The 173,148-nt window shown below is 64.0% G+C and carries 131 protein-coding genes, 1 tRNA gene and 2 pseudogenes; 68 read left to right on the top strand and 66 right to left on the bottom strand.

All coding sequences use genetic code 11. The features are described 5' to 3' along the window. Positions 1-269 precede the first annotated feature (269 nt). Both QMK33_RS12190 and QMK33_RS23485 read left to right on the top strand, forming a co-directional pair. On the top strand, positions 270-1,508 hold the full coding sequence (locus QMK33_RS12190) for an aminotransferase class I/II-fold pyridoxal phosphate-dependent enzyme (protein ID WP_283564865.1): 1,239 nt from the start codon (positions 270-272) through the stop codon (positions 1,506-1,508). Positions 1,509-1,767: 259 nt separating this feature from the next. Further along, a pseudogene (locus QMK33_RS23485) lies at positions 1,768-1,944 on the top strand (BF3379 family histone-like protein); the annotation flags it as partial. Positions 1,945-2,317: 373 nt separating this feature from the next. Here the strand turns inward: QMK33_RS23485 and tyrS are convergent. Further along, positions 2,318-3,628, bottom strand: coding sequence for a tyrosine--tRNA ligase (gene tyrS / locus QMK33_RS12180; RefSeq protein ID WP_283564863.1), 1,311 nt, complete (start codon positions 3,626-3,628; stop codon positions 2,318-2,320). A 149-nt stretch (positions 3,629-3,777) separates the two neighbouring features. Here tyrS and holA point away from each other — a divergent pair, with 149 nt between their 5' ends. Then, complete coding sequence (gene holA / locus QMK33_RS12175; RefSeq protein WP_283564862.1) at positions 3,778-4,836, top strand: DNA polymerase III subunit delta; 1,059 nt, start codon at positions 3,778-3,780, stop codon at positions 4,834-4,836. Between the two features lie 405 nt (positions 4,837-5,241). Here the strand turns inward: holA and QMK33_RS12170 are convergent, their stop codons facing one another. Further along, entirely contained in the window at positions 5,242-5,817 is a 576-nt protein-coding gene (locus QMK33_RS12170) for a hypothetical protein (RefSeq protein ID WP_283564861.1), read from the bottom strand. 147 nt (positions 5,818-5,964) lie between these two features. Between QMK33_RS12170 and QMK33_RS12165 the strand changes: the two genes are divergently transcribed. Together QMK33_RS12165 and QMK33_RS12160 are read left to right on the top strand one after the other, a co-directional pair. Continuing rightward, a complete protein-coding gene (locus tag QMK33_RS12165; protein ID WP_283564860.1) occupies positions 5,965-6,702 on the top strand; it encodes an ATP-grasp domain-containing protein in 738 nt (245 codons plus the stop codon). Positions 6,703-6,824: 122 nt separating this feature from the next. Further along, positions 6,825-7,595, top strand: a complete 771-nt coding sequence (locus QMK33_RS12160) for a PA2169 family four-helix-bundle protein (protein WP_283564859.1) — start codon at positions 6,825-6,827, stop codon at positions 7,593-7,595. A gap of 139 nt (positions 7,596-7,734) precedes the next feature. On the opposite strand, the gene QMK33_RS12155 is transcribed toward QMK33_RS12160, so the two are convergent. Then, on the bottom strand, positions 7,735-9,456 hold the full coding sequence (locus QMK33_RS12155) for a M28 family metallopeptidase (RefSeq protein WP_283564858.1): 1,722 nt from the start codon (positions 9,454-9,456) through the stop codon (positions 7,735-7,737). Positions 9,457-9,640: 184 nt separating this feature from the next. Here QMK33_RS12155 and QMK33_RS12150 point away from each other — a divergent pair, with 184 nt between their 5' ends. After that, positions 9,641-9,835, top strand: coding sequence for a hypothetical protein (locus QMK33_RS12150; RefSeq protein ID WP_283564857.1), 195 nt, complete (start codon positions 9,641-9,643; stop codon positions 9,833-9,835). Positions 9,836-10,081: 246 nt separating this feature from the next. Here the strand turns inward: QMK33_RS12150 and QMK33_RS12145 are convergent, their stop codons facing one another. The 6 genes from QMK33_RS12145 to QMK33_RS12120 all read right to left on the bottom strand — a co-directional run bounded on the left by QMK33_RS12145 (position 10,082) and on the right by QMK33_RS12120 (position 15,210). Continuing rightward, entirely contained in the window at positions 10,082-11,488 is a 1,407-nt protein-coding gene (locus QMK33_RS12145; RefSeq protein WP_283564856.1) for a phospholipase D-like domain-containing protein, read from the bottom strand. A gap of 8 nt (positions 11,489-11,496) precedes the next feature. Then, positions 11,497-12,645, bottom strand: coding sequence for a tetratricopeptide repeat protein (locus QMK33_RS12140; RefSeq protein WP_283564855.1), 1,149 nt, complete (start codon positions 12,643-12,645; stop codon positions 11,497-11,499). A gap of 117 nt (positions 12,646-12,762) precedes the next feature. Next, positions 12,763-13,740, bottom strand: a complete 978-nt coding sequence (locus QMK33_RS12135; RefSeq protein ID WP_283564854.1) for an IS4 family transposase — start codon at positions 13,738-13,740, stop codon at positions 12,763-12,765. Between the two features lie 228 nt (positions 13,741-13,968). Continuing rightward, positions 13,969-14,379: a hypothetical protein gene (locus tag QMK33_RS12130; RefSeq protein ID WP_283564853.1), complete on the bottom strand. Its 411-nt coding sequence runs from the start codon at positions 14,377-14,379 to the stop codon at positions 13,969-13,971. A 168-nt stretch (positions 14,380-14,547) separates the two neighbouring features. Beyond that, complete coding sequence (locus tag QMK33_RS12125) at positions 14,548-14,943, bottom strand: hypothetical protein (protein WP_283564852.1); 396 nt, start codon at positions 14,941-14,943, stop codon at positions 14,548-14,550. Positions 14,944-15,069: 126 nt separating this feature from the next. Further along, complete coding sequence (locus QMK33_RS12120; protein WP_283564851.1) at positions 15,070-15,210, bottom strand: hypothetical protein; 141 nt, start codon at positions 15,208-15,210, stop codon at positions 15,070-15,072. A 144-nt stretch (positions 15,211-15,354) separates the two neighbouring features. Between QMK33_RS12120 and QMK33_RS12115 the strand changes: the two genes are divergently transcribed. Both QMK33_RS12115 and QMK33_RS12110 read left to right on the top strand, forming a co-directional pair. Next, positions 15,355-15,810: a hypothetical protein gene (locus tag QMK33_RS12115; protein WP_283564850.1), complete on the top strand. Its 456-nt coding sequence runs from the start codon at positions 15,355-15,357 to the stop codon at positions 15,808-15,810. Positions 15,811-15,821: 11 nt separating this feature from the next. Next, positions 15,822-16,433 (top strand): hypothetical protein, encoded by a 612-nt coding sequence (locus tag QMK33_RS12110; RefSeq protein ID WP_283564849.1) that lies wholly within the window; start codon positions 15,822-15,824, stop codon positions 16,431-16,433. Positions 16,434-16,459: 26 nt separating this feature from the next. Here the strand turns inward: QMK33_RS12110 and QMK33_RS12105 are convergent, their stop codons facing one another. The 5 genes from QMK33_RS12105 to QMK33_RS12085 form a co-directional block, all read right to left on the bottom strand. Then, complete coding sequence (locus tag QMK33_RS12105) at positions 16,460-18,760, bottom strand: GH92 family glycosyl hydrolase (RefSeq protein WP_283564848.1); 2,301 nt, start codon at positions 18,758-18,760, stop codon at positions 16,460-16,462. A gap of 40 nt (positions 18,761-18,800) precedes the next feature. Continuing rightward, entirely contained in the window at positions 18,801-19,430 is a 630-nt protein-coding gene (locus QMK33_RS12100; RefSeq protein ID WP_283564847.1) for a hypothetical protein, read from the bottom strand. Between the two features lie 57 nt (positions 19,431-19,487). Continuing rightward, positions 19,488-20,846 (bottom strand): MFS transporter, encoded by a 1,359-nt coding sequence (locus QMK33_RS12095; RefSeq protein WP_283564846.1) that lies wholly within the window; start codon positions 20,844-20,846, stop codon positions 19,488-19,490. Positions 20,847-21,114: 268 nt separating this feature from the next. After that, entirely contained in the window at positions 21,115-22,686 is a 1,572-nt protein-coding gene (locus QMK33_RS12090) for an ABC transporter permease/substrate-binding protein (RefSeq protein WP_283564845.1), read from the bottom strand. A 193-nt stretch (positions 22,687-22,879) separates the two neighbouring features. Beyond that, positions 22,880-23,524: a chloramphenicol acetyltransferase gene (locus QMK33_RS12085; RefSeq protein WP_283564844.1), complete on the bottom strand. Its 645-nt coding sequence runs from the start codon at positions 23,522-23,524 to the stop codon at positions 22,880-22,882. 57 nt (positions 23,525-23,581) lie between these two features. Between QMK33_RS12085 and QMK33_RS12080 the strand changes: the two genes are divergently transcribed. Continuing rightward, entirely contained in the window at positions 23,582-24,292 is a 711-nt protein-coding gene (locus tag QMK33_RS12080) for an HAD family hydrolase (protein WP_283564843.1), read from the top strand. A gap of 97 nt (positions 24,293-24,389) precedes the next feature. Here the strand turns inward: QMK33_RS12080 and QMK33_RS12075 are convergent, their stop codons facing one another. The 3 genes from QMK33_RS12075 to QMK33_RS12065 form a co-directional block, all read right to left on the bottom strand. Then, positions 24,390-25,748, bottom strand: coding sequence for a Gfo/Idh/MocA family protein (locus QMK33_RS12075; protein ID WP_283564842.1), 1,359 nt, complete (start codon positions 25,746-25,748; stop codon positions 24,390-24,392). A gap of 75 nt (positions 25,749-25,823) precedes the next feature. Next, positions 25,824-27,233, bottom strand: a complete 1,410-nt coding sequence (locus tag QMK33_RS12070) for a 3-keto-disaccharide hydrolase (RefSeq protein ID WP_283564841.1) — start codon at positions 27,231-27,233, stop codon at positions 25,824-25,826. 159 nt (positions 27,234-27,392) lie between these two features. Beyond that, a complete protein-coding gene (locus QMK33_RS12065; RefSeq protein ID WP_349361736.1) occupies positions 27,393-28,358 on the bottom strand; it encodes an ATP-binding cassette domain-containing protein in 966 nt (321 codons plus the stop codon). Between the two features lie 107 nt (positions 28,359-28,465). On the opposite strand from QMK33_RS12065, the gene QMK33_RS12060 reads away from it, so the two are divergent. Next, the gene (locus tag QMK33_RS12060; protein ID WP_283564840.1) at positions 28,466-29,011 is read left to right on the top strand and encodes an SMI1/KNR4 family protein; all 546 of its coding nucleotides are present in this window, start codon (positions 28,466-28,468) and stop codon (positions 29,009-29,011) included. 138 nt (positions 29,012-29,149) lie between these two features. Here QMK33_RS12060 and QMK33_RS12055 read toward each other — a convergent pair whose 3' ends face one another. The 3 genes and pseudogenes from QMK33_RS12055 to QMK33_RS12045 all read right to left on the bottom strand — a co-directional run. After that, positions 29,150-31,552 carry an RCC1 domain-containing protein gene (locus QMK33_RS12055; RefSeq protein WP_283564839.1) on the bottom strand — a complete coding sequence of 801 codons (2,403 nt, stop codon included), beginning with the start codon at positions 31,550-31,552 and terminating at the stop codon, positions 29,150-29,152. An 80-nt stretch (positions 31,553-31,632) separates the two neighbouring features. Further along, on the bottom strand, positions 31,633-32,136 hold the full coding sequence (locus QMK33_RS23605) for a T9SS type A sorting domain-containing protein (protein WP_502867062.1): 504 nt from the start codon (positions 32,134-32,136) through the stop codon (positions 31,633-31,635). After that, positions 32,106-32,744: pseudogene (locus QMK33_RS12045) on the bottom strand (RCC1 domain-containing protein); the annotation flags it as partial. The gene QMK33_RS23605 and the pseudogene QMK33_RS12045, both read right to left, overlap by 31 nt. A 299-nt stretch (positions 32,745-33,043) precedes the next feature. On the opposite strand from QMK33_RS12045, the gene QMK33_RS12040 reads away from it, so the two are divergent. The 9 genes from QMK33_RS12040 (at position 33,044) to trmB (ending at position 45,018) form a co-directional block, all read left to right on the top strand. Continuing rightward, positions 33,044-36,304: a tetratricopeptide repeat protein gene (locus QMK33_RS12040; protein ID WP_283564837.1), complete on the top strand. Its 3,261-nt coding sequence runs from the start codon at positions 33,044-33,046 to the stop codon at positions 36,302-36,304. A 35-nt stretch (positions 36,305-36,339) separates the two neighbouring features. Then, on the top strand, positions 36,340-38,103 hold the full coding sequence (locus QMK33_RS12035; protein ID WP_283564836.1) for a TonB-dependent receptor: 1,764 nt from the start codon (positions 36,340-36,342) through the stop codon (positions 38,101-38,103). Between the two features lie 133 nt (positions 38,104-38,236). Next, positions 38,237-39,772 (top strand): HU domain-containing protein, encoded by a 1,536-nt coding sequence (locus QMK33_RS12030; RefSeq protein ID WP_283564835.1) that lies wholly within the window; start codon positions 38,237-38,239, stop codon positions 39,770-39,772. Positions 39,773-39,892: 120 nt separating this feature from the next. Then, on the top strand, positions 39,893-40,600 hold the full coding sequence (locus QMK33_RS12025) for a MotA/TolQ/ExbB proton channel family protein (protein ID WP_283564834.1): 708 nt from the start codon (positions 39,893-39,895) through the stop codon (positions 40,598-40,600). A gap of 116 nt (positions 40,601-40,716) precedes the next feature. Further along, positions 40,717-41,127 (top strand): ExbD/TolR family protein, encoded by a 411-nt coding sequence (locus QMK33_RS12020; protein ID WP_283564833.1) that lies wholly within the window; start codon positions 40,717-40,719, stop codon positions 41,125-41,127. A gap of 100 nt (positions 41,128-41,227) precedes the next feature. Continuing rightward, entirely contained in the window at positions 41,228-42,157 is a 930-nt protein-coding gene (locus tag QMK33_RS12015) for a hypothetical protein (RefSeq protein ID WP_283564832.1), read from the top strand. A gap of 81 nt (positions 42,158-42,238) precedes the next feature. Continuing rightward, a complete protein-coding gene (locus tag QMK33_RS12010; protein ID WP_283564831.1) occupies positions 42,239-43,552 on the top strand; it encodes a bifunctional folylpolyglutamate synthase/dihydrofolate synthase in 1,314 nt (437 codons plus the stop codon). A gap of 42 nt (positions 43,553-43,594) precedes the next feature. Beyond that, the gene (locus tag QMK33_RS12005; protein ID WP_283564830.1) at positions 43,595-44,272 is read left to right on the top strand and encodes a potassium channel family protein; all 678 of its coding nucleotides are present in this window, start codon (positions 43,595-43,597) and stop codon (positions 44,270-44,272) included. A gap of 68 nt (positions 44,273-44,340) precedes the next feature. After that, a complete protein-coding gene (gene trmB, locus QMK33_RS12000; RefSeq protein WP_283564829.1) occupies positions 44,341-45,018 on the top strand; it encodes a tRNA (guanosine(46)-N7)-methyltransferase TrmB in 678 nt (225 codons plus the stop codon). Between the two features lie 28 nt (positions 45,019-45,046). Here trmB and QMK33_RS11995 read toward each other — a convergent pair whose 3' ends face one another. Beyond that, positions 45,047-45,916: a redoxin domain-containing protein gene (locus QMK33_RS11995; RefSeq protein WP_283564828.1), complete on the bottom strand. Its 870-nt coding sequence runs from the start codon at positions 45,914-45,916 to the stop codon at positions 45,047-45,049. Between the two features lie 258 nt (positions 45,917-46,174). After that, positions 46,175-46,798 (bottom strand): beta/alpha barrel domain-containing protein, encoded by a 624-nt coding sequence (locus QMK33_RS11990; protein ID WP_283564827.1) that lies wholly within the window; start codon positions 46,796-46,798, stop codon positions 46,175-46,177. 196 nt (positions 46,799-46,994) lie between these two features. Between QMK33_RS11990 and mnmA the strand changes: the two genes are divergently transcribed. From mnmA to QMK33_RS11960, 6 genes are all read left to right on the top strand, one after another. After that, on the top strand, positions 46,995-48,155 hold the full coding sequence (gene mnmA / locus QMK33_RS11985; protein WP_283564826.1) for a tRNA 2-thiouridine(34) synthase MnmA: 1,161 nt from the start codon (positions 46,995-46,997) through the stop codon (positions 48,153-48,155). Between the two features lie 165 nt (positions 48,156-48,320). Continuing rightward, positions 48,321-49,094 (top strand): hypothetical protein, encoded by a 774-nt coding sequence (locus QMK33_RS11980; protein ID WP_283564825.1) that lies wholly within the window; start codon positions 48,321-48,323, stop codon positions 49,092-49,094. 346 nt (positions 49,095-49,440) lie between these two features. Then, positions 49,441-51,138: a S8 family serine peptidase gene (locus tag QMK33_RS11975; protein ID WP_283564824.1), complete on the top strand. Its 1,698-nt coding sequence runs from the start codon at positions 49,441-49,443 to the stop codon at positions 51,136-51,138. Positions 51,139-51,241: 103 nt separating this feature from the next. After that, entirely contained in the window at positions 51,242-51,565 is a 324-nt protein-coding gene (locus tag QMK33_RS11970) for a hypothetical protein (protein WP_283564823.1), read from the top strand. A gap of 146 nt (positions 51,566-51,711) precedes the next feature. Beyond that, complete coding sequence (locus QMK33_RS11965; protein ID WP_283564822.1) at positions 51,712-52,461, top strand: phosphatase PAP2 family protein; 750 nt, start codon at positions 51,712-51,714, stop codon at positions 52,459-52,461. Between the two features lie 231 nt (positions 52,462-52,692). Further along, on the top strand, positions 52,693-53,487 hold the full coding sequence (locus tag QMK33_RS11960; protein WP_283564821.1) for a DUF3223 domain-containing protein: 795 nt from the start codon (positions 52,693-52,695) through the stop codon (positions 53,485-53,487). Positions 53,488-53,525: 38 nt separating this feature from the next. On the opposite strand, the gene QMK33_RS11955 is transcribed toward QMK33_RS11960, so the two are convergent. The 6 genes from QMK33_RS11955 to QMK33_RS11930 form a co-directional block, all read right to left on the bottom strand. Further along, positions 53,526-56,738, bottom strand: a complete 3,213-nt coding sequence (locus QMK33_RS11955; protein ID WP_283564820.1) for an efflux RND transporter permease subunit — start codon at positions 56,736-56,738, stop codon at positions 53,526-53,528. Beyond that, on the bottom strand, positions 56,735-57,643 hold the full coding sequence (locus tag QMK33_RS11950; protein ID WP_283564819.1) for an efflux RND transporter periplasmic adaptor subunit: 909 nt from the start codon (positions 57,641-57,643) through the stop codon (positions 56,735-56,737). Before QMK33_RS11950 ends, QMK33_RS11955 begins: the two co-directional genes overlap by 4 nt. 9 nt (positions 57,644-57,652) lie before the next feature. Further along, positions 57,653-59,026: a TolC family protein gene (locus QMK33_RS11945; protein WP_283564818.1), complete on the bottom strand. Its 1,374-nt coding sequence runs from the start codon at positions 59,024-59,026 to the stop codon at positions 57,653-57,655. An 18-nt stretch (positions 59,027-59,044) separates the two neighbouring features. Further along, complete coding sequence (locus tag QMK33_RS11940; protein WP_283564817.1) at positions 59,045-59,251, bottom strand: hypothetical protein; 207 nt, start codon at positions 59,249-59,251, stop codon at positions 59,045-59,047. 81 nt (positions 59,252-59,332) lie between these two features. Beyond that, a complete protein-coding gene (locus QMK33_RS11935; RefSeq protein ID WP_283564816.1) occupies positions 59,333-60,451 on the bottom strand; it encodes a sulfite exporter TauE/SafE family protein in 1,119 nt (372 codons plus the stop codon). Positions 60,452-60,480: 29 nt separating this feature from the next. Continuing rightward, entirely contained in the window at positions 60,481-60,915 is a 435-nt protein-coding gene (locus tag QMK33_RS11930) for a PepSY-like domain-containing protein (protein ID WP_283564815.1), read from the bottom strand. Positions 60,916-61,233: 318 nt separating this feature from the next. Between QMK33_RS11930 and QMK33_RS11925 the strand changes: the two genes are divergently transcribed. From QMK33_RS11925 to QMK33_RS11900, 6 genes are all read left to right on the top strand, one after another. Then, positions 61,234-61,989, top strand: coding sequence for a COG4705 family protein (locus QMK33_RS11925; protein WP_283564814.1), 756 nt, complete (start codon positions 61,234-61,236; stop codon positions 61,987-61,989). Between the two features lie 28 nt (positions 61,990-62,017). After that, positions 62,018-63,055 carry a YncE family protein gene (locus QMK33_RS11920; protein ID WP_283564813.1) on the top strand — a complete coding sequence of 346 codons (1,038 nt, stop codon included), beginning with the start codon at positions 62,018-62,020 and terminating at the stop codon, positions 63,053-63,055. 355 nt (positions 63,056-63,410) lie between these two features. Continuing rightward, on the top strand, positions 63,411-64,514 hold the full coding sequence (locus QMK33_RS11915; protein ID WP_283564812.1) for a tetratricopeptide repeat protein: 1,104 nt from the start codon (positions 63,411-63,413) through the stop codon (positions 64,512-64,514). A gap of 31 nt (positions 64,515-64,545) precedes the next feature. Continuing rightward, positions 64,546-66,615 (top strand): OmpA family protein, encoded by a 2,070-nt coding sequence (locus tag QMK33_RS11910; RefSeq protein WP_283564811.1) that lies wholly within the window; start codon positions 64,546-64,548, stop codon positions 66,613-66,615. A 204-nt stretch (positions 66,616-66,819) separates the two neighbouring features. Then, the gene (rpe, locus tag QMK33_RS11905; protein ID WP_283564810.1) at positions 66,820-67,557 is read left to right on the top strand and encodes a ribulose-phosphate 3-epimerase; all 738 of its coding nucleotides are present in this window, start codon (positions 66,820-66,822) and stop codon (positions 67,555-67,557) included. Positions 67,558-67,686: 129 nt separating this feature from the next. Continuing rightward, positions 67,687-70,167, top strand: coding sequence for a TonB-dependent receptor (locus tag QMK33_RS11900; protein WP_283564809.1), 2,481 nt, complete (start codon positions 67,687-67,689; stop codon positions 70,165-70,167). 415 nt (positions 70,168-70,582) lie between these two features. On the opposite strand, the gene QMK33_RS11895 is transcribed toward QMK33_RS11900, so the two are convergent. The 7 genes from QMK33_RS11895 to QMK33_RS11865 all read right to left on the bottom strand — a co-directional run bounded on the left by QMK33_RS11895 (position 70,583) and on the right by QMK33_RS11865 (position 84,694). Next, on the bottom strand, positions 70,583-72,661 hold the full coding sequence (locus tag QMK33_RS11895; protein ID WP_283564808.1) for a kojibiose hydrolase: 2,079 nt from the start codon (positions 72,659-72,661) through the stop codon (positions 70,583-70,585). 252 nt (positions 72,662-72,913) lie between these two features. Further along, entirely contained in the window at positions 72,914-74,479 is a 1,566-nt protein-coding gene (locus tag QMK33_RS11890; RefSeq protein ID WP_283564807.1) for a RagB/SusD family nutrient uptake outer membrane protein, read from the bottom strand. A gap of 20 nt (positions 74,480-74,499) precedes the next feature. After that, on the bottom strand, positions 74,500-77,544 hold the full coding sequence (locus QMK33_RS11885) for a SusC/RagA family TonB-linked outer membrane protein (protein ID WP_283564806.1): 3,045 nt from the start codon (positions 77,542-77,544) through the stop codon (positions 74,500-74,502). A 213-nt stretch (positions 77,545-77,757) separates the two neighbouring features. After that, a complete protein-coding gene (locus QMK33_RS11880) occupies positions 77,758-79,317 on the bottom strand; it encodes a glycoside hydrolase family 32 protein (RefSeq protein WP_283564805.1) in 1,560 nt (519 codons plus the stop codon). A 27-nt stretch (positions 79,318-79,344) separates the two neighbouring features. Continuing rightward, positions 79,345-80,235 carry a carbohydrate kinase family protein gene (locus QMK33_RS11875; RefSeq protein WP_283564804.1) on the bottom strand — a complete coding sequence of 297 codons (891 nt, stop codon included), beginning with the start codon at positions 80,233-80,235 and terminating at the stop codon, positions 79,345-79,347. Between the two features lie 165 nt (positions 80,236-80,400). After that, entirely contained in the window at positions 80,401-81,723 is a 1,323-nt protein-coding gene (locus QMK33_RS11870; protein ID WP_283564803.1) for a sugar porter family MFS transporter, read from the bottom strand. A gap of 199 nt (positions 81,724-81,922) precedes the next feature. Continuing rightward, positions 81,923-84,694: a substrate-binding domain-containing protein gene (locus QMK33_RS11865; protein ID WP_283564802.1), complete on the bottom strand. Its 2,772-nt coding sequence runs from the start codon at positions 84,692-84,694 to the stop codon at positions 81,923-81,925. A 343-nt stretch (positions 84,695-85,037) separates the two neighbouring features. On the opposite strand from QMK33_RS11865, the gene QMK33_RS11860 reads away from it, so the two are divergent. Next, on the top strand, positions 85,038-85,700 hold the full coding sequence (locus tag QMK33_RS11860) for an alpha/beta fold hydrolase (RefSeq protein WP_283564801.1): 663 nt from the start codon (positions 85,038-85,040) through the stop codon (positions 85,698-85,700). A gap of 20 nt (positions 85,701-85,720) precedes the next feature. On the opposite strand, the gene QMK33_RS11855 is transcribed toward QMK33_RS11860, so the two are convergent. Continuing rightward, positions 85,721-86,368, bottom strand: coding sequence for a cyclic nucleotide-binding domain-containing protein (locus QMK33_RS11855; RefSeq protein ID WP_283564800.1), 648 nt, complete (start codon positions 86,366-86,368; stop codon positions 85,721-85,723). A gap of 408 nt (positions 86,369-86,776) precedes the next feature. Here QMK33_RS11855 and hisG point away from each other — a divergent pair, with 408 nt between their 5' ends. The 10 genes from hisG to hisIE all read left to right on the top strand — a co-directional run bounded on the left by hisG (position 86,777) and on the right by hisIE (position 95,665). Next, positions 86,777-87,628: an ATP phosphoribosyltransferase gene (gene hisG, locus QMK33_RS11850; protein WP_283564799.1), complete on the top strand. Its 852-nt coding sequence runs from the start codon at positions 86,777-86,779 to the stop codon at positions 87,626-87,628. Between the two features lie 132 nt (positions 87,629-87,760). After that, positions 87,761-89,065, top strand: coding sequence for a histidinol dehydrogenase (hisD, locus tag QMK33_RS11845; RefSeq protein WP_283564798.1), 1,305 nt, complete (start codon positions 87,761-87,763; stop codon positions 89,063-89,065). 81 nt (positions 89,066-89,146) lie between these two features. Continuing rightward, positions 89,147-90,226 carry a histidinol-phosphate transaminase gene (gene hisC, locus QMK33_RS11840; RefSeq protein ID WP_283564797.1) on the top strand — a complete coding sequence of 360 codons (1,080 nt, stop codon included), beginning with the start codon at positions 89,147-89,149 and terminating at the stop codon, positions 90,224-90,226. Next, on the top strand, positions 90,223-90,639 hold the full coding sequence (locus tag QMK33_RS11835) for a hypothetical protein (RefSeq protein WP_283564796.1): 417 nt from the start codon (positions 90,223-90,225) through the stop codon (positions 90,637-90,639). The genes hisC and QMK33_RS11835 overlap by 4 nt, the downstream gene beginning before the upstream one ends. Next, positions 90,636-91,739, top strand: coding sequence for a bifunctional histidinol-phosphatase/imidazoleglycerol-phosphate dehydratase HisB (hisB, locus tag QMK33_RS11830; protein WP_283564795.1), 1,104 nt, complete (start codon positions 90,636-90,638; stop codon positions 91,737-91,739). The genes QMK33_RS11835 and hisB overlap by 4 nt, the downstream gene beginning before the upstream one ends. Positions 91,740-91,798: 59 nt before the next feature. Beyond that, on the top strand, positions 91,799-92,479 hold the full coding sequence (hisH, locus tag QMK33_RS11825; RefSeq protein WP_283564794.1) for an imidazole glycerol phosphate synthase subunit HisH: 681 nt from the start codon (positions 91,799-91,801) through the stop codon (positions 92,477-92,479). Between the two features lie 59 nt (positions 92,480-92,538). After that, positions 92,539-93,261 (top strand): 1-(5-phosphoribosyl)-5-[(5-phosphoribosylamino)methylideneamino]imidazole-4-carboxamide isomerase, encoded by a 723-nt coding sequence (gene hisA, locus QMK33_RS11820; RefSeq protein ID WP_283564793.1) that lies wholly within the window; start codon positions 92,539-92,541, stop codon positions 93,259-93,261. A gap of 459 nt (positions 93,262-93,720) precedes the next feature. Continuing rightward, on the top strand, positions 93,721-94,506 hold the full coding sequence (hisF, locus tag QMK33_RS11815) for an imidazole glycerol phosphate synthase subunit HisF (RefSeq protein WP_283564792.1): 786 nt from the start codon (positions 93,721-93,723) through the stop codon (positions 94,504-94,506). A 38-nt stretch (positions 94,507-94,544) separates the two neighbouring features. Continuing rightward, positions 94,545-94,946 (top strand): VOC family protein, encoded by a 402-nt coding sequence (locus tag QMK33_RS11810; protein WP_283564791.1) that lies wholly within the window; start codon positions 94,545-94,547, stop codon positions 94,944-94,946. Positions 94,947-94,990: 44 nt separating this feature from the next. Then, the gene (gene hisIE, locus QMK33_RS11805; protein WP_349361734.1) at positions 94,991-95,665 is read left to right on the top strand and encodes a bifunctional phosphoribosyl-AMP cyclohydrolase/phosphoribosyl-ATP diphosphatase HisIE; all 675 of its coding nucleotides are present in this window, start codon (positions 94,991-94,993) and stop codon (positions 95,663-95,665) included. 145 nt (positions 95,666-95,810) lie between these two features. On the opposite strand, the gene QMK33_RS11800 is transcribed toward hisIE, so the two are convergent. The 5 genes from QMK33_RS11800 to QMK33_RS11780 all read right to left on the bottom strand — a co-directional run bounded on the left by QMK33_RS11800 (position 95,811) and on the right by QMK33_RS11780 (position 103,268). Continuing rightward, positions 95,811-96,884, bottom strand: a complete 1,074-nt coding sequence (locus QMK33_RS11800; RefSeq protein WP_283564790.1) for a hypothetical protein — start codon at positions 96,882-96,884, stop codon at positions 95,811-95,813. Between the two features lie 755 nt (positions 96,885-97,639). Continuing rightward, entirely contained in the window at positions 97,640-98,827 is a 1,188-nt protein-coding gene (locus QMK33_RS11795) for a tetratricopeptide repeat protein (RefSeq protein WP_283564789.1), read from the bottom strand. A 220-nt stretch (positions 98,828-99,047) separates the two neighbouring features. Next, positions 99,048-101,678 (bottom strand): DNA gyrase subunit A, encoded by a 2,631-nt coding sequence (gyrA, locus tag QMK33_RS11790; RefSeq protein ID WP_283564788.1) that lies wholly within the window; start codon positions 101,676-101,678, stop codon positions 99,048-99,050. Between the two features lie 258 nt (positions 101,679-101,936). Then, complete coding sequence (locus tag QMK33_RS11785; protein ID WP_283564787.1) at positions 101,937-102,206, bottom strand: hypothetical protein; 270 nt, start codon at positions 102,204-102,206, stop codon at positions 101,937-101,939. A gap of 375 nt (positions 102,207-102,581) precedes the next feature. Next, positions 102,582-103,268 (bottom strand): HD domain-containing protein, encoded by a 687-nt coding sequence (locus tag QMK33_RS11780; RefSeq protein ID WP_283564786.1) that lies wholly within the window; start codon positions 103,266-103,268, stop codon positions 102,582-102,584. A 102-nt stretch (positions 103,269-103,370) separates the two neighbouring features. Here QMK33_RS11780 and QMK33_RS11775 point away from each other — a divergent pair, with 102 nt between their 5' ends. Then, positions 103,371-104,366, top strand: coding sequence for an NAD(P)H-dependent glycerol-3-phosphate dehydrogenase (locus QMK33_RS11775; RefSeq protein WP_283564785.1), 996 nt, complete (start codon positions 103,371-103,373; stop codon positions 104,364-104,366). 7 nt (positions 104,367-104,373) lie between these two features. On the opposite strand, the gene QMK33_RS23600 is transcribed toward QMK33_RS11775, so the two are convergent. Further along, the gene (locus QMK33_RS23600; RefSeq protein ID WP_502867061.1) at positions 104,374-104,595 is read right to left on the bottom strand and encodes a hypothetical protein; all 222 of its coding nucleotides are present in this window, start codon (positions 104,593-104,595) and stop codon (positions 104,374-104,376) included. A 541-nt stretch (positions 104,596-105,136) separates the two neighbouring features. Here QMK33_RS23600 and QMK33_RS11765 point away from each other — a divergent pair. Together QMK33_RS11765 and QMK33_RS11760 are read left to right on the top strand one after the other, a co-directional pair. Continuing rightward, positions 105,137-105,607, top strand: coding sequence for an HAD domain-containing protein (locus QMK33_RS11765; RefSeq protein ID WP_283564783.1), 471 nt, complete (start codon positions 105,137-105,139; stop codon positions 105,605-105,607). A 5-nt stretch (positions 105,608-105,612) separates the two neighbouring features. Further along, positions 105,613-106,041, top strand: coding sequence for an EamA family transporter (locus QMK33_RS11760; RefSeq protein WP_283564782.1), 429 nt, complete (start codon positions 105,613-105,615; stop codon positions 106,039-106,041). Positions 106,042-106,072: 31 nt separating this feature from the next. On the opposite strand, the gene QMK33_RS11755 is transcribed toward QMK33_RS11760, so the two are convergent. The 7 genes from QMK33_RS11755 to QMK33_RS11725 all read right to left on the bottom strand — a co-directional run bounded on the left by QMK33_RS11755 (position 106,073) and on the right by QMK33_RS11725 (position 116,491). Beyond that, positions 106,073-107,587 (bottom strand): glycosyltransferase family protein, encoded by a 1,515-nt coding sequence (locus QMK33_RS11755; protein WP_283564781.1) that lies wholly within the window; start codon positions 107,585-107,587, stop codon positions 106,073-106,075. Between the two features lie 262 nt (positions 107,588-107,849). Then, positions 107,850-109,655 (bottom strand): hypothetical protein, encoded by a 1,806-nt coding sequence (locus QMK33_RS11750; RefSeq protein WP_283564780.1) that lies wholly within the window; start codon positions 109,653-109,655, stop codon positions 107,850-107,852. Positions 109,656-109,695: 40 nt separating this feature from the next. Next, a complete protein-coding gene (locus QMK33_RS11745) occupies positions 109,696-110,268 on the bottom strand; it encodes a Maf family nucleotide pyrophosphatase (RefSeq protein WP_283564779.1) in 573 nt (190 codons plus the stop codon). Positions 110,269-110,398: 130 nt separating this feature from the next. Then, positions 110,399-112,204 (bottom strand): glycosyltransferase family protein, encoded by a 1,806-nt coding sequence (locus tag QMK33_RS11740; protein WP_283564778.1) that lies wholly within the window; start codon positions 112,202-112,204, stop codon positions 110,399-110,401. Positions 112,205-112,238: 34 nt separating this feature from the next. Continuing rightward, positions 112,239-113,564, bottom strand: coding sequence for a DUF1015 domain-containing protein (locus QMK33_RS11735; RefSeq protein ID WP_283564777.1), 1,326 nt, complete (start codon positions 113,562-113,564; stop codon positions 112,239-112,241). Positions 113,565-113,759: 195 nt separating this feature from the next. Further along, on the bottom strand, positions 113,760-114,419 hold the full coding sequence (pdxH, locus tag QMK33_RS11730) for a pyridoxamine 5'-phosphate oxidase (protein ID WP_283564776.1): 660 nt from the start codon (positions 114,417-114,419) through the stop codon (positions 113,760-113,762). A 104-nt stretch (positions 114,420-114,523) separates the two neighbouring features. Further along, a complete protein-coding gene (locus QMK33_RS11725) occupies positions 114,524-116,491 on the bottom strand; it encodes a DUF6311 domain-containing protein (RefSeq protein ID WP_283564775.1) in 1,968 nt (655 codons plus the stop codon). Between the two features lie 103 nt (positions 116,492-116,594). Between QMK33_RS11725 and QMK33_RS11720 the strand changes: the two genes are divergently transcribed. From QMK33_RS11720 to QMK33_RS11710, 3 genes are all read left to right on the top strand, one after another. Further along, positions 116,595-117,143, top strand: a complete 549-nt coding sequence (locus QMK33_RS11720) for a YqgE/AlgH family protein (protein WP_283564774.1) — start codon at positions 116,595-116,597, stop codon at positions 117,141-117,143. 93 nt (positions 117,144-117,236) lie between these two features. Then, a complete protein-coding gene (locus QMK33_RS11715) occupies positions 117,237-119,609 on the top strand; it encodes a DUF349 domain-containing protein (RefSeq protein ID WP_283564773.1) in 2,373 nt (790 codons plus the stop codon). 109 nt (positions 119,610-119,718) lie between these two features. Beyond that, positions 119,719-119,791, top strand: a tRNA-Thr gene (locus tag QMK33_RS11710). A 146-nt stretch (positions 119,792-119,937) separates the two neighbouring features. Here the strand turns inward: QMK33_RS11710 and QMK33_RS11705 are convergent. The 3 genes from QMK33_RS11705 to alaS form a co-directional block, all read right to left on the bottom strand. After that, the gene (locus QMK33_RS11705; RefSeq protein ID WP_283564772.1) at positions 119,938-122,025 is read right to left on the bottom strand and encodes a heavy metal translocating P-type ATPase; all 2,088 of its coding nucleotides are present in this window, start codon (positions 122,023-122,025) and stop codon (positions 119,938-119,940) included. A gap of 179 nt (positions 122,026-122,204) precedes the next feature. Further along, positions 122,205-122,879: an energy transducer TonB gene (locus QMK33_RS11700; protein ID WP_283564771.1), complete on the bottom strand. Its 675-nt coding sequence runs from the start codon at positions 122,877-122,879 to the stop codon at positions 122,205-122,207. A gap of 9 nt (positions 122,880-122,888) precedes the next feature. After that, positions 122,889-125,570: an alanine--tRNA ligase gene (gene alaS, locus QMK33_RS11695; RefSeq protein ID WP_283564770.1), complete on the bottom strand. Its 2,682-nt coding sequence runs from the start codon at positions 125,568-125,570 to the stop codon at positions 122,889-122,891. Between the two features lie 151 nt (positions 125,571-125,721). Between alaS and QMK33_RS11690 the strand changes: the two genes are divergently transcribed. Together QMK33_RS11690 and dprA are read left to right on the top strand one after the other, a co-directional pair. Then, positions 125,722-126,078 (top strand): MerR family transcriptional regulator, encoded by a 357-nt coding sequence (locus QMK33_RS11690; protein WP_283564769.1) that lies wholly within the window; start codon positions 125,722-125,724, stop codon positions 126,076-126,078. Between the two features lie 174 nt (positions 126,079-126,252). Continuing rightward, the gene (gene dprA / locus QMK33_RS11685) at positions 126,253-127,377 is read left to right on the top strand and encodes a DNA-processing protein DprA (RefSeq protein ID WP_283564768.1); all 1,125 of its coding nucleotides are present in this window, start codon (positions 126,253-126,255) and stop codon (positions 127,375-127,377) included. A 149-nt stretch (positions 127,378-127,526) separates the two neighbouring features. Here the strand turns inward: dprA and QMK33_RS11680 are convergent, their stop codons facing one another. From QMK33_RS11680 to QMK33_RS11670, 3 genes are all read right to left on the bottom strand, one after another. Beyond that, positions 127,527-127,739: a PID-CTERM protein-sorting domain-containing protein gene (locus QMK33_RS11680; protein WP_283564767.1), complete on the bottom strand. Its 213-nt coding sequence runs from the start codon at positions 127,737-127,739 to the stop codon at positions 127,527-127,529. Between the two features lie 108 nt (positions 127,740-127,847). Then, positions 127,848-130,565: a DUF8693 domain-containing protein gene (locus QMK33_RS11675; protein ID WP_283564766.1), complete on the bottom strand. Its 2,718-nt coding sequence runs from the start codon at positions 130,563-130,565 to the stop codon at positions 127,848-127,850. A gap of 112 nt (positions 130,566-130,677) precedes the next feature. Then, the gene (locus tag QMK33_RS11670; RefSeq protein ID WP_283564765.1) at positions 130,678-131,235 is read right to left on the bottom strand and encodes a helix-turn-helix domain-containing protein; all 558 of its coding nucleotides are present in this window, start codon (positions 131,233-131,235) and stop codon (positions 130,678-130,680) included. A gap of 347 nt (positions 131,236-131,582) precedes the next feature. Here QMK33_RS11670 and QMK33_RS11665 point away from each other — a divergent pair, with 347 nt between their 5' ends. Continuing rightward, entirely contained in the window at positions 131,583-132,392 is an 810-nt protein-coding gene (locus QMK33_RS11665; protein ID WP_283564764.1) for an aminotransferase class IV, read from the top strand. A gap of 8 nt (positions 132,393-132,400) precedes the next feature. Here the strand turns inward: QMK33_RS11665 and QMK33_RS11660 are convergent, their stop codons facing one another. The 5 genes from QMK33_RS11660 to QMK33_RS11640 form a co-directional block, all read right to left on the bottom strand. Next, complete coding sequence (locus QMK33_RS11660) at positions 132,401-133,798, bottom strand: amidohydrolase family protein (protein WP_283564763.1); 1,398 nt, start codon at positions 133,796-133,798, stop codon at positions 132,401-132,403. Positions 133,799-133,888: 90 nt separating this feature from the next. After that, the gene (locus tag QMK33_RS11655) at positions 133,889-134,401 is read right to left on the bottom strand and encodes a hypothetical protein (RefSeq protein ID WP_283564762.1); all 513 of its coding nucleotides are present in this window, start codon (positions 134,399-134,401) and stop codon (positions 133,889-133,891) included. A gap of 23 nt (positions 134,402-134,424) precedes the next feature. Further along, positions 134,425-135,219: a thymidylate synthase gene (locus QMK33_RS11650; RefSeq protein ID WP_283564761.1), complete on the bottom strand. Its 795-nt coding sequence runs from the start codon at positions 135,217-135,219 to the stop codon at positions 134,425-134,427. Positions 135,220-135,272: 53 nt separating this feature from the next. Further along, the gene (locus tag QMK33_RS11645; RefSeq protein WP_283564760.1) at positions 135,273-135,773 is read right to left on the bottom strand and encodes an SRPBCC family protein; all 501 of its coding nucleotides are present in this window, start codon (positions 135,771-135,773) and stop codon (positions 135,273-135,275) included. 78 nt (positions 135,774-135,851) lie between these two features. Further along, complete coding sequence (locus QMK33_RS11640; protein WP_283564759.1) at positions 135,852-136,106, bottom strand: hypothetical protein; 255 nt, start codon at positions 136,104-136,106, stop codon at positions 135,852-135,854. 141 nt (positions 136,107-136,247) lie between these two features. On the opposite strand from QMK33_RS11640, the gene QMK33_RS11635 reads away from it, so the two are divergent. From QMK33_RS11635 to QMK33_RS11605, 7 genes are all read left to right on the top strand, one after another. Then, positions 136,248-138,560, top strand: coding sequence for an efflux RND transporter permease subunit (locus QMK33_RS11635; RefSeq protein ID WP_283564758.1), 2,313 nt, complete (start codon positions 136,248-136,250; stop codon positions 138,558-138,560). A 511-nt stretch (positions 138,561-139,071) separates the two neighbouring features. Beyond that, the gene (locus tag QMK33_RS11630; protein WP_283564757.1) at positions 139,072-141,474 is read left to right on the top strand and encodes an outer membrane beta-barrel protein; all 2,403 of its coding nucleotides are present in this window, start codon (positions 139,072-139,074) and stop codon (positions 141,472-141,474) included. A 37-nt stretch (positions 141,475-141,511) separates the two neighbouring features. Further along, positions 141,512-142,534, top strand: coding sequence for a sensor histidine kinase (locus QMK33_RS11625; protein ID WP_283564756.1), 1,023 nt, complete (start codon positions 141,512-141,514; stop codon positions 142,532-142,534). Positions 142,535-142,744: 210 nt separating this feature from the next. After that, positions 142,745-143,368, top strand: a complete 624-nt coding sequence (locus QMK33_RS11620; RefSeq protein WP_283564755.1) for a GIN domain-containing protein — start codon at positions 142,745-142,747, stop codon at positions 143,366-143,368. 189 nt (positions 143,369-143,557) lie between these two features. After that, positions 143,558-144,355 (top strand): LytR/AlgR family response regulator transcription factor, encoded by a 798-nt coding sequence (locus QMK33_RS11615; RefSeq protein ID WP_283564754.1) that lies wholly within the window; start codon positions 143,558-143,560, stop codon positions 144,353-144,355. 114 nt (positions 144,356-144,469) lie between these two features. After that, positions 144,470-145,249 carry an oxygenase MpaB family protein gene (locus QMK33_RS11610; RefSeq protein WP_283564753.1) on the top strand — a complete coding sequence of 260 codons (780 nt, stop codon included), beginning with the start codon at positions 144,470-144,472 and terminating at the stop codon, positions 145,247-145,249. 69 nt (positions 145,250-145,318) lie between these two features. Next, positions 145,319-145,711, top strand: coding sequence for a ribosomal maturation YjgA family protein (locus tag QMK33_RS11605; protein WP_283564752.1), 393 nt, complete (start codon positions 145,319-145,321; stop codon positions 145,709-145,711). Positions 145,712-145,804: 93 nt separating this feature from the next. On the opposite strand, the gene QMK33_RS11600 is transcribed toward QMK33_RS11605, so the two are convergent. The 3 genes from QMK33_RS11600 to QMK33_RS11590 form a co-directional block, all read right to left on the bottom strand. Continuing rightward, on the bottom strand, positions 145,805-148,357 hold the full coding sequence (locus QMK33_RS11600; protein WP_283564751.1) for an excinuclease ABC subunit UvrA: 2,553 nt from the start codon (positions 148,355-148,357) through the stop codon (positions 145,805-145,807). 101 nt (positions 148,358-148,458) lie between these two features. After that, positions 148,459-149,979: a VanW family protein gene (locus tag QMK33_RS11595; RefSeq protein ID WP_283564866.1), complete on the bottom strand. Its 1,521-nt coding sequence runs from the start codon at positions 149,977-149,979 to the stop codon at positions 148,459-148,461. A gap of 111 nt (positions 149,980-150,090) precedes the next feature. Next, entirely contained in the window at positions 150,091-150,342 is a 252-nt protein-coding gene (locus tag QMK33_RS11590; protein ID WP_283564750.1) for a hypothetical protein, read from the bottom strand. 192 nt (positions 150,343-150,534) lie between these two features. On the opposite strand from QMK33_RS11590, the gene QMK33_RS11585 reads away from it, so the two are divergent. From QMK33_RS11585 to QMK33_RS11550, 8 genes are all read left to right on the top strand, one after another. Further along, positions 150,535-151,875 carry an SWIM zinc finger family protein gene (locus QMK33_RS11585; protein WP_283564749.1) on the top strand — a complete coding sequence of 447 codons (1,341 nt, stop codon included), beginning with the start codon at positions 150,535-150,537 and terminating at the stop codon, positions 151,873-151,875. A gap of 48 nt (positions 151,876-151,923) precedes the next feature. Further along, the gene (locus tag QMK33_RS11580) at positions 151,924-154,854 is read left to right on the top strand and encodes a DUF6493 family protein (RefSeq protein ID WP_283564748.1); all 2,931 of its coding nucleotides are present in this window, start codon (positions 151,924-151,926) and stop codon (positions 154,852-154,854) included. Between the two features lie 67 nt (positions 154,855-154,921). Continuing rightward, on the top strand, positions 154,922-157,897 hold the full coding sequence (locus QMK33_RS11575; RefSeq protein WP_283564747.1) for a DUF6493 family protein: 2,976 nt from the start codon (positions 154,922-154,924) through the stop codon (positions 157,895-157,897). A 101-nt stretch (positions 157,898-157,998) separates the two neighbouring features. Further along, positions 157,999-161,010: a DUF6493 family protein gene (locus QMK33_RS11570; RefSeq protein WP_283564746.1), complete on the top strand. Its 3,012-nt coding sequence runs from the start codon at positions 157,999-158,001 to the stop codon at positions 161,008-161,010. Between the two features lie 51 nt (positions 161,011-161,061). Next, positions 161,062-164,067 carry a DUF6493 family protein gene (locus QMK33_RS11565; RefSeq protein ID WP_283564745.1) on the top strand — a complete coding sequence of 1,002 codons (3,006 nt, stop codon included), beginning with the start codon at positions 161,062-161,064 and terminating at the stop codon, positions 164,065-164,067. A gap of 37 nt (positions 164,068-164,104) precedes the next feature. Beyond that, positions 164,105-164,503: a hypothetical protein gene (locus QMK33_RS11560; RefSeq protein WP_283564744.1), complete on the top strand. Its 399-nt coding sequence runs from the start codon at positions 164,105-164,107 to the stop codon at positions 164,501-164,503. Between the two features lie 182 nt (positions 164,504-164,685). Beyond that, positions 164,686-167,238: a DUF4132 domain-containing protein gene (locus QMK33_RS11555; RefSeq protein ID WP_283564743.1), complete on the top strand. Its 2,553-nt coding sequence runs from the start codon at positions 164,686-164,688 to the stop codon at positions 167,236-167,238. 2 nt (positions 167,239-167,240) lie between these two features. Beyond that, positions 167,241-168,116, top strand: a complete 876-nt coding sequence (locus tag QMK33_RS11550; protein ID WP_283564742.1) for a YwqG family protein — start codon at positions 167,241-167,243, stop codon at positions 168,114-168,116. A gap of 236 nt (positions 168,117-168,352) precedes the next feature. On the opposite strand, the gene QMK33_RS11545 is transcribed toward QMK33_RS11550, so the two are convergent. The 3 genes from QMK33_RS11545 to QMK33_RS11535 all read right to left on the bottom strand — a co-directional run bounded on the left by QMK33_RS11545 (position 168,353) and on the right by QMK33_RS11535 (position 171,185). Continuing rightward, on the bottom strand, positions 168,353-169,270 hold the full coding sequence (locus QMK33_RS11545; protein WP_283564741.1) for an alpha/beta fold hydrolase: 918 nt from the start codon (positions 169,268-169,270) through the stop codon (positions 168,353-168,355). Positions 169,271-169,283: 13 nt separating this feature from the next. Next, positions 169,284-170,168 (bottom strand): NmrA family NAD(P)-binding protein, encoded by an 885-nt coding sequence (locus tag QMK33_RS11540; RefSeq protein ID WP_283564740.1) that lies wholly within the window; start codon positions 170,166-170,168, stop codon positions 169,284-169,286. A gap of 120 nt (positions 170,169-170,288) precedes the next feature. Next, positions 170,289-171,185, bottom strand: coding sequence for a helix-turn-helix transcriptional regulator (locus QMK33_RS11535; RefSeq protein ID WP_283564739.1), 897 nt, complete (start codon positions 171,183-171,185; stop codon positions 170,289-170,291). Positions 171,186-171,547: 362 nt separating this feature from the next. On the opposite strand from QMK33_RS11535, the gene QMK33_RS11530 reads away from it, so the two are divergent. After that, complete coding sequence (locus tag QMK33_RS11530; protein WP_283564738.1) at positions 171,548-172,690, top strand: FAD-dependent monooxygenase; 1,143 nt, start codon at positions 171,548-171,550, stop codon at positions 172,688-172,690. Between the two features lie 167 nt (positions 172,691-172,857). Then, the gene (locus tag QMK33_RS11525; RefSeq protein WP_283564737.1) at positions 172,858-173,052 is read left to right on the top strand and encodes a hypothetical protein; all 195 of its coding nucleotides are present in this window, start codon (positions 172,858-172,860) and stop codon (positions 173,050-173,052) included. Positions 173,053-173,148 lie beyond the last annotated feature (96 nt).

Here is a 173,148-nt window from a genome sequence, read left to right as displayed (position 1 = left end):
AGTGAGCGCAGCGAGCAGGCGGGGCCGGGCCGTACGCCAGATGCTCGCTGCGCTCACTCGCAAGCTAAAGCTTACGCTACGGTTTTACAGCCACAAAGAAAACCTTAAACCGCTACCTTGGTACTATATGGAGCCAGCGGCCGCCCGCCGCCATGCCCAAATTATGTACAAGGGCCGCACCGGCTTATCTTTGCGGTTTACTTATTTTGCTGCGTGAGCCCTGGCGCTCGCCGTTATTGCTCTCCTACCTTATTCCCCCAAGTTTTTCAGTGGATATTTTCGACCGCGTTACGGCCAATCGAGGCCCGCTGGGTTCGCACTCCCATTACGCCCACGGCTACTTCACGTTTCCCAAGCTCGAAGGCCAGATTCAGCCCCGGATGATGTTTCGCGGCAAAGAGGTATTAACCTGGAGCTTAAATAATTACCTGGGCCTGGCCAACCACCCCGAGGTGCGGCAGGCCGATATCGACGGGGCCAGCGACTACGGCATGGCCTACCCCATGGGCGCTCGTATCATGAGCGGCAACTCCAACCTGCACGAGCAGCTCGAAAACGAGCTGGCCGAGTTCGTGCACAAGCCCAGCGCGCTGCTGCTCAACTTCGGCTACCAGGGCGTGGTGAGCATTATCGATGCGCTGGTGAGCCGCCACGATGCCATTGTGTACGACGCCGAGTCGCACGCCTGCATCATCGATGGTGTGCGCCTGCACCAGGGCAAGCGCTTCGTGTTCAACCACAACGACATGGAGAGCCTCGAAAAGCAGCTGGAGCGCGCCAAGCGCCTCACTGACGAAACCGGCGGCGGCATCCTGGTGATTACCGAAGGCATGTTTGGCATGTCGGGCAACCTGGGCAAGCTGCCCGAAATCGTGAAGCTGAAGGAGAAATTCAACTTCCGCATCTTCGTGGACGACGCCCACGGCTTTGGCACGCTGGGGCCCACGGGCGCGGGTACGGCCGAGCATTTGGACTGCATTGAGGGCGTAGACCTGATTTTTTACACCTTCGCCAAGAGCATGGCCAGCATCGGCGCGTTCGTGGCGGGGCAGGAGGGCGTTATTGAATATTTGCGCTACAACATGCGCAGCCAGATTTTCGCCAAGTCGCTGCCCATGCCCCTCGTGGTGGGCGCGCTCAAGCGCCTGGAGCTGATTCGCAACCACCCCGAGTACCGCGAAAACCTGTGGACCATTGTGCGCGCCCTGCAAAGCGGCCTGCGCGAAAAAGGCTTCAACATTGGCACCACGCAGTCGCCGGTAACGCCGGTGTTCCTGAATGGCCAAATCCCCGATGCTACGGCCCTAACCTTCGATTTACGCGAGAATCACGGTATTTTCTGCTCCATCGTGGTGTACCCGGTGGTGCCCAAGGGCGTAATTATGCTGCGCCTCATTCCCACGGCCGTGCACTCGCTGGCTGATGTAGACGCGACCATTACGGCCTTCGAAATCATTGCCAGCAAGCTCGATAAGGGCCTCTATAGCAAGCAGGCTGCCACGGTGTAACGCCTTGGTAGCTAGTAAGTCAACTGCCACGCGCCAGTTGCCCTTCGGGGCGGCTGGCGCGTTTGTTTTTTTGCACATTTCCGATATAGACGAGCTTGGCAGCTTCACCAAAAACGCATGATGCAAAAAAAAAGGGCCCTGCGAGGCCAGAAATGCGGTTTTGAAAAAAACCTGGAAAACTTGCTTGCGTAGAAAGCGCCTGTATATTAGGGCCGCGTAAGCGCTAGTTCTCCCTCTCACCCATTACCAACCCATTTTCATGGCAAATCCTTTCAACCAAATCAAAGACCTGATTAACTCGCTGGAGGATGACTTCGAAAAGTCGTACGACAAGAACAATGCGGCCGCCGGCACGCGCGTTCGCAAGGGCATGCAGGACTTGAAAAATCATGCGCAGGCCATCCGTTTGGAGGTTCAGAACATGAAGAACTCAACGAAAGATGGCGCGGCCCCAGCCCCGGCTGCTAAAAAAGCCGCTCCGGCTGCTGCCAAGAAAGCGGCTCCGGCCACCGCCAAAAAAGCTGCTCCTGCGGCTAAAAAGAAGTAGTCTGACTGACAGATTAATCCAAGATTTTTGGATTAATCGGATTTCACGGACGGCTGCCAAGCCAAAAAAGCCCGGTCAATCGACCGGGCTTTTTCGTGTTATGGGGGTTTGTTGTCGTTCAGACAGGCGCCTCAGCCCCTGACCCCCTCTCCGAAAAGGAGGGGGGAGAACGGTTTTGCGCGGTCGTCAGGCTCCTCCTCTCTTTTTCGGAGAGGGGGCTGGGGGTTGAGGCGCCCACTCGAACGATTGGTATGCGAAACCGTTAACTCAACTCAATCAAAAAGAAATTACGGCCCTTCTTGATAACCAGGTACTTACCCAGTAGCAGCGGCAGTTCGGCCACCGGTGTGTCGGGCGAGGTGGCCTTTTGGCCATTAATGCTTAAGCCATTGGCTTGCACCAGCTTGCGCACTTCGCCGCGCGAGGGCAGAATCTTTTTGTCGGTGGCTTCGCTGAGCAGCACGGCCAGGGGCATCTCGGTGGTTTCGGCGCGGGGTACGCGCAGGTGGGGCACGCCGGCAAACACGTCGAGCAGGGTGGCTTCGTCGAGCGCGGCCAGGTCGCCCTTGCCAAACAGCACCTCGGAGGCCGCCACGGCCGCCTCGTAGGCCGCCGCGGAGTGCACCCGGATGGTTACGTCCTTGGCGAGCGCCTTTTGCAGCGTTTTGAGGCCGGGGTTTTGGGCGTGTTCGGCTTCGATGGCCTCGATTTCGGGCTGGCTAAGCAGCGTAAACACGCGGATGAGGCGCGGGGCGTCGGCGTCTTCGGCGCGCAGGAAAAACTGGTAGAACTGGTAGGGCGAGGTCAGGGCCGGGTCGAGCCACACGGTGCCGGTTTCGCTCTTGCCGTACTTGGTGCCGTCGGCCTTGGTAATGAGCTGGCCCGTAAGGGCATAGGCTTTATCGTCGGGCCCGCCGAGGCGGCGAATGAGCTCGGTGCCGGTGGTGATGTTGCCCCACTGGTCGCTGGCGCCCATTTGCAGGGTGCAGCCCAGGTTTTTGTAGAGGTGAAAGAAGTCATAGCCTTGCAGCAGCTGGTAGCTGAACTCGGTGTAGCTGATGCCCTCGCTGCCGCCGGTGCCGGCGGCATCCTCGCTGCCGCCGATGCGGCGCTTCACCGAGTCTTTGGCCATCATGTAGTTCACCGTCAGGTGCTTGCCCACATCGCGCAGAAAGCCCAGGAAGCTGAAATCCTTAAACCAGTCGTAGTTGTTGACGAGCACCGCGCCGGTGGGCGAGTCGTTGAATTCCAGGAATTTTTCGAGTTGGGCCCGAATGCCGGCCTGGTTGGCGCGCAGCGTGGTTTCGTCGAGCAGGTTGCGCTCGGCCGATTTGCCGCTGGGGTCGCCAATCATGCCGGTGGCGCCGCCCACCAGGGCCACCGGGCGGTGGCCGGCGCGCTGCAAGTGCACGAGCAGCATAATAGTGGCCAGGTTGCCGATGTGCAGCGAGGCCGCCGTGGGGTCGAAGCCGATGTAGCCCGATACGGGCGCGGCGCTGGCCAGGTGCTCGGCGGTGCCGGGCATGGCATCGTGGTACATGCCGCGCCACTTTAGTTCTTCAAGAAGGTTCAAGGGATGAAGGAGCGAGTGGGTGAATGCGTGAATGCGGGGGTAGCATTCGCCGCAGGAAAGCCCCAAAGGTACTAGGCGGTTTTACCTTTGCCGAAGGCTGAATGGCTAAGTAATTCATTCACCGACTCACTCATTCACCGATTCACCCCTTGACACAGGACGCCGACGCCATTCTGAAACAAGTGCAGCAGCGGCAGTTTCAGCCGGTGTATTTTTTGCAGGGCGATGAGCCCTATTTCATTGATAACGTGGCCGATGCGCTCGAAGGTGCGGTGCTGCCCGAGAGCGAGCGCAGCTTCAACCAAACGGTGCTCTACGGCAAGGATACCGACGTGGCCAGCATTCTGGGCCAGGCCAAGCGCTTTCCGATGATGAGCGCCCACACGGTGGTTATTGTGAAAGAAGCGCAGGCCGTGGCCGACCTGGAAACCGAAAAAGCCTGGCCTTTTCTCGAAGCCTACCTCAAAAACCCGCTCGCCAGCACCGTGCTGGTATTTTGCTACAAGCACAAAACCCTGGACAGCCGCAAGAAGCTGGGCAAGCTGCTGGCCGGCAAAGACGCGCCCGCCGCGGTGCTCATGACCAGCAAAAAGCTCTACGACAGCCAGGTGCCGCAGTGGCTGGGCGGCTACGTGCGCAGCCGCAAGCAGCAGATAACCGGCGGGGCCACCGCGCTGCTGGCCGAGTACATCGGGGCCGACCTGAGCCGCCTGGCCAACGAGGTAAATAAGCTGCTGCTCAACGTGAAAGCCGGCCAGGCCATTGATGAGGACCTGGTGCAGCGCATGGTGGGTATCAGCAAGGAGTACAATATTTTTGAGCTGCAACGGGCACTGGTGCAGCGCGACGTGCTGAAGGCCAACCGCATTCTCACCCACTTTGCCGCAAACCCCAAGGCCAACCCGCTGGTTCCCAACCTCACGCTGCTCTTCAACTTCTTCACCCGGCTACTGATGCTGCACCAGGCCGGCAACAACCCCTCGGACGCCGACATGCAGAAGATGGGCATCAACAAATTTGCCCAGAAGGAATATCAGCTGGCTCAGCGTCAGTTCAGTATCGGGCGCACCATCGACCTCATTCACCTCATTCGGCGGGCCGATGCGCAGAGCAAGGGCATTGAGAGCGGCAGCATGGACGAGGGAGAGATTTTGCGCGAGCTGGTGTGGCTGATACTGCACCCGGTGCCGGTGTCGGCGGTGGGGTAGTGGTTTAGGGCCGCACCTGCCACACCCCCTCCAGGTATATTTTGTAGCGGCCGGGCTGACACTCGCCACTCGCGAAAAGGAAGAGCCAAGAGCCGGTCTGGTGGTAGGTGAGGCCCATGTCACCGGTGCCGGAGTACTAGCACTCGGTAAACAGCGATTTGGTCTTGCAAAAGCTGCCCTCGCTCACCAGCTGGTTGAAAGCTGATGGCGAGAGCACGGCGGCTAGCTTGTTGACGGAATTGCGGTAAAAATCTTCCTACCGGATAACGACCCCAACCGGCTTCTGAAACTGGTGCGAAAAGGCGTAAAAATTATCGTTCAGGCCATCGAATAATTTAGTAGCCGCAATGGGGAAGCGTGCTAAATACATCAGCTGATAATCATGACGTTCTTATTCAGTAGTGCTTACAGCCGGGCCCGGCGCACGCGGCCCCACATTTCGTCCTTCTCCTCGTCGGTGGCTTCTTCAAGGCGGCGCGGAATCTCATCTTTGGGCAAGCCTTCGCGGCGCAGCAGCAGGGCCAGCGACAGCTCGGCGGTGCGCACGAACCTGGCCCCGCAGTTGCGGCAGCGCTTGCCCGGCCCGCTGGCACCGCACCAAAAGCACTGCTCAATGGGCTCGGCCTGCCGGCCGCAGTTCACGCACAGGTCGCCGGGCGTGTAGTCCTTAGGCTGCTTGTGGTTGCAATGGGTGCAGTACACGGCGTCGGAGGCATCGACCGAGATATTGGGTACCAGCACGGCCGCTATCTCGGTGGGGTTGGGCACGGTGGCCGCGGTGGGCAGCGCCCACTCCAGCACGCGGGCGGCCACGGCGGGGTCGAGGTCGGGCAGCAGCTCAAGCAGCGTCATGACGGTGCCGATTTGTTCAAAATCGGTCCGGGCCAGTACACCCATTTCTATGAGGGCAGCTACCTGTTCCTCCGTCAAGCCCTTGGCTTTGAGGATGGTGCGTTCTAAAAGCGAAAATTCTGTAGCCATATGCGAAAAGAGTTGCCCTGGTAGGCACCTGCTAGTTACTATAGCGCGCCCAAATGCAAGCCCTTGGCGCAGCATGCGGCCCCGTTAAATGGCGCTATCTTGCCCGCCAAGACTGCGGCCCCGCAAACCACCGCAACTTCATTTCCTATGCGCGCCCACATTCACTTCGACCGCCACGGCTTGCCCCAGAGCGTGAACAACTACCTGGCCCTCGACGGCTTCCAGCAAATGGGCTGGGAGATAGTGCCTTACACCGATGCCGCGCCGGTGCGCGACCACGCGCCCGACGAAGTAGTGGTGGGCCACATTGCGGCCGTGCGCGCCGGCCTGCGGTCGCTGGGCCTGGCCGTGCCCGAGGAGCTAGGGTATCCGGCAGTGCTACAGCCTTTTATGGGGCGGCAGCTGTGGGCGAGTACCATCAATGAGGTGGCGGCGCAGCCCGAAAGCTGGCCGGTATTTGTGAAGCCCATGCACGACGCCAAGAAGTTTACGGGCGTGCTGGTGCGCCGCACCGGCGACCTCGTAGGCTGCGGCGACCAGCACCAGAACACGCCCGTGTGGTGCGCCGAGCCCGTGCAGTTTATAGCCGAGTGGCGCTGCTTCGTGCGCTACGGCCGCATCCTGGACGCGCGCCCCTATAAGGGCGACTGGCGCGCCCACTTCGACCCCGCCGTGGTGGAGGCCGCCCTGGCCGCCTACCTGCCCGAAGCGCCGGCCGCCTTTTCGCTCGACGTGGGCTGCACCGCCGCCGGGGCCACCGTGGTGGTGGAGGTCAACGACGGCTACTCGCTGGGTGCCTATGGGCTGATGCCGATAGCCTACGCCAAGTTTTTAGCGGCCCGCTGGGCCCAGCTGAGTGGCACCGAGGACTACTGCAATTTTTGAGCGGCCGGGCTACTCAACTGCGAAAGATTGGGCTGATTTACGTTTATCAGTAACATTGGCCTAACACATTGATACGCCTTACCGTAAAACACCCGATTCTCTTTCACTCTGATACTAACGCAATGAATTTGCCCGAACCCACTTCCGACGCGGCCGACAAGGCCAAAGGCCTGCTCGACGGTACGACCGATAAAGCCAAGCACCTCTACGAGGACGCCGCCGACAAGGCCAAGGACCTGTATGGCGACGCCGCCGATAAGGTAAAAGACCTGTACGACGAGGCCGCCGCCAAAAGCAAAGACCTGCTCGACAAAGTGCCCGCCCCCGTGAAGGACGCCGGCGAAAAAACGGCCCAGGCCTTCAATAAGCTCACTACTACCCAGAAAATAGTGGGCGGCGCGCTGCTCGCCGCTGGCCTGAGCTACCTCATCGCCCCCAAGAAAAAAGGCAAAGCCAAGCGCAAAACGGCCGCCCTCGACCAACTCTTGCTATTCGTGAACGACCGCATTGAAGGCTACAAACGTGCCGTGGCTGAAACCAAGGACGGCGACCTGCGCAGCTACTACCAGCAGCTGGTGGGCCAGAGCCAGCATTTTGCCGCTAATCTTAACGGCTACCTCACCGCCAACGGTGCCAAGCCCGAAACCGGTACCACCCTCAAAGGCAAACTCTACCGCAAGCTGATGGACGCCCAGGCCGTGGTAACGAACCGCGACGAAAAGGCCATTCTGGCCGCCAACGTTTATGGCGAGAAATGGGCCATCAAAGCCTATAAGCAAGCCCTGCGCCGCAAAGCCCTCAAAGGCAACGCCCGCGAGGCCGTGAAAAAGCAGTTTGCTACCTCGAAGAAAACTTACAAGAAACTGAAGGAGCTGGTGAAGCAGCAAGCGTAGTTTCGGACAGGATTTTGAGTAAGCAAGAAGCCCGATGTGGGTGGCCAGCGGCCACCCACATCGGGCTTCTTTTGCAGGTATTTGGTAATCAATTAGCACGTCATGCTTCACTGCATTCAGCATGACGTGCTAACCCTACCTACCGCGGCCGGCTTTTCAGGCGCACGGCCTGGAACTCGGAGCCGGCTTTCCACTTGGGGAAAGTGGTTTCGGCGGCGAGGTTCTGGCCGATGCGGAAGAGCAGGCGGGCGTCCTGGGCCGCGCCGCGCAGGTCCCACTTGGGGTTGTACTGGTCGGAGGGCTGGTGGTAGTTATTGGCCTCGAAGTCTTTACGCTCTTTTTCGGCGAACGCCTTGCCGTGCAGGCGGCTCTCGAAGGCCCCGCTGGCATACAGCGCCGGCACGCCCACCTTGGCAAAGCTGAAGTGGTCGGAGCGGTAGAAGCTGCCGGTTTCGGGGTGCTGGTAGGGGATAACGTAGCGGTTTTGCTCCTTGGCGGCGGCGCGGGCGTAGTCGTCCAGTTCCGACTGCCCGTAGCCGGTGATGGTAACGTCGCGCATCGGGCCGAAGGCCAGCAGCTCATCCATGTTGATGTCGGCCACGGTGTTTTTCAGCGGAAACAGCGGGTGCTGGGCATAGTAATCGGAGCCGAGCAGGCCCTGCTCTTCGCCCGTTACGGCCAGGAACACGATGCTGCGCTGGGGCTTTTCCTTGGCTTGCTTGAAAGCTGTGGCAATGGCCAGCAGGCCGGCGCAGCCGCTGGCGTTGTCGAGCGCGCCGTTGTAGATGGAGTCGCCGGCGATGGCCGGGCCAATGCCGAGGTGGTCCCAGTGCGCCGAGTAAATAATGTACTCCTGGGGCCGGGTAGTGCCGGGCAGCACGGCCACCACGTTTTTGGAGGTTTTGTAGGTGATTTTGTTGTGCAGCGTGGTGGTGAGGCTCAGGCCCAAGTCTTTACCCTTGAAGCCCGGCTTGTTGGCGGCGGCGTACATGGCCTCATAATCCTGGCCGGCGGCGGTAAACATCCGTTTGGCCGCGTCGAGGGTCATCCAGCCTTCGAGGGCCACTTTGCTGGCGCCGTGGTCGGGCGTTTGGGGGTGCAGCTTGCTGCCGCCGTTGCTGCTTTGCACCACCGTCCAGGGGTAGGAGGCGGGCTTGGTATCGTGGATGATAACCAGGCCGGTCGCGCCGTGGCGGGCGGCTTCCTCGTACTTGTACATCCAGCGACCGTAGTAGGTCATTTCCCGGCCCTTGAACAGCGTGGTGTCGGTGCCCGCGTTGCCGGGGTCGTTGATGAGCACCACCACCGTTTTGCCCTTCACGTCGAGGCCGGCGTAGTCGTCCCACTTATACTCGGGGGCCGTTACGCCGTAGCCGGCAAATACCAGCGGCGAATTCTTGATTTCGACCGTCGGCTTTTCGCGCTCGGTCAGGAACATGTAGTCGGTGCGGTACTTGAGCGTCAGGCTCTTGCCCGCGCCCGCGATAGTGGCCGTGGAGTCGGGCTTGCCGGTAATCTCCACCAGCGGCACCGGCTGGAAGTAGCTGCCGCCGGGGCCAGGCTGCAAGCCCAGCTTCTTGAACTCGCTGGCCAGGTACGTGGTGGCTTTTTCCTCGCCCGCCGTAAACGGCCGCCGGCCCTCAAACTCATCTGAAGCCAGCACCTTGATGTGCTGGGCCAGCAGCGCAGGCGTGATGCCATCGTTCGGCGTGGGTACGCTGGCTGTGTCGGTAGGCGCGGCCTCTGTGGGCGCGCCGCCGGCGGCGGTTTCGGTGGTAGCCGTAGAGGGGCCCTGGCAGCTGGCCAGAAGCAGGCCGGCCGCCACGGGGGCAAGCCAGGGGCGGAGGGGAGGGAAGTGCATAAGCAGCAGCGAAAAATGAAGCGCAACGAGCGCAAAGGCGAATGTAAGTGGCGCAAGCCGCTAGCACTGCGGCGGGGCACTAATCTGAAAAATAACCGGCCACCAGTTATTTCGAACTGGCCAGATAACGCCACCGGCCTTCCCTGCGTAAAAAGACCATCTTCACCCTAAACCTGCTTTCACCATGAGCGATAACAAACCAAGCGGCACCCTGGGCGGCATGATTGCCAGCCTGTTCCGCGGCAACACCAACGACGACGGCACCACCAGCGGCTTCACCTCCAAGCACAAATTACTGAGCGGCGCGCTGCTGGCGGCCGGCGCGGCTTACCTCTACAAGCGCAATAAGAACAAGCAATCTGTCTTGGGCAGCAACTAAGCGGAGTTTATCTCTTGCAAAAAGCCCGGCAGTATTTGGTTTCGTACCAAGTGCCGCCGGGCTTTTGCGTTGAAGTTGTTCAGTAATAGGGCTTACGCAAACCGTTTGTCCTTGCGAGCGCAACGAAGTGGAGCGCGGCAATCTTTCCTGGTCGTTCGCTTCATCGGGTTAGCGACTCCAACGTGAAGGAAAGATTGCCGCGCTCCACTTCATTGCGCTCGCAAGGATAAACGGCCTGACGAGTTGCTATACAGTTTCTTGCCGCAAAAGCTGCGCTAGCTGTGCTTGTAGGCGGTCGCGGTCGGTTAGCAGCACGGCGCGGTTGGTGGCCAGGTATTCTGCCTGTTCGGTGTCGCTTGCCTGGGCCAGCCCGAATGCTTCGGCGGCGCGCAGTTCTGCCAGTTCCCGTATCAACTCGCTGTGCTTAGCCGCCAGCATATCGCGGCGGGCCTGTAGCGTGGTTACTGAGCTCAGGGCCGGGCTGGCCGCGGTGAAAATGCCGCGCCGCAGGTTGAGCAATTGGGCCTGTAACCCGGCCACGTCCTGGCGCTGGTAGGCACTGAGCACCTGCTGAAACGCCGCGGTGGCGGCATTTTTATGCGCCTCGGCTACGCGGTCGGGGTGGCAAAGCTGGGCGGCTTCGCGGTAGAGCTTTTTGAGGGTGGCGCGGCCGTCGGCGTCGAGGGCGAAGGTGTGGGCGGCCACGGCCTGGGCTTGCTCGCGGTCGTGGGTTTGCTGCTGGTAGCGCTGGTGGGCACGCTGGTACTCGCTTTCGGCGTAGGCCGAGGCGTGGCGCTGGTGGTGGGCCACGTCGCGGCGCAGGGCCAGCACCTCTTGCAGCAGCTCGCCTAGCTCGCGCTGGTGCCACAGCTCGAAGGCCGTGAGCAGGCGGCCGGCTTCGGCGCGCTCGGCTTCGAGGGCCAGCAGCTCGGCTTCGAGGCGGGCGATTTCGAGCTGGAGGGCGGCCAGCAGTGTGTCTTCCCATACGCGCACCTGGGCGTGGGCGGCCACGAAGGCTTGCAGCAACCCGGTGGCTTCGGCGTAGCGGTGGGCGCGCAGGGCGGTGAGCACGGCGGCCAGGCGCGGGTCGGGGAGGGGCTCGGCTTCGAGGCGCTCGATGTGCTTGGGCAGGTCTTCGGTTTCGTGCAGCGTCAGGAGCGACTGAATGACGGCCAGGCGCTTGAGCACCCGCTGCACCGTGGGGCTGGGAGTGGCGGCCTCGGGCTGGCCGGTGAGGCGGGCAAACTCGCGCAGGAAGTGCCGGGCCAGCTCGGCATCGCCGGTGGTGAGCACCAGGTTTTCCTCGTTGTGGTGGGCGGCTTTGTTGGTCCAGTTGTAGGAGCCGGTGAGCACGTCGCGCCCGTCGAGGATGCAGAATTTGTGGTGCATCAGCCGGCCTTCAACCACCGTCACGCGCCCGCCGGCCGCTTCCAGCTCGGCAAAGGGCAGCCCGCCCGGCTGGAAATTGATATTGTGCTCGTCGCGCGTCAGGCACAGGGCCACGGGTACGCCGGCCTGCTGCCGCGCTAACAGCGCCGCGAATAGTTGCCGGTCGGTAAACCACGCCACGGCCACGTAAATGGACTGCTTAGCGAGGCCGATTTCACGCAGGATAACGGCGCGGATGTTAGTGAAAAAGGCTTCGGTTTGCATTGAGCGAATTATTTGTTTTCTGCATCTGCTGTGAGTTGAGCTGACTTTTTTCGGTCTTCTGCTGCCCCGGTTGTGTCGCCTAGTTTCTCCTTAACATCCCCTCGGTAGCGGTAATAATCTTCATCGTTGGGTTTTAACTTAATAACGAGGTCATAGTCTGCGATAGCATCGGCGTAATTTCTCAGATTTTCTTTAGCATCTGCCCGAGAAAAGTAATAGTCCGAATCCTCTGGCTCTAATTCAATAGCCCGGTTGTAGTCGGCAATGGCTCCAATATATTCCTTTAAATCCCCCTTGGCGTTGCCTCGGTTGTAGTAGTAATATGCGTTATCAGGCTCTAATTCAATAGCCTGGTCATAGTCAGTAATGGCCCTGCTGTAAAGTTGCAGATTGCTTTTAGCATTACCTCTTCTGATGTAATCGGGCGCGTTGTCCGGCTTCAATTTAACGGAAAGGTCATAATCGGTGATGGCACCAAAGTAATCAAGTAAACTCGCTTTTGCGGCACCCCGACCACGATAAGGAAAGACCCAATCTGGCTTTAGTTCGATAGCCCGGTCGTAGTCAGCAATAGCCCCAAGGTAGTTCTGCAACCCGCGTCTGGCATCGCCCCGATAGCAATAAGCAAGAATGTAATCTGGCTTTAAATCAATGGCAAAATCCCACTCAGCAATAGCCTGCATTTCAAGGTCAGAATCTGAATATAGATTCCCGGAAATCCTGAACCACTGCGCCGACTCCGCGACCTGCTGCTCGTACATAAATCGCATTACATCTAGCGTTCGGCGGGCCTGCTCCCCTCGTTCCAGAGCCCGGTACACTAATGCCAGCCCCAGCAGCAGCCCGAAGCCGTCCTGCGCCGTGCTTCGCGCCGCTTCCAAGCCCTCGCGTAGCAGTTGCCAAACTGGTTCCGGCAGTTCCGCCACCAACTTCTTCCAGCCCTCATCGGCTACCTCATTAGCCTCAGCCAGTGCCTTGGCGGCGGCTTCCGGTTGGCCCAAGTGTCCCAACGCCCCCGCCAGCCGCACGGTGCCCTGCCATTGGCCGGGGGCACGCTCCACGCACTGCTGGTATGCATAAGCAGCTTCTGCCCATTGTGTGCTGATTTCCGCTGCTTTACCGCGTTTAAACCAATAATCCGCCGAGCTTTCCTGCATTACGTTATGCAGTAGCCCTAATGTCGTCTGCGTCCGTTGTAGTACAAGGGCTGTTTGGGGCAACAGGTCAGGTAGTTGAGCAGCGTTAGGTTCAGGTGGATTAGGGCTGGTTGTACTCTACCCTACTATTTTAGGAAGTTGATAATAAGTAACTTGTCGAATAATCCAGTCTAACAGGGCCGTAATTTTACGGGCCATTGGCTCTTGCAGTCGGGCATTAGGCCGCGTAAGCTGGCGCAGGATATTGAGGCCATGGCGGCTCAGGCTCGTGGCCCGGCAACCGTGGTTTTTGGATGGAATGGCCTTGATTTTTTCGTGCGCTACGGTGCCCACGCTCAGACATAAGGCGTAGGCCAGGCTGACCAGGGCCACGAGCTTACGGAGCTTGTGCGGGCAACGCAAGTGCGTGGCTTCCAGGTTGAAACCGCGGCCTTTCAGGTTCTGAAAGCATTGCTCAATCGTCCAGCGGCTGGCGTAGAGGGCGGCCAGATTACGCAGGCCGGGCGCGGCGAAGAGAAACAAAAACTCGTTGTCGGCCAGCACTTTGACCCAGACCTGTCCCCAGACCCCAGCCACCTGGCAGTGCAGGAAATGCCGTTGCTGCCCCACGGCCAGCCCCAGGGCCGTCACGGCCTGTCGCCGGCCACTGGCGAAGGTGAGCTGATGGTGCTTGGGTAGGCGCATAACAAAAGGCAAGCCGTTATCCCGCAACCAGTTGAGCCAGGTGTGGCCCACAAATTCGCGGTCACCCACGACCAGGCCAATGCGCTGCCGGCCGAGCACCTGTAGGCAGGCTTGCAACAGGGCAATGCGGTCGGCAGCGCTGGAGTTGCCGCTGCGATTGTCGAGCAGTTCCCAGTAGAAGGGCACCTGAAAGTCGCCCCGGCCCACGGTCACGAGCAGAATATTGACTTGGCAGCAGCCAAAATCCCACTCCGTGCGGTCCAGGCACAGGCGTAGTTTGCCCGTGGCCGGCAGCAACGTCAAAAGCAACTGGGCCAGCACGAGGTAATTCAGGTCTGCCTGGCGAAAAAAATCCTGGATGCGCGTCTCATTCGAGGCTATTTTTACGGCATCGTTTAGGTGCTGGGCCACCTCACAAAACTGTACGTTACGGCTTTTAAGCAAGGCGATAACAAATTGACTGACAAACTTTTGCCGGGACAGATGGGGTACTAACTGGACGCGGCGCAAAAGCGTCGTAATTTTGGCGATGAGGCTTAGCTTCACGGGGCAGAACGGGCGATGGTGTGTAGGAACCCCAAAGGTCGGACTGCCCCGTTTTTAGGCCCTAAAATTTAGTAGGGTAGAGTGGGCTGGTTGTCATTTTCCTTGGGCGTTAGCTTTGTAATAATTCCACAGCATATCGTGCATTTCGCTAATTTCCTCTTTGTTAAATGGGACCGTACCTTCGGGAAAATCAAGTTTATTCCCCAAATTGCTCATCGAGCGCCAAACGGAAGTCAACAAGTATAGCACACCCATTTTAACTGATAGTTTAGTTGCGCCTTCATCCATTGCATCTTGTAATGCCCAGCCAAAATTCTGAATATCACCCGAAAAAGACAGAAATTCATCATCGAGTTTTTCAGGGTTGAATTTCTGATTCTCCATCTTTTTTTCAACCAGCCGTTGAGTGGTAAGAAGGTAGCTTAGCTCCACAGGCGTGAAATTAAACTCATGCTCGTGCTGGCGGCGGCTGATAATCATGGTAGTGGTTTTGACGTAGGCCAAATGTAGCCGGAAGATGCCTTTGATAACTTAGCCTTGGCTGAAGCGAAGCCCACGAAAGTGCAGGTAATATTCTAAATTACTGCCTACTTGTCAGAAGTTGGTCAACTAGCAGATAGACATAAAAAAGCCCTAACCGAGTAGGGGCTAGGGTCTTTTTATGTCTATCTGCTACTTAGGTCTTGCCTCAAAAGCCTTTGCAGTGGCTATTTTCACTACTGTTAATTTGTCGCCTGTATCGTTCATAATAGGGCTGCTTCTATCCCAATGGAATTTAGGACTTATTTGCATTATAGACTTGACTTTGATACCTAGTTTTTGTCTCTCTGCAATCCAGAGTTCAACCTCATTCATCTCTTTTACTTCGTAATCTGGAAAGCGATAAACGTGACGACCCTTGTTTGATTCTTTGTTACCGTCTGTGAAGGTAGTATCGTAGAGTAGGTAATCATTTAAGTTTATTCCTGCCTGAGTAGTAAAATAAATCTTCTCTACATGGTCTTTGTTGTCATCTGGTCCTTCAATTCTGGTTATTTCTAGTTCTATCTTACTTCTTGTTCTTATCATAAAATTTTAGTCTATAATTAATTAATAAAAATTCTTGGCTTGCGAAGGGCCTACTCACCTTGTAAGCGATACAAAGATATAACAAGAAGTTTTAAAAATTGCAAAATGAGCTATATAGTTTCTGCCTCACCGGCCGAGGTGTAAGACTGCTGATTTCGGCCGTGCAGGTGCTACCAGCAGCCCAAGCGCCCCCTGCGCCCTAAGTAGCAGGGCGGCGGTGTGGGGCAGCAGGGCGGGCAGGTGCGCGGGCGTTTGGTCGGGGTTCATGGCGGCAAGTATAACGCAAGAAGCCCCGGCAACTTACCGAGGCTGCGGGTTATGGGTGGCTTGTATGGATAAGCGATATCTAGGGCTGTTGCGTATATTTGAAACTAAGGACCGGGCTTGGCACAAACCTGGTCGGCCTGCCCAATGTACCCGACAACCGCCCGCCTGCTAACCGACTTGTTCGTGACCTCGGAAGATGGTACGACGCAACTGGTAATAGAAGTAAAAAGAAGCGCAAGGCCAGAGCTGGCTGAAGCTGCGCAAGCTATGCGCGAGCTTGTGGCGGCGAGTAGCCCGGTTTGCTTTTTTCTGTTCATCTCCACCCAAAAATTCTGGGTATGGAACCCCGCTAGCGCCGTGCCCGCGTATGAAGGCGACACGGAAGCGTTGCTTACACGGTACATCAACCTGAAAAAGGTGCCTTTAGCTACGCTGGGCGGTCGAGAGTTTATACTGCTGGTTTACTCGTGGTTGGGCTCCATCATTTTTAAGCCTGCCGAAACCCTGTTGAAAATGCCGGGTCAGGAGTGGCTGGTAACTACCGGGTTGCAACCGCTAATTCATCGTGGATATATTCACCTAGAAGGCGAGGCAAACTGATGCACGTATTTGTGGAGTCCAATTTTGTGTTGGAGTTAGCGTTTCAACAGGCTGAGTATACCTTTTGCGAGCAAATCCGGCAAGGTGCTGTATCCACTGCCTATGCGTTGCATCTGCCGCACTATGCACTCACAGAAGTATTTGAAAAGCTCCGGCCGTTGCGCAACGAGCGGGAGCGCTACCAGGAGTATTTGCTGAAAGAAATCACGCAGCACCGCCGCGAGGCCGAGAGTGATGCCAGCGCGATGGATGATTTAACGCTGGCGCTCACTACGTTGCTTTCGGAAAGGACCCGTACGCAAACGCAACGGCTTTACGCCATCGCGGGCGAATTATCGCAAGTAGCTACGTTAGTGCCGCTGACCCAAGCGGTTATTGAGGAAGCGTTTGAGAAGGCGCAGCTTTATAACCTAACCCCGCAAGATTCACTAATCTATGCCTCCGTACTGGCGGGTTTGCGGAGTATGCCCATCGCTACGCCAAAGCTCTTTGTCTCGCGCAATGAGAAGGATTTTGGCAAGCTAGGAATAAGAGCTGAGCTATCAGCCTTAGGCTGTGCGTATTTGGTCAGTTTCCAGGCGGCGGCTGGTCGCCTGCAAGCCTATGCAAATAGGGCGAGCTAACAGGACTTACACAATCAGCCCTATTACTATTTCCGCGCCGGCCGGCTGCCCATCACAAACTCCAGCGTGCCGCCCTGGCGCACCTCGCTTACTGGCAAAAACGGCCGCGCCAGCAGCTTGCCATTCAGCCGGGCCGACTGCACGTAGACGTTCTTATCGCTCTGGTTCTTAACGGTAATCACGAATTGTTTGCCCTCGCCGACTTGCAGCGTGGCCCCGTGCACGGCGGGGCTGCCGAGCGCGTACTCGCCCGAGGCGGGGGCGACGGGGTAGAAGCCCAGGGCCGAGAAGATGTACCAGGCCGATAGCTGGCCGCAGTCGTCGTTACCGCCGAGGCCGTCGGGGCCCTGGTGATACATCTTGTTGAGAATCATGCGGATGCGGGGCTGGGTTTTCCAGGGCTGGTTGGTCCAGTTGTATAGGTAGGCGGCGTGGTGGGCGGGCTCGTTGCCGTGCACGTAGTTACCGATGATGCCGTCGCGGGTGATGTCCTCGGTTTCGGCGAAGAACTTGTCGGGCAGGTGAATGGTGAAGAGCGAGTCGAGGTGGGGCACGAAGCGCTTGTTACCGCCCATTTTGGCAATGAGCGCGGCCGGGTCGTGGGGCACGTAGAGGCTGTAGTTCCAGGCGTTGCCCTCGATGTAGGCGGGGTCGCTGGTGGTCAGCACGTCAAACTTGGCCCGGAAGGTGCCGTCGGCCAAGCGCGGGCGCATGAAGCCGATGCGGGCGTCGTACACGTTTTGCCAGTTGGTGGCGCGCTGGCGAAACTCCTTTTCAATATCGGGGCGGCCCAGCTTCTTGGCGGCCTGGGCAATGCAGTAGTCGTCGAAGGCGTATTCCAGGGTTTTCGATACCGAGGCGCCGCTTTTATCCTCGGGCACGTAGCCGCGGGTCATGTACTCGCCCAGGCCGTCGTACCAGCGCTGGCGGGCGGTGGTAACGCAGGCGTCGAGGGCATGGTTTTGGTCGAAGGGGGCGTTGCCGAGCACGATGGCGTCGCAGAGCACGGGCACCGAGTGGTAGCCAATCATGCACCAGTTTTCGTTGGCGTAGTGGCTCCACACGGGCAGCATGTGCTCGGCGCTTTGGTCGAAGTGGGCCAGCATACTTTGGGCCATGTCGGCGTTGCGCTGCGGCTGCACCAGGTTATAAAGGGGGTGCAGCGCCCGGTAGGTATCCCAGAGCGAGAAGCTGGTGTAGTTGGTGAAACCCTTGGCGGTGTGAATGTTCTGGTCGAGGCCGCGGTACTGGCCGTCCACGTCCTGGTAGATGGTGGTGCCGATAAAGGCGTGGTACATAGCCGTGTAGAAGTTTTCCTTATCGACCCGGCGCGGCGAACTGACCGTGATTTTGCTCAGCTCCTGCTGCCACTGCGCCTGGCCTTTTTGTCGGTAATCGGCGAAGTTCCAGCCGGGGGCTTCGGCGCGCAGGTTGGCCAGCGCGCCGGCGGTGCTCACGGGCGAGAGGGCCAGTTTGAGCTTCACCTTATCGCCGGCCTGCATCGCCCCGAAGTCGAAGTGCAGGCGCAGCTGGTGGCCGGCGAGGTCGGGCCAGTTGTGGGCCTGGTCGAAGCGCCCCCAGAAGCCGCGGTAGGCCTCCTTCTTATCGTAGTTGCGGCTGCCGTAGGTTTTGAAGGGGCGCGAAAAGCTGAGCGCGAAGTACACCGTGCGGGTGCGGCCCCAGCCGTTGGTTTGGCGGTAGCCGGTCACGAGCGAGTCGTTTTCGACCCGCACGAACGTCCACACGTTTTTGTCGGGGTAGTTGTAAATCCCAGCCATCAAATCGAGTATGATGTGGCTTTGGTCGGCCTGCGGAAACGTGTACTGGTGCACGCCCACGCGGGTCGTGGCCGTGAGCTCGGCCAGAATATCGTGGTCGGCCAGCCGCACCTTGTAGTAGGCGGGCTCGGCCACCTCCGTGGCGTGCGAGTAGGCCGAGCGGTAGCCGCTACTCGGCTTGTCGGCGGGGCCGGGGTTCAGCTGCAACGGCCCGGTGGTGGGCATCACCAGAAAATCGCCTAAATCGGAGTGGCCCGTGCCGTTGAAGTGCGTGTGGCTGAAGCCCACGATGGTGGGGTCTTTGTACTGGTAGCCAGCGCAGTACGAATACACTTCGGGGTTATACTTGCCATTCAGCTCGTAGCTGATGGTGTCGGTATCGGGCGAGAGCTGCACCGCGCCGAAGGGCACCGTGGCCCCGGGGTAGGTGTGGCCCATGCGGGCGGTGCCCACCAGCGGGTGGGCGTACTGCACGAGGTTTTCGGGGGTGGTTTGGGCCGCAGCGGCGCAGGCCAGGAGCAGGTTGGGAGCCAGCAGGAAGTGCTTCATGCTGCCAATGTAACGCGTCGCTTCTGGCCCTGGCCCGTTTTTAGGGCGCTTCGGGAAGGGCCAGGCCGTGTTGCCGGAGCGTGAGGGCCAGGGTGTAGTGGGCGCGGCCATCGGGCTGCTGGCCCGCGGGGCGCAGGGTAGCCGTGGCCTGCCAGCGCAGCAGCTGCCCGCCGGTGGGGGGCACGGCCTGGTAGGTGGTGGCCGGGCTGCCCTGCTTCACTTCGCGCCGGAGCCGGCCGGCCGCATCCACATCGCCCACCCACTGGTGGCCAAAGTAGTAGTCGTACTCGGTGTTGAAGACCTGGTAGGGCACGGGCCCGGAATCCTTGCGGCCCACCTCGAAGCGGTAGTAGAGGGGCGACACCTCCGGCACGGCCAGCCGCACCAGAAACACGTCGGGCCGCTTGGGCCCGATGAGCACACTGGCGCTGAACGACTCCTGCGCCTGCCAGCGCACCTGGCCCGCCGAGTCGGTGCGCAGCAGCTGGCGCGGGTAGTCGTAGCGCCACACCACTACCGGCTGGTGCGCCAGCGGCTGCCCCGCCGCATCCAGGAGCTGAAGCACGGCCTCGTAGGTGACCGATTTTTGCCCCAGCGAGAAGATGAACACCAGGCTGCTGGTGGCCGCCGCTACCGCCAGGCCACCACCGATGAGTAAAAGCTTGAGCATAAGCAAGGAGAAAGAATAAAGGCTTAGTAATTAGTTAGTTAACTTATTACTAAGCCACTAGTCGCGCTGCACTTTGTAGAACTTAATGCCGTACAAGAACACCATTACGTAGCAAATAATGGGCAGGTAGTAGGCGTGGGCCACGCTCACGTTGGCCACCGGCCCCATCACGAAGCGCGGAAACAGCGCCGCGCCCACCACGCCCATCACGATGAACGACGAGGCCAACTGCTTGTGCCGGCCCAAGTCCTTGAGCCCCAGGCTATAAATAATCGGGAACATGACGCTGAAAAAGAAGTTGAGCGCAATGAGGGCCCCAAACGACACCCAGCCCCAGTGCTGCGCCACAATGACGCACATACCGATGTTGGCCAGGGCCACGAAGGCCAGCAGGCGGTTGGGGGCGATAAACTGCATGAGGTAGGTGCCCAGAAAGCGCCCCAGCATCATGCCGACCAGGCTCAGGGAGAAGAAGTAAGCCGCCACATCGTTGGCCAGGTGGGGCAGGCCGGGCACCAGGCCCACGGTGCGGCTAAAGAGGTCGCCCACCTGCCAGAACCCCTGGATGGCCGGCCCCGGCTTCAGGCCCATATAATCGGTGCCGTAGTTGATAAAATACGCCCAGGTGCCGCCCTGCGCCGCCGTGTTGAAGAGCTGCGCCACGCAGGCCCACACGAAATGCTTGTGCTGAAAGAGGCTTTTGTCGGCCACCAGGTCGGTGGGCGTTTCGTTGGGCGCTCCCAGGCGCGTTTCGGGCGTGTGCTCGGCGTTGAGCTGGGGCACTTTTACGAAGGCAAACGCCAGCCCGATGCCGGCCACCACTACGCCAATAATGGTGTAGAGCACCTTCACCGACGATAAGTCGCCGGCCGCGTGGGTGCCGCGCAGCACGAAGTAGCCCCCAATGAGCGGCCCCGACACCGCCCCAATGCCGTTGATGGCGTGCGAAAACGTGATGCGCCGGTCGGAGCTGCCCGGGTCGCCCAGGCCGTCCAGAAACGGGTGCGCCACGGCTTCGAGCGTGCCCAGGCCGCAGGCCAGCACAAACAGGGCCACCAGCAGAAACGTGAACGAGGCCGCATTGGCGGCCGGCACCATCAGAAAAGCCCCGGCGGCGTACAGGCCCAGGCCCAGGATAACGCCCTTTTGGTAGCCAAAGCGCTTCATGAACCAGCCCGCGGGCAGGCCCATCACGAAGTAGGCCCCGAAGGTGGCGGCCTGCACGTAGGCCGAGTTGGCCTTGCTCACGTGCAGCACCTGCTGAAAGTGCTTGTTGAGCACGTCGGCCATCGTCACGCCCAGGCCCCAGAGCATGAACAGCGACACCACAAAAATGAAGGTGATAATATAGCGCCGCTCGGTGAAGGGCGGCGGGCTGGCGGAGGTAGCAGGCAGTGGGGTAGTGGTGAGCGGCATAGGAGAAATTAGGAATCTGGAATTTAAGAAGGAAGAATCGAAAACTGACGCTACGCAGTGGTCAGTGCTGGCGCGGGCTTAGCGCAGCGTAGCTCGCGCCAGTACCGCTAGTACCGGCGTTAAGAAGTTGGAAGGAAGAATTAAAAACCGGTTGTCTTGGCGAACACCGCGAGGTAGCTGCCCTAGATTGGGCGCCTCACTCTCAAACGCTCAAAAAGTTTCTCCTGCCAACGCCGTAACCGCGCGATATGTTTGCCACTCTATTCCCTCACTGGGCTAAGTAGGTGCCCAGTTCCGAGATGCTGGCAATGCCCAGCTCGCCCGCCTGCTGGCCCCGCATGAGCAGGCAGTAGGTGTTGTTGAAGCCCAGCGGGGCGCGCCACTCCAGGTTGTAGCGCCGCCGAAACTCGGCCCGCACGTAGCCCAGCACCGCCGCGGGCTGGCCGCCCAGCGAGTCGAGCACCGCCGCCGAGGGTTGCAGCAGCACCTGCAAGCCGGTGCCCGTGTACTCGGGGTACAGGTCGATTTCGCCGCCGCGCAGCGCCTCAAAGCAGATGCTGGTGCCGCCAAGGCCGGTTTTGGTGGCCACCGCCAGGTCGGTATTACCCCGGATGAGGGCGGCGTACATTTCCACCAGAATGTACTGCTCGGCAAAAATCTTGGAGCCCAGCCGCACCGTGGGCGCGCCGGCCGGCAGGGGGCGCGGGGTCTTCCAGAGACCCTTGCGGCGCAACCACCTTAGGGCCACTACTTTAGGCTCAAGATGCAGGTAGTCAACCTGGTAGTTGAGCGTGGTCATGGCCGAGTCGGAGAGCTGGCCGCTGAGCTGGTCGAGCACGGGGCCCAGCTCGGGGTGGGCCGCCAGCAGTTGCGGGCGCAGCACGGGCGCGGCGTAGTACGGGGGCAGGGCGTGGCGGTCGTCGCGCAGCACGCGCAGGCCGTAGGCCCGAATGCGCCCGTCGGTGGAGTAGCCGTCGATAACATCGACGTGGGCAGCGCGGGCGGCCTCGTACACCAGGGCCGGGGCCAGCACTACATTGGGCAGGTGGGTGAGGCCGTAGGCCTTGGTGAGGCCCGGCAGGCAGTCGGCCCGGCCCACAAACTCGGGGCTGAAACCCGCCCGCAGCCGGCCGGCGGCCTGCGGCAGCCAGTAGCCGGCCGCCAGCAGGGGCAGGGCCAGCAGCAGCCCGCCGCCCACCGCCCGCAGCCGCCGGGCCGACTGCTTTTCGAGCCAGCCGAGGCCCGCATCAAAAGCCAGCGCCAGCCCCGCCGCCGGAATGGCCCCGGCCAGTATCATCACCGGGTTATTGAGGGCGATGCCGCCGAAGATGAACTCGCCCAGCCCGCCCGCCGCCACGTAGGCCGCCAGCGTGGCCACGCCCACGTTGATGACCGTGGCCGTGCGAATACCCGCCATGAGCACCGGCAGCGCCAGCGGCAGCTCCACGCGCCGCAGTACCTGGCCATCGGTAAAGCCCAGGCCCTTAGCGGCTTCCACCACGGCCGGCGGCACCCCCTGAATGCCCGCCACCGTGTTGCGGATAATGGGCAGCAGCGAATACAGCAGCAGCGCCAGAATGGCCGGCCCGGCCCCAATGCCCATCACCGGAATCAAAAACCCCAGCAGCGCAATGCTGGGCACGGTCTGGAGCACGCCCGCCACGCCCAGCACCGCCGGGGCGTAGCGCGGCCGCCGCGTGAGCCACAGCCCCACGGGCACGCCCACGGCCACGCCCAGCAGCAAGGCGGCCGCCGTAAGGGCCACGTGCTGAAGCGTTTGTTGGCCCAGCTTGCCCGCCTGCGCGTGCCAGAAGGTGAGGAGGTCGGTGAGGGTTTGCATGAGGTCTTTGCAGGATGCGAATCGTCTGTCCTTGCGAGCATGTTGCGCATCAAGCAAGGGCGCAGGGGAGCGCGGCAATCTCTCCTTCCCGGTCGGGTTACTAACTCTGATGCCGAGGACGACCAGGAAAGATTACCGCGCTCCCCTGCGCCCTTGCTTGATGCGCAACATGCTCGCAAGGACAAATTACTGATTATAAACTGGTTGTATTTCCATCCAGCCGCTGCTGGAAGGCCGCCAGAAACTGCCCCACGTGGTAGCCATCGGCCAGGGCGTGGTGCACGTTCACGGACACGGCCATGCGCTGGCCGGGGCCGTGGTCGTAGGCCTGGCCGAAGGAGATTTTGGGGGTGCTGTCGGGGTGGGTGAAGCTGCGGGCGTGGGTGAGGCCCGTGAAGCGCACCCACGGAATGGCCGAGCAGTGCAGCACGTCGGGCCGGCCGGTGCGCTCGCTCAGGCACAGGCCGCCGGCCTGCTGCACGGCCGCAATCTCGGGCTGGGCGGTGGCCAGAAACTCGGGTAGGGTGGGCTGGTATTCCAGAAACGAGAAGCCGAAGGTGTGGTCGGGCCGGCCGATGGTGGCCGAGGCGTGCACCTGGTCGTAGCAATACACCTGCCCCTGCTCGATGCGGTGGCGAAACTCCGGTACCGAGTTGGCCGCCGCCACGGCCTGGTAGAGGTAGTACAGGAAAAACGACACGCCCAGCCGCCGGGCCTCGGCGCGGGCAATGGTCACGTCCACGTCGGCCACGAGGCCAAAAAACGGTTCTTCGAAGGCGGTGAAAAAGGCGAAATGCTCGCGGCGGGGCCAGGTGGCCTGGTCAAGTAGAGTGCGCATGGGCGGCAAGTTCGGTACTTTTGGGCCTTGGCTTCCGCCGGAAGCCGGTTTTTGCCCATGCCTTCGCCTCTTTTGCCGCCGCCCCGGCTCATCGCCTTCGACGCCGACGACACCCTCTGGCCCAACCAGCCGCACTTCGACCACGTCGAAACCCAGCTTGCCGCCATTCTGGCGCGGTGCGGCGACCCGGCCCGCATTGCCAGCCACCTCTACGCGGTGCAGCGCCACAACATGCACCTGTTTGGCTACGGGGCCAAATCATTGATGCTGACCATGATAGAAACGGCCGTTCAGCTCACCGACGGGGCCGTGACGGGCGTGGAGATTCAGCAATTACTCGACCTGGGCAAGCGCCTGCTCGACTTTCCCATCGAGCCGCTGCCCGGCGTGGTAGCGGTGCTCAGCGCGCTCAAGCAGCGCGGCGCGCGCCTGATGGTGCTCACCAAGGGCGACCTGTTCGACCAGGAGAGCAAGCTGGCGCGCTCGGGCCTGGGTGATTTTTTTGACCACGTCGAAATCGTGAGCGAGAAAAACGAGGCCACCTACCGGCGCATCCTGGCCCGCCACGCCGTGGCCCCCGCCGACTTTGTGATGATTGGCAACTCGCTGAAATCGGACATTCTGCCCGTGCTGGCGCTGGGTGCGCCCGCCATCCACGTGCCCTACCACACCACCTGGATTCACGAGGAAGTGCCCGCCGCCCAGCTGGTGGGCCTGGATTTTCACCGCGTCGAATCCTTGGTGGAGGTGCTGGCTTACCTGGAATAGTGGGCTGGTTAGCACAGGGTTAGCGCCGGCCGCGGCTGCACCCAGCGCTTTTATACGAGGTAGGGTAGGGGCCGCCCGTACACACTACTGGTAAGTCCTAGGCTGTGAAGACCTTACCACCAACCATTACCTCCTGGGTTTTTTCATCGAACGTGGCTTTGAGGCCCGTGTGGGAGGCGGCGGTGGTCATGATGTTGGCGATGGAGTGGCTGTAGCCGGCTTCCACGGGGGCGTTGGGCTGCTGGCGGCTGCGCACGCACTCCATCCAGTTGCGGATGTGGTTGGAGGTGAGCTGGTCGCCGCCGGTATTGGCCGAGGTTACCACGGCCTGCGCGTCCGTGAGCTTGGTTTCGGGCAGCAGGTTGGCGGGTAGGTGCATGGCATCGGCAAACTGCTTGGTGAGGCCGCCCCGGGGCGAGATGAGGTTGGTGTTGAGGTTGAGTTCGCCGCCGTTGGAGTAATAGATTTCGGTGGGGTGCTCGTCGCCGTTGTGCATGCGCGAGCCAAACGCCACCTGAAAGCCGGTGGTGGGGTCGTTGGCCGGGCCGTAGTCGAACACCGCCGTGAGGGTGTCCCAGTTGCGGCGGCCGTCCTTCCACATGTAAATGCCGCCGTTGGCCACCACGCTGCGGGGGTGAGGCAGGCCCGTAAACCAGTGCACGGTATCAATCTGGTGGCTCATCCACTGGCCCGGCAGGCCCGATGAGTAGGGCCAGAACAAGCGGTATTCCAGGTACTTGCGCGGATCGAAGGCCTCGAAGGGCCGGTTCATCAGGTAGCGCTTCCAGTCGGTGTCGGCCTCGCGCAGCTGCGTCAGCAGCTCGGGCCGGCGCCAGCGGCCGGGCTGGTTCACGTTCCAGGTCAGCTCCACCATGGTGATGGGCCCAAACTTACCCGATTTGATAAACTGCTCGGCCGCCCGGTAGTTGGCCCCGCTGCGGCGCTGCGAGCCAATCTGCACAATCTGCTTCGAGCCCTTGATGGCCTGGAGGGCGGCCCGGTTGTCGGCCATCGTTTCGGCAAAGGGCTTCTCCACGTAGGCATCGCAGCCCGCCCGCACGGCCTCAATGGCGTGCAGCGCGTGCTGAAAATCGGCGGTGCCGATAAACACGGCATCCACGTTTTTGCTGGCGTAGAGCTCGTCGTTGTTGCGGTAGGCGGCCACGGGGTGCCCCAGTTTTTCCTGCCACAGGGCCGCGCCCTCCTCCCGGCGCTTACTCCAGATATCGGATACGCCCACTATGTCGAAGTTCAGCTCCTTGTAGTGGTTGAGAAAGCACGGCATGTGCGAGCCGCGGTGCCGGTCAGAAAAGCCCACCACGCCCACCCGCACCCGGTCGTTGGCCCCAATAATGCGCTTGTAGCTGCTCGCCGACCACACCACGCGCGGCGCCACAATGGCCGCCGCCCCGGCAAGGGCAGCCTGCTTGATAAAGAAACGACGAGGAGTTGACATAGGGTTGAGGGGTGGGATGATGGAAGGGGGTGTTGGGAGTGGAGTGGGGCGGCGCTAACGTGGGCGCCTCACCCCCTACTTCAGCTCCTTGAGCTTAATGCTGCGAAACGCTACCTCGTTGCCGTGGTCTTGCAGCAGGAGGTGGCCGGCCGGGGCCTCGCCAAAGTTGGGCCACACCTTGTATTTACTCCCGGCCACCAGGGCGCGGAACGCGGGCGAGCCGCGCTCGTATTCCAGCACCTTCACCCCGTTGAGGTAGTGCTCGACGTGGTTGTTGGGGTACACTACCACGCGGCCCGTGTTCCACTCGCCAATGGGGTGGAGGAAGCGCTCGGGTTTGGTAGCCGTTTGCAGGTCGTAGAGCGAGGCCAGCGTACGGTTGCCGTCGCGGCCCAGCTTGGCATCGGGGTGCAGGGCATCGTCGAGCACCTGGTATTCGAGGCCGATGGCCGAGCCCTGGGTTTTCTCGGCCAGCGTCACGAAGTACTTCACCCCGCTGTTGGCCCCCGGCGTCAGCTTAAAATCAAACGAGAGGTCGAAGGCCCGGTACTCGGCATCGGTAATGATGTCGCCCACGTTGGCCGCCTCCTTGCCCTGCGAGGCCTGAATGGTCATGGTGCCGCCGTCGGTTTGCCAGCCGCCGCTCGGAAAAGCGCCGCCCTTCACGCTGCGCCAGCCCTGGCTGGTTTTGCCATCGTAGAGCAGCTTCCAGCCGTGCTGCTGCTCGTAGGGCGTGAGGTAGTTGGGCACGAAGTTGACCACGTAGATATCGGCCGGAAACGGGCTGGGCTTGAGGTCGGCCGTTTGGATAATGATGTTCTTGAAATACACCTTTTTCCCCTCCTGCTCCTTGGTGGTGATGCCGTGCACTTGCAGGCCGATAAAGCCTTTGGGGTCCACGGGGTCCACCACGTAGGCCACCGGCACGTTGTTAATCCAGGTCTTCATCTCGTTGCCGAGGCACTCCACCTTCACGTGGTTGTACTGGCCGAGCTTGAAGGCCGTTTTGGCCTGCGGGTGCAAATCGAGCGGGTAGAGCCACTGGCGGCGGGCCTCGTCGTAGATGCCGCCCGACCAGCTGCGCGCCGAGGGGTCGATTTCCAGCTGCCGGCCGTACACTTTGCCCGGCTGCTCGGCCGCGTCGAAGTGGCTGCGCGTCTGCACGCCTGAGTTGCTTTCCGCGCTCTCTATCTTAATATCCAGCTCCAGGCTGAAGTCGCCGTACTCCTTCTCCGTGACCAGAAAGGTGTTGCCGGAGTTCATGACCGTGGTGCCCACGATGGCCCCGTTCTCGACCTTGTAATCGGCCGTGCCGCCCAGGCGCTTCCAGCCCGCGAGGGTTTTGCCATCGAAAAGGCGTTGCTCGGCCCGCAGGCCGTTGGCGGCGGGCACCGGAGCCGGGTAGGCCGGCCGCAGGGCCAGGGCTGGCAGCAGGGCCAGCGCACCGGCCGCCAGGCGAGCGGCGAGAGTTGCGCGGTTTTTCAAGGGTGGAACTGACTAAAATAGTGAGAATAAGGCAGAAGCGCGGAAGGGGGCCGCGCCGCGCAATATGGCACCAATAGCCCGGATTTTGTAAAAAGAGGCGTGGCCGCCCACCAAGCGGCAGGTAGAAACAGCGGCTGGCGCGGGGCTTTTATACAGCCGCTAAGTCAGAAACTGGCCGAAAGCCGCCAGCACGTTGCCGGGCGTGAGCCGGCCCGGCGTGCCCGCCAGCGCCAGGCCCGCGGGGCCGGCTTCGGCCAGCCGGGCCAGGGCTTCCTGCACGCTGGTAGTGGGGGGCAGGGCCGGGGTGCCCGCCGGCGCGGCCGGGGCGGTGACCGGCAAAAAAGGCTGCACCTCGGCCAGGGTAGTTACGCGCATCTCTAAGCCCAGCCGCTCGGCCTGGAAGAAGCTGCGCACGAAGGCGTTGGCGGGCTGGCGCAGCAGCTCGCGGGGCGGGCCCAACTGCTGAATGCGGCCATTATTGAGCAGCATAATGCGGTCGGCCAGCTCGAAGGCCTCGGCTACGTCGTGGGTCACGAGCACCACCGTTTTGCGGCGCAGCTCGTCGAGCTCCCGAAAGTCGCGGCGCACGGCGGCGCGGGTGAGCGGGTCGAGCGCCCCGAAGGGCTCATCGAGCAGCACCACGGGCGGGTCGGCGGCCAGGGCGCGGGCCAGCCCCACGCGCTGCGCCTGCCCGCCCGAGAGCTGGGCCGGCAGCACGTGGGCAAACTGCGCGGCGGGCAGGTGCAGGCGCTCGAGCAGGGCCGTGGTGCGGGCAGCCGTGGCGGCGGGCGGCTGGCCCAGTAGGCCGGGCACCAGGCCAATATTCTGAGCGACAGTGTAATGCGGCAGCAGCCCCACCTGCTGAATGACGTAGCCGATGCCGCGCCGCAGCGCCTCGGGGCGCTGCTGGCGCACATCGCGGCCGTTGATTTCGATGGTGCCGCCGTCGGGCTCGATGAGGCGGTTGAGAGTTTTGAGCAGCGTGGTTTTGCCGCAGCCGCTGGGCCCGAGCAGCACCAGGGTTTCGCCGGCGGGCACCTCAAAGCTGAGGTCATCGACGACGAGCTGCGCGCCGAAGCGCTTAGTAAGGTGGGCAACGCGAATAACGGGTGGCGGGGTAGGCAAGGGGCAGGGACTAGGTGAACGGAAGGGCGACGGCCCGGCATCAGCCATAATGATAAGCCTTGCCGCGCCATTTTTGTGTTCATTCAATCCCCTCCTGCCTACATCACATGTCGCTTTTTCAACACCTGCCCCGGCCGGCCTCGCCGGTGGCCGCCGACCTAGTGTACCTCACCACGCACCGGCTGCCCGATAACATGGGCTTTCCGCCCTCTTACCAAACGTTCGCCCGGGAGTTTGGGTGGGGCCGCCTGGGGGAGCTGTTCCTCATCTACGTGCCCCTGGGCAACTACCCCGACTCCTGGCAGGTGCGCAGCCCTTGGATTAAGGAGGGAATGGACGAGTTCTACGCAGAAATGGGATACCACCCGCTTTTTTTGGAGCCCGACGGCTATCCGGGCCTGGAGAAGTCGCTGCTGCCCTTCGCCATGAGTGAGAACGGCGAATACTTGGCCTGGGACATGAGCAAGCGCGGACCTGATGAGGAGCTGCCCATCTACGTACTGGCGTCACGCATGGGAGGTATGCGTTACGGCGGGGCCAATCTGAGTGAGTTTGTTGATAATTGCCTGGATGAGCAAAAAGTGAAGCGAGTACTGGGAACAGATTACCTGCCCTTACCACCAACTTTTGAGCCGTTGGCTTTAGTAGTATAAGCCTCAAAATTGCTGGTGCCAGTTGCCAGGCCACACAAGATACGGCGGCTTATAACCCGGTCCCGGCATTTTGAGGAAAATGGAAAAAGCCCTTACCAGAGCTGGTAAGGGCTTTAGAAGCAACGTGTGGAATGCGTCTTATTCCACTACTAAGCGCAGGGTACGCGTAGCCCCGCCCGCCGCGGCGCGCAGCAAGTAGAAGCCCGGGGCCAGCCCCGCCAGCTCGACCTCGGCCGAGGCGGTGGTGCGCACGAGGCGGCCCTGGCTGTCGAAGAGCTGGCCGACCACGGGGCCGGCGGGCAGGCCCAGCAGCTGGGCGCGGCCGTGGGCGGGGTTGGGGGCAAGCTGCCAGGTAGCGGCGGTGTTGGCTGCCTGGGTGGTGGCCAGGGCGGTAGCCGGATAAGGAATATAAATGGGCAATGGGTTGGCATTGGACCGGCCGGTTTGCCCGTTGGTATTATTGCCCCAGGCCCAGATAGCGCCATCGGTGCGGAGGGCCGCCGTATGGTAGGCACCCGCCGCCACGCCTTGCCAAGTAGCGGTGCCTACTGCCACAGGCGTGAGCTGCGGGCTGGTAGTACCCGTGCCGAGCTGGCCGTAGCCATTATTGCCCCAGGCCCAGAGGCTACCATTTTGGCGCAGGGCTACGGTGTGGTAGACCCCGGCGCTCACGCTCGCCCAGGTAGCGGCCGTACCTAGCTGCACGGGGGTCGGGTGCCCGGTCGTAGTGCCGTCGCCGAGTTGGCCAGAGTTATTATCGCCCCAGGCCCAGAGGGTGCCGTCCTGGCGCAGAGCCAAGGAGTGGAAAGTGCCGGCGGTTACGCTCGCCCAAGTGGCGGCCGTGCCTACCTGCATGGGCGTAGGCTGGGTGGTGGTGGCCGTAGCGGTACCTAGCTGGCCGTCGGTATTATCGCCCCAGGCCCAGAGGGTACCATCCTGGCGCACGGCCAGGCAGTGCCACCCACCCGCGCTCACGCTGCGCCAGGTAGTGGCGGTGCCCACTTGCTGCGGCGTGCTGCGGTTGGTAGTAGTGCCGTCGCCCAGTTGGCCGTAGGTATTGTCGCCCCAGGCCCAGAGCGTGCCGTCCTGGCGCACGGCCAGGGTATAAAAATCCCCCGCGCTCACGCTTAGCCAAGTGGTGGCGGTGCCCACTTGCACGGGGGTATTCTGATTGGTAGTAGTGCCCAGGCCCAGCTCCCCAAACTGGTTGCCACCCCAGGTCCAGAGGGTGCCGTTGGTATGGATAGCGGCCATGTGCCAACGGCCGACACTCACGCTGCGCCAGGCAGCGGTACCCACTTGGGTGGGCACTTGTTGGTTGCCGCTGGTGCCAGTGCCCAATTGGCCATTGGGATTATCGCCCCAGGTCCAGAGGGTACCATCGGGCCGCAGGCCGAGCGTACTGTTGGAGCCCGCGCCTACGCTGGCCCAGGTGGTGGCCACGGGCAGGGGTAGAAGCTGCTTGGTAAAGCCCGCGCCCAACTGGCCGTTGTTGTTGAGGCCCCAGGTCCAGAGGGTGCCATCCTGGCGTAGGGCTGCCGAGTGGCTAGCCCCCGAGCTGCTGGCTATGCTTTGCCAGGTAGCTCCGGCCCCGGCCTCCACCGGGCTAAGCTGGCTGGCAGTAGCCCCGTCGCCAAGCTGGCCCGCCCGGTTGGCGCCCCAGGCCCAGAGGGTGCCATCCTGGCGCAGGGCCAGGCCGTGCGTATCGCCGGCGGCCACGCTTTGCCAGGCAGTGGCGGTGCCCACTTGCTGCGGGGTGCTATGGCTGGTGGTAGTGCCATCGCCCAGCTGGCCAAACTGGTTGTTACCCCAGCTCCAGAGCGTGCCGTCCTGGCGCACGGCCAGGGTATACGTCTGGCCCGCGCTGGCCGTGCGCCAGGTGGCGGTGCCTACCTGCTTGGGGCTGAGCTGGTTGGCTGGATCGGGGGTGCCGGTGGCGTAGCCGTTACCCCAGGCCCAGAGGGTGCCATCGGTACGCACGCCCACGGTGTGGCTGAACCCTGCGCTCACGCTGCGCCACGTGGTAGCCACACCAATTTGCACGGGTACGAGCTGGTTGGTGGTACTGCCGTCGCCGAGCTGACCATCGTCATTGCGGCCCCAGGCCCAAAGCGTACCATCGGTACGCACCGCTACCAGGTGGCCGTAGCCAATGCTGACGCTGCGCCAGGTAGTAGCGGTGCCCACCTGCACGGGCGTATTGCGCGGGGTAGTAGTGCCATCACCGAGCTGGCCGTAGCTATTGCTGCCCCAGGCCCAGAGCGTGCCATCGGTGCGGATGGCCGCCGTGTTGAATTGCCCGGCAGCCACGCTGGCCCAGGTGGTGGCGGTGCCCACTTGCGTGGGTAGGGGCTGGTTGACAAAGCTGCCGGTGCCCAATTGCCGGCTGCCGCCGTTGCCCCAGGTCCAGAGGGTGCCGTTTGGGAAAATAGCCGCCGTGTGGTAGGCCCCCACGGCCAGTCGCTGGGCCTGCACCGGCTGGGCCCAGGCTAGTAGCAGCAGGCAGGCCCAAAGCTTAGCCAGTAAGTCAAGGTTTCGCATATGCAAAAGTGAGTTAAGAGTGAATTCAGTGTTGATAAACAATGCGTTGCGTAGTAATAAGCAAGTAGGAAACGGTAGTATTACTCCACTACCAGGCGCAGGGTACGCGTAGCCCCGCCCGCCGCGGCGCGCAGCAGGTAGAGGCCCGGGGCCAGCCCCGCCAGCTCGACCTCGGCCGAGGTGGTGGTGCGCACCAGGCGGCCCTGGCTGTCGAAGAGCTGGCCGGCCACGGGGCCGGCGGCCGGGCCCAGCAGCTGGGCACGGCCGTGGGCGGGGTTGGGGGCCAGGAGCCAGGCGGCCGCGGTAGTAGCTGGGGTGGCGGCTAGTAATGTGCCGTTGGCAATACGTAGGGGAGAGGCATTGGCATTGGAAAGGCCTAGCTGCCCATAGTAATCGTAACCCCACGTCCAGAGTGAGCCATCAGCGCGGAGGGCGGCCGAATAATCACCGCCTGCGGCAGTCGTTTGCCAACTGCTCCCGGGGCTGACCGGGGCAGGCGTAAGCTCGGTGGTGGCTGTGCCCGTGCCGAGTTGGCCGTTGCCATTGTAGCCCCAGGCCCAGAGGGTGCCATTACGGTTCGCCAGGTGGTAGCCGTGCCAATTTTTTGTGGAGCAGGCTGGCTGGTGGTGCTCCCGTCACCAAGCTCCCCATAGGTATTGTTACCCCAAGCCCACAGGGTGCCGTCGGTGCGCAGGGCTACGGTGTGCAGGTAGCCAGCCGCCGCACTTTGCCAGGTGTTAGCCGTCCCAACTTGCACGGGGCTTAGTTGCGGGCTGGTAGTGCCATTGCTGCCCAACTGCCCGTAAGCGTTATTGCCCCAGGCCCAAAGGGTACCGTCGGTGCGCAGGGCCACGGTGTGCACAGAAATACTGCTTACCCGCTGCCACGTGGTGGCAGTGCCAATCTGCACTGGCGCTAGCACGCGGGTGGTAGTACTAGTACCCAGCTGTCCAAACTCATTATTGCCCCAGGCCCAGAGCGTACCGTCGGTATGCAGGGCCATCGAGTGGAATTCCCCCGCAATCACCCGTTGCCAGGTGGTGGCCGTGCCCACTTGCACGGGCGCAAGCTGCATAGTGGTAGTGCCCGCGCCCAACTGCCCAAACCTATTGTCGCCCCAGGCCCAAAGCGTACCATCAGCGTGAATGGTCAGGGTGTGGTAGTTGCCCATCGCTACGCGCTGCGCGCGCACCGAGCCAGCCAGCAGCGTCAGCAGCAGTAAAAATAGCACTCGTAAAGTACTTGTTTGCACAGAAAAAAGAGATTGATAAAAGTAGCGGAAGAAAAAATCTATCAAATATAGTTGCGGGTTAGAGTGCTACCGGCTGCGGGCCTGCCCCCGCCCGGCCCACGTACCAAACCCCGCCTCCTCACGTTGCTTACACCTGCGCCAGGCCGCTCAAAACCCCCGGCCCGCGTTTTTTCGCTACTTTTGACCGAATCCGAACGGGCCAATAGCCGGCCCGCCCGCCCACCGAACCGCTGCCCTACATGAAGCTACCCCCCCGGCTCACGCTGGCCGCCGCCCTGCTGGGGGCCGCCGCCGCCGAGCCCCAGCTTGCCCACGCCCAGCTCACTCAAACCAATACCAGCCCCGAGCGCTACTTTCAGGAAGGCCTCGACCTGTTTGATAAAAAGCAGTACGGCGCGGCCCAGCAGGCCTTTCAGCAGTACCAGCAGGCCGGGGCCACCCGCGCCGGCGAGCAAAGCGGCCCCGCCGCCGCCAGCGGCCGCCAGGAGCGCCTGGCCGACGCCGAGTACTACTACGCCGTGAGCGGCCTCTACCTGCTGCACCCCGATGCCGAGGGCCTCATCCTCAACTTTGCCCGCCTGCACCCGGCCCACCCGCGCGCCGCAGTGGCGTACTTCGAGCTGGCCAAGTTTTACTACGACCAGCAGAACTACGGCCAGGCCAGCGCCTACTTCCAAAAGGTGGCCCCTGCCAACCTCAGCGCCAGCCAGCGCGCCGAGTCCGATTTCAAGCTGGGCTACAGCCACTTTCAGCTAAAGGAATACGACCAGGCCCGCATCCTGTTCGACCGTAATAAGCAGGTGGCCAGCCAGTACCGATACGCCAGCTCGTACTACGCCGGTTACCTGGCCTTCCAGGCCGCCGACTACGCCGCCGCCCGCAAAGACCTGCTGGTGGCCGCCGAAAACGACGCCTACCGCGGCGTGGTGCCGGCCATCATGACCCAGCTCTACTACAAGGAGGGCGACTACGACGGCCTCATCAGCTACGCAGCCAAGGCCTTGCAGCAAACCCCGCCCCCCCAAAGCGCCGACGAGATTCAGCTGCTGGTGGGCGATGCCTATTATCAGAAGCAGGACTACAAGGCCGCCAGCCCGTACTTCGGCCAGTACGCCACCGCTCACAAGGGCAAAATAGAGCCCGGCCTGCAATACAAAATCGGCTACGCCGACTACAAGCAGGGCGACTACAAAAACGCCATCACCAACCTCAAGAACGTGGCCGCCCGCCGTGACTCGCTGGGCCAGAATGCGGCTTATCATCTGGGCCTGAGCTACTTGCAGGATGGCCAGAAAACCGCCGCCCTGGCCGCCTTCGACGCCGCCCGCCAGAGCATCCTCGACAAGCAGCTCTCCGAAAACGCCACGCTTAAGTACGCCCAGGTGCAGTACGAGCTGGGCAATTTGCCCGACGTGATTACGGCCCTGCGCGACTTCCGCCGCAAGTACCCGCGCTCCAAAAACCAGCCCGTGGTCGACCAGCTCCTCAGCGACGGCTTCCTGTCGAGCACCGACTACGCCGGGGCGCTCACCTACCTCGAAGGCCTCGGCGACGACCGCGGCGACAAGCTCAGCGGCACCTACCAGCGCATTGCGTACGCGCAGGCCGCCACCCTCTACAACGATGGCAATTACAGCCAGGCCCTGCCGCTGCTCGATAAAAGCCTGAAGTACCCGCAGGACGATGCCCTGCGCGCCGCCGCCCAGGTGCTGCGCGGCGAAATCTACTCGGTGGGCCAGCAGTACCCCGATGCCATCAATGCCTACGCCGCCGCCGCCCGCACCGCCCGCCAGGGTGGCGTGAGCGCTGAAGAAACCCAGTACGTGCAGCTGGCCCGCTACGGCCTGGGCTACGCCTACTACAATACCAAGCAGTACGCCAAGGCCCAGCCCCAGTTTCAGGCCTACCTGGCCGACCCGGCTGCCCAGCCCACCGACCCTAATTATTACGACACCACGCTGCGCCTCGGCGACACCTACTACATCGCCAAAGACTACAGCGCGGCCCTGGCGCAGTACGATAAAGTCATTCTGGCCAATGCCGCCGACAAGGACTACGCCTACTACCAGAAGGGCGTGACGCTGGGCCTGCTCGGCCGCAAGGACGAGGCCGACCAAACCCTGTCGTCCCTGCTTAAGAGCAACCCCGACTCGCGCTACGCCGAGCAGGCCGTGTTTCAGCAGGCGCAGCTGGCATTTCAGGCCGGCGACTATGGCCCCGCCGCCGAGGGCTTCACCCGCCTCATCACGAACCGGCCCACCTCCAGCCTGTTGCCCGAGGCCTACCAGCGCCGCGGCGTGGCCTACGCCAACCTGGAGCAGCAGGACAAGGCCGTGCTCGATTTTCAGAAGGTACTGACCGATTATCCGCGCAGCAGCGCCGCCCAGCAGGCCCTCTACAGCTTGCAGGAAAGCCTCGCCGCCCTGGGCCGCAACGAGGAGTTTGACCAGGCTTTGGCCGGTTTCAAAGCTCAAAACCCGAATAGCAAAGCCACCGAGAGCGTCGAGTTTGAGGCCGCCAAGTCGCTGTACCTGGCCGAGAAATACACCCAGGCGCTGCCCCGCGTGCAGGCCTACTTGCAGCAGTACCCCAGCAACGCCCTGGCCCCCGACGCCCGCTTTATCCTGGCCGATTCGTACCTGCGCACCGGCGACAAGGCCAAGGCCCTGCCGCTGCTCAAAGCCGTGGTGACCGAGAACAAGAGCGAATTTGTGACCCGCGCCGTGGGCCGCGTGGCCGACCTGGAGCTCGACAACAAGAACTACCCCGAGGCCATCAAATACTACGACCGCCTGCGCACGGCGTCCAGCAACCGCCGCGAGGTGGCCACCGCCACCCTGGGCTTGCTCAAAGCGTACTACGATGGCGGCGACTACGCCAAGGCCCGCAGCACCGCCACCGACCTCAGCACCCTGGCCGGGGCCACCGCCAACGCCACCAATACCGCCCTGCTCTACCAGGGCAAGGCCGATTTTAAGCTCGGCAACCTCGACCAGGCGGCCACCGAGCTGGCCGCCACCGTGGCCGCCGCCCCCAGCGACGTAACCGGGGCCGAAGCCCAGTACACGCTGGCGGAAGTGCTTTTTAAACAGAAGAAATACGACGAAGCCATCGCGGAAGCCTTTAAGGTCAACTCGGGCTATAGCGCCTACGAGCTGTGGCAGGGCCGCGCCTTCTTGCTGCTCGCCGACGTGTACACCGCCCAGCGAGATATCTTCCAGGCCCGCGCCACGCTGAACTCGGTTATCGACAATAAATTCCCGGTGGCCGAGGTCATCGAAGGTGCCCGCCAGCGCCTCAAAGCCCTGCCCGCCAGCGACGATGCCCCGGCCCCGGCCGAAGAGCCCGCACCCACTAAGGCGCCCGCCAAGTCTGCCGCTCCGGCCAAGGCAGCTCCAGCCGCGCCCGTTAAAACGGCCCCGGTGAAGCCGGCTACGCCCGCACCCACCAAGCCGGCTCCGGTCAAAGCGCCGGTGCGCAAGCCGACTGCGAGGCCCTAAGATATTTAGTAGCTCGCTGGTATAATTTAGTATAAATGAAACGTTTAGAGGTGCTAAAATCAAGCTTTACTACCGCTGCCGGCCGGGCCTTCCTGCTGGCCCTGGGCCTGGGCGGAGCCAGCACGTTTGGGGCGCAGGCCCAAAGCCAGCCCGGCAAGGGCAAGCCGCGCGGCACCATCCAGGATGCCGAGATTGAGATTGTGAAAGACCGGGTGAACACCCTGCCCGAGGCCACCCGCAACTTCGAGAAAATCAAGCTGGCCCCGCCGCCCAAGCCCACCCGCCAGGTCACCTACACCTACCCCGATTTCCAGCTGCCGGCCACCCGCCTCACCCCCTCGGTGCAGGTGCTCACCGTGGCCCAGGAAGAATTGGAGCCCCTCACCGGCAATTACGTGAAGCTGGGCGTGGGCAACTACGGCTCGGTGTACGGCCGCGCCCACCTGCACTCGACCCGCAACGACCAGTACAGCTACGGCCTCGACTTGCGTCACAACAGTTCCAGCACCGGCCCCGTCGATGGCAAAAACTCGGGCGTGAGCCGTACCAGCGCCGCCCTCACCGGCGAGTACTACAAAGGGGCCACCACCTTCGGCGCGGCCCTCGACGTGGCCCGCGAGCGCTACAACTTCTATGGCTACGACCGCCGCCGGCTGCTGGCCACCCCCGAAAGCGACGCCCTCAAGCAAACATTCACCCGCTTCGGTGTGCGGGCCTACGCCCGCAACCGCGCCGCCGATGCCCCCCTGCAATACGAGGTCGGCGTGGGCTACCGCTATTTCGGCGACCACTTCAACGTGAGCGAAAACAACCTGCTGGTGGATGGCAAGGCTAGCTACGCGCTCGGCGAAACCAGCCGGATTACCCTCGATGCGCAGGGCTCGTTCATCTCCGATAAGCAGCCCGCCCGGTTTGGAGGCCTGATTAGCGACTTTACCCGCTCGCGCAATTTCTTCCAGGCCACGCCCGCCTACGAGCTGACCGGCAAAACCGGCCTCACCCTCACGCTGGGCGCCACGCTGGGCTATAGCAGCGACGCGCTCAACGGCGTGGGCAAGGGCATGATAAACCCCGCGGTGCGGGTGAGCTACGCCATCGTACCCGAGAAATTTCAGCTCTACGGCGGCCTGGGCGGGGCCATCCAGCGCGTTACGCGCTACGACCTGAGCCAGGCAAACCCCTGGCTGGCCCCCGGCCAAAGCCTGGCCGATACCCACGCCGGCCCCACAGCCTACGCGGGCTTCACGGCCACGCCCATCAGCGGCCTGGAGCTGGCCGCCCGCGCCACCTTCGGCCGCTCGCGCAACCTGTATTTTTACCGCAACTCGGTGGCCGATACCAGCAAGTTTGACCTCGCCTACGATAGCACCACCATCAACGTGGCCAACGTGCACGCCGAGGCGCTCTACAGCGCGTCGGAAAAAGTGCGGGTGGGGGTAAAGGCTGATTATAACTATTACGGCGTCAAGTCGTTGGCGCAGGCCTACGGCCGGCCGGCCTTCATCGGCACCCTCTACGGCACCTACAACGCTACCGACAAGCTGCTGCTCGGGGCCAACTTCTACTATTACTCGGCCAATTATGGGGTAGGGGCTGGCTCCGGCTTCCCGGCCAGCCCGGTTACCGACCGCCAAACCAACGCCGTTGTCGACCTTAACCTGCGTGCCGATTACCGTATTACCCCAAAATTCAGCATCTTTGCAATGGGGAACAACCTCGCCAACCGCAAATACCAGCGCTACCTGAACTACCAAAGCCAGGGTATCAACGTAATCGGCGGCCTCACGTACAGCTTCTAAATGAAATGTGAATCAAAAATTATGAGTTGTAAACTGCTGATTACCAAGTAATTGTATTTATACTATTGGTAAGCGTACCCGTTTCTAACTCATACTTCATAGCTCGTACTTCATAACTTATAATTCAAAAAAGATGAATCTCTCCGACCACCTACGCCCTTTGCTCCGCGACCACGACTGCGTGATAATCCCGGATTTTGGGGGCTTGGTGGCCGAGTCTGTTCCGGCCCAGGTGCATCCTGGCGGCCGGCATCTGCTCAGCCCGCCCACCCGCCAGGTAGCTTTTAATCAGGCCCTCACCCGCAACGACGGCCTGCTCGTCGATGCCCTGCGCGAGCACCTGGGCCTGCCCGCCGCTGAGGCCCGCGAGGCCCTGCGCCAGGCCGTGGCCGCCCTGCACCACGAGCTGCAAAACCAGCAGCGTACCGAGCTGCCCGGCATTGGCGTGTTTCGGCAGCAGCCCGGCCGCGGTTTGCAGTTTGAGTACACCGGCACCGACAACCTGCTGGCCGCCGCCTTTGGCCTGCCCGAGCTCGCGGCCCACCCCGTGGCCGTGCTCGACGCCCGCTTGGCCCGCGAGCAGCAGGCCCAGCTGATGCCGCGCCTGCGCTCGGCTAGTCAGGGCCTGCGGCTGCGGCGTTTAGTGCCCGCCACTCGCATCGGCCTGCTGGCCGGCCTGGCCGTGGCGGGCCTGTATATGCTGAACCTGCACCCCGAAAATGTGCCTGCCGCCTGGCAGGGCTACCTACCCCGCTGGGAAGAAACCGCCCGCCCGGTAGTGTCGCAGCAAGCAGCCCTGGCCCAGCCTAGCTTTGCCAGCGCCCCCGCCGTAGTGGCTGAGGCAGTAGCCGCTCCCGTTGATTCCGAGGCTAATACTTCGGTCGTGGCTGTCGCTGCTAATACGCTGGCCGAGGCTGTCGCTACCAAGGCTCCGGATGTGGCTACCGTGGCCGCGCCCCAGCCCGTAGCCGCTACTCCAACCCCCGGCCAAACGGTTGACCCGGTTGATGCCATGCTGACGCGGAGCCGCGCCAGCCTGCTGCGGCCCCGCGCCAAAGCCGGCAAGGTGCCCGCCGCCGCCGCCATTGCCCTCGCCGACGAGAGCAACGTGGCCAAGCCCGTGCCCATGGCCCTGCGCAAGCCGGGTACGGCGGGCACTCTCACTACTTCCTATGCCGCGGCGGCCACGGCTCCGCGGCCGGCTGCGCCCGCTACGCTTGCGCCACTAGTTGGTGCGCCAGCCCCCGCCGTGCACCCGGTAGTAAGTGTGAAGAGCAGCAAAGCCGTAACCGTGGTGGCGCTCAAGGCAGTGGCTACGCATACGGTAGTGCCCAAGGTAGGGGCGGCGCATGCCGCCGCACCGGCCCCCGTGGCCGCTGTTGCGGTCCTGGCGCCCGCCGGCGCTGCCGTGCCCACTACAATTAAAGTGCGCACTGGCCGTTACTACCTCGTCGTAGCCGCGTACTCGTCGTTTGCCCGGGCTGAGGAAGGCCGCCGCAACCTGGCCCACGCCGGCCGGCCGGCCAAGGTAATTTGCCCGCCCGCTGGCAGCCGCCTGTACCGCCTGTCGGCCGTGGACTTTGCCGACCGCCCCACGGCCACAGTGGCCGCCGCGCATCTGCGCCAGAATCCGCATTTCGACAAAGGCCTGACCGTTTTGCCTTACTAGGTAAGCTGGCGCAACCAGCCTGTGACCTGTTGGCTATTTGTATTATAATACTGATTTATAAGTAGTTGCGAAAGCTATTGAGCATTCGTAAAATTATTCCGTTCTTCCCGTTTTCGCTGAATGTTCGTTTTCCTGCTGCAAGCCGCCCCGGCCCTCACGACCGTTGCCACCGATACGGCCGCCACGGTGGCAACCGCCGCCGCTAACGCCGACCCTGGCCTCTCGCTCATCGACCTGCTGCTGAAGGGAGGCTGGATAATGCTCCCCATCGTGCTGCTGCTCGTGGTGTCAGTCTACATCATTGCCGAGCGCTACCTCACCATCCGCAGTGCCGCCGGCAACCCCGAGTCGTTTATGAGCGGCATCCGGGCGCTCATGGTGAAGGGCGACCTGCAAGGCGCCAAGCTCTACTGCGCCCAAAACCCCTCGCCGTTGGCGCGCATGGTAGAAAAAGGCCTGCGCCGCATTGGCCTGCCCATCACCGAGATTGAGGCCAGCGTCGAAAACGTGGGTAAAATCGAGATTGCCCGCCTCGAAAAGAACATCAGCATCCTGGGCATCATCGCGGGCATTGCGCCCATGCTGGGCTTCGTGGGCACGATTATCGGCGTTATCAAGATTTTCTACGCCATTTCCAGCAGCGGCGAGTTCGGCATCACCCAAATTGCCGGCGGCCTCTACACCAAGATGGTAACCTCCGCGGCCGGCCTCATCGTGGGCATCATCGCCCACATCGGCTACCACTGGCTCAGCATCCTGGTCGAGCGCATGGTGTTCCGCATGGAGAACTCGGCCGTCGAGTTCATGGATATCCTACAAGACAATTAATCAAGGAGCGAAGGAGCGAATGAGTGGATGAGTGAATGAAAGCGGTGTTCTCCGAAGAGGCGCAGTTGGTCATTTACTCCTTCACTCATTCGCTCCTTCACTCCTTCGCTCCGCGAATGAATCTTTCCCGCCGCCGCCGCCTGTCCTCCCACGTCGAGACCAGCTCGATGAACGACATCATGTTCTTTCTGATGCTGTTCTTCCTGATTGTGTCCACCATGGTTAACCCCAACGTTATCAAGCTCTTGCTGCCCAATGCCAAAAGTAGCAAGCAGGTAATGAAGCAACCCATCACGGTGAGCATCAACGCGGCGGGCGAATACTACGTGAACAAGAAGCCCGTCACGGCCGCCACCCTGGAGCCCGAGCTGCGGGCCCTGCTCACCCCCGGCCAGCCCGCCGAGGCCCAGCCCTCCGTAGTGCTGCGCGTCGATGCCGGCCTGAACGTGCAGAAGCTGGTGGACGTGCTCGAAGTAGGCAACCGCCTGAAGCTCAAAATGGTAATGGCCACGCAGTCGCAACGGTAAATTTGCTTAGCGGAGTAAAAGGAGGAACGTCATGCTGAGCTTGTCGAAGCATAACGTTCCTCCTTTTACTTCTGCCTCATAAGTTCTAACTTAAAAAACAATGGCCCTCGACTATCCCGAAGAGCACCGGCGCGAAGCCCTGGGCATCACGGCGGCCGTGGTGTTGCTGCTGGCGCTCATCTGCTTTTTTCTGAAGTTCACGGGCCCCAACCCGCCGCTCGACGCCCTGGGTGGCGATGGCGTGGAGCTGAACTACGGCCTCGACGAAGCCGGCTCGGGCGACATTCAGACCATGGCCACCGCCAACGCCTCGCTCAATAAGGAGGACTCGCGCCCGCCCGCCGCCCAGCCCGACCGTACCCCGCAGCCCGCCCAGCCCCGCGTAGAGCCTACGCCCGCGCCGCAGCCCGCGGTTCAGGAAAAGGTAATCACCAGCGAAGCCGAAGACGCCGGCACCACGGCCCCGCCCGTGACCAAGCCCACCCCCAAAGCCGTGGTGGAGCCCGTGCGCGAAACGCCCACCCCCACGCCGCCCAAGCCCCGCGAGCAGCCCCGCACCCTCTACACGCCCAAGAGCAGCGCCAGCGGCGTGGCCGGCGGCAATGGGGTAAATGGTACCAGCAACGCACCCACCGGCAACAGCAACGGCGACCGCCCCCCCGGCACCGTGGGCGACCAGGGCGACCCCCGCGGCTCGCTCGATGCCAAGGCCCTCTACGGCCAGCCCGGCAGCGGCGGCAGTGGCGCGCGCCCCGGCAGCGGCGGGGGCGGCGGCCTCGAAATGAGCGGCTGGCGCTTCGATAATGCGCCCGTGGTGGAGGCCTTGGACGACAACCCTGGCGTGGTGCGCTTCAAGATAAAAATCAGCGACGATGGCGAGGTGGAGTCCATCTCCAAGGTGTCGGGCAACGTGTCGCCGGCCCAGGAGCGCCTCTGCCGCGACAAGCTTCAGCAGGCCAACTTCGTGAAAACGAACGCCGGGGCGGGCGGGGCCACCGGCTATTACACCTTCCGATTCACGGTTAAATAAGGGAAAACCGGGCCGGCGGGGTGCGTAGTTATCGCTGGCATAATTACGCACCCGCCTGGCCGGTTTTTCATTTCCAGTAAAATGACTTACCCCGAAACCCTGGCCTGGCTTTACGCACAACTACCGATGTATCAGCGGGTAGGGGCGGCCGGCTTCAAGAAAGGCTTGGGCAACACGGAGGCGCTAGCCGCTGCCCTGGGCCACCCCGAAACGCAGTTTAAAAGCGTGCACGTGGCCGGTACCAATGGCAAGGGCTCGTCATCGCACTTGCTGGCGGCGGTGCTGCAAAGCGCCGGTTACCAGGTGGGCCTCTATACCTCGCCGCACCTGCGCGAGTTCACCGAGCGCATTCGGGTAAACGGGCAGGAGCTGGCCCCGGCTTTCCTGGTGAAATGGGTGGAAGCATACCGCCCCCTGTTTGCCAAAATCGAGCCCTCGTTTTTTGAGATGTGCGTGGCACTGGCCTTCAATTACTTTGCCGTCAGGCGGGTCGATATCGCCGTGGTGGAAGTGGGCCTGGGCGGCCGGCTCGACTCGACCAATATCATCACGCCGCTCGTCTCGCTCATCACCAACATCAGCTACGACCACCAGGCCATGCTGGGCAATACGCTGCCCGAGATTGCGGGTGAAAAAGCCGGCATCATCAAGCCTGGCCGGCCGGTGATAATCAGCCAGACGCAGCCCGCAGTGGCCGCCGTTTTTGAAGCTAAAGCCCGGCAGGAGGGGAGCGCCCTGCTCTTTGCCGACACGCGCTACGTGGCGCAGCTGGCCCTCGACCCCGCGCCCGCCGGCGAGGCCGCGGTGCAGCTGCTCGACGTGCGGCGCGACGGCCAGCCGTGGCTGCAAAACGTGGAGCTGGGCCTGCTCGGCGACTACCAGCGCCTGAACCTGCCCGGCGTGCTGGCCACCCTGGATGAGCTGCGCGCCCAGGGCTTCGTCATTCCGGAGAGCGCCCTGCGCCAGGGCCTGCGCGAGGTGACGCGCCTCACCGGCCTGCGCGGGCGCTGGAGCATTATTGGCCGGCAGCCGCTGGTAGTGGCCGACACGGGCCACAACGAGGCCGGGCTGCGGCTCGTGCTGGCCCAGCTGGCGCGGGTGCCGCACGCGCACCTGCACCTGGTAATCGGGGTGGTCAACGACAAGGATATCAGCCAGATACTGGCCCTGCTGCCGCCCGCGGCCACGTATTATTTCTGCCAGGCCGCTATTCCGCGGGCGTTGCCAGCCGATGAGCTGGCGGCCCAGGCGGCGGCGGCCGGCCTTACGGGGCGGGCCTACGGGCCGGTGGCGGCGGCCGTGGCTGCCGCCCGCGCCGCGGCTGGCCCGGCCGACGTGGTATTTATCGGCGGCAGCACCTTCGTGGTAGCTGAGGTGGCCGAGTTGTATGGGTAGCCCCGGCGGGCCAGGCGGCGGGGCGTGCCGTACTTGTGGCCCATGAGCTACCTCCGGCACCCATACGTTACGCAGATGGCCCGCAACCGGTATAAGTTGCTGGTGGGTAGCTTGTTGTTTTTAGTGCTGGGCTCGGGCTTCGTGCCGGCCAGCGCCGACCCGCGGCTGTTTGCGGCGCTGCTGCTGCAAAATATGCTGGTGGGCGTGCTGGTATTCTGGGAGGAGCGGCCCTGGGTGCTGCTGGGCAGCCTGCTGCTGGTGCTGGGCCTGGAAATTGCGGGCCAGGTGTGGGGCTGGTCCACGGTGCGGGCCTACACGGGGGGCGCTTACAGCATATTCTGCTTTTCCATCACGCTGCGGATTTTTCGTAAGGTGCTGGCCCCCAGTCGGGTTACGACGGAGCTGCTGGCGGCTACCATGTGCGGCTTCGTGCTACTGGGCATGGTGGGCACGTTCCTGTTCGTCATCATCGATGTGGTGCAGCCGGGGGCCTTTACCGATGTGGGGCAGGGGCCGGGCAATGTGCAGTCACTCAATTACTTCAGCTTCATCACGCTGCTCACCGTGGGCTACGGCGACATTGTGCCCCTGAGTAACGTGGCCCGCAAAGCCACCATTCTGCTGGGGCTGCTGGGGCATTTCTACGACGTGTTCGTTATCAGCGTCATTGTGGGTAAGTACCTGGGTGGCGTGGGGGCCGACGAAGCCCCGCGCCCGTAGGCCGGCGGCCAAAACCCGGCCAGCGGGCGTAGTTTTGCGGCCCTTTTAGCCCAAAAATTCCAGCCGCCGTGCCCCGCATCAAACTCCAGCGCTTTGCCGATAACGCCACCCGCCCCGACATCGTAGAGCCCGGCAAGGCTAGCTTTGGCCAGCTAAGCGGCCGCTGGGCCGCCGATTTTTTTCAGAATACCCACCCGCTGGTGCTCGAAGTGGGCTGCGGCAAGGGCGAGTACACCGTGGGCCTGGCCCAGCTGCACCCCGAGCGCAACTTCCTGGGCCTCGACATTAAGGGCGAGCGTATTTGGCGGGGCAGCACCCGCGCCGCCGCCCTGGGCCTTACCAACGTGGGCTTTTTGCGCCTCATGGCCCACCAGCTCACCGAGCATTTCGGTCCCGACGAGCTCAGCGAAATCTGGATAACCTTTCCCGACCCGCGCCCCCGCGACCGCGACATCAAGCGCCGGCTCACCTCGCCGCGCTTCCTCAACATGTACCACGCGCTGCTGGCCCCCGGCGGCGTGGCCCAGCTCAAAACCGATAGCGAAGACCTCTACAACTACACCCTGGAGGTGCTGGCGGCCCGGCCCGGGGCGGCGATTGAGGTAGCCACCCGCGACCTCTACGCCGAAACTGACCCGGCCTTTGCGGCGGCCCAGGCCATCCAGACGCACTTTGAGGGCAAGTACCGCGCCGTGGGCGTGCCCATCAAGTACGTGCGGTTTCGGGTGGGCACGGCGCCGGCGTAGGCCAGGCGGCGGGGCCGCCGGCTACTGACTACTGAATGTCGCGCAGGATATCCTTGGCGTTCAGCACGTGGCTGGTGGCTTCGGTGAGCGAGTTGAAGACGTAGCGCACGCGGCCCTCGCCGTCGAGCACGTAGGTGACGCGGCCGGGCAGCAGGCCCAGCACGGCGCGGGGCACGGCGTACTGCTTGCGCAGCTGGCCGCCGGCATCGGTTAGCAGGGGAAAGGGCAGCTGGTACTTCTCGGTGAACTGCTGGTGCGACTGCGCATCGTCGGAGCTGATGCCGATAACCTCCGCGCCGAGGTCGGTAAAGTCCTTGTACTGGTCGCGAAACGAGCAGGCCTCCTTGGTGCAGCCCGATGAGCCATCCTTGGGATAAAAATAGAGTACCACGGGGTGGCCCCGGTGCGCGCTGAGCTTAAACAGGGTGCCCGTGGTGGTGGGCAGCTCAAAATCGGGGGCCAGGTCGCCGGTGCGCAGGGCGCGGGCGGGGCCTTTGACAGAGGCGGTCGTGCTGGGCCGCAGGTTCACGGTGAGGGGCGCGGTGGCGCCGGGGCTTACTTTGAGCGTCTGGTCCTCGTAGCCGGCGTAGCCCGCCACCAGCGTGCTGCCCGCACCGGCGGGCAGCGTGAGGGTAAAGCGGCCGGTGGCATCGGTGCTCACGATGTTGGCCGTGCCCGGCACCGAAAGCGTGGCCCCCGGCAGCGGGCGGCCCAGGGGGCTGAACACGCGGCCCGTGAGGTGGTAAGTGGGGATGCTGGCCGGGGCGGGGGCCGCATCGGTGGTCAGCTGCTGCGCCACCAGCGTGGGGAGCGGCTTGGTATTCTTAACGGTTTGCGCCTGCCCGGCCAGGGTAGCGCCGAGGGTGAGGAATAGCGTGGGGAGGTAGCAGGAAGACATGGGCAACGGCGGATGGCCCATCGGAAAGTAACCCCCAGGCGAAGCAGCGAGGCACCTACGGCGGGTCGCCGCGCCGTGGTTTGCCCGTTGTTCCCAAAAAGAGATTATCGTCGTTCAACGCCCCGCTATCCTGTTTGAAATTGGGAAATTGCTATTCGGCGCGTTTTTGGGTTTTGCTGGAAATGGCCCGGCCGGCGGGCGCAGGCTGGTTACGCTGCGCCCGCCGGCCGGGCGGGTACTCGGGGTTGCGGCAAAGGCTTAGGCTTCTTCCAGGGCTTCAAACACGGCTTCGAGCTCCGTGAAGTCGCGCAGGCCGGGCTTTATTTCGTTGCCGCCGGCCAGGATGAGGCCCGCGGGGTGCACCTGCTGAGCCAGGTCGGCGGCCTCGGTGGGGTCGGGGGGGCTGGCCAGCCACAGGGGAGCCTGCCGGGCCAGCTGATGCCAGTAGGCGTAGTCGGCCGCGTAGGGCAGGGGCGGCGTGGTAAACAGGGTAAAGCCCGCGGGCAGCGCCGCCGTGAGGTCGGCGATGGCCGCCGCGTAGAGGTGCTGCTTGAGGAGTAGGCTGGCCGGCACCTCAATAATGGCGGGCACGGCCAGGCCCTCGGGCCAGGCCTGGCGGTCGCGGTCGAAGCGCAGCAGCACGCCCGTGAGGCCGCATTCCGCCACCAGGCGGTTGATTTCGGGGCCGGCCACGTGGCCAAACTCACCGATGATGTCGACGCCGGCCACCCAGCCAGTCAGCTCGCGGGCGGTGGCTGCATCCACGGCCCCCGGCAGGTTGGCGTCGAGCGTGAAAATGAGGCCCTGGGCCCCCATGCCGGCGCAGTAGCGGGCGTCGGACAGGTTATTGATGCCGCGCACGAGCACGGGAAGAGCTAACATCGGAAATCCAGAATTTAGAGTGAGGAAGGAAGAAGTAGCGCAAAGGTCGCTGCTGTAGGGTAAGCTTTAGCTTGCCGTCGTTCGGCTAGCGGCAAGCTAAAGCTTACCCTACAATTGCTTATTCCAAATTCTTCATTCGTAATTTTGCACTGGCGCCAGTCGGAACGTTCACCTCCCGGAGTGGCTTGCCCTACTAATGAACCCAACCCCAACCAAGGGCCGCGTCCTCGTGGCCATGAGTGGCGGCATCGACTCGTCGGTGGCCGCCGTGCTGCTGCACGAAGCCGGCTACGAAGTCGTCGGCATGACGATGAAAACCTGGGACTACGCCACGGCCGGCGGCTCCAAGAAGGAAACCGGCTGCTGCTCGCTCGACAGCATCAACGATGCCCGCGACATTGCCGTGCGCCTGGGCTTCCCGCACTACATTATTGATATTCGGGAGGAGTTCGGCGATTTCGTTATCGACAACTTCACCAGCGAATACCTGGCCGGCCGCACCCCCAACCCCTGCGTGCTCTGCAACACCCACATCAAGTGGGATGCCCTGTTGCGCCGGGCCGACCAGCTCGGTTGCGAGTTTATCGCCACCGGCCACTACGCCCAAATTCGCCAAGATGCTGATAGTAAGCGTTTTATTGTGAGCAAAGGCCTTGACGAAAACAAGGACCAGAGCTACGCCCTGTGGGGCGTGACGCAGCAAAGCCTAAGCCGCACGCTGTTTCCGCTGGGGGCGATGCGCAAAACCGAGATTTACGATGAGGCCCGCCGCCGCGGCTTCACGGCGCTGGTCAACAAGCCCGAGAGCTACGAAATCTGCTTTATCCCCGACAACGACTACCGTAGCTTCCTGCGCCGCCGCGTGCCGGGCCTGGAGGCCCGCGTGGCCGGCGGCCGCTTCGTGCTGGCCGACGGCACTGAGGTGGGCCGCCACGAGGGCTACCCGTTCTACACGATTGGGCAGCGCAAGGGGCTGGGCATTGCGCTGGGCTTCCCGATTTATGTAACTGATATTCGGCCCGATACCAACGAAGTAGTACTCGGTAATTACGACGAGCTGGCCAGCACTGCCACCACCGTGCACAAGCTCAACATGGGCAAGGTGGGCAACCTCGAAGGCCGCGGCCTGGTGCCGGCCGTGGTGAAAGTGCGCTACCACCACGCCGGCTCCCCGGCGTTTCTGGAGCAGGCGGGCGATAAAATCAACATCTATTTCACTGAGCCGGTGCACGCCATTACGCCGGGCCAGGCGGCCGTGTTCTACGACGGTGACGACGTGCTGGGCGGCGGCTGGATTGAGCGCCACATTATCGGCGAAGTGCCGGAGCCAGCCGCCTTGGCCGAAACCGTGGCCTGATACTTGAGTGAGATTGAATTAAAAATTAAAAACGAAGAATTAAAAATAAGACTATCAGATTTTTAATTCTTCGTTTTCAATTCAATCTCATTCTGGCCTGCCTGAGTACCTCAGAAACCTGAACGGGCGGGGCTGCCGCGAGGCCCCCGCCCATTTTTCTGCTTTATGAATCCAGTTTTTCGTTTGTTTGCTAAGGAGGGTCGGCGCGGGGCGCTGGGGGTGTTGCTGGCCGCGGGCCTGCTGGCCGGCTGCCGCCACGACGTGCTGATAATGCCCGCCTACGACGACTATTTCCCGGTAGTGGTGGGCAGCTACCGCACCTACGCCGTGGCCGACTCGACCTGGGTCAGTGGCCGGGCCACGGTGGCCAACTACCAGTTTCGGGAGCGCGTGAGCGAGCAGTTTACCGATGCGGCGGGCAAAACGGCCTTTCGCCTCGTGCGCTCCAAGCGCGCCAGCGCCGCCGCCGCCTGGGCCGACGACAGTGCCTTTGTGGTGCAGCCGCTGCCCCGGGCCGTGCTACTCACCCGCAACAACGTGCGGACCGTGGAGCTTATTTACCCGGCGCGGGCCAGCAAGGGCTGGAACTACAAGGCCTTTACGGCCTCGCCCGATACTATTACCAGCCTCACCCGCTACTACGGCCCCAGCGTGGCCGTGCCCTACACCACGCCCGCCGTGCCCGGCGCGCCCGCCAAAACCTACGACAACACGGTGAGCACCAAAACCACCCTGGACGGCGGGGCCGAGGAGGTGAACCTAATCTACCAGCGGGGCCTGCGGCAGGTGTATGCCAGCAGCGTGGGCCTGGTGCTGCGCCGCCGCTTCAGCTACAACACCTTCGTTACCAACCAAGATGGCTCGCAAACCCTGACACCAGGCATAGTGCAGAGTGGGCAGGCGCGCCGCGAAACGCTCATCGAATCCGGTACGCTGTAGCGCCCATGGGCGGTAGCTTTGGCGGCGATAAGAGAAGACTACAACCGGCCGGCTTGCTACCCAGCAAGCCGGCCGGTTGTGATTTGGGGCATGGGCGGGCGACGGTCTCCGGGTTGCAGCGCCTATTTTCGTGGCACTTGAGTAGTGAGCTGTTGGTTTTTGGCTGGTAACGAATAGCTTTTGTTCCGCTTACTAGCTTATTGCTGGCAATAGGGTATTAAGTGGTTGTATTTTAGATGATTAATGTTAAATTTCTTGTTCAGGCCCAGCCTGTTGCAGCTGAATTAATGTACGATTGATTCAGGCTAATTTCTTAGTCTGATTTCGCCCGACTACTTACTACCGCATGAAAAACGTTTTTTGGTCAGCGGCGGCGCTGCTGGCCTGCGTGCTGGGCCTGGCCCCGGCTGCCCAGGCCCAAACCGGGGCCGTGCGTCGCTACTTCGTGACGTTCAGGGACAAAGCCGGCACGCCCTACACCGTGGAGCAGCCGCAGGCGTTTTTGTCGGCGCGGGCGGTGGCCCGGCGCACGCGCCAGGGCATTGCTGTGCGCCCGCGCGACCTGCCCGTGAGCCCCGCCTACCTGGCCCAGGTGCGCGCCGTGAGCGGAAGCCCGCAGGTAGTATTTACCTCGCGCTGGCTCAACGGCGCGGTGCTGGCCTGCGACTCGGCCACCCTGGTGCAGGTGCAGCAGCTGCCCGCCGTGGGCAGCGCCCAGCTGCTGAGCCGGGTGCCGCCCCAGGCCCCGCGGCCGGCCCCGGCCGTGCCCGCCACGCCCGCGCCGCCCGCGCCCACCACGCCGCGCGCCACCTACGGCAAGGCGTATGCGCAGAACCAGCTCATCGGGGCCATCGCCATGCACAACGCCGGCTTTCGGGGCGAAAACATGCAGGTGGCCATCTTCGACGCCGGCTTTCCGGGCGTTGACCAAATCACCATGCTGCAAGCGGTGCAGCAGCAGGGCCGGGTAGCCAGCACCCGCAACTTTGTGGACGGCGGCCGGCAGGTATACCTGCGCAACGGCCACGGCACGGCCTGCCTCTCCACCATTGGGGGCGAGCTGCCGGGCTACTACGTAGGCACCGCGCCGCGCGCCACGTTTCACCTCTGCATTACGGAAGATGTTGACAGTGAGTCGCCCATGGAGGAAGCCAACTGGCTGGCCGCCGCCGAGTACGCCGACTCGGTGGGGGTGGACGTCATCAGCTCGTCGCTGGGCTACACCACCTTCGACGATGCCACCCTCTCGCACACCTACGCCGACCTCAACGGCCGCACGGCCCTCAGCAGCCGGGCCGCGCTCGGGGCCGCCCGCGCCGGCATGGTGGTGGTCAACTCGGCTGGCAACGACGGTGGCAACAACTGGCGCTACGTGGGCGTGCCCGCCGACGCCGACAGCATTATTGCGGTGGGGGCCGTCGATTCGCTGCGCAACCACGCCGGCTTCAGCTCCTACGGCCCCACGGCCGACGGGCGCATCAAGCCCACGCTGGCGGCCATGGGCGTGGCCTCGGCGGTACTCACGCCCACGGGGGTGCCCGTGCGCGGCAACGGCACCTCCTACGCCGGCCCCGAGCTGGCGGGCCTGGTGGCGGGCTTCTGGCAGGCCAACCCCACGCTCACGGCCCAGCAGGTGATTGCGGCCCTCAAAAACGGCGCCTCGCAGGCCCAAAGCCCCGATAATACCCTGGGCTGGGGTATTGTTAACTTCGTGACTGCCTACAACTTGCTGCACCCCGGCACGCCGCTGGCCACCACCGAAGCAGTTGTTATCCCCGAAGCCAAGCTGGCTATTTTTCCCAACCCCAGCCACCTGGAAGAGCTGATGCTGGCCCTGCCGCCCAGCCTGCGCGGGCAGGTGCTGCGGGTGCGCCTGCTCACCGTGAAGGGTGCGTTGGTGAGCGAGCAGCTGCTGCCCGCCAGCCCGGCCGCGACCATGGCGCTGCGCCTGCCGGCGCGCCGCCTCGCGCCGGGCGCCTACCTGTGCACGGTGCAGCCCGTGGCCGGCGGCGCGGTGCAAACGGTGCGCTTCGTGCGGGAATAAGCAGGCTAATTATTTTGGGAATAATCAGCTAAGAATTACCAATATTATTGGTAAATCAATGCGACTGGCGTACCTTTAAACCGTCAATCAGACGCCCCTTCTTATGTTACAGATGATGACCAGCAAGCGCATTGGGCGCCGGCAATTTCACTTCACCGTACAAGGCAGCAACCTCCACGAGACCGTGGCCGAGTACGACCGCCTGAGCTTTCCCGACGTGGCGGCCTGCGGCCTCTGTGGCTCCGACAACCTCGACCTCACCAGCCGCGTGGCCCAGGGCAAGTACAAGTACACCTCCGTTAAGTGCCTCTCGTGCCGCGCCGACCTCACCTTCGGCAAAAACAAGGACGACGACCAGAGCTACTTCCTGCGCCGCCGCGATACCGGCGAGCTCGACTGGCGCGCATTTGAGAAGAAAGCCGAGTAAGTAGTTGATTACTAGTAAAACCGCCGCCAAGGCCTCCCGTCAGGGGCTTTGGCGGCGGTTCTGCGTTGTACGGGGGTTGGTTTCGGGTGAACCTTTGCGGGCGGCTGGTTCCAGCTGCTTCCCCGCGTCCTTATTCTTCGCCACTGATGTCCTCCTCACCCCTCACTGCTGCCCTGCACCAGGTGCGCCACCACCGCTTTTTGCTGCTGCTGCTGGCCGTTATCGTGGGGGCGTGGGCCCTGTTTGCCGAGGTGGCCCACGAGCTGCGGGAGGACCACTTGCAGGCCGACCACGGGTTTCCCTTCGACCGGCCCATCCTCAATTTTCTGCACCAGCACCCCACGCCCACGCTTTGTACCCTGGCCGACCAGCTGAGCGCCCTGGGCGGCCCCGTGTGGTGGGCGGTGTACGGGCTGGCGGCGCTGGGGGCGGCCTGGCTGCTGCGCCAGCGGCGCTACCACGCGCTGGCCTTCGCCGCCGGCGCAGTGGGCGGCACCATGGCCCTCAACCTGCTGGCCAAGTACTACTTCGACCGCCTGCGGCCCGATTTTTACCAGCAGATTTGTTTCGAGGCCCCCACGATGCTGCCCGACCCCAGCTTCCCGAGTGGCCACACCATGGCCTCGCTGGCGCTGGCCTGCGCGGTGGGCATTCTTTGCTGGCCCACGCGGGGGCGCTGGGTGGCCTGGGGCGGGGGGCTGGTTTTTGCGCTGGGCGTGGCCTGGTCGCGCCTCTACCTGTCGGCCCATTATCCCTCCGACGTGCTGGCCGGCTGGCTGGCCACCGGGGCCTGGGTGGGTACCCTGTACCTGGCCATGTCGCGCTACCTGGCCGCGCTGCACCGGCTGGGCGCGCGGGTGTGGGACTGGCTGGGCTATGGTGGTCCCAAAGCGTAATTTTATTAATGAAAGCTAAGGCCGGCAGAAGCAGCAAAGCCCCTGGCAGTCAGGCCGAGGGCTTTGTAATAAAGCAAAAAGAGCCCCGTAGATGCGCTTGGGTCAGTGGCGTGCGGGGAATTGTTGATGCAGAGGTATGGCTACTTTGTTCAGTCTGATAAATTTCTGACTGCCTGACGTTGATTCTGATATCCCAGCAGTTAGTAATCGCATCTACCAATCCTCGTCTTTATGAAAAAGCCTATAAAAATCGGAGAGAAAACTTACGCTTCCAAAAAGGAGGCCCTAGCGCACTACAAAAAGATTCTCAATACTTATAATTTCGGGCAGTCACTTCTTGGTGAGGATTACAACGACCTATTGAATCTGCTTGATTTTGACTACTATAACTACTTAGCATCTGCGGTAGAATATGAACAGGAAACTGTTGAAATTGAAAATGATGAGGAGAATTTTCAGCAATCTGAAAATGGCTTTTTTATTAAGGATATAAAAGTATCCAAAGTGCAATTTAGCACGAAATGCTTCGAGGTATTTTCCATCGATGGAAGCCAGTATATTTCGTACTTGATGATTATAAATAATAAAAAATATACTCCCGAACGATTATTTTATACTGCTTGTCGCAATGTAGTTCACGCTGATATTATGGCAGTTAAGCAACAATATTTCAAAAATAATTCTGTAAAGAGCTTAGTTAAATGCCAAGAAACCAGTAAATTATCTACGTGGAATGAATTGGTGGTTGACCATAGGCAGCCTAATACTTTCTCAATTATCGTTGACAGATTCAAGGAGGTTAGCCAGATTGTTATGAGCGAAATTGATTATACCAGTAATGCGCAAAATATGATTATCTTCAAAGACGATACCCTGACGCAAAAGTTTCGGGAGTATCACCGTGGAAAAGCTACTCTGCGCATTGTTCGAAGTGAGTGTAATGCGAGTCGAACTGGTTTAGCCCGCGTGAAGAGCAGCAATAAGGATTTGGCTATTAAGTCTACTGACCAGCTGTCCTTATTCTAATTGAAATCTTATGCTTAATGGTATCTATTTGATAATCATTAAGATATAACATCCACCGCACCGCCTTCCGCCACCACTTCGGGCGGGCGCACGTGGTGGTAAATGAGGCGCATGCCGGTGGGCAGCACAAACAGCAGCAGGGGCAGGGCCACCACAAAGCCGCCGATAACGGCCACGGCCAGCGGCTGCTGCATCTGGGCCCCCAGGCCGATGCCCAGCGCCAGCGGCGAGAGGGCCAGAATGGCCCCGATGGCCGTCATCAGCTTGGGCCGGATGCGCAGGGCGATGGCGTAGCGGATGGCCGTGTCCACATCGCCCGTTTCGCGCAGCGACTCGTAGAACTGGTGCACCGTGAAGATGGCGTTTTCGGCAATGATGCCCACTATCATAATGATGCCGGTATAGCTGCTCACGTTCAGCGGAATACCCGCGAAAAACAAACCCAGCAGGCAGCCCGAAATGCCCAGCACCGAAATGAAGAGCACCAGCAGCGACACCAGCCACTCGCGGAACAAAAACAGCAGCACCGTGAACACTAAGAAGCTGGCCGTGAGCAGAATAAGCGCCAGCTCGCGGAACGAGGCCTGCTGCTCGGCGTAGGCCCCGCCGTAGACGATGGTGTAGCCGGGGGGCAGCGCCACCTGCCGGCCCACGCGCTGGCGAATGTCCTGGATGGCGGTGCCCAAATCGACCCCGTTGAGGCGGGCCGTTACTAGGGCCACCGACTTGAGGTCCTCGCGGCGCAGCTCCACGTTGCCTGGCTCCACGCTGACGGTGGCGAAGAAGCTGAGCGGGCGCGGGCTGCCGTTAGGCAGGGCAATGGCCTGCTTTTCGAGCTGGGCCAGCGAGTTTTGGGTGAAATCGACGTAGCGCAGCCGCACCTGGCGCAGCTGCTCGCCGTCCTGCACCTGGCCCACCTGCACGCCCCCGAGCGAAGCCGCCTGAGCGGGCGAAATGCTGGCCTGGGTCGCGCCGCTGGCCCCCAGCAGCTGGCCGCCCACCAGGTTGCTGAGCTGGTTCTGAAAATCGAGGGGCGTGAGGCCGTAGCGGGCCAGCTTGGCCACGTCGGGCCGAAACACGATGCTGGGGCCCGAGGGGATGAGGCCGTTGTTGACGTCGGCCACGCCGGGCACCTGCTCCAATACCCGCCCGGTTTGGTTGGACAGCTTTTCGAGGGTCGCCTGGTCGTCGCCGAACAGCTTGATTTCGATGGGCTTGGCGCTGCTCATCAAGTCGCCGAGCAGGTCGCTGATGCGCTGGCCAAAGTCCACGGTGAGGGCCGGCTCGCTGGCCTCGATGCGCTGGCGCAGCTGGTCGATAACCTCGGGCGTGGTCAGCTTATGGTCGCGCCGGAGCTGGATGAGGTAGTCGCCGTACTCGGGCGGGCGGGTGTCGAAGGCCAGGCCGATGCCGGTGCGGCGCGAGTAGCGCTCAATTTCGGGGTGCTTGGTGATGATATTTTTTTCGACCTGGCGCAGCACGCGGTCGGTTTCGGCCTGGCTGGTGCCGGGCGGCATGTGGTAATCGAGCACAATGGTACCCTCGTCGAGGTCGGGGAGAAAGCCCGTTTCGAGGCGGCTCGCCACCAGGTAGGCCCCCAGGCCCAGGCCCACTACCAGCGCCAGGGCCAGCAGCGGCCGGGCAAACAGGCCCGTGAGCCAGCGCAGCTTATCGGCCTGCTCCTGGGCTACGTTGTGGTGGGCGGGGGCGTGCTTGCCCGGCCGGTAGCCGATGAGCAGGTGCAGCACCGGCAGCAGCAGCCAGGTTACCAGAAACGAGCAGACCATCGTAATCTGCATCGTGTCAGAGAGTTCCTTGAAAAAGCTGCCTGCCAGCCCGCTCATCAGCCGGAAGGGGAAGTGGATGACGATGGTGCTCAGCGAGGAGGCCACCATGGCCGGAAACAGCCCCGCAATGGCCAGCCGCACCACCCGCACGTTGCTGTGGTCGGGGTTTTCCTCGTGCTGCCGGTATATCTGCTCAATGATGACGATGGCATCGTCAATAATGAGTCCCACCGAGGCCGCGATGGCCCCTAAAGACATGATATCCAAGGTGATACCAAACAGATAAAGCATCAGCAGCGTGAAGCAGACCGTGACCGGGATGGTGAGCAGCACCGCCAGGCTGGCCCGCCACGAGCGCAGAAAAACGAGCATGACCAGGATGGCTAGCGCCAGGCCTTCCAGGATGCTATGTAGTACGCTGTCAATGCTATCGCTCACGAAAACCGACTGGTCGTAGTACGGTTTCAGGGTCATGCCGGGGGGCAGTAGGCGGCGCAGCTCGGCGGCCTTGCGGTGGGCATCGGCGGCGAAGGTGGCCAGGTCCACGCCCTGCTGCTTCACCAGGTCGATGAGCACCGCGGCGTGGCCGTTGGCGTTGATGAGCACGAACTCCTGCTGCTCCTGAATGTCGACGGTGGCCACGTCGCGCACGCGCACCACGCGGCCCGAGTCGGCCCGCACCACCACCTGCCTGAGGTCGTCGAGGGTGCCGAGGCGGGTATCGGTAAGGGTGAGGTAGAGGCGGCGGAAGCTGGCCAGGTTGCCAGCCGACTGCACGAAGTTGGTGTTGGCAAAGGCGGCTTGCAGCTGGGCCGGCGTGAGGCGCTGGCTGGCCAGCCGCGCCGCGTCGGGAATGACCACAAACTCCTTGGATTTGCCGCCGCGCACCACCACGTTGGCCGCGCCCGGCACCTGCGAAAACAGCGGCCGGGCCAGCAGGTTACCCGCATCGCGCAGGGCAATGGGCGAGCGCGAATTGCTCTCCAAAGAATAGCCGAGCACCGGAAACAGCGACTGGTTCATGGCCTCGGTGGCGATGGTGACGCCCGGCGGCAGCAGCCCCTTTATCTCGTTCACGCGGCTTTCGAGCTGGGCCTTGGTGGCGTACACGTCCACGTCCCAATTCAAAAATACCTGAATCACGCACGAGCCCCGGCTGGTGCTGCTCTTCACCACCGTTACGCCCCGCACCCGCTTCACGGCCGCCTCCAGGGGTTTGGTCACGGTTATCATCATGCGGTCGATGGGCTGCTGGCCGGCATCGGCGATAAGCGTGATTTTGGGAAACGTAACCTCCGGAAAAAGAGCCGTTTGCATCCGCGAATAGGCAAACAGGCCGGCGGCCAGCAGCAGCAGGCCCACCAGCACAATGGGCTTGCGCAGGGTGTCGAAGTAGGACGTATCGGCCGGGGCGACGGGCGGCGCGGGCGCGGCCGGCGCGGGCTGGGGAGTGGGCGCGCTCATCGGGTCACGGTTACGTTGGCCGTGTCGGCCAGCCCGTAGTTGCCGGCGCTCAAGATGCGGTCGCGGGGGCCGAAAACGGGGGTTTTGATTTCGATTTCGGTGGGTTTTTGCACGCCCAGGGTCACGGGTACCTTCACGGCCGTCGAGTCGTTGACCAGCTTCATCACCCAAAAATGATGCAGCGTTTCGTCGGCCAGCACGCACGCGGCGGGCAGGGTCTGGGCGTTGGGCTGCTCGGTTTGGGTGAGGCGCACCTGCACCAGCAGGTTCTCCGGAATAACGCCCTGGGGGTTGATGGGCCGCACCAGGTACACCTCCGACTGGCCGGGGCTGACGCTGGCCAGCGGCGAGAGTACCTGGCCCTGCAAGCGGGTGCTATCGGGTAAGATAATGGTACACTGCGGGTTGCCTTTAGCCAGCTGGTGGTACTCGTAGGGTAAATTGAGCTGGAACACGAGCTGGCTGCTCTCGGCCACGGTGCCCAGCGGCGCGCCTTCGAGCAGATAATCGCCGGGCTGCTGAATGTTGAGCACGCTCACGATGCCCGGCGAGGGCGACGTCACCGCCACCAGCCCGAAACCCTTGAGCGAGGGGTCGATGCGCGTGATGGAGCTGCCCAGCGCCCGGCGCTCCTTGGTTTCGAGGGTAAAGAGCACCTGGCCCGCCCGCACCCTGTCGCCGAGCCGCACCCGCACGCCCGTGACGTAGCCGGCCACCGGGGCCGTAATGGTGCTCTTGCGCGGGTAGGTAGACGTGGCCGGAAACGTGCGGTACTGGGTCAGGCTTTGGGTCACGGGCGACACTACCTGCACCTGGGCGCGGGGCGGCGGCGCGGCCGCGTCGTCGGCCGGGGCCGAGTGGCAGGCGGCCAGGGCGAGTAGGAGGAAGGGGAGGAGGCGTTTCATGTTGTGGGGCTACCACGTCCAGTAGTTATAGGCGTTTATCAGCAGCAGCCGGCTGTTTTCGAGCAGCACCAGGTCGCGGGCGGCGACGGCGTAATTCTTGAGCACCTGCACGTAGAACACGATAGAGAGCTGGCCGGCAATGCTTTCGCGCTTGTAGGAGTCGAGTAGCCGGCGGTAGTTGGCAATTTGGGCGCGTGAGAGGCGCTGGCGCTCCTCCACCTGGCGCAGCTCGTAGAGCAGGCGCTGCTGGCGCACGGGGTTGATGGTGGCGAAGTTTTGCTGGTAGGCGCGGGTAGTTTCGAGCAGCACCAGGGTGCGGTCGCGGCTGATTTGGCGCTGGTGGCCATCAAACAGGTACACGCTGAATTGCAGGCCCGCGCTCACCCCAAAGCGGCGCGGAATATCGCGCAGGTCCACCGCGTTCAGGCCGCCGTTGGCAAAGGCGTTGACCAGCGGCTGGTAGCGGGTTTCAAACACGCGCTGGTTGGCCGTGAGCACCAGGCTGTCAAGCCGGTAGCGCTGGGTGAAGCCCGAGAGGCCGGGCACCGGCCCGCGGCGGCGCAGCGGCAGGTCGGGGGCCGCCAGCAGCACCTCGCTGGTATCGCCGAGGCCGCAGAGCACGTTCAAATCGAGCAAATCGCGGTGGTAGGCCGTGCGGTAGGTGTTGAGAAAAACCTGCTGGGTTTCGACTTCGATTTGCAGTAGCAAGTAATCTGACTGCTTGAGCAGGCTGGCCGCCACCAGCTTCTCCACCAGCAGCCGCTGCCGGCCCAATATGCCGAGCAATTCGCGCACGTAGGCCAGCTGCTCCAGGTCCTGCCGGCACAGAATGTACTGGTCGCCCACCAGCTTTTCCAGGTCGTGCAGCGAGAGCAGGGCCAGGTTCTGCTGGCTCAGGCCCAGCCCCTGGGCCTGCTGGGCGTAGGCGGCCAGGCGCTGCTGGTTGAATAAGGGCTGCGTAAGCTGGGCGTAGCCCTGGTAGAGGGCGCCGTTGCTCAGGGCCACGTCGTAGCCCACGTAGCTGCTTGTGCTGGCATCGGCGGCGTAGCTCAGGTGGGTGCGGCCATTGTTTTGGCTGAGCACGGGCACGGCCGTGTAGTTGGCCGCCAGCGTGCCGGTGGCCTTGGTGTAGAAGGCGCGCAGGCGCTCGGTTTCGAGCTGTACGGCCCGCCCCTGGTTGCGAAAATCGTGGCTGAGCGGGCTATTGTCGTGGGCCTGGGTGAGGTAGTAAGCGAGGTCATGGCTGACGCTGGCGCTGGCCGGGCCGGGCCGGGCTATTGGAGCTGTTTGGGCCAGGGCCGGCCCCGCCAGCAGCAGGCTGACCACCGCCACCAGCCAACGCGCCACGGGGGTAAAGAGAAAGTAAAACGGCACCTGGCGCATACGTTGAAAGAGGAGGGGCTAAGCAGAAAGCGCACCGAACGCCCGGCAGGCCGGGCACCACACCCGCGTGTTGGCCACGCGGGCGGGCTCGCAGGGCCGCCAGTGGCCACGCTGCCGCACGCGCTGCCCTTCGGGGCAAGCGGGCGGGTCGTGGTAGGGTAGGCGCTGCGCCGGGCTGGGTGTCTCGCCGGGTAGCGGGGTGGCGTAGAAGGGGTCTGTTTTCATGCAGAGAGTCCGGCGTGCGCCGGGCGGCGGGGCGGCAAGCTAGCCGCCAATTCTGTGCATATTCTGGTGCGAGCGTGGCGGCTAGCCACCCGGCGGCGGCCCTGCCTCTTTGATATCCACCGATTCTACCCGGCCGCCCTGGCTGAAATAGGCTTCGTAGTAGTGGCCGCCCACCGCCCAGACCTCCTCCAGCTTCACCAGCGGCCGGCCCCGCTGCACGCGCCGCACCTCGGCCCGCACCCCGGGCGGCAGCGCGGCGAAGGCCACCGGCTGCTCGATGGCGGGGCTGTCGTCAATTTCCAGCTCCAGCGTAAGGCTGGTACTGCGCCACCAGCCCGTAATTTCCAGGTCATTGCCGAAGAGGCGGGTAGTGGCCCGCAGGTTTTCGGTGGTGCGCAGCTCCTGCCCGGCCGCCGCCAGCATAAATACCCCGCTCAGCACCATGGCCGCGTAGCCAATGCGCTGAAACAGGCTCTCCGACAGGTACTTGACTACCCGCTTGGCCCCGGCGGTGGCCAGCACGGCCGCCACCGCCACCACGGCCCCCGCCCGCCAGGCCGGCCCCGTCAGCAGCCCCAGGTACAAGTACAGCCCCAGCTTAATGGCGTGCAGCAGCACCTCATTGGCCGCGCGGGTGGCAATTACCTCGTCGCGGCTCAGCCCGTAGCGAAAGTAGAACTTGTTGAACAGCAGTCCCACCGCCCCCGTCAGCCCCGAGAGGAAGCCCGCCAAAAAGCCGATAACGCCCAGCTTCAGCCAGCCGGCCCGCTCGGGCGCGGCGGCCTCCTCGGCGGGGTGGCCGCGCCGCAGCGCCGCCGGCAGGTTGGAGAGCAGAAACAGCCCGATGAACACCTCCAGGTACAGCGGGTTGAGGTACTTGAGCAGGTAGGCCCCCAGCAGCACGCCCGGCACCGCCCCCGGCACCGCCCCCGGCACCGCCCCCGGCACCGCCCCCGGCACCGCCCCCGGCACCGCCCCCGGCACAAAGCGCCGCGTTACGGCCCAGGCAATGTTGCGCCGGAACAAGGCCAGCTTCGACACCGTGCTCGTGGCCGTGCCCACGGTGAGGGCCGCCGGCACGCTGGAGGCGGGTAGCACCCGCGCCAGCACGGGTAGCAGCAGCAGGCCCGCCCCGCCGCCGCTCACCGTGCTAATGCCAAAGGCCAGCAGCGCCGCCATGAAAACAACTAGTAACCCCATGCTTCGCAAATAGTCAGGCAGCCAGCTGGTTAGTCGGCCAGTACTTTGCCCGCGGCCGTAAACAGCACGTCCTGCTTCTGGCCGCCCTTGGCTACTTCGGCCTCGTACACGGTGCGGCCGTCGGCCTTCACGATGGTGGCGGCCTCGGTCACGGTATAGGCCCGGTAGTCGCGGGCCAGGGTGGCGCGCACGGCGGCCGGCAGCTCGCCCAGGCGCATGGCCGTTTCGGTTTCCTGCCAAGCCCCGGCGGCCGTAATCACGGCCGACATCGTTTTGCCGTTCAGCCGGAAGGCCGCTTCGTAGGCGGCCCCTTCTTTCTCCCAGGCAATGGTTTTTACCGCCGGAAACCGGGCCTTGAAAGTGGCCTGGGCGGCGGCGGGCACCTGGGTGGCGGCTATTTTCTGGGCGTGGGCGGCATGGGCGAGCAGCAGTGCCGCGGTGGCCGCTAAGAGCAGGTTTTTCATGAGGAGGCGGGAAAAGGTGATTTTTAGGCAAACCTAGCGGCCGATTCTGGTGCTAATCTGGAGGCGTCGTGCCAACTCAAAAATCAGGCAATCACCCCAGGAGCCAGGGAGTAGCGTTTTTTGGCAATGTCCAGATTTTCACCAGAATCGACCGCTAGGTTTGCCGGTGTTCGCCTTATTTCGGGTGGCCTCTGCGCTGGCGCACCGCAATCGCTGGGGCCGCCGCTGCCGGGCCAGTCGCGGTGCGCTGCTACGGCGGCACCATGCTGGCACCCGCGCCTCGCAGTAATCGGCGTTTGCTCGTTTAATAACCTGTTCATGAAGAAGATACCCGAGGTTACGCTGCTGTTCTGGATAATGAAAATCTGCGCTACCACGCTGGGCGAAACCGGCGGCGACCTGCTGGCTCAGACCCTGAACGTGGGCTACGCCGTGAGCTCGCTGCTGTTCATTGGGTTTTTTCTGGTGACGCTGGCCGGGCAGCTGGCGGCTAAGCGCTACGTGCCGTGGCTGTACTGGGCCGTGATACTGGCCACCAGCACGGCCGGCACCACCATGTCCGACTACATGGACCGCACCCTGGGCCTGGGCTACGCTACTGGCTCGGCCATCCTGGTCACTATTCTGCTAGTGGTGCTGGGCGCCTGGCGGCTCACCGAAAAGTCGCTGGCGGTCAGCGATATCACTACCCGCCGGGGCGAGCTGTTTTACTGGGCGGCCATCCTGTTTTCCAACACCCTGGGCACGGCCCTGGGCGACTTTCTGGCCGATGACTCGGGCCTGGGTTTCGGGGGTGGGGCGCTGCTCATTGGCAGCCTGCTGGCGCTGGTGGTGCTGGCGCACTACTTCACGCGCCTCTCGTCGGTGCTGCTGTTCTGGGTGGCCTTCGTGCTCACCCGGCCCTTCGGGGCCACGTTTGGCGACCTGCTCACCAAGCCCGTGGCCAAAAACGGGCTGGGCTTCGGCACCCAGGGCTCGTCGCTCATCTTGCTCGGCCTGCTGGTGGGCCTGGTCATTTATGCCACGCTGCGACCCCAGCCCGCCGAGCCGGTTTCGGCTAAAGAGCCCGCCTGATACCCTTTGCTTTCCTACTTATTCAGCTATGAAAAACCTGCTTTTGGCCGCGCCGCTGGCGCTTGCTTTGCTCGGCCCGGCCGCCGTAGCCCAGGCCCAAACGGCCGCCGCACCCTACCGCGTGCTCCGCACCATCCCCATTGGCGGCGAGGGCGGCTGGGACTTCCTGGTAGTGGACCCCGCCGGCGAGCGCCTCTACGTGGCCCACGGCACTCAGACCGAAGTTATTGACCTCAAAACCAAGCGCTTGGTTGGGGCCGTACTTAACACGCCCGGCGCGCACGGCATCGCCATTGTGCCCGGCACCAACCGCGGCTACGTGAGTTGCGGCCGCAACAACAACTGCGTGGAATTTGACCTGAAAACGCTGAAAAACCTCGGCACCATTCCCACCGGCCCCAAGCCCGATGCCATGTTCTACGACGCTTTTTCCAAGCGCGTATTCGCTTTCAGCAACGACGGGGGCCAGAGCACCGTGCTCGACGCCACCACCGGCAAGCCCGTGGGCACGGCCGCGCTGGGCGGCGACGTGGAGGTGCCCGCCACCGACGGCAAGGGCCATATCTTCGTCAACCTCGAAGATAAAAGCGAAGTCATCGAGTTCGATGCCAAGACGTTGGCCGTGCTGCGCCGCCACGCGCTGGCCCCCGGGGCCGAGCCCACCGGCCTGGCCTTCGACGCCAAAAACAACCGCCTTTTCAGCGGCTGCGCCAACGAGAAGCTGGTCGTGACGGACAGCAAAACCGGCCGGCAGGTGGCCGTGCTGCCCATCGGCAAGGGCGTGGACGGCGTGGCCTTCGACCCCACCACCGGCAACGTGGTGACCACCAACGGCGGCGACGGCACGCTCACTGTCATCCACCAGGACACCCCCGAAAAGTACACCGTCATCGCCACCGTACCCACCGCCCAAGGGGCCCGCACCGTGGCCGAAGACCCCACCACCCACCACCTCTACACCTGCACCGCCGACCTGGGCCCCACGCCGCCCGCCACCGCCGCCAACCCCAAGCCCCGGCCCAGCATCGTGCCCGGCACTTTCCGGGTGCTGGAGTTGGGTAAGTAATTGGTTAGTAGTAAGTTAAGGCCTTATATTGAGTTGCGCACGCAATGACAAATGCCTTTTGCATAAGTACTTAGATGCTGCTCGAATAGGTACTGGGCGGGCTGCCGGGGTTGAGCCAGCTGTCCGCTCGTCGTTCGCGTCACTTGCCTTCTAGCGGCGAGCGAACAGCTGACTCAACCCCGGCAGCCCGCCCAACGGCGTCAGGTTGCCGCCGCTCATAAGCAGTATTTACGTCGCTGGTAGGAGGGTAGGCCGAAAAATTTGCAGTCTAAGCAGAACCCCTCACCAGACCCTTGATGCGCGCAAACCGAGCCGTTACCTTCGCGGGGCTACCCTTTGGGGACAGCATATTTCTATGCCGCGAACTACTACGTTGCTCACCGGCTGGCTAGCTGCCGCCGGGCTGCTGGCCGCCGCCCCGGCCCGGGCCCAGGTCGATACCGTGCGGGCCAGTACCCTGCCCGGCCCCCAGCTGGCCGAAAAAGCCTACAATGCCGGCCTGGCCAGCTACCAGGCCCAGAACTACCCGGCCGCGCTGGCCAGCTTCGGGCAGGCCCTGGCGGCCAAGCCGGACTTTGCGCCCGCCTACGCCAACCGGGGTGCTACCCGGCTGGCCCTTCAGGACTACCCCGCCGCCGAGGCCGACTACGACCAGGCCCTGAAGCTGGAGCCCACCAGCTACGCCCACTACTTTGGGCGGGGCCAGGTGCGCGAAGCCGCCGGCCGCGCCCCCGAAGCGGAGGCCGACTACGGCGAGGCGCTGAAGGCCAACCCCGCCTACGCGCCGGCCTGGTACAACCGGGGCGTGCTGCGCTTCGAAAAAGGCGCGTACGAGGCTGCCCTCACCGACTTCGACGGCGCGGTGAAGGCCGACCCCACCCAGGCCTACGCCTACCACGACCGCGCCAGCACCAACCTGCGCCTGGGCCACTACGCCGCCGCCGTGCCCGACTATACCCAGGCCCTGGCCTTGCAGCCCACGCTGCTGCCGGCGCTGCTCAACCGGGCCGCCGCCGAGCGCCGCACCGGCCAGCTGCCCGAGGCCCTGCGCGACTACGACGCCTACCTCACTCAAAAAACCGATAACCCGCTGGCCTTCACCAACCGCGGCAACGCGCGCTTCGAGAACAAGGACTACGCCGGGGCCGTGGCCGACTGCGACCGCGCCCTGGCCCTCGACCCTAAGTACGCCTACGCCTGGAATAACCGCGCCGCCGCCGAGCTCAAGCAGGAACAGTATGCCAAGGCCGTGGCCGACGCCACCGAGGCCCTGCGCCTCAACCCGCAGTACGCCGAGGCCTACCTCAACCGCGGCCACGCCCGCGAGATGCTGCGCCAGGCCGACGAGGCCTGCCAGGACTGGCGCCACGCCGCTGCCCTGGGCCGGCCCGAGGGCAACGGCTACGCCGCCGCCGCGGGCTGCGCGGGCGAAGCGGCCGAAGTGCCAGCCGTTAAGTAAGTATCAGACAATAAATTAGGTGAATAAGGTGGTGAAGATACGGAAGGTGGCCGCGGTAGCGGCGGTGCTGGGTGGGCTGCTGGCCGGCCCGGCCCACGCCCAGAGCGTGGAGTTTTCGAAGGAGAAATTCAGCGAGGATAAGCAAGGGCTGCGGGAGGCGCTGCGCGAGCTGAAGGCCGGCGACGCCGAATACTACGCCGACCCGCCCCACTACGCGCTGGCCCTGCCGCACTACCTGGCCGCCCAGCAGTTCAACCCCGATAATGCCGAGCTAAACATCAAACTAGGAGACTGTTACCTGCACTCGGGTACCAAGGCCCAGGCGCTAAGCTACCTGCAACGGGCCCAAAAGCTGGCCCCCGGCGCCGACCCGCGCACCCACTACCTGCTGGCCCGCGCCCTGCACCTGAGCGCCAAGTGGGGCGAGGCCATCAAGGAATACCAGCTGGCCGGCCCGCTCGCTGGGGGCCGCAAAGCGGCCGACGACCCGCTGGTGGTGACGGCCGAGGACCTGGCTCGCCGCGTGCGTGAGTGCCGCAGCGGCCAGGAATTGCAGAAGCACCCGGCCCGCGTGTTCATCGACAACGCCGGGCCGGCGGTCAACTCCGCGTACTCGGACTACGGCCCCGTGGTGTCGGCCGATGAGGCGGTGCTGCTCTTCACCTCGCGCCGCCCCAGCCGCCCCAACGCCCCCAAAGACCCCGACGGCGACAGCTACTTCGAGGATATCTACCAAACGGCCTGGCTCGGTAAAGACTGGTCGTCAGCTACTTCGCTGGGCGCACCCGTAAACGGCGACGGCCACGACGCTACCGTGGGCCTCGCGCCCGACGGCCAGCGCCTGCTCGTGTACGCCGATGCCAACGGCGGCGACATTGAAGAATCCAACCTCAAGGGCGCGGCCTGGGGCAAGCCCCAGCGCCTGGGCAGCCGCATCAACTCCAAGGCCCACGAGTCGTCGGCGGCCTACTCGCCCGATGGGCGCTACCTGTACTTTGTGAGCGACAAGGCCGAGGGTGGGCGCGGGGGGCGCGACATCTACAAGGTGGAAATCGACGGGCGCGCGCCGGCCGAAAACCTGGGCCTGGTCATCAATACGCCCTACGGCGAGGAGGCGGTGTTTCTGATGCCAGACGGCAAAACGCTGTACTTTTCGTCGGAAGGCCACAACTCGATGGGCGGCTACGACATTTTCAAATCGACCTTCGCCGACGGCAAGTGGGGCGAGCCTGAGAACCTGGGCTGGCCCATTAATACGCCCGACGACGACGTGTTTTTCGTGACCTCGGCCTCGGGGCGGCACGGCTACTACGCCGCCGAGCGGCCGGGCGGCCTGGGCAGCAAAGACATTTACCGCATCACGTTTCTGGGCCCCGAAAAGCCGCCCGTGCTCAGCGAGGAAAGCCAGCTGCTGGCCTCGCGCCTCGCGCCCCAGCCCCAAACGCTGCTGGCCCCGCCGGTGGCGGTGGCCACGGCCCAGGTTACCATCCTCAAAGGCACCGTAACCGACGACGCCACCCACCAGCCGCTGGAGGCCAACATCGACCTCATCGACAACAAGACGGGCCAGGCCATTGCCACTTTTCACAGCAACGCCACCTCGGGTAAGTACCTCGTGAGCCTGCCCTCGGGCCTCAACTACGGCATTGTGGTGCGGCAGGACGGCTACCTGTTTCACTCCGAAAACTTCGACCTGCCGGCCGGGGCCGCCTACGCCGAAGTGGTGAAGGATATCCCCTTGAAAAAGCTTGAAGTGGGCGTAGTTATCGTGCTGAATAACATCTTCTTCGACTTCGGCAAAGCCACCCTGCGCCCCGAGAGCACCGCCGAGCTGGAGCGCCTGCTCAAGCTGCTCACCGAGCAGCCCGCCCTGCGCCTCGAAATGGCCGGCCACACCGACAACATCGGCAAGCCCGCCGCCAACCAGGACCTGAGCCAGCGCCGCGCCCAGGCCGTAGTTAGCTACCTCACGCAGCACGGCATCGCGGCCGCCCGCCTGGCCGCCGCCGGCTACGGCGACACCCGCCCCGTGGCCCCCAACACCAGCGTCGGCGGCCGTCAGCTCAACCGCCGCACCGAGTTTAAGGTGACGGGCAAGTAGACAAATGGTAAGGAAGCAGGGAAGAATGTAGTGAAAAAAGAACGTCATGCTGAACGCAGTGAAGCATCTCTACCACGAGTGTAAACCAAATCGTTGGGATTAGTTAAGCGGTAGAGATGCTTCACTGCGTTCAGCATGACGTTCTTTTTCATACTGTTCTTTGCCGACTTACCGCCGTACTGCGGCGCCGTACTTTTGCCCCCGATGAGCCACTCCCTGCCCGACCCCATTTCTCCCCGCGCCACCCACCGCCGCGAGCCATTACTAGCCCCGTCGCTGCTGGCCAGCGACCTGGCCAACATTCAGGCCACCGCCGAAATGCTGGCTACCGCCGAGGCCGACTGGCTGCACTTCGACGTGATGGACGGCCGCTTCGTGCCCAATATCTCCTTCGGCCTGCCCATTCTGGAGGCACTGCGGCCCCACGCCCGGCAGCCCATCGACGTGCACCTGATGATAGAGCGGCCCCAGGACTACCTGGCCGCCTTCCGCGACGCGGGCGCCACCCACATTACCGTGCACTACGAGGTGTGCCCGCACCTGCACCGCGTGGTGGAGCAAATCAAGAGCCTGGGCTGCACCGCCGGCGTGGCCCTCAACCCCGCCACGCCCGCCAGCTTTTTGGTAGACATTGCCAGCGAGCTGGATTTAGTGCTCGTCATGTCCGTCAACCCCGGCTTCGGGGGCCAGACATTTATTCCGCACACGTTGCAGAAAGTGGCGATGGTCAAGGAGTTGCTACTCGATGCCGGCTCCGATGCCCTCATTGAGGTGGATGGCGGCGTGAGTCAGGCCAATGCCGCCGCCCTGGTGCAGGCCGGGGCCGACGTGCTGGTGGCCGGCAGCTTCGTGTTTAAGTCGCCCGGCGGGCCGGTGGCCACGCTGGCGGGCCTGCGCCGGCTGCTGCGCGAAGCCGCCCGGGAGCAGGCCGCAACTAAATAGGCCGCGGGCGTACGAAAAGCCGGGCCGAGCCAGTTAAAAAGCCGCTGGCGCGCCGCCGTGGCCGGCGTAGCTTTACGCGTATATTTTCTGCCGCCTCTGCATTTGAAGCCACTACCACTACTGCTTGTTTTGAGCCTGCTGCCGGTGGCCGCGCCCGTGCTCGCCCAGGATGCCCCCGCGCCGACCGCCACCGACCTCCCCACTCTCACTGGCACCGTGCGCGATGCTCAGGGCCGACCCCTGGAGCTGGTGGTGGTAGCGCTGGAGGGCCAGCCCGGTGGGGCTACCACCAACGCGCAGGGCGGCTTCACGCTGCGCCTCACCCGGCCCCTGAGCGGCCCGGTAACGCTGGTGGCCCGCCGCCTGGGCTACTTGCCTGTGCGCCAGAATCTTACCCTGCCTGCCGATGCTGGCCAGCCCCTGCGCCTGGCCCTGCAACCCGATACCAAGGCCCTGGGCGGCGTTACGGTGCGGGCCCGCTCGGCCGGGGCCGATACCCGCGAGCAGGCCAGCCTCATCCAGCTCGACCCGCGCACGGCCAAGGTTATCCCGTCGCCGTTTGGGGATTTCAATGCCATTTTGAAGACGCTGCCGGGCGTGGTGAGCAACAACGAGTTGAGCAGCACCTACAACGTGCGCGGCGGCAACTACGACGAGAACCTGCTCTACGTCAATGGGTTTGAGGTGTACCGGCCGTTTCTGGTGACGCAGGCGCAGCAGGAGGGCCTGAGCTTCATCAACCCCGACCTGGTGCAACGCGTTGACTTCAGCACCGGCGGTTGGCAGCCGAAGTACGGCGACAAGCTGTCCTCGGTCCTCGATATTCAGTATAAAGAGCCCGAGAAGTTTGCGGCATCGGCCACGGCCAGCCTGGTGGGCGGCGCGGCCCACGCGGAAGCGCGTTCCGCCAACGGCCGGGTGAGTTACCTGGCCGGCGTGCGCTACAAAAACGCGCAGTACGTGTTCAATGCGCTCAAGCAAAACCAGGGCAACTACAACCCGACCTTCTACGACGGCCAGGCCTACGTGAATATTGGCCTGGGCAAAAAAGGCGGCGACTTGCAGAAAACCAGCCTGGGCATCCTGGGCGTGGTGGCCCACAACGACTACCGCTTCGTGCCCGTGAGCGGGCAGGTCACGTTTTCGACTAATACCAACCAGTTTGCCCGCGTCAACATCTACTACGATGGCCGTGAGCGCATGCAGTACGACACCTACCAGGGCGGGCTCAACCTGAAGCACAATTTCCACCCCGGCCTGCAAGTCGAGCTGCTGGCCTCGGCGCTGCTCACCCGCGAGTTTGAGTTCAGAGACGTGGAGGCGGCCTACACGTTTTCCGACGTCAACCGCGACCCCACCAGCCCTGATTTCAACCAGACGGTGCGCCAGCGCAACATCGGCTCCAGCTTCAACCACGCCCGCAACGACCTCACGGCGCGCGTGTACACGGGCGAGCTGCGCGGCCGCTGGAACCCCGGCGGCGACCCCGCCGGCCCGCACCAAATCCGGTTCGGCGTGAAAACGGGCCGCGAAATCATCCATGACCAAATCGACGAGTACAGCTTTGCCGACTCGGCCGACTACGTGCCCGATGCCCGCCGCACCCGCCTGGCCGCCGACCTCACCCTCGAAAGCCAGCGCACCCAGGGCTACGCGCAGCACACCTGGCAAATCGACACCCTCAAAACGCTGACCTACGGCGTGCGCGCCCACTACTGGTCGGTGAACAAGCAGACGGTTATCAGCCCGCGGGTGCAGTTCTCCTCGCGCGACCGCCGCCACCCCGAGCGCAGCTGGAAGCTGGCGGCCGGCCTCTACGCCCAGCCGCCCTTTTACCGCGAGCTGCGCGACCGCATGGGCCAGCTCAACCCCGAGCTGCGGGCCCAAAAGTCGCTGCATTTCGTGCTGGGCCGCCAGGTGGAGCTGCACCTCATGAACCGGCCCTTCCGCCTCAACACGGAGGCCTACTACAAGCGCCTCACCGACGTGGTGCCCTACGAAATCGACAACGTGCGTCTGCGCTACTCGGCCAAAAACAACGCCACCGCCTACGCCGCCGGCCTCGAAACCCGCCTCAGCGGCGAGTTTGTGAAAGGGGTAGAGTCGTGGCTGAGCCTGAGTTTATTGACTACCAAGGAGTTGATTGCTGGCGATTCAGTTATTACCTACGATGCGAAGGGCGTGAAAACCGGCGTGCAGCCGCTGGGCTACATTCGCCGGCCCCAGGACCAGCGCCTCACGGCCAGCATCTTCTTCCAGGACCACCTGCCCGCCAACCCCTCGGTGCGCGGCTACGTGAACCTGGTGTTTGGTACCGGCCTGCCTTTCAGTCCGCCCGGCCTGCCGCAGTACCGCGGCGCCAACGCCCTCACCAGCGCCTACCAGCGCGTCGATATCGGCTTCTCCAAGGTGCTGAGCCTGCGCGCCACGCCCAAGGAGCACCCCGCCTCGCTCGAAAGCCTGTGGCTGGGCCTGGAAATCCTCAACATCCTGGGGGCCAACAACGTGGCCAGCTACAGCTACTTGCAGGACGTGAACGCCCGCACCTACGCCGTGCCCAGCTACCTCTCGCAACGCGTACTGAACGTGAAGGCCGTGGCCCGGTTTTGACGTGTGGGGTCGTCGTTAGCTCTATGTGTTAATCGTTCGATGCAGCTACCTTTGGCGCATCGAACGGTTAATTTCCCTCACCACACGGCGGCCCCTGAAAAGGCGAAGCCCCGGCTGTGGGGACAGACGGGGCTTCAAGAAGTAGGTGGAAAAAGCACCTAAACTTCTCTCCTGACAATGAGGAAAAAACGTGCGATGCAACTACTGCAAGACTGGTGGAAGCCAGTGTTGGTGGGGTTTGTGAGCGGAGCAGCTAAAGCCGTAGGCTTTTTGCTGTTCTCTTACTTACTCCGGTAGTGGATAAGGGGTTGGCCGATAGGCTGGCCCCTTATTTTTTAGCCCGCTAGCGAGCTAACTACTGGTAAATATACGCGGCCAGCCGTGATTTTGGTTCAACGCCGCGCCCGCCCGCGGCCTACCGGCCCACCGAGTACGTTTTCTGCTGCCCGCCCACACCCGTAATTTTCAGCGACTGCCAGCCCGTGGGCAGGGTGCTTTTACGCTGCCCGATGCCCGTGGGCGTGATGTCGAGCCCGCCGAAGCCCATGAGCACGGCTTGCAGCACGCCGCCCGCGCCGGTGGCGAAGTAGGGGTTGGTGCCGCCCTTGGTTTCAGCGATGACCCGGAAGGGCGGCAGCAGGTTGGGCACATAAGCATCTTGGAACCACAGCTTAGCCTTGTCGGCGTTGCCGAGGCGGGCGTAGAGCAGGGCAAAAATGCCCTGCGTCATGGCGGGGGTGCCCTCGTTGGGCACGCGGGTTTCGTAGTAAGCCAGGTCCTTTTTAATTTGAATAGGGTCTTTGATGACGCCCAGCGGGTAGGCCAGCAGGTTGACGTCGCCCTGCTTGATGCCCTCGCCGTGGTAGGTGGCGTGCTCCTGGGTTACGCCATCGGGCATTTTGAGGAGGGGAATGTTGCGGGCCACCAGCAGCCAGTCGGGGTCGGCGGGCAGGCCCAGCAGCTTGGCGGCGGCGGCGGCGTTTTGCAGGTTCACCTGGGCGGCGGCATTGGTAAAGGCGTCGTTATCAACGTTCTCCGCCCACTCGTCGGAGGCTACCACGTTCTTGATATCGTAGTGGCCGGGGCCGTTGCGCTCCACGCGGCTGGCCCAGAAATCGGCGGTGGCCGCCAGAATGGGCCAGCCCTTCTCACGCAGCCAGGCTTTGTCCTGGGTTACGCAGTAGTACTGCCAGGCCGCCAGCGCCACGCAGGCCGAAATATGGTGCTCAAACGGCCCGCTGAGGGCCCACACGGGCGTTTCCTCCACGCCGGTATCGGCGCTTTCCCAGGGGTACATGGCGCCCTTGTAGCCGTGGGCGAAGGCGTTGTGGCGTGCCGCGTCGAGCCGGCGGAAGCGGTACTCTACCAGCGACTTGGCGATGTCGGGGTGCATGACCAGCAGGGCCGGGAACATCCAGAAATCGCTGTCCCAGAACACGTGGCCGTTGTAGCCCAGGCCCGAGAGGCCCATGGGCGAGGGCGAGTAGTCGGTGCCGGCCCGCGAAAAGCTGTAGAGGTGGTACAGCATCGAGTGCACGTCCTGCTGGGCCTGGGCGTCGCCGGTGAGCTCGATGTCGCTGAGCCACAGCGCGTCCCAGGCTTGGTTGTGGAAGGCCAGCAGGCGCTCGCGGCCCTCCAGGCGGGCAAATATGGTGAGGCGCTCGGCCTCGTTGAGCGGGTCGGGGTGGTGGGCCGAGGTGATGCTGGAGCCCGCCACGGCGTAGGCGTAGGTTTGGCCGGCCTTCAGCGTTTTGCTGAACTTCATGAGGTGCTGGTTGCTGTCCCACATCTCGTGAATTACGCGGGGCTCCTGGCCGTGCGGCTCGCTGAATATAAAGCTGTTGGAGGCGCAGAGCTGGAGCTTGCCGGTACTGCTTTTGGCCGACGAGGTGAGGAGCTGCAGCGTGGCGTGGGGCCGGTCGATTTCGTTGTAGTAGTTCTGCACGTCGCGCAGGGCATCGGGGGCGTCCATGACGCTGGCGGCGGTGAGGGCCACGTCCTGCCGGGCCGTAATGCTCACATCGACCAGCACCGTGAAGGGCAGCTGGCGCAGGGCGTAGTAGGTATACTTGATAGTGGCCTTGTCGCCGTAGTCGAAGGTAGTGGTGAGCGAGGCGTGGCGCATGTCCAGCTCCTGCCGGAAATTGCGGGCATCCTGGCTGCCGAGGCGGTGGCCGTCCACCTCCAGGTACATATTCAGTAAGTTAAAGCTGTTGAGGAAGTTACTGACCCGGCCCCGGCCGTACTGGTCGTAGGCCCCGGCCAGCACCACGCTCTTGACCTGAAACGGCTCGGCCGACGATACGATGCCCAGCATGCCGTTGGCCACCGTTTCGCCGTAGTAGTTGCGCGGGTCGATTTTATCGGCGGTGATGCGCCAGGGGTCGGGCGCTGGGGCTTGGGCCTGCGCTGGTTGGGCCGCGGGCGGGCCGGCTAGTAGCAGGGCCAGCGCGGGTAGCAGGAGTTTCAGCTTTGGAGTTGGGGAGGGCAGCATGGGGCGGGAATGGCTAGAAGGCGGCAGAGGAACCGGGCGCGCCAGTGGCGGCCGGGGTGGCAGTCTCGGTTTTAGTGGGTTGGTTGCGTGCAGCCAAGACAATTATTTATAAATAGTTGTCAATCAATAAATTACAAATAATATCCCAAGTGATGCTTAAAAGCCTGGATAAGCTTACCCAACGACCCAAACGGACACAAAACGGCCGCCGAAAGCTGCGCATGCGCAGCCGCTGGCGGCCGAAAAGAAGGCTTAGTAGCCGGGGTTCTGCGTGATATTGGCGTTCACATCTACCTGCGTCTGCGGAATGGGATAAATCAACCGGATGGGGTCGCTGGCGGGCTTGTCTTTGCGGGCTAGCAAAAACTTGCCGAAGCGAACCATATCCTGCCGCCGCCACGACTCCCCGTACAACTCCCGGCCCCGCTCATCGAGCAGGATATCCAGCGTGAGGGTGGGCAAGACACTAGCCCCGCGGCCGGGGTCCGTGCGAATCGCATTGACGATGGCCAGGGGCGTGTTGCCGTACGTGCCGGCGCTGGTGCCCGTGCCACCGCGCAGGATGGCCTCGGCCTTCATCAGCAGCACGTCGGCCAGGCGGAAGCTCACGTGGTCGTTTTCGCAGCCGTTACCCCCTTTTGCTTCGCTCACGTAGTCAACGGGGTACTTTATGGGCCGGATACCCTTCGCTTCCAGGTCGGAACCGGTTTCAAAGAGGTTGATTTCCTGGGTAAAAATCAAGGGCGCGCCCCCTCGCGTCTGCACTGGCTTATCATTGGTGAGGTCGTATTGCTGCCCGACGAGAAAGCCGACGTTGATGCGGTTGCCCGGATTGGCAGGGCCGCCGGCAACCTGGTAGGCGACTCCCCGGCGCTTATCGGTGGCTTCAAACAGGCTGTAGAAACCGGCCGTGGTGGCGGGGCCGTTGTAGCCGTTGACCGGCACCAGGTTATAGTGCGACACGAACTTCCAGAAGTCGCGGGTAGGGCCGCTGTTGCCAAAGGTATTCTCCTGAGTAAAGATATTCTCCTTGCCAATGGCCGTGTTGTTGGGCGCGAAGTTGTCGAAGACGCTGGGCGCGAACGCGTACTTATTGCTGCCGATAATCTGGTCGGCCAGCGCAATAACCTGGTTCATGTCGGCCGCGGCAAACGTGGGGGCGGCCCGGTTAGCGTACACGCCCTTGTTGAGGTAGCACTTCATCAGCAGCACCCGGGCGGCATTCTTATTGGCCTTACCGGCGGGGCCGTCGGGCAGTTTGTCCTGAATGGCGGTGATTTCGCTTATGATGAAGGTGAGCGCCTCCGTACCCTTGCGCACCCGCGAGAGCTGGCTCAGGTCCTCGCCGGGCTCGCGGTATAGCACCTGGTCGTAGAGGTCGAGCAGCAAGTACATGGACCAGGCCCGTATAAACCGGGACTCGGCATCCTGCTGGGGGCTGGGCGAGAAGCGCAGCAGGTCGGTAGAGGAGTAAACGATGCCTTCGAGCTGGTTGAAGGTGTCGCGCACCCGCTCGTTGTTGGGGTCCCAGGTGTGGTTGAACAGGGCGCGCCACTTGCCGTTGTCGTCCCAGTCGGGGCCGCGGGTGGGCATGATGCGGGCATCCGTCGATACTTCTTCCAGGGCAAATACGCTCACGCAGCCCTGAATGGGGTCGCGCTGCGCGTTGTACACGCCTTGGAGCAGGGCCGAAGGGTCGCCCTTCGGAATCTGGTCTTCCGTAAGCTGGCCAGCCAGGTTTTCTTTAACCGAGCAGCTGCTAGCCACCTGAAGCAAGCCCAGCGCGGCCGTTGCCCAGATAATTTTGGGATATTTCATGGCAGAGATAAAGTAAAGGATTACAGCGAAAAGTTGACCCCAAACGTGAAGGTGCGGGGACTGGGATAGGCTAGGTAATCGATGCCGACCGAGGGCACCTGGTTGGCACCCACCTTGATGGTGTTGATTTCCGGGTCGAAGCCAGAGTACTGGGTAATCACGAACAGATTTTGCCCCGTGGCGTAGACGCGGACCCCCTTGGCGAAGCTGGCTACGTCGCCAAAGGCGTAGGCGAGGGTCAGGTTCGACATTTTCAGGTAGTTACCCTTTTCCAGGTAGCGCGTGGAAGCGGCCGATGGGTTGCCTACCGATTCCTTGGTCGGGTTTTCAAACGTGGAGAGGGCAATGTTTTTGCCCGCCCCGATACCGCCCACGGCTCCCACCGCGTTGAGCGTGTTGTTGTAAATCATCTGGCCAAACACCCCGGTCAGGTTGGCAATCAGGCTCAGCTTGTTGTAGCGCGCGTTGAGGCCCGCGCCCAGCAGGGTGCGGGGGTTGGGGCTACCCGCGTACGTAAGCGCCGCGGGGAAGGGAATGGACAGGCCTTTTTCGTCCAAGCCCTGGTACTGGGGTAGAAAAAACGCGTTGATGGGATACCCGTTACGGATAAGCTGCGCCGTGGCTCCTGATAAGCCCTGCCCGTTGATGGCGCCGGTTATGATGTTGGCCCCTTCCAGGTCCTTCACTTCGTTGCGAATAAACGTGGCGTTCGCATTGAAGCCTACCTCCACTTTATCACTACGTACCAGCGTAGTACCCAATGCCAGCTCTACGCCCTGGTTCACAATTTTGGCCCCGGCCAGGTTACGCCACTGAATGGTTTGCACCGGCGGCGCGGGCTGCCCAGGCACCGTTGGAAACAAGAGGTCGCTGGTGACTTTATTAAAGTAATCGACCGTGAAGGTGAGCCGGTTATCAAACGCCCCAATGTCGATACCCGCGTTGAACTGCTTGTCCGACTGCCACTTCAAATCCGGGTTGGCGGCGTTGAGGGGGGCCTGCGCGCCGTTGTCGTTAAGGGAGAAGCGCGCCTGCGCTGAGCCCGCCGGAAACTCCTGGTTGCCCGTGAGGCCGTAGCCGGCCCGCAGCTTGAGCTGGGTGAGCTTATCGGCCGGAAAAAAGGATTCCTGGCTCACGTCCCAGGCGGCGGCGAAGGAAGGGAAGTAGCCCACCCGGTTATTGGGGCCAAACTTACTACTCTCGTCGCGGCGCAACGTACCGGTCAGCACGTAGCGGTTCTTGTAGTTCAAGATGGCCCGCCCGAAAACGGATTGCAACGAGTAGGTAGGGTCGATGAACGACGACACTAGGCGGTTGCCGGCGGCCGAAGCCTGAATGTAGTTGGTATAGTCGAGGCCAAAGACGCCAAAGCCCCCCGCGGCGGCATTGCCATAGGCATTGACATTGGTGCCCGAATTGGCAAATTTCGTGTACTCGTAGCCTACCAGCGCATTGATGTTCAAATCGGTAGTTACCGCCTTGTTAAAGGTCAGGGTATTGGCGATTTGCTGCGTAGTCAGCTCATTATTGCCGACGCTGGCATAGCCCTGGTTCTGAATACCGGGGTAGTTGATGAGGCGCTGGTCGATGGAGGTGCGCCGCCCGCCCGTGTTGTAGTTCACGCTCACCAGCGTCCGGAACTGGAGCCATTCGGTGAACTTGTAGTAGGGGGCGGCACTGGCCAGGATGGTCGTTACCTTGGAGTTATCGTTGAAATACTCCTGGGCGGCCAGGGGGTTCACCACGTCGCCGGCCACCACGTAGAGCGAGCCATCGGGGTTGCGCAGCGGCTGCGTGGGGTTCCACTGCAAGGCCTGCCCAATCAGGCTGCCCCGGAAGCCGGCATCGGTCGTAATCGGGGCTAGCTGCTCCTGAAACTGGCTGGTGGCGATGTTGATGTCCACGCCCAGCTTCTTGCTTTCCAGAAATTGGAAGTTTGTGGAGAGGTTCGCGCTGTATTTTTTGAAATCCGTCCGGCGCACGATGCCCTGCTGGTCGAGGTAGCCAATGGAAAGCCGGTAGCGGCCGGTTTCGTTGCCGCCGCTCATGGCCACGTTGTAGTTCTGCACGTAGCCGGTGCGCAGCACGGCATCCAGCGCGTTCACGTCCCCACCCTTGTCGTAGCTGTTCGCACCGGAGTTGGGCAAGCCGTAGTACACCAGCGCCTGGCGGTACTGGTCGGCATTGAGAAACTTGGGCCGGCGCAGCAGGGTTGAGAAGCCGTTTGATATCCCCAGGCTCAGGCTTGGGGCACCCGATTGGCCTTTTTTAGTGGTAATGAGCACCACCCCGTAGGCTGCCCGGGAGCCGTAAATAGCCGTGGCTGAAGCATCTTTGAGAACCGTTACCGTCTCTACATCACTGGGGTTCAGAAAGTTGAGCGGATTGCTGTCGGCTCCGGCCCCCACGTCGGTGGAGCCCACCAGGCCCGGCCGGGCCGAGCGCCCATCGAGTGGCACGCCATCTACCACGTACAGCGGCTGGCCCGTGCCCGTTACGGCCGAGTTGCCCCGGATGCGGATGGTAGCCGCCCCGCCGGGCTGCCCGCTGCTGTTGGTTACCTGCACCCCCGACGTGCGGCCCTGAATGAGCTGGTCGGGCGAGGTGAAGGTGCCCCGGTTGAAATCCTTTTCCCCCAGTACTGCTACGGCCCCGGTCACGTCCTGCTTGCGGGCCGTGCCGTAGCCCACTACTACTACGTCGCCCAGGGCCTGGGCATCGTCCTGGAGGGCTATCGTTACCGTGGATTTGCCCACGATGCTCACCGTTTGCTTGGCGTAGCCAACAAACGAAATCGTGAGGGAGGTAGCCGTGGCGGGCGCCTGCAGCTGGAAGCCGCCGTCGGCCCCGGTGCTGGCCCCGATGGTGGTGCCGGTAACCAGCACCGTAACGCCCGGCAGGCCGGTGCCGCTGGCATCCGTGACCTTGCCCGACACCTCGCGGGCGGTCTGGGCGAAGCCCACTACGGGCAGAAAAAGGGCCAGCAGCAGCGTTTTGCCGCTGAGGGCCGACCGGGCCGCCGGCTGCTCGTAGGCTTGGTGCGTGGAGTAACTAGTGTTACGCATGAGTGAAAAAGGGTTGAAATGGTGGGAATCCTACCTGGCCCCCGGCCGGGGGCCAGTCTGCCGCCGCGGCTTCCGGCCGGGAGCCGCGGCAACATTCAGTACGTTACTTAAGGCGAAACAAAACTAATAAAAGTCTAACCGATAAGGGGTTACTTGGCTAAAGGGTGAGGGGGCAAGGTAGGTAAAAGAAATTGAAAAGCCAGCTTATCCCCCCTAAAGCCGCGCCGCCGCGCTGAGGTCGGTGAGGCGCAGGCCGCTCACCTGGGCCGGGCCGCCGTCGGCGTGCAGGGTGAGGCGGCCGGCGTGCTGCCGCGGAAAAACCAGGTCGGTAAGGGTCACCTCGCCGTTTTGGGCAAACACCTCCACTACCGACTTGTCCACCAGCACCCGCAGCTGCAGCTGGCCGTTTTGCAGGGGCACGCGCACCGTTTCCACGGTGCTGGCAAACAGCGGGTTGAAGCCCACGTTGCCCGACTGCGTGCGGTCGAGCGTGAGCTCCTGCCGGGCCACGTCGTAGCGCAGCGCGGTGCACTCGGCCTCGCTCTGCAACACGTTTAACGTCACTGTTTTAGCCGTGCCGGGGGTAAGCGTTAGTTCCACTTCGTAGGCCTCGCCCCGGAAGGGCACCTCGTAGCCCGCCGGGCCGGGCTTGAGGGTTAGCTTGGGTACGCTGAGGGCCTGCTTGCCGCGCTGGCGCAGCTCGGGCACGGGCAGCTGGTTGAGCACCAGGCCCTGGGGCGTGCGGCGCAAACTCAGCTCGCGGGGCACGGCGAAGCTGCCGCGCCACGCGGGGCCGGTGGGCACGTCGCGGGCGTAGGCCCAGTTGTTGGTCCAGCCCACCAGGATGCGCCGGCCGCCGGGCGCGTCGTTGAAGGTGACGCCGGCGAAGAAATCCTTGCCAAAGTCGAGGTACGTGGGCTCGTCGTAGGCCTGGTCGGGGGTGAAGGCTTTGCCATCAAACTGGCCCAGGAAGTACTGCTGGCCCCGAAACTCCTCGGTGGGGTTGCCGGCCGAAATCAGCAGCACCCACCGGGTGCCGCCGCCGGGCACGGGCAGCTCAAACAAATCGGGGCATTCCCACTCGCGCACCGTGTTGCCGGCCTGGCCCCAGCGGCTCATAAAGGTCCAGTCCTTCAGGTTTTTAGACTCGTAGAGGTACACCAGCTGGCGGTCGGCCTTCACGGTGGCCATCACCCACTTTTGCTGGGGCGCGTACCAGAATACCTTGGGGTCGCGAAACTCCTTGCTGCCGATGTCGAGCACCGGGTTGCCGGCGTAGCGCTGCCAGGTGCGGCCGTGGTCGAGGCTGAAGGCCAGGTTCTGGTGCTGGGCCAGCACCACGCCCGGCCGCTCCACGTGGCCGGTATAAAAGGCCACCAGCCCGTCGGTCTGGCCCTTCGGAAACAGGCCCGAGGTGTTGTCCTTATCGGCCACGGCGCTGCCCGAAAAAATCATCGTGTTGCTGCCGTCCGCGTTCTTGTACTCGGTGAGGGCCACCGGCTGGGGCGTCCAGCGCACCAGGTCGGGGCTGGTGGCGTGGCCCCAGCTCAGGTGGCCGGGGTCGGCGCTGTAGGGGTTGTACTGGTAAAAAAGCTGGTACTGCCCGTTGCTGAAAATCAGGCCGTTGGCATCATTAAGCCAGTTTTTGGGCGCGGTGAAGTGGTACGCCGGCCGGTAGGGGTCGGCCGCGCCCGGGCCCGTCGGCGCGGGCGTTTGCGCTGGGCTGTTCACAGCCCCCAGCAGGGTAAAAGCAGCGAGGAACGCGTGTTTCATGCCAAAGAGAAGCGGAGAAGAAAAAAGCTAGGCGGCGGCCGGGGTGGTGCTGGCCAGCTGCCGCACCTGGGCTTCCGAAATGGCCGGCGTGGCGCCCAGGTGGCTGGCTACCAGCGAGCCCGCCGCGCAGGCAAAGGCCAGGTACTCGGCCGGGGGCTGGCCGGCCAGCCAGCCCTTGAGCAGCGCCGCCAAAAAGGCATCGCCGCTGCCAATGGTGTCCTGCACCTGCACCGCAATGCCGGGGCTGCGGTACAGGTGCTGGCCCACCCAGAGCACGGCCCCGTCGGCGCCCTTGGTCACGCACACGGCCTGTAGCCCAAACCGCTCGGCCAGCCAGCGCAGGGCGGTTTCCTCGGCGGAACTTACTCCAAACCAGCCCATTATCTCGGCCAGCTCGTGGTGGTTGAGCTTCACCACGTCGGCCTGGTGCAGCAGGTAGGTCACGCCGTCGCGCGAATAGTGGGGGGTGCGCAGGTTCACGTCGAACACCTTGAGCGGGGCCTGTTGCAGCAGCCGGTACAGGGTTTCGCGCGAGGGGGCCTGGCGGGCGGCCAGCGAGCCAAACACGAAGGCCTCGGCGGTTTCGACCAGCGCGCTCAGCGCGGGCGTGTACTGGATATAGTCCCAGGCCACGGGCTTCACTATCTGGTAGGTGACTTCCATGCTGTCGCTCACGTTGGCCTTCACCACGCCCGTGAGGTGGGTTTCGCCGCGCTGCACGTAGGCGGTGCCAATGCCCTTCGACGCCACAAATTCGAGCAGCTCGGCCCCCAGGTCGTCGTGGCCCACGCGGCTGATTATCTGGGCCTCCAGGCCAAAATTGTGCAGGTGCACCGCCACGTTGAGGGGCGCGCCGCCGGGCTGCCGGCCCGTGGGCAGCACGTCCCAGAGCATTTCTCCAAAGCAAGCAATGGCCATGTGGGGAGGGAGAGTAAATGAGTAGCTGAGTGAATGAGTAAATTATTAGTGCTAAAGAAGAGAAAAATAAATGATTAAATTATTGACAATCAATAATTTATGGAAGATTTTAATGAAGTTTCAAATCCCTCTCCGTTACTCATTTACTCAGCTACTCATTTACCGCTAATGTAGGACCAGCGTTTTTTCGACTTGTTCCAGGCTGCGGCCTTTGGTTTCGGGCATGAAGCGGAGCACGAATACCAGCTGGAGCACCATCATGGCGCAGAAGAAGGCGAAGGTGTGGCCGCCGCCCAGGTGCTCGGCAAACCAAGGGAAGGTGAAGGCGATGAGCGTGGCCATAACCCAGTGCGTGCTGGAGCCCAGCGCCTGGCCCTTGGCCCGCACGGCGTTGGGGAAAATCTCGGAGATGAACACCCAGATAACCGCCCCTTGCGAAAAGGCGAAAAAGGCGATGTACCCGAACAGCAGCACCGGCACGGTGTAGCCCGTAAACTGCTGGCTGTAAAAGGCCCGCGCCACCAGCCCCAGCGTGGCAATGAGCCCCACCGAGCCCACCAGCATGAGCGTGCGCCGCCCAAACCGGTCAATCAGATTCACGCCCAGCAGCGTGAAAACGAAGTTGACCAGCCCGATGCCCGTCGAGGAGAGCAGGGCCGCGCCCTGGCCCAGCCCGGTCATCTCAAAAATGCGCGGGGCGTAGTAAATGATGGCGTTGATGCCCGATACTTGGTTGAAGAACGCGAAGGCCACGGCCAGCAGCACCGGCGTGCGGTACTGCCGCGCCCAGAGCGAGCTGCTCTCGCCGGCCGCGGCCGACTGCGCCGTGAGGATGGCCGCCACGTCGGCGTCTACGGTGCGGGGGCTGATGAGGGCCAGCACCTCGCGGCCGGCGGCCAGGCGGCCGTGCAGCAGCAGCCAGCGCGGGCTTTCGGGCACCCGAAACAGGAACAGCAGGAACGCCACCGCTGGCACGGCCTGCACGCCCAGCATCAAACGCCACGAGTGGGCGCCCACGTTGGCCAGCAGGTAGTTGGAGAGGTAGGCGGCCAGAATACCGAACACGATGTTGAACTGAAACAAGCCCACGAGCTTGCCCCGCGAATCGGGCGGCGAAATCTCGGAGATGTAGAGCGGGGCCGTAACCGACGACGCGCCCACGCCCAGCCCGCCCAGAAACCGGAACACCAGAAACGGCACCCAGGCCGGGGCCAGCGCCGCGCCCAGCGCCGACACCAGGTAGAGCACCGCAATCCAGCGCAGCGTCTGCCGCCGGCCGAGCCGGTCGCTGGGGATGCCGCCAAACATGGCCCCCAGCACCGTGCCGATGAGGGCGATGGAAATGGTGAACCCGTGCTCGAACGCGCTCAGCTGCCAGAGCTGCTGAATGGCTTTCTCGGCCCCCGAAATCACGGCCGTGTCGAAGCCGAACAGGAAGCCCCCGAGCGCCGTAACGATGGACCAGAAGAGCACTTTGCGTTGAACCATGAGAAAGCCAGCAGGAGCGTTTCCTCAAAAGTCCAGCTTTATCCCGGTAAAGGCCTGCTGCTTTCTTTCAAATACGTGCAGGATTCTTGCAAAGCAGCGTATTTGATATAACGCTTTGATTTACAAGAGTTTAGCATATTATAAGAATCAGAAACTGAGAAGATATCATCAGTTTTTCGACAAGACTTGCAGAATTTCATCAGGAATGATGGGGCGCGTGCAGGGCTTTGTACTCGGAGGGCGACACCTGGTACTTGCCCTTGAAGAGGGTGGCGAAGTAGGAGGGCGAGGAGAAGCCCGTTTGGTAGGCCACCTGGGCAATGGAGCTGCCCTCGTGCAGCAGCAGCTGCCGGGCCTTGGTGAGGCGCAGGCCCTGGATGTAGTCCGTAACGCCGGTGCCGAGCAGGGCCTTCACCTTGCGGTAGAGCTGCATCTGCGACACGCCCAGGCTGCGGGCAATGTCGTCCACGCTCAGGCCGGGCCGGTCGAGGTTGGCCTCGATAATGGCCGTGAGGTCGGCCAGAAACTTCTGGTCCACCCGCTGCGGGGCCACGGTGGGGGTGTCCACGCTCAGTTCGCGGCGGAAGTGCTCGCGCTGCTGCTCGCGGTTGCGCAGCAGCGTGCGCAGGCTTTCGAGTAAAAAGGCCGGGTTGAAGGGCTTGGTGAGGTAGAGGTCGGCCCCGGCCTGCACGCCGGCCAGGCGCTGCTCGGGCGCATCCTCGGCCGTGAGCAGCACCAGCGGAATGTGGGAGGTGCGCCAGTCGCGCTTGAGGGCGGCGGCCACCTCCAGGCCGCTGAGCCCGGGCAGGTTCACGTCGCACACCACCACGTCGGGGATGGTTTCGCCGGCCAGGCGCAGGCCGGTGGCCCCGTCGGCGGCCGTGCTCACCTGGAAGTGCGGCTGGAGCTTCTGCACCAGAAAGTTGCGCACTTCCTCGTTGTCCTCCACCACCAGCACCGTGGCCGTGGCGCGGGCCGGCGGGGCGGGGTCGGGCAGCTCGGCGGGCTCGTGGTCGAGCACGCTGGCCGGGGCCGGGGCGTAGGGCGGGGCCGCGGGGCTGGCCTCCAAAAAGGTGGCCGGCTTGGTCAGCGGCAGGCGCACCTCGAAGGTGCTGCCGTGGCCCGGCTGGCTCCGAAACGAGAGCGTGCCTTCGTGCAGCCGGGTGAGGCCCTCGGCCAGGGCCAGCCCCAGCCCCGAGCCGCCCGCCGAGGGCTGGCTGCCCTGGTAAAACCAGCCCATGATGCGCGGCTGGTCGCTTTCGGCAATGCCGCGGCCGTTATCTTCCACGCTTACCCGTACCGCGTTGGTGGCCGGCTCGCGCTGGATGCTTACCGTAATCTGCCCACCGCGGTCGGTGTACTTAAAGGCATTGGAGAGCAGGTTGGAAAACACCTTATCCAGGATATCGCCGTCAAACCAGAGGCTGATAACCGGCTCGGCGGGCAAAAACCGGAAGGCGATGCCCTGGCGGTGGGCCGTTTTCTCAAACGCATCCAGCAGCTCGCGCACGAAGGCCACCAGGTTGCCCTCGGTGGCGCGCACGGCCATGCGGCCCACGTCGATTTTGCGAAAATCGAGCAGCTGGTTCACCAGCTGCAGCAGGCGCTGGGCGTTGCGGTGCACCAGCTTGAGGTCGTGGCGCTGGCTAGCCGTGAGGTCGGAGGGGGTGGTGAGCAGGTCCTCCACCGGCCCCAGGATGAGGGTGAGTGGGGTGCGCAGCTCGTGCGAGAAGTTGGTGAAGAAGCGCAGCTTGGCCTCTGAGGAGCGCCGGGCGTCCTCGGCCAGCTGCTCGATGCAGTTGCGCTGGGTGCTTATCTCGGCGTTCTGGCCCTCCAGTACCCGCCGGATGCGCCGGTTGAGGCGCGACGAGCGCCAGGCCAGCGCCCCCAGGGCCAGGGCCACCAGCAGGCTGCCCACCAGCCCGTACACCGTTGTTTTTTGGCTGGCGTAGCGGCGCATCTGCTCGCGCAGGCGCATTTGCTGCTGCCGAATGGCCTCCCGCTGGGCCGCCAGCTGCTCGGTCTGGGCGAGCATGGTGCCCACGTTGGTCGAGTCTATCACCATCGTGCCCAGCACGTTGTCCTTCGTAAAAGGCTCGTGGCGCAGAATGCGCAGCGCCGTGCGAATGGCCTGCTCGCCCCCCGTGGGGTAGAGCAGCGTGGCCTGGAGGGCGCCGTCCTGCACCAGGCGCAGGCCATTGCCGGGCCCGGCCAGCCCATCCACCCCCACAATGCGCACCCGCTGGGTAAGGCCCATTTGCTGCACTACCTGGTAGGCGGCCTGCGCCATGGGGTCGTTGTGGGCAAAGATGAGGTTGGTGCCCGGGTGGGCGCGCAGCACGGCCGGCAGCTGCTGCAACACCGTGGCGGGCTGCCAGTTACCAGCTACCTGGGCCACGAGGTGCAGCCGCGGGTAGCCCGCCAGCGCCTGCCGGAAACCCAGGTCGCGGTCGGTGGCCGGCGACGAGCCGGCCTGGCCCGTAATCTGCACTACCTGGCCGCGCCGCCGCAGCAGCTGGGCGGCGTAGTGGCCGGCCGTGCGGCCCACTTCCTGGTTGTTGCCGCCCACGTAGGCCGTGTAGAGGCGCGAAGTAGTCTGCCGGTCGAGGATAACCACCGGAATGCCCTGGTTGTAGGCGGCCTCGGTAAGGGCGGTGAGCGGGCCCGACTGATTAGGGGAAATCAGTAGTAAATCAACGCGTTGGCGAATAAGCTCCCGCACCTGCTGCTGTTGCAGGGTACTGTTGTTGCGCGCGTCCAGCATCTGAAACTGCACGTTGGGGTGAAAGCTAAGCTCTTTCTCTATCTCGGCCTGCATAGCCCGGCGCCAGGCGTCGGTGGTGGTGCACTGCGAAAAGCCAATCCGGTACACCGGCTCCTGGGCAATGGGGGCGCAGCCCGCCGCCAGCAGCAGCAGGCCTGCCAACGGCCGCCGACCGGGCCAACTAATACGTAAGCTGAATTTGTTCAACGGGTAAGAAATGAGGGCAGCAACGAGGAGCCAGCAGTAGCCTGGCTACCAGCCAGACAGGCAGCAGAGGCCGGCGTAGCACTGGCCGCCCCGGCTCGCCGGCTAGTCGTAAAGTAACTACGGCGAGCCTGAACCGGGCCGGTGGCCACCCCGACTCCCGGCCGGCCGGGGCCCAGGTAGCGGTGGGGTAGAGGCAGATACGCTGCTTGCCGACTAAATTACGCCCCGGTGCGGCCCTCGGTTTTGCGCCACAGGGGTGGGTTGGCCCCGGCCACCGCTGCTTCAGGCAGGTTTTTCTTCGTTTCTGCCGCGCCCAGCGTATAGTATCGTATAGACCCGGACCATGAAACGCATTCTGCTGCTGCACGGCTACACCGAAGCCGGCTTCATCTTCGACACCCTGCGCCCGCTACTGCCTCCGGCCGCTGAGGTCCTAGTCCCCGAGCTGGAAGCCGATTTGGCGCAGTGGCCGCCCGGCACCCCGCTCACGGCGGTCACGCTGGCCCGCTACCTGGCCGCCCGCTACCGCATTGGCCCGCACGACGTGCTCATCGGCCACTCGATGGGCGGCTGGCTGGCGGCTTACATAAAGGAGCAAACCGGGGCCACGGCCATTCTGCTGAGCGGCTTCACCGACCAGGCCAAGATTGTGGCCGCCGTGCGCCGGCCCTGGGTGCTGGCGCTGGCCGCCCGCTCGGGCCTGCTGCAAAGCCGCCTGGCCAGCTGGCACTCACTGCGGCGCTACCGGTTCGACGAGTCGCGGGGGCTGCACACGCAGCTGGTGGGCCGCACGCCGCAGCTGGGCCGCCGCTACCTGTGGCAGCAGTTGCAGCTGCTATTTGCGCCGGTGCCCCCGCTCACTACCGCGCCCGAGTTGCGCCTGCACGCGCGCCGCGACCACATCATTCGCCCGCCCGACGAGCCCTATGGGGAGCTGCCCGGCGACCACTTCGCGCATTATTTCTACCCCCGGCTGGTGGTGGAGGCTATTCGGCCTTTTTTGTAGTACTAAGCTCAACCAGGCCCTTATACTTCTTTTGAAGTCGACAGCAAGCCTACCGTACAGCGCCAAAAAAAATATAAGTCAGAAGCAAAGAAATATAAGTAAATGCCCACTAGTACGGGCGTAGCCAGCGCGGCCCCTAAGCGCTTGAGAACGCTGGTTGTTGCGGTCCGCGCCAAAAAGAAAAGCTGGAGCAGGTAGGAAGGCAATAGCCCGGCAAAGAAAAAGAGCGTTATGAACCCCTGGCCTTCCAAATCATGGTCTCCACCACCATAAAGCCTGATGCCTGCATCGTGAATACAAAGTAGGAACGCCGTAATTATGGCAGCGCTGAGCGGGTGGCGAGGCTGCCCATGGCTGTTGACGAGTAGAGTGAGAGCCAACAGTAGTAGCGGGGTAAAAAGGATGCCAGACGGGGCATCCTGATTATCCAGCAAGCTATGGAGTAAACAAAGGGCCAGGGCAAGCAAGCTGCTAGTTAACAAGGACATACGGATTAGAGAAAACACCAGCCCGCGCTCGATGAAATAGACCCGGCCCGCCACCTGGCCCGGTTGCAGCAGCACGTGCCGGGCGGGTAGCTCCGCGCGCCGCACGGCGGTGGCCAGGGCCGCCCGCAGCGCCGGGCTCAGCGGCGCAATGGCTGCGAGGGCCGTGAGGAAGTCAGCCATGCCCCGAAGGTAGCCGCGTGCGCCGTTTTTGCGTAAGGGGCGTTAGATTTCGGCCGCCCGGCCTACCTTTGCCCCACGATGACCCCCGTTTGCCGCTCCACGTCTGCCCTTAGCCCCGCGCTCCCGGCCCCTTTTTCGGGGTTGGCCGCTGCCCGGCGGGCTCCGTCGCCGCTGGGGGCTGCGCCGCAGCACCACCATCACCATCTGTAGGGGACCGGGCAACCGGGCTGGCCGCTACGCCGTAGCTAGTTGCCAGCCGCTCGCGTCTCCACCGCCGCCCCGCCTTCGGGCTGGAAAACACCTTTTCCTCGTTTGGGTTTTACCAGGGTGCCGCCGGCCCATCAGCCGCCGTAGTGCCTTTTAGTTACGCCGGCTGCCCCATTGCGGGTGGCCAGCCTTTTTATTCTCATGCTGCGCATTGCCATTCAAAAGTCCGGCCGCCTCTCGGAGGACTCCCTCAAGCTCATCCGCGAGTGCGGCATCAGCTTCGTCTCGTCGTCCTATAAGCTGAAGGTCGAGGCCAGCAACTTCCCGCTCGAAATCCTCTACCTGCGCGACGACGACATTCCTGGTTACGTGCAGGACGGCGTGGCCGACCTGGGCATTGTGGGCCAGAACGTGCTGGTGGAAGCCGGCTGCGCCGCCCTCGAAGTCGAAGCCCTGGGCTTCAGCAAGTGCCGCCTGAGCCTGGCCGTGCCCCGCGGGGCCGACTACCACTCGGTGGCCGACTTGCAGGGCAAAAGCATTGCCACCTCGTATCCCACCATCCTCGGCGACTACCTGGCCGGCGAGGGCGTGCGGGCCAACCTGCACACCATTAGTGGCTCCGTTGAAATTGCGCCCAGCATTGGGCTGGCCGAGGCCATCTGCGACATCGTGAGCAGCGGCTCGACCTTGCTCGGCAACGGCCTGCGCGAAGTCGAAACCATTTTCCGCTCCGAGGCCGTGCTCATTGCCGCCCCCAACCTGAGCCCCGAAAAGCAGGAGCTGCTCAACCAGCTGCGCTTCCGCATGCAGGCCGTGCGCCGCGCCCAGCGCTCGAAGTACATCGTGCTCAACGCCCCCCTGGCCGCCCTCGACGCGGTGAAGGCGCTGCTGCCGGGCATTAAGTCGCCCACCGTGACGCCGCTGGCCGAAGAAGGCTGGGTATCGGTGCAGTCGGTGGTGGAGGAAGACAAGTTCTGGCACATCGCCGGCGAGCTGCAGGCCATTGGCGCCGAAGGCATCCTGGTGCTGCCCATCGAGAAACGGGTAGGATAATTTTTTGAGCTGTTAGCTTATAGCTGCCAGCCGTTAGCTTTTTCTTGTTCAGGAGAAAGCGACGAGTAGTAGGTAGTCTTTGCTCAGAAAAAAGCTAACAGCTAGCAGCCATAAGCTAACAGCTAAAGAACCATGCAAATTTTCCATAACCCCGCCCGGGCCCAGTGGCCGACGCTTCAGCAGCGCCCGCTGGCGGGCAGCAATGCCGCCATTCTGGCCCGCGCCGGTGAAATTTTTGACGACGTAGCCCGGCGTGGCGACGAGGCCCTGCGCGACTACGCCGCCGAGCTCGATGGCGTGCCCGCCCTGGCCGACCTGCGCGTGAGTGCCGAAGAGCTGGCTGCTGGGGCCGCCCAGGTGCCCGCCGAATTGCAAGTAGCTATCCGTCAGGCAATTAAAAATATTACTGCCTTCCACGCCGCCCAGCAGCCGCCGGCCGTGGAGGCGGAGGTCGAAACCATGCCCGGCGTGCACTGCTGGCGGCGCAGCGTGGCCGTGCCGCGGGTGGGCCTCTACGTGCCGGGCGGCTCGGCCCCGCTATTCTCTACCTTATTAATGCTGGGCATCCCGGCCAAGCTGGCGGGCTGCCGCGAAATTGTGCTCTGCACGCCGCCCGGCCGGGGTGAGGGCCGCATTGCGCCGGCCATTCTTTTTGCCGCCCAGGAGCTGGGGCTGACGACCATTATCAAGGCCGGCGGGGCGCAGGCCGTGGCCGCGCTCACCGTGGGCACCGCCTCGGTGCCGGCCGTGGATAAGATTTTTGGCCCCGGCAACCGCTACGTGACCGCCGCCAAGCAGCTGGCTGCCCAGCGCGGAGTAGCCATCGACATGCCCGCCGGCCCGAGCGAAGTCCTGGTTATCGCCGATGCCAGCGCCAACCCAGCCTTCGTGGCCGCCGACCTGCTCTCCCAAGCCGAGCACGGCCCTGATTCGCAGGTGGTTTTGCTTACCGATTCGGAGGCCTTATTAAACGGAGTAGTAACGGAGCTGGAGCGCCAGCTGCCGCTGCTGCCCCGTGCCGAAATCGCGCGCCAGGCCCTCACCGAAAGCCGCGGCCTGCTGCTGCCGGATATGGCCACCATGCTAGCCTTCAGCAACGAGTACGCCCCCGAACACCTCATCCTGGCCGTGGCCGCCCCCGAGGAATTGGCCGCCGACATCTACAACGCGGGCTCGGTCTTCATGGGTCACCTCACGCCCGAGGCGGTGGGCGACTATGCCTCCGGCACCAACCACACGCTGCCCACGGGCGGCTACGCCCGCGCCTACAGCGGGGTGTCGCTTGATTCGTTCTACAAGAAAATCACGTTCCAGCAGCTCGCCCCCGCCGGCCTGCTCGCGCTAGCCCCGGTAGTAGAGCCCATGGCCCAGGCCGAAGGCCTGCACGCCCACGCCCACGCCGTGGCCCTGCGCCGCGAGGCCTTGAGCCAGATGTAAGACGGAGTGGCACTCCGTTTCCGCGTGCCTCAGTGCGTTCAACGACAAACGGAGTACCACTCCGTTTTACAGTCCAAGAAAATGTCCTTCGATTTAGAATCCCTTATTCGCCCTAATATCCGGGCCATGAAGCCGTACTCGTCGGCCCGCGACGAGTTCACCGGCGAGGCTCAGGTGATGCTCGACGCCAATGAGAACAGCCTTGGCAGCGCTGGCCCCGCGCAGTTCAACCGCTACCCCGACCCGCAGCAGCGCGCCGTAAAGGCCGCGCTGGCCCAGCTGAAAGGAGTGGCGCCCGCTCAGATTTTCCTCGGCAACGGTTCTGATGAGGCCATCGACCTGCTGGTGCGCCTCACCTGCACGCCCGGCGGCGCGGACAGCATTTTGCTGCTGCCCCCCACCTACGGCATGTACGAGGTGGCCGCCAACCTCAACGACGTGCGCATCGAGCGCCAGCCGCTCCCGGCCGGTTTCCAACTCTCGCCCGAACTCGTGGCTGGCGTGCTGGCCTCTCTGGCCAAGCTGGTGTTCCTGTGCTCGCCCAACAACCCCACCGGCAACCTGCTGCACGCCGAGGCCATTGAGGAAATTCTGCGCGGCTTCCCCGGCCTGGTGGTGGTAGACGAGGCCTACGCCGATTTCGCCGCCGCCCCCAGCTGGACAACCCGCTTGGCCGAGTTCCCTAACCTGGTGGTGCTCCAGACTTTCTCCAAGGCCTGGGGCCTGGCCGGCCTGCGCCTGGGTATGGCGTTCGCCTCGCCCGCCATCATCGGCTACCTCAATAAAATCAAACCGCCTTATAATATATCGGAGGCCACCCAGCAGCACGCGCTGGCGGCCCTGGCGGCGGCCCCGCACTTCGAGGAGTTGCGCCAGCAACTGCTCACCGGCCGCGACTGGCTGGCCGCGCGCCTGCCCGCGCTGCCCCTCGTGGCCGAGGTGTTTCCCTCCGATGCCAACTTCCTGCTGGTCCGCTTCCACCCCGATGCTACCGCCGTGTACGAGTACCTGCTGAGTCGCGGCATCGTGGTGCGCAACCGCACCACCCAGCCCGGCTGCGCCGGTACGCTGCGCCTCACGGTCGGCTCGCCCGAGGAAAATGAGAAGCTGCTGGCGGCACTCGGGGAGTTTGAATTGGCTAGCCAGGGAATTGCGAGATGACTTCTTACAGCTGGCAGGTTGGAGATGGTATTGTGCAGAAACTAGAAGTGGATTTTAGTGCTAAACGAACCGCCATTTATCTGACGCGTTGGGTAGGACCAACGGCCGAAGAAGAAGAGAAAATTACCATTCTCTTTACTGGCGTTGCATTACAGAATTTCAAAGACTTTAGCACATTCAATCTGTTCTCCGACATGGAGGAGGCTACCGACGCCAAAGAGTTTTGGCATTTGTACAGCGATTGGTTGGAGCGCAATAAAAACTATCAGTCAAGAGGCGTTTTAGAAAATATTGCGGCTGACACCTCCCTGCGGTATTTCTCCGTCGAAGCTAGTCATGGCGTGGATGGCTTTATTATCTGTAAAGACCTGTTGATTTCGACGCAAGGGAAATCCCGTTACTATCACTCATGAAAAAAATTCTCTTCATCGACCGCGACGGCACCATCCTCATCGAGCCGCCGACCGACTACCAGATTGATGCCTGGCATAAGTTCGACTTCGTGCCCGGTGCTATTACCGCCCTGGCCCAACTGGCCCGCGATGGCGAGTACGAGCTGGTGCTGGTTACCAACCAGGACGGCCTCGGCACCGAGAGCTACCCCGAGGATACCTTCTGGCCTTACCAGCAAAAAATGCTGGACATCCTGAAGGGGGAGGGGGTCGAGTTCAGTGATATTCTCATTGACCGCAGCTTTGCCCACGACCCGGCCCCGACGCGCAAGCCCGGCACCGCGCTGCTCACCCGCTACCTCGACCCGGCCAATGGCTACGACCTGGCGCACTCCTACGTTATCGGCGACCGCGGCACCGATGTGCAGCTGGCCGAGAACCTGGGCTGCCGCGCCATCCTGCTGCACGCCGAGGCCGACGAGCGCGCCGCGCTCAGCACCACTGACTGGGCCGCCGTGTACGAGCACCTGCGCCGCCCGCCGCGCCGCGCCCACATCATGCGCAACACCAACGAGACGCGCATTGAGGTTATCCTCAACCTCGACGGCACCGGCCACACCGACTGCAAAACCGGGCTGGGTTTCTATGACCACATGCTTGACCAATTGGGTAAGCACAGCGGCTGTGACCTCTACGTGCGCACCCACGGCGACCTGCACATCGACGAGCACCACACCGTGGAAGACACGGCCATCGCCATTGGTGCGGCCTACGACGAGGCCATCGGCGACAAGCGTGGTGTGAACCGCTACGGCTTTCTGCTGCCCATGGATGATGCCCTGGCCCAAGCGGCCATTGATTTTTCCGGCCGGCCCTGGCTGGTGTGGGCCGCCGATTTCAAGCGCGAGCGGGTGGGCGATGTTCCCACCGAGCTGTTTTACCATTTCTTCAAAAGCTTCTCCGACGCTGCCCGCTGCAACCTCAATATTAAGTGTGAGGGCGACAATGAGCACCATAAAATCGAGGCTATTTTCAAGGCCGTGGCCAAGTCCATCAAGCTGGCCCTGGTGCGCGACCCGGCCGGTCAGCACGTGATACCCAGTACGAAAGGAATTCTGTAAACTGTATTTATCATTTGGGTAAACTTGGATAAAGTACCCGCTTAACCAAATGTTTTAACATGAACATCGCCGTTATCGATTACCAGGGCGGCAACGTGCAGTCCGTGCTCTTTGCCTTGGAGCGCCTGGGCATGAACGCCACGCTCACTTCGGACCCCGACGTAATTCGTGGGGCCGACCGGGTGCTATTTCCGGGGGAAGGTGAGGCTAGCTCGGCCATGCGGGCCTTGCGCGCCGCCGGCCTCGATAAGGTGTTGCCTACGCTTACGCAGCCGTTCCTGGGCATCTGCCTGGGGATGCAGCTGCTGGGCCGTCATAGCCAGGAGGGCCCGGCTGGTGGTACCGAACTGCTAGGAATGCTGCCCTTCGACGTGGTCCGTTTCACGCCGCCCGACGCGGCGCATAAGGTGCCTCACATGGGCTGGAACAACCTGCACGACCTGAAAACGCCGTTGTTTGCGGGGCTGCACGAGCCCGTTGAGGTGAGTGCCCAGTCAGACTCGAACCAAGTGCTGGCCCCCTCGTTGCTGCCCACGGCGGCCGACTACGTGTACTTCGTGCACAGCTACTACGCACCGGTGGGCGACTACACCATTGCCCAGACCAGCTACCCGGCGGGCGTGCCGTTTAGTGCCGGGGTGCGCTACCGCAACTTCTACGGCTTGCAGTTTCACGTGGAGAAAAGCGGCCCGGTGGGCGAGCGAATTCTCCATAATTTCCTGACGGGTGACCTCGGCTAGTTTGTTTACTCAAATGTTATAAAATGGGTACTACGCACGGCGCCACCCATATTACTCAAATGTATATAATACCCGCTATCGACCTCATCAACGGGGCTTGCGTGCGCCTGACGGGTGGTGATTTTGCCCGCCAGACCACCTACGCCGCCGACCCGCTGGCCCAGGCCCAGTACTTCGAGCAGCTCGGGGCTACTCACCTGCATTTGGTGGACCTTGACGGGGCCCGCGCCCGCGAGCCGCGCCAGCTGCCCATTTTGGAGCGCATTGCCCGCCATACGAAACTGCACATCGACTTTGGCGGCGGTATCCAGACCACGGCTTCGGCTGAGGCAGCGTTTGCGGCTGGCGCGGCGCAGCTCACGGCTGGCAGCATTGCGGCCCGCGAGCCGGCGCTGGTAGGGGAGTGGCTGGCCCGGTTCGGGGCCGACCGTATTATTATCGGGGCCGATTTTAAGGGGGAGCATATCGCCGTGAGCGCCTGGACCGAGCAGTCGGACCAGACCCTGACGGGGTTCATCGGGACTTACCTGGCGGCCGGGGCTACCACCTTTATCTGCACCGACGTGAGCCGCGATGGCCAGCTACAAGGCCCCGCCACCGATACCTACTCGGCCCTGCGGCAGCAGTTCCCGACCGCGCAATTTGTGGCCAGTGGGGGAGTTACCACCGTGGCCGACGTGACCGCGCTGCGGGAGTTAGGTATGGCCGGGGCCATCATTGGCAAGGCTATTTACGAGGGTACTATTACGGAGGCGGAGCTGCGGGGGGAATTGCAACGCTAGTAGTTACTTCACCGGATATGACTTACTCTCCAGTTAATCAAGGCTTGTCAGAAGTGGAGCAGGCAACCGGCAACAGGTTGCACTGCACTGTATATATCTGCGTCACCACAACGGGTATGTTCGCCAGCGCAGACTCGAACTGCTGCTGGTTGCCCCGGCTGAGTCATTTACGACTCCGTTCACGTTTAGCTTAATCGGGGAGTATGTAAAGGAAATTCTCGAAGTCCTGGAGGCTGCCCTCCTGCCCGAATTGCTAGCCAGTTACGTCGGCTTTATTCGGGAAAACCCTGGGTATTGGCAACGCACGCAGGGATGGGTGGCCAGCTACTGGGATGTCTACTACCGGGGCCGCTACCGGGGCGGCACAGCGTTTCGGCACTACGTCGGGGCCCGGTTATTACAAAAACTAAAACATGCGCTTCCGCAACCTACGTTAACCTGATTCTTGCTTACGCCATTATGCTTACCAAACGCCTCATTGCCTGCCTCGACGTGCAGAACGGCCGCACTGTCAAAGGCACCAACTTCGTGAACCTGCGCGACGCCGGCGACCCCGTGGCCCTGGCCGCGCGCTACGCTCAGGAGGGCATCGACGAACTGGTACTGCTCGATATCACGGCCACCGTGGAGAAGCGCCGCACCCTCATTGAGCTGGTGCGCAACGTGGCCCGCGAGGTCAACATTCCCTTCACCGTGGGTGGGGGCATCGGGGCGGTGGCCGACGTGGAAGCCCTGCTGCTGAGCGGGGCCGACAAGGTCAGCCTCAACTCCTCGGTGCTACGCGAGCCCGGCCTGATTGACGAGTTGGCCCGGCGCTTCGGCAGCCAGGCCATCGTGGTGGCCGTGGATGCCCGGCAGACCAACGAAACCTCCCAGGGTGCCGCTGACGAAACCTGGGAAGTGTTCACTCACGGCGGCCGCCACCCGGTGGGCCGCGAGGCGGTGGCCTGGTGCCGCGAAGCGGCCGAGCGCGGCGCGGGCGAAATCCTGCTCACCAGCATGAGCCACGACGGTACCCGCGACGGCTACGCGCTGGGCTTCACCCGGGCCGTGTCGGCTGCCGTGGGTGTGCCGGTTATTGCCTCGGGCGGGGCGGGGGCGGCCTCACACTTCCGCGACGTGCTGCTGCCGGGTGGGGCCGAGGCGGCGCTGGCGGCCAGCGTCTTTCACTTCGGTGACCTCTCGGTGGCCGGCCTCAAAAACTACCTGCTGGCCGAGGGCGTGGCCATGCGCCCGGCGGGATAGGGTAAGTACTGATACAAATAATTGATAATTAATTAGTTATGATACAGCAAATAGCGCACGTCACGGTGTTGGTCACGGATTACGACGAAGCCATTGCCTTTTACACGCAGCAGCTCGGGTTTCGCCTGCTCACTGACACGCCACTGGGTGAGGGTAAGCGCTGGGTGCTGGTAGCCCCTGGTGGGCCCGGTGGCCCGGCTTTGTTGCTGGCTCAGGCCGACGGGCCCGCCCAACAAAGTCAGGTGGGCAAGCAGGCGGCCGGCCGGGTGTTCTTGTTTCTTACCACGGACGATTTTTGGGCCGATTACCAGCGGCTGCGAGCCAACGGGGTCGCGTTTCAGGAAATGCCCCGCGAGGAAGCCCACGCTACGGTGGTTGTCTTTGCCGACCTCTGCGGCAACCTCTGGGACCTGCTGCAACCCAAGCCGGCCCACTCGTAACCTTCTGCGCACTCACGCAGCGGCTTCGGCCGCCCTTCCTTTATATGATGGATTTAGATTTTCAAAAGATGCCCGACCAGCTTATTCCCGCCATTGTGCAGGATGCGGCCACTGGCCAGGTACTCATGCTGGGCTACTTTAATGCCGAGGCCTGGGCCCGTACCCAGGCCGAGGGTCGGGTCACATTTTTTTCCCGTTCCAAGCAGCGCCTCTGGACTAAGGGCGAGACTAGTGGTAATTTCCTGCGTGTAGTAAGCCTGCACGCCGACTGCGACCAGGACACCGTGCTGGTAATGGCCCAGCCCGACGGCCCCACCTGCCACCGCGGCACCACCAGTTGTTTTGAGCCGCTGCCTGGGCAGGAGCCTGCCCAGGTTAGCTTGTTGCTTGCCCCAGCGGTGGGCCTGCTGGCCGAGCTTGACCAGCTCATTGAGCGTCGCCGCCAGCACCCTGATGAGGAGTCCGGTTCTTATACCGTTCGTCTATTTGAGAAAGGTCTGGCCCGCATTGCCCAAAAGGTAGGGGAGGAGGCCGTGGAAACAGTGATTGACGCCATGGCGGGCAACCGTGCCGGGGTAGCCAGTGAAGCGGCCGACCTGGTGTACCACTTGTTGGTTTTGCTGCGCGCCACCGGTTCTTCGTTGGACGAGATGCTTACCGTGCTGCGTCAGCGCCATCAAACTATCAGTGGTGGTCAGCGCCGGCCTTTGCCCGAGTAATAAGGTGTGTTCTGAAAAAGAAAAAAAGTGGGGAGTTGAAGTCGTTTTGAAAACACGAACTTCAACTCCCCACTTTTTTAGTAGCTACCTATAAACTTAACATAATTATTAGCTAGCACTTCAACTAGCTGATAATGAGGCTATGCTACTTTCGCAATTGTCGCTCTATCTTATCCAGTAGCGCCCTTACTAAAGCGAGGTCTTCCACATCGGTGACTTCTAATTGCGTCTGCATACCCGGGCCAGCTAGGTGAATAGTAAAAGACTTTAGTCCGGTACTCGTCTTAGTGTCAGCGTTTGGGATGGTGGGAGCCGAGGGTTGGTTCAGGGATATTTGCGGAGCCATGGGGAGTTTGGCAGGCTGCACAACGGCTTCCGGGCGGCTGGGCACCGTTGTCGCTTCAGGCGTGTGCTTGGCTGGTTCGCTGGTCAAGCCGAAGAGATGGGCAATGGCATCGGCCGTGGCTGCCGGGGCCGGGCGGGCGGGTGGTAGGCTGCTGATTCGCCCGCTTGGTGTAGTTGCTGGAGCCTTGGATGCAACCGGGCCCGCTGATTCGGGTAACTCCGGAGCGTTTTTCTCTGAAGTAGCCGTGTTACTTGTGCCAGATTTTTCCGATTTATCATCCTCTTCCCTCTCATCCGAGAGTTCCTCGGGTGGAACAGCAGGGTTTGGATTTTGCCGAAAGATATTGGGCGCGAGGGCCGGGCTCGCCAACTCGCGCCGCGGTGGCTGCTGGGCGGCCAGTTGGTCGATATCTGCCAGGATATTGTCCTCATTGAGGAGCCCAACCATGCGTGCTCCGTCCGTAAAGGCTTTTGCCACGCTCTGCGCATTTATCTCCTCCACGTCGAACTCCCGCATCAGCAGCACGTCCAGCATGGCTACGGGTAGCTCACGGGAGCGAAACTTGCGGCACAGCTGCGTAAAGAGGGGCGGGTTAAGAAACGCTTCCCGGTGAAAGAGTAATTCTTCTTGCTTGTCGTACGCGTGCTTAATCCGCCGGAAAAGGGTCGTGGTCGTCAGCATTTCCCGTTTACTGGTTAGGAGCCCAAACTTCACGGCGGAGCCAACTATGGCCTTAAAAGAGCCGCTTACTTTGCGGTTTAGCTTTCGGGCGCTGGTTTCGAGGGCGCACTTGCCCCCGGTGTCGTCAACTACTTCGGCTACTTCCCAAGCTCCTGTGTAACCGGTGCGGGGGTAGTCAATCAGCTTTGGCATAAAATAGAAAGGGATGGTTAGGCAGTGCAAGTATAAAGAATAAAACCCGTAAAGTCATTAAAAGTATAAAAAAGTTCATAAATACTATCAAATTATACTTTTTTATACTTTTAATGACTTGGTATTAATGGATATTTTTTATACTGATGGTATCCATTATAATACCAGTAAGTAAAAACCACTAGGGGAGTACTGTTCTCTGTTTCCTATATAACTACAAATACACAGTAGTGAAATACAGTAAAATTGGAAAGTGTCAATCGTATTTAAGGTAGCTTAGATACAACCGCGCTGGGCTTATATCACTACAGCAATGAGAAGCTACTAGATACCCGTCGCTAGGTAGTTTGCTATAGGAAGATGCTTATCTGGCGTCCACGCAGGGAAGCATCTTCACTGCGCGGGTAATCTCACCGGTTAGCAATACGTTTGCTTACAAATTGAGAATACGCACACAGCGCATTCTGCTTTTCTTTTCCACTTTGTAGCGCTGACTCATTGAATCTAGGAGAAGCTAGTAAAATTGAGCAACACAGCATCAAAAAGCCAACTACTGTGTCACCTGTGCCTGGCAACATGCCGTGAACCCTTCTCCAAGTTCGATTTGTCTTATAATTTATATTATGTTAAATTGAACTTTGGTAGAACCGTCTGACCCTTCTTATCGGCTACCCTCTTCATTCAGTACAGACAAAAAAATATCCCAACCTTACGGCTGGGATATGTTAAGCTTTCGAATGGCAATGTGCCATTCGTTATTTCTTCAACGCTTGCAGGCGGTCTTCCATACGCTTGGAGTCGGCATTACGGCCCAACCGGAAGTACGCTTTTTGCAAGGCACTGATGCTACCCGCGTCATTGGGCTGAATTTCCAGCGCCTTCTCAAAATACGGCACCGCCGCTTCAAAATATTTTTTGCCTTCCGCCTCCACCGGCTTGCCTTTCAGCTGGTAGGTTTTCAAATCCATCTTACTGGCTTTGGTGTAGAGGGTGGCAGCCTGGTTGAAATTATAGATACCCAAGTTGAACTGCGCATCAAAATTCTTCGGGTCCAACTCAACAGCTTTTTTGAAAGCCCCCACGGCCAGGTCCTGCTGCTTGTTGGAGTCGTAGACCGAGCCCAGTACACCATACAAGTTGGAGTTGGTCGGGTCTACTTCAATAGCGTGCTTGATTTTATCAATCGCCTCCTTGCCGCGTCCCGTAGTGATATAGGAGTTCAACTCCTGGGTCAGGAACACTTTATTGTTAGGGTACGCCGCGATGGCATCCTTCAAAATTTGCTGCTGCCCGGCCGTATCGTTCTGCTGCTGCGCAATCTGGAGCAGCCGCGTGTACATGGGCACCGACTTGTAACCCATGCCCAGCAACTGGGTGTAATTGGCTTTGGCACCAGCCAAATCCTGCTTGGCCTCCATGGCATAAGCCCCGTAGAGCACAGCCGTGGTGTCCTTGGGGTTGAGCATCGCGGCCATCTTATAGCTGGCAATGGCCTTGTCGTAATCCTTGTCGTTGTAGCTTTTAACGGCGTCGTTGAAGGCTAATCCGTACAGGTTTTGAAGGCGCGCGGGCACCTGCTTGCCGTATTCGCCGGTGGGGCCGTCAAGCTCCAAGGCTTTATTATACGACTCGGCCGCTTTTTGCAGGGGCTCGCCCGGCTTCATATCCTTGGTGTACTTCCCGAACAAGGCCTGGGTACTGGGGTCCACCAGCTGGTAATAGATGTCGCCGCGGGTGAACCAGGCTTTTGGCTTATCCTTATCCTTGGTTTTATCACTGGTAGTAGCCTGGTCGATGCTCACGATAGCTTTGTCCAGCTGGCCGGCTTTCTGGCTAAGGATAGCATTGGTAATAGCCGAGCTCTGCGCGAGCGCGGGCGTGGCCACGCCCGCGGCGACCGTAAGAGCGGCCGAAGCGGCCAGCGTCAGAAAGGTATTTTTCATTGGGAAGAGAAAGAAAGAGATTATTACGAGGCAAAACTACACCCGCCGGGCAAACCGGGCCGGCAGTGGCTCACGAACTTCTACGAGTTACCGCCCAGCCGGTTTGCCTTGGGCAGGAAGTCCGCAGCCAAATCAGGGGCCCGGCCAACTCGCCAACTCCTTGAAAAAGGGGCCGCTCACTAGCGCGCGGCCCCTCTCCTAGTCTGGGGCTAACGCCAGTTTACTGCTGGTCGTCGGCTTCTTCGGTAGTCTCCTCGTCAGCATCGGCTTCATCGCCCGCATCAGACTCGTCCACCAGTTCAACATCATCAGTATCCACCAGCGTTACGGACGACAAGAGTCCGTCGCCTGCCCCCACCAGCGCGGCCCCGGCCAGGGCCTCTACCGCCAACGGGTCCAGCTCGACTTCGGCGGCCGCTACTTTGGCCACCGACGAAATCTCATCATTAGCAGCCACCTTAAACAGGCGCACGCCCTGCGTGGCCCGGCCAATTGTGCGCAACTCACTCATACTCAAGCGAATAGTAAGGCCCGAACGGTTGATAATCATCAAATCGTCGGCGTCGCTCACGGCCTGAATCGACACCAGCTTACCGGTTTTGTCGGTCAGGTTCATGGCACGCACACCCTTGCCGCCGCGGTTAGTGATGCGGTACTCATCGAGCGACGAACGCTTGCCGTACCCATTCTCACTCACCACCAGCAGCTCCTGGCTGGCATCGGCGATGCACACCATCCCCACCACGCGGTCGCCGGGCTCCTCCCCCAGCGTAATGCCGCGCACCCCGGCCGCCGTGCGGCCCATGGGGCGCACCTTGGTTTCGGGAAAGCGCACAGCCCGGCCCGAGCGCAGGGCCAGAATGACTTCGGCATTGCCCGTGAGCAGCTGCACGTCGAGCAGGCGGTCGCCCTCGTTGATGGTAATGGCGTTGATGCCCGCGGCCCGGGGGCGCGAGTAGGCCACCAGCGGGGTCTTTTTCACCGTGCCCTGCTCGGTGCAGAACATAAGGAAGGTGTTTTCCAGGTAATCGGCCGAGCGCAGGTTGCGCACATTGAGCACCGAGCGCACCGCGTCTTCCTTGGGCTTGTCGATGAGGTTCTGCAGGGGCGTGCCCTTGGTAGTTTTCGCCGATTCGGGCACTTCGTAGGCCCGCAGCCAGAACATGCGGCCCTGCTCGGTGAAGATGAGCAGGTACTCGTGGGTGGTGGCCACGAACAGGTGCTCCGTAAAGTCGTCCTGCTTGGAGCCCGCGCCGCGGGCTCCTACCCCACCGCGACCCTGGGTGCGGTACTCATCGAGGCTGGTGCGCTTGATGTAACCCTCGCGGCTCACGGTAATCACCATCGCCTCATCGGCAATCATGTCCTCCATTGAGAAGTCGCCGCCGGCGTGGTTGATGGTCGTGCGGCGGCCGTCGCCGTAGCGCTCGCGCATCTCCACCAACTCGGTTTTGATGAGTTGGCGCTGCTCCTCGGGCGAGGCCAGGATGGCGTTCAACCGGTCGACCAGGCGCATCAGCTCCTCGTATTCACCCACGATTTTGTCGCGCTCCAGGCCGGTGAGGCGCTGCAAACGCATATCCAGGATGGCGCGGGCCTGCACTTCGCTCAGGGCAAAGCGCTCGATGAGGCCGGCGCGGGCCAGTTCGGGGTCGCGCGATTCGCGAATGAGCTTAATCACCTCGTCGAGGTGGTCGAGGGCGATGAGCAGACCCTCCAGAATGTGCGCCCGCTTCTTGGCTTCGGCCAGCTCATAGCGCGTGCGGCGCACAATCACTTCCTCGCGGTGTTCCACGAAGTACATGATGAGCTGCTGCAGGTTGAGCGTCATCGGGCGGCCCTTCACCAGGCACACGTTGTTGACGCCGAACGAGCTTTGCAGTTGCGTATACTTAAATAAGTTGTTGAGCACCACCGTGTTCAAGGCGTCGCGCTTGAGCTCGTATACCACCCGCATGCCGTCGCGGTCGCTTTCGTCGCGCAGGGCGGCGATGCCCTCAATTTTCTTATCGTTGATGAGGGCGGCCGTCTTCTCAATCATCGAGGCCTTGTTCACCTGGTAGGGAATCTCGGTCACGATAATCTGCTCCTTGCCGTTGGGTAGGATTTCGAAGTGCGTTTTGGCCCGCATCACGATGCGGCCCCGGCCGGTTTCGAAGGCCTGCTTCACGCCCTCGGAACCGTAGATGATGCCCCCGGTAGGGAAGTCGGGGGCCGTGATGAACTCCATCAGCTCCGTAATGGTGATGTCCGGCTTGTCGAGGTAGGCGATGATGCCGTTGACGACCTCCGTCATGTTGTGCGGGGCCATGTTGGTGGCCATGCCCACGGCAATGCCGCTGGTGCCGTTCACGAGCAGGTTCGGGAACTTGGCGGGCAGCACGCTGGGCTCTTCGAGCGAGTCGTCGAAGTTGGGCTGGAAGTCCACCGTATCCTTATCGAGGTCGCCGAGCAGCTCATCCGACAAGCGCTTGAGGCGGGCCTCGGTATAGCGCATGGCGGCCGGCGAGTCGCCGTCGATGCTGCCGAAGTTGCCCTGGCCGTCCACGAGCGGGTAGCGCAGGCTCCAGTCCTGGGCCATGCGCACCATGGTGTCGTACACGCTGCTGTCGCCGTGGGGGTGGTACTTACCCAGCACCTCGCCTACGATACGGGCCGATTTTTTATAGCTTTTCGTGTACGAGACGCCTAGCTCGCTCATGCCGTAGAGCACGCGCCGGTGCACGGGCTTAAGGCCGTCGCGCACGTCGGGCAGGGCCCGGGAGATGATAACCGACATCGAGTAGTCGATATAGGCCCCGCGCATCTCGTCTTCGATGTTAATCGGGATTATTTTTTCGCCTTCGGCCATTGGATAAGCTGTTAGCTGACAGCGGCTAGCTGTTAGCTCTGTTCGAGAAAGGGCAATGACCGGGGCCGGTGCTTCCAACGGAAAAACCGACACCCCAGGCTACTGCTTGTTACCCGCGCAAGATACGGCAAAAAACCCGCTTTTCCTAGCCTCTACGCCACTTTACGGGTCCTCCCCTCCTCCCCCCGACGCGGCCGGCTGCGGCTATTCTAGGCCCGTCAAAAAGCTAAATTTGGACTTCAGGCCCTACGGCCCCGCTTATTTGAGCGATTTGCTGCGGTCGTCGGGGTTGCGCTTAGCAGGCTCGCCACGCCGAATCTTGATTTTCTCGCCCACCGCCGGGTACTGCATCTTCCAGATGGGCCGGGCGCGGTACTTTACCGCGTTGTGGTAGTGCGCTTTACGAATGTGGCACGAGTCGATGGGGCACGTGCGGCAGCCCGCCAGCGTGAACCCGGCCAGCAGCACCGTGAGCAAAAAATAGTAGCGGCGGCCTCGGCCGGCAGTTGACATAGCACCTTTTTTCATCGCCCTAAAGGTACAGGGCGGCCCCGACTACCTCCTTACCTTTACCCCGCCTCGCGCTAGGTACATCCCCCGGCCCAGCGGCTACTCCGTAAAAAAGAGAAGCCCGGCTGCTAGGAACAGACCGGGCTTCGAGAAGTGTGGGGGTTTTCGCACAACCCTTTACTTCTGAACGAATTCAACAGGACAGCGTGAAGGCGGAGTTTGAGGTAAAATTCAGGCTCCGGATGCTACCCGAGCTAGCCAAATGGCTCGGGTGGTTTCTGATGGGAGGCACGGCTTTATCAGCCGCCGCCGCTCATTGAATTAAGTAAGGGCCGGGGTCGGGCCACGTGGTTTGGCCCCGGCTTTTGGGTAGCAAATAGAACGAGGGTTTACTCAAAGCGTTGCGGGCCCGGGAACCACGCCCGACGCTGCATCAGCGCTGTCCCACTCGCGCAGAAACTGGGCCACGAACGTCTCCATGAAGCGGTGGCGCTCTTCGGCCAGCCGGCGGGCGGCGGGCGTGTGCAGGCGGTCCTTAAGGTGTAGAAGCTTCTCGTAGAAGTGGTTGAGCGTGGGGGCTGTGCTCTGTTTATACTGCTCGAAGTCGGCGTGCGACACGGGCGGCGTGGCGGGCTCGTGCAGGGAGCGGCCCTTGTGGCCGCCGTAGGCAAAGGCCCGCGCCACCCCGATGGCCCCGATGGCATCGAGGCGGTCGGCGTCCTGCACCACGGCCGCCTCGGGGCTACTCACGGGCGTTTCGACCCCCAGGCCCTTGAAACTCACTTCGCGGATAACCTGCTCGACCCGCCCCACCGTAGCCTCAAGCACCTGCTGGCTCAGCAGCCAGGCGCGGGCGGCGCGGGGGCCGGCCTCGTAGTCGCCGCCGTGAAACTTCCAGTCGGCAATGTCGTGCAGCAGGGCCGCCAGCTCGGTCACTTCCTGGTCGAGGCCGGGCTGCTCGGCGGCCAGCGCCCGCGCCACCTGCCACACCCGCCGGATGTGCGGCCAGTCGTGGCCCGAGCCTTCGGCCTGAAATTTTTCTTCGATAAAAGCGGCCGTAGCGGCGATAACTGGGGTCATGGCAAAACGGGAATTTCTGCAAATATGGGCCCTGCGGCTCTAGCTTGCGACCTGAATCCCCCCCTGACCTGCTGACGGGCGGCTCCTGCCCGCCCCTGTTTTATGGAAAAAATTGCCATGCTTGGCGGCGGCTCCTGGGCCACAGCCCTCACCAAAATCCTCTCCGAAAACGGCGCGCGCGTCGATTGGTGGCTGCGCTCGAAAGACGATGTGCAGCACCTGCTGCGCACCGGCCACAACCCGCGCTACCTCTCCTCGGTGCTCTTCGACCGCAACCTGGTGTTCCCGACTACCGACCTGGCCGATGCCGTGGCCGAGGCCGACTGGCTGGTGCTGGCCGTGCCGGCCGCCTTCGTGCAGCCCGTGCTCGACAAGCTGGGCCGCGACGCACTACGCCACAAAAAAGGCGTTATTTCGGCCATTAAGGGCATGATTCCGGGCAAGAACATCCTGGTGACCGACTACGTGCAGGAGCGCTTCCGGCTGCCCGCCGCCCAGCTCGGTGTCATTGCCGGGCCCTGCCACGCCGAGGAAGTAGCGCTCGAAAAGCAGAGCTACCTCACCATCGGCTCGCCCGACGTGAGCGGCCTGGGCAGCGCCTTTTGCCAGCTGCTGCGCAACCGCTACGTGAGCGCCCACCCCGCGGCCGACCTCGACGGCATCGAGTACTGCGCCGTGATGAAAAACATCATTGCCCTGACCGGCGGCATTGCCCACGGCCTGGGCTACGGCGACAACTTTCTGGCCGTGCTGGTGAGCAACGCGGTGCAGGAAATCCGGCGCTTTTTACAGGCCATCTCGCCCCAGCCGCGCGACCTCTCGGCCTCAGCCTACCTCGGCGATTTGCTGGTAACGGCCTACTCGCAGTTTTCGCGCAACCGCACCTTTGGCAATATGGTGGGCCGCGGCTACTCCGTAAAATCGGCCCAGCTGGAGATGAACATGGTAGCCGAGGGCTACTACGCCGTGAAGAGCATTCACGAGCTGAATAAGCAGCTCAAGGTGAATATGCCCATTACTACGGCCGCGTATAATATTCTCTATGAGCGCATTGCGCCGGCCGTGGAGTTGGAGATTTTGAAGGAGAAGCTGCGATAATGGCCTTTTACCACGCTATTACAAACACCAGACTGACAATAGCAACTAGCCAAAAAATAATTACCAAAACATACCCACCAGATTGCTCAAAACTAGTTTCAATGAAACAGTCAGCGGGATTACTAGGGTCATATATAATTGACACTTCGGTTCCTTTGGTTGGAGTTGGAATTGATAGCCCCACCCGTGCTTCCGTTTCTTGCTTGTGGCCTTGTTGAGTGGAAAACATTATCAACGCAGTGTAAATAGTGGTGGCGCCGCTTAAGTCAGGTTTGTGCCCAATTACTATCCCTGTGGCTCGTTGCCCGATAGTACGTAATCGAGTCACCTGACTTAAGCGTCTATGTAGTCCAATGGTCACCACACTTGCGAATACCCATAACACCAAGACAAGAAACCAACTCATTCAGCTAGGATAGATAAAATTTACGAAACCAACTACCGCCCCAACCCGTTATATTTGCAGCAGTTACGAAAATAAGGGGCCGGGCACACGGCCCAACCCCTTACCCAACTACCGGAGGATGTAGGTGAGCACCAGCGCGGCCAAAGCCTTTGCTAGCCCACCCGCAAACCCGACCAATGCCGCCGTACCGATGGCATCGAGTAGTTTCTTCGCGTTGTCCCGTTTCATTGGTGATGAAGTGAAGGGTTCCAACAAACCCCCGCTTCTGAAACCCCGACTGTTAGCGCAGCCGGGGTTTCTCTTTTTCAAGAGCTACCGTAGGCCGGGGGACATACCCAACGCGCGTGCCGCAAAGGTATATACTATGATAATTCTACTCGACCTGGATGGCGTTTTAATAACTACGCCCGCCTGGCGGGCCGTGGAGCAGCATGCCGACGGCTTCTTGCAATTTAATGCCCAGGCCACAGCAAACTTGGCCCACCTGCTGCGCGAAACCGGGGCGGCCATCCTGCTCACCACTTCGCACCGCATCAATTATTCGCTGGCCGAGTGGGCGGCTTTCCTGCGCACGCGCGGCCTTGTTCCCGCGGCCCTCTCCAAAGTAGATGAGCGCACCAGCCTTTGGCCAGCCAGTACCCGCGCCGCCGAAATCACGGCGTGGGTAAGTCAGCACGGCGCTGCGGAAAACTACGTGATTCTGGACGACGACCTCTCGCTGCACAGCTTACCACCAGCCCTGAAAAACCGCTGGGTCCCCACCAAACCTCTTATTGGGCTAGACGATGCCGCGACGCAGCAAGCCTTCACTATTTTGCAGGAAAACCAGCATTAATACCTATGACCAACTGGCTGCCCCTCGCCCTGCTCACGGCCTTGTGCCTGGCGGGCTACAACTTCTTCATCAAGCTGGCCGCCGACCATGTGCCACCGGCCGTGGGCGCGGTAGTGCTGCAACTGGTGGCGGCCGGGCTGGGCGCTGGCTGGCTGCTGCGGCTCAAGCTGCTGGGGCAGCCGCTCACCCTCTCGGGCAAGGGCCTGGGGCTGGCCGCCTTGGCTGGCCTGAGCGTGGGGCTGGCCGAAATACTGACCTTCGTGGTATTTAAGCGCGGGGTGCCGGCCTCGGTGGGCACGCCCGTCATTGTGGGGGGCTCGGTGCTGCTGGCCGCGGTGCTGGGGCTGGTGGTGCTGCGCGAAAGCCTCTCGCTGGCGCAGGCCGGCGGCCTGGTGCTGGTGGTGCTGGGTATTGGCCTGCTGGCTAAAGGATGAACGTAATCAACACTCAATCAAGTACTTAAAATTAGTACTGAATAAGGGGTTGCGTGGGTGATACCGGGATGATGCGCACCAGTTCATTGCGGTAGCGCACCGGCACAGCGGGCAGCGAGCCGGCCGGCAGGGCTTCCACTTCTCCGCGCGGGCCGGGCCGGGCGGCGGGCACGTCGTAGACTACGCGTAGCGGCAGTGGGCGCTGGCCGGCGCTCAGCGCATAGTGCTGCCAGAACAGGGCGTAGGCCCGCGGCTCGACCCACACCCGGCGCAGCGGCTGGGTGCGCAGCCAGGCATAGGCCTCGCGCAGGGCCGCCTGCTGCCGGGTGTGCACGCTGATAACGGCCTGCTCGCGGTGCAGCCGGTAGCCGCCGTAGGCCCCGAGCACCAGCACCAGAACCCCCAGCCGCAGCCCAGGGGGGCCGGTAACCGTCCGCAGGCCCGGTTTCTCAGCTATTATTCCTTGCCAGTAGGCCCAGCCTACCTGCGCCAGCAGGGCCAGCAGCAGAAAAAAGGCCAGCAGCACCAGGAGCAGCGTGCGAGCGGGCGGCAGCACGTGCTGCGCCACTGAGAGCGGCAGCCACAGCAGCAACTGCGCGTAGAGCACCCAGCCCAGCCGGCGCGCGGGGGCCGGTAGCTGGCCCCGCCACAGCGCCACCGGACCCACTAGCAACAGGAGCCCGTAGGCCGCCGCGCTCAGCCCGCGCTGCCCTAGCAGCTCGGTGGCCGTACCCACCAGAAAAGGGCCCACAACCAGCCGGAACTCGGGCCAGGCCTGCCGGGCCACGTAGGGGTTGGCCAGCAGCGCCGGCCAGCCCGACACCGCCCCGATGGGCGCGTACAGTACCCCCGCCACCAGCGCAATGCCCAGCGTAGCCACCGCCAAATGCACTAGTCGTACTGGGCGCGCCCGGGCCGGGCCCCGGCCGAAGCCCACCAGCAAGGCCAGCCCCAGCCCCAGCAACGCATACACGTGCGTGGGCACGGCGTAGAGCCCCAGCGCCCCGCTCAGCCCAAACACCGCCCAGGCCAGCTGCCGCACCGGCCGCCGCCCTGCCGGGCGCAGCAGCTCCAGGGTGGCAAACAGGCCGGCCAGCGCCGCCACCAGGGTCCAGGCGTAGCCGCGCCCCGCCACGGCATAGTACGCGGCCAGCGGCGAGAGCCAGTAGAGCCCCAGCCCCAGCGTAGCCACCCCAAACCGCAGGTGGCGCAGCAGTAGCGCATACACCACGGGCAACGTAAGCAGGCCCAGCAGCGTGGGCAGCAGCCGCAGCGCCAGCTGCGGCGGGGCCGCCGGGGCCAGGGTGTGCACCAGCCCCACCAGCAGGTTGGGCAGCACGTGGTTGTTGGGGAAGGGATAATAGCTGGCCGTAACGGCCGCACCGGGCAGCACCCAGTAGTCGTAAGAAGCTATCTCATCCAGGCTAAGCGGGTAGTAACCAGCATAATAAACGCGCACGGCTACCGCCGCCAGCAGCAGCCCCAGGGCCACCCGGCGCTGCGCCGGGCGCAGCCGCTGCCAGGGCCGCACCAGCGCCGTTGCCAAGCGCCGAGCTACCCCGGCAAGAGGGGCGGCTTTTTGGCAGGAGCGCACCCGGCGTGAGGGGCAGCACTACCCAGTTGCCAATCCCAAAGAAGCCAAAGCTGCTGCGCGCCCCGCGGGCCAGCAGGGTAGCATAGTCGGTAAAGCCAAAGAGCAGGGCCAGGCCCGCCGCCGCCGCACCAAGCAGCAGCAGCTGAAACCGCACAAGAAAGCGCATGTGTATGAGTAATCAGGCCGTGGGGGCTCCCCGCCGGCCAGCGTAAAATCAGGGAGCCACAAAAATATCCAGTAGCCCGTCGTGATAGGCGGGCGGGCCCGCCACGGCGGGCCCGTAGGGCACCCGCTGGGCCCCGGGCATGCTCACCAGGTAGCGGTAGTGCACCCCCGGCCGGGGCCGGTCGTCTACCTGCCAGGGCTGGTGCCACAGCTGACTGTGCACGTAGAAGCGTAGCAAAAACCGGTGCAAAGGCTCGGGGGCCAGCACCGGGCCCGGGGGCTGCTGGCTCAGCCACTGGCCGCCCGCCAGGTACCTCACCCAGTGGCCCTGCTGCAAGCGGTTGTTGCGCTCGACAAAGAATAGCTGGGTCCCGGCAAAAGCCAGGCTGCCCACCGCCAGGAGCTGAAGGGCCCGGCGGCGCGGCAGCCCAGCGGCCGGTTGCCGCAGGCCCCAGTCGATTAGCATTGCGGCTACTACAGTCATTAGCTGCGCTTTATAATAAAGCGTGCGCTCGGGCGACTGCACCCGCTGCCCCAGCACCAGCAGGTAGGGCGCTACCAAAAACCACACGCCCGGCAGCCCCAGGCCCCGCACCAGCCGGGCCGTAGCGGCGGGCAATCGCCCGGTGGCCGCCCGCCGCCACTGCAGCGCAAAGCCCAGCAGCACCAGCAGCAGCGGCCCCACCCCCAGCCACCGGTGGCCACTCAGCCAGCCTTCCGTGAACCAGAGGTAGCGCGGCAAAACCCGCCAGAACTCCCCCACTGGCAAGGGCACCACAAACTCATTGTGAAACAGCAGCCCGGCCCCCGAGAGCAGCAGCAGCGGCGCGTACAGCAGGGCGGCCCCCACCAGCGTGAGCAGCCCCAGCCCCACGGCCCGGCCCAACAACCCCCAGGCCCGGCCGGCCAGTGCAACAAGGGCCAGCCAGCTGTAGGCCGAAAGCAGAAAATAGGCGTGCGTGGGCACTACGTACAGCCCCACCACCCCGCTGCCCACCAGCGCCGCCCACGCCACCTGCTGCCGACGCCCCGTAGCCCGGCGGGACTGGTCTACGGAGGCTGCCAGCTCTAAGACGGCGAAAAAGCCAATCCCCCCCAACCCGCACAGCAGGGAGTAGCCGCGCCCCGTTGCGCTGTGGTAGAACGCCAGCTGCGTGCTGCTGAACAAGCTCACGGCCAGCAGCGCAATGCGGAAACTACTGCGCCGCAGCAGCAGTAAAAACCAACCCACCGTAGCGGCCGTGCTCGCCAGCAGCACCGGTAGGCGCATGCTCCACCAAAAACCCGGGTACAGCTGGTAAAATACCCAGTCCAGGGTGTTGCTTAGCACGTGGTTGTTGGGGAGCGGGTAGGCGGCGCTCACCCGCAGCAGCGACCCGCGCACAAACACCTCGTACGAGACGGCATCGTCGCCGGGGACAAGTACGAAGCTGTAGTAAACGCGCAGCCCCGTGAGCGCCAGCAGCAGGCCGCTGGCCAACCAGCGCTGCCCAGGCCGGAGCTCGGCCCACCCCGCGCCCAGCCGGCGGCACAGCGCCCCCACTTCCCGGCGCAGGGCCGCGCCGCCCGCCCGGGCGGGCCCGCCCCTGCCCAGGCCCCAGGCCAGCAGCGTTGCCCCCCCCGCCAGGGCGGCCAGCCCCCGGCGCAGCCCCAGAAATTCGGCTACCGTGTACGCCCTTGGTGCCCAGTGGTAAAACTGGCGCAGCCCCGCCGCCTCGGGCCAGCTGGCCGAATACAGCACCAGCGCCGCGTAGCCCGCGCACGCCGCCAGCACGACGCAGGCCAGCAGCAGTAGCCCGCGCCCCGGGCCGAGCTTCGGAACGTGGCTAATACCAGTTTTTTGAAAATAAGTCATTGGCCAACACCTACTTAATCACCAGCAGAGCACGCCTTGCTTACAGCTGCCCCAGCGCGTGCAGGGCGGCCCACACGCGGTGGGTGGGCAGGCCCATTACGTTGAAATAGGAGCCTTCGAGGCGCTCGATGCCCACCAGGCCCAGCCAGTCCTGCGCGCCGTAGGCCCCGGCCTTGTCCAGGGGCTGGTAGCGGTCCACGTAAAAAGTTATCTCGGCGGGGCTCAGGGCGCGAAAGTGCACGGTCGTTTCGTCGGAGAACACCACCGGCGGGCGGCCGTCGCCGGGCAGCAGGCACACGCCAGTGTACACTTGGTGGGCGCGGCCCTGCAAGCGGGTGAGCATGGCGCGGGCCGCGGCCGCATCGGCGGGCTTGTTCAGCACGTCGTCGGCCAGGCACACGATGGTATCGGCCGTGAGCAGCAACTCGTCCGGGGCTAAATCAGGGCGGTAGGCCGCGGCCTTGTGGCGGGCCAGGTACTCGGCCACGGCCCCGCGGCGCAGCGTGGGCGGGTAGCTTTCGTCCACCTCGCGCAGCCGGATTTCGTAGGCCAGGCCCAGGTCGGTGAGCAGCTGGCGGCGGCGGGGCGAGCCGGAGGCAAGAATCAATTTCATAACTTTTTCATTTACAGATAGTTAGCTTATCTCAAAGCAATCGAGGAAAATTAACCGGGCACTTTTATTTTACAACTCCTTGCTAATCAGACCCAAAGCAAAGGGTCGCTTACTGGCTCCCGCCTACGGCTCAATAGTGCTTGCGCGCCGTGGGCGGCCCGGCCACCGGCGGGGCATTATAGCGAGCGAGCCGCAGCGTGCCCACCGCGAATACCAGGGAACCGGTGCCGGCGGGCGCGGGCGCGCCCGCCCGGGTCAGCACGTAGCCGTAGCGCACGCCGGGCAAGGCCACCCGGTCCACGGCCCAGGGCTGGCGGGGGTCGTTGACGTGGGCTTGCAGCGTCTGCCAGTTCCAGATGCCATCGTCGGGCACCAGCACGGGCCGGGCCTGCGGGTGCCGGGCCAGCCAGGCGGCCATGTCCCCATCGGGGGCCAGCCGCCGGCGGGCCTGGCGGTTGTCGCGCAGCTGGGCCGTTACCTGGTAGAGCACAAACACCGCGGCCGCCAGGCCCACCAGCCAGCGCCGCGCCGGGCGGTGCCACCGCCAGCCGGCCAGCACCAGGGCCACCAGCAAATAGCCAAACCACGCCTTATAGAGCCACGTGCGCTCGGGCGGCAGCACGCGCTGCCCGAGCAGCAGCGCATAGGGCCAGCCCACAAACCACAGCGCCGGCAGGCCCACCTCGCGCACTTGCCGGGCCAGGCCGGGGGCCAGCCGGCCCGCCCGCCACCGCCACAGCAGGTAGCCAAACAACCCCAAAACCAGCAGTGTGCCGGCCGCGCCCAGCCCGCGCTGGCCCAGCAGGAAGCCCTCCGTAATCCAGGCGTGGGCGGGCAGCTGCCGCCAGAAGTCGGCGGCCGCCAAAGGCTGCACAAACGGGTTGGCCAGCAGCACCTGCGGGCCCGATACAAACAGCGCGGGCACGTAGAGCAGCACGGCCCCGCCCCCAATGAGGGCTCCCGCAGCCACGGCCCGCGCCAGCAGCGCCCACCGGCGCTGCCACAGCGCCTGCCCCGCCAGCCACGTCAGGGCCGAGCCCAGCGCGTAGGCAAACGTGGGCACGGCGTACAAGCCCAGCACCCCCGTAGCCACCAGGCTCACCCAGGCCAGCCGCCGGGCCCCGGGGCCGGGGCGCAGCAGCGCCAGCAGGGCGCAAAACAGCCCCACCGTCAGCCCTATCGTCAGCCAATAGGCGCGGCCGGCCGCGGCCTGGTACAGGCCTAGCGCCACCCAGCTGCTGGCCCCGGCCGCCAGCAGCGCGGGCCAGTAGCCCAGCCGCCGCCGCATGGCCATATACAGGCCCAGCGTGGCCAGCGTGCTGATGAGCAGCACGGGCAGGCGCATGGTCCACCAAAAACCGGGTTGCAGCTGGTAAAATACCCAGGCTATCGTATTGGACAGCAAGTGGTTGTTGGGAATGGGGTAGTAGGCGCTCACCGCCAGTAGCCCGTGCCGCACAAAAAAGCCGTACGAGGCCGCGTCATCGTTCCAGGGCGTGGTCAGGCCCAGGTAGAGGCGCACGGCCGTGAGCGCGCCCAGCTGCGCGCCGAATACCCAGCGCCGGGCGCGCGACAAGCGCCCCCACTGCCCCCACTCCCGGCCCACCAGCCGCTGGCCCTGGGCCAGCGTGGCCCGCAGCTCGTGCCGGCCGGGCCCCGTGGCGGGGCCCAGGGCCAGCCACGCCGCCCCCAGGCCGGCCGCCAGGCCCGCCAGCAGCCGCTGCGCCCGCTGCCAGCCGGCGGGGCTAAAGGCGCGGATATGCCAGTTGTCGTCAAGCGCGTAGAGGCCGTCCAGCGCCCGGGCCTCGGCCCAGCTCGCCGTGCCCAGCACCAGGGCGGCGTAGCCCGCGCACAGCGCCCCGCTGCCCAGCGCCAGCAGCAACCAGAAGCGTCCCGGCCGCGCGCCGGGCGGGGCGGCCTTCTTCCTGTTTAACACAACTAATTGACGCACAATATTTTATAAAAATGACTCACCCCTCAAACACCGCCCCGAATACGGTGGGCTCCTCGGCCAGGCTGGCAAAGAGCAGGCCGGCCAGCGTTTTGGGGTAGAAGAAGGTGGATTTGGCCGGCATCACGGCCCCCGAGTGGCACACGGCCTCGACCTGGGCCATGGTCACCTCGTTGGTGAGAAAGGCGGCGCGGGCCTCGCCCCGGTCCACCTGTTGCAGGCACTCGGCCAGGCCGCGCACGTAGGCCACGCCGGCCCAGCGGCGCTGGGCGTCGGGGCCCACAATACCCAACACTTTTTCGAGCACGAAGTAGTGCAGCACCGTCAGGTCGAGGTCCTTCACCTCGGGTGTGGTGGGCCAGTCGAGCTGGGCGTGCACCTCGGGGCGCAGGCGCAGCTTGTAGGCCCCGCTGGGCAACACCAGGCCGAAGGCCCAGCGCTTGCCGGCCATCAGCTCGGGCAGGTCCTGGGCCTCGGCCTGGGGCACTACCGTGAAGTAGGCGGCCAGCCGGGCCAGCAGCCCGGCATCGGTGAGGTTGCCGGGCAGCTCGCGCAGCACCCGGTGGGTGGGCAGAATGCGCACGTCGTCGCTGGCCGCGTTGGTGAGGTACATGAGGTGGAAGTTCCAGGGCTCGTGGCCGAGGCTGCCGGCCGGGCCGGCGGCCAGCTGCCGGGCCTGCCGGTAGGCCAGCGAGCCCTCGTAGCGGTGGTGGCCATCGGCCAGTATCACCTGCCGGCTGGCCAGCACGGCCTGAAACCGCCGGATTACCCCGGCGTCCTGAATCACGGCCAGCACGTCGCGCGCGCCCTGGTAGTCCTCCTCCGTCTGGCAGAGCGGGTCCTGAATGGCCTCGTCCATCAGGGCTTCCAGCGCAAAAGCCTCGTCGCGGTACAGGCCGTGGGTGGCGCTGGTCTGAAACTGAAGCTCGGCCAGCAGCTCGGCCCGGTCGCTGACGGCGGCGGGCAGCGTGTTTTCGTGGCGCAGCACCACATTATCGGCCCAGTCGGTGGCCCGGATGTGGCACATAAAGCCCTTGCGGCAGCGCTCGCGCCCCTCGCCCGGCAGCCGGAAGTACTGGTAGTACACGTAAATGCCGGGCAGGCCGTCCTGCCGCAGCACGCCCGCGGCCTGCCACTGCGCCAGGCGGCGGGCGGCGGCCTGGGTGGGCGACAACTCGCCCTCGGCCCGGGGCACTGATAAGTGAATGGAATTGAGGGGGTTGCGATAAAGCGCCTCGCGCTGGCGCACGCTCACCACGTCGAAGAGCGGCGACACCACCTCGTCAATCTCGGCACTCAGGGCTGGGTTGTAGCGCCAGCCGCGCACGGGTTGAATCTCAGCCAAGCGGTAAATAAGTAAATGGGTAAATGAGTAAGGGGCTGGCGGTAAATGAGTAAATGGGTAAATGAGTAAGGGGCTGGCTGGCGATACAGGCAGAAAGAGCGGAGAAGCAAAATATTGATAATCAATACGTAATAAGCCAATCTACCCCACAAGCCAGTAATTTACTCATTTACTCCCTTACTCATTTACCGCTCCTCACGGGGCCAGGCGGCTGATTTTCCAGCTCTCGCTGCCAGCGGCGCGCTCGTACACCAGGCGGTCGTGCAGGCGGCTGGGGCGGCCCTGCCAGAACTCGACGCGGGTGGGGCGCAGCACGTAGCCGCCCCAGTGCGGCGGGCGGGGCAAGGGGTTTTGGTCGGCAAAGCGGGCTTCTACCTCGTGCTCGCGGGCTTCGAGCTCCTGGCGACTGCCGATGACCTCGCTCTGGGGCGAGGCCCAGGCCCCCACCTGGCTGCTGCGCGGCCGGCTCTGAAAATACTCGGTGGACACGTTTTCGGGCGCTTTTTCCACCACGCCCTCTACCCGCACCTGGCGCTCCAGCCCGGGCCAGAAGAAGTTGAGCGCCGCCCGGGGCTGGGCGGCCAGCTCGTGGCCCTTCTGCGAGTCATAGTTGGAATAAAACAGGAAGCCCGCGTCGTCGGGCAGGCCCTTGAGCAGCACCACGCGCTGGCTGGGCTGGCCGGTGGCCGCGGCCACGGTGGCCAGGGTAAGGGCGGCGGGCTCGGGCAGCTGGGCCGCCACGGCTTCGTCGAGCCACTGCCGGAACTGGCGCACGGCGTCGGGCAGCACGTCCGTTTCCAGCAGGGTGCGCTGGGTGTAGCTTTGGCGCAGGTCGGCAAGTTCGGAATCAGTCATTTACAAATTAAATAAGCAAGAGGTGCGGGCAAGAGGTGCGGGCAATTTTTGCCTACCCTAGCCGCCTAACGGGCTAGCAACACCCACCCCCCTTAGTAGTTCTTTTATTTTCCCGGCTGCCACTCGTAGAGCGAGTACGGTCCTTGGTGGGTGAGGCGGCGCATGTGCTGCTCCCGAATAAAATCGGGGGCCCGGTTGAAAAGACCCAGCATCTCGGGGCGGTCCTTGAGCAGGTCGCGGTAGTAGTTGTTGCCCCCATTATAATAGGTGGTATCCAGGTACACCAGGATGGGCCGCTTATCGAGCCGGCCAAGCAGGTCGGGGCCGGGGCCGCCGGCCTGGAACATAGTCATCAGCTCGCGGGCCTGGTAGTAGGGTGTGCGGGTGGCCTTGTGGCTCATCAGGGGCAAGCCCGTGACCATGCCCAGCTGATAGGTGCGGTTGCAGTGCGGGTCGTCGGGGTCCACGTTGTAGTAGAGCTCACCTTCCTTGGGCTCGCTGCCCGAGTGGTAGAACGGAAACGGCAGCAGCGCCTGGTAGTAGCCGGGCTTGAGCCAGCCCACCAGCTGGCGCACCTCGTCGGTGGCGGGCGCGGCCAGCAGGTTGCTCACCTGCGTAACGGTGGTGTAGTGGTGCTGGGCATTAAGCATATCGACTACGCCCAGCCCGGCCAGTACCACCCACAGGCCTTGTAGCCAGCGCAGCTGCCGGGCCTGGGCCAGCCGCCAGGCCTGGCCCGCGTACCAGGCAAAGCCCAGCACCACTGACCACCAAAAAGGCCAGATAAAACGGCCCAGGGCCCGAAACTGCGTGATGCGGTCGGTGACTTTGTGCACCCATAAAAAGGGGTTTAAGTAGTTGTGCAGCGAGTAGTTACCGTTATCCACGTCTAGTGACTCGCCCAGCGCCGCCAGGGCCAGCGGCACAGCGGCCAGCAGCAGCATTCCCAGAAAAGCGCGGTTGCCGTCCGTGGCGGCGCTGGGCAGCGTGGGCAGCAGCCCGGGCTCGGCGAGGCCCTGGCGGCGCTGGTGCCGGGCCACCAGGGCCAGGATGCCCACCACCACCAGCCCGTAGAGCACAAAGGCCCCCAGGTAAGCCGTTGACTCATACGGCACCGGCGCCGTGCGCTCCAGAAAAAAGCGGATTTTATAAAAGTCGTGCCCGTGAAAGAGCGTGCCGAACTGAAACTTCCACTCTATCCAGTCGTACCCGCCACTACCCGTGGGCCGCTCGCCGTGGCGCTTATCCAGCACTTGCAGCAGGCCAAAGGTAAAAACGGCCACCAGGCTCAGCAGCGCCGCGGCCCGGCCGGCCAGCCGCCGCCACGGGCGGTGCGCCAGCGCTTCGCGGCCAATCCAGACCAGGAAAAAGGCCCCCAGCCAGCCGCCCACTATTCCCAGGTAATAAAAATGCAGCCACGTGGCCGCCGTGGTAGCCAGCCCCAGGCCCACCCACCAGCGCCCCGTGGGCCGGCCCGCCCGCCAGGCCCCGTACAGCCCTTGCAGCAGCCACAGCGGCAGCAGCACGGCGGGCGTGTACGACAAGGACATGTGGCCCACATTGAGGCGAAACGCCTGCGGGCTCAGCCAGGGCAGTACCAGGGCCAGCACCAGGGCCAGCCAGGCCGGCAGCGCCAGCCGGCGTAAAATGCTCACCAGTAGCAGCGTACTTACCACCAGCCCCCCCAGCGTAACTACGTCGTACAGGTACACCCCGTACGGGGCCAGGGCGGGCACCAGCTGCACCAGCACGTGCAGCGGCACGCTCACCAGGGGCGAGATATCGGTGTAGTAGATGTATTCGCCAAACGGGTAGTTGTGCCCGTGCTGCAGCATGCCTTCGCGCAGGGGCTGGCGCAAAAACGTGGCCAGCGAGTAGTAGCTCTTAATCCCATCGTAGTGAGATACAAGGAGATACTGCCCGGGGTGAAGCAGCAGCTTGCCATAGGTAACCAGCAGCAGCACAAGCTGCAGCAGCCCCCCGGCCAGCACCAGCAGGCTCCCGCGCCGCCATCCTTGGCGCGGGGGACGAGCGGGCAGCACGGCGGGCATTTCGGAAGTAGAGAAGCTCATGCGTTGAAATAAAAACTAGTAGTGGCGGGGCAACCAGCCTTAAGCCCCTACCAGGCAAAGGTAATGGCACCATCCGGCCCGTTCGTGCGTACTTGCTTCTACTATGAAGCCCGGAACCCTCCTCATCTCGCAGCCCTTCCTGGGCGACCCCCACTTTGAGCGCAGCGTAGTGCTGCTGTGCCGCCACCAGCCCGCCGAAGGCGCGTTTGGCCTGGTGCTGACGCGGCGCACGGCCACCGTGCTCGGCGACGCGCTGCCCCTGCCCCCCGGCCCCGCCGCCGCCCTGCTCCTCTACGAAGGCGGCCCGGTGCAGCTCGATACGCTGCATTTTGTGCACCGCCACGCCGCCCTGCCCGGGGCCACCAGCCTGGGCGATGACGTGTACTGGGGCGGCGACTTCGACCTGCTTATCTCCCTGGTAAACACCGGGGTTATCCTACCCGGTGACGTGCGGTGCTTTATCGGCTATTCGGGCTGGTCGGCGGGGCAGCTGGAGCAGGAAATTACGGGCGGCTCCTGGTTTCGACAGCCCGCTAGTGCCGGGAAAGTATTTACTTTGAGGTCTGATGCGTTCTGGCAAGGCATTTTGCGCGAAAAAGGCGGCCGCTACCGCGCCCTGTCCAACTACCCGCTCGACCCGCGCCTGAACTAGTACGACCTAACTTTACCCTTTGCCCTCCGCGCTGGCGGTTCACCAACCTCCTTTTTCCGGCCCCGGCCGGCCGCCCGCTTTTCGCTTTGCTTTATGCTGCCCGAAGAAACCCCCACCCCCGCCCAAGACACGCCCGCTGACCGCATGAGCGTCCTCGAAGCCCGCCTGGCCGAAATCCGCGCCCAGCAGGGCGATGCGCCCACCGCCGACCCGGCCGAAGCCACGCCCGCCGCCCCCGCCCTCAGCGACACCCCGGCCGAGGCCGCCGTGCCCCCCGGCGGCGGTGCCACCCAAACCGAAGTCGACCCGCTCCGCTCGGAGCCCGGCCTGGCCGAAGCCCTGGGCCTGCCCGAGCCCGGGAGCGCCGCCGAGGCCGCGCCCGAAGCTGACACGTCGCCCGAAGCCGCCGCGGCCGCCGAAACGGCCCAGCACGTGCCCGCCGACGTAGCCGCCGAGCACCTCTCGGCCCCCGCCGCCCGCGCCGTGGCGCACTACGGCGAAGCCATGGCCCCGGCCCCCGAGGCCGAGGAGCAGTCGCCCGCAACTCCCGCGGCTGACGAGGCGGCCCCCGTGCAGGCCCTGACCAGCGCCGCGGATATCGAGAATATGCCCGAAGGCGTGGCCACGCTGCCCACCTCAGCCACCGACACCGCCGCCGAAGCCCACCAGGCCGAGCTGGCGCACCAGCACGAAACGGCCGGTGATGCTGGCAGCGAGGAGGCCGACGACTACGTACCCGAAACCCCGGCCCCCGACTTCGCCACGCTCGACCTCGAAAGCCAGGCTGCCCACCTCATTGACCTGCTGCGCCGGCCCGACGCGCGCCGCAACCGCCAGCAGATTTTTGAGCTCAGCCGCCAGTACGAGGCCAACGTAGCCAGTGCCCGCGCCGCCTCGCGCCAGAAGCTGGCCGAAGACGCCAACGCGCCCCAGGAGTTCAGCTTCCAGCCCCCCGCCAGCCAGGCCGAGCTGAACAAGGCCCTCCAGGAGTTCCGCGAAGGCCGCGCCCGCGATGCCAAGACCGAGGACCAGAACCGCGGCCAGAACCTGGCCCGCAAGCAGGAGCTGCTCGCCCAGCTGCGCCAGCTGGTGGAGAACGCCGAAACCAAGGACAGCTCGCAGAAGCTCAAGCAGTTGCAGGCTGACTGGAAAAGCACCGGCCCCGTGCCCCAGGCCGACAGCCAGGAAACCTGGAACAGCTACCACGGCCTGCTCGACCGCTACTACGCCAACCAGGGCCGCTTCTACGAGCTCAAGGAGCTGGACCGCCGCCGCAACCAGGAGGCCAAGGAGGCCCTCGTGGCCCGCGCCGAAGCCCTGCAAGGCGCCCCCGGCATCAACAAGGCCCTCGACGAGCTCAAGAAGCTGCACGACGACTGGAAGCACATCGGCCCCGTACCCGGTGAGCAGCGCGAGCCCCTGTGGCAGCGTTTCCTGGCCGCCTCCGAGGCCGTGCACCTGCGCCGCAAGGAGTTTGTGGATGTGCGCTCGGCCCAGGAGAAAGACAACCTGACCGCCAAGCAGTCGCTGCTGGAGCGCGTGCTGCCCTTCGCCGAGTTCGCCACCGAGCGCGTGAACGAGTGGCGCTCGCGCACCGACGAGCTCCAGGAAATCAAGAAGGAGTGGGAAGCCACTGGCCCCGTGCCCCGCGCCCAGGCCGACGCCCTCAACAAGCAGTACTGGAACGCCTACAAGGCGTTTTTCAACCGCAAAAACGACTTCTTTAAGAGCCTCGACTCGGAGAAGAATACCAACCTGCAAGCCAAGTACGCCCTCATCGAGCAGGCCGAGGCCGCCCAGCAGCTGCCCGACTTCGACGAGGCCCGCACCATCATCATCCGGGTGCAGAAGGAGTGGAAAGACGTGGGCCGCGTGCCCGAGAAGCAGGCCGACAAAATCTGGAAGCGCTTCCGGGCCGCCTGCGACGGCGTGTTTGAGCGCCCCAAGCAGGAAACCCGCCACCGCGAGGACCGCCAGTCGGCCGCCAGCGCCGAGCAGGTAACCCGCCTCGACACCGTGGGCCAGCAAGTAGCCGCCCTCTCGCCCGCTGCGCCCGGCACGCTCGAAGGCTTCCGTGCGATGGCTGCCGACTGGCAGACCCTGGATGGCGAAGGCGGCGGTACTTCCGACCGCGGCGAGGAGCAGTTTATGACCCTCGCGGGTAAGTACCTGGACCAGACGGCCGGCATCACGCCCACCGACCGCGAGGACCTGCTGTTTCAGCTGGAAATTGCCCGCCTCAAAGCCCGCCCGCAGGCCCAGCAGGCCTTCACGCGCAAGGAAACCGGCCTGCGCCGCGAAATCCAGGAGCTGGAAAACGATGTATCCACTCTGCAAACCAACCTCGACTTCTTCGCCCGCTCCAAAAACGCCGACCAACTGCGCCAGGAGTACCAGGGCCGCATGGAGGAAGCGCGCCTGCGCATCGAAAAACTCAAGAAGCAACTCAAGCAGCTGCGCAGCTAATTGCTTGATTACGTAGTAAAAAGGGTCGTGCCAGCTGGCACGACCCTTTTTTATTGCCCGGCCAGTTTGCCGGGCCACCTTTTTCAGCTTACTTTTGCCCTACGATTAAGCCTCCTTAGCTCAGTTGGTAGAGCTTCTGACTTGTAATCAGAGGGTCGTTGGTTCGAGTCCGACAGGAGGCTCAGCTATCTAAAAAAGGGCACCTTCCGCAAACGTGGAAGGTGCCCTTTTTGCTTGAAATAGCGCGCGTTACGCCTAGCTTTTGATAGCTAGATTGGCTAAAGCGGGAGCGTACACGGTTAAACTTCAGCCGCCGCTCAGCCAGTCCCTACGGCTTCGTGAAATCCATGCGCTGAATGCGCACGGCGTTGAGAATGGCCAGTAGCGCCACACCTACGTCGGCAAAGACGGCTTCCCACATGGTGGCCAGGCCGCCCGCGCCGAGGGCCAGCACCACGGCTTTTACGGCAAAGGCCAGCCAGATATTCTGCCACACTACGCGGTGGGTGGCGCGGGCGATGCGGCGGGCGGTGGCGATTTTGCTGGGGTGGTCGGTCTGGATAACGACGTCGGCCGTTTCAATGGTGGCGTCGGAGCCGAGGCCGCCCATGGCGATGCCCACGTTGGCCAGGGCCACCACGGGGGCGTCGTTCACGCCGTCGCCCACGAAGGCCAGCTTGCGGCCCTCGTCCAGGAACTGCTGCACGAAGCGGGCCTTGTCTTCGGGCAGCAAGTCGCCGTGCGCCTCGCTGATACCCAGCTCTTTGGCTACGCGCTGCACGATGCTGCCCTTATCGCCCGAGAGCATGACCAGGCGGGTAATGCCATCGGCGCGCAGCTCGCGCACGGCCTGGGCGGCGTCGGCTTTGGGGGCATCGGCCACGGTGAGGTAGCCGGCGTACTGCCCGTCGATGGCGGCCACCACAATGCTATCGACTACCTCGTCTACCTCGGCGGGGTAGCTGATAGCGAACTTGCTGAGCAGCTTGGTGTTGCCGGCCAGTACCTGGCGGCCATCCACGCGGCCGCGCAGGCCGTGGCCGGCAATTTCCTCCACGTTTTCGACCGGCACGCCGGTGGCGGCGGGGCCCACGTGGGTTACTACCGCCTTGGCAATGGGGTGCGTCGATTTGGCTTCGAGGGCGCCTACCAGCCGCAGCAGTTGCGCGGCCTCGGTGCCGGGCGCGGGTTGCACCTGCTGCACGGCAAACACGCCCTGGGTGAGGGTACCGGTTTTATCCATTACCACGGTGTCAATCTCGCGCAGCACGTCGAGAAAGTTGGAGCCCTTGAACAGGATGCCGGCCCGCGAGGCGGCCCCGATGCCGCCGAAGTAGCCCAGCGGAATGCTGATAACCAGCGCGCAGGGGCACGAAATAACCAGGAACACCAGCGCCCGGTAGAGCCAGTCGCGAAACACGTAGTCGCTCACCACAAAGTAGGGCACCAGCACCAGCAGCGTAGCCAGCCCCACCACAATGGGCGTGTACACTTTCGCAAACTTGGTAATAAACTGCTGCGTTTTGGCCTTGCGGCCCACCGCAGTTTGCACCATCGCCAGAATTTTGGCGAGCTTGGTATCCTGAAAAGCGGCCGTGACGGTGATTTGCACCAGGCTCTCCAGGTTAATCATGCCGGCCAGCACGGCCTCGCCGGGCTGCTTGGTTTGCGGGGCCGACTCGCCGGTGAGGGCGGCCGTGTTGAAGCTGGCCGCCCGGGCGTTGAGGGTACCGTCGAGGGCCACTTTTTCGCCGGGGCGCACTTCCATCACGTCGCCCACTTGCACGGCCTTGGGGTCGATTACCAGCGGCTGGCCGGCGCGCAGCACCGTTACCTCGGTGGCCTGAATTTCGAGCAGCGCCTTGATGCTGCGCTTGGCCCGGTTCACGGCCGCGTCCTGAAACAGCTCGCCCACGGTGTAGAACAGCATCACGGCCACGCCCTCCGGGTATTCGCCAATGGCGAAGGCCCCGATGGTGGCAATGCTCATCAGCAGGAATTCGTTGAAAATATTACCGCTCGGAATGCTGAGCACGGCGGCCTTCACCACGTTCCAGCCCACCAGCCCGAAGGCCAGCCCGTACCACAGCGGCCGCACAAGGCCCGCAAAAAAGCCCGCGTGGAAGTAGTCCAGCGCCAGCCCCGCCAGCAGCAGCGCCAGGCTGAGGCCGGGCAGCAGGTAGGGGTTGGCCCCGGCCGGGCCGTGGCTGTGGCCGTCGTCGTCGCCCAGGTCGTCGTGCGAGTGCCAGGCGTGGTCGTGGTCCGCGTGGTCGTGGCCGGGCACGTCGTGGCCCTGGCGTTCGGCAGCGGCGGCGGGCGTGAGCTGCTGGCGGTTGAGGGCACCCACGTTTTCGAGCTGCACCTGCTTGGCGGTATTCAGCTCCTCGTCGGTATTAGTAGAAGTAGGGTCGGGCATTATTAACGAAGGAAAAGGCGGCAGGAAATCTGAGCGGCTCGCCGCCGGAGCTACCGCCTATGAACAAGAGTTGGCGGCCAAACTACTCAGTTAAATCCCGCCGGGTACCCTTTACGCAGAATAGCCACCAGGGTGGGCAGCCTAGCCCCGGCCCCCACAAGGCAACCACGCGCGCTGGCCTACCTGGTAGTGCTGGTAATGGGCACTTTATAGCGCACCGCCACGGCCCGGCGATTTTGAAAACCGGGCCGCCAGCGCTGCCCGCCAATGCTGGCCACGGCTTGCCGCCCGGCCTCGTCCAGGCTGGCCGACACGCTTTCCACCACCGCAATACCCATAACAAGGCCCGTAGCCGACACGGTGAAGCCCAGCACCAGCCGGGCGGCTTCCTGGTTGCGCAGGGCCAGGGCCGGGTACACGAAGGCCCGCTGGATAGCGCTGACTATCTGCTTCCTATCGCCGCGGCCGGCGGGGGCCTGCTTGCTCAGCTCCAGGTCACCGTTGGCAAAGTAGCGGCGGTAGCCGAGGTGGTCGCCGCAGCGCGCAATTTCCTTGCTTACCTGGCCCCAGGGTACGGCGGTGCGGCGGTGCAGCGGCTGGCCCTGGGCATTAGGGCCGGTTTCGAGCAGCTCCTCCAGCCAGGCGGGGCCGTCGAGCAGGTTGTAGCGCCGCCGCTCGGTGAGGCCGGCTTGCTGGTGCACCTCCACGCAGTAGGCGGCCCCGGCCGCCGTGGGGCCCGGCAACTGGTCGGCCGCCAGGTAGGTGCCGGCCGGCGCCGCGGGCCCCAACGCAAGGGGGGCCGGCGCTTGCGCCCCGGCCCCCCTTACCTGCTTAACCCACGCTACTAAGCGCATATGCTTGTTTTACAGATATTTAGCTACCAGCGCCTCGGCCTTGGCAATGGCGGCCCCCAGGCCGGCGGCGTTTTTGCCGCCGGCGGTGGCGAAGAACGGCTGCCCGCCACCGCCGCCCTGAATCTCCTTGGCCAGCTCGCGCACCAGGGTGGTGGCGTTGAGCTTGCCGGCTTTGGCCAGCTCGTCGTCGAGCATCACGGCCAGCTGGGGCTTGCCGTCGATTTCGGTGCCCAGCACCAGCACGAGGCCGGGCACGGCCTGGCGCAGGTCGTAGGCCAGCTTTTTGAGGTCGTCGGCGCTGGTGGCCTGCACCTGGGCGGCCAGGAACTTCACGCCGCCCAGGTCCTTCACCTGGCCCACGAGCTGGGTTTTCTGCTGGTTGAGGCTCTGCTGGGCAAACTGCTCCAGCTGCTTGCGCAGGACGGCGATTTCCTCGGTTTGCTTTTCCAGCGACGTCAGCAAATGCTGGGGGTTGCCGAGGGTTTCGCGCACCTCGCTCAGCAAGTCAAGCTGCTGGTCTACAAAGGCTTCAGCCGCGCCGGCCGTTACGGCCTCGATGCGGCGCAGGCCCGCGCCCACGGCGGTTTCGGTCGTTATTTTGAAGTAGCCGATGCTGCCCGTGTTGGCCACGTGCAGGCCGCCGCACAGCTCCACCGAGTAGTCTTTGTCGAAGGTGATGACGCGCACAAACTCGCCGTACTTCTCGCCAAACAACGCCATGGCGCCCAGCGTTTTAGCCTCGGCAATGGGCACGTTGCGGCGCTCAACCAGCGGAATCTGCTGGCGAATGCGCTCGTTTATCAGCTGCTCAATCTCGCGCAATTGCGCGTCGGTTACCTTCGTGAAGTGCGAGAAGTCGAAGCGCAGCAGCTTCTCGTTCACCAGCGAGCCCTTTTGCTGCACGTGGCTGCCCAACACCTGGCGCAGGGCGGCTTGCAGCAAGTGCGTGGCGGTGTGGTTGTTGCGAATAAGCGCGCGCCGCGCTGCGTCGGGCCGCGCGATAAACTCGGCCGTCAGGTCCTGCGGCAGCTCCAGGGTGGTGTGGATGAGCAAGTCGTTTTCTTTGCGCGTGTCGAGTACGCGCACCTTGTCAAAAGTGCTTTCCAGGTAGCCGGTGTCGCCAATCTGGCCGCCGCTTTCGGCGTAGAAGGGCGTTTCGCTGAGCACCAGCTGGTACTCGGCCTTGCCCTTCTTCTCGATTTTGCGGTAGCGCAGCAGGCGGGCGGTGGCCTCGTCGTGGTCGTAGCCCACAAACACGTTGGGCGCGTCGGTGTCGGTCACGGTTACCCAGTCCGACTGCTCGGTTTCCTGGTCGCCGCGGCTGCGGCCTTTCTGGGCGGCCAGCGCCTTTTTGAAGCCTTCCTCGTCCACGGTCAGGCCCTTTTCGCGAGCAATGAGAGCAGTCAGGTCGAAGGGAAAACCGAACGTATCGGACAATTCGAAGGCCGTGTTGCCGTCGATAACGCCGCCGTTGGCGCGGGCTGCTTCCTCCAGCGCGTCGAGGCGGCGCAGGCCGGTTTCCAGCGTTTTCAAGAAGCTAATCTCCTCTTCCTCAATTACCCGCGTCACGAACGCCTGCTGAGCTTTCAGCTCGGGGAAGATGCCAGCCATCTGGTCGGCCAGCACGGGCACGAGCTTGTAGAGGAAGGGCTGCTTCTGGTTGAGCGACGAAAAAGCGTAGCGCACGGCCCGGCGCAGGATGCGCCGGATGACGTAACCGGCCTTCACGTTGCTGGGCAGTTGGCCATCGGCAATGGTGAAGGCAATGGCCCGGATGTGGTCGGCAATGACCCGGATGGCGATGTCGGTTTTCTCGTTTTCAGTAGTGGGCAGGTCGGTGACCGTGGCCGGCGCGGTGCCGTGGTACGCCACGCCTACCTCCTGGGCAATGAACTGGATAAGCGGCTGGAAAACGTCGGTATCGTAGTTAGATTTCACGCCCGACACGGCCATCATCAGGCGCTCGAAGCCCATGCCGGTATCCACGCTTTGGGCGGGCAGCTTGATGAGCGACTTGTCGGCCAGGCGCTGGAATTCCATGAACACGTTGTTCCACACTTCCACCACCTGCGGGTGGTCGGCGTTCACCAGCTCGCGGCCCGATTTGGCGGCGCGCTCCTCGGCCGAGCGCAGGTCGATGTGGATTTCGGTGCACGGGCCGCAGGGGCCGGTGTCGCCCATCTCCCAGAAGTTGTCCTTCTTGTTGCCGGGCAAAATGCGGTCGTCGGTGGTGTACTGTCGCCACAGGTCCTGCGTCTCGGTGTCGGGGCCGGTGCCGTCGCCGGCATCGCCCTCAAAATAAGTAACGTACAGGCGGTCCTTCTCCAGCTTATACACGTCGGTGAGCAGCTCCCAGGCCCAGTTGATGGCGTCCTTTTTGAAGTAGTCGCCAAAGCTCCAGTTGCCCAGCATCTCAAACATGGTGTGGTGGTAGGTGTCGTAGCCCACCTCCTCCAGGTCGTTGTGCTTGCCGCTCACGCGCAAGCACTTCTGGGTATCGGCAATGCGCTTGTAGGGCGCGGGCCGGTTGCCCAGGAAATAGTCTTTGAACGGGGCCATGCCACTGTTGATAAACAGCAGCGTGGGGTCGTCCTTCACCACGAGCGGGGCCGACGGCACGATGTGGTGGCCCTTGGAGGCAAAAAAATCAAGAAACTGCTGGCGAACGTGCGCGGCGGTAGGAAGAGACATGGGACAAGAGGCAAATACACCTATTTTTGGCGTTGCTTTGCAAGTACAAAGGTAGGAAGTAGGGTAAGCTTTAGCTTGCCAGCCGCGCCGATAAGCGTTGGCTTACCGCACCTTCCTACCCCCGGCAAGCTAAAGCTTACCCTACATTGCTATGCCTTATAAAGAACGCGACATTACCAAGCAGTACTTCACCATTGGCGAGGTGGCCGAGCAGTTCGGCGTGGCCACTTCGCTCATCCGCTTCTGGGAAACGGAGTTTGAAGAGCTCAACCCGCGCAAGAGCAAGAAGGGCAACCGCCTCTTTACCCAGGCCGACGTGGATATCTTTCGCACTATCTATCACCTGGTTAAGGAGCGCGGCTACACCATTGCCGGAGCCCGCGAAATGCTCAAGCAGAAGGGCGGCCAGCTCAAGGATAAGATTGACGTAATTCAATCGCTGGAGAAAGTGCGCGGCTTCCTGGCTAATCTAAAAAAGGAAATCGACGCCGCGCAAAAGGCGGAGTAGCGCGAACTTTCCAGTTCGTGCACGAGCGCAGCGAGTAGCCACGCGTGCGTGCCGCCTACCCTTATTTTAAAGTTAATTACCTCCCCCACGGCGCGCACGCGTGGCTACTCGCTGCGCTCGCGCACGAACTGGAAAGTTCGCGCTACCTGACTGACGCCCCCTAGTTCGCGCTCCATGACCGACGACCTCTACCACGAGCTAGCCCTGACGCTGCTGCCCGGCATCGGCCCGCAGCTCACGCGGCAATTGATGAGCTACGGCTCGTCGGCCAAAAACGTGTTTCTGCTGCCGCCCGGCAAGCTGCGGCGCATTCCGGGCGTGGGCGACGCCACGGTTAAAATTATTACCGGGGCCGCGCGCGGCCAGGCGCTGGCCCAGGCCGAAACCAGCCTGCGCAAGGCCGAAAAAGAGGGCGTCGAAATTCTGTTTTATACGAATAAGCGGTTCCCGACCCGCCTCAAGCTCATCCCCGACGCGCCCGCGCTGCTCTACTACCAGGGGCCCGCCGACCTGAACGCGCCCAAGGTGCTGGCGCTGGTGGGCACGCGCCAGGCCACCGAGTACGGCCGCGAGCAAACCGAGCGCATCCTCAAGGGCGTGCTGCCGCACAACCCCCTTATCGTTAGCGGCCTGGCCTACGGCATCGACATTATGGCCCACCGCGCCGCCTTGCAGGAGGGCCTGCTCACGGTGGGCGTTATGGCCACCGGCCTCGACGTTATTTATCCCGCCGCTCACCGCAAAACCGCCGAGAAAATGCGCGAAACGGGCGGCCTGCTCACCGAATTCGCCTTCGGCACGCAACCCGACCGCTACAACTTTCCGCAGCGCAACCGCATCATCGCGGGCCTCGCCGATGGTACGGTGGTGGTGGAGGCCGCCGCCAAGGGCGGCGCGCTCATTACGGCCGAGCTGGCCCTGAGCTACGACCGCGACGTGCTGGCCGTGCCCGGCCCGCTGGGCGCACCGTCTTCCGAAGGCTGCAACGCGCTCATTAAAAGCAACAAGGCCGCCCTCTACCAGGAGCCCCGCGACCTGGAGCAGCTCCTCAACTGGGACGCCGCCCTGTTCCAAACCGGCAAGTTTCAGCCGCCTCCCTCCTACTCGGCCGCCGATTTTTCGGCCGAGGAATTTGCCCTCATCACCGTGCTGGCCGCCGCCGCGGGCCGCGAAGAGCACATGGACAACCTGGCCTGGAAAGCCCAGCAGCCCATCCATGCCGTGGCCGCGCTGCTGCTGACGCTGGAGTTTCGGGGCGTGGTGCGGGCGCTGCCGGGCAAGCGGTTCGGGCTGGTTTAGACCGCGGATTTTTCGGATTAATCGGATTTTGGGGGTGGGCCTTCTTGCGCCGTTACGGCGGGGCGGGTGAGTGGGCCGAACGCACAAAAGCCGGCTCTTCCAAAAGGAAGAGCCAGCTTTTTAGCTACTTATTTTGCCAGGCGCGCCCGCTAGCGGGCGCGGCGACGGTCGCGGAGTTTTTTTAGGCCGAAGGCTACACCGCTGGCTAGCAGCAGCGAGGCGCCGCCGTCGATAGGCACGGCCGTGGGGTCGGCCTGGGGCTCGGGCGCGGGCACGCCGCCGGTACCGCCACCGTTGCCAGGTTGGGCGTGGCCAGCCAGGGCACCGGCCAGTAACAAGGCCGGCAGGACTAAGCGGCGCAAGGAAAACAAAGAGTTATGCATCAGCTAATGAGTGATATAGGAGGAAGGAAAGTGATACCAGGCTGGCTGAGCAATCGGGTAAGCTAATTGTGCAGCTAGCCCAGTGGTCTAGCGCAGGCTGAGGCGCTGGGCGGGCAGGTTGCCCACTGGCTGGCCCTGGGCGTTCTGCGCCCGCAGGCGCACCAGGTATACGCCACCGGCCAGGCCCGTAGTGGGCAAGCTGGTGCGCGCCGCGCCCTGGGCAGCGGCCAACGTGTAGTGGCGCAGTACCTGGCCCACGGTGTTGACCAGCGTGGCTTCCACGTTGCGCACATCGGCGGGCAGGCCGGTTACGGCCAGCGTTACCTCCCCCGCCTCGGTGGGGTTAGGGTAGAGCGTGGCCAGCGACTGGCTCAGCGCGGCGCTGGGCGCCGTAGCCAAAGCCGTGGCCGCCCCGAATACGAGCGAGAAGCGGCCCGCGCTAGCGGCGTTAGCGTCCACCTCGAAGCTGTAGCTGGGCGTGGTAGCCAGGTTAGTGAGCGTACCCGTGAGGGCATCGCGCAGCTGCACGCCGGTACCGCCCGCCATGGCCGCAAAGTTGACCAGGGAGGTAGCCGTCAGGCTGTAGCGGCCAGCCGGCACGCTCAGCCACACGGGCACCACATCGGTGGCCGAGGCGCTGGCCAGCGGCGCGCGGCCACTGATGCTCAGGCCCAGCTCGGGGGTGCCGGCGGGCACCTGGGCGGCCGTGCCCAGGTAGTAGCCGCTGGGGTTGGGCAGCTTGTAGGCATCGAACTTGCCGTCGTAGCCCGCCGTAGCGCCGGCCTCGTAGTACACAAATGCCTCATCCTGGGCCGTGGCCGTGGTAGCGGCCTGGGTGCCCAGGCCCAGGCTCAGGCGCAGTACGGGGCGGGTTTCGGCCGCCAGGCGCTGAAACTTGGGCTCGGCGGCGAAGGTGGTGGCGCGGTTGGCGTTGGTGAGGGCGATGCTACCGGTAGCGCCGGCGGTGCTGGTGCGCACGAAAAAGCCCTGGCCAGTGGCAAGCAGGCCGGTACCGGCTCCCACATTATTCGTAAAGGATGAGTAGCGCCCTTTGTAGGCCTGGGTGGTCTGAAACACGTATACGGCGGGGTCTACGTTCGTGAGTTGGCTGTTGCTCACCGTGCTCCAGTCGAGCGGGGCCGGATACGGGTTGCCCACCAGCTGCCAGCCGGCTTCGGGCTGGGGGCCGCGCAGCAGCCCGCCAATGGTGAGGTTGCCGTTGTTGAGCGGACCCGTGAACTGCACCTTCTCGGTATTGCCAATGTGCACGGTGTAGCCCAGGCCCACGGCGAGCGGGTCGGCCAGGCTCGCCGGCGAAGCGTAGCCTTTGTCGAAGGCCGACAGGTTGGTGCCCTTCGTGGCATCGGCCAGGCGGCTTTGGTCGTAGCTATAGGCCGTGGGGTAAGGCGTTACCCTGGTAGAAATAGCCGCGTCGTTGTAGCTCCCGTTTACTACCGGCGTGAAGCTGCCGCCAGTCAATTGGGTGTTCAGGCTAGCCACCGTGGCGTTGCTCACCGGCGCGCTGTAGTGGCGAAAGCCGATGGCGTCCATGTTGCCGCTGGCGTCGATGTAGCGCTGCACGGTTGCGTTGCCGCTCACCACATTGCCGGCGCTCTGCACCACCAGGGCCGTGCCCAGCACATCGGAAAGCAGCGTCAGCCGCTGCCCGTTGGTGCTGAGGCTGCCGCTGGCCAGGGCCAGAATGCCGTGAATGCTGATGGCGTTGGTCTGGCTGGCCCCGGCCGTGTTGGCTACGGTCAGGCCCCAGAACTGGGTGCTGCCGCTGCCGCCAATGGCCTGCGCGGTAGCGCCGCTCAGGGTTACCGTGCCGCCCGTGGCGCTGATGGTGCCGCTGTTGTCAATAGTATTTTTCACGTCGAGCGTGCCGCCGGCCTGCGTGAGGCTGGCCGTGCGGCCGATGGTCAGGCTTTTAGCCGCAGCGCTGCCGCTGGCAATCACCGGGTAAGGGGTAGTGCCGGTGGGCACAATGGCCTCCAACGCGCTGGTAGGCACGCCGGCCGACCAGTTGGCGGCCGTGTACCAGTCGGTGCTGACCCCGCCCTGGGCAGTGCCCAGCCACGAAGTAGTGGTGACGACCGGCAAGCTGAACCGGCTGATGAACGTGGGGGTCGAAGTAGGCAAAATAGCCCCTGCCCGCGACAGCCCCCGGCCAATCAGCGTCGTTCCTTCGTCCATACTAATGGCACCATCCACGAGCAGCGTGCCCTGCATGGTGGAGTTTTGGCCCAGGTTGGCCGCCCCGCCCGATATCTGCCAGTATACATTGTCGGCAGTGGCCCCGCCGGCCAGCACCACCGTCGAGTTGGCGGCCGTCGTCAGGGCCCCACCAATTACGCGCAGGTAAAACTTGGCGTTGGCCACGCCGCCCGCATCCAGAATCAGCGTGCCGGCCAGGGTGGTAGCCCCGGTTACGCAGTACGAGCCGGGAATCAGCGTCACGGCCGGCGTGCCACCGTAAATAGCCAGCGGCGTAGCGCACGGAATATGGTCCGAGAAATACTGGTAGGCCGTTTGCACGTCGGTAGCCGCCTGCGTCGAGAAGGTGGTCGCTACGTAGATAGCACCGTTGTTGACCACACCCGGCGGAAACCCGGTGAAGGCGCCCGCGTTGGTGCCAATATTGCCCGTGACGATGGTAGGGCCGGCGTTTTTGACTTCGCCCACAGCCGTAAACAGCGCGAAGCTAGCCGCCGCGCCCAGCGGTGGCGCCGCCTGCCCCCAGGCCGATTGCGGCGCGTGCAGCAGCACGGCAGCCGTGGACACAAAGAGTAAGAAAATTTTCATGGAGGAGGAATGAGAGGTAAGTGGCAGAATAAATTTTACGCTGCAAATTTCCCCTTATTCCTACCCGGCTATCTTACGCTATTGTTTAAAAAATTTGCATTATTCCTACCCGCTATAAATGCCGCATTTTATGCTTCATCTGCTTGAAAAAAGTGGGCGTCAAACCCGTTGTTTTCTTGAACTGCCCCGACAGATGGGCCACGCTGCAGTAGTTGAGCTTATAGGCAATTTCGGTCAGCGTCAGCTCATCGTAGAGGAGCAATTCCTTCACGCGCTCGATTTTGTGGTTGATAATGGACTGCTCAATGGTGACCCCGGTAGCCTCCGAAAACAGGGTAGCCAGGTAGGTATAATCACGCTTTAGCTGCTGACTAATGTACTCCGAATTCTTTATTTTGGGCAGACTATCAGCATGATAGACCATTTTTTCGATAACTTTCTTTACCTGCTCTATTACCTTGCCCTGATGCTGGTCGAGCAGCTCTACGCCCAGTTCCTGTAGCTCGACCTTCAGTTGGTCATGCTGCTGCGGCGTAATGCTCTGCTTGAATACCACCTCCCCCAAATCCACCGTGCCGTAGTGCAGCCCGAGCTTATCGAGCTTATCGAGCTTATCTTGCACAGCCTTTTTGCAGCGCACGCTAACCATGTATTTTATGTACAACTTCATTTTTATTATTAGTAAAGTACCATTATGACGACCTAATTTCTGCCTGCTGATTTCCGTATAAAAGCAAAGGTGGGCCAATTGCTCTCTGCAACAGGTTACGGCTGTTCACCCCTGCTGTTAGCGCTGCTACAGCTAAGTTGGCTATTTATTTTACTAATAATTGCAATTATTCTGATTTAACAGCAGGCATGCCTTACCACTGGCATCAGCATAGGTAAGCTAGTGGCTCCAGCTGCCCTGGCTCGGCAGGTTACCACAGCCACCCAAAGACCGGGCCGCAGTCCGCGGGCCCCCGCTCCCAACGTACCGCTCCCAGTGCGGGGGCCCGGCGGCAGTAGTTTCGGCCAATGCTACTTTTCAACGGCGAGCTGCTTGCCCCATCCAATTTTGTACTACCCCTGCCAAACCGCGGCCTGGCCTTCGGCGACGGCTTTTTTGAAACCCTGGTTTCCACTGGTGGCCGCCTGCGCTATGCCGCTGGCCACCTGGCCCGCATGCAGCGGGCCGCCACCGCGCTCTACCTCACCCTGCCCGCCGCCCTGGCCACTACCGAGGCCCTGGAAACTACGCTGACCCGCCTCGCGGCTGCCAACCACTTGCCCGCCGCCCGGCTACGCTTGCAGCTGTGGCGCGCTGGGGGCGGCCGCTACACCCCGCCCACCGCTGCCGCCGAGTGGCTGGCCACCGCCGAGCCCTTTGTGGCCGACGAAGCGCCGCTGCAACTAGTTGATTTTGCAAACGATACGCACTCGCTGTTTTCCCCCCTCAGCTTTTGCAAGGGGCCGCAGGCGTGGCTCTACGTGCGCGCCGCCCACGAGCGCCAGCAGCGCGGGCTCGCCGAGATTATCCTCTGCGATGCGGCCGGGCACGTGGCGGAGGCGGGCGCGGCGGGTATTTTTTGGGTGAAGGCCAACGTGTTGTTCACCCCCGCGCTGGCCAGCGGCTGCGTGGCCGGCGTGCGCCGCGCCGAGGTATTGCGCGTAGCGCGGGCGCAGGGTATAGACTGCCGCGAAGGGCTGTTTCTACGGAAAGAATTAATAGCCGCCGAAGCTGTTTTCACGGCTAACGTGGCGGCTGTGCGGGCGATACATAGCATTAATAATAAGCTATTTAACCCACTGCCTACACCCTGGCAACGCCTGCTGAGCGGGCTATAGCAGCTCAGTTACTTACTAGCTGCCACCTGCCGCAGGTGGGCTTGGAGGCTGTCGAGAGCAGGGCGCGACAGGTAGCGGCCATCGGCCACCACGCCGGCGATTTGGCGGGTGTTGGCGATGTTGGCCAGCGGGTTGGCCCGCAGCAGCAGCAGGTCGGCAAGGCGGCCGGGCTGCACGGAGCCAAAATCCTGGATGCGCTGGTAGAAGCGCGCCGGGTTGAGGGTGGCCGTTTGCAGGGCCTGCAGGGGCGTGAAGCCCGCCTCGACAAACCGTTGCAATTCCTGGTGCAGGCTCAGGCCGGGCACCAGGTCGACGCCGGCCGGCGCATCGGTGCCGGCCAGAAAATCGACGTGCGCGGCATGCAGCCGGCGCACGAGGTCCAGCTCGTGGGCCACGAATTTTTCGCGCACCGGCAGCGGCTCAGTATCCATTGTTTGGGCAATGCTGCGCTGCGCCTTGGGCCAGCGCTGGGTTACCCAACTGCGGCCGGCGTAGGCCAGCCCGGCCGAGTCGGCCCGCCAATCAATGGCGTCGACCAGCCACTGCCCGCGCTCCCAAAACAGCGTGGGGCACTGCCACACGCGGGCCGCCGCCACCCGCCGGATAATGGCCGCCTCCCGGGCGGGGTCGTAGGTGGCCAAAAACCGGCCCGGCGACTTCGCGCTGCCCGTCACGTACGTATCCTCATCCGCCACGGGCGAGCTGGCCTCAAAAATGCCAATCAGGTGCTCAAACGTGCGCTGGCCGGCGGCAATGGCCTCGGTGGCGCGCACGCCATCGGGCACGTGGCCGGCCAGCGGCAGGCCCACCTTGCGCGCCTCGTCGGCAATGGCGAAGTAGGCGGCGCGCGGCACGTACGACTGCACTTTAATAAAATCGACACCCCGCGCCTTTAGCAGCCGCACCGCCCGGCGGCCGTCGTCGGGGGTGGCAATGGCAATGGCCGCCTGGTAGGGCGACTTGGCCCCGTCGAGCATGGGGCCCGACACCACGAGGCGCGGCCCCAGCCAGCGGTGGGCCGCCACCTCGGCGCGGGCCCGCAGAATGGAATCGAGCTGGCTGCCCATGTCGCGGATGCCGGTGATGCCGCTGGCCAGCAGCAGGGGCAAAATCAGGTCAGTACCGGCGCGGGCCGTGCCATCAAAATACACGTGGGTGTGCATGTCCCAGAGGCCCGGCAGCAGGTACTGCCCGGTGGCATCCACCACGCGCCCCGCGGGCGGCGCGGCGCGGCCCGAGGCCTCCACCCGCACAATGCGCGGGCCTTGTATCACCACGGTCTGGTCGGGCCGGATGGCGCCCGTGGCCACGTCCACCACGTTGGCGTGCACAAAGGTGAGCTGCTGCGCCTGGGCCGTGGGGCCCGCCAGGCAAAGAGCAAAGAGCAGCGTAGGAATAAAGCGCATGAGTGGGGGCTGAAGCGGGCTGCCGCCAGCCCGGCACGAAGGTATTACGGCGGCCGGCCGGCTCCCGCTCCTACTCCCTCGGGTGGCGCCTCACTCCGCAATAAAGCGCATGGGCACCACCAGCGAATCGAGGGCAGCCGGGGAGCGCACGAAGCGCAGGGCACCCAGCACGCGCAGGGCCTCGGCGTCGAGGGCGCGGATGGCGGCGGGCGGGTACTCGGCCTCGGGGCGACTGAGTTCGCGGCGGGTGATGCGCGGGGGCTGGCGCACCGAGCCGTTGGCCCGAATGCGCACGCTCACCAGGATGCGGCCGGTGGGCATGAGGTCGTTGGGCTGGCCGGGGGCCGGGCGGGCGGCGGGCGGGTAGTGGGCCTGCTGCGACACAAACTCAAAAAACTGGTCGCGGCCCGCCGCCTGCCGGGTGGCGTCGGTTTCGTGCCAGAAGCGCGGGAGCACCGGCGAGAGCAGCTTGGGCGGCTCTACCACGGGCGGCAGCGGGCGGCGGTGGGGCAACATCGGGAAGCCGGGGGCCGCGTACTGGGCGTGGGCGCCCCCGCCGGCCAGCAGCAGCGCGCCCAGCAGGGCCAGGTTTCGAGTTAGCATGCGGCGGTTCTCATGCCGCCAAGTTACACCGCAACGGGCGCTTTAATGGCAGGCCAGGGGTCGTAGCTTTCCAGCTGAAAATCTTCGAACCGGAAGCCGAAAATATCCGTCACGGCCGGATTGAGGCGCATGGTGGGCAGCGGGCGCGGCGCGCGCTCCAGCTGCTGGCGGGCCTGCTCCAAGTGGTTGCTGTAGAGGTGGGTATCGCCGCCGGTCCAGATGAATTCGCCGGGTTGCAGGCCCGTTACCTGGGCCACCAGGAGCGTGAGCAGCGCGTAGGAGGCAATGTTGAAGGGCACGCCCAGAAACACGTCGGCCGAACGCTGGTAGAGCTGGCAGCTGAGGCGGCCATCGGCCACGTAAAACTGAAACAGGGCGTGGCAGGCGGGCAGCTTCATGGCCGGCAGGTCGGCCACGTTCCAGGCGCTCACCACCAGGCGGCGCGAGTCGGGCTGCGTTTTCAACTGGTTGATAAGCTGCGAAATCTGGTCAATGTGGCCGCCCTGGCCATCGGGCCAGCTGCGCCACTGGTGGCCGTACACGGGGCCGAGGTCGCCGTTTTCGTCGGCCCACTCATCCCATATTTTCACGCCGTGCTCCTGGAGGTAGGCAATGTTGGTGTCGCCCTTCAAAAACCACAGCAGCTCGTGGATAATACTCTTGAGGTGCACCTTTTTGGTGGTTACCAGCGGGAAGCCCTCGGCCAGGCTAAACCGCATCTGCGGGCCAAAGATGGACAGGGTGCCCGTGCCTGTGCGGTCGGTTTTGAGGGTGCCGTGGTCGAGGATTTCGCGGAGGAGGGCTTGGTATTGGCGCATAGTGGGGTAAAAATAGCGCACAGCCCCAGCAACCGGCCGCGGTAGCAAGCGCCTCACGTGGGCCTAGCACCCGGCAAATCGACGGGCAGAACTGACTGCCAGGCATCTGACTCGGCGTACTGTTTTACCACGGCGCCGCGCTGCTGCAAAAACTGCCGCATGTAGCGTTTCAGCACCAGGGCATCTACCAGCTTGCCTAGCCAACCCAGCGGCGAGGCAAACACAAAAACGTCGCGCATAAGCGTGGTAGCACCTTCTGGCTCAAAGTAATGCGCGTGCCACATGCTTTTGAAGGCCCCTTGCTGCATGTCATCCCGAAAATAAGCAGGTGCCCGGAGCGCCGTCACTTTGCTGGTTAGCGTTTGCCAAACGCCAAAATGACGCGCCCGAAACGTAACGGAATCGTGGAGCTGCAAGATGCCGCTGCGCACCCCAGCTATTATTTCTTCATTTGTTTGCCGAGCCGAAACCGCGTGTAAATCAACGCTTAACGCCAGGTAGAAGCAGCGTTCCTGCGGTGCATCGATGCGCGTAACAATTTCAATAGTTGCCATTAGTTACCGTTAGAAATAGCAAACAAAAAAAGCCGCCGGGCTAGGCAGCTTTTTTATAAATACCTATTAATCAATAACTTACATCGACTTCACGGCCGGCAGCTTTGCTTCGGCGGCAGCGGGCGCGGCAACCTTGGCGGTGGCCATTTTGGCGCGGCAGCAGGCGGGCATGCCGGCCATGCTGGTGCCGGCCATGCCTTTCTCGCACTTGGCGGCGGCTACGCCGGTGCAGTGGTCGGCTTTTTTGCCTTTGGCGGGCTTGTCGCCGTCGTGGGCGAAGGAGGCAGTGGCGGCCGAGGCCAGCAGGGCAAAGGCGAGCAGGGACTTTTTCATGAGCTTAGGCAGAAACAATTGGGGAAATCGGGGGGTTGCTGGTAGTTGCGGCTTCTAAAGTACAAAGCGTTTCGGAAATGCCGAAGCGGGTGCGGTTGCCCAATGTCTACGCGGACTACAAAGCCCGCGCTACTTGCTTTTATGCCCCTTCGCCGAACCGCCTACCTCACGCTGCTCGTGCTGGCCCTGCTCACGGGACTGGCCGGCTACTTTGCCGCCCAGCTGCGCTTCAACTACAATTTCAACGACTTTTATCCCGCCGGCGACCCCGACCTGGATTACTACCAGGGCTACACCCAGCGCTTCGGCAACGACAACGACTACCTGCTGCTGGCCCTGGAGGCCGGGCCAGGCCAAACGGCCTTTTCGCCCGCCTTTTTGGTGCAGGTGGATAGCCTCACGCGCGTGGCGCGGCGGCAGCGCAACGTGCTGCACGTCACCTCCCCCACCACGCTCAGCCAAACCGTGGTGGAGGGCATTGGGGCCTACACCCTGCCCTACCTGCACCCCGGCGAGTACCACGCCGACCCCAGCCGCCGCGCCGCCGACTCGACGCTGATTTACCAAACGCCCGGCCTGGTGGGCAACGTATTCAGCCCCGATGCGCGGGCCGTGGCGCTGGTTATCCAAACCACGCCCGACCTCAAGAAGCCGCCCGGCGACTCGCTGCTGACCCAGCTGCGCGCCGGCCTGGCGCGGGCCGGGCTGCCAGCGGCGCGGGTGCACTTTGCGGGCAAGGCGGTGGCGCAGTCCGTGTTTGTGGACCGCCTGCAGCGGGAGATGATTATCTTTATGTCGCTGTCTTTCCTGCTGGTAATGGGGCTATTGTGGCTCACGTTTCGCACCTGGTGGGGCGTTATTCTGCCGCTGGTGGTGGTAGTGGGCGCCATCATCTGGGGCCTGGGCGTGATGGGGGCCTGCGGCATCAGCATCGACCTGATGACGGCCCTGCTGCCGCTCATGCTCTTTGTGGTGGGCATGTCGGATACCATCCACATTATCAGCCGCTACGTGAGCGAGCTGGGCTACGGCGCGGGCAAGCGCCACGCGCTGCGCACCACCATGAAGGAGTCGGGCTTCGGCTCGGGGCTGTCGGCGCTGACGACCAGCATCGGCTTTTTTACGCTCATGACGAGCACCATCCGACCCATTCACAACTTCGGGCTGTTTACGGGCATCGCCGTTATTCTGGCTTTCCTGCTGAGCTTCACGCTGTTGCCGGCCATGCTAGTGCTGCTCAACAAGCCGGCCCTGCGCGAGCCGCGCAAGCACGGCCACGACTGGGACGGCGTGCTGGGCCGCCTGTTTATGGGCGTGCTGCGGCGGCGGCGGCTGGTGTTTATGCTCAGCGGGCTCGTTCTGGTGGCCAGCATCGGGCTGGCCACGCGGGTGCGCATCAACTCGTCGCTGCTCGATGACTTGTCGAAGAGCGACCCGGTGCGGCAGGACTTCGCCTTTTTCAACACCCACTTTGCCGGCGTGCGGCCCTTCGAGCTGGAGCTGAAACCGGCCGGCGGACGCAAAATATTTGACCCCACCGTGCTGGCCCAAACCGAGAAAATAGAGCGCTACCTGGCCGCCACCTACGGCCTCAAATTCTCGGCCTCGCCGGCTACGCTGGTGCGTACCGTGCACCAGGCCCTGCACGGCGGCGGGCTGGCCGAGTACCGCCTGCCGGCCGATTCGGCCGGGCTGGCGCGGCTGCGCGGGCCGCTGCGTCAGTTTCGCAAGCGGCCCGAGTTTCGGGCCCTGGCCCTGCCCGACGGCAGCGCCGGCCGCCTCACCGGCCGCATGGTGGACGTGGGCAGCATCCGGGCCGACGCGCTCAACGGGGCGCTGCGGCAGTTTCTGCGCACGGGCATCGACACCACGGTTTTACGCACGCGCCTCACGGGCTCGTCTAACCTCATCGACAAAAACAACGAGAACCTAACGCTCAACATGATACAGGGCATGGCCATCGACGTGGCCATGGTTACGCTTATCGTGCTGGTGCTGTTTAAGTCGGTGCGCATGACCATCGTGGTGCTCATCCCCAACCTGCTGCCCATTTTGGTGGTGGCGGGCGTAATGGGCCTGGCTGGCGTGAATATGAAGGTGAGCACGAGCATCATCTTTACCATTGCCTTCGGCATTGCCGTGGATGATACTATTCACTTTATCAGCAAGTTGCGCCTCACCATGGGCCACGAGCCCGACTTATTCAAGGCCGTGCGGCGCACCTACATCCTGGCCGGGCAGGCGGTTATCGTGACCTCGCTCATTTTGGTGGGCGGCTTCGGCACGCTGCTGTTCTCGTCGTTCGACGGCACGTTTTACGTGGGGCTGCTCATTGGCCTCACGCTGCTGTTTGGCGTGGTGGCCGAGCTCACGCTGCTGCCGCTGCTGATACTGGGCATTTATGGGCGGCGGCGCAAGAAGGTGGGGGCCGCGCCGGCGCTGGTGGGCAAGTGAGGCGGTGCGCGCCCGTTGCTAATTAGTGTGCTAGTAAGAGCGTCATGCTGAGCTTGCCGAAGCATCTTCACCACGAGTGTAATCTCAGCATCTAGAGATAGCTACGCGGCAGATACACTTCGGCAAGGTCAGCATGACCGTCTGTTTTAACCTAAATTATTTGCCAACGAATACTTAATGGGTTCGCTGCTCGGCCGCTGCTGGCGCGAGCCCAGCGCAGCGTAACGCGTGCCGTTCATTCGGGCGCGGCCGGGCCTCGCATCCGAACGACCGGCTGCAACGAGCCTACCGCGCGTTTGCCGCTGGCGCGGCAGTGAAGGCGGGGCTTCCCTGCCATACCGGGCACGCGTTACGCTGCGCTAAACTCGCGCCAGCTTCGGCCAGCAGCGGCCAACTCGCGGGGTTTTCCAGGGGATTCGGCAGCTTTTTCCCCTGGTTCAATGGTGGGTGCTGGCGGCGGGCAGGGCGGGCGGAGTGCTTTGGGGAAAGTTTCATCTTTCTCCCAAACGCCATGACTGTCCTGCGCCGCTGCCTACTCCTGCCGCTATTGGCCCTAGCCTTGCTTTCCCGCGCTCAAACCCCGGGCCCGCTCACCGGCCGCCTGCTCGATGCGCAGCAGCACCCCGTGCCCTTTGCCACGGTGCTGCTGCGGCAGGTGCGCGACACTACCTGGGTGCGCGACGTAGTGGCGCAGGCCGATGGCCGCTTCACATTTGGTGGCGTGGGGCCCGGCCAGTACCGGCTCACCGTTGTTTTGCTGGGCTACCAGCCGTACCGCTCGGCCCCGCTGGCGCTGCCGGGTGCCGCGCCCGGCGGGCAGCTGCCCGCCATTTACCTGGCCCCGGCCACCCGGCAGCTCAAGGGCGTGGAGGTAGTGGGCCAGAAGCCGCTGCTGGAAATGCAGCCCGGCAAAATGGTGCTCAACGTGGCCGCCAGCCCCACCGCCGCCGGGGCTACCGCCCTCGAAATTCTGCAGAAAATACCCGGCCTGGTGCTGCAGAATAACCGCCTGAGCCTGGCCGGGCGCGAGGGCCTCACTATTTTGCTCGACGGCCGCACCACCCACTACACCGACGTGGTGAGCGTGCTCCGGGACTTTCCGGGCAGCAGCATCGACCGGGTGGAGGTGCTCACCCAGCCCGGCGCGGCCTACGAGGCGGCCGGCAGCGCGGGCATCCTCAACATTATTCTGAAGAAAAACGCCAACCTGGGCACCAACGGCACGGTAACGGGCACGGCCGGCTACGGCCGCTTTGGCAAGGCCGGCGCGGCGCTCGACCTCAACCACCGCACTCGCCAAGGCCTGAACGTGTTTGGCAACTACGGCTACAACTACCGCCGCACCTACGAGCAGCTCAACACCGACCGCCTGACTACCGAGGCCGGCCAGGCGGTGACCTACGCCCAGCGCAGCTACCAGCCGCGCACCGTGGGCGCCCACACCGCCCGCGTGGGGGCCGACCTGCCCCTGACCCGCCGCCAAACGCTGGGCGTGCTGCTGAGTGGCTACGCGGCCGGCACGCAGGTCGAGTATGAGAACCGCATCGACGTGACCAGCGCCGATAAGCTGCTGGCCACCACCACCCGCAACGACAACCAGCGCCGCACCACCAGCTACGCCGCCAACCTGCACTACAAGCTGGCGCTGGACTCAGCCGGCCGCGAGCTGCTCCTCGATGCCGACTATTCCCGCTACCGCGCGGGCACCGGCAATATTCTGGTTAATAATTTGAGCAATAGTACTATTCAGCAGCTGCGCTTCAACCAGCAAACGGCCATTGGGCTGCGCTCGGCTAAGGCCGATTACCACCAGCCGCTGGGCCGGGCCAAGCTGGCGGCGGGGGCCAAAATCAGCGCGGCCACCATCAGCAGCCAACTCGATTTTGCAGAGCTGGCGGCCGGCGGCTGGCAGCCCGTACCCGGCCGCTCCGACCAGTTTCAGTATGCCGAGCGGCTGGCGGCCGGCTACCTCAGCCTCGCCCGGCAGTGGGGCGGCGTGCAGCTGGAGGCCGGCCTGCGGGGCGAGCAAACGCACTCGGCGGCTACGTCAGTGGCGCTGGCCCGCACAGTGGCCCGCGACTATTTTCAGCTTTTCCCGAGCCTCTCGGTAACCAAGGAGCTAACCAAAAAGCTGGGGGCCAACCTCAGCTACGGCCGGCGCATCGACCGGCCCGGCTACCAGGATTTGAACCCCAGCATCATCTACCTCGACCCCTACAGCCGCCAGCAGGGCAACCCCTTTCTCAAGCCCGAGCTCACCAGCGCCTACCGCGCCGCCCTCACCTACCAGCAGCAGCCCGTGCTCTCGCTCGCCTACAACCGCACCAGCGACGCCATCAGCCTCGTTACGGCCCAGCCAGACAGCATCTTGTACTCGACTACTACCAACCTGGGCCGGCTCGATAATTACAGCGCCACCCTCAACTTTCCGCTCAGCCTGGGCCAGCGCGTGAGCGGCTACGGGGGCGTCAATACCATTTACAACCAGTATAACGGCCAGTATTTGGGCGGCGAGTACCGGGGCGGGCGGCTCTCGGCCATCGTGTACCTGCAAAGCACCGTGCGCCTGCCCCAAGGCGTGCGCCTGGAGGTGTCGGGCTTCTACCACTCGGGCGGGGTCAACGGACTGATTGCCTTCCGGCCCTTCGGCTCGGCCTCATTGGGGCTGCAAAAGGCTTTTTGCCACGACCAGCTGCAGCTGCGCCTGGCGGCCACCGATGTGTTTTTCACCAACCAGCAGCGCGGCACCGTGCGCTACCAGAATATGGACCTGCGCTTTCTTACCCAGAGCGAAACCCGCCAGCTGCGCCTTAGCTTGGCCTACTCCTTTGGTAATCAGAAGCTAACTGCCGCCCGTAAGCACGCCACTGGCCTCGACGACGAGCGCAGCCGCGTAAAGACGGACCGCGAATAACCGGCCGTTCGCCCGCATCCTGCCCCTTCTTTACGCCATGGATTCTCCCTTCGCCGCCCAGCGGCCCTCGCGCTCCGACCTGGTTTTTGTGGCCGCCTACTGGCTGGTGGTCGCCCCCATTCTACTGGTGCAATACCGGGCCGAGAACCACGCCAGCGCCTGGCAGGTGCTACCCGAAGTGGCGGGCACGGTAGTGCTCGACACCGCTACCGTGGCCCTGCTGCTGGGTGGCCTGCTGCCCCTGTTGCTGGGCCGGCGGCGCGGGCTGGGGCTAGCGCTGCTACCGGTATTTGTGGGGCTCAGCGGCGCGGCTTACTTCTACCTGTACGACTACTTAATCGGCAAACCCCACGCTATCTCCGCCGGGCGAATCTTATTCGCGGCCGTGCAGCATGCCCAGAGCTACGGCCTGCTGGCGGTGCTGCTCACCGGCAAGCGCTACTTCGAGGCCCAGAACCGGGTGCTGCTGCTGCAAAAGGCCCAAACCGAGAGCGAGCTGCGCGCCCTCAAAGCCCAGCTCGACCCGCACTTTCTGTTCAACAACCTGCACGTGCTGCACATGCTCATCGGGCAGGATGCCGCCGTGGCGGGCCACTACCTGGGCTGCTTCGCCAACCTCTACCGCTACCTGCTGCGCCACCGCGACGCCGATTTTGTGACCCTGGCCGAGGAGCTGCAATTTTTGGATGATTACGTGTACCTGCTGCGCCACCGCTTCGGGGCGGCCTACGCGTTTGAAACTACCCTGGCCCCTGGCCTCGACCCCGCCCGGCTGCACACCGTGCCCGGCACGCTCCAGATTTTAATCGAAAACGCCCTCAAGCACAACAGCGGCGACGACGACGACCCGCTGGCTATCTCGCTCTTTGTGAGCCCCCAAAGCCTGCGGGTGCGCAACCCCCAGCGCCCCAAGCACACCCGCCCCGAACCCGGCGGCACCGGCCTGCGCAACCTGCAGGAGCGCTACCGCCTGCTGGCCGGCCAGCCCGTGCAAATCGACAATTCAGCGGCCAGCTTTGCCGTCACGGTGCCGCTACTGCACCAGGTGCCGGGCCAGTAGCACTGCAAGAACACTCGTCCGGCGCTCTTCTTCTTGGCACGAGCCTCGTTGCTTAGTGAGGTGCCCTGCTGCCTGTCAACTACTCCCTCCTTTATGAAAACCCTTCTCCTCCCCTTTCTCCTGGTTCTCGGTTTGGGCATAACCGGGGCCGGCCGCCTAGTGGCACCAGGGGCACTAGCCGGGGACCGCCCCCAAAGCCGGTTGCTTACCTTGCCTACCGCTGAGGGCCTCTTTATTGAGGGGGCTGCCGATGTTACGGTGGCCGAAGGCAGCCCCCAGCGCATTGTGGCGGCGGGGTCGCCCCGCCAGCTCAACCACCTAACGGCGCGCACGCGGGGGGGCATCCTCCGTCTTCACTCGCCCGCCGACAAGGCCGGCTGGTGGCAGCCCTGGCAGCCCGCTGAGCGGCTTCAGCTCACCATCACCTTGCCTAAGCTAACGCGGCTGCACCTGGCCGGAACCAGTTCCCTGGCCGGGCTGACGCCCTTCACCGCCCCTACCCCGGCCGTGGAGCTAGCCGGCGTGGGCAGCTTGACTTTGCGGGTCGCCAATACCCGTACCAGCGTGGCCATCAGTGGGGCGGGCACCGTGACCATGGGCGGCACCACCACTACGCAGCAGGTGAGCATCCGGGGCGTTGGCACCTACCATGGCTTCGGCTTGCTGAGTAAGGTAACGACGGCCAGCCTACGGGGCACCGGCACCGAAGAAGTAACGGCAACCCAGGCGTTGGCAGCCACGGCAGCTGGCATCGGCACCATCCGCTACCGGGGCCGGCCGGCCACTACGGCACTGCACGCCAATGGGTTGGGCAGCGTGCGGGCAAGCCAGTGAGGGAGCTGGGCCCCGGCTACCACAGGCCCCCTCAGCAGGGGCCGCCTATCACTGGGTTTATTTATTCGCAAGCCCCGGCCGGGTGGGTGGGCAGTCCAGATTACGTAAACCCCACATTTACCAATGCTGCTTCGGCATAGGGCACCCCGACCCAGAACTCAGTAACATAACCTATTTATTATCAACACTTTGCGCTTACTCATTATAGAAGACGAGGCCCCCACGGCCGCCCAGATTCGCGACTTTGCGGCCCGCTACGGCCTGCCCACCGCTGATGTGCACGAGGTGCGCAGCATCAAAAAGGGGCTGGCCTGGTTTGCCGCCCACGCCGCCGAGCCGCCGGCCCTCATCTTCTCCGACATCGAGCTGCTCGATGGCAACGTGTTCAGCCTCTACGAGCAGGTGCCCGTGGCCTGCCCGGTTATTTTTCTCACTGCCTACGACCAGTTTTTACTGGCCGCTTTCCAGGCCAACGGCATCGGCTACCTGCTCAAACCCTTTAGCTACGAGCAGTTTGCCGCGGCCCTGGCCAAGTACGAGGCCCTGCGCGCCAGCTTCGCCCCCGCCAATGCCGGGGCGGCCGCCCCGCCCGGCCTGTCGGCGGCGCTCGTCGAGCAGCTGCGGGCCGCCCTGCGCCCGGCCACCCCCAGCTACCGCCAGCGCCTCACCGTGCGCCAGCCCAACAACGGCTTCTACCTGCTGCCCGTGGAGGAGGTGGCCTACCTGCAAGCCGAGGAGGGCGTGGTGTTCGCCATTGACCAGCGCGGCACCCGCCACCCACTGGCCGGCACCCTCACCGACTGGGAGCAGCAGCTCGACCCCGCCCGTTTTTTTCGGCTCAACCGCAGCGAGCTGCTGCACCTCAACGCCGTAGCCAAAGCCGAGCCTTATTTCAACAACCGCCTGCTTATCAAGCTCAAGCACGGCGGCGACCTCACCACCAGCACTGCCCAAACCGCCGCCTGCCGCCGCTGGCTTGAAGGCTGAGCACCCGGCCGGCCGGGTAGCTCGTTGTTTTTTTACGCTTAGCTTTGCAATTCAAAGTACACTGAGCCACAAAACCCACCGCGTTCGCCAGCCCCTGCTTGTCAGCCCAGTTCTATGGAAACCTTCGTTGCCCAAAACTCCATTGTGCGCCGCATCTGGGGCACCTCCGATACGGTGCTGTTCATTTTTGCCGGGGCGGCCGCCGAGTTTGCGCTCAACAAGGCCGTGGACTGGCTGTATTTCACCGGGCGGCTGCCGGCCGACCCGCTGGGCCGGCTCTTTTCGACCGTTGATTACGCCCGCCGCATCGTGTTTGCCGACCGGGTTGGGGCCGAAAAGGCCATCGACAGCATCGCCGCCATTCACGGCGCGGTAGAGGCCAGCCGGGGCCAGGCCATTCCGGCCTGGGCGTACCGCGACGTGCTGTACCTGCTCATCGCCTACTCCATCCGGGCGTTTGAGGTGCTGGAGCGGCCCCTCACGCCGGCCGAGTGCGAGGAGATAGTGGACGTTTTCTGCCGCCTCGGGCGGCGCATGGGCGTGCCCGATTTGCCCACTTCCTACGCCGCCTGGCTCGCCGACCGCGCCCGGCACCTGGCCGCCAACCTGGCCCCGAGCCGCTTCACGGCCGACCTCTATTTACAATATCGCAAGCACCTGGGCGGGGTACGCTACGCGATGCTGCGCGGCGTGCAGGGCCTGGTAGTGCCGCCCCCGGTGGCCGCACAATTGGCGCTGGGCAACGGCGCGTGGCTGCGCCCGGCGGTGGGTTTTTACCGCCGCACCAAGCAGCTGGCCGCCAGCCAATGGCTGAAAAATACGCTGCTTCCTACCGAGTACGCGGCCCGCATAAAAGCGCTGGATGAAGTCCCCGCGGCCTACCGAGCGGCGTAAGCGATGCTTACGTCCGGGTAGCGTATCAGACTGAAAGCAAGTTAACTAACAAATATAAATAACAACTGTATGTTGGGTTTCAACAAAGGTTACCTAGGCTGCGCGGCGCTCTTACTGGGGCTGGAGATTTTCATTGGCACATTTGTGAATGACCAGTTGGTGCGGCCCTACGTGGGCGACTTTTTGGTCACCATCCTTTTGTATTGCCTGGTGAGGGGCTTGTGCCAGCTGCCGGGCGGGCGCGTGCTGGGGGGCGTGCTGCTGTTTTCTTACCTGGTGGAAACAGGGCAGTATTTCCATTTGGTAGACCGCCTGGGGCTGGGCCAGTGGCGCGTGGTGCGCATCGTGCTGGGCACCTCCTTTGCCTGGGCCGACATGCTGGCCTACACGCTGGGCGCGCTACTGGTGCTGGCCGTGGAGCGGGGGTTTCGCACTACGCCTACTGGCGCGGCTCTCGGCTAAAGCCCCGGTCGGCCGGCACGCTTCGGTAATCCTGTGGCCGGCCGGCTATGCGCAACGACAACCGGTCGGCCGGCTGGCGCCGGCGGACCGGGGCTACTGGCCTTGTAGAAAGCGCGCCAGATAGGGGGCGGTGCGGCTGCCGGTGGCCTGCGCCACCTCGGCGGGCGGGCCCTGGGCCACTACCTGGCCGCCCTCGTCGCCGGCACCGGGGCCAATGTCGAGCACCCAGTCGGAGCCGGCGACCACGCGCATATCGTGCTCCACCACCAGCACCGAGTGGCCGGCTTCGACCAGGCCGTTGAGCTGGGTGAGCAGCTTTTCGACGTCGGCGGGGTGCAGGCCGGTGGTGGGCTCGTCGAGCACGTAGAGGGTGTGGGCGCGGGCTTGGCGCTGCAACTCAGTGGCCAGCTTGATGCGCTGGGCCTCGCCGCCGCTCAGCTCGGTGGCCGACTGGCCCAGGCGCAGGTAGCCCAGGCCCACTTCGCGCAGCACGGTGAGGGCGCGGCGCACGCTGGGCTCGTCGGCGAAGAAGGCCCAGGCCTCGTCCACGGTCAGGCGCAGCACGTCGGCCACGTTTTTACCCTGGTAGTTGATTTCGAGCGTTTTGGCATTGTAGCGCGCGCCGTGGCAGGTGGGGCACGGCGAGTACACGCTGGGCAAAAACAGCAGCTCGACCATCACGAAGCCCTCGCCCTGGCAGGTTTCGCAGCGGCCTTTGGCCACGTTGAAGGAGAAGCGGCCGGCGTCGTAGCGGCGCTTTTTGGCTTCCGGCGTGGCCGCAAACAGCTTGCGCACGTGGTCGAACAAGCCCGTGTAGGTGGCCATATTGGAGCGTGGCGTGCGGCCGATGGGCTGCTGGTCGACGCGCACAAGGCGCTTCACCACGTCCAGCCCAGCCGTGATTTTGCCTTGGATAGCCGAATCCTGGTCAGCTAATTCCAGGATTTCTTCGGCGGCTTCGGGGGCGCTGGCTTCGGCTTCGCCGGTTTTCAGGCCCAGCGCTTCGCTCACCAATTCGACCAGCACCTGGCTTACCAGCGTCGATTTGCCCGAGCCCGATACGCCCGTTACAGTGGTAAACACGCCCAGCGGGAAGGCCACATCGAGGCCGCGCAGGTTGTGGCGGGTGGCCCCGGTGAGCTTCAGCCAGCCCACGGGCTCACGCAACATGCGTTTTTCAAGCGGCTCCTGCTCAAGCAGATAGGTACGGGTTTGGGAATTTTCGACTTGCGCCAGGCCGGCGGGCGGGCCGCTGTAGAGGATGTGGCCGCCCTGCTCGCCGGCGGCGGGGCCGACATCGACCAGCCAATCGGCCTGGCGCACCACGTCGAGGTTGTGCTCGACTACGAAGAGCGAGTTGCCGGCTTTTTTGAGGCTGGCCAGGGCCGCCAGCAGCGCCTGGGTATCGGAGGGGTGCAGGCCGGCCGAGGGCTCATCGAGCACGTACACTACCCCAAACAGGTTGGAATACAGCTGGGTAGCCAGGCGCAGGCGTTGCAGCTCGCCGGGCGAGAGCGTGGGCGTGCTGCGCTCCAGGGCCAGGTAGCCGAGGCCCAGGTCGAGGAGCACGGCCAGGCGGGCCACCAGGTCCTGGGTGATGCGGCGGGTTACTTCGGCCTGCTCGGGGTGGGCGGCGTCGTGGTTTTGCGCGCCGGCCGTGCCCTCGGCAAAGGGCCGCAGGCGGGCGGCCACCTGCTGCAAGGGCAGCCGCGCCATGTCGGCAATGTCGAGGCCAGCAAACGTGACGCTGAGCGACTCGGGCCGCAGGCGCTTGCCGTGGCACAGCGGGCACGCCTGGCTGAGCATGTACTGCAACACCCGCTTTTTCATGAGCGCGCTCTGGGTGTTGCCAAATGTATAGAGCACGTGCCGCCGGGCGCTGCTAAATGTGCCCATGTAATTGGGTGACTCCCTGCGCTTTACGGCGCGCTGCGTTTCCTGGGGCGAGTAGCCGGGATACACCGGCACTACGGGCTGCTCATCGGTAAACAGAATCCAGTCGCGGTCCTTTTGGGGTAGGTCACGCCAGGGAAGGTCCACGTCGTAGCCCAGCGTGACGAGGATGTCGCGCTGATTCTGGCCACCCCAGGCTTGGGGCCAGGCCGCAATAGCCCGCTCGCGGATAGTGAGCGAGGGGTCGGGTACCATCGAGGCTTCGGTTACCTCGTACACCCGGCCCAGGCCGTGGCAGCGCGGGCAAGCGCCCTCGGGCGTGTTGGACGAAAACGCCTCGGCGTAGATAATGCCCTGACCTTCAGGATAATCACCCGCCCGCGAATACAGCATGCGCAGCAGGTTGGCAAGCGTGGTGACCGAGCCCACCGACGAGCGCGTGGTAGGCGCGCCGCGCTGCTGCTGCAAGGCCACGGCCGGCGGCAGGCCCTCAATGCTATCTACCTCGGGCACTGATAGTTGATGAAACAACCGGCGGGCGTAGGGCGACACCGATTCGAGGTAGCGGCGCTGGGCCTCGGCGTAGAGCGTGCCAAAGGCCAGGCTCGATTTGCCCGAGCCCGATACGCCGGTGAACACGACCAAGGCATCGCGCGGAATGTCCACATCCACGTTTTGGAGGTTGTGCTCGCGGGCCCCGCGCACGCGCACGAAGCCAGTAAAACCAGCCGGGTCAGAAGGGGTATTTGTCATAATTATCCACAGGCGCGCTGCGTAGCGGCCGGCCCTGGATACGGATTTACAAGGCTAAACATCCAAGTATGACAAGCCAATAAAACGTACTGAGCCAATAATCAACCGGTTATCATACCCCTCACTTCAGCTGCCGGACGCCCCGCCAGCGCTTGCTGCACCGCCCGGCGCAGCGCCGGGTAGTCGCCCACCGGCACCAGCGTGAGGCCCGCCTGCGGCCCGAGGCCGCAGGCCGCCGTCGCCACCACCGGAATGCCCGCCGCCAGCGCTCGCAGCAGCAGCCGGGGCTGGTGCTCCACGTAGGCCGGGTACACCACTAGCCCGATGCTAGCCAGCGCCTCGGGGCCGGCGGGCGTAGTGGCCACGGCCTGCCAGAAGCCAGCGCCCTCGGTAGCGCGGCCGGCCACCACCAGCGGCAGGCGCAGCTCCTGGGCCAGCTGGCGCATTTCGTAGGCTCCCTTGCGGGCCAGCGCCGAGGCCGGAAACAGAATGCGCGTACCCGGCACAACGCCGGGCGAAACTTCCGGCCGCGCCCATTCCAATAGTATCGCCTTGTTGTTGAACAAGTTAGCCAGCTCGTGGTGGGGTGTGAGCAGGCGGCGGGCCTGGGTGAGGGCGCGGCTCTCGGCCGCAACGAAAGCGGCGGGGGCGCGGAAGTCGCGCAGCGTGAGGCTGCTGGGGTGGCGGGCGTGGGCCGCGTCGAGGCGGGCGTGCAGCAGCGCGGCGGGCAGGCGGGTCAGCAGCACGTCGAAGGTGCGGCCGCCCAACACCCCGGCCCGCCACAAAAACGGCAGCAGCGACTGCGCCACCACCAGGTGGGTGCTGTCGGGCCGCAGGTGGCGGGCGGCGGCGGCCGCTACCCGCGCATCGCCGCGCAACGACTGCGCAAACACGTTGCGGCTCAGCTTAGTAGCCAGCCGCTGCCCCAGCTGCCGCCGCCAGGCCGCGCTATGCAAGGCCACCGCCAGCGGCAGGGCGGCCAGTCCGCCGGCCCGCCTCGGCCGGCCGAGGGGCTGCGGCACCACCACCACATCGGCCGGGCCGGCAGTGGCCCGCACGTACTGGGCAAATTCGGGCCAGCTTTCGTCGAGCAGAAACGTGGCGCGCGTGGTGGCGGGCCGCAGCGGCACCTCGCCGGGGTGCTGGAAGCAGCCCACGTTGCCGCAGGCGTAGCAGTCGTGCAGCGCCGAGGCCGGGCGCGCGGCTTCGGTGGGGAGCGGCGGGGCGGCGAGGGCCGGGTTTTCGCCCCGAAACCGCACTAGTAGCTGGTCGGCCGTCAGCTCCACTTCGAGGCGAAAGGCCACGGGAGCCCGGAAGCGCAGGTCGAGGTAGTTCCACTTCACGGTGGCGTCGCGGTCTTGCTCGGCCAGCGAGCCCTTGATAACCTGGGTATGCCGGTGGCGCTCCACAATGGTGAAGCCGGCGCGCAGGGCCGCATCGTACAGAGCGTTAGATAGTTGGCACAGGCCGCCGGCCACGGTGGGCACCACGCAGCCCTCCCGTATTTCGCGGCCCAGCACGTAGCCGCGGCCAAAATTGGGGTTGCCCACCTGCCGCCAGAAGCTGAACGTGGCCCCGGCCGGCACCGCCAGGCCGTGCAGGCGGCGGGCGGCGCGGCGCAGGTTTTCGACCTTGCCGGCCGTGAGCAGCCAGTTGGCGGCGTTATCGTCGGGGTTCCACAGGGCGCTGGCCGAGGTGGCCAGTACTGGAGCAGCTTCGGCCGGCGGGCCGGGCTAGGCGCGGAAGCGCGGCACCGGCCGCCGTAGGTTCTGGAGCTGCCGCCAGCCGGTAAGCAGCAGCACTTTCAGGCGAAACGTGGCATCGCGGGCCCAGGTGTGGCGCTCGGGAAGGGTGGCCGAAGGGTGCATGAAATAGGTGTGAGCAGGCGCGCGCAAGGTACTAGCGGCGTGCCATATGTTGCCCGGCACGCCCGCGTTTAACGGGCGGGGCGAGTAATTGGCCGCGTACTGCTTTGTGAACTTCATTTGTGGGCTGGCTAACGGCATAATGCTATTGGGCTAGCAACCAGCAGTAACCCGCGAACGCCCACGGCGCATGCCGCTTGCCGCAGCCTTAGCCACCTAATTGTTTTTTATTATTTTTGCCAAATTTCTTAGTAATTATAAAAAATTTAGCTCACCTTTACTAAACGAAAGCAACACCTTTTTCCCTTTGCCATGTCCGACCTCACCTACGCCTACGCTCAGCCCTCGGCCCTCACGCACGCCCCGGAAGGCGCTGCATTGCAACTTGCCGCCTACGCCGAGAACGCACCCGCCAGCGGCGCGGCTTGTTTTTTTCAGGGCCGGCTGCGCGATTCGTGGCTGGCTGCCCGCGGGCTAACCACGTTAGCCAAAGTGGTGGCCTCGCGCTTCGTGCCGCAGAGCGCCGCCCTGCGCGACCCCATCGTGACGGCCGGCGCGGGGCTGCTGCGCTTCGAGGCGTTTTCGTCGTGCAACGGCGTGTACGCCCGCCTCGACCTGGGCCCGGCCGCGCTGGAGGGCGAGTTTTTGAGCAGCGGCACCACCAACGTCGATTTCAACGAGCCCATGGTAAACGCCCTCAGCCGGGTGGCCCGCGCCGAGCCCGTGCGCCTCACCGTGGGCCAAACGGAAGTGACCCTGGAGCGCGCCGCCGGCCAGGTGACCGAGCGCAAGGTGACGCTGCCCGAGCGCTGGATAAAGGGCCTCACCGCCGTGCAGGGCTACCTGGCCCTGATGGAGGAAAAAATGACCCTCACCCGCGTGCAGGCCACGCAGCTGGTGCAAAGCATGCCGGCGGGCACGGCCAAGGGCGACTTTTTTCTGGTGCTGCGTGGGCCGCGGCCCAGCTTTGCGCCGGTGGCCAGCGCGGGCGCGGTGCGGGTGGGCGGCGTGCACCGGCTGCGGCTGCTCGACGGCCTGCTGCCCCTCTGCGAAAGCCTGCGCGTGTTTGCCACGCCCGACGGCCAGGCCAGCGCCTTTGTGCTGGCCCTGGGCGGCGGCCACGAATTCGTGCTCACGCTGTCGGCGGCCGTGAACCGGGGCTTTTCGGGCGAGGGCAACCAGCTCGACACGCTGCTGGAGGACCTGCCCGCCGAGTGGCTGGCGGGGGCCAACAACCTGTTTCGGGGCAACGAAACCTTTAACCCCACGCTTTTTGCGATGGCGCACGACCTGGCCCCCGGCACCGTGGACCGGCTGTGCGCCAGCCTTTCGGCGATGGGCCTGCTGGGCTTCGACCTGGCCGAAAACCACTACTTCTACCGCCGCCTGCCCTTCAAAACCGACCGCATTCTCAAGCTCAACCCGCGCCTCAAAAACGCCCGCGCCCTGCTCGACTCGGCCGACGATGTGCAGCTGGTGGGCGTGGGGGCCGGCGGCCGCACCGAGGCCCGCGTGCGCGGCACCGACGTGTGGCACACCGTGCTGGTGGGCGGCCCCGAGCCCGCGCGCTGCACCTGCCAGTGGTTTACGAGCAACCAGGGCCAGCGCGGGCCCTGCAAGCATATTCTGGCCGCGCAGCTGCGGTTTGGGTAGCGGGTCTGGAACTCTCTGTGTTGAAATAATTAGCTCATCATTAAGCACATGACTACCGCTAGCGAAACTTTCGAGCACCTCATTCGTCACCAAAGCCTAGCCGAACTGGGACCTTTTCTGCTGCAACTGGCCCCGGCCGATATCGTACCCGTGCGGCAAAAGCTACTACGGCTCAAAGCGGAGCTAACGGAAGCCTACCAGGCCCCTGACCAAACCAGTTGGATAGTGCCCATCACCCTGGCCCAGAGCGAGATGCTGTACGTGGCGGGCCTGGCTACCTACTCGCGCAAGGAGGCGCTGGGCCGGGGCTTTGAAAGCCAATGGGCCGATAAGTGGCCCCCGGCGGCAGCGGCAGGGCAGTCAGCCTTCCTGACCGTGCTGGCGCACGCCCGGCCGCCCTGGCTCACGGATTGGCTGGTGGGCCTGGCGCGCCAGGCAGACTGGGAGCAGCGTTCGGCCCCGTACTGGCTGCTGCACGAGCTGCTCGACCGGGGCCTGATACCCCATGAGCCGTGGCTGTTTGCGCAGGCGGCGGCGCATTTGCTCACCACTTACAACGCGCAGGATACTGACGAAGCGGAGGACCGGGAAAGCTGCGCGCACTACTTTTTGCAAAGCCTGCGGGCCGATTTTCCGCGCCTGCGCCGCGACCTGCTGCTGTTTTTTGACTACGAAACGCCGGCGCAGGCAGCTTATTTCTACGGAGGCAAAAACGGGGAAACGTTTACCTGGCTCACGCTGCTGCCCGCCCTTGTCGAGTCGGGCCACCTGGAGCGGGCCGACCTGCTCACGCGCTGCCTGCTGGCGCTGCGCCGCGATTTCCGCCGCCCCTTCCTGATTTGGTTTAAGGAGCTTTTTCTGGCCCTCAAGCCCACCCTGGCCGAGCGCCTGGCCCGGCAAGCCGAACTCACGGAGCTGCTGGCGCAAACCCAGGCCACCGTCGTCAACTTCGCCCTCGGCCAGCTCAAAGACCTGCTGCCGGAGCCAGGCTTTAGCCTGGCTCCCTTGCTGCTTGTGGCTGATAGCCTGCTGGTTAGGCCCGACCTTAAAACCGGCCTGCGCACCCTGCTGGCCGGCCTGGTCAAGCTGCCCCCGCAACACCCCGCCCACGCCCCAGCCGTGGCCCGGCTGCTGGCCACCGCCCTCGCCCACCCCGATGCCGCCGTGCAGGAGCGCGCCGCCAAGGGCCTGGCCGCGCTGCTGAGCGCCCAAAAGCCCCTGCTTGCCGCCGCCGAAATCGCCGCCCTCACTGCCACCATCGGCCAGCAAGCCGAGTTGCTGGGCGCGGCGGCGCGCCCGGCGCTGGCGCCGTGGCTGGCGGCAAATTCTGGGGTAAGTATCACTGCCACTGTTACTTACCAGGCTAACGCGCAGTTCGTCCCCGATATTTCGGCCGCCACGGCCATCGCGCCGGTGGCCGGCTGGCACGAGCTGCTCTTCCTCACCGGGCAGGTGCTGAAGCAAGACGACGACCCCGCCGCCACCGAGCGCTGGCTCGACGGCCTGCTGCGCCTGCGCGGGCAGCTGCCGGCCGGCTACGCGGCCCAGCTCCTCCCCTATGTGCAGCAAGTATTTGGCTGGGTGTTGAAAGATAAACCGGCGGCCGAAGTGCCCGCCACCGTGCTGGGCTACGCGTATGGGCGGGGCGAAAATGGCCGGGCCGAAATGCTGCAAGCCTTGCTCGCCGGTTGGTTCACCGGGTTTCAGCAGCCCACGCTGGCCAATGTCTCCTTGTTGCAGCGCTACCAGCTGCCCGACCCCCTGCTGCTGCTGGAGCAGCAGCGGCTCGGGTGGGTAGAAACCCAGCTTGGCCGCGCCAGTGCGCCGCTGCCCTTGCTCAGCACCCCCAGCCATGCCCCGCACTGGCTGGCGCCCACGGCATTGGTAGAGAAGCTGTTAGCTTACCAGCACCACGGCGTGCCGCCCTGCCCAGCCGACCTGGTCCTGGCCCTGGCCCGCACGGCCTGGCAGGCCACCCCAGATGCCGCCCTGGCGCGCACGGCCCTGGCCGCCTTGCAGCACCCCGGTTTGCGGGCGCTCCTCACCTGGTTTCTGGCTCCTGCCGAAGCCGCCGCCGCGAGCCGCCACCCGGTGCCCCTCGGCCAGCTTGCCGCCACTGCCAGCCCCGGCTTGCCGCTCGCCGATGCCCTGCCGTGGCTGTGGGCCGTGGCCGCCCGCACCCGCTACCCCGAGGCCAACCTCCCCGAGCTGGCGCCCCTGGCCGACTACCCCGGCGTGACGGCCCCGTGGTGCCCGCTCAGCACACAGGCCGACGATGGGCTGCGCCTGGGGCCTGCTGCGGCCGGTCCGCCCCCCTCGCCGCTGCTGCTTTACTCACTGCACGCGGGCTTGCTCGACGACCGCCGGTATTACCTATGGATGCTAAAGCCCAACCTACCGTTTTTGCTGACGCTGCTGCCCCAGTGCCCCACTTCGCTGCACTGGCACCTCATCGGCACCATCTGCCACACGGGCGATGTGGGCAGCGAGGGGCGCGACGTTATGCAGCAAGCCTTGCGCGCGCTGCTGCCCGCCAGCGCCCGCTTTAGCGAGGCCACCAGCACCCTGCTGGCCGTGGGCCTCACGCACTACGCGCCCATTTGCCGGGCCCTGGCGCTGGAAGTACTGCTGACGGCCGTGGCCCAGCGCCGCCTGGCGCCCGCCATGCTGGGCTATGCCCTGGGCCGCATACTAGCCGCTGGTCTGGCGCCCATCCTGCGCCTCACCGAGCAGCTGGCCGCGGGCCGCGCCCTCGATGCACTGACCGACGACGCCCTGCGCCAAACCCTCGACGCCCTGCTGCCCGAGCTACCCGCCGCCCCGCCCCGCAACCTGCGCCCCCTGCTCGACGCCTACGCTGACCTGCTGGCCCGCACCCGCCGCCCCGTGCCGCCCGCCGCCCAGCCCAACCTACTGGCCTGGCAGCAAGTGGCCAGCCTCAAGGCGGGGGCCAAGGCGCTGCTAGCGCTGGCCGATTGATTATAGCAAGTTGCTTTATAACAGTACGTTATAAAATACCATTTCCTCGCTTTTCCTGCCTTTTCTCATGGCTGATTCCGTTGTCGAAATCTTTGAGCAGCTGGTGCGCCTGCCGGCCCCGCTGCCCGAGATGGCCACTTTTTTGCTGGGCTTAGACCCCAAGGATATCGTGGCCATTCGCAAGAAAACCAAACAGTTAGCTAAGAAATTTGACACCGGTAACGTGCCTGAAACCTGGGCGCTGCTGTTTATGGCGGGGCTGGCTAGCTACGCGCGGCAGGAAGCGTTGCAGCGCAGCTTCAGCAGCTACTGGAACGGCGATTTTCTGGAAGCTGCCTTCGGCCAGAAGCGCTACCAGGGGCCCTGCGAGCCGCTGCTGACCGTGCTGCGCCACGCCCGCCCCCCCTGGCTCACCGACTGGCTGCTGGGCCTGGCCCGCACTTTTACCGGGCAGGTACTGCCGTATACCCAGCTGCGGACGCTGGCCGATGAAGGGCTGATAACCTACGACCCCTGGCTGTTTGCCCAGGCGCTGGCCCGCCGGCTCGACTACCGCAACGCCGCCGAAAACGACCGCCCTAACCTGACGGACTACCTGCTGGCGCAGTTTCGGGCCGATGCGCTGCTGCTGACGCGCGACCTGCCCCTGCTCTTCGACTACGACACCCGCGCCGAGGAAGCCGAGATGATGGGCCCCACCTACCGCGAGTCCATCACCTGGCTGACGCTGATTCCCGAGCTCATCGCCAGCGGCCACCTCCACCGGGCCGACATCCTCACGCGCTGCCTGCTGGCGCTGCGCCGCGATTTTCACCGCGCCCTGCTCACGTGGTTTAAGAACCTGTACCTCAGCCTCCAACCCACCCGAGCCGAGCAGCTGGCCCACCAGGCCGAGCTGCTGGCGCTGGTGGAGCACAGCCTGCCACTGGTCGTCAACTTTGCCCTCGGCCAGCTCAAGGACCTGTGCCTGGACCCCGGCTTTCGGCTGGCGGCCCTGCTGCTGCCCGCCGAAAGCCTGCTGGCGCGCCCCGACGTGGCCGCCAGCCTGGTCGCGCTGCTCACCAGCCTGGGCCGGGTGCTGCGCAGCGCGCCCGCGCAGGCCCCCACCGTGGCGCGGCTCTACGCGGCCGCCCTCGCCCACCCCGCCGCCGCCGTGCAAGACCGCGCCGCCAAGGGCCTGGCCGCGCTGCTGGCTGCCACAAAATCTTCTTTATCAAGCCCTGATAGACAAGCGGTTATCGCCGCCCTCGGCGACGCAGCCGGGCAGCTGGGGGCCACGGCGCGGGCCCTGCTGGCCCCCTGGCTGGCGGCACCGCCGGCGGCCGGCGCGGCAACGGCGGCCGACTACGCCCCGCTGCTGGACTTCGTGCCCGACTTGTCGGCCACCACGGCCGTGGTGCCAGTGGCCGACTGGCCCGAGCTGCTTTTCCTCACCGGGCAGGTGCTCAAGCACGACGACGCGCTGGCCCTGGAGCGCTGGCTCGATGGCCTGCTGCGCCTGCGCAGCCGGCTGCCGCCGCACTACGCCCCGGCCCTGCGGCCCTACTTGCAGCAGCTGTGGCCCAAGCTCAAAGGCAAAACCGAGGCGGAAACCGAGGAGCTGCTCCGCGAGCCCGCGCTGGCCGTGGGGCACGCGGGCCTGGTGCAGGCGCTGCTGCTGAGCTGGGCGCGGGGCTTTGCGGCCCCGCTGGTGCCCGGCATCCACCTGCGCTACGACTCCAGCCTGGGTTATCCCTATAAAGACCTCTTTACGATAATAGCCGACCCGCTGGTGGCCGCCGAGCAGCAGCGCCTGGCCTTTGCCGAAACCCTGCTGCGCGAGCAGCGCGCCCTGCCGCTGCTGAGCACGCCCAGCCACGCCCCGCACTGGGTATCGCCCAATGCCTTGATAACCAGGTTATTAACCTACGAAGCTACTGGGCAGTCGCCGCACCCCGTTGACCTGGCCGTGGCCCTGGCCCGCACCGCCCACGCCCACCCCACCGAGGCCGCCGCGGCCCTGGCTCAGCTGCCCCGCTTGCGCCACGCCGGGCTGCGCGCCCTGCTGGCCTGGCTATTGGGCCCCGTGGCCGAGCCCTTGCCGGCGGGCGTAGCTGACCTAGCTGACCCTACCGCCGCGCCCGCGCCAGGGGCCGGCGCGGCGGCCCTGGCCGCGGCGCTGCCGCAGCTGTGGGCCGTGGCCGCCCGCACCAAGCAGCCGGCCGGCGAGTTTCCGGGCCTGGCGGGCGTGGCGGCGGCTGGGGTGCCGGGCGTAGTCCATCCCTGGCAGCCCAGCTGGTGGGTGGGCGTGCAGTCGCGCACGTACAAGCAGCCGTGGGGACCCGACCAGCCCGACATAACCCAGCACTGGACGGCGGTGCTGCTGGCGCTGCCCCTCACGCCGGCCCCCGTGCCCCCCACGCTCCTATATTCGCTGGCCGCCACCGTACCGCTGGAAGCAGCTGAGCCCTTCGTAAACCTCGATAATTATGCAGGAGCGCTGGCCGATGATTACCCCTTTTTGGGAGCGCTGCTGCCCCAGTACCCCGCCCCGCTGCACTGGCACACGCTGCGCATAAGCAATACGGATACCCTGTCGGCGGCCACGCTTACCAGCTTATTGGGGCCGGGGCCATGCTTCGAGGAGGCGGCCACGCTGCTGCTGGCCCGCACCCTGGGCTACCAGAATGCGCTGGCCGTGGAAGTGCTGCTGGCGGCCACCAAGCACCGCCGCCTGGTGCCCGCCGCGCTGGGCCGGGTGCTGGGCAAAATGCTGGCCGGCGACTTTGCGGATGCCGGCCACCTGGCCAAAAACCTGGCCCAGACCCGCGCCAGCAGCCCCGCCGCCGATGCCGTGCTGAGCCAGCTTTTTGCCACCCTGCTGGCCGAGCTGCCCGCCACCCCGCTCCCCAAGCTGCGCCTGCTGCTCGAAACCTACGCCGACCTGCTGGCCCGCACCCAGCAGCCCGTGCCCGCGCCGGTGCAGGCCCAGCTCGGCGCGTGGCAAGCCACGGCGAGTCTGCGCAAAATCAGCCGGACGCTGCTGGCCCAGCACGCGGCTTAGCGGCAATGCGCAGGGGCGGGCTGCGGACTGTCCGCTCGCTATTCGCGCCGCTTGCTACTTCCAGGCTAATTTATTTATAATCAGCATTTTAAATACCTGCTATGACTCCTGCCTCCGTTGTGGAAACCTTTGACCAGCTCGTGCGCCACCAGCCCATGCCGGCGCTCATCGACTTTTTGCTGCACCTCGATAAGAAAGACCTGGTGGCGGTGCGCCTCCAAAACAAGGCGCTCTACAAGGAAATAAACGACTGGCGCAACGACAGCCCGGAGGCGAAGAAGCTGCGCCACCGGGAAACCCAGCTCTTTTTGGCCGGGCTGGCCACCTACTCCAAGCAGGAGGCAATGGGCCGCAGCTTCGACCTGCCTTGGAACATTGACCTCGACAATGGCAAGGATAACCGGGGTTATAAAGAGCACTTTATGACCATAATGCGCCACAGCCGGCCCACCTGGTTCACCGACTTGCTGGTGCGCCAGTCGCGCGCCGGGCAAAACCAGCGCTACACCCTGCTGCGCGAGCTGGAGGCCGAGGGGCTGGTCGGCTACGACCCCTGGCTGTTTGCCCAAAGCCTGGCCAACCGCCCCAATCATTACAACCACACCAACAAGGAGCGGGGCAAGGGCCTGGCGGCCTTCCTGCTAAGCCAGCTGCAAGCCGATGCCACCCTGCTGGCGCGCGACCTGCCGCTGCTATTCGACTACGACACGCCGGCCGACTCGGCGGCCGTTTACCTGGGCGAAAAGCTGGGGTCCATCACCTGGCTCACGCTGCTGCCGCAGCTGGTGGCCTCGGGCCACGTGGAGCGGGCCGACCTGCTCACGCGCAGCCTGCTGGCGCTGCGCCGCGACTTCCGGCGGCCCCTGCTCACCTGGTTTAAGAACCTGTTTAGCAGCCTCGAACCTACCCCGGCCGAGCGCCTGGCCCGCCAGAGCGAGCTCACCGAGCTGCTGGCCCACCCGCTGCCGCTGGTCGTTAATTTCGCCCTCGACCAGCTCAAGGACCTCTGGGCCGACCCGGCCTTTGCGCCCGCGCTGCTGCTGCGCTACGCCGACGGCCTACTCACGCGCCAGGACCTCAAAACGGGCCTCAAAACGCTGCTGGCGGGCTTTGGCAAGTTGCTGAAAGTCAGCCCCGGCCTTGCCCCCACGCTGGCCCCGCTCTACGCCGCCGCCCTCGCCCAGGCCGATGCCACCGTGCAGGAGCGCGCCGCCAAGGGCCTGGCCGAGCTACTGACTCCCAAAAAAAACCTGCTCACGGCCACTGAAACGGCCGAAGCAACGGCCGCCATCGCTACCTACGCCGACTTGCTGGCCCCGGCCGCCCGCGCCGTGCTGGGGCCGTGGCTGAAAACTACCGATGCAAACATAACTACCAGTAAAAATGATAATTATGAGATAATCATGGATTTTATGCCCGACCTTTCGGCCGCCACCGCCATCGTGCCGGTGGCCGACTGGCACGAGCTGCTGTTTCTCACCGGGCCGGTGTTGCAGGATGCTGAGCCGGCCGATTTTGAGCGCTGGCTCGATGGGCTGCTGCGCCTGCGGGAGCAGTTTCCGGCGGGCTACGCCCAGCAGCTGCGGCCCTACATTCAGCAGGTTTTCTCGTGGGAACTGGAGGACCAGACCGAGGCGGAGCAGGCCCTCACCCTGCGCAACCTCGGGTTTGGCGGCAGCCACGTGGGGTACCGCAATTTTATCCGGGCCCTACTGGCCAGCTGGTTCGCTGATTTTGAGTATCCCCGGCTCGCCAAAATCAACCTGGCCGACCAGCAGTACCACCACCCCGACCCGCTGCTGCCCCTGGAGCGCCAGCGCCTGGCCGGGGCGGAGGCCCGCCTGCACCCCGCCGCCCCCGCCCCCCTGCCGCTGCTGAGCACGCCCAGCCACGCCCCGAATTGGATAGCCCCCACTGTGCTGGTAACGAGGCTGTTGGCCCACGAAGCCGCCGGCCAGGCACCCGATTCGGCCGACCTGGTGGTGGCCCTGGCCCGCACCGCCTTTGCCGCCGAAACCGATGCCGCCGCCGCCCGGCTGCTGCTGCCCCAGCTGGCGCACGCCGAGTTGCGGGCGCTGCTCGACTGGTTTTTATCGCCCACGGCCCTGGCCGAAGCCCTGCCCAGCTTCGCCCCCGAAAACAAGTCGATTGTCAAGGCTTTCAGCGAGCGCCTCAGCAAGCTTATCCCACTTAGGTACAGCGAGTTGTCGGTGTCTTTTACCGAAGTTCTGCCCTGGCTGTGGGCCGTGGCCGCCCGCACCCGCTACCCCACCGCCGAGCTGCCCGCGCTGCGCGCCCTGGCCGACTACCCCGGCGTGGCCGCACCCTGGCAGCCCGCCTGGCATGTCGAAGCAAAGTCGCGTACCTATACGTACCCTTGGGACAAAGAGCAACCCGCCATCACCGAAACCTGGACTGAGCTAACCGTGGCCACCGAGCACCCCGGCCAGCGGCCCCCGTCGCCCCTGGCGCTCTACTCGCTGCACGCCCGCCTGCCGCAGAAAGAGCAATATTACCTGCAGTCGCTGGGCTCCGGCCTGCCTTTTCTGCTCGCCCTGGTGCCTGGCAACCCCGCCCCGCTGCACTGGCACCTGCTGCGCACCGCCTGCCGCACCGACAGCACCGGCTCGGAGGGCCGCACTGTGGTAGAGCAGGTGCTGGCGACGCTGCTGGGGGCCGGCCCGCGCTTCCCCGAAAGCACCACCGTGCTGCTGGCCGTGGGCCTCACGCACGCCGCGCCCACCTGCCGGGCGCTGGCCCGCGAAGTGCTGCTGGCCGCCGTGGCCCAGCGCCGCCTGGTGCCCGAAGTATTGGGCGCGACGCTGGGCAAGCTGCTGGCCGCCAGCTTTGTACCCGTGCAGCGCCTCGCCGACGGCCTGGCCCAGCTGCGCGCCATCGACCCGGCCACCGACGACGTGCTCACCCAAACCCTGGCCGCCCTGCTGCCCGAGCTCCCCGCCGAGCCCCCGCGCAACACCCGCAAGCTGCTCGACGCCTACGCCGACCTGCTAGGCCGCACCCACCAGCCCGTGCCCGCCCCCGTGCAGGCCCGCCTGCGCGAGTGGCAGGCCACGGCATCGCTCAAAAAAGCCGCCGCCCTGCTGCTGGCGTGAGGTAGTAATCGCTTGAGTAAGTAGTTTTTACAGCTGAAGAGTATTTTGTTTATGACGACTCCCACCGACACGTTCGAGCACCTTATCCGCCACCAGACCGCGCAGCAGCTTCTACCCTTTTTGCTGAGTCTGGACAAAAAAGACGTGGTGCCCGTGCGGCAAAAAACGCTGCGCCTCAAGAAGGAGCTGGAAGAATACCAGGAGCGCGAGGTGAAGCCCGGCCAGCTGCAATGGACTTGCCTGATGACACCTGAGCAAGGCAAAATGCTGTTTCTGGCCGGCCTGGCTACCTATTCGCGCAAGGAGGCGCTGGGGCGGGGCTTCGATATTCGGTGGTCGCTCGACTGGGACAGCCCCAACAGCCCAACCGCCGACAACTCGCTGGCACTGAAAGTATTGGAGTACACTCGTCCCGACTGGCTGGCCGAGTGGCTGACGCGCCGCACCCGGGCCAACCTGTGGGCCGCCCCGCCCTACCAAGTGCTGCGCACCCTAGAAACGCGCGCGCTGCTGGCCCACGAGCCGTGGCTGTTTGCGCAGTCGGTGGCCCACCTGCCGTCGGAGTACAACGGGCAGCGCAACGACGTAGAAGGAGGCGACATTGAGGAGTATGACCAACTTATCCTCCGTGATTTGCGCACTAATACCACGCTGCTGGAGCGCGACGTATTGCTGCTGTTCGACTTCGACACGATGGCCGATTCGGCCTCCACATATTCGGGCAAGGCGCGCACCACCGTTTCGTGGCTCACGCTGCTGCCCGAGCTGGTGACCTCGGGCCACCTTGGGCGCGAAGACCTGCTCACCCGCTGCCTGCTGGCGCTGCGCCGCGACTTCCGCCGGCCCCTGCTCACCTGGTTTAAGAACCTGTTTAGCAGCCTCAACCCTACTCCGGCCGAGTGCCTGGCCCGCCAAACCGAGCTTACCGAGCTGCTGGCCCACCCACTGCCGCTGGTCGTCAATTTCGCCCTCGACCAGCTCAAGGACCTGTGGCTGATGCCCGCTTTTGAGCTGGATGCGCTGCTGCGCGCCGCCGATGGCCTGATGACCCGGCAAGACCTCAAAACCGGCCTCAAAACCCTGCTGGTGGGCTTTGGCAAGCTCCTGAAGACCCAGCCGGCCCAGGCGCTGCCGCTGGCGCGGCTCCACGCCGCTGCCCTGGCCCACGCCGATAGCGCCGTGCAGGAGCGCGCCGCCAAGGGCCTGGCCGAGCTGCTGAGCGCCAAAAAGCCGCTGCTCGCGCCCGCCGAAATCGCCGAAACCACCGCCACCATACTGGCCTACGCCGACTTGCTGGCCCCGGCCACCCGCGCGGTGCTGGCCCCCTGGCTGGCGGCGGTCGGCGCGGCGGCCCTGCCGGATACCGAAGCTGAGCCGGCTCACTATGAGTCACTTACTGAGCTTGTGCCCGACCTGTCGGCCGCCACGGCCATCGTGCCGGTGGCCGACTGGCACGAGCTGCTCTTCCTCACCGGGCAGGTGCTCAAGCACGACGACGCGCTGGCCCTGGAGCGCTGGCTCGATGGCCTGCTGCGCCTGCGCGGCCAGTTTCCGGCCGGTTATGCCGACTTGTTGCAGCCCTACGTGGGGCAGGTGCACCCCTACCTGTCGGGCCCGGCGGCCGAGCGGGCGGCGGCCGTTATGCAAGATGCGGCGGGCGGCCGGGCGGGGGGCCACGCCCTGCTGCCCCAGCTACTGCTACTGAGCTGGGCCAATGGCTTTGCCGAGCCCTTTGTGGCGCGCACCACCATCGCCGATACCTACTTTGTGCCCGACCCGCTGGTGGCCGTGGCCCAGCAGCGGCTGGCCTTTGCCGAGGCCTTATTGGTGGCCGGGCCCGAGTTGCCGCTGCTCAGCACGCCCACCCACGCGCCCTGCTGGGTCGCGCCTAGTAAGCTGTTAGAGAATCTCTTGGCTTACCAAACCGCGCAGCAGGCGCCCAACCCCGCCGACCTGGCCGTGGCGCTGGCCCGCACCGCCTGGCAGGCCCCGGCCAGCGCCGAGGCCGCCCGGCAGCTGCTGCCGCAGTTGCAGCATATCGGCTTGCGGGCGCTGCTGGCCTGGCTACTGGCCCCCACCGAGGAGCCGCTGCCCGCCCTGCCCGCCCCCGCCGAAGCCGGGGCCACGCCGCTGGCCGAGGCGTTGCCCTGGCTCTGGGCCGTGGCCGCTCGCACCCGCCAGCCGGCGGGCCACTTCCCGGCGCTGGCCAGCCTCACGGACAACCCGTGCCCCAACGTGGCGCAACCCTGGCAGCCCGTGTGGGAGCTACTCCCCAAGTCGAACACCTACGTGGAGCGGTGGCGGCCCGGCGAGCCCGAAGTAACCGAGCACTGGCTGGAGCTGCTCATTCTGGATAAAACCACGCGCTCACCAGCCCCTAGTAAGCTGTTAATCTATTCTTTACACAATAATCTTGTAAATATCGGAGCACCTCATCAGTGGCGTTGCCTCCAGGCCCTGGCTACTGATTTTCCCTTTCTGGTGGCGCTGCTGCCGCAGTACCCGGCCCCGCTCTACTGGCACGTACTGGGCCTGGCTGCCACCCGCGACACCGTAGACTCGACCAACCGCGAGGTGCTTTTGCAGGCCCTGCGCAGCCTGCTGGGCCCTGGCCCGCTCTTTGATGAGCCCACCACATTACTATTGGCTATCGGCCTGACTTACAACGCCCCCGCCTGCCGGGCGCTGGCGCTGGAAGCGCTGCTGGCCGCCGTGGCCGAGCGCCGCCTGCTACCCGCCGCCCTGGGCGCGGCGCTGGGCCGCCTGCTGGGCGGCGGCTTCGTGCCCATGCAGCGCCTCGCCGACGGCCTGGCCGAGCTGCGCGCCATCGACGCCCTTACCGACGCGGCCCTGCACCAAACCCTCGACGCGCTGCTGCCTGCCCTGCCCGCCGAGCCCCTGCGCAACACCCGCAAGCTGCTCGACACCTACGCCGACCTCCAAAGCCGCACCCGGCAGCCCACGCCGCCCCCCGTGCAAGCCCGCCTGCGCGAGTGGCAGGCTACGGCTTCCCTCAAAAAAAGCCGCCGCCCTGCTGCTGGCGTGAGGCCCTGCTAATTCAAAATTCTTCCTTCTACCTTCCAAATTCACGACCATGGCCCTCCTCACCATTCAGGATGAAACCGCCACCGGCAGCGTCCTCACCCGCCTGGAGCTCGAAATAGCCCAGGAAATGCTCACCGTGCGCGAGTTGATTGCCCGCCGCGTGCACGACGAGGTAGCCGCCTACAACGGCCACCAGACTGGCGTTTTCCAGGGCCTCATCCAGCCCACCGACTCCGAGCGCCTGCTCAACGGCGACACCTACCGCCTGCGCCCCGCCAAGGCCATCGACGCCGAGCAGCAGGTGTACCACGCCCTCGAAGCGTTTCAGAACAACGGCTTTTTTCTGCTCGTGAACGACCGCCAGGCCGAAACCCTCGACGAGGAAATCTGGCTTGGGGCCGGGGCCACGGCCAGCTTCATCAAGCTCACGCCGCTGGTGGGCGTCTGAGGATAAATTATTGATTTTCAGTATTTTATGAAATTTTATTTGAACGTCATGCTGAGCTTGCCGAAGCATCTCTACCGCGCCGTTAGGATTACTGACTCCAATGCCGCGGTAGAGATGCTTCGGCAAGCTCAGCATGACGTTCAAAAGGGCCCCAAACGCTCCCCCCTAATAATCAGAATTTTATGCCTACTTCCGAAAAATTCACCCTGGCCGACCTTCCCGCCGATGCCAGCCCCGCGTCGCGGGAAATGCAGCCGGTGCTGCAACAGCTTATTAAAGAGGCCGGTAGCACGGCCAACTGGCACAGCACCATCACCGAGCTGCCCGTTTACCAGGCCGCCAAGGCGCAGGATGCCGCCTACCGGGGCCGCCTGGCGCTGGCCGCCCTGGTGGCGCTGCGGGCCAACGGGGGCCGGCTGCGCACCACCCTGCTGCGGCTGCTGGAAGGGCTGATGCGCACCACCCTGGCGCTCAGCAACCCCGAGTTCATCCAGCTTTTTCACGGCTACGGCCTGCGCTTCGACACACCCAATGCCGAAGCCATCCGCGAGGCGCTGGGCATTTTTCCGGTGGGCCTGACGCTGGGGCAATTAGAAAAATCGGCGAAGAAAAACGGCCTCACGGAGCCGCTGGCCGCGTATCTAGCCAAATTTCTGGCCGCGACGCACCTGGAGCTAACGGGCTGGCGGGCCGACGAAGTAACCAAGATGCAGCGCCGCCTCCAGGGCATCCTGAGCCTGGGCAACGCCGAAGGGCGGCCCGTCGTCAGCTTCCCCGCGGGCGATGCCTTCGGACGGGAACTGGCGCAGTTTGCCGACGGCCTGCCCGACGACGCGCCCACCACCCTGCCCTGGCTGCGCCTGCTGCACCTGTGGCAAAAAACCAGCGGCGGCCAGCCCACCGCTAAGTTTCGCAAGGAGCTGGCCGCCGCCACCGCCGCCGTGGGCCCCGATGCCGTGCGCCCGCAGGCCCTCGCCTGGCTCGAATTACTGGCCACCACGCCCATTGTGGAGGAAACCCAAACCGTGGACTACGGTGATGGCCGCACCCGCACTTACTCGTCCTACACCTATTTATTAGAGCCTAATGCCATCGTAGCCAAAGGGTTGGCGTGGGCCGTGCAGCCGCTGGCCGATGCCGGCATCTTGCAGCAGCTGAGTGCCCTGGCCGCCAAGTGCTACCGCAAGATTCCGGGCCAGGGGCCGGCGGCCATGGCCCTGGGCAACGCCTGCCTGCTCACGCTTTCGCAAAGCGGCCTGCCCGGCGTGGCGGCCCTGGCGCGGGTGCGCCCCCGCATCAAGCAAACCAATACCCAGGCGCTCATTGCCAAGTATATCCTCCAGGTTTCGGCCGAGCTGGGCGTGAGCCCCGATGAGATTGAGGACATGGCCGTGCCCGATTTTGGCCTGGAAGACGGCCAACTGGTTGAAACCTTCGCCGACTACACCGCCACGCTGCTGCTCGAACACGGCAAGGCCGAGGTGCACTGGGCCAAGGCCGGCAAGCCCCTCAAAGCCGCGCCCGCCGCCCTCAAAGCCACCCACGCCGCCGAGCTTAAAAAGCTAAAGAACAATGCTTTGCAGCTTCAGCAAACTTACACCGCCCAGCGCGAGCGCCTCGACCGCAGCTTTGTGGCCGGCCGCCGCATGGCGGCCCCGTGGTTTCGGCAGCACTACGCCGAACACGGCCTGCTGGGCCTGCTCACGCGCCCGCTCATCTGGCGCTTTCACCACCCCGACGGCACCCACACCGACGCCATTTGGCTGGCCAACGGCTGGCGCGATGCTAAGCATCAGCCCGTGGCCCCGCCCACCGACGATGACCTGGTGGAGCTGTGGCACCCCGTGCTGGCCCCCGCCGCCGAGGTGCTGGCCTGGCGGGGCCTGCTCGAAGCCCAGCAGCTACAACAGCCTATCAAACAAGCATTTAGAGAAGTGTACCTGCTCACGCCGCCCGAGGAGCGCACCCGCACCTACTCCAACCGCATGGCGGCCCACCTGCTCAAGCAGCACCAATTCAGCTCGTTAGCCAAGATACGCGGCTGGAAATACAGCCTGCTGGGCGCCTACGACAAGGGCTACGAAACCGAAACGGCCACCCTGCCGCTGCCCGCCCACGGCCTGCAAGCCGAGTTTTGGGTGAGCGAAGTAGACGCCGACGAGGCCTTCAACGACACCGGCATCTGGCTCTACGTGAGCACCGACCAGGTGCGCTTCAGCCGCGCCGGCGAGGCCGTGCCGCTGCCCGAAATCCCGCCGCTGGTCCTCTCCGAAGTGATGCGCGACGTGGACCTGTTCGTGGGCGTGGCCAGCGTGGGCAACGACCCGCAGTGGCGCGACAACGGCGGCCTCACCCAGTTTCGCACCTACTGGGAAAGCTACAGCTTCGGCGAGCTCAGCGAGGTGGCCAAAAACCGCCGCCTGGCCCTGGCGCGCCTGGTGCCCCGCCTCAAAATCGGCAAAGTCAGCACCCTCACCGACAAGTTTTTGGTGGTGCAGGGCAAGCTGCGCACCTACAAAATCCACCTCGGCAGCGGCAACATTCTGATGGAGCCCAACGACCAGTACCTCTGCATTGTGCCCGACCGCGCGGCCAAAGCCCCGAGCGCGGCCGGCGTATTTCTGCCCTTCGAGGGCGACGCCGTGCTCTCCATCATCCTCAGCAAAGCCTTGCTACTGATGGACGATGATAAGATTACGGACGAGACAATTATTCGCCAGCTCAAAACCAAGTAACCATGCAGCAACTAGCTGATTTACAAGCCCTCGTTACTGGCAAAGACCTGGGCGAGTTCTGGCCGCTGCTGGCCCCGCTGTGCCGGCCCAGCATTCGGGTGCTGCCGCAGGCGGCGGCTCCGGCAGCGGCCCCGCTGGCCCTGGGCACTTCGCGCCTGGGCGGCGCGCCCGACCTGCCCGCCGCCGCCGCCTGGCCCACCTGGCAGGGCCGCAGCCTCAGCTTCATCGCCCAACTTAACCTGGCCGAAGTGGCCCCGCACGATGCCCGCGGGCTGCTACCTCCCACCGGCCGGCTGGCCTTTTTCTACGATGCGCTGGAACAGCCCTGGGGCCATGACCCCGCCGACCGCGGCCGGGCCGTGGTGCAGTACTACCCCGCCGCGGAGGCACTGGTAACCAGGCCCTTACCCACCGATTTAACGGCCGAAGCCTACTCCGCCTTCCCCGCCGCCGCCCTGGCCTTCGCCCCCGAGCTCACCCTGCCCAACCCCTGGGACGAGGACCTGCCCCTACCAGAAGAAGCCTTTACCGAAGACCAGCGCGCCGCCTACGGCTTCCTGCTGCTCACCCAGCACGGCGACGGCACCAGCCGCCTGCTCGGCAATTCGGACAACCTCCAGGGCCCCATGCGCGCGCAGTGCGTGCTGGCTAGCCAGAGCGGCATTAGTATTGAAAATCAAAATCTTAGCCGCGACCAAGCGACTGCGCTTGCGCAGCAAGCCGCTGGCGAGTGGGAGCTGCTCTTGCAGCTCGACAGCCACGAAGCCGAAGCCGGCATGATGTGGGGCGACATGGGCCGCCTCTACTTCTGGATAAAGCGGGCCGACCTGGCCCGCCGCGATTTCAGCCAGGTGCGCCAGTTCTTGCAGTGCTACTAACGCTAGCCAGGCACTGCGCGGCACCAGGCGACTTTTGCAGCCGGCGGCGCTTGCCAGGCGCGGCAGGGCAACCCGGCACGCGCCGACTTTAGCGCAGCTTCGAAGTTGATGTGGGTAGGCAAACGCTAACGGCCAATGGTTAAAGTGCATATTTACTGCACTTTAACCATTGGCCGTTAGCGTTTGCCTAAGCCGCAACGCGGCATCCTAACCTGAGAATTCCTTTACGCAGCCCCCTAGCCCAGGAAGCCCAACACGGCTTCCAGCACCTCAGCCGGCTTTTCCTCAAACATGTAGTGGCCGCTATCTAAGAGCCCGATTACCTGCACGTTGTCGGCCACGTGGGGCAGGCTCATTTGCAAGTAGCGGTGGGAAACGTGGCTGCCGATGCCTAGCACCGGCATGGCGAGGCGGCCGTAGGTGTTGGCGTCGGCAATGTCCTGGTCCAAGGCCTGGTACCAGGCGTTGGCCGCCCGAATATTCTCGGGCTGGTTGTACACGGCCGCGTAGGTAGCCCGGTCGAAGGCCGACATCTTGCTTTCGTCGAGCATCACGTAGGCAAACAGGTAATCGAGCAGGTACTGGAAGCGGCCGGCCAGCAGCTGCTCGGGCAGGCCCTTCACCTGGTTGAAGGCCATCCACCACACGTAGGGCTGCTGCCCGTCCATTTTGTTGCCAAACGCGCCAGGGGCGGGCAGCAGCGGCATGTGCAGGAGGCCTGGGCTGGGGTGCGCGCCATCGGCCAGAATAAGCTTATCCACGGCCTCGGGGTGGTTGAAGGCCAGGCTGCTGGCCACCATGCCCCCAATGTCGTGGCCCAGCAGCGACGCTTTTTCGATGCCCAGGTGGCGCAGCAGCGCCAACACGTCCTGGGCCATCGTCCTTTTGTCGTAGCCGGTGGCGGGCTTGTCGGAGCTGCCCATGCCGCGAATGTCCACGATAAGCACGCGGTAGTGCCGGGCCAGGCCGGCGGCAATGGGATGGTAGGAAAACCACGTTTGGGGCCAGCCCGGCAGGCAGACCAGCACCGGGCCGCTGCCGCCCGCCACGTAGTGCAGGCGCACCCCGTTCACGGTGGCGTAGTGGTTGGTGAAGCCGGGCAGGTGGCTGATGAGCGCCTCGTCGGAATACTCACCTAAAAAATCAGCAGGCATAGGTTGCATAGTATTAGGCAGTTAAGAAGGTACGGGCAGCGGTCCAGGTGAGGTCGGCGTAGCGGGCGTTATCGAGCGGGCGGTTTTGCACGCTGAACATGCTCAGCATGTATTGCAGCTGCTGCCAGTCGGTGTAGAGCTGCTGCTCGCCGGCGGGGTTGGCGGCGCGCGCCTGCTGCACGTGGGCCGCCAGGTCGGCGCGGGCACCCAGGCGCACCAGCGCAAACTGGCCCCGCCCGGCCGCCTCGGCAATGCCGGCCAGCTCGCGGGGGCTGGGTTGAAAGCTGGCAATGCGCAGGAAGCGGGGCGGGGCCGGGTCCAGGGCGGCGGCGGCCGTGTAAGCGGCCGTGTCGTCCATCGTGGTGAAGTCAATCTGCCAGTCGGCATCTTCCCAGTAGCCCACCTGCTGGCGCTTGAAGTCGAGCAGCGCAATGTTGTAGGCGAGCACTTCGGCAAAGGCCCCGTTGAGCACAGATGTAGCCGCAATGGGCGCCTGGTCGAGCTGGGCCCGAAATGCGCGCCGCAGGTCGAAGTTGCGGTTCAGGCCGGGGGCCTGCTGGGTGTAGTCGCTGGCAAAGTCGGAGGGGATAAAGCGGGGCACGCCCGCGGCCACGGCCGCCGCCAGCAGCTGCGCCTGGGCATCCACAATAACCTCACGCAGGCCCGCCAGCACCGATACCACACAGCTCACCCCTTGGCAGGCATGGGTGAGGGCCGCGTGGTCGGCAAAGGCCACGGGCAGCACTACTACGCCCAACTGGGTCAGGTGGGCTACCTTGGCAGGGTCGGTTTCGGGGCGCACCAGCGCCCGCACGGTCGCCCCGCGCTGAAGCAGGGCCGCCACCAGGCGGCCGCCCAGGTTGCCGGTGGCGCCAGCCACCAAAATAACAGGATTCATGGGAGGGAAATAAGCGTGGCGCAACCGCTTTTTGCGGCTGCTGTAACGACCACAAAGGTCCCCTACCCCCACCCGGCCGGGCGCCCGATTCTTGCGCGCTTCTTACGAATTCTTGCGCTTTTAGCGCCCCGCGCCACCCTGCCGAAACGACAGGGGCCCCTGACCCACGGCCCGCTTGAAGGCCGCCGCAAAGTGCGCCGGCGAGGCAAAGCCCAGCGCATCGCCAATGGCGGCCACCGGCAGCTCGCCAGCTTGCAGCAGCACCCGCGCGCGCCGCATTTTCCAGTCCAGCACGTACTGGTAGGGCGAGCGGCCGGTGGTATGCTTGAAGCGGCGGGCAAAGTGAAACACGCTCAGATTGGCCAGGTCGGCCAGCACGGCCAGCGTCACGGGCAGCTCGGCGTGGGCCTCCAGGTAAGCATCGAGGCGGGCCAGCACCGCCGCGGGCAGTTGCCCGCCGGCCCCGGCGGCCAGCCGCCGCTCGAAGGTGGCGTGATGCTCGATGAGGTGGTAGCAGAGCATCATCACCAGCGATTCGGTATAGAGCTGCCCCAGCGCGTGCGGCCGGCCGGTGGCCGCCAGCAGCTGCTGCCCCAGCTGCGCCAGCAGGCCATCGTCGCAGCGAAACCGCTCGCGCAGGGCAAAGCGCGCTAGGTCCAGGTCGTGGCGGGCGCGGTTTTCCAAAGCCTCGGCATCCAAGTGCACGTGAATGATATCGGCGGGGCCGTCCCAGCCAAACGGGCCGTATTCGCCGCTGGGGTACAGGCCCACATCCCCGGCCCGGAACTGGTCGGCCTCCACGCGGGGCCCGGTGCGGCGGGTGGCCACCAGCGGCTGGGCCCCTTGGTGCACCAGCAGCAGGTGCTGCGCGTGAAAGTGCGCGGGCAGCGTCATCGCCTCCAGCTGGTAGCGCTCGACGCGCACCCCCGGCCACGCCAGCGCGGCACTGCTGGCCAGGGCCGGGCGCTCGTATAGCTCGGAAGTATAAGTATAGGAAGCGGTAGTAGTAGCGGGCATCGCACCGGGTAACACGGCGAGGCCCGGAATGGTTAGGCGCGGGCTATTTGCCGCCGGCCGCTACCAGGCACCCACTAACTCTGCTTACGGCCCGCGTCAGTCAAAAAAAATAAAATATAAAATACTATTCAACAACTAGTTATCCAATAAAAAAACCTTTTGGCCTGATAGCCAGCGCGGCTGCTTGCAGCAAAAGCCCCGCACCCAGCGGCAGCTCGCAACGACCCTGGCTGGTCCCAGAGGCAGGGGCCGGCGTATGGGCGCTACATTCGCTGCGTAAACCGGCGCCGGCGCAACACCGGCCGCCCAGCGCATTTTGGCAACTGCCAGAACGCGGTATCTGACTCCTACTCCTCCTTCCCATGCAGCTTCCCGGCCTCATCATTGGCGGCGGCATTGCCGGCCTCACGGCAGCCCTGGCGCTGCGGCAGCGCGACCTGGCGGCCATTGTGTGCGAGGCCGCCCCGCAAATACTGCCGCTAGGCGCGGGCATCTGGATGGCCCCCAACGCCATGCAGGTATTCGGCCGCCTGGGCCTGGCCGACCGCATCGACGCGGGCGGGGTGCCCCTGCAAGCCATCGAAATTGTGGATGGCCAGATGCGGCCCATTCTGCGCACCGACCAGGGCCGCATTCGGGCGCAATTTGGGCACGGCACCACGGCCATTCGGCGGGCCACGCTGCAAAGCCTGCTGCTGGCCGAGGTGGGCCCGGCCCACGTGCAGCTGGGCAAAGTGTGCACCGCGCTGGCCGAGGACGCGGCCGGCGTCACGGCCACCTTTGCCGATGGCAGCGCGGTGCGAGCCGCCTTCGTGGTGGCGGCCGATGGCCTGCGCTCGCCCATTCGCGCGCAGCTGTTTCCGGGGGTGCGGCCCGCCGGCACGGGGCACCTGGTGTGGCGCGGCATGTCGGCGGTGCAGCTCACGCCGCATTTCAAGCGCGCCATTCGGGAGGCCTGGGCGGGCGGCCTGCGGTTTGGCTTTTCGGAGATTGAGGATGGCGTGGTCGATTGGTTTGCCGCCGTGCCGGGCCGCTTCGGCGGCGCGCGCGAGGGACTACTGGCGCGGCTACAAGCCGCATTTGCGGGCTTTGCCTACCCGGTACCGGCCATTCTGGCGGCGGCCACCGAGGCGGCCATTATCAAAAACGAGGTACTCGATATTGCCCCGCTGCCGCGCTGGCACCGGGGCCGGGTGTGCCTAATCGGCGATGCTGCCCACGCCGCCACGCCCTACATGGGCCAGGGCGGCTGCCAGGCCGTGGAAGATGCTTACGCCCTGGCCCTTAGCCTCTCCCAAAACCCCCACGACCCACCCGCCGCCTTCACGGCCCTGCACCGCCTGCGCCACGCCCGGGCCGGCCGCATTGTGCGCACCTCGCGCCTCATGGGCCACGTGGGCTACCTGGATGGGCCGCTGGGCGCGCTGCGCAACGCGGCCATGCGGGCCGCGCCGCAGTGGGTCAGCGAGCAGCAGTTTTGCAGCGTGTACCGGCTGGCGTATTGAGGCAACTTAGCCAACAAACGGGTCAAAAGAACGGTCATACTGAGCTTGCTGAAGCAGTTTGCCCACTAAATCAATTATTTAGCGGTGCAAGTAAGCTGCTTCGGCAAGCTCAGCATGACCGTTCTTTTGACCTGTTTAATTCTAAACAAGCACTTACTTTCAGGAACGTGAAAAAAGCATTTCAATTTCCCATTACCCGCATCGGTGAGCCCGACTGGGCAGCTAAATTTCGGCAGCATTTGGAGGCCCGCGACATCAATTGCACCGGCGAGAGCCTGGCGGCTATCGAGCGGGCCGAAGCCAGCCTGGAATTACAATTACCGCCCCAGATTAAGTACCCATTAGCAAATAGTTTATGTTAAAAAAATAATGTCATGCTGAACGCAGTGAAGCATCTTAGTCGCGTAACCAGCTCTAAACGTGAAGATTGCTCTTCTGATTAAGATGCTTCACTGCGT

The organism is Hymenobacter sp. H14-R3 (genome assembly GCF_030063445.1).
GTDB lineage: Bacteria > Bacteroidota > Bacteroidia > Cytophagales > Hymenobacteraceae > Hymenobacter.
This window is presented reverse-complemented; position numbering and strand designations above follow the sequence as displayed.

What these genes read in the sequence shown, in the direction of transcription:
- QMK33_RS11880 (WP_283564805.1), bottom strand. Translation starts at nt 79,317, where the DNA reads ATGAAACACGCGTTCCTCGCTGCTTTTACCCTGCTGGGGGCTGTGAAC.
- QMK33_RS11610 (WP_283564753.1), top strand. Translation starts at nt 144,470, where the DNA reads ATGGAAACCTTCGTTGCCCAAAACTCCATTGTGCGCCGCATCTGGGGC.
- QMK33_RS11545 (WP_283564741.1), bottom strand. Translation starts at nt 169,270, where the DNA reads ATGCCTGCTGATTTTTTAGGTGAGTATTCCGACGAGGCGCTCATCAGC.
- QMK33_RS11540 (WP_283564740.1), bottom strand. Translation starts at nt 170,168, where the DNA reads ATGAATCCTGTTATTTTGGTGGCTGGCGCCACCGGCAACCTGGGCGGC.
- QMK33_RS11640 (WP_283564759.1), bottom strand. Translation starts at nt 136,106, where the DNA reads ATGAAAAAGTCCCTGCTCGCCTTTGCCCTGCTGGCCTCGGCCGCCACT.
- QMK33_RS11635 (WP_283564758.1), top strand. Translation starts at nt 136,248, where the DNA reads ATGCCCCTTCGCCGAACCGCCTACCTCACGCTGCTCGTGCTGGCCCTG.
- QMK33_RS12125 (WP_283564852.1), bottom strand. Translation starts at nt 14,943, where the DNA reads ATGATAAGAACAAGAAGTAAGATAGAACTAGAAATAACCAGAATTGAA.
- QMK33_RS11530 (WP_283564738.1), top strand. Translation starts at nt 171,548, where the DNA reads ATGCAGCTTCCCGGCCTCATCATTGGCGGCGGCATTGCCGGCCTCACG.
- QMK33_RS12150 (WP_283564857.1), top strand. Translation starts at nt 9,641, where the DNA reads ATGAGCGATAACAAACCAAGCGGCACCCTGGGCGGCATGATTGCCAGC.
- hisB (WP_283564795.1), top strand. Translation starts at nt 90,636, where the DNA reads ATGAAAAAAATTCTCTTCATCGACCGCGACGGCACCATCCTCATCGAG.
- QMK33_RS12170 (WP_283564861.1), bottom strand. Translation starts at nt 5,817, where the DNA reads ATGGCTACAGAATTTTCGCTTTTAGAACGCACCATCCTCAAAGCCAAG.
- QMK33_RS11780 (WP_283564786.1), bottom strand. Translation starts at nt 103,268, where the DNA reads ATGACCCCAGTTATCGCCGCTACGGCCGCTTTTATCGAAGAAAAATTT.
- QMK33_RS11590 (WP_283564750.1), bottom strand. Translation starts at nt 150,342, where the DNA reads ATGAAGTTCACAAAGCAGTACGCGGCCAATTACTCGCCCCGCCCGTTA.
- hisF (WP_283564792.1), top strand. Translation starts at nt 93,721, where the DNA reads ATGCTTACCAAACGCCTCATTGCCTGCCTCGACGTGCAGAACGGCCGC.
- QMK33_RS11965 (WP_283564822.1), top strand. Translation starts at nt 51,712, where the DNA reads ATGTCCTCCTCACCCCTCACTGCTGCCCTGCACCAGGTGCGCCACCAC.
- QMK33_RS12115 (WP_283564850.1), top strand. Translation starts at nt 15,355, where the DNA reads ATGTACCCGACAACCGCCCGCCTGCTAACCGACTTGTTCGTGACCTCG.
- dprA (WP_283564768.1), top strand. Translation starts at nt 126,253, where the DNA reads ATGACCGACGACCTCTACCACGAGCTAGCCCTGACGCTGCTGCCCGGC.
- QMK33_RS12085 (WP_283564844.1), bottom strand. Translation starts at nt 23,524, where the DNA reads ATGCGCACTCTACTTGACCAGGCCACCTGGCCCCGCCGCGAGCATTTC.
- QMK33_RS11600 (WP_283564751.1), bottom strand. Translation starts at nt 148,357, where the DNA reads ATGACAAATACCCCTTCTGACCCGGCTGGTTTTACTGGCTTCGTGCGC.
- QMK33_RS12055 (WP_283564839.1), bottom strand. Translation starts at nt 31,552, where the DNA reads ATGCGAAACCTTGACTTACTGGCTAAGCTTTGGGCCTGCCTGCTGCTA.
- QMK33_RS11890 (WP_283564807.1), bottom strand. Translation starts at nt 74,479, where the DNA reads ATGAAATATCCCAAAATTATCTGGGCAACGGCCGCGCTGGGCTTGCTT.
- QMK33_RS11795 (WP_283564789.1), bottom strand. Translation starts at nt 98,827, where the DNA reads ATGAAAAATACCTTTCTGACGCTGGCCGCTTCGGCCGCTCTTACGGTC.
- QMK33_RS11535 (WP_283564739.1), bottom strand. Translation starts at nt 171,185, where the DNA reads ATGCCCGCTACTACTACCGCTTCCTATACTTATACTTCCGAGCTATAC.
- QMK33_RS11990 (WP_283564827.1), bottom strand. Translation starts at nt 46,798, where the DNA reads ATGTTAGCTCTTCCCGTGCTCGTGCGCGGCATCAATAACCTGTCCGAC.
- QMK33_RS12060 (WP_283564840.1), top strand. Translation starts at nt 28,466, where the DNA reads ATGTCGCTTTTTCAACACCTGCCCCGGCCGGCCTCGCCGGTGGCCGCC.
- QMK33_RS11885 (WP_283564806.1), bottom strand. Translation starts at nt 77,544, where the DNA reads ATGCGTAACACTAGTTACTCCACGCACCAAGCCTACGAGCAGCCGGCG.
- QMK33_RS11655 (WP_283564762.1), bottom strand. Translation starts at nt 134,401, where the DNA reads ATGCTAACTCGAAACCTGGCCCTGCTGGGCGCGCTGCTGCTGGCCGGC.
- QMK33_RS11950 (WP_283564819.1), bottom strand. Translation starts at nt 57,643, where the DNA reads ATGAAACGCCTCCTCCCCTTCCTCCTACTCGCCCTGGCCGCCTGCCAC.
- QMK33_RS11585 (WP_283564749.1), top strand. Translation starts at nt 150,535, where the DNA reads ATGTCCGACCTCACCTACGCCTACGCTCAGCCCTCGGCCCTCACGCAC.
- QMK33_RS12075 (WP_283564842.1), bottom strand. Translation starts at nt 25,748, where the DNA reads ATGTCAACTCCTCGTCGTTTCTTTATCAAGCAGGCTGCCCTTGCCGGG.
- QMK33_RS11645 (WP_283564760.1), bottom strand. Translation starts at nt 135,773, where the DNA reads ATGGCAACTATTGAAATTGTTACGCGCATCGATGCACCGCAGGAACGC.
- QMK33_RS11860 (WP_283564801.1), top strand. Translation starts at nt 85,038, where the DNA reads ATGAAACGCATTCTGCTGCTGCACGGCTACACCGAAGCCGGCTTCATC.
- QMK33_RS12140 (WP_283564855.1), bottom strand. Translation starts at nt 12,645, where the DNA reads ATGCAGGAAAGCTCGGCGGATTATTGGTTTAAACGCGGTAAAGCAGCG.
- QMK33_RS11630 (WP_283564757.1), top strand. Translation starts at nt 139,072, where the DNA reads ATGACTGTCCTGCGCCGCTGCCTACTCCTGCCGCTATTGGCCCTAGCC.
- QMK33_RS11650 (WP_283564761.1), bottom strand. Translation starts at nt 135,219, where the DNA reads ATGCGCCAATACCAAGCCCTCCTCCGCGAAATCCTCGACCACGGCACC.
- QMK33_RS12120 (WP_283564851.1), bottom strand. Translation starts at nt 15,210, where the DNA reads ATGAACCCCGACCAAACGCCCGCGCACCTGCCCGCCCTGCTGCCCCAC.
- QMK33_RS11700 (WP_283564771.1), bottom strand. Translation starts at nt 122,879, where the DNA reads ATGCGCTTAGTAGCGTGGGTTAAGCAGGTAAGGGGGGCCGGGGCGCAA.
- QMK33_RS11855 (WP_283564800.1), bottom strand. Translation starts at nt 86,368, where the DNA reads ATGGCTGACTTCCTCACGGCCCTCGCAGCCATTGCGCCGCTGAGCCCG.
- QMK33_RS11670 (WP_283564765.1), bottom strand. Translation starts at nt 131,235, where the DNA reads ATGAAGTTGTACATAAAATACATGGTTAGCGTGCGCTGCAAAAAGGCT.
- QMK33_RS12165 (WP_283564860.1), top strand. Translation starts at nt 5,965, where the DNA reads ATGCGCGCCCACATTCACTTCGACCGCCACGGCTTGCCCCAGAGCGTG.
- QMK33_RS11675 (WP_283564766.1), bottom strand. Translation starts at nt 130,565, where the DNA reads ATGAAAATTTTCTTACTCTTTGTGTCCACGGCTGCCGTGCTGCTGCAC.
- QMK33_RS11760 (WP_283564782.1), top strand. Translation starts at nt 105,613, where the DNA reads ATGACCAACTGGCTGCCCCTCGCCCTGCTCACGGCCTTGTGCCTGGCG.
- QMK33_RS11665 (WP_283564764.1), top strand. Translation starts at nt 131,583, where the DNA reads ATGCTACTTTTCAACGGCGAGCTGCTTGCCCCATCCAATTTTGTACTA.
- QMK33_RS11810 (WP_283564791.1), top strand. Translation starts at nt 94,545, where the DNA reads ATGATACAGCAAATAGCGCACGTCACGGTGTTGGTCACGGATTACGAC.
- rpe (WP_283564810.1), top strand. Translation starts at nt 66,820, where the DNA reads ATGAGCCACTCCCTGCCCGACCCCATTTCTCCCCGCGCCACCCACCGC.
- QMK33_RS12020 (WP_283564833.1), top strand. Translation starts at nt 40,717, where the DNA reads ATGAATCTTTCCCGCCGCCGCCGCCTGTCCTCCCACGTCGAGACCAGC.
- QMK33_RS12010 (WP_283564831.1), top strand. Translation starts at nt 42,239, where the DNA reads ATGACTTACCCCGAAACCCTGGCCTGGCTTTACGCACAACTACCGATG.
- QMK33_RS11925 (WP_283564814.1), top strand. Translation starts at nt 61,234, where the DNA reads ATGAAGAAGATACCCGAGGTTACGCTGCTGTTCTGGATAATGAAAATC.
- QMK33_RS11955 (WP_283564820.1), bottom strand. Translation starts at nt 56,738, where the DNA reads ATGAGCGCGCCCACTCCCCAGCCCGCGCCGGCCGCGCCCGCGCCGCCC.
- QMK33_RS12015 (WP_283564832.1), top strand. Translation starts at nt 41,228, where the DNA reads ATGGCCCTCGACTATCCCGAAGAGCACCGGCGCGAAGCCCTGGGCATC.
- QMK33_RS11555 (WP_283564743.1), top strand. Translation starts at nt 164,686, where the DNA reads ATGCCTACTTCCGAAAAATTCACCCTGGCCGACCTTCCCGCCGATGCC.
- QMK33_RS11720 (WP_283564774.1), top strand. Translation starts at nt 116,595, where the DNA reads ATGAAGCCCGGAACCCTCCTCATCTCGCAGCCCTTCCTGGGCGACCCC.
- QMK33_RS11935 (WP_283564816.1), bottom strand. Translation starts at nt 60,451, where the DNA reads ATGGGGTTACTAGTTGTTTTCATGGCGGCGCTGCTGGCCTTTGGCATT.
- QMK33_RS11975 (WP_283564824.1), top strand. Translation starts at nt 49,441, where the DNA reads ATGAAAAACGTTTTTTGGTCAGCGGCGGCGCTGCTGGCCTGCGTGCTG.
- QMK33_RS11580 (WP_283564748.1), top strand. Translation starts at nt 151,924, where the DNA reads ATGACTACCGCTAGCGAAACTTTCGAGCACCTCATTCGTCACCAAAGC.
- QMK33_RS11565 (WP_283564745.1), top strand. Translation starts at nt 161,062, where the DNA reads ATGACGACTCCCACCGACACGTTCGAGCACCTTATCCGCCACCAGACC.
- QMK33_RS11945 (WP_283564818.1), bottom strand. Translation starts at nt 59,026, where the DNA reads ATGCGCCAGGTGCCGTTTTACTTTCTCTTTACCCCCGTGGCGCGTTGG.
- QMK33_RS11940 (WP_283564817.1), bottom strand. Translation starts at nt 59,251, where the DNA reads ATGAAAACAGACCCCTTCTACGCCACCCCGCTACCCGGCGAGACACCC.
- hisA (WP_283564793.1), top strand. Translation starts at nt 92,539, where the DNA reads ATGTATATAATACCCGCTATCGACCTCATCAACGGGGCTTGCGTGCGC.
- QMK33_RS12005 (WP_283564830.1), top strand. Translation starts at nt 43,595, where the DNA reads ATGAGCTACCTCCGGCACCCATACGTTACGCAGATGGCCCGCAACCGG.
- QMK33_RS12035 (WP_283564836.1), top strand. Translation starts at nt 36,340, where the DNA reads ATGAAACGTTTAGAGGTGCTAAAATCAAGCTTTACTACCGCTGCCGGC.
- QMK33_RS11995 (WP_283564828.1), bottom strand. Translation starts at nt 45,916, where the DNA reads ATGTCTTCCTGCTACCTCCCCACGCTATTCCTCACCCTCGGCGCTACC.
- QMK33_RS11765 (WP_283564783.1), top strand. Translation starts at nt 105,137, where the DNA reads ATGATAATTCTACTCGACCTGGATGGCGTTTTAATAACTACGCCCGCC.
- QMK33_RS12025 (WP_283564834.1), top strand. Translation starts at nt 39,893, where the DNA reads ATGTTCGTTTTCCTGCTGCAAGCCGCCCCGGCCCTCACGACCGTTGCC.
- QMK33_RS11575 (WP_283564747.1), top strand. Translation starts at nt 154,922, where the DNA reads ATGGCTGATTCCGTTGTCGAAATCTTTGAGCAGCTGGTGCGCCTGCCG.
- QMK33_RS12095 (WP_283564846.1), bottom strand. Translation starts at nt 20,846, where the DNA reads ATGCCGCTCACCACTACCCCACTGCCTGCTACCTCCGCCAGCCCGCCG.
- hisIE (WP_349361734.1), top strand. Translation starts at nt 94,991, where the DNA reads ATGATGGATTTAGATTTTCAAAAGATGCCCGACCAGCTTATTCCCGCC.
- QMK33_RS12040 (WP_283564837.1), top strand. Translation starts at nt 33,044, where the DNA reads ATGAAGCTACCCCCCCGGCTCACGCTGGCCGCCGCCCTGCTGGGGGCC.
- QMK33_RS12155 (WP_283564858.1), bottom strand. Translation starts at nt 9,456, where the DNA reads ATGCACTTCCCTCCCCTCCGCCCCTGGCTTGCCCCCGTGGCGGCCGGC.
- QMK33_RS11725 (WP_283564775.1), bottom strand. Translation starts at nt 116,491, where the DNA reads ATGAGCTTCTCTACTTCCGAAATGCCCGCCGTGCTGCCCGCTCGTCCC.
- QMK33_RS11980 (WP_283564825.1), top strand. Translation starts at nt 48,321, where the DNA reads ATGAATCCAGTTTTTCGTTTGTTTGCTAAGGAGGGTCGGCGCGGGGCG.
- QMK33_RS11570 (WP_283564746.1), top strand. Translation starts at nt 157,999, where the DNA reads ATGACTCCTGCCTCCGTTGTGGAAACCTTTGACCAGCTCGTGCGCCAC.
- gyrA (WP_283564788.1), bottom strand. Translation starts at nt 101,678, where the DNA reads ATGGCCGAAGGCGAAAAAATAATCCCGATTAACATCGAAGACGAGATG.
- QMK33_RS12145 (WP_283564856.1), bottom strand. Translation starts at nt 11,488, where the DNA reads ATGCAAACCGAAGCCTTTTTCACTAACATCCGCGCCGTTATCCTGCGT.
- pdxH (WP_283564776.1), bottom strand. Translation starts at nt 114,419, where the DNA reads ATGACTGATTCCGAACTTGCCGACCTGCGCCAAAGCTACACCCAGCGC.
- QMK33_RS11960 (WP_283564821.1), top strand. Translation starts at nt 52,693, where the DNA reads ATGAAAAAGCCTATAAAAATCGGAGAGAAAACTTACGCTTCCAAAAAG.
- QMK33_RS11705 (WP_283564772.1), bottom strand. Translation starts at nt 122,025, where the DNA reads ATGCCCGACCCTACTTCTACTAATACCGACGAGGAGCTGAATACCGCC.
- QMK33_RS11690 (WP_283564769.1), top strand. Translation starts at nt 125,722, where the DNA reads ATGCCTTATAAAGAACGCGACATTACCAAGCAGTACTTCACCATTGGC.
- QMK33_RS11800 (WP_283564790.1), bottom strand. Translation starts at nt 96,884, where the DNA reads ATGCCAAAGCTGATTGACTACCCCCGCACCGGTTACACAGGAGCTTGG.
- QMK33_RS11970 (WP_283564823.1), top strand. Translation starts at nt 51,242, where the DNA reads ATGTTACAGATGATGACCAGCAAGCGCATTGGGCGCCGGCAATTTCAC.
- QMK33_RS11870 (WP_283564803.1), bottom strand. Translation starts at nt 81,723, where the DNA reads ATGGTTCAACGCAAAGTGCTCTTCTGGTCCATCGTTACGGCGCTCGGG.
- mnmA (WP_283564826.1), top strand. Translation starts at nt 46,995, where the DNA reads ATGAACCCAACCCCAACCAAGGGCCGCGTCCTCGTGGCCATGAGTGGC.
- QMK33_RS12090 (WP_283564845.1), bottom strand. Translation starts at nt 22,686, where the DNA reads ATGCAAACCCTCACCGACCTCCTCACCTTCTGGCACGCGCAGGCGGGC.
- hisD (WP_283564798.1), top strand. Translation starts at nt 87,761, where the DNA reads ATGCAAATTTTCCATAACCCCGCCCGGGCCCAGTGGCCGACGCTTCAG.
- QMK33_RS12100 (WP_283564847.1), bottom strand. Translation starts at nt 19,430, where the DNA reads ATGCTCAAGCTTTTACTCATCGGTGGTGGCCTGGCGGTAGCGGCGGCC.
- QMK33_RS11625 (WP_283564756.1), top strand. Translation starts at nt 141,512, where the DNA reads ATGGATTCTCCCTTCGCCGCCCAGCGGCCCTCGCGCTCCGACCTGGTT.
- hisH (WP_283564794.1), top strand. Translation starts at nt 91,799, where the DNA reads ATGAACATCGCCGTTATCGATTACCAGGGCGGCAACGTGCAGTCCGTG.
- QMK33_RS23600 (WP_502867061.1), bottom strand. Translation starts at nt 104,595, where the DNA reads ATGTTTTCCACTCAACAAGGCCACAAGCAAGAAACGGAAGCACGGGTG.
- QMK33_RS11895 (WP_283564808.1), bottom strand. Translation starts at nt 72,661, where the DNA reads ATGCTGCCCTCCCCAACTCCAAAGCTGAAACTCCTGCTACCCGCGCTG.
- QMK33_RS11915 (WP_283564812.1), top strand. Translation starts at nt 63,411, where the DNA reads ATGCCGCGAACTACTACGTTGCTCACCGGCTGGCTAGCTGCCGCCGGG.
- QMK33_RS11605 (WP_283564752.1), top strand. Translation starts at nt 145,319, where the DNA reads ATGTTGGGTTTCAACAAAGGTTACCTAGGCTGCGCGGCGCTCTTACTG.
- QMK33_RS11660 (WP_283564763.1), bottom strand. Translation starts at nt 133,798, where the DNA reads ATGCGCTTTATTCCTACGCTGCTCTTTGCTCTTTGCCTGGCGGGCCCC.
- hisC (WP_283564797.1), top strand. Translation starts at nt 89,147, where the DNA reads ATGTCCTTCGATTTAGAATCCCTTATTCGCCCTAATATCCGGGCCATG.
- QMK33_RS11920 (WP_283564813.1), top strand. Translation starts at nt 62,018, where the DNA reads ATGAAAAACCTGCTTTTGGCCGCGCCGCTGGCGCTTGCTTTGCTCGGC.
- QMK33_RS11715 (WP_283564773.1), top strand. Translation starts at nt 117,237, where the DNA reads ATGCTGCCCGAAGAAACCCCCACCCCCGCCCAAGACACGCCCGCTGAC.
- QMK33_RS12080 (WP_283564843.1), top strand. Translation starts at nt 23,582, where the DNA reads ATGCCTTCGCCTCTTTTGCCGCCGCCCCGGCTCATCGCCTTCGACGCC.
- QMK33_RS12160 (WP_283564859.1), top strand. Translation starts at nt 6,825, where the DNA reads ATGAATTTGCCCGAACCCACTTCCGACGCGGCCGACAAGGCCAAAGGC.
- QMK33_RS12105 (WP_283564848.1), bottom strand. Translation starts at nt 18,760, where the DNA reads ATGAAGCACTTCCTGCTGGCTCCCAACCTGCTCCTGGCCTGCGCCGCT.
- QMK33_RS11785 (WP_283564787.1), bottom strand. Translation starts at nt 102,206, where the DNA reads ATGAAAAAAGGTGCTATGTCAACTGCCGGCCGAGGCCGCCGCTACTAT.
- QMK33_RS11875 (WP_283564804.1), bottom strand. Translation starts at nt 80,235, where the DNA reads ATGGCCATTGCTTGCTTTGGAGAAATGCTCTGGGACGTGCTGCCCACG.
- alaS (WP_283564770.1), bottom strand. Translation starts at nt 125,570, where the DNA reads ATGTCTCTTCCTACCGCCGCGCACGTTCGCCAGCAGTTTCTTGATTTT.
- QMK33_RS11560 (WP_283564744.1), top strand. Translation starts at nt 164,105, where the DNA reads ATGGCCCTCCTCACCATTCAGGATGAAACCGCCACCGGCAGCGTCCTC.
- QMK33_RS11930 (WP_283564815.1), bottom strand. Translation starts at nt 60,915, where the DNA reads ATGAAAAACCTGCTCTTAGCGGCCACCGCGGCACTGCTGCTCGCCCAT.
- QMK33_RS11775 (WP_283564785.1), top strand. Translation starts at nt 103,371, where the DNA reads ATGGAAAAAATTGCCATGCTTGGCGGCGGCTCCTGGGCCACAGCCCTC.
- hisG (WP_283564799.1), top strand. Translation starts at nt 86,777, where the DNA reads ATGCTGCGCATTGCCATTCAAAAGTCCGGCCGCCTCTCGGAGGACTCC.
- QMK33_RS11550 (WP_283564742.1), top strand. Translation starts at nt 167,241, where the DNA reads ATGCAGCAACTAGCTGATTTACAAGCCCTCGTTACTGGCAAAGACCTG.
- QMK33_RS11745 (WP_283564779.1), bottom strand. Translation starts at nt 110,268, where the DNA reads ATGAAATTGATTCTTGCCTCCGGCTCGCCCCGCCGCCGCCAGCTGCTC.
- QMK33_RS11750 (WP_283564780.1), bottom strand. Translation starts at nt 109,655, where the DNA reads ATGACTTATTTTCAAAAAACTGGTATTAGCCACGTTCCGAAGCTCGGC.
- QMK33_RS12030 (WP_283564835.1), top strand. Translation starts at nt 38,237, where the DNA reads ATGAATCTCTCCGACCACCTACGCCCTTTGCTCCGCGACCACGACTGC.
- QMK33_RS11835 (WP_283564796.1), top strand. Translation starts at nt 90,223, where the DNA reads ATGACTTCTTACAGCTGGCAGGTTGGAGATGGTATTGTGCAGAAACTA.